Source organism: Bremerella alba (assembly GCF_013618625.1).
Lineage (GTDB): Bacteria > Planctomycetota > Planctomycetia > Pirellulales > Pirellulaceae > Bremerella > Bremerella alba.
On record NZ_JABRWO010000002.1, the window covers coordinates 346,028 to 576,713 of the forward strand.

Annotated in this window: 175 protein-coding genes and 6 pseudogenes (2 of these 181 cut by a window edge); 98 read left to right on the forward strand and 83 right to left on the reverse strand. The window is 54.9% G+C overall.

Annotated features, from left to right (window positions below; all coding sequences use genetic code 11):
• The 6 genes and pseudogenes from HOV93_RS04555 to HOV93_RS04580 all read right to left on the reverse strand — a co-directional run.
• Window positions 1-574, reverse strand: a pseudogene (locus HOV93_RS04555) (IS630 family transposase); it reaches 345 nt to the left of the window's first position.
• Between the two features lie 71 nt (window positions 575-645).
• Window positions 646-2,820, reverse strand: a complete 2,175-nt coding sequence (locus tag HOV93_RS04560) for a glucuronyl esterase domain-containing protein (protein ID WP_207395279.1) — start codon at window positions 2,818-2,820, stop codon at window positions 646-648.
• A 141-nt stretch (window positions 2,821-2,961) separates the two neighbouring features.
• On the reverse strand, window positions 2,962-3,384 hold the full coding sequence (locus HOV93_RS04565; protein ID WP_207395280.1) for a hypothetical protein: 423 nt from the start codon (window positions 3,382-3,384) through the stop codon (window positions 2,962-2,964).
• A gap of 74 nt (window positions 3,385-3,458) precedes the next feature.
• Window positions 3,459-4,478 (reverse strand): DUF1559 domain-containing protein, encoded by a 1,020-nt coding sequence (locus HOV93_RS04570; protein ID WP_207395281.1) that lies wholly within the window; start codon window positions 4,476-4,478, stop codon window positions 3,459-3,461.
• Between the two features lie 328 nt (window positions 4,479-4,806).
• Window positions 4,807-5,826: a DUF1559 domain-containing protein gene (locus HOV93_RS04575; protein ID WP_207395282.1), complete on the reverse strand. Its 1,020-nt coding sequence runs from the start codon at window positions 5,824-5,826 to the stop codon at window positions 4,807-4,809.
• Between the two features lie 265 nt (window positions 5,827-6,091).
• Window positions 6,092-7,264: an AraC family transcriptional regulator gene (locus tag HOV93_RS04580; RefSeq protein ID WP_207395283.1), complete on the reverse strand. Its 1,173-nt coding sequence runs from the start codon at window positions 7,262-7,264 to the stop codon at window positions 6,092-6,094.
• Between the two features lie 158 nt (window positions 7,265-7,422).
• Between HOV93_RS04580 and HOV93_RS04585 the strand changes: the two genes are divergently transcribed.
• The 4 genes from HOV93_RS04585 (at window position 7,423) to HOV93_RS04600 (ending at window position 14,289) form a co-directional block, all read left to right on the forward strand.
• Window positions 7,423-8,520: a DUF1611 domain-containing protein gene (locus HOV93_RS04585; protein ID WP_207395284.1), complete on the forward strand. Its 1,098-nt coding sequence runs from the start codon at window positions 7,423-7,425 to the stop codon at window positions 8,518-8,520.
• A 2-nt stretch (window positions 8,521-8,522) separates the two neighbouring features.
• A complete protein-coding gene (locus HOV93_RS04590) occupies window positions 8,523-9,566 on the forward strand; it encodes a dipeptide epimerase (RefSeq protein ID WP_261358565.1) in 1,044 nt (347 codons plus the stop codon).
• A gap of 261 nt (window positions 9,567-9,827) precedes the next feature.
• A complete protein-coding gene (locus HOV93_RS04595) occupies window positions 9,828-12,830 on the forward strand; it encodes a DUF1553 domain-containing protein (RefSeq protein WP_207395286.1) in 3,003 nt (1,000 codons plus the stop codon).
• A 4-nt stretch (window positions 12,831-12,834) separates the two neighbouring features.
• The gene (locus tag HOV93_RS04600) at window positions 12,835-14,289 is read left to right on the forward strand and encodes a DUF1501 domain-containing protein (RefSeq protein ID WP_207395287.1); all 1,455 of its coding nucleotides are present in this window, start codon (window positions 12,835-12,837) and stop codon (window positions 14,287-14,289) included.
• Window positions 14,290-14,731: 442 nt separating this feature from the next.
• Here the strand turns inward: HOV93_RS04600 and csb2 (HOV93_RS04605) are convergent, their stop codons facing one another.
• The 3 genes from csb2 (HOV93_RS04605) to HOV93_RS26110 form a co-directional block, all read right to left on the reverse strand.
• Entirely contained in the window at window positions 14,732-15,400 is a 669-nt protein-coding gene (gene csb2, locus HOV93_RS04605; RefSeq protein ID WP_207395288.1) for a type I-G CRISPR-associated protein Csb2, read from the reverse strand.
• A gap of 299 nt (window positions 15,401-15,699) precedes the next feature.
• Window positions 15,700-16,230, reverse strand: a complete 531-nt coding sequence (gene csb2 / locus HOV93_RS04610; protein WP_207395289.1) for a type I-G CRISPR-associated protein Csb2 — start codon at window positions 16,228-16,230, stop codon at window positions 15,700-15,702.
• Between the two features lie 18 nt (window positions 16,231-16,248).
• Complete coding sequence (locus HOV93_RS26110; RefSeq protein ID WP_261358563.1) at window positions 16,249-16,377, reverse strand: hypothetical protein; 129 nt, start codon at window positions 16,375-16,377, stop codon at window positions 16,249-16,251.
• A 200-nt stretch (window positions 16,378-16,577) separates the two neighbouring features.
• On the opposite strand from HOV93_RS26110, the gene HOV93_RS04615 reads away from it, so the two are divergent.
• Complete coding sequence (locus HOV93_RS04615) at window positions 16,578-19,841, forward strand: DEAD/DEAH box helicase (protein ID WP_207395290.1); 3,264 nt, start codon at window positions 16,578-16,580, stop codon at window positions 19,839-19,841.
• A 1,116-nt stretch (window positions 19,842-20,957) separates the two neighbouring features.
• Here the strand turns inward: HOV93_RS04615 and HOV93_RS04620 are convergent.
• The 3 genes from HOV93_RS04620 to HOV93_RS04630 form a co-directional block, all read right to left on the reverse strand.
• Window positions 20,958-21,878 carry an IS3 family transposase gene (locus HOV93_RS04620; RefSeq protein ID WP_315853344.1) on the reverse strand — a complete coding sequence of 307 codons (921 nt, stop codon included), beginning with the start codon at window positions 21,876-21,878 and terminating at the stop codon, window positions 20,958-20,960.
• Window positions 21,879-21,919: 41 nt separating this feature from the next.
• A complete protein-coding gene (gene ltrA / locus HOV93_RS04625; RefSeq protein WP_207395292.1) occupies window positions 21,920-23,140 on the reverse strand; it encodes a group II intron reverse transcriptase/maturase in 1,221 nt (406 codons plus the stop codon).
• A gap of 684 nt (window positions 23,141-23,824) precedes the next feature.
• Complete coding sequence (locus HOV93_RS04630; RefSeq protein ID WP_207395293.1) at window positions 23,825-24,133, reverse strand: transposase; 309 nt, start codon at window positions 24,131-24,133, stop codon at window positions 23,825-23,827.
• A gap of 200 nt (window positions 24,134-24,333) precedes the next feature.
• Between HOV93_RS04630 and HOV93_RS04635 the strand changes: the two genes are divergently transcribed.
• The 10 genes and pseudogenes from HOV93_RS04635 to HOV93_RS04700 all read left to right on the forward strand — a co-directional run bounded on the left by HOV93_RS04635 (window position 24,334) and on the right by HOV93_RS04700 (window position 31,717).
• A complete protein-coding gene (locus tag HOV93_RS04635) occupies window positions 24,334-24,738 on the forward strand; it encodes a DUF1559 domain-containing protein (RefSeq protein WP_261358564.1) in 405 nt (134 codons plus the stop codon).
• 173 nt (window positions 24,739-24,911) lie between these two features.
• Window positions 24,912-25,250 carry a hypothetical protein gene (locus HOV93_RS04640; protein ID WP_207395295.1) on the forward strand — a complete coding sequence of 113 codons (339 nt, stop codon included), beginning with the start codon at window positions 24,912-24,914 and terminating at the stop codon, window positions 25,248-25,250.
• Window positions 25,251-25,448: 198 nt separating this feature from the next.
• A complete protein-coding gene (locus HOV93_RS04645) occupies window positions 25,449-26,360 on the forward strand; it encodes a dihydrodipicolinate synthase family protein (protein WP_207395296.1) in 912 nt (303 codons plus the stop codon).
• A gap of 170 nt (window positions 26,361-26,530) precedes the next feature.
• Window positions 26,531-27,679, forward strand: a pseudogene (locus HOV93_RS25610) (sodium:solute symporter).
• Window positions 27,640-28,005, forward strand: coding sequence for a hypothetical protein (locus HOV93_RS04660; protein WP_207395299.1), 366 nt, complete (start codon window positions 27,640-27,642; stop codon window positions 28,003-28,005). Before HOV93_RS25610 ends, HOV93_RS04660 begins: the two are co-directional and overlap by 40 nt.
• Window positions 28,002-28,720, forward strand: a pseudogene (locus HOV93_RS04670) (succinylglutamate desuccinylase/aspartoacylase family protein). Before HOV93_RS04660 ends, HOV93_RS04670 begins: the two are co-directional and overlap by 4 nt.
• Before the next feature lie 192 nt (window positions 28,721-28,912).
• Window positions 28,913-29,770 (forward strand): SDR family NAD(P)-dependent oxidoreductase, encoded by an 858-nt coding sequence (locus HOV93_RS04680; RefSeq protein ID WP_207395303.1) that lies wholly within the window; start codon window positions 28,913-28,915, stop codon window positions 29,768-29,770.
• Between the two features lie 47 nt (window positions 29,771-29,817).
• Window positions 29,818-30,339: pseudogene (locus tag HOV93_RS26555) on the forward strand (PLP-dependent lyase/thiolase).
• Between the two features lie 235 nt (window positions 30,340-30,574).
• The gene (locus tag HOV93_RS04695) at window positions 30,575-30,796 is read left to right on the forward strand and encodes a hypothetical protein (protein WP_207395306.1); all 222 of its coding nucleotides are present in this window, start codon (window positions 30,575-30,577) and stop codon (window positions 30,794-30,796) included.
• 333 nt (window positions 30,797-31,129) lie between these two features.
• Entirely contained in the window at window positions 31,130-31,717 is a 588-nt protein-coding gene (locus tag HOV93_RS04700) for a HEAT repeat domain-containing protein (protein ID WP_207395307.1), read from the forward strand.
• Between the two features lie 216 nt (window positions 31,718-31,933).
• Here the strand turns inward: HOV93_RS04700 and HOV93_RS26560 are convergent, their stop codons facing one another.
• The 7 genes from HOV93_RS26560 to HOV93_RS04730 all read right to left on the reverse strand — a co-directional run bounded on the left by HOV93_RS26560 (window position 31,934) and on the right by HOV93_RS04730 (window position 35,762).
• Entirely contained in the window at window positions 31,934-32,032 is a 99-nt protein-coding gene (locus HOV93_RS26560) for a hypothetical protein (RefSeq protein WP_390813830.1), read from the reverse strand.
• Between the two features lie 202 nt (window positions 32,033-32,234).
• Window positions 32,235-32,381 (reverse strand): hypothetical protein, encoded by a 147-nt coding sequence (locus HOV93_RS04705; protein ID WP_207395308.1) that lies wholly within the window; start codon window positions 32,379-32,381, stop codon window positions 32,235-32,237.
• Between the two features lie 21 nt (window positions 32,382-32,402).
• On the reverse strand, window positions 32,403-32,786 hold the full coding sequence (locus tag HOV93_RS04710; RefSeq protein ID WP_207395309.1) for a hypothetical protein: 384 nt from the start codon (window positions 32,784-32,786) through the stop codon (window positions 32,403-32,405).
• On the reverse strand, window positions 32,783-32,965 hold the full coding sequence (locus tag HOV93_RS04715) for a hypothetical protein (RefSeq protein ID WP_207395310.1): 183 nt from the start codon (window positions 32,963-32,965) through the stop codon (window positions 32,783-32,785). The genes HOV93_RS04710 and HOV93_RS04715 overlap by 4 nt, the downstream gene beginning before the upstream one ends.
• 29 nt (window positions 32,966-32,994) lie before the next feature.
• A complete protein-coding gene (locus HOV93_RS04720; RefSeq protein ID WP_207395311.1) occupies window positions 32,995-34,086 on the reverse strand; it encodes a dipeptidase in 1,092 nt (363 codons plus the stop codon).
• 105 nt (window positions 34,087-34,191) lie between these two features.
• Window positions 34,192-34,962: an SDR family NAD(P)-dependent oxidoreductase gene (locus HOV93_RS04725; RefSeq protein ID WP_235989814.1), complete on the reverse strand. Its 771-nt coding sequence runs from the start codon at window positions 34,960-34,962 to the stop codon at window positions 34,192-34,194.
• A complete protein-coding gene (locus tag HOV93_RS04730) occupies window positions 34,959-35,762 on the reverse strand; it encodes an HpcH/HpaI aldolase family protein (RefSeq protein WP_207395313.1) in 804 nt (267 codons plus the stop codon). Before HOV93_RS04730 ends, HOV93_RS04725 begins: the two co-directional genes overlap by 4 nt.
• A 181-nt stretch (window positions 35,763-35,943) precedes the next feature.
• Between HOV93_RS04730 and HOV93_RS04735 the strand changes: the two genes are divergently transcribed.
• Window positions 35,944-37,545 carry a sodium:solute symporter family transporter gene (locus HOV93_RS04735; RefSeq protein WP_207395314.1) on the forward strand — a complete coding sequence of 534 codons (1,602 nt, stop codon included), beginning with the start codon at window positions 35,944-35,946 and terminating at the stop codon, window positions 37,543-37,545.
• A gap of 89 nt (window positions 37,546-37,634) precedes the next feature.
• Here the strand turns inward: HOV93_RS04735 and HOV93_RS04740 are convergent, their stop codons facing one another.
• The 3 genes from HOV93_RS04740 to HOV93_RS04750 all read right to left on the reverse strand — a co-directional run bounded on the left by HOV93_RS04740 (window position 37,635) and on the right by HOV93_RS04750 (window position 40,442).
• Window positions 37,635-38,882 (reverse strand): sialidase family protein, encoded by a 1,248-nt coding sequence (locus HOV93_RS04740; RefSeq protein WP_207395315.1) that lies wholly within the window; start codon window positions 38,880-38,882, stop codon window positions 37,635-37,637.
• 50 nt (window positions 38,883-38,932) lie between these two features.
• Entirely contained in the window at window positions 38,933-39,898 is a 966-nt protein-coding gene (locus HOV93_RS04745; protein WP_207395316.1) for a mannonate dehydratase, read from the reverse strand.
• 61 nt (window positions 39,899-39,959) lie between these two features.
• On the reverse strand, window positions 39,960-40,442 hold the full coding sequence (locus HOV93_RS04750; protein WP_207395317.1) for a hypothetical protein: 483 nt from the start codon (window positions 40,440-40,442) through the stop codon (window positions 39,960-39,962).
• 276 nt (window positions 40,443-40,718) lie between these two features.
• On the opposite strand from HOV93_RS04750, the gene HOV93_RS04755 reads away from it, so the two are divergent.
• The 5 genes from HOV93_RS04755 to HOV93_RS04775 all read left to right on the forward strand — a co-directional run bounded on the left by HOV93_RS04755 (window position 40,719) and on the right by HOV93_RS04775 (window position 46,275).
• Window positions 40,719-41,438 carry a GntR family transcriptional regulator gene (locus HOV93_RS04755; protein ID WP_207395318.1) on the forward strand — a complete coding sequence of 240 codons (720 nt, stop codon included), beginning with the start codon at window positions 40,719-40,721 and terminating at the stop codon, window positions 41,436-41,438.
• Between the two features lie 82 nt (window positions 41,439-41,520).
• Window positions 41,521-42,456, forward strand: a complete 936-nt coding sequence (locus HOV93_RS04760; protein WP_207395319.1) for a DUF1559 domain-containing protein — start codon at window positions 41,521-41,523, stop codon at window positions 42,454-42,456.
• 63 nt (window positions 42,457-42,519) lie between these two features.
• A complete protein-coding gene (locus HOV93_RS04765; protein ID WP_207395320.1) occupies window positions 42,520-44,121 on the forward strand; it encodes a hypothetical protein in 1,602 nt (533 codons plus the stop codon).
• Window positions 44,122-44,195: 74 nt separating this feature from the next.
• Complete coding sequence (locus tag HOV93_RS04770; protein ID WP_207395321.1) at window positions 44,196-45,305, forward strand: sialidase family protein; 1,110 nt, start codon at window positions 44,196-44,198, stop codon at window positions 45,303-45,305.
• Window positions 45,306-45,372: 67 nt separating this feature from the next.
• On the forward strand, window positions 45,373-46,275 hold the full coding sequence (locus HOV93_RS04775; RefSeq protein ID WP_207395322.1) for a dihydrodipicolinate synthase family protein: 903 nt from the start codon (window positions 45,373-45,375) through the stop codon (window positions 46,273-46,275).
• Here the strand turns inward: HOV93_RS04775 and HOV93_RS04780 are convergent.
• The 3 genes and pseudogenes from HOV93_RS04780 to HOV93_RS04790 all read right to left on the reverse strand — a co-directional run bounded on the left by HOV93_RS04780 (window position 46,269) and on the right by HOV93_RS04790 (window position 48,154).
• Complete coding sequence (locus HOV93_RS04780) at window positions 46,269-46,949, reverse strand: MlrC C-terminal domain-containing protein (protein ID WP_235989816.1); 681 nt, start codon at window positions 46,947-46,949, stop codon at window positions 46,269-46,271. The two genes, HOV93_RS04775 and HOV93_RS04780, sit on opposite strands and share 7 nt — an antisense overlap.
• Window positions 46,950-46,987: 38 nt before the next feature.
• Window positions 46,988-47,754: pseudogene (locus HOV93_RS26325) on the reverse strand (M81 family metallopeptidase); the annotation flags it as partial.
• Between the two features lie 10 nt (window positions 47,755-47,764).
• Window positions 47,765-48,154, reverse strand: coding sequence for a RidA family protein (locus tag HOV93_RS04790; RefSeq protein WP_207395325.1), 390 nt, complete (start codon window positions 48,152-48,154; stop codon window positions 47,765-47,767).
• A gap of 47 nt (window positions 48,155-48,201) precedes the next feature.
• Between HOV93_RS04790 and HOV93_RS04795 the strand changes: the two genes are divergently transcribed.
• From HOV93_RS04795 to HOV93_RS04805, 3 genes are read left to right on the forward strand one after another with little or no spacing between them, the layout of a single operon-like run.
• On the forward strand, window positions 48,202-48,945 hold the full coding sequence (locus HOV93_RS04795; RefSeq protein WP_207395326.1) for an IclR family transcriptional regulator: 744 nt from the start codon (window positions 48,202-48,204) through the stop codon (window positions 48,943-48,945).
• Between the two features lie 17 nt (window positions 48,946-48,962).
• A complete protein-coding gene (locus tag HOV93_RS04800; protein ID WP_207395327.1) occupies window positions 48,963-50,258 on the forward strand; it encodes an aspartate aminotransferase family protein in 1,296 nt (431 codons plus the stop codon).
• The gene (locus tag HOV93_RS04805) at window positions 50,255-51,106 is read left to right on the forward strand and encodes a fumarylacetoacetate hydrolase family protein (RefSeq protein WP_207395328.1); all 852 of its coding nucleotides are present in this window, start codon (window positions 50,255-50,257) and stop codon (window positions 51,104-51,106) included. Before HOV93_RS04800 ends, HOV93_RS04805 begins: the two co-directional genes overlap by 4 nt.
• Before the next feature lie 973 nt (window positions 51,107-52,079).
• Here the strand turns inward: HOV93_RS04805 and HOV93_RS04810 are convergent.
• From HOV93_RS04810 to HOV93_RS04820, 3 genes are all read right to left on the reverse strand, one after another.
• On the reverse strand, window positions 52,080-52,304 hold the full coding sequence (locus HOV93_RS04810; protein ID WP_207395329.1) for a hypothetical protein: 225 nt from the start codon (window positions 52,302-52,304) through the stop codon (window positions 52,080-52,082).
• 129 nt (window positions 52,305-52,433) lie between these two features.
• The gene (locus tag HOV93_RS04815) at window positions 52,434-53,372 is read right to left on the reverse strand and encodes a tyrosine-type recombinase/integrase (protein WP_207395330.1); all 939 of its coding nucleotides are present in this window, start codon (window positions 53,370-53,372) and stop codon (window positions 52,434-52,436) included.
• Window positions 53,365-54,621, reverse strand: a complete 1,257-nt coding sequence (locus tag HOV93_RS04820; protein WP_207395331.1) for a tyrosine-type recombinase/integrase — start codon at window positions 54,619-54,621, stop codon at window positions 53,365-53,367. The genes HOV93_RS04815 and HOV93_RS04820 overlap by 8 nt, the downstream gene beginning before the upstream one ends.
• A gap of 233 nt (window positions 54,622-54,854) precedes the next feature.
• Here HOV93_RS04820 and HOV93_RS04825 point away from each other — a divergent pair, with 233 nt between their 5' ends.
• Complete coding sequence (locus HOV93_RS04825; protein ID WP_315853354.1) at window positions 54,855-56,225, forward strand: sulfatase-like hydrolase/transferase; 1,371 nt, start codon at window positions 54,855-54,857, stop codon at window positions 56,223-56,225.
• Window positions 56,226-56,238: 13 nt separating this feature from the next.
• Here HOV93_RS04825 and HOV93_RS04830 read toward each other — a convergent pair whose 3' ends face one another.
• Complete coding sequence (locus HOV93_RS04830) at window positions 56,239-57,786, reverse strand: BON domain-containing protein (protein WP_207395333.1); 1,548 nt, start codon at window positions 57,784-57,786, stop codon at window positions 56,239-56,241.
• 193 nt (window positions 57,787-57,979) lie between these two features.
• On the opposite strand from HOV93_RS04830, the gene HOV93_RS04835 reads away from it, so the two are divergent.
• Window positions 57,980-58,312, forward strand: a complete 333-nt coding sequence (locus tag HOV93_RS04835; RefSeq protein WP_207395334.1) for a rhodanese-like domain-containing protein — start codon at window positions 57,980-57,982, stop codon at window positions 58,310-58,312.
• An 88-nt stretch (window positions 58,313-58,400) separates the two neighbouring features.
• Here the strand turns inward: HOV93_RS04835 and HOV93_RS04840 are convergent, their stop codons facing one another.
• Entirely contained in the window at window positions 58,401-64,574 is a 6,174-nt protein-coding gene (locus tag HOV93_RS04840) for an alpha-2-macroglobulin family protein (RefSeq protein WP_235989820.1), read from the reverse strand.
• A 443-nt stretch (window positions 64,575-65,017) separates the two neighbouring features.
• On the opposite strand from HOV93_RS04840, the gene HOV93_RS04845 reads away from it, so the two are divergent.
• The 8 genes from HOV93_RS04845 (at window position 65,018) to HOV93_RS04880 (ending at window position 76,501) form a co-directional block, all read left to right on the forward strand.
• Window positions 65,018-67,465: a hypothetical protein gene (locus HOV93_RS04845; protein WP_207395335.1), complete on the forward strand. Its 2,448-nt coding sequence runs from the start codon at window positions 65,018-65,020 to the stop codon at window positions 67,463-67,465.
• A gap of 225 nt (window positions 67,466-67,690) precedes the next feature.
• On the forward strand, window positions 67,691-69,664 hold the full coding sequence (locus HOV93_RS04850; RefSeq protein WP_207395336.1) for a multiheme c-type cytochrome: 1,974 nt from the start codon (window positions 67,691-67,693) through the stop codon (window positions 69,662-69,664).
• Window positions 69,661-71,325 carry a hypothetical protein gene (locus HOV93_RS04855; protein WP_207395337.1) on the forward strand — a complete coding sequence of 555 codons (1,665 nt, stop codon included), beginning with the start codon at window positions 69,661-69,663 and terminating at the stop codon, window positions 71,323-71,325. The genes HOV93_RS04850 and HOV93_RS04855 overlap by 4 nt, the downstream gene beginning before the upstream one ends.
• Window positions 71,326-71,423: 98 nt before the next feature.
• Complete coding sequence (locus HOV93_RS04860) at window positions 71,424-72,566, forward strand: hypothetical protein (protein ID WP_207395338.1); 1,143 nt, start codon at window positions 71,424-71,426, stop codon at window positions 72,564-72,566.
• Window positions 72,567-72,588: 22 nt separating this feature from the next.
• Entirely contained in the window at window positions 72,589-73,803 is a 1,215-nt protein-coding gene (locus tag HOV93_RS04865; protein WP_207395339.1) for an outer membrane protein assembly factor BamB family protein, read from the forward strand.
• 45 nt (window positions 73,804-73,848) lie between these two features.
• Window positions 73,849-75,126 carry a 3-phosphoshikimate 1-carboxyvinyltransferase gene (gene aroA / locus HOV93_RS04870; RefSeq protein WP_207395340.1) on the forward strand — a complete coding sequence of 426 codons (1,278 nt, stop codon included), beginning with the start codon at window positions 73,849-73,851 and terminating at the stop codon, window positions 75,124-75,126.
• 227 nt (window positions 75,127-75,353) lie between these two features.
• Window positions 75,354-75,554: a hypothetical protein gene (locus tag HOV93_RS04875; protein ID WP_207395341.1), complete on the forward strand. Its 201-nt coding sequence runs from the start codon at window positions 75,354-75,356 to the stop codon at window positions 75,552-75,554.
• Window positions 75,555-75,847: 293 nt separating this feature from the next.
• Window positions 75,848-76,501 (forward strand): hypothetical protein, encoded by a 654-nt coding sequence (locus tag HOV93_RS04880; RefSeq protein ID WP_207395342.1) that lies wholly within the window; start codon window positions 75,848-75,850, stop codon window positions 76,499-76,501.
• On the opposite strand, the gene HOV93_RS04885 is transcribed toward HOV93_RS04880, so the two are convergent.
• From HOV93_RS04885 to HOV93_RS04900, 4 genes are all read right to left on the reverse strand, one after another.
• Window positions 76,478-77,203: a peptidylprolyl isomerase gene (locus HOV93_RS04885; RefSeq protein ID WP_207395343.1), complete on the reverse strand. Its 726-nt coding sequence runs from the start codon at window positions 77,201-77,203 to the stop codon at window positions 76,478-76,480. The two genes, HOV93_RS04880 and HOV93_RS04885, sit on opposite strands and share 24 nt — an antisense overlap.
• A 130-nt stretch (window positions 77,204-77,333) precedes the next feature.
• A complete protein-coding gene (locus HOV93_RS04890) occupies window positions 77,334-78,932 on the reverse strand; it encodes a hypothetical protein (RefSeq protein ID WP_207395344.1) in 1,599 nt (532 codons plus the stop codon).
• On the reverse strand, window positions 78,916-79,884 hold the full coding sequence (locus tag HOV93_RS04895) for a glycosyltransferase family 2 protein (protein ID WP_207395345.1): 969 nt from the start codon (window positions 79,882-79,884) through the stop codon (window positions 78,916-78,918). Before HOV93_RS04895 ends, HOV93_RS04890 begins: the two co-directional genes overlap by 17 nt.
• Window positions 79,885-79,922: 38 nt before the next feature.
• Window positions 79,923-80,924 (reverse strand): lysylphosphatidylglycerol synthase transmembrane domain-containing protein, encoded by a 1,002-nt coding sequence (locus HOV93_RS04900; RefSeq protein WP_207395346.1) that lies wholly within the window; start codon window positions 80,922-80,924, stop codon window positions 79,923-79,925.
• 305 nt (window positions 80,925-81,229) lie between these two features.
• On the opposite strand from HOV93_RS04900, the gene HOV93_RS04905 reads away from it, so the two are divergent.
• Window positions 81,230-82,948 (forward strand): hypothetical protein, encoded by a 1,719-nt coding sequence (locus tag HOV93_RS04905; protein WP_207395347.1) that lies wholly within the window; start codon window positions 81,230-81,232, stop codon window positions 82,946-82,948.
• A gap of 93 nt (window positions 82,949-83,041) precedes the next feature.
• Here the strand turns inward: HOV93_RS04905 and topA are convergent, their stop codons facing one another.
• A complete protein-coding gene (gene topA, locus HOV93_RS04910; RefSeq protein WP_207395348.1) occupies window positions 83,042-85,810 on the reverse strand; it encodes a type I DNA topoisomerase in 2,769 nt (922 codons plus the stop codon).
• 428 nt (window positions 85,811-86,238) lie between these two features.
• Between topA and HOV93_RS26690 the strand changes: the two genes are divergently transcribed.
• Window positions 86,239-88,836, forward strand: a complete 2,598-nt coding sequence (locus tag HOV93_RS26690; protein ID WP_235989821.1) for a hypothetical protein — start codon at window positions 86,239-86,241, stop codon at window positions 88,834-88,836.
• Between the two features lie 65 nt (window positions 88,837-88,901).
• Here the strand turns inward: HOV93_RS26690 and glgB are convergent, their stop codons facing one another.
• Window positions 88,902-91,115: a 1,4-alpha-glucan branching protein GlgB gene (glgB, locus tag HOV93_RS04920; RefSeq protein WP_207395349.1), complete on the reverse strand. Its 2,214-nt coding sequence runs from the start codon at window positions 91,113-91,115 to the stop codon at window positions 88,902-88,904.
• 81 nt (window positions 91,116-91,196) lie between these two features.
• On the reverse strand, window positions 91,197-91,721 hold the full coding sequence (locus tag HOV93_RS04925; RefSeq protein ID WP_207395350.1) for an RNase H family protein: 525 nt from the start codon (window positions 91,719-91,721) through the stop codon (window positions 91,197-91,199).
• A gap of 344 nt (window positions 91,722-92,065) precedes the next feature.
• On the opposite strand from HOV93_RS04925, the gene HOV93_RS04930 reads away from it, so the two are divergent.
• On the forward strand, window positions 92,066-92,314 hold the full coding sequence (locus tag HOV93_RS04930; RefSeq protein WP_207395351.1) for an acyl carrier protein: 249 nt from the start codon (window positions 92,066-92,068) through the stop codon (window positions 92,312-92,314).
• A 30-nt stretch (window positions 92,315-92,344) separates the two neighbouring features.
• The gene (locus tag HOV93_RS04935; RefSeq protein ID WP_207395352.1) at window positions 92,345-92,932 is read left to right on the forward strand and encodes a DJ-1/PfpI family protein; all 588 of its coding nucleotides are present in this window, start codon (window positions 92,345-92,347) and stop codon (window positions 92,930-92,932) included.
• 1,293 nt (window positions 92,933-94,225) lie between these two features.
• Here HOV93_RS04935 and HOV93_RS04940 read toward each other — a convergent pair.
• Complete coding sequence (locus tag HOV93_RS04940) at window positions 94,226-95,407, reverse strand: anhydro-N-acetylmuramic acid kinase (RefSeq protein ID WP_207395353.1); 1,182 nt, start codon at window positions 95,405-95,407, stop codon at window positions 94,226-94,228.
• A gap of 180 nt (window positions 95,408-95,587) precedes the next feature.
• Window positions 95,588-96,340, reverse strand: coding sequence for a gamma-glutamyl-gamma-aminobutyrate hydrolase family protein (locus HOV93_RS04945; protein ID WP_207395354.1), 753 nt, complete (start codon window positions 96,338-96,340; stop codon window positions 95,588-95,590).
• Window positions 96,341-96,871: 531 nt separating this feature from the next.
• Here HOV93_RS04945 and HOV93_RS04950 point away from each other — a divergent pair.
• Window positions 96,872-97,990 carry a 3-oxoacyl-ACP synthase III gene (locus tag HOV93_RS04950; protein ID WP_207395355.1) on the forward strand — a complete coding sequence of 373 codons (1,119 nt, stop codon included), beginning with the start codon at window positions 96,872-96,874 and terminating at the stop codon, window positions 97,988-97,990.
• A gap of 216 nt (window positions 97,991-98,206) precedes the next feature.
• On the opposite strand, the gene HOV93_RS04955 is transcribed toward HOV93_RS04950, so the two are convergent.
• Entirely contained in the window at window positions 98,207-98,929 is a 723-nt protein-coding gene (locus tag HOV93_RS04955) for a hypothetical protein (RefSeq protein ID WP_207395356.1), read from the reverse strand.
• Between the two features lie 3 nt (window positions 98,930-98,932).
• The gene (locus HOV93_RS04960; protein ID WP_207395357.1) at window positions 98,933-99,568 is read right to left on the reverse strand and encodes a YdeI/OmpD-associated family protein; all 636 of its coding nucleotides are present in this window, start codon (window positions 99,566-99,568) and stop codon (window positions 98,933-98,935) included.
• 268 nt (window positions 99,569-99,836) lie between these two features.
• Here HOV93_RS04960 and HOV93_RS04965 point away from each other — a divergent pair, with 268 nt between their 5' ends.
• From HOV93_RS04965 to HOV93_RS04980, 4 genes are all read left to right on the forward strand, one after another.
• Window positions 99,837-100,658, forward strand: coding sequence for a hypothetical protein (locus HOV93_RS04965; protein ID WP_207395358.1), 822 nt, complete (start codon window positions 99,837-99,839; stop codon window positions 100,656-100,658).
• Window positions 100,659-100,783: 125 nt separating this feature from the next.
• Entirely contained in the window at window positions 100,784-101,470 is a 687-nt protein-coding gene (locus tag HOV93_RS04970; RefSeq protein ID WP_207395359.1) for a class I SAM-dependent methyltransferase, read from the forward strand.
• A gap of 27 nt (window positions 101,471-101,497) precedes the next feature.
• Window positions 101,498-102,115, forward strand: coding sequence for a class I SAM-dependent methyltransferase (locus tag HOV93_RS04975; protein WP_207395360.1), 618 nt, complete (start codon window positions 101,498-101,500; stop codon window positions 102,113-102,115).
• Window positions 102,116-102,238: 123 nt separating this feature from the next.
• Window positions 102,239-102,679, forward strand: coding sequence for a DoxX family protein (locus HOV93_RS04980; RefSeq protein WP_207395361.1), 441 nt, complete (start codon window positions 102,239-102,241; stop codon window positions 102,677-102,679).
• Between the two features lie 9 nt (window positions 102,680-102,688).
• Here the strand turns inward: HOV93_RS04980 and HOV93_RS04985 are convergent, their stop codons facing one another.
• Window positions 102,689-105,133, reverse strand: coding sequence for a heavy metal translocating P-type ATPase (locus tag HOV93_RS04985; protein WP_315853346.1), 2,445 nt, complete (start codon window positions 105,131-105,133; stop codon window positions 102,689-102,691).
• Window positions 105,134-105,625: 492 nt separating this feature from the next.
• On the opposite strand from HOV93_RS04985, the gene HOV93_RS04990 reads away from it, so the two are divergent.
• On the forward strand, window positions 105,626-105,994 hold the full coding sequence (locus HOV93_RS04990; RefSeq protein ID WP_207395362.1) for a hypothetical protein: 369 nt from the start codon (window positions 105,626-105,628) through the stop codon (window positions 105,992-105,994).
• Between the two features lie 11 nt (window positions 105,995-106,005).
• Here HOV93_RS04990 and HOV93_RS04995 read toward each other — a convergent pair whose 3' ends face one another.
• Genes HOV93_RS04995 through HOV93_RS05010 form a run of 4 tightly spaced genes read right to left on the reverse strand, consistent with a single transcriptional unit; the run spans window position 106,006 to window position 109,668 of the window.
• Window positions 106,006-106,224 carry a DUF5989 family protein gene (locus tag HOV93_RS04995; RefSeq protein WP_207395363.1) on the reverse strand — a complete coding sequence of 73 codons (219 nt, stop codon included), beginning with the start codon at window positions 106,222-106,224 and terminating at the stop codon, window positions 106,006-106,008.
• Between the two features lie 8 nt (window positions 106,225-106,232).
• Entirely contained in the window at window positions 106,233-106,643 is a 411-nt protein-coding gene (locus tag HOV93_RS05000) for a hypothetical protein (protein ID WP_207395364.1), read from the reverse strand.
• Window positions 106,643-108,532 (reverse strand): carbamoyltransferase family protein, encoded by a 1,890-nt coding sequence (locus HOV93_RS05005; protein WP_207395365.1) that lies wholly within the window; start codon window positions 108,530-108,532, stop codon window positions 106,643-106,645. Before HOV93_RS05005 ends, HOV93_RS05000 begins: the two co-directional genes overlap by 1 nt.
• Window positions 108,529-109,668 (reverse strand): SGNH/GDSL hydrolase family protein, encoded by a 1,140-nt coding sequence (locus HOV93_RS05010; RefSeq protein WP_207395366.1) that lies wholly within the window; start codon window positions 109,666-109,668, stop codon window positions 108,529-108,531. Before HOV93_RS05010 ends, HOV93_RS05005 begins: the two co-directional genes overlap by 4 nt.
• A 640-nt stretch (window positions 109,669-110,308) precedes the next feature.
• Between HOV93_RS05010 and HOV93_RS05015 the strand changes: the two genes are divergently transcribed.
• Window positions 110,309-111,694, forward strand: coding sequence for a circularly permuted type 2 ATP-grasp protein (locus HOV93_RS05015; RefSeq protein WP_235989865.1), 1,386 nt, complete (start codon window positions 110,309-110,311; stop codon window positions 111,692-111,694).
• Between the two features lie 17 nt (window positions 111,695-111,711).
• Window positions 111,712-112,662 (forward strand): alpha-E domain-containing protein, encoded by a 951-nt coding sequence (locus tag HOV93_RS05020; protein WP_207395368.1) that lies wholly within the window; start codon window positions 111,712-111,714, stop codon window positions 112,660-112,662.
• Window positions 112,663-112,904: 242 nt separating this feature from the next.
• Here the strand turns inward: HOV93_RS05020 and HOV93_RS05025 are convergent, their stop codons facing one another.
• From HOV93_RS05025 to HOV93_RS05050, 6 genes are all read right to left on the reverse strand, one after another.
• Window positions 112,905-113,834, reverse strand: a complete 930-nt coding sequence (locus tag HOV93_RS05025) for a transglutaminase family protein (RefSeq protein ID WP_207395369.1) — start codon at window positions 113,832-113,834, stop codon at window positions 112,905-112,907.
• A gap of 21 nt (window positions 113,835-113,855) precedes the next feature.
• Window positions 113,856-116,405, reverse strand: coding sequence for a circularly permuted type 2 ATP-grasp protein (locus HOV93_RS05030; protein WP_315853347.1), 2,550 nt, complete (start codon window positions 116,403-116,405; stop codon window positions 113,856-113,858).
• 51 nt (window positions 116,406-116,456) lie between these two features.
• Window positions 116,457-119,870 (reverse strand): transglutaminase family protein, encoded by a 3,414-nt coding sequence (locus HOV93_RS05035; RefSeq protein WP_207395371.1) that lies wholly within the window; start codon window positions 119,868-119,870, stop codon window positions 116,457-116,459.
• A 269-nt stretch (window positions 119,871-120,139) separates the two neighbouring features.
• Complete coding sequence (locus HOV93_RS05040) at window positions 120,140-122,122, reverse strand: alpha-amylase family glycosyl hydrolase (protein WP_207395372.1); 1,983 nt, start codon at window positions 122,120-122,122, stop codon at window positions 120,140-120,142.
• Window positions 122,106-124,238 carry an HAD-IIB family hydrolase gene (locus HOV93_RS05045; protein ID WP_207395373.1) on the reverse strand — a complete coding sequence of 711 codons (2,133 nt, stop codon included), beginning with the start codon at window positions 124,236-124,238 and terminating at the stop codon, window positions 122,106-122,108. The genes HOV93_RS05040 and HOV93_RS05045 overlap by 17 nt, the downstream gene beginning before the upstream one ends.
• 59 nt (window positions 124,239-124,297) lie before the next feature.
• Window positions 124,298-125,194, reverse strand: a complete 897-nt coding sequence (locus HOV93_RS05050; protein WP_207395374.1) for a PfkB family carbohydrate kinase — start codon at window positions 125,192-125,194, stop codon at window positions 124,298-124,300.
• Between the two features lie 98 nt (window positions 125,195-125,292).
• Here HOV93_RS05050 and HOV93_RS05055 point away from each other — a divergent pair, with 98 nt between their 5' ends.
• The 3 genes from HOV93_RS05055 to HOV93_RS05065 all read left to right on the forward strand — a co-directional run bounded on the left by HOV93_RS05055 (window position 125,293) and on the right by HOV93_RS05065 (window position 127,629).
• On the forward strand, window positions 125,293-126,087 hold the full coding sequence (locus HOV93_RS05055) for an HAD-IIB family hydrolase (protein ID WP_207395375.1): 795 nt from the start codon (window positions 125,293-125,295) through the stop codon (window positions 126,085-126,087).
• Window positions 126,088-126,206: 119 nt separating this feature from the next.
• Window positions 126,207-127,049, forward strand: coding sequence for an Lnb N-terminal periplasmic domain-containing protein (locus HOV93_RS05060; RefSeq protein ID WP_315853348.1), 843 nt, complete (start codon window positions 126,207-126,209; stop codon window positions 127,047-127,049).
• Between the two features lie 160 nt (window positions 127,050-127,209).
• Window positions 127,210-127,629 carry a hypothetical protein gene (locus HOV93_RS05065; protein WP_207395376.1) on the forward strand — a complete coding sequence of 140 codons (420 nt, stop codon included), beginning with the start codon at window positions 127,210-127,212 and terminating at the stop codon, window positions 127,627-127,629.
• 7 nt (window positions 127,630-127,636) lie between these two features.
• Here the strand turns inward: HOV93_RS05065 and HOV93_RS05070 are convergent, their stop codons facing one another.
• Entirely contained in the window at window positions 127,637-128,113 is a 477-nt protein-coding gene (locus HOV93_RS05070) for a DUF309 domain-containing protein (protein ID WP_207395377.1), read from the reverse strand.
• Window positions 128,114-128,190: 77 nt separating this feature from the next.
• Between HOV93_RS05070 and HOV93_RS05075 the strand changes: the two genes are divergently transcribed.
• The 3 genes from HOV93_RS05075 to HOV93_RS05085 all read left to right on the forward strand — a co-directional run bounded on the left by HOV93_RS05075 (window position 128,191) and on the right by HOV93_RS05085 (window position 132,304).
• Window positions 128,191-128,877 (forward strand): SDR family oxidoreductase, encoded by a 687-nt coding sequence (locus HOV93_RS05075; RefSeq protein ID WP_207395378.1) that lies wholly within the window; start codon window positions 128,191-128,193, stop codon window positions 128,875-128,877.
• A 6-nt stretch (window positions 128,878-128,883) separates the two neighbouring features.
• Window positions 128,884-129,399: a peptide chain release factor family protein gene (locus HOV93_RS05080; protein ID WP_207395379.1), complete on the forward strand. Its 516-nt coding sequence runs from the start codon at window positions 128,884-128,886 to the stop codon at window positions 129,397-129,399.
• A gap of 82 nt (window positions 129,400-129,481) precedes the next feature.
• Window positions 129,482-132,304 carry a hypothetical protein gene (locus HOV93_RS05085; protein WP_207395380.1) on the forward strand — a complete coding sequence of 941 codons (2,823 nt, stop codon included), beginning with the start codon at window positions 129,482-129,484 and terminating at the stop codon, window positions 132,302-132,304.
• Between the two features lie 6 nt (window positions 132,305-132,310).
• On the opposite strand, the gene nadE is transcribed toward HOV93_RS05085, so the two are convergent.
• Both nadE and HOV93_RS05095 read right to left on the reverse strand, forming a co-directional pair.
• Window positions 132,311-134,335 (reverse strand): NAD(+) synthase, encoded by a 2,025-nt coding sequence (gene nadE / locus HOV93_RS26330; RefSeq protein WP_207395381.1) that lies wholly within the window; start codon window positions 134,333-134,335, stop codon window positions 132,311-132,313.
• A gap of 112 nt (window positions 134,336-134,447) precedes the next feature.
• Window positions 134,448-134,843 (reverse strand): metallopeptidase family protein, encoded by a 396-nt coding sequence (locus tag HOV93_RS05095; protein WP_207395382.1) that lies wholly within the window; start codon window positions 134,841-134,843, stop codon window positions 134,448-134,450.
• A gap of 179 nt (window positions 134,844-135,022) precedes the next feature.
• Here HOV93_RS05095 and HOV93_RS05100 point away from each other — a divergent pair, with 179 nt between their 5' ends.
• Genes HOV93_RS05100 through HOV93_RS05115 form a run of 4 tightly spaced genes read left to right on the forward strand, consistent with a single transcriptional unit; the run spans window position 135,023 to window position 140,210 of the window.
• The gene (locus HOV93_RS05100; RefSeq protein ID WP_207395383.1) at window positions 135,023-135,310 is read left to right on the forward strand and encodes a hypothetical protein; all 288 of its coding nucleotides are present in this window, start codon (window positions 135,023-135,025) and stop codon (window positions 135,308-135,310) included.
• A 38-nt stretch (window positions 135,311-135,348) separates the two neighbouring features.
• Window positions 135,349-137,643: a hypothetical protein gene (locus HOV93_RS05105; RefSeq protein WP_207395384.1), complete on the forward strand. Its 2,295-nt coding sequence runs from the start codon at window positions 135,349-135,351 to the stop codon at window positions 137,641-137,643.
• Complete coding sequence (locus HOV93_RS05110) at window positions 137,644-138,591, forward strand: ABC transporter ATP-binding protein (protein WP_207395385.1); 948 nt, start codon at window positions 137,644-137,646, stop codon at window positions 138,589-138,591. It abuts the gene before it with no gap.
• Window positions 138,588-140,210: an ABC transporter permease gene (locus tag HOV93_RS05115; RefSeq protein ID WP_207395386.1), complete on the forward strand. Its 1,623-nt coding sequence runs from the start codon at window positions 138,588-138,590 to the stop codon at window positions 140,208-140,210. The genes HOV93_RS05110 and HOV93_RS05115 overlap by 4 nt, the downstream gene beginning before the upstream one ends.
• Before the next feature lie 118 nt (window positions 140,211-140,328).
• Here the strand turns inward: HOV93_RS05115 and HOV93_RS05120 are convergent, their stop codons facing one another.
• Both HOV93_RS05120 and HOV93_RS05125 read right to left on the reverse strand, forming a co-directional pair.
• Window positions 140,329-140,655, reverse strand: a complete 327-nt coding sequence (locus tag HOV93_RS05120; protein WP_207395387.1) for a type II secretion system protein — start codon at window positions 140,653-140,655, stop codon at window positions 140,329-140,331.
• A gap of 391 nt (window positions 140,656-141,046) precedes the next feature.
• Window positions 141,047-142,804 (reverse strand): ArnT family glycosyltransferase, encoded by a 1,758-nt coding sequence (locus HOV93_RS05125; RefSeq protein WP_207395388.1) that lies wholly within the window; start codon window positions 142,802-142,804, stop codon window positions 141,047-141,049.
• 168 nt (window positions 142,805-142,972) lie between these two features.
• Between HOV93_RS05125 and HOV93_RS26130 the strand changes: the two genes are divergently transcribed.
• Together HOV93_RS26130 and HOV93_RS05135 are read left to right on the forward strand one after the other, a co-directional pair.
• Window positions 142,973-143,773, forward strand: a complete 801-nt coding sequence (locus tag HOV93_RS26130; protein ID WP_207395389.1) for a phosphatase PAP2 family protein — start codon at window positions 142,973-142,975, stop codon at window positions 143,771-143,773.
• Between the two features lie 92 nt (window positions 143,774-143,865).
• A complete protein-coding gene (locus HOV93_RS05135; protein WP_207395390.1) occupies window positions 143,866-144,441 on the forward strand; it encodes a hypothetical protein in 576 nt (191 codons plus the stop codon).
• A 57-nt stretch (window positions 144,442-144,498) separates the two neighbouring features.
• Here HOV93_RS05135 and HOV93_RS05140 read toward each other — a convergent pair whose 3' ends face one another.
• Both HOV93_RS05140 and HOV93_RS05145 read right to left on the reverse strand, forming a co-directional pair.
• A complete protein-coding gene (locus tag HOV93_RS05140; protein ID WP_235989822.1) occupies window positions 144,499-145,173 on the reverse strand; it encodes an FKBP-type peptidyl-prolyl cis-trans isomerase in 675 nt (224 codons plus the stop codon).
• A gap of 123 nt (window positions 145,174-145,296) precedes the next feature.
• Complete coding sequence (locus tag HOV93_RS05145) at window positions 145,297-146,706, reverse strand: DUF1570 domain-containing protein (protein ID WP_207395391.1); 1,410 nt, start codon at window positions 146,704-146,706, stop codon at window positions 145,297-145,299.
• Window positions 146,707-147,015: 309 nt separating this feature from the next.
• Between HOV93_RS05145 and HOV93_RS05150 the strand changes: the two genes are divergently transcribed.
• A complete protein-coding gene (locus HOV93_RS05150) occupies window positions 147,016-150,456 on the forward strand; it encodes a secretin N-terminal domain-containing protein (protein WP_207395392.1) in 3,441 nt (1,146 codons plus the stop codon).
• A gap of 3 nt (window positions 150,457-150,459) precedes the next feature.
• On the opposite strand, the gene HOV93_RS05155 is transcribed toward HOV93_RS05150, so the two are convergent.
• The 8 genes and pseudogenes from HOV93_RS05155 to HOV93_RS05185 all read right to left on the reverse strand — a co-directional run bounded on the left by HOV93_RS05155 (window position 150,460) and on the right by HOV93_RS05185 (window position 156,118).
• Window positions 150,460-152,262, reverse strand: coding sequence for a hybrid sensor histidine kinase/response regulator (locus tag HOV93_RS05155; RefSeq protein WP_315853355.1), 1,803 nt, complete (start codon window positions 152,260-152,262; stop codon window positions 150,460-150,462).
• A gap of 18 nt (window positions 152,263-152,280) precedes the next feature.
• A pseudogene (locus tag HOV93_RS26135) lies at window positions 152,281-152,454 on the reverse strand (histidine kinase dimerization/phospho-acceptor domain-containing protein); the annotation flags it as partial.
• A 33-nt stretch (window positions 152,455-152,487) separates the two neighbouring features.
• Window positions 152,488-153,027, reverse strand: a complete 540-nt coding sequence (locus tag HOV93_RS05160) for a hypothetical protein (protein WP_207395394.1) — start codon at window positions 153,025-153,027, stop codon at window positions 152,488-152,490.
• Entirely contained in the window at window positions 153,017-153,268 is a 252-nt protein-coding gene (locus HOV93_RS05165; protein ID WP_207395395.1) for an ATP-binding protein, read from the reverse strand. The genes HOV93_RS05160 and HOV93_RS05165 overlap by 11 nt, the downstream gene beginning before the upstream one ends.
• Window positions 153,265-153,927, reverse strand: a complete 663-nt coding sequence (locus tag HOV93_RS05170) for a response regulator (RefSeq protein ID WP_207395396.1) — start codon at window positions 153,925-153,927, stop codon at window positions 153,265-153,267. Before HOV93_RS05170 ends, HOV93_RS05165 begins: the two co-directional genes overlap by 4 nt.
• Before the next feature lie 385 nt (window positions 153,928-154,312).
• Window positions 154,313-154,702: a pentapeptide repeat-containing protein gene (locus HOV93_RS05175; RefSeq protein ID WP_207395397.1), complete on the reverse strand. Its 390-nt coding sequence runs from the start codon at window positions 154,700-154,702 to the stop codon at window positions 154,313-154,315.
• Window positions 154,703-154,898: 196 nt separating this feature from the next.
• The gene (locus tag HOV93_RS05180; RefSeq protein WP_207395398.1) at window positions 154,899-155,864 is read right to left on the reverse strand and encodes a hypothetical protein; all 966 of its coding nucleotides are present in this window, start codon (window positions 155,862-155,864) and stop codon (window positions 154,899-154,901) included.
• Complete coding sequence (locus tag HOV93_RS05185; protein ID WP_207395399.1) at window positions 155,810-156,118, reverse strand: hypothetical protein; 309 nt, start codon at window positions 156,116-156,118, stop codon at window positions 155,810-155,812. Before HOV93_RS05185 ends, HOV93_RS05180 begins: the two co-directional genes overlap by 55 nt.
• A gap of 382 nt (window positions 156,119-156,500) precedes the next feature.
• Here HOV93_RS05185 and HOV93_RS05190 point away from each other — a divergent pair, with 382 nt between their 5' ends.
• From HOV93_RS05190 to HOV93_RS05240, 11 genes are all read left to right on the forward strand, one after another.
• On the forward strand, window positions 156,501-157,220 hold the full coding sequence (locus HOV93_RS05190; protein WP_207395400.1) for a hypothetical protein: 720 nt from the start codon (window positions 156,501-156,503) through the stop codon (window positions 157,218-157,220).
• A gap of 280 nt (window positions 157,221-157,500) precedes the next feature.
• Window positions 157,501-159,222, forward strand: coding sequence for a GspE/PulE family protein (locus tag HOV93_RS05195; protein WP_207395401.1), 1,722 nt, complete (start codon window positions 157,501-157,503; stop codon window positions 159,220-159,222).
• 41 nt (window positions 159,223-159,263) lie between these two features.
• On the forward strand, window positions 159,264-160,469 hold the full coding sequence (locus HOV93_RS05200) for a type II secretion system F family protein (protein WP_207395402.1): 1,206 nt from the start codon (window positions 159,264-159,266) through the stop codon (window positions 160,467-160,469).
• A 61-nt stretch (window positions 160,470-160,530) separates the two neighbouring features.
• The gene (gene gspG, locus HOV93_RS05205) at window positions 160,531-160,941 is read left to right on the forward strand and encodes a type II secretion system major pseudopilin GspG (protein ID WP_207395403.1); all 411 of its coding nucleotides are present in this window, start codon (window positions 160,531-160,533) and stop codon (window positions 160,939-160,941) included.
• Between the two features lie 121 nt (window positions 160,942-161,062).
• Window positions 161,063-161,722, forward strand: a complete 660-nt coding sequence (locus HOV93_RS05210) for a prepilin-type N-terminal cleavage/methylation domain-containing protein (protein WP_207395404.1) — start codon at window positions 161,063-161,065, stop codon at window positions 161,720-161,722.
• Window position 161,723: 1 nt separating this feature from the next.
• Complete coding sequence (locus HOV93_RS05215) at window positions 161,724-162,206, forward strand: type IV pilus modification PilV family protein (protein ID WP_207395405.1); 483 nt, start codon at window positions 161,724-161,726, stop codon at window positions 162,204-162,206.
• Window positions 162,206-163,195: a hypothetical protein gene (locus HOV93_RS05220; protein ID WP_207395406.1), complete on the forward strand. Its 990-nt coding sequence runs from the start codon at window positions 162,206-162,208 to the stop codon at window positions 163,193-163,195. Before HOV93_RS05215 ends, HOV93_RS05220 begins: the two co-directional genes overlap by 1 nt.
• Complete coding sequence (locus tag HOV93_RS05225; RefSeq protein ID WP_207395407.1) at window positions 163,192-164,766, forward strand: type II secretion system protein GspK; 1,575 nt, start codon at window positions 163,192-163,194, stop codon at window positions 164,764-164,766. The genes HOV93_RS05220 and HOV93_RS05225 overlap by 4 nt, the downstream gene beginning before the upstream one ends.
• Window positions 164,767-164,829: 63 nt before the next feature.
• Window positions 164,830-166,440, forward strand: a complete 1,611-nt coding sequence (gene pilM / locus HOV93_RS05230; protein WP_207395408.1) for a type IV pilus biogenesis protein PilM — start codon at window positions 164,830-164,832, stop codon at window positions 166,438-166,440.
• Window positions 166,437-167,633, forward strand: a complete 1,197-nt coding sequence (locus tag HOV93_RS05235; protein ID WP_207395409.1) for a cadherin repeat domain-containing protein — start codon at window positions 166,437-166,439, stop codon at window positions 167,631-167,633. Before pilM ends, HOV93_RS05235 begins: the two co-directional genes overlap by 4 nt.
• Before the next feature lie 268 nt (window positions 167,634-167,901).
• The gene (locus tag HOV93_RS05240) at window positions 167,902-171,627 is read left to right on the forward strand and encodes a secretin N-terminal domain-containing protein (RefSeq protein WP_207395410.1); all 3,726 of its coding nucleotides are present in this window, start codon (window positions 167,902-167,904) and stop codon (window positions 171,625-171,627) included.
• A 1,029-nt stretch (window positions 171,628-172,656) separates the two neighbouring features.
• Here HOV93_RS05240 and HOV93_RS26570 read toward each other — a convergent pair.
• Window positions 172,657-173,367, reverse strand: a complete 711-nt coding sequence (locus HOV93_RS26570; RefSeq protein ID WP_207395411.1) for a BON domain-containing protein — start codon at window positions 173,365-173,367, stop codon at window positions 172,657-172,659.
• Window positions 173,368-173,700: 333 nt separating this feature from the next.
• Here HOV93_RS26570 and HOV93_RS05250 point away from each other — a divergent pair, with 333 nt between their 5' ends.
• The 3 genes from HOV93_RS05250 to HOV93_RS05260 all read left to right on the forward strand — a co-directional run bounded on the left by HOV93_RS05250 (window position 173,701) and on the right by HOV93_RS05260 (window position 177,547).
• Window positions 173,701-175,497, forward strand: a complete 1,797-nt coding sequence (locus HOV93_RS05250) for a hypothetical protein (RefSeq protein WP_207395412.1) — start codon at window positions 173,701-173,703, stop codon at window positions 175,495-175,497.
• Window positions 175,498-175,718: 221 nt separating this feature from the next.
• The gene (locus tag HOV93_RS05255; RefSeq protein WP_207395413.1) at window positions 175,719-176,714 is read left to right on the forward strand and encodes an alpha/beta fold hydrolase; all 996 of its coding nucleotides are present in this window, start codon (window positions 175,719-175,721) and stop codon (window positions 176,712-176,714) included.
• 152 nt (window positions 176,715-176,866) lie between these two features.
• Window positions 176,867-177,547, forward strand: coding sequence for a DUF2461 domain-containing protein (locus tag HOV93_RS05260; protein ID WP_207395414.1), 681 nt, complete (start codon window positions 176,867-176,869; stop codon window positions 177,545-177,547).
• 103 nt (window positions 177,548-177,650) lie between these two features.
• On the opposite strand, the gene HOV93_RS05265 is transcribed toward HOV93_RS05260, so the two are convergent.
• Window positions 177,651-178,988, reverse strand: coding sequence for an alpha/beta hydrolase family protein (locus HOV93_RS05265; protein ID WP_207395415.1), 1,338 nt, complete (start codon window positions 178,986-178,988; stop codon window positions 177,651-177,653).
• A gap of 160 nt (window positions 178,989-179,148) precedes the next feature.
• On the opposite strand from HOV93_RS05265, the gene HOV93_RS05270 reads away from it, so the two are divergent.
• The 9 genes from HOV93_RS05270 to HOV93_RS05310 all read left to right on the forward strand — a co-directional run bounded on the left by HOV93_RS05270 (window position 179,149) and on the right by HOV93_RS05310 (window position 188,577).
• Complete coding sequence (locus HOV93_RS05270; RefSeq protein WP_207395416.1) at window positions 179,149-179,913, forward strand: 3-keto-disaccharide hydrolase; 765 nt, start codon at window positions 179,149-179,151, stop codon at window positions 179,911-179,913.
• A 268-nt stretch (window positions 179,914-180,181) separates the two neighbouring features.
• Window positions 180,182-180,571 carry a response regulator transcription factor gene (locus tag HOV93_RS05275; protein WP_207395417.1) on the forward strand — a complete coding sequence of 130 codons (390 nt, stop codon included), beginning with the start codon at window positions 180,182-180,184 and terminating at the stop codon, window positions 180,569-180,571.
• A gap of 793 nt (window positions 180,572-181,364) precedes the next feature.
• Entirely contained in the window at window positions 181,365-183,419 is a 2,055-nt protein-coding gene (locus HOV93_RS05280) for a PrkA family serine protein kinase (protein WP_207395418.1), read from the forward strand.
• 172 nt (window positions 183,420-183,591) lie between these two features.
• Window positions 183,592-184,695, forward strand: a complete 1,104-nt coding sequence (locus tag HOV93_RS05285) for a DUF444 family protein (protein ID WP_207395419.1) — start codon at window positions 183,592-183,594, stop codon at window positions 184,693-184,695.
• A 10-nt stretch (window positions 184,696-184,705) separates the two neighbouring features.
• Complete coding sequence (locus HOV93_RS05290) at window positions 184,706-184,906, forward strand: hypothetical protein (protein ID WP_207395420.1); 201 nt, start codon at window positions 184,706-184,708, stop codon at window positions 184,904-184,906.
• 25 nt (window positions 184,907-184,931) lie between these two features.
• Entirely contained in the window at window positions 184,932-186,458 is a 1,527-nt protein-coding gene (locus HOV93_RS05295) for a SpoVR family protein (RefSeq protein WP_207395421.1), read from the forward strand.
• Window positions 186,459-186,546: 88 nt separating this feature from the next.
• Window positions 186,547-187,011 carry a hypothetical protein gene (locus tag HOV93_RS05300; protein ID WP_207395422.1) on the forward strand — a complete coding sequence of 155 codons (465 nt, stop codon included), beginning with the start codon at window positions 186,547-186,549 and terminating at the stop codon, window positions 187,009-187,011.
• Between the two features lie 115 nt (window positions 187,012-187,126).
• The gene (gene hemQ / locus HOV93_RS05305; protein ID WP_207395423.1) at window positions 187,127-187,981 is read left to right on the forward strand and encodes a hydrogen peroxide-dependent heme synthase; all 855 of its coding nucleotides are present in this window, start codon (window positions 187,127-187,129) and stop codon (window positions 187,979-187,981) included.
• 143 nt (window positions 187,982-188,124) lie between these two features.
• The gene (locus HOV93_RS05310) at window positions 188,125-188,577 is read left to right on the forward strand and encodes a hypothetical protein (protein ID WP_207395424.1); all 453 of its coding nucleotides are present in this window, start codon (window positions 188,125-188,127) and stop codon (window positions 188,575-188,577) included.
• Here HOV93_RS05310 and HOV93_RS05315 read toward each other — a convergent pair.
• Window positions 188,557-189,501 carry a YdjY domain-containing protein gene (locus tag HOV93_RS05315; RefSeq protein WP_207395425.1) on the reverse strand — a complete coding sequence of 315 codons (945 nt, stop codon included), beginning with the start codon at window positions 189,499-189,501 and terminating at the stop codon, window positions 188,557-188,559. The two genes, HOV93_RS05310 and HOV93_RS05315, sit on opposite strands and share 21 nt — an antisense overlap.
• 141 nt (window positions 189,502-189,642) lie before the next feature.
• Here HOV93_RS05315 and HOV93_RS05320 point away from each other — a divergent pair, with 141 nt between their 5' ends.
• The 5 genes from HOV93_RS05320 (at window position 189,643) to HOV93_RS05340 (ending at window position 197,196) form a co-directional block, all read left to right on the forward strand.
• Window positions 189,643-191,445 carry a hypothetical protein gene (locus HOV93_RS05320; RefSeq protein ID WP_207395426.1) on the forward strand — a complete coding sequence of 601 codons (1,803 nt, stop codon included), beginning with the start codon at window positions 189,643-189,645 and terminating at the stop codon, window positions 191,443-191,445.
• Between the two features lie 19 nt (window positions 191,446-191,464).
• The gene (locus HOV93_RS05325; RefSeq protein ID WP_207395427.1) at window positions 191,465-192,166 is read left to right on the forward strand and encodes a YggS family pyridoxal phosphate-dependent enzyme; all 702 of its coding nucleotides are present in this window, start codon (window positions 191,465-191,467) and stop codon (window positions 192,164-192,166) included.
• Window positions 192,153-192,464 (forward strand): DUF167 domain-containing protein, encoded by a 312-nt coding sequence (locus HOV93_RS05330; protein WP_207395428.1) that lies wholly within the window; start codon window positions 192,153-192,155, stop codon window positions 192,462-192,464. Before HOV93_RS05325 ends, HOV93_RS05330 begins: the two co-directional genes overlap by 14 nt.
• A gap of 151 nt (window positions 192,465-192,615) precedes the next feature.
• On the forward strand, window positions 192,616-193,956 hold the full coding sequence (locus HOV93_RS05335) for an efflux RND transporter periplasmic adaptor subunit (RefSeq protein ID WP_207395429.1): 1,341 nt from the start codon (window positions 192,616-192,618) through the stop codon (window positions 193,954-193,956).
• An 18-nt stretch (window positions 193,957-193,974) separates the two neighbouring features.
• Window positions 193,975-197,196, forward strand: a complete 3,222-nt coding sequence (locus HOV93_RS05340; RefSeq protein WP_207395430.1) for an efflux RND transporter permease subunit — start codon at window positions 193,975-193,977, stop codon at window positions 197,194-197,196.
• A gap of 12 nt (window positions 197,197-197,208) precedes the next feature.
• Here HOV93_RS05340 and HOV93_RS05345 read toward each other — a convergent pair whose 3' ends face one another.
• From HOV93_RS05345 to dnaG, 5 genes are all read right to left on the reverse strand, one after another.
• Window positions 197,209-197,973, reverse strand: a complete 765-nt coding sequence (locus HOV93_RS05345; protein WP_207395431.1) for a hypothetical protein — start codon at window positions 197,971-197,973, stop codon at window positions 197,209-197,211.
• Window positions 197,974-198,275: 302 nt separating this feature from the next.
• A complete protein-coding gene (gene greA, locus HOV93_RS05350) occupies window positions 198,276-198,764 on the reverse strand; it encodes a transcription elongation factor GreA (protein ID WP_207395521.1) in 489 nt (162 codons plus the stop codon).
• Between the two features lie 178 nt (window positions 198,765-198,942).
• Window positions 198,943-199,650 carry a zinc ribbon domain-containing protein gene (locus HOV93_RS05355; RefSeq protein ID WP_207395432.1) on the reverse strand — a complete coding sequence of 236 codons (708 nt, stop codon included), beginning with the start codon at window positions 199,648-199,650 and terminating at the stop codon, window positions 198,943-198,945.
• Window positions 199,651-199,821: 171 nt separating this feature from the next.
• A complete protein-coding gene (locus HOV93_RS05360; protein ID WP_207395433.1) occupies window positions 199,822-201,495 on the reverse strand; it encodes a sigma-70 family RNA polymerase sigma factor in 1,674 nt (557 codons plus the stop codon).
• A gap of 101 nt (window positions 201,496-201,596) precedes the next feature.
• The gene (gene dnaG, locus HOV93_RS05365) at window positions 201,597-203,453 is read right to left on the reverse strand and encodes a DNA primase (protein ID WP_207395434.1); all 1,857 of its coding nucleotides are present in this window, start codon (window positions 203,451-203,453) and stop codon (window positions 201,597-201,599) included.
• A gap of 482 nt (window positions 203,454-203,935) precedes the next feature.
• On the opposite strand from dnaG, the gene aat reads away from it, so the two are divergent.
• The gene (gene aat / locus HOV93_RS05370; RefSeq protein WP_207395435.1) at window positions 203,936-204,634 is read left to right on the forward strand and encodes a leucyl/phenylalanyl-tRNA--protein transferase; all 699 of its coding nucleotides are present in this window, start codon (window positions 203,936-203,938) and stop codon (window positions 204,632-204,634) included.
• Here aat and HOV93_RS05375 read toward each other — a convergent pair.
• On the reverse strand, window positions 204,623-205,804 hold the full coding sequence (locus HOV93_RS05375; protein ID WP_207395436.1) for a CinA family nicotinamide mononucleotide deamidase-related protein: 1,182 nt from the start codon (window positions 205,802-205,804) through the stop codon (window positions 204,623-204,625). The genes aat and HOV93_RS05375 overlap by 12 nt on opposite strands.
• A 279-nt stretch (window positions 205,805-206,083) precedes the next feature.
• On the opposite strand from HOV93_RS05375, the gene HOV93_RS05380 reads away from it, so the two are divergent.
• From HOV93_RS05380 to HOV93_RS05390, 3 genes are all read left to right on the forward strand, one after another.
• Window positions 206,084-206,866, forward strand: coding sequence for a YkgJ family cysteine cluster protein (locus HOV93_RS05380; RefSeq protein ID WP_207395437.1), 783 nt, complete (start codon window positions 206,084-206,086; stop codon window positions 206,864-206,866).
• A gap of 159 nt (window positions 206,867-207,025) precedes the next feature.
• A complete protein-coding gene (gene murB, locus HOV93_RS05385) occupies window positions 207,026-207,904 on the forward strand; it encodes a UDP-N-acetylmuramate dehydrogenase (RefSeq protein ID WP_207395438.1) in 879 nt (292 codons plus the stop codon).
• A gap of 325 nt (window positions 207,905-208,229) precedes the next feature.
• Entirely contained in the window at window positions 208,230-209,054 is an 825-nt protein-coding gene (locus HOV93_RS05390; protein ID WP_207395439.1) for a cell division protein FtsQ/DivIB, read from the forward strand.
• 9 nt (window positions 209,055-209,063) lie between these two features.
• Here the strand turns inward: HOV93_RS05390 and HOV93_RS26695 are convergent, their stop codons facing one another.
• The 6 genes from HOV93_RS26695 to HOV93_RS05420 all read right to left on the reverse strand — a co-directional run bounded on the left by HOV93_RS26695 (window position 209,064) and on the right by HOV93_RS05420 (window position 219,672).
• Entirely contained in the window at window positions 209,064-209,312 is a 249-nt protein-coding gene (locus HOV93_RS26695) for a carbon storage regulator (RefSeq protein ID WP_207395440.1), read from the reverse strand.
• 259 nt (window positions 209,313-209,571) lie between these two features.
• On the reverse strand, window positions 209,572-211,020 hold the full coding sequence (locus HOV93_RS05400) for a PQQ-dependent sugar dehydrogenase (RefSeq protein WP_235989828.1): 1,449 nt from the start codon (window positions 211,018-211,020) through the stop codon (window positions 209,572-209,574).
• A gap of 75 nt (window positions 211,021-211,095) precedes the next feature.
• The gene (locus HOV93_RS05405) at window positions 211,096-213,825 is read right to left on the reverse strand and encodes a PA14 domain-containing protein (protein ID WP_207395442.1); all 2,730 of its coding nucleotides are present in this window, start codon (window positions 213,823-213,825) and stop codon (window positions 211,096-211,098) included.
• 227 nt (window positions 213,826-214,052) lie between these two features.
• Window positions 214,053-216,314, reverse strand: coding sequence for an ATP-binding protein (locus tag HOV93_RS05410; RefSeq protein WP_207395443.1), 2,262 nt, complete (start codon window positions 216,312-216,314; stop codon window positions 214,053-214,055).
• A 4-nt stretch (window positions 216,315-216,318) separates the two neighbouring features.
• Window positions 216,319-217,806, reverse strand: coding sequence for a sigma-54-dependent transcriptional regulator (locus tag HOV93_RS05415; protein ID WP_207395444.1), 1,488 nt, complete (start codon window positions 217,804-217,806; stop codon window positions 216,319-216,321).
• A gap of 285 nt (window positions 217,807-218,091) precedes the next feature.
• Window positions 218,092-219,672 (reverse strand): alginate export family protein, encoded by a 1,581-nt coding sequence (locus HOV93_RS05420; protein WP_207395445.1) that lies wholly within the window; start codon window positions 219,670-219,672, stop codon window positions 218,092-218,094.
• Window positions 219,673-220,133: 461 nt separating this feature from the next.
• Between HOV93_RS05420 and HOV93_RS05425 the strand changes: the two genes are divergently transcribed.
• The 7 genes from HOV93_RS05425 to HOV93_RS05455 all read left to right on the forward strand — a co-directional run bounded on the left by HOV93_RS05425 (window position 220,134) and on the right by HOV93_RS05455 (window position 229,996).
• On the forward strand, window positions 220,134-221,627 hold the full coding sequence (locus HOV93_RS05425; protein ID WP_390813879.1) for a CmpA/NrtA family ABC transporter substrate-binding protein: 1,494 nt from the start codon (window positions 220,134-220,136) through the stop codon (window positions 221,625-221,627).
• A 106-nt stretch (window positions 221,628-221,733) separates the two neighbouring features.
• Complete coding sequence (locus tag HOV93_RS25645; RefSeq protein WP_235989830.1) at window positions 221,734-223,437, forward strand: ABC transporter permease; 1,704 nt, start codon at window positions 221,734-221,736, stop codon at window positions 223,435-223,437.
• A gap of 39 nt (window positions 223,438-223,476) precedes the next feature.
• Window positions 223,477-224,322: an ABC transporter ATP-binding protein gene (locus HOV93_RS05435; protein ID WP_235989832.1), complete on the forward strand. Its 846-nt coding sequence runs from the start codon at window positions 223,477-223,479 to the stop codon at window positions 224,320-224,322.
• Between the two features lie 20 nt (window positions 224,323-224,342).
• Window positions 224,343-225,245 (forward strand): ABC transporter ATP-binding protein, encoded by a 903-nt coding sequence (locus HOV93_RS05440; protein WP_207395447.1) that lies wholly within the window; start codon window positions 224,343-224,345, stop codon window positions 225,243-225,245.
• Between the two features lie 24 nt (window positions 225,246-225,269).
• Window positions 225,270-226,133, forward strand: coding sequence for a GAF domain-containing protein (locus tag HOV93_RS05445; RefSeq protein WP_207395448.1), 864 nt, complete (start codon window positions 225,270-225,272; stop codon window positions 226,131-226,133).
• A gap of 14 nt (window positions 226,134-226,147) precedes the next feature.
• Window positions 226,148-227,758 carry a DmsC/YnfH family molybdoenzyme membrane anchor subunit gene (locus HOV93_RS05450; RefSeq protein WP_207395449.1) on the forward strand — a complete coding sequence of 537 codons (1,611 nt, stop codon included), beginning with the start codon at window positions 226,148-226,150 and terminating at the stop codon, window positions 227,756-227,758.
• A 12-nt stretch (window positions 227,759-227,770) separates the two neighbouring features.
• Complete coding sequence (locus tag HOV93_RS05455) at window positions 227,771-229,996, forward strand: molybdopterin oxidoreductase family protein (RefSeq protein WP_207395450.1); 2,226 nt, start codon at window positions 227,771-227,773, stop codon at window positions 229,994-229,996.
• A 115-nt stretch (window positions 229,997-230,111) separates the two neighbouring features.
• Here the strand turns inward: HOV93_RS05455 and HOV93_RS05460 are convergent, their stop codons facing one another.
• Window positions 230,112-230,686, reverse strand: partial view of a hypothetical protein gene (locus HOV93_RS05460; protein WP_207395451.1) — the 3' portion only. The gene runs 898 nt beyond the window's last position; the window shows 575 of its 1,473 coding nt (coding positions 899-1,473); the start codon falls outside the window, past its right edge — the gene reads right to left on this strand; its stop codon occupies window positions 230,112-230,114.

Genomic DNA, 230,686 nt, shown 5'->3' on the forward strand with positions numbered 1-230,686 from the left:
ATCGATGACCGTTGGAGCGGTTAGGCCTTCGTCCCGTAAGGCAGCGAGGAAGGTGGTCGTTTTCCAATGGCCGTGTGGCACCTTGGCGACAACCCGCGAGCCTCGCCGACTGCGACCATAGGTCCGCGTCATCTTCGTGTTGACGCCTGTTTCATCGATAAATACGAGCCGCCGAGGATCGATTCCCAGCATCACCACTTGCCACCAGGCTCGGCGATCTTGCTCGGCCGCATGGATTACTTTTTTTGAGGGTCAACCGAAGCGTTCGCAGGGCTCGCGATAAAGTCTGAACGCTGATGTCTATTCCCAACGATTCCCGCAGTTCACGAAGCGTGATGTCCGACTTTTCAGCAACCAGCTTTTCAATTTCCTCCGCCAGCGGCAACCACTTTGGTTGCACGCGATTGCGGCTGGATCCTGGCGAGACCTCTCCCAGTTCTCGCCGTCGCAGCTTCAGCCTTCGCACCCATGACTCGCTGACGTCGTACTTCAACGCAACTAACCGGGTAGTCACTCCCGCATCGACATCCATGAGAATCCGCTCGCGTAAATCAATCGAATAGGCTTTCATGATAATCACCTCCTAGGTGATTGCCTGTTCTACCTAAACTCTGTCGATGGCGTTAGAGGGTTTTGGGAAATGCTCTAGTCGACGGCTGCCTCAAGCCAGCGCAGTAAAGCATCCTGCTGAGTGCTCTGAAACCTGCAGATGTCGTCTGGGGTCAGAAAGGTCATTTCACGGCTGTCCTGCCATGATGCTCTGGCCTTCTTGGTGCACGATTTCAAATCGTCATGGTCGGCAAAGCGATCGCGTTTCGGAGCGTAAATGAGACACTTGCGCGGCGCGATCAGTCCGAGAACGTCTTCGTAGTCGTAGGGAATCCCTTCCTCATTGCCATGGTACAAACCCAGCTTGGGCATGAGGGCATGCCATTGCCAGAACCGACGGATTCCACCGGTTGGCTTGGAATCGCCATCGGATCGCATCGGCGTGAAACCGCTGAAACAGGCGATTCCAGCGATTCGCTCGTCGAGCGCTGTGGCATAGAGCCCGACCATTCCGCCGTAAGCGAAGCCGCAAATGTAGATTTTCTTCGGATCAGTCGGCGGAACCGGTTCCGCAGTGATACCTTTTCCATCGACTAGAAAATCGATCACCTTGCTTACATCGTACACTGCCCGACCCAGCCGAGACCAAGCAGGGTGCTCGTCATAGAAGCCAACGGCATCGGTCAGGTGGTCCCCAAAACCAAACTGGTCGTACATGACGACCTTGTACCCTTGCTGGGCGAGTCGATAATAGACGGTTGTTCCCTGAACGCCGTACCCCTCGTTGCTACCGTGTGAATAATTCCAAGGATGCAACCATACCACCGTCGCTTTGAACTGCGTGCGATTGGGATTAAAGAAGATATTGCCGTGCATCTTGCCGCTGAAACTGAAGGGAACGCGTTGGATTCCTCCCGGGTTCCATCGGTCTCGAGAGGAATCGGCAACCCCCAACTCGCTTCCGCTCTTGATGTGATACTCCCCAGCGGACTTGATCGAAGAGGAGGGCTCGCCCAGCATCCACTCGATCTTTTGTCGAACCGACGCCTGCGGTGCGATGGTCAGGTCCGATCTTCGTTGGCTTGCCTTCCAGGTATTCCAATCAAAAGCATGCAGCAGCACTTCTGGGAAATCGGACTGCTTGGCTTCGCTCCGGCCAAAGGCCATGTCAAAGTAATCGAGGTTGTGCTGAACCTGCTCGTTTGTGATCGGGCCGTGATTTCCTTTGCGATAACTCAAGCAAATGTTTTCCGACTTGCCGTATAGGTCCCATGCTTTCTTGGCATTCAGGTAACTGCGTTCGACACCAAAAGTTGGATCGCCGCCGTCGTTGTAGGCGGTATCAATCATCAGGTGGCGCGGGGCGATGCAGGCAATCAACGCATTGCTTGCAATGGGAAGCTCATTCTCACGCCCCTGAAAATCCTTGAGGCTTTTAAGCGCCCACGCCGAGGGAAAGTCCTCCGGAGTCTCCATAAAAGTCTCGCGTCCGGTGAATCGGTAGGGGCTCGCTGCCGGTGACCCGGAACTTCTGGCAACGACGCAGGTGATGCGCTGGTCGAATGCCGCCGCATAGATTGACTGTTTGCCGTATCGGGAAAATCCCGTCATACCGACCGCCTTGTCATCGATGGGGTACCCCGATGTTGGGCTAAGAAGGTAGTCCAGCGTCCGACTAGCCAACCAGGCCTGAATGCCCAGTGACGAAGACCAGGTCGCATCCGGATATTCCTTCTGGAAGGTTCGCCAGACATTCTCGTATTCGGGATAGTCTGGCTCTCGATGATGCGTATCCAGGCCCGGAAAAAGGCAAACGATGTAGCCTCGCTTCAGCGCTTCTTTACCCCAATTGTCTTTTTGATAAAAGCGGGGCGAGGTTATCAGTAGTGGCTTCGCCGTGACGTCCGCAGGGTCTGGCTCCCACACTTCAATTTCGAACGACCTCTGATTGGGTGTATCGAATGTAAGGACGATTCGTTTACGTGTTGAACCATCCGCGGAAGCCTGGGTACTGATCACTTCCGCAGAAAGTAACGACGGTACTTCTTGGGGGAAATGGCCGATGTAGTAGTCACACCAGAGCTTCTTGATTTCCACCTTGCGTGCCTTCCAATCGTCTGTCGTCTTCACGACCTCGCCATTGAGGCAGGTCATGGCGTCAGGCAGATCAGCGTCAGAATAGCCCGTCCGAGAATTCTCATCCGCATCACAAAGAGCCGTCGAAAAGAAAACAAATGCGATGCACGGTATGACGTACCTACGTCTTTTCATCTCAAAACCTATAACCTGGTTCCCTGGCATCACCCTTGAGCAGACAAACGAGGATGCGAGCACTTCAATTGCTCTAAGAGCACTTCACCGTGAAATGTGCCCCCGGCGGGGACACAACGTTCGTAGAATCAGCAATCGCTTTCAAGGAGCCATTTGAATGTCAAAGACCTGCGGGCCAGCCCCAACGGCAAACTCTAATTGGCTGGTTGCAAAGTCTTGATACTTGGTCGGAATATCAGACCGTTTAGGGGCCTTGTATGAGCGTGCCTCACTTTCGGCGACATCCTCAGTCACCGGCATTACCGTCACCTTGTAAGTCCCATTGGGAATCCCTTGGCCGTGCTGGCTTCCCAATTGATAGGAACCATCTTCTCCAAGTACGGCACTTGCCCCAAAACCCGAATCCGACATAAAGCAAACGACGCCGTCGGAAACAGGTTGTCCATCAAAAGTAACGGTGCCGGAGACTTTGGATATTTCCAAATCAGACGTATTGCAACCGCAAAATGCCAAACCCGAAACAACCAAGCACAAGCCAGCAACCGTACGTACACTTGTCACCATCAAAGAGTTCTCCCCGTCAATCAACACCGATCGACCAACGAAATGAATAAAGACGAATTCTATATCGCGTCCAACTAGAGCGGACTGTTCTCCAAGACCTGACCGTCATCGCGAATACAGATGTTACGCAGTGTCGTCCAATCAACCGTTTCGGCGAGGAAGTTCGTTCCCGCATCGACGCGTAGCACCATGGCCCCTCCGGGATGGGCAGAGTGAATCGGCGTGTTACAGCCAGTTTGATGGTTCCCGCCACTTCCGGAGACCAACGTGCGGAATCCAACACCATAACGCATCGTCGAGACGTTATAGTAGGCGCCTCGGGTAGATGTCCAGTCGCTGTCGTCAGGGCCGCCAGGGTAACTTCTGTTAAACGTTCCTATCCACGCACCACGCCGACTGCTGTTGCGCTGATCGATGTTGCTTCCGCTCGAGTTCACTGTCCAATTTGACTGTTCCGCAACGATGATTGTGTTGGTTGTCCCGTCCGATATTTGAGCCATCCGTAATGACTCGTTGGGAATCAACGAACCATTACTGCACGCATATCCTGAATTGGTGGCAACACAGCGATCCTGACCAGTCGGATCGATACTGCTGGTACTCGAAGTGCACGCACCTGCGATTCCGATATAGTCGGTCGTGCTGCATTCAACCGGCCCACTAGGATTCTCCGCGAATTCCGGCAGCGGGCTGGAGGGGCATTGATAGGCGGTGGCAGGAAATCCTTGCATGACCTCGTAGTTGTGCTGTCGAACTCCCGTCATCGAATTTGAGTCGAAAAGCATGGCCGATGAGTGGCTAAAATCCAATTGATCGTAGGCGTTATTCTGCTCGAGAAATGGAAGCAGGTGGACCAGGAAATTCGAATGCCAGTAGTATTGAACCCCCATCGGAAACTTGAGGTGCGTGTCATGGTAATTGTGAATGGCGATTCCGACCTGACGCAACTTGTTGCTGCAAGACATTCGTCTGGCAGCTTCCCGAGCCTGCTGAACCGCCGGTAACAACAATGCAATCAAGACTCCGATAATGGCAATTACCACGAGTAGCTCAACTAAAGTAAACCCGGCTAACGATCGAAGTGTTCTAGGCATGACAATTCTCGAAAAAGAGGAATGAAAAGTTCCAATGCGAATTTCTTTGCGATTGGAATACTGTCTAGCTTATCTCAGCGACATCCATAGTAAACGCGCATAGGCGCAAACATCTTTTCTGTTTGCGCACGGCGGTCGAGATTCAATATAAGCCCCCCAACTATTACCCCGAATAATGCCAAGTAAATCGGGCAGCTTCTCTTGGAGTTTGAGCAAGAAAGAAAATGCTTCCAGTCTTTGGCTACACTGCCCTATGTCGCCAGGCTGGAAACCATTGTAGTTCGCCAGCCTGAGGGTGCCGTTCCTAATTGACAGGACGAACGATCCACTAGAGCGGATTGTTCTCCAAGACCTGACCGTCATCGCGAATACAGATGTTACGCAGTGTCGTCCAATCAACCGTTTCGGCGAGGAAGTTCGTTCCCGCATCGACGCGTAGCACCATGGCCCCTCCGGGATGGGCAGAGTGAATCGGCGTGTTACAGCCAGTTTGATGGTTCCCGCCACTTCCGGAGACCAACGTGCGGAATCCAACACCATAACGCATCGTCGAGACGTTATAGTAGGCGCCTCGGGTAGATGTCCAGTCGCTGTCGTTAGGGCCACCAGGATAACCTCTGTTAGAAGACCCAATCCACGCACCACGCCGACTGCTGTTGCGCTGATCAATGTTGCTTCCGCTCGAGTTCACTGTCCAATTTGACTGTTCCGCAACGATGATCGTGTTGGTTGTTCCGTCCGAAATTTGAGCCATCCGCAATGACTCGTTGGGAATCAACGAACCATTACTGCACGCATATCCTGAATTGGTGGCAACACAGCGATCCTGACCAGTCGGATCGGTACTGCTGGTACTCGAAGTGCACGCACCTGCGATTCCGATATAGTCGGTCGTGCTGACCTCAGATGGGCCACCTGGATTCTCCGCGAATTCCGGCAGCGGGCTGGAGGGGCATTGATAGGCGGTCGCAGGAAATCCTTGCATGACCTCGTAGTTGTGCTGTCGAACTCCCGTCATCGAATTTGAGTCGAAAAGCATGGCCGATGAGTGGCTAAAATTCAATTGATCGTAGGCGTTATTCTGCTCAAGAAATGGAAGCAGGTGGACCAGGAACGTTGAATGCCATTCATATTGGGCCCCCATCGGAAACTTGAGGTGCGTGTCATGGTAATTGTGAATGGCGATTCCGACCTGACGCAACTTGTTGCTGCAAGACATTCGTCTGGCAGCTTCCCGAGCCTGCTGAACCGCCGGTAACAACAACGCAATCAGGACTCCGATAATGGCAATCACCACGAGTAGCTCAACTAAAGTAAACCCGGCTAACGATCGAATTCTTCTCGGCATGACAACTCTCAAAAAAAAGAGGAATGAAAAGTTCCATCGCAAAAGTCACTACAATCGCGATGTCGTCTAGCTTATCTCAAAGACAACTGCCGTAAATTCGCATAGGCGCAAATATACTTTCTGTTTGCGCACAACGGTCGACATTCGAGATGAGCCCTGACTATTATCACTAAGAATTGTCATGTGAGTCAGGCAGCTTCTCTTGGAGTTAGAGCAGGAAAGAAAAGTCCTCCAGTCTATGGCAATGGCCTCTGGCTGCACTGCACTATGGCGACAAGCGAGAACCAAATGTAGTTCGCCAGTCTGAGGGTGCCATTCCAAATTGCTTCTGAAACGATGTCGAGAAATGCGCACAGGAGACGAAACCACACGCTTCAGAGACTTCCGAAATTGCCAGAGTCGTTTCGAGCAACAATACCTTTGCTCGATCTAATCTTACGCGACGAATTTCTTGCGCCGGAGACCGCCCTAAGTGTTGACGAAAGCGTTGCTCCAGCGATCGCCGTGATACGGGAAATTTCCGGAGCAATTCCTTCACCTGTAACCCTCGCGACGCTTCGCGGTGGATATATTCCAGGATCGGGAGCAGTTCTTGATCCGATATGGCCAAAATATCGGTGGAATGGCGGGAATGTATTCGAAGAGGCGAGATAAAGGTCGTTTCTTTGGGTATGGGGGCACCATCCATCAATCGGTCAAGTAACTTAGAGGCCTCCTCACCCAAGGCGTGGCATCCCAATTGAACCGCGGAAAGACGAGGCCAAGCCAAATTGCAGAGCAGGTCGTCATCATCTCCCGCCAAGATCGCGACTTCGTCGGGGACGCGTAAACCTCCTTGATCACAAATCTCAGCAAGCTGTCGTGCCGGGTAGGGATCGGACGCAAACACGCCTAGTGGACGAGGGAGTTCTGCCAGCCATTTCAGGACGTGGTGATTTTCCAGCCTCCATCCTTGCTGTCCTTCCTTCGCACCGAACAACGAGCAATGAAAGCCCACCTGGCGAACTTTCTGAGCAAAAATTTCGGCCCGCGAATCCGAATAGCGTCCCAGAGAAGGAGCAAAGCAGGCGAAGTTTTGTAATCCCCTTTCTCGGAAGTGAGCGAATGCCATCTCGGCTCGTTCGTCGTCGTTAGTGGCAACTCGGCCGACCCAGCGTTCGCCCGGCATCATCGTCGCTACATCGACTGTCGGAAGATTGAATTTCTTAACATGATTGGCCAGCCACTTGGTTCGCAAGTGAACAATCACACCTTCACCTGGCCATCCCTTGGGCAAGCAAAGCCGGTTTTGGGAATCTCGAGGGCCGATCAAAATTCGCCAGTGAAACTGTCGGGCATGTTGACCAATCGCACTTACGACGGCGCGCCCCCAACTGTCGTCGGTCTCAATCAGGACGGCCACGCGTCGATAGTCTGTTCGGCTTGGTGACTGGTTCATGGAGAGATTCGTTGGAGCGTAACCGGACATGCACGCAAATCACTACTGCGCATATATAAAAATATCCTGCGCTTCTGCGCATTCTCATTATGGCTTGGACCGTCTACGATTCAACACACAAGTTTTGTTCGTTACTTCCAGGCTTGAAAACACATCCGATGAAACTAACTGTCAAACCGAATTCAAAAGCGGATCAGTCGCTCCTTCGCATCCAGTCGCATCGACGGATCATTATTCTGACCGATGGTTTTTCCAGCCCATTTCTCGCTAAGACGGCAATCAGTTTGATACGGTATCGGGGTGATCATGTCGCTGCGGTCCTGGAAACGGTTGCCGATGGCGAGAATGCTGAGGATGTTTTTGACATAGGTGAATCGATTCCCCTTATTTCCAGCTTGCAGGAAGCACCGGATGCCGACGCGATCTATATCGGGATTGCACCACCCGGTGGCAAACTGCCCGGTGATTGGCGTGATCTGTTGAAACAAGCAATTCGGAAACGTCTCGACATCGTTTCCGGTTTGCACGATTTTCTCACCGATGATGATGAATTGATCGTGCTGGCCCAAGAGCATCGTTCGCAATTGATCGACGTTCGCCGCAACCAATATCGTGACATTGCCGATGCCCAGCCCTTTCGCGAAGGGTGTGTTCGTATTCATACCGTCGGCCAGGATTGTTCCCTTGGTAAGATGGTTACGACTTTGGAAGTCGAGCGAGGGCTCGCGGAACGAGGTGAAAGTGCCGCGTTTGTGGCGACTGGCCAGACAGGCATTATGATCTCCGGTCATGGCGTGCCGATCGATTGTGTCGTCTCCGATTTCGTCAATGGTACGATCGAACATCACATCCGACAGGTGGAAACTCACGATTTCCTGCTGATCGAAGGGCAAGGAAGCATTGGGCATCCCGCCTATTCCTCGGTAACCGCCGGACTGCTCCATGGTTCAGCACCTCACGGCTTGATTTATTGCTACGAAGCAGGCCGGAGCCATATAGGCGGGATCGAACACTTTCCGTTGCGTTCACACCAAGAACTGATTCACGCCTATGAAATGTTGGCGAATTTGCGTCATCCGTGCCGGATCATCGGTGTCGCCGTGAACACACGCAACTTGACCGAAGAGCAAGCTTACACTGAGTTAGCCAATGCCCACGAGACGCTAGGACTTCCCGTTTGCGATGTCTATCGCACCGGGGCTAGTCCCTTGGTGGACGCCGCCATAAAACTACGCCAGGAGGTGCTGAGCCGATGAAAATGATATTACATGAGTGCCAGCTGCCACTTTGCCATCCCTTTGCGATCTCTCGAGGAACAACCACTATGCAAAGAAGCCTAGTGGTCGAGTTAGAACATGAAGGTATCTCCGGCTTTGGCGAAGTTACTGAAAACAGCTATTACGGGTATACGCTGGAGTCGATTCGATCGTCATTGGCCAATATCGAGTCATTCTTGTCACAATACATCGCTCATTCGCCGGCCGATTTGTGGTCAGAAATGAAAGATCGACTGCAAAACATGTTCGCGCTGAGTGCACTCGACATGGCGGGCCACGACCTTCACGCACGTCGACAAGGCCTTCAACTGTACGAATCTTGGAGGCTCGCGTGGAAGCAGATTCCTGCGTCGAGCTACACGATCGGAATCGCGCCGATCCCGAAAATGATCCGGAAACTCCAGGAACAACCGGGTTGGGACACCTACAAGATAAAGCTCGGAACCCCTGAAGACATTGCTATCGTCGAAGCGCTACGTCAACATACTACTGCCGCCTTTCGCGTCGACGCCAATTGTGCTTGGACCGTCAAGCAGACTATGGAAAATGCCGACGCGTTGGTCGAATTGGGCGTTGAGTTTATCGAACAACCGCTGCCTGCCAACGCGCCCGAAGCAGATCATCGCGAATTATTCGCCAAGGCCTCGCTCCCGATCATCGCCGATGAGAATTGCCTGGAAGATAGTGACGTCGAAAAGTGTGAAGGAAAGTTTCACGGTGTGAACATCAAGCTATGTAAGTGCGGCGGATTGACTCCCGCTTTGAAGATGCTCCAAGAAGCTCGTAGCCGCTCCATGAAAACGATGGTTGGTTGCATGATAGAATCTTCGATTGGCATCAGCGCGGCCGCCCACCTTTGTCCACTGCTCGACTATGTTGATCTCGACGGTGCAGTACTCCTCAAGCAGGATCCAGCCGTAGGTGTCGTTCTCAAACAAGGTGAGATTCAATTGTCAGGTCGGCCAGGAAGTGGTGCTCGCCTGAAAACACGGCCATCGACCAGCTCTGCCGCGGCTTGCTTCTAACATCCTCAAAGACTTCCGTATGAGCATCGAAAATTAATCCTTGAGAGTTCGTTGCAGGAAATATCGAATCGTAACTTTATTTCCTGCCTGGTCACGAAACAACGTTGGAACGTGAAATTGAAGCGAAGAAAAACGTTTTTGATTTCGACTTGGGATCGGAGTAACGTCTGAGAACCATATCAGGGATTGCCATCAACAAAGCGAGCTGATGTTAGGAGTATCCGCACTAGCTCGCGCTGGTATTCATGAGGGAAATTGCTTGTGTTCGTATTGCATGCCAAGAATCAACGTCTGCGGATCTGCATTTGGGGCTTTGCTTTGATGGCGTTTGCGCTGCCTGTCTATGGTGAATCATCCAAAGTCGATTTTGAAAAGCAGATTCGTCCGCTTCTGACCGCACACTGCGTGAAATGTCATGGTGCGGAAACCAGCAGTGGTGGATTGCGACTGGATGCCAAATCTCTTGCGTTTCAAGGGGGAGACAGTGGCAAGGTCATTGAACCAGACAAGAGCGGAGAAAGCGAACTCATTCGTCGTGTGGCCAGCCACGACGAGTTTGAAATGATGCCTCCGGAAGGAAAGCGTCTTTCGCCGGATGATGTTGGCCTGTTAAAGCGATGGGTCGATGAAGGAGCCTCTTGGCAGGAAACCGAGGCCGATCGTGCAGCGCTGTATGATAATCGTTTGGATCATTGGGCCTGGCAACCGGTGGCCCGACCGGAAGTGCCTCAGAATGCTGATTCCCCGTGGGAACGCAATCCTGTCGACGCGTTTATCTTGTCTAAGCTTCAGGAGAAAGGTCTGACCCCTTCTCCCGAGGCAGATCGCCGGACACTGATTCGCCGGCTTTCCTACGACCTGCGTGGCCTGCTTCCCTCTTTTGAAGAGATCGAACGATTCATCAACGATCCCGATCCCCAAGCCTACGAAAAGCTGGTCGATCGGTATCTCGATTCACCCAGATTTGGCGAACGCTGGTCACGCCACTGGCTGGACATTGCGCACTACGCCGATACGCATGGATTCGAGCGTGATATGCTGCGTCCCGATGCCTGGCCCTATCGCGATTATGTGATTCGCTCCTTGAACAAGGACAAGCCGTACGACCAGTTCCTGGAGGAGCAGATCGCGGGCGATGTCCTTTGGCCAGAGCAGCCGGAAGCGATTGCCGCAACCGGATTCCTCGCAGCAGGACCTTGGGATTACGTCGGCCAGGTCGAAACCAAAAGTGATGTCTTGCGACGTGCTGCCAAAGCCGACGCGTTAGACGACCTGACCACGCAAGTCATGACCGCATCGTGTGGAGTGACTGTGAACTGCGCGCGTTGCCACGACCACAAGATCGATCCCATTTCCCAAGAGGAATACTATTCGCTTTGGGCCGTCTTTGCCGGAGTTCGCCAATCACTCCGCCCATTGGACGCCGTCGAGGTACAGAACTACCAACAGACGCAAGAACAATTGAAGTCTCGTATGCAAGAGATTCGCGGCCAACTGCGCGACCTGCTTCCCCAGGCAATCGATCTGGCCGATGTGGTCGGGGGAGGCCTGGGGGACGGCACGGGTGCTTTGGGGCGAGGGATTGATGCACTCACCGGAAAAGCGGTCGAGCGGAAAATGGGCTTTCGCGAAGCAGTCGCCTTAAACAAGTATCAAGTCGTTTCTTCGCCACTTGTCGACGGTGTTGTCGTGCCTGACTTCAACCAAGAGGGCACTCCCATCGCTTCAACCGGTCTCCGTGTGTACGACGTCCCCAAGAATTCGGGACTTACATGGGATGCGATTCGCAATGGGGCCGTCAAGTCGCAGTTTACCTTGAAGCTGGGAGGAACCGATTTCAGCAATCCCGAGCATTCCTTGTTGATGATTCATGCCAACGGCGCGATCACCTTCGATCTGGAAAAACTACGCGAGGCCATCGGGGCTGAAACGCTTAAGTTCTCTACCCAGGTTGGCTATTTCGGCCAAACGGCAATCAACGGGGCGACCGCATCGGTCTATGTCGATGGACAACTCAAGACACAGCATGTCGGAATCGGTGCCCAAGATGGGCTGATTCCTGTCGAGATCGAGATTCCCAGGGAAAGCCAGTTTCTCACCATCATGGCGACCGATGGCGGCAATGGCATCTCTCATGACCAGGTTGGTTTTGGCAATCCTCGGATTACCAACGCCCATGAACATGCCCCCTCTTCCGAAGCGGAAAAACGAATCCAGGCTTTACGCAGCGAGTGGGAAGCACTCGATGGGCAACTGAAATCGCTGAAGGAACCTCAAGAGATCTATGCAATTGCCTCTGAGAAGCCTGCGACCATTCATGTCCTTCGTCGAGGAAACCCGGAAGATCCCACGCAAACCGTCACTCCGGGAACGCTGAGTTGCCTGGGGCTCCCGGATTCGCTGGGGACCATGGATACGCCGGAAGGAGAACGACGAGTTGCGCTCGCCAAATGGATTACCAATCCCGGCAATCCATTGACGCGTCGTGTGATCGTCAATCGTCTCTGGCACTATCACTTTGGAACAGGCATCGTCGATACGCCTGGCGACTTCGGCCTTGCCGGGGGAATTCCCACGCATCCTGAACTGTTGGATTGGATGGCCGCGGAACTTCTCGAAAACCAATGGAAGCTGAAAGCACTCCACCGTTTGATCGTCACCAGTGCGACCTATCGCCAGAGTTCGGTTCATCGGCCCGAGTCGGACAAGGTAGATTCCGAGAATCGATACTTGTCGCGGATGAACGCTCGGAAACTCGATGCCGAATCGGTCCGTGATTCGGTGTTGGCCGCGTGCGGAACCCTCGATCTCACCATGTACGGCCCTGGTTTTCGTGACTTCGATTATCAGGAAGCCTACGCTCCCATTTATGAGTACACCGGTACCGATCGCCCCGAGTCATGGCGTCGCAGCATCTATCGGTTTATCGTCCGAACCACGCCGCATCCCTACATGATGACGCTCGACTGCCCTGATCCGGCGAACTTAACCCCGAATCGAAACGTGACGACGACGGTCCTGCAATCGTTAACGCTTCTCAACAACGACTTCATGTTGCAGCAGTCCGAACATCTTGCCCAGCGTATCGAGCAAACCTCCCAGGAAGCCCCGGCCGAGCAAAGCGTGGCAGCGTTTCGGTCCGTCCTTGGGCGTTTGCCGACCGAGCAAGAACACACGGCCAGCATCAACCTGATTGAAGAGCATGGCTTATCCGCTTTGTGCCGCGTACTGCTGAATACCAACGAGTTTATTTACATCGACTAGTCTCATGAGTGAATACCAACCATCTGAGAATGTTCCCGCGATGTCTCGCCGTCGGTTTCTGCTGGAAAGTGGAGGCGGATTGGGTGCTGTGGCTTTTGCGTCCATGTTGGCAGGAGATCCGCTTCATGCGGCAGACAGCACCAAGACCGGACATCACCCGGCGACCGCCAAGAATGTGATTCAGATTTTCTGCCCAGGCGGGCTTAGTCACGTCGACACCTGGGACTATCGTCCGGTCTTGGAAAAAAGAGCCGGTAAACCGTTCGACCCGGATGGCAAGCTGACCTTCTTCGCATCCAAACCAGGCAACTGCCAACCCAGCTTCTGGAAATTTCGGCAACACGGTGAATGCGGAAAGTGGATGAGCGACCTGTTCCCGCATCTTTCGCGGTGTGTTGACGACATGGCATTCATTCATTCGATGCAAAGTAAATCGGCTTTGCATGGTCCCGCCATGTTTATGATGAACTCCGGTTTCATACGACCCGGCTTTCCGGCGATGGGATCGTGGGTGACCTACGGCCTGGGAAGCGAAAATGAGAACATGCCGGCGTTTGTCGTCCTGCCGGATCCACGGGGACTTCCCCCAGGCGGTGTCATCAACTGGGGAGCAGGCTTCTTGCCTGCGGTCCATCAGGGAACGGTGATTGAGTCGGCCAAGGATAAGCCCCCCATTGCCGACCTGTTTCCGTCGCAAGGATTTCCGCTTAGTGAAGCCTCCGAAGACGATAGCCGTGCGTTTCTGCAAGCCATGAATCGCCACCATGCGGAACAGCGTCCGGGCGATTCGATGCTGGAAGCGCGGATTGCTTCGTATGAACTGGCCGCCAAACTTCAACTGAGCGCACCGCAAGTGATGGACCTCAGTCAGGAAACCCAAGCAACCCACCAGATGTATGCCACCGAACACGAAGAGATCGGTTCGTTCGGACGACAATGCCTGTTGGCTCGTCGGATGGTCGAACGTGGCGTACGGTTCGTGCAAGTCTTCTGCGGCGCCGAAAACACGACCGCGGAGAAAATACGTCCCAACTGGGACAGTCACGAAGACTTGCCGCGGGATCATGGCTATTGGGGAGCCATTCTCGATCGAGGCGCGAGTGCCTTAATCACGGATCTCAAGCAGCGAGGCATGCTCGATTCGACACTAATTATTTGCACCAGTGAGTTCGGTCGCCAGCCGGCTGCTCAGGGTGGCAAAGGACGCGATCATAACCCGGGCGCCTTTACGTCGTGGATGGCCGGCGGTGGCATCCAAGGAGGAGTAAGCTACGGTCAAAGCGATGAGTTAGGATTTCAGGCCCTGGATCATCCGACTTATTGTTACGACCTTCACGCGACGGCGCTCCATGCGTTGGGATTGGATCACGAGCGCCTGACGTACTATCAGAATGGAATCATGCGACGTCTGACCGATGTCCATGGCCACGTTCTCGCTTCTCTGTTGAAGAACTCCTAGAACCCGTCTGTTTACCAAAGTGATTCGTTGTCCCTGGGGCCTCAGCGGAAAGTTTGCAGAACACGCCGGCGACGTAATACAATCAGAGCACCTCGCGTCCTTCATGCCCCCTCTTCGCATCCCTCGGGATCCAGGTCCCAAGTGCTATGTTGCGTCTCCTTCTGCTGGTCGCTGTGTTCTGTGGTTTCTCTACGGTTGCTCGTGCCGAGAATCCCCCCAACTTTACTCTGATTCTCATCGACGATAAGTAGAATTCCGAGAGCGGATTCGATCAAGAAGTACAGGGAAAACAGAGCTATTCAGGCCGCCACTCAGGGTTTGAAAATTGTGGTATATAGCGACAAATCCAGGTCAAATTTGGGCGATTAACTATATTTTGCTACACCCTCATGAGCCTGGATTCAAATACTCTGGGATGCATGCGTTTCCCAATGCATTTTCCCTAGGTGTCCGAGAACACATTAGCCATCAAGCCGAATCCATAGTATCTGCCTCCTCCGATGATTAATGGTCCGAATGGCTCGGAGTCCTGAAATCGGAGCGTCAAATGCACGGCCGTTTGCGACAGAAGGTGATCGAGCCGAAGGTAGCCGGCCGGGCGTTTATTGCGATCGGTCTTATGGGCCGAGAAGGACTTGGGAAAACGTGAGACCGTGTTCCATTTGTACTGGTATGGCTGCACGATGCCGAAATCTGCCAAAGCCTTTTCGATTAGTCTCTGTGTCTTGGATGTTATGTGGTCATCGTGGCCAGGAAGGATGGCCGGCGTGACGCTATGCCAGACATTGCTGGCCCGTGTAAAGCAACGGGTCACCGAGTCGCCAGGGATTTTTAGTAGACGCGGAATCTGTCCCTCTTCAAATTCGCACGCCTTTTCTGGTTTCAATAATTCACCCTGAAGTCGTTCTGCCAAATGGCGAAGCCACTGTTCATCCCCGGCAGGCGCAGTAATCAAAGCGCGGCGAATGAACCGATCTCCGTGCTTGTGTCCAATCGATGGCATGGGAATATACGAAAACTGCCGATGCTGTGACTTTGATTTCCCTGCATGCCCGGCGACATAGCGCTCGCCCCACTGTTCGTCGCATCCATACGGAGAAGACTGCTTCATGACTTGGATGGCCAGGTGTCAAACCATGCCGACCATCTTCATCATTTTTTGCTGAGGGTAGGCAGACCAGGCTCCTTTTTCCGTAAGAAGTTCGAACGCCGCACAGGGGAGCTGCGGTGGATCACTCGCTCGACGATATGCTACTTTATCGAACTGAGTGAACGCGTCGGGGGGGCAGCAAGCCTTGGTTGTCGATCCTCCACAGAAAGGCTTGATGGCGAGATTTCAACGCTGCCAATGTCCCACTGATTGGAACACGCAAAGCATTATTGGCAACAAGCTTCGTCGATCGCCACGTCTCAGTCACTTGGGGCATCGGGGGATTCCTGGCTTATCACCAGGGCATTGCCTACCACCAGATCAATTCCCCACCCCAAGGCGGGCAGCGGCCGCAAGCGCAGCAAGCGGTCTTCAGGACGATATTGTGAATCTAAAGGCCAAAGGTAACGTACCGTTTCATCTTCAAGCAAACATTGCAGTGAAACCGTTTTCATTGTCTTGTGCGTGACCGGTCTGGCATCGCCATTGCCAAAGCAATTTCCGCGCGACCAGCTTCGAGCCACTACGTCCATGGCGTTGTTGGGAACCGACAAACGATACGAGGCCCCTTTCCGTACGCGTGGATCGACAATTGCCGGTGGTGGTTGCTGCTCTAACCTGGTCAATGCCTCGGTCAAATCAGAAGTCTCGGCAATTTCGTCAGCACTGCCGGCAATCAAGTCCTGAAATAGCCGCAGTGGCAAAGGAGGCCATTCGGCATCACCACCAGCGGCCCGTCCATGAAATTGGGGATTGAGAAAGGTCGCCGAAATATAAAGCGCGTCAGCCATCGTTGACAATTCTCCTGACTAATCATTCTTCTTGACGTCATTGGCAGCCTTCTTTTTGTCGAAGTCGACGGTGCGTTTTTTTCTCACACCAAACGCTTCGTCGGCTGCGGTGGCAAACGCGAGCGCCTCGTCATGGGTCGTATTCAAGGGATCGCGTTGGTCGCTGCAATAAACCACGTCGCATTTCGGCGTTCGATTGAACGCGGCTCCATTGAAGTTGGATTTGAGGCCGCAGATCTTTCATTTCGGGAAGGTTTGGGGGCGATCGTTTCCTGAAGTGTGGGCAAACAGTATATTGAGCCCTGATGGTTGGATTTTCTCAGAATCTTTCGTTGCAGGGAAGTCACATGAGCCTTGTGGTGCAAGTCATCATGCTCTTCGGTAAGTCGGTTCGCCAGCGCGGTTCAGAGTACGCAGCAGCAGGGCGAGTTCATGTGGTAAATTCCGAAGATTCCTGGGCTTCTTTTGAAGTAGAGGGTTCTGATTTCGAGCCGTATACGGTGCTGCTTGATTGGGAAAATGGCCTTCGCAACGGCATGGAATGCAATTGCCCTCATTATGATCGGGGCAACTTTTGTAAGCATCTGTGGGCTGCCATCCTTTTCGCTGACCGACTTGGGTTGGCGAATAATTCACGAGGTTCGAAAAAGCGAGGCAGTCATGCCGTAAAAACTCCATCGTGGAAGAGTCAACTCGGTCGTGCCGTGCGTCCTTCACACTCAAACCATCTCTCCAGGTCGGCAACGCTCGCGAATTTGCGGCCTCGGCAATTACTGTTCTGCCTCGAACCTCAAATCGCCTCACACGCTCTTATCGTCTTGCTTTACCAGCAAGAGAAACGGGATGATGGATCGTGGGGAGAGGCCACTCCATTTCAAATGGACGACCCCAATTTCGCCAGCGTTGCCGGCCCAGACGACCTCCGTCTGCTTGGGTTGTTGAAAGCCAACCTAGACCTAACCGAAATGGAGGACCTGGATGAGGATTGGCATGAATTCGACTCTCCCGCGGAGATTGAGCTAAAACCGGAACTATATGAGTTTGTTTTGCCGATGCTGGCCAATACACATCGGTTTTTCTATTTGCCACGATACGGTTCATGGGAAGAAGCACGCCCAATTGGTTGGGACGCTAATACCGCGTGGTCTTTTCAACTGAGCGCCCAATGTGTCGATTCTAAAAAAGCTTGGGAAATTACCGGGAAACTAACAACCGGTCGTCAGGTTCGCCCGCTTTCGGATTGCGTTCGTTACTACCCGACCGGTCTGATCTTGATCGACGACCAGCTTGCCCGCTTCGACTTGCCGGCCGATCGTCGCTGGTTGGAACTGCTTAGTCGTCAGGGTTCATTGCTCGTTCCTTACCAAGACCAGGCTGCGTTGATCGAGGAACTGTGGCACCATGGATCGCCAGGCAAGATCCTGGGTGACGAGCGGCTAAACTTGACTTCGGTGGAAGGTCACCCGCGCGGAAAATTAGTGGTTCAAGCCAGACCGGGCGATACAAAGCGTCGATACCGAAAGGGTTCCGACCCGGTGTTGTTTGCCGACGTCTCCTTTCTCTACCAACAGCACGAAGCCGCGCTCGACAGCACTCAACGTATTTGGCCTGATGCCGAGTCGCTGCAAGTGATCCGCGCCAATGAAACCGAGGAAGCTCGTTTGCTCGATCGGTTGCATCAGTTGGGCATGAATTCCTTGAGGACAACGTATCTTGGCTCAACCTCTCCTGGACGTCACGTTTTTCCGGCAGGTAGCTTCGATCAAATTACCGCCCAACTGATCGAAGAGGACTGGGAAGTGCATGCCGAAGGCGTGCCGGTCCGTAAGAGCAGCGGGCTCTCGCTGAACGTGCGTTCGAAGGTCGATTGGTTCGAGTTGGAAGGCGAAGCAAATTTCGACGGCCAGGTTGTTTCGCTGCCAGACCTGCTGAAGTCGCTGAAGAATGGGGAACGCTATATTCGTCTGGGTGACGGCACGCAAGGTATGCTGCCCGAACAATGGTTAGAAACACTCGGCGTGGTTACCGGGTTCGCCCAACGATCCGAGGAGGACAGTCTTCGCTTTCAATCGAGCCAGGCATTGTTGCTCGATTCGATGCTGTCGGCGGCTGGCCAAGCGGCGTCTTTGAAAGTCGACCGAAAGTTTTACGCCATTCGCAAGAAGCTGCAGTCATTCGACGGCATAAAGCCTGCCAAGCCGCCGCAATCATTCCAGGGGAACCTGCGTAAGTATCAGCAGGAAGGTTTAGGGTGGCTCAATTTTCTGGAGAAATTCAGCTTTGGCGGATGCCTGGCCGACGATATGGGCCTCGGCAAAACAGTCCAGGTATTGGCACTGCTGGCAGCACGCAAGCGACGGTCGCCCAAGAGCGAGGAGAAACGCCCATCGTTGGTCGTCGCCCCCAACAGTGTCGTTCATAACTGGAAACTGGAGGCCGAGCGATTCTCTCCGCGCCTGAACGTAGCGATCTACGCAGGGACCGATCGCAAAAAGAAACATCCCGAACTTGATCCGTTCGACCTGGTACTAACAACCTACGGAACCATGCGAAAAGATATCGAACGCTTGAGTCAGATCGGTTGGGATTATGCGATTTTGGACGAAGCTCAGGCAATCAAAAACAACGCTTCGCAAACCGCCAAAGCAAGCCGACTGCTCAATGCCCGGCATCGATTGGCCCTCTCTGGCACTCCGATCGAGAATCATATGGGCGAACTGTGGTCACTGATGGAGTTCCTCAACCCGGGACTGCTGGGAACGAGTTCAAATTTCAAGAACCTGACCGGCAAAGGATCGGAAATCGACCAGCAGCAGGTCGATGTTCTTCGCCAAGGCCTGGCTCCCTTTTTGTTGCGACGCACCAAGGCTCAAGTGCTTCCGCAACTTCCCCAGAAGACCGAGCAGCGGCTCTACTGCGATCTGCCTCCCTCGCAGCAAAAACAATACGACCAGCTACGCGATCACTACCGGGCCAGTTTGAATCAGAAGATTGCCCGGTCAGGTATGGCGAAAACAAAAATTCATGTCTTGGAGGCACTGCTGCGTTTGCGGCAAGCGGCCTGTCACCCTGGATTGATCGATCCTGCCCATAGCGGTAAGCCATCGGCCAAGCTGAAGCTACTTCTGGAACAACTTGATGAAGTCGTTTCGGAAGGTCATAAAGCGCTCGTCTTTTCCCAGTTCACCAAAATGCTGGCGATCGTGAAACAGCGCCTCGAGGATGTCAAGATTTCGTATGAGTACCTGGACGGAAAAACGAAGGATCGTCAATCTCGAGTCGACCGGTTCCAGAACGACGCGGACTGCCGGGTATTCCTAATCAGCCTGAAAGCAGGCGGTACCGGTTTGAACTTGACGGCAGCGGACTATGTTTATCTGCTCGACCCATGGTGGAATCCCGCAGTCGAATCCCAGGCCATCGACCGAGCCCACCGCATCGGCCAAACCAACCCGGTCTTTGCATACCGTTTAATTGCCAAGAACACGGTAGAAGAAAAGATCCTTGAGCTTCAATCGCAGAAAAGCAAGTTGGCCGAAGCAATCATCTCGGCCGATAGCTCACTGCTGAAGAATCTATCAGCCGAAGACCTGCAGGCGATTCTGTCCTAGGCATGGTTTCGGGAAAGTTGAAACAACGGTAGTCGTGGACACAACTATGTTGGATACCACTTTCACAGTGAATTCCGCAACTCATTTCCATTTTTGGGTTTACGCGTATCAATTCCTGTACGGAAATATAGGAATCATTCCATAACAATTCATTGAGCCATGTTTGGCGACGATTTTTGCTCCGAAAACGAAAAACTCGATCTCCTGTTTATCTCATGGGGCAAAGCCTCAGCAGGGCGGTCGGTCCTAAGCTCAATTGGTAATTAAAACCCCTCGCGAAGTTCGGAAATGGACCGTACCGATGGGGATGCATCGCTTAGCTCTCGCATTGAAGAGCCACTGGACTTGAACAGGCACGGGGCTAATCAAATACGGATAGCAGGGGCAAGTTGAGCAAAGGAATTAATTAGGAGTCGCGTGCGGAAAAGCAGGGGTACGACGCAAGGAAGATATGGGCTTAGTATAGTCGCATCGCACAAACTGCTTCTATCTCATTCCGACCACAGATCATCGCGGTACTACTGTGCTCGTGGGCGAATATTCTCAATGAAGGATTCAAAGTCGTCAGAAAATGGGGCGACGATTCCTTCGCACGATTCGCATTCAGATCGGCAGCAATCCGAAACCACTGTAACATGAGTCAAGAGATCACTTCCGGAAGACCCTGAGCTGTCACCACACATCCCTCAAATATCCGTTGCGCCACTCGTATTTCAATCCGCACAGGTCAAAGATGAAAGCCGTGAAATTCCGCAAGCATAGTGCACACAGCGTGACTGCTCGCGTGTATTCAGCATCCGAGTTCCCTACCTACAATGTAGAGGTAAATCCGATACCGAAAAAGGCTCTGATTTGAGAATCTGGGCAATTGACCGATCCGTTTGACGACCTGGTTACATCACTTCTTGGGCTTCCCAGGTGAGGATGCAAAGCGACTATCCGACAAACCAATCTCTAATGATCTGAGGAACGACAGGTTGAACCATATATGCGATAGGTACTCGACAACGGTCGGCGTTAAGAGTGAGACGAGAATAGGTTTTTCAGGCATACACATGAGCCGAAAGGGAAGTAGTGCGATAGCCCACGACTTTCGGACAGTGGCGGGCCGTCGTTTTACGCCGCTAATACCGGGGCGTGTTCGGCTTCGTATTGATCGGGCGACTTGTAGCCCAGCGTCTGGTGGAGTCGCGTTCGATTGTAAAACGTTTCGATGTATGTGAACACGCTCAGCCGAGCATCTTCCAGCGTGTCGTACTTGTGATGCTTCGTCCATTCGTGTTTGAGCGACCAGAAGAACCGTTCGGCCACCGCATTGTCGTAGCAGTTGCCGCGGCGACTCATCGAGCAGGTGATGCCCATCGTCCGCAGTGTTCGCTGGTAGGCGTCGCTCGTATACTGACAGCCGCGATCGCTGTGATGCAGAAGTTCTCCCCGCTTAGGCGATCGCTTTTCGATCGCGTCTCGCAACGCATTGCTCACCAGGCAAGTCTCCAGCGAATCACTCAACGACCAGCCGACCACCTTGCGACTAAACAAGTCGATTACGACCGCCAGGTAAACCCAGCCATGCGCTGTCGGCAGGTAGGTGATATCGGTCACCCACTTTTGGTTTGGTGCCTCGGCGGTGAAGTCGCGATCCAGCACGTTCGCCGCGGGCCGCTTCGACGGATCGCTTTGCGTCGTAGTCGGCTTAAACTTGCGCGTCACGCAGCTTTTCAGGCCTAAATCACGCATGGCACGAGCCACCGTGTTGCGACAGGCCGACTCCAGATCGTCCCGCTGAGCAAGCTCTTGAGCGATCTTATACGAACCGTAATTAGCGTGACTTTCATCGAATGCCTGACGAACCGAAGCATGAATCTTCTGGCGACGAACTGCACGCGGACTCAATGGCCGCTCAACCGACGCATAGAAGCCAGAGCGGCTTACCTTTAGCAGTCGACACATGGCAGCCACCGGAAAGGAGTCTCGGTGCCGAGCAATCCAGGCGTACCTCATGTCGACTCCTTCGCGAAGTACGCCGTTGGCTCCCACAGATCCGTACGTGCCCGCATTAGGGCATACGGCTCTTCACATCAAACGTTTGCCTCGCGATCTTTGAGGACTGAGTGAACAACTCGCAGTTGAGGAAGCGGAAACGAGACGAGTAGCCGGTTGAACTTGTCCCAATCGAGTTTCCGCTTGCGGTGTCGACGGCTGAGCCAGCGACGCCATGTGCGATGAACCAGAAAGCGAAACGTTTGCAGCGACTCACCGTTGCCCGTGATTCCGTAATACGCGTCGTGTCCTCGGACTTTCCGAGATAGTGCAGCATGCTGGTCGACCAGCCGATCATGGCGATGGGCTTTGCACCAACTGCCAATGGCCTGAACGGAACGAGTCAGACGGGAGGACATCGTCTTGCGTTTGACAACTCGCTTGCCGCTGCGAGAGCGGCTCCAGTAATGCGTGAACCCCAGTAAATCGAACGTTTCGGATTTATTAGGGGCATTTCCGGACTTGCCCGGAGACAACAGCGGCCGTCGAAAGTCAACGAGCCGCGTTTTCTCCGGATGAATTGTCAGACCGTATTTTGAGCAACGCTTGTCCAATACGGTCAACACACGACGAGCGTCCGATTCCACTTCAAAGATCATCACCGCATCATCCGCGTACCGAACCAGATGGGCCCGGGCACGCATCCGCGGCAGAACATCGTTGTGAAACCACTCGTCCAGAACGTAGTGTAGATAGACGTTCGCCAACAGTGGCGAAATCACTCCACCCTGCGGGCTGACAAAGTCTGGGTAACTCACGTTACCCGACTCCAAGACGCCCGCGTTCAGCCATTTGCCGACTAGGCGTAATAGTACGCCGTCGCGAACTCGTCGCTGAAGAAACGCTCGGAGATGGCCGTGGTCCAGCGTATCGAAGAACTTACGTAGATCGACCTTCAGAACAAAACCGCCTCGCAGATCCATCGTATGTCGCCACGTCGCATCAATCGCCTGATGTGTCGAACGGCCGGGACGAAAACCGTATGAGCAGTCACGAAAGTCCTGTTCGTAGATCGGCTCCAGCAGCATGAGCACGGCTCGCTGCAACAGCTTGTCTTCAAATGTCGGAACACCAATCGGTCGCGTTTCGCTGCTGCCCGCTTTCGGTATCTGAACCCGGCGCACTGGAGGTGCGCGGTAGGTTCCCGAGTGAATCCGGTTCAGCAACGATTGCAGGTTGGCCGTGAGATCCGCTTCGTAGTCGACGGCCGTTTGGCCATCGACCCCCAGCGGGTGCGGCGATACGCTTCGAGTAGCCATTCCAAATCAATCAAGTGATGGAGGCTAGTGAAAACCATTTCAGGCGAACGTTTCGCCAACTCGGCTATCCGGTGCTGTTTCGAGGATACGTTATTCAAGTTTCTGAGCACCTGACGTAGGTCCCAACACCGGTTGTTTAATGTGACGTCCCGCTTCCCTCCACCGGGTCCCCGCTGAGCGGCAGGTTCCCCGACTTCGGCGGTACTATCAGGACGCTCCGACTCCCTCTCGTTCATCCCGCCTCGCTTCGGGTCGCGTCACTCGGCGGTACCACGTTTCGCTGCGGTTCGCTTCGTATCTTCCATCGACACCACAGCCGGACGATGGACCGAGAGTTGGTCATCCGGTCTCTCATCCGGAAAGTTACGTGGAAACAAGAGGGCCTCCCAGGTTTCCGGGGAACCCCAAGATCCATTTGCACATGTTCTTCGACCCCGGTCGGACAACAGGCCGCTCACCAAAACGCGGTTGTTGCACGGCTCCCGCTAAAAAGAAAACGAAAGCTCCAACGTGAAATCCTCTTTCGAGGCTCAATAGCATGGCTTCTGGACTCGCTGTCTACGCTTCGCAGCGTCGGTTGCCCGAACACCACGCAAGACTCGCTTCCGGCTGCTGGTCAAGCTCTGCCGGGTGAGATTCAACTCACTGGGTTCCGATGAAAGGTTTCATGCGATCATGTCATGATCACTCCCCCTTTCCCGAACTTTGCCTGGCGCAACTTTTTTTTAGAATTTCGCGTTCCATCTCGGTCTGCTTGAGCTGTCTGCGAAGTCGCTTCAATTCGGCCTGCATCTCCTCCATGGTCGCGTTCTCACCGCATGGCTCTGGCGGCGGATCTAGTTTGACATGCCAACTCCGCAGCGTCGCCTCGCACACGGCAACTGCCTGGCAGGCTTTTTTAAACGAGTATCCCTCTTCAACCACCAACCGCACGGCGTCTTGCTTGAACTCATCGCTGTAGGTGGGGCGTTTTCTTTTCGCTTGTTCGTCCACTATTCGGACCTCCTTCAGGAACCATTATCCCGGCCCCCGCCACTGTCCGAAAGTCGTGGGCTATCGCAACCAACTACAATTTGCTTAAGGCCGCGTTGCTCGACCGAATCCCCACGAACTGGCCATCGAATGGCGTTTACCGTTAACTCAGCTGACATCGTGTTAGCGTTACCATCTACATCGGTTGATTTTATACTCCGTTGTGGGGAGTATCTGGGGCTCGCTTTCTGAGGGTCATTCTGATCGGGATCCTCATCCGCGTATGGCCGATTGCCCATAGCGGTCGCGATGGAACCCAGGCTCGCGATGAAGTGAGCTCGGTCGGGTACGACAAGGACGGCATGTTCTTTCTGAACTCGAAGACAGGGTTTCGCGACATTGTCAATGGAACGAGCAACACCTTGGCATTCGCCGAGAGTGTCGGCAACGGACCCGGATCGCATGACATCTGGGGATGGGGAGCTTACGGCGGAGTCATGGCAACCAGTAGCGGCATCAATGCGAACTTTCCACTGCTTAGCGGTTGGGCGTTTTCCAACGACGCATTCAACGGACCCGGCAGATATCACCCCAGTGGATGCCAAGCACTGCTGGGAGATGGTTAGGTTCGATTCCTTTCCGAGAACATTCAGCTGGATGCGCTCTTGGACCTGACGACGATCAACGGCGGCGAAGTCGTTGAAGAGTATTAAGTCGTTTGTAATGAGCCTGGGGCCGGCGTTGGCTCCAGGCATTCCGTCTCATTCTTTCAAATCGTACGCAGGTCTCGATGAGTGCCATGAAATACACATTGTCATTACTCTGTCTGTTGATGTTGACGCTCGGGTGTTATTCCTCCAGTGGTCCCGACCTGATTTCCGTTCAAGGAAACGTCGTCTACCAAGGTGCTCCGGTTAAAGAAGGCGTGGTGAAGTTCATTCCAGCCCAAGGGGTGAAAGCCCCGGCCCGAACGGTTCCGGTTGTCGATGGCAACTACGAACTGGACGGGCGTTTCGGGCTGATGCTGGGAACCTACAACGTGAAGATCGAAGGGTATGAAGGGGAAGACGTGCCGTTGAGCGATCCCACGCAAAAGGTAACGACACGTCGTAAGATCTTGCCGGCTAAGTACAGATAGAAGTCGGAGATTCAGCCGGTGACGGTGATCCTTGAAGAGAAGCGGTTGAAGCAAGACTTCCAATTGGATTAACACGACAAGCGGTGACGGTGACAATCCGATGATGCGCTCGCACGTATGTGTGCCCGCGTGCGGTTTCGTCACTGCGATTTGCCAACTGCCAACCCGACGCATCCCCCTGGGAGTCTCCTTCGATTTATGGCTACACGATTAATCTCCGCAATTTGTACTCCGCTCGACTCGCACGGCAATCTGCACGCCGACGGCTTGTCGGCTCATCTCGAAGCGCAGCTGGACGCCGGCATCGATGGGATTCTGGCGGCCGGTACCATGGGGCTGATGCAGCTTCAGACCGACCAGGCGCACCAGCAATTGGTGGAGGTCAGCGCGGCTTGCGTCGCCAGTCGTTGTGAATTGTGGGTGGGTGTCGGTGACACCAGTTATCAGCGAACGCTGGCCCGCATTCGTATAGCCGAACGATACGCCGTCGATGGGCTGGTGGTGCTGACGCCGTACCTGATGAAGTTCTCGCAAGCGGAACTCCGCAGCTATTACTGGCAGCTGGCCGACGTCGCCCAGCGGCCCCTTTTTCTATACGACTTGCCGGGGCTGACCGGGACAGAACTCTCTTTGGAGTTAATCGAACAGGTTATCCAGCATCCCAACATTCACGGCCTGAAATGTACGCGAACCTGGCAGTGGACCGTTGATTTGTGGAATCGCATTGGTGATCGTACGCGGATCGTTCCGGCTCAACCGGAACGTGTGGCGGACTTGATTCGCCTGGGTGTGCCGGACAACCTCGATGGCCTGTTCCCGCTGTTCCCTCATCAGGCCAGGGCCTTGGCCGAAGCGGCCGATCGCGGAGATTTTGCGGAAGCCAAACGCCTGCAAGAGGAACTCTCGGCATTCCTGCCAGTTGCTCGGGAAGCGGGACTGTTTGGATCGGTGACGGCCGTGCTCAATGCGATGGGTATCCCAGTCGAAATGGCCCCGGAACCATCACAGCGACTCGATGAAAAGCAACGTGCCCGCTTGTTGGCTCAGGCACCTATTCAACGTTTGATCGAGAACGAAACGAAGCGACCTGTTTTTCATTCCAGCTCGTAACGGCACCGGGGATTGATAGTATGCAGTGGAAACGAATGGGCCTGATTCTTGCGATGGTTCTCAGCACAACCTGCGGCGTGACCGCGCAGGAAGTCGGTGCCGCCGAGCAGCCTGGGCCGGTTTCCTTCAGTTGGATCAATTGGGTTGTCCTGGCCGTCTATCTCGCGGGAATGATCGGCGTAGGGATCTTCTTCTCACGTCGCGAATCGGACAGCCGTGACTTCTTCTTAGCTGGTGACCGTATCCCTTGGTGGGCAGCTGGTCTGTCGATCTATGGTACCCAGTTGTCGGCGATTACGTTCATAGCGGTGCCTGCGTTGGCGTTCACCCCCGGCGGCAACTGGACTCGGCTGGTCAGCAGTTGGACGATTCAGCTGCTGGCCCCGCTGATTATCTATTTCATTTTGCCGCTGTTTCGCCGACTCAACGTTCAAACCGCCTACGAGTACCTGGAATATCGATTCAACGTCGTCATTCGCTGGCTGGCCAGCTTGACGTTTATTGCGTTCCAGGTAGACCGCATGGGAATCGTCTTGCTACTGCCTGCGGTCGCCATTTCGGCCGCGACCGGCTTGAACGTGTTATTGGCAATCGTGGTCATGGGAGCCTTGGCCACCACGTACACGGTGCTGGGTGGTATTGAAGCGGCAATCTGGACCGACGTGGTGCAGGTCGTTGTCTTGATCGGTGGAGCGATTATCTGTCTGGGGGCGGCGGTCGGGGCAGTCGGAGGCCCGACGACTGCCTGGGACCTGGCTCATGCCGCCGAGAAAACAACGATCTTCGACTGATCGACTTCACTCGATGCGACCACGAGCTGGGTGCTGATCATCGGGTTCTTCTTCATCAACCTGGTCTCGTACACGACCGATCAAACGGTCATCCAACGCTACCTGACCACCAAAGACGAGAAGGCCGCCGCGCGAAGTATTTGGCTGAATGGCTTGATGAGCATTCCTACGGCTATTCTTTTCATGACGCTGGGGACATCGTTGTGGGTTTTCTACGAAGTGCATCCTGAACTGCCGACACCTGAAAGCGCCGATCAGATTGTTCCCTGGTTCATCGTACGCGAGCTGCGGGTGGGCGTCGCCGGCCTGGTGATTGCCGGGATCTTTGCGGCGGCGATGAGCTCGTTGGACTCCAGCATGAACGCGATCGCCTCGGCATCTGTCAATGACTTCTGGCTGCGTCTGCGAAAAGAGACGACGCCGCACCAGGAACTGCAAGTCGCTCGAATGTTAACGCTGGGGATAGGCGTGCTGGGAACTGGATGGGGTTGTCTAGCATTACCTCGCTGTTCGATTACTTCAATTTAATGATCGGCATGCTGGGCGGAGGTCTTGCCGGCGTTTTCGTCTTGGCGGTCTTCACGACCCGAGCCCATTGGCTGGGAGCGTTGATCGGCTTGTTATCGGGAGCGGTCGCCACCGGGTTGGTGCAGCTGAGCAGCTCGATCCATGTTTACCTGGCCGGCGCGGCTGGCACCGTGACGTGCGTTGCCGTGGGTTACCTGGCCAGTTGGTTGATTCCCGCCCTGCAAAAAGATCTGACCGGGCTGACCATTCACACACTGCGTTCTGCGCCCTCGCCGACGGACGATGAGTTGGCGTGTTCTGAATCGTTGGAAGTTTCCACGCGATGACCGTACCGACTATCGCCATCGAAGGAGAGTGCACCGGACCGAGCCTGTTGATTCTGGCCGGCATCCACGGGGACGAGTACGAACCGATCGAGGCCGTCTATCGCCTAGCCGAGGCGTTAGATACTGCTGAGCTGACGGGAAAGTTTGTCTTGGTGCCGATCGCCAATCGCCCGGCATTTTGCGGCAGAGCCGAGTCGGTAACGATGACCTGGACCTGGCGGGGACCTTTCCGGGGCATGCCGAGGGAACCGCGACGCAGCAGATTGCTTTCGAGCTAACCCAGTTGATCGAGAAGGCCGACTTTCTAATCGACCTGCACACCGGTGGCCTGGCAATGGAGATTGCTCCGTTGGTGGGCTACATGCTGGTGGCCGACGCGAGTGTGCTCGAATGCCAGCGACGCACGGCTCAGGCATTCGGCTTGCCGATTGTGTGGGGCACGTCGTCCCAGCTGGAAGGGCGTTCGCTTTCCGCGGCACGCGACGCGAAGGTCCCGGCTATTTATGCCGAGTGGGGAGGGGGCGGAGGTAGCCAGGCCGCTGGCGTCGAGGCGTACGTGAAGGGCTGTCTGCGGGTGCTTATGGCGTTGGACATGCTGGCGGGCGACGTCGATGAAGCGGAGACACGCGTTGCGTGGTCGAAGACGATCAAGCGCAGAGTGGGCATCTGCAACGCAACTATCCCGCACCGCACGCAGGCTACTATCGTCCGCTGATCGAGCTGCAAGCTTCGGTCGTTCCTGGTTATTCGCTGGGGTATTTGCTTGATCTCGAAACGCGACAGGAAACCGCCATTCGTTCGTCGCAGCAGGGAATGCTGATCACGCGGAGGGCATTGCCGGTCGTGCAAAAAGGCGACTGCCTGGCGGTGATTCTTGAGGAGACCGAACGGTGAAAGGAGCCGCGCGATGAACGATCGTCCTGTTGCATTTATTACCGGCGCTTCGCAAGGTTTGGGAGCGGCCACCGCTGCAGGGTTTATCGGCAATGGCTACGATTGTTTTCTCGTCGCGCGGAATCGCCAGAACCTGAAAGCCGTTGCCTCGCGGGTCGCTATCGACGGTGCTCAGGCCGCCGTTTGTGCCGGAGACCTGGGCGACCTGAGCTTTGCCCAAGAGGCCGTCGAAAGCTGTTTCGAGCAATTCGGCCGGATTGATGTGTTGGTCAATAACGCCGCCTGGAGAAACATCGGCACGATGCGTCAGATGGAACTCGAAGAATGGGAGAAGACGCTTCGTATTTGCTTAACGGCGCCGGCCTTCCTGGCGAAGTGGTGTGGCGAGAAGATGCAAGCCATCGGGCGCGGCGTCATCCTGAACGTTTTCAGTATTCAATCCAAGATGGCCCCCGTCATTTGCCCTGCATATGTGGCCGCGAAAGGTGGTCTCGACGCGCTGACGTACGAACTTGCGGCGCTGTTTGGCCCGAGCGGCATTCGAGTTCTCGGGCTCAACTTGGGTGCCATCGCGACAGAAATGAGCGCGCACTACGTTGCCGAGAATGGTGACAACTTAAGTCAACACTTGCGGCAATTTGCGGAGGACATGATCCCGCTGCGGCGTTTTGCCGAGCCGGAAGAAATGGCCCGCACGATGGTGATGCTGGCCGACGAAAGGGCGAACTACATGCCCGGAGCTTGCCTAGAGATTGACGGGGTATGGAGTCATCAGGCCACGCCCTGTTCGCTCAAGCACCGACAGTTTCCCCAGGAGTTTTCACGTAGATGCATCGGGAACGATTCACAACCAGCCTGCCGTTGTCGTTAGGCGAAGGAAATACGCCGCTGCTCCGCTCTCGCCGTATTGGTCCGGCGATGGGTTTGGCGAACCTCTTCTTCAAGCTCGAGTCGCTCAAGCCGACCGGCTCGTACAAGGACCGGTTCGCGTAGCTGGCCATCTCGGACATGATGGCTCGCGGAAAGGATCATGTTCTGGCGACCTCCAGCGGAAACACAGGTGCTGCCTTGGCCGCCTACAGCGCGGCCGCTGGCATGAAGTGAACCATTTCCGTTGTCGATGGAGCTCCGATCGGGAAGCTGCATCAAATGATGGCTTACCGAGCGGATATCCAAAAGGTCCGCGGCTTTGATCTCGATGCCGAAGTAACGCAGCAGACGTTCGACTTCCTGATGCAGGCCGGCAGCCAGTCGGAAACGCAGCTGCAGATTAGCGCGTATCAATACGGCCCCATCGGGATGTCCGGCGTTGAAAGCATCAGTCGCGAAATCACCCAGCAGTTGCACGCGGTCGATCTTTATGCCGATCATGTTTTCAGCTGCGCTGGAGGGGGAGGGCTGACCTTGGCGGTCGGCCGAGGTTTTCAAACGCTGGCATAGCAGGGGAGTAGACTGCCCCGCGTGCATTGCGTGCAGCCAGGGGGAACAACACGATCGCCGGTCCGCTCAAAGAGGGCCAGCTTCGCGCGCAAGCGGTAAGATGTACGTCGAAGATCAGCGGACTTCAGGTCGCGTCGGTCATTGACGGGCACGAAGTGGTTGCGGCCTGTCGAGCCACCCAGGGGACCAGCGTGCTGGTTGAGGATGACGCGATCTATCGAACCCAACAGCATCTTTGCCAGGACGAAGGCATCTTCGCCGAGCCGGCAGAGGCCGTCCCTTTGGCTGGATGGTCGCCGAAGGCTGGGTTTCAGCCGAGGAGACGGTGGTGTGCCTGGTTACTGGAACCGGCTTCAAGGGTCCCGCCTCGGTCGAGTCGATGTTGGCACCTGTCGCTTGTGAAACGGTTTCTCTCAAGCAGATCCAGGAACGCGTTCATGCGACGACTTCACCCTAAATCGAAAGTGGAAAGTGCGATGCAGCGAATAGAAATCGTTTGGGTTGCCATCGTGGGGCTGCTATTCGTTGGGCAGCCCAGTGTGGCAACTGCCGAAGATGCGGACGCAACGCGAGCTGCCTGCCTGCAGGTACTGCGCGATGGCCTGGCGAGCAATCACTTCTGGCCGTCGATGCATGCGGCGGAAGCATTGACCATGGACGGGCATGGTGCCAAGGTGATCAAGGCGATGTCCAAGCAGCTCGATATGGGTAGGATGATCAGCACCGCTGCGGACTTGCTCGCGAACTGTTTCGTGCCGGCAACAACGATGTGCTGGTGGTATTCAATCAGGTGCTTCGATCCACGAATCCGCACGACCACTGGCATGCCTGTGAATCGTTGTTCAAGATCGGCCAGACGGGCGACAAGCGGCTGCTGTTGCCGTACTTTGCGGATGACTCGCAGCCGATCAAGCAGCTTCTCGCGGCAGCCGTTTTGACCAACGGCGACCATCCGACGGCCAAGCAAAAGATCCGAGCCCTAGTGGATGCGGAAGCGGAAAACGTGGCAGGCATCGCGGCCTGGATTCTGACCGTGCATGGCGATGCAAGTGATGTGGACCGCTTGCGTGCAAGAAGGAAGCAGATCGAATCCGCAAAGTACCGGTTCTTCTTCACGGCAGCGGTGGCCATGCAGGGAGACCTGGACTCGATCGGTTTGCTGCAAAAGGGACTCCAGTCGGAAGACACAGCAATCCGGGTGTACGCCGCCGAATTTTGCGGGCGAGCTGGTATTGAGGCTTCGCGTGATGACTTGCTCCTCCTGCTCCAAGACGAAGACCTCGACGTGCGTATTCGTGCCGCACAGGCACTGCTGCTGATCGACCGCCCTAGCCGACGATGCCGGGTTCTTAGAAGAAGATGCGCACGGCGCTGGTGACGTCGTAGGCTTCACTGACCAGCGGAATGAGCTTCCACTTGTTGAACGTCGTGCAGGGATGCGAGATGCGAGATGCTCAACGCCACCATGTCGCCGGGAGCTAAAGGCGAACTCTCTGGCAGATCGACCAGCGCATGTTGATCGTTCAAAGATTGCAGATAGGACGAAGCGTCGATCGGTTGGGGCCGCTCATGTTCGCGCGGACGAAACCTTTTCTCAAGCCTGAGCAGTCCGGGATCCGAAGGAACAGTCGCGCTTGCCCAAGTTGAGCACGGCTCGTGTGGGTTCGGGGCGCGACTGCACGTAGGCCCACAATTCGAGGGCCTATTGAAGCCCCGATTGCGGTTCGCTGGAAGGGGGACAGCGGTTTAGCATCTGCTGGTGAAACTTCTGATAGACGCCCGAGTCGTGCGTCAGGTTGCTGCTCAACCGGGAAGTGGTCGCGTGCCTGGACCACTAAATCGAGAAAGGCCGAACCGCCGGCGCTGAGGATGGGATACTCGGAATCGATGAGCCCTTATAGACGACACGTGTCGGCCACTTCACACAGTTTTTTCAGGTACTGGCGAACAAGTCGTTCGGTCTCTTGGTCGCTACTTCCCGAGAGGATGCCCTCGAAGCCTTCCATGCCGCGAAGTCGTAGCCAGCCGGCATGCTCCTTCACTTCGGACGCGACTTGTACCCCTTAGGCGAGCTCGCGCACGCCGGTGCGGCCTCCGGTGATTCTGACTTCCAAAAGTAGTTCGATTGGCCGCGGTAGCTGAAGACGCTTGGCCGTGTCGGCGAGCAAGCGAACCGTTTCGATCGGATCGACCAGGCACAAGATCTCCAACGAATCAACCTGCAACAACTGCCGCACGAGGAACTCGGCGGCGGGCCGGTCGATGATTTGATTGGCCAGCAAGATCTTCGATACGCCATAGTGCCGGGCAACGGCAACTTGCTGAACCGTAGCCGGCGTAATCCCCTGGGCTCCATCTTCCAGTTGTTGGGTGAACAACTGCGGGGCCATCGTCGTTTTGCCGTGAGGATAGAACCGGGCCCCTGTTTGTTTCAGGAATTGCTTCATCCACGCGCGATTGTGGTATAGCTCTGGCGATTTGATAACCAGATCGGCAGCGACAGAACTTCTTGCAGAATGTTCCAGCCCTGCTGGCCGATGTCGCGAAGGCGAAAAGGAGAGCCCCCTCCGGGGATCCCTTTGTAGCGATCATCGATCCAAGAGTTTTCGATGCGATCGAGATTCATAGTAAGTCGGTCTCTGGGCGGTTTAGCGTCTATTGAGGAAGGGAATTGGAAAGGAGTCGCAGCCAGTTTCCGTGACAGATGGCGTCGATGTCTGAGTCGGCATAGCCATGCTCGCTGAGCAGTTCCGCAAACCGCTGAAGGTCGGCGATGGAATCCATATCGTGCGGGGTCTGCTCGGTGCCGAATCCTCCGTCCAGGTCGCTGCCAATTCCCAGGCAGCCCGTGCTTCCGGTCAGTTGGCAAATATGTTCGACCTGGTGTACCGCATTCTGCAATCCCACCCGACTGCGATCGCCCCCGGACTGTTTCCAGTCAGGCGATAACATCCAGGCATCGAAGGGTACGCCAATCACAGCATCTCGTTGGGCGAGTGTGATGATCTGAGAATCGGTCAATTGGCGATCGCCGGGCACCAATTCGCGGCACGCATGATGACTTGCCCAGACGGGACCGTCGAATAGATCGAACGCTTCCCGCATCGAGTCGTCGCTCAAGTGCGTGACATCCAGGGCCATCCCCAATTGTTGCATCGCATGCAGCAGGTTGCGACCTTCTGCGGTTAGGGGGCCTGCGGTGCTTGTGCCGCAGGCGAAATGACTTCGCCCGTAGTGAGCGGGCCCGATCGCTCGCAGGCCGAGATCCCACCACGGCGACAGCGTGTCTGACGACAAGATCGGGTCCGCCCCTTCCATCGACAGGATCATGCCAATGGGAAGGTCTTCCAGGGGCTGGCCCGATGTCCATTGTTCCCAATGCGCCCATAGATCATTGCGGGTACGAATACATTTGATGTCACCTTGCCGCTCCCACTCTCGGTAGCAGGCCAGTTGTCCGTGGGCTGCAGCGTGACAGGCCAAGCGTGTCGCATGATCCAGATCAGTCCGGCGGTATCGGGGCGAGCGGCGATGGTCGGGACCGCTGCGCGATAGAAGTGTGGCGATGCAGAGACCGATTCCAGCGCGTCGCATTTCCGGAAAGGTGACGGTGCCTCGTCCACGAAGAGGAGCGTCCTGCATGGAAGACTCCGCCGCACGCATCTCGCGTAGCGGAAGGGTCAGGTCGCGGTCGAAAGCGGTCGTATTCCAGGCCAGGTCAAGATGAGCATCAACGATCAGACGCACGTGCAAACTCCCATGCATCAAGGGAAGGCAACAAGGTTCTCCGCCACCGATAGCGACAGGCTGGCAAATGGCGAGGTGCAAATGATTCAAGCGGGATGGATGGCATTAGTCGAGCATGCGTCCATCGCGAAAACGAAACGCGCCATCCACGGGAAGGATCGTGCCGGTGATGTAGTCGGCGTCGGGTGACATCAAAAACAAGGCCGCTCGTCCGATATCTTGCGGTGTGCCCAGCTTTCCCCAGGGGAGTTTGGGGGCTTCCTCCTCGAAGAACTTCGGCGTGAATGCTTCGCGTTCGCCGGGCGTGTCGATCCAGCCTGGTTCGATCACGTTGACATTGATGCGATGGCGGGCCAGTTCGATGGCGATCGTTTGGGCAAATTGATTCAGGCCTGCCTTGGCGGCGCAGTACGCGCTTTTGTGTGCCATCGGTCGCTGGGCGAGGACACTCGAAATGAAGACCAATTTCCCTTCGATTTGTTGGTCGACCATTTGCCGGGCAACAAGCTGGCTCATGTGGAACCCACTGAAAAGGGTTCCCTGGATGACGCGCTGAAAGTCTTCGGGGTTCAAGTCAAGGAAGGCAGAGACTCGCTGAAACGCGGGGCAGCTCACCAGGCCGTGGATGGGGCCGGCCTGCTGCAGCGCTTCTTTCAACAGGGTTTCGCACCCGGTGCGGGTGAAGACATCGGCTTCAATGCCCTTCACGTCGGCACCCAAGTCACACAGCTCTTGCACGGTCGCTGCAAGGTCTTCGCTGCCGGAGCGATCATTGATCACGAGGGTTGCCCCCGCGCGTGCCAACTGGACGGCACACCCTTTCCCGATCCCCCGGCCCGCGGCCGTAACTATAATCGTTTTGCCTTGGAGTTTCATGCTCTGTGTGCCGGTTTCACCATGCCGTTACTCGCAGGAGCCAAGGCGTCCGTGAATTCGCCGGACCACTGCTCCAGCATTTGCAACATCGCCAGGAAGTCGTTTCCATATGCCAACAGCTGAGCGCCTTGGTCTCGCCGGGTGCGGATACTTTCGGCCGCGACGGGCAGTCCCCAGGCCTTGTTGCTCTTGGTTGCGATTTCGGCAACATGCGAGATCGCGGCTTCGACACTCATGGCCGTGGGATCGTGGGCCACGCGAATGCCCAGGTCGCCGGGCCCGACAAACAGGCCGTCGACCCCTGGCGTGCTGGCGATCTTCTCCGCGTTCTCGATGGCCGTTGGAGTCTCGAGTTGAACGACCAGGAACGTCTCTCGATTGGCATGCTCGATGTAGTCATTCAAGTTGTGTCCGAGGTAGTCGCTGTCGAGGTTCGCGCCACAGATTCCCCGGTCTCCCAACGGTGGAAACTTCACGACTTCCACCAGCTCCTGTGCCAGTTCCGGCGTCGACACATGGGGAATTAAGAGACCGGTCGCTCCATCTTCGAGATAGCGATACAAAGACGTTCGGTCGCGTGTCTTGGGGCGAACCATGCAGTCGATGTCGTGCATGTGGAAGTGCGGCATCAGACTGCGAAATTCCTCGGTGGAAATCGGGTTATGCTCGAGGTCGAGCCAGATGCAGTCGTAACCGTGACGAGCGGCATGGGCGACATACGACGGGATGAAGTGCCCGAGCGAGCAAATGCGAACCGGTTCTCCGTTTCGCAACCGGGCGAGTGTGCGGCTGTTTCTCATGGACGTTCCTTTTGGGCACAAGTCAAACACAAGGAATGAATTGTTGACGGACAAAGGTCATTTCTATATTATAAACACATCGTGTCAATATATGGAATGTGCGTCGCAGGGCAATGCCTGCGAATCGCAGTTTTGTGAAGCGTTGACCTGGTGAAATATGGGGCGAAGGTTAAACGGTCGATTGCTGTCGCGGTGCTTCTGGGTGGTGGTCTTTCACCTGGGCGCGGAGGCGTCTGCTGGCGTGGCGTTGGCCGAGGACGGGACGGCATCGTCGGTTTCAAAGCAGGCAGCCGCCGAACTGGCATCGCGCTCGATCGGTAGTTTGGATTGGGCCGTCATTGTGCTTTACATGCTGGGGATGCTAGGCGTGGGGGCCTACTATTCCTGGAAGGTGGAAACGTCGGACGACTACCTGCTGGGCGGTCGGAACATGAAGCCCTGGGCGGTTGGCCTGTCGTTGTTCGCGACGCTGCTCAGTACGATCACCTATCTCTCTTTGCCGGGCGAAGTCATCAAGCATGGCCCGATGATGCTGTGCTCGCTGTTGGCCTATCCTTTCATTGCGGTTGCCGTCGGTTGGCTTTTGATTCCTCATTTCATGAAACTAAAAGTGACCAGTGCTTACGAAGTGTTGGAGGTGCGTCTCGGCTTGCAGGTGCGGCTGGTTGGGGCCGGGCTGTTCTTGCTGCTGCGGCTGCTGTGGATGGCGGTCATCATTTACGCGACGGTGAGCAGCGTCCTGATTCCGTTGATGGGGCTCTCCGAGGCGATGACGCCCTGGCTGTGCGGTATCTTGTGCCTGATCACCATCATCTACACGTCGATGGGCGGACTGCGGGCAGTGGTCTTCACCGATGCCGTGCAGACGGCCATCTTGTTCGGGGGCGTGCTCCTGACGTTGGGTATGATTTCGGTGGACATGGGGGGCGTCAGCCAGTGGTGGCCCGATCAATGGGACCCCAACTGGCAAGAGCCTGCGATCGGTTACGACCCCAACCAGCGCGTGACGCTGCTGGGGGCGATGATTGCCACGTTCACGATGTTCGTGTGCATGGCCGGATCGGACCAGATGGCGATCCAGCGCTACCTGGCCACGCGTGATGTTTCCTCGGCACGGCGGATGTATGTTGTTTCGCTGGTGGCTGGCGGCGTGGTTCAAATTCTGCTCGCGTTTTTGGGCGTGGCCCTTCTCAGCTACTACAAAGTCCATCCCGAATATCTATTGGATGGGCAAACGATTACGTCCGACGCCGACCTCTTGTTTCCGCAGTTCATCAGCATCGGCTTGCCCAGCGGAATCAGTGGCCTGGTGGTCGCCGGTTTGCTGGCTGCGGCCATGTCGAGTCTTTCGTCGGGCTTGAATTCTTCCTGCTCGGTCGTCGCGATCGACTTTATCAATCGGTTTCGCAACGATGTGAATCCCCAGGATCACGTCCAGCAGTTTCGCGTCATCTCGATCGTTCTCGGAGTGATCGTGGTACTGATCAGCTCGGTGGTGGGCTCCATCGAGGGAAACATGTTGGAGATCGCATTCAAGGTTGTAAACTTGCTGGTGGCTCCTTTGTTCGGGCTGTTTGTGATGGCGTTGTTCGTCCCGTGGGCGAATTCCAGCGGGACGATCGTCGGGGCCGTGGCCGGGGTGGCGACAGCTTGCTTGGTCAATTACTGGCCTGAAATCACCGGAACGCAGGGCATCAGCTTTTTGTGGGCGATGCCCCTTTCGCTCTTGGTTCAGACCATCGTCGGTATGGTCATTAGTGCCATCGGGCCGCAACGAAAGTAGGGTCTGCTGTGCGGACCGGAAACCACTGCAATGGTCCGCACAGCAGACCCTACTTTGACCGTTCAAACACTTGCTGGCAGGGCCTAGCTTTACGAGGCAACCAGGCGGTTCGGTTGGCTCCATTTCAGCCGAGCCATGAGCGTGTCTCCACGTTTCATGCTGCCCATGTAACCGGCTTCGCCCACGGTCACCCACGACTCGCCCAACGAGGCATTGACTACGTGAAAGTTGCCCATCCGCGGAACACGCTTCGGGTCGTTGATTCCATCTCCGACCAGCGGCAGTGCGATCTGTTCGGTTTCGCGGATGAGTTGCAGGCTTTCCGGATCGACCTGGCAGACATACAGCGGTGCGCGCCAACGGAATACGCTTTGGTTGGGTTTGTCTTTGCGTGTGTAAACCAGGAACAGCCCGTCGGAGTGCGTCAGCCAATGCTGCTGCGTGGTCGACATGGTCAGTGGCTCGCCGTTGTCCCAGCTCCATGCCTTCTTGGCCGACCACTTCAGCCCGTCGTCGCTGACGGCGACATAGCCGCGATTGTCTTCGGCGCGAATGGTGATGAAGTAGCGCCCCTGATGCTGAGCGACCGAAGGCTCGAGGAGGCCTCGTCCGACGTTGTTGACCAGGGGATCGCCAACTTGCTTGATGACGAGGTTTTCGCCATCGAAGCCACAACGCACGCCAGCGACCAGCCGATGTTTGCCTTGGTCCCCAAAGGTGAATGACATCAGGACATCGCCATCCGGCAGCACGACTCGCTGGCCACAGTTATTGGAATAGATAAAGCTACCGCGGGGGTCATCCCAGACCAGCTTTTTGCGATCGCTCCAGTTGCCGTCGCTGTCTCGGACGCTGTACATCGGGTAGCGGGCCAGTTGATCGCCCCCTGAGAAGTGATTGCCGCGATAGTAGACGCAATGACCTACGGCCAGGGTTGTGTTGGTGGGGGGATGGTATTCCGGGACGACATCGCAGACTCCGATCTTCAATCCGTCGTGACCTGGCACGGGTCGTAAGTCGAACGCGGGAATCAACTCGGGAGTCGACCAGGTTTCTCCCAGGTCTTCGGTCGCCGACCAATGAACCGGTCCAAAGAAATCGGAGCCGGTGATCTCTTGCGTCGTCATCAAGATCAAGGGAGAGGCTGACTGGCGGTCGACGACACATGCCCGTGGATGGAACCAGTTGATCGACTTGCCATCGCGGTTTTCCCAGATCGTCTCATGTTCGATCGACTGAATCAGCGGCTGCGCATCTCGCTGGGCCCAAGCGGTGCCGGCGAAGGTGGCCGCACAAGTTCCGGCCAGGAAATGTCGACGAGAGATGGATGGCAGCATGGTTCTATTTCCCTGGAAGGTGGATTCAGGCAGAGGGTCGTTCAGGAAGGTCAGCCGACCGGTGTCGGCTCGGTCGCTTGCATGAGGGCACGGATGTAGCCAAACGCGAAGTAGCGGGCCAGCATGGTATATCCAGGCTGACCTTGCTCTTCGCCGGCGAGTTGCGGAACGTGATCGGGGCGGATCGGTCCGGTAAAACCGATCTCGCGGTAGGCTTTCATCGCGGCCAGCATGTCGGTGGGACCGTTGTCATGAAACGTCTCGACAAAGTCGTCCGCCGTTCCGCTTACGTCGCGAAAATGAACGTAGGCGATGCGCTGGCCCCATTTCCGGATGGTGGCAGGGATGTCGGCTCCGATCGCCGCAAAGTTGCCTTGGCAAAAGCAGATGGCGTTGCTGCGAGACGTCGAGAGGTCAAGCAGGCGATCGAAGTCCTCGACGCGGTTCATGATGCGGGCATGTTTCCCGAAGGAGGCCAGCGGAGGGTCGTCGGGGTGCATGGCCAGGGCAACGCCGGCCGCTTCGGCGGTCGGCAGGAGTTCTTCCAGCATGCGAGTGAGATTGTTCCACATCTGCGACGCCGTAAGCGGTGGTGTCGAATCGGCATGCGTTACCGAATGTAGTGATGCGGCACGCTCGGCATCGGCGATGCGAAAGGCCGTCGTGAGTGCTCCGCCGCGCTGTCGCACGTGAACATCGGTTCGGGCCCAGTCGGTTGCCGGCATGAAGTTGTAGCAGCAGATCGGCACTTGCGCTTCTGCCATGTGAACCAGCAACTGCTTCATACTGGCGAAATCTTGGGTCTGCTGCGGTGTGCCGAGGATGGCGTTCTGGATGGGAAGTTCGCCTTCGATGGCTGCGATCTTCAAGCCGAAGCGGCCCAGGCGTTCTCGAATCGCGACCAGGCTGGCAAGCTCTGGCCCAGGGTAGCGGACGGCAACGGCCTGGACCCCCAGCTGAGCGACGCGGGCCAGGTTCTCGTCGGATAGGGGAGTGACTACCGATGCTAGTTGCATGTCAGCCGATTCGGGGAAGCGAGGTGGAAGCGACGTTTTATGACGAAGGGAATCCGACGACTTAGCTGGGAAGCACGTGCGGTTCCCATGGCTTGGCCGTGCGAGGTCTGAACGATGCCGAACTGTTGGTCAAGTCGAAGTCGATCGTCTGTTTGCCGGATCCGGACTGAATGTCCGCACGCAGGCTGGTGTTGCTATTGTACTTCTTGGGGATCGCGATGGTCTTCTTCTGAATCCCCTTGTCGAGTTCATCTTGCGAAAGGCCGTCGGCGACCGGGACGGATACGATCGTGACTTTGGCGGGACCAATCACCGCGCCCCCGCGATGCGCGATTTCAAAGACGCCATCGGTAATCAGTGCCGCCGAGGCAGGTCCTTCGCCCAGCGGAATGAAGCGGATCTCTCCGGAGGGCACCGCCTGACCTTGGTACGTCACGCGACCGGTAATCACGCGTCTTTCGGGGCCGTTCTCGCTTGTACAGCCGGCGGAAACGAGAAGCCCTAGACCTAACAAACTCACCGTGCAGAAAACGATTGGTCTCATGAATACTGACCTGAATGCGAACCATGAAAGGAAGAGAGTCAGGGAAAACCCGGGGTTTTCCTTTGACGAGTGTCTGCAACTATAACAAGAACGTATGCGAAAACAAACAGTTAATGTGCACAATTTTGTACTGGTCTAGAGTCACTTGTCATTGAGTGTGGAGCCTCATGGGTAAAGTGATTCGCTAGGTTTCTCGGGCATTACTATATATTATCGTCGGTTTTGGAGGCGATATGGATTCAACGGATTGCAATAAATGTGTCCAAATAAATGTTGATGCTGTGTACAGTCCGTGCTATCCTGGAGGACATGATCACCGAAAAGAAATCCGAACGGCCCGTTTTGCTCAACGCCAGTGAGAAGTGTTATTCCGTGCTGCGGAAGATGCTTGTGTGCGGCCAGCTGCCGGTGGGTAGCCGTTTGGCGGAAGTGGAATGGTCGCAGCGGTTGGGCGTCCAGCGGGCTGCACTGCGTGAGGCCATGGTGCTGCTTACGCACGACGGCCTGTTGATTCGTCGCGCGACTGGCGGGTTCTTCGTGCCGAAGCCTGAGGAGGTTCGTTACGACTCGCTATGGGACGCTCGGATCGTGCTGGAGCTGGGTGCCCTGGAGCTGACCTTTGCCCCAGGCACTCCCCCTCGCGACTTGACCCCGCTGAAGAAAATCTGCGGCACGATGGAGGACCTTCATCTGTCGGGATTGACGATGGGGTTCTACGAATCGGACTTCCTCTTTCATCAGACACTTCTCGAACTCTCGGGCAACGAGATCCTCTCGAAGATGTTTTCGCACTCCGCTCAGCACTTCTATCCTTTGGCTCCGGTGACCGAGGACATTCGCAAAGAGAAAGAAGCGAAGGTCATTCGCGAGCATCGAGAGATTATCGCTTTCTTAGAAGCAGGAGATGTCCCGGCTGCCTCCGGGCTTCTCCGAGAACATATCGCACGCAACAAGGCAGTGATCCCCAATTTGCCGGTTGCTGCCGGTCGTAAATAGCTTTTTCAAAATCGTTTCCTCACCACCCCTCATCTGCATCCACTATTTGATACCTTTTTACCTTATCCGAAGGACATATAGGATGATTCCCAAGAACATGCGTAAATCCCTACGCCGAGGTTTTACTCTCGTCGAACTGTTGGTCGTGATTGCCATCATCGGAGTTCTCATTGCGCTGTTGCTGCCGGCCGTACAGCAAGCACGCGAAGCTGCACGGCGGATGACTTGCTCTGCTAATTACAAGCAAGTGGCGTTGGCCATCCATAACTATCACGATACCCATCTCACGTTTCCCTTAGGGGGCGGAATCTCGGGCGGTTGTAGTGGATTTAGTGGAGCGCATCTCTTCTCTTGGGGCGTCTATACGCTTCCCTTTCTAGAGCAAGGGGCTCGCTACGATGCAGTTCGCTTTGACGTAAGCAACTACGCCAATGGATACGCGCCCAATCACGACCCTGAAACGGCGCTGGGCCCCGTTTCCGTCTATCTTTGCCCATCCAATCCACAAAGCGATACGATGGTGAACCCAACTTTGTCGGGCAACATTGACGCCTATGCAAGAACCGACATGGCCGGTGTCGCCGACTCGCGTGATTGGCGTTGTGATAGTTCTGGTTCGCCAGGTCTTCGTCCTCGCTCGGATGGCAATGGTGTTTTCTATGCCATGTCTTCGACCAAATTTCGTGACATTATCGATGGCACTTCCAATACCTTGTTGGTTGGTGAAGTTACCGGTGACCCCCAGCAAGCGACCAGCGACAGTGCGACCACCTACAACGGCAATGTGTACGCGTTGTATGACATGCTGGATACGTCGTCCGGAATCAATGGTCCGTTCACGGTACCCGGCGGCGGAACGTTTGCCTGGCGTCCGCAAGGTTTCTCCAGCTACCATCCCGGTGGAGCTCACTTCGCACTCGCTGATGGTAGCGTGCGTTACTTCCCGGAAACGATCGACCAAACCCTCTTGTCCGGATTGACGACGCGCGCCGGTGGGGAAGTTCTGAGCGAGTTCTAAAGTTCGCTCAGAACACCGATGTCCGTTGGCCAGATTCCCTCCGATCTTAAAGAGGTTCGCTCGATGATTCGATTGCCACTTATGATTGCTACGTTGTTTGCTTTGTTGGTTATCGAGATCGGCCCCACGCGGGCTGACGAGCTTCTCTCGCTCGATCAATTGCGGGCAGCGCGAAAGGAAGCCGCTCGGCGTGAGCGGCGGATTATTTTCAACAACGATGGGAACGAGCCGATCTATCTCTGTCGCGACACGACGCCGGAGGGATTGCTGAGCCATCGGACGACTCCCCTGGCCGATACGCACGTCGACACGATCTTCTACTGCACGTGGAGCAGTGGTTTCGGGATGTTTACCCACGACACCAAGGTCGGTCATGTTTTCAAGACCAAGGAAGACCTGTTCTCGAAGAACATGATCGACAAGATGTTGGCCGCCGGTACCGATCCGCTGAAGGTCATGGCCGATTTCGGGAAGCAGAACGACATCGAGATCTTCTGGTCGTTTCGGATGAACGACACCCATGATGCGGGACTATCCGGATACGGCCCCGTCATGCTGCGGGCCAACCCTTTGAAGCTGGAGCACCCGGACTGGCTCATCGGAACTCCCAAGCAGCGTCCGAAATTCGGCGGCTGGAGTGCGGTCGATTATGGCCGCCCTGAGATCCGTGAACTGGCGATCCAGTACGTGGAAGAAGTTTGTCAAAACTATGACGTCAACGGTATCGAACTCGACTTCTTTCGGCATCCGGTTTTCTTCAAGCGAGCCGCTCAATCAGGCACGCCGTGTACCGAAGAAGAACGCACGTTGATGACCGAGATGGTTCGTCGGATCCGAAAGGTGACCGAAGAGGAAGGGCAGAAGCGAGGAAGCCCCATTCTGCTGACGGTGCGAGTGCCTGATTCGGTGCCCTACGGTCGTGACAGCGGCCTTGATATCGAAACGTGGCTGTCCGAAGGCCTGATTGACATGATGACTGTATCGGGCTATTACCGGCTCAGCCCTTGGGAAGATTCGGTGGCCCTGGGCAACAAGTACGATGTGCCTGTCTATCCATCGCTGGATGAATCACGTGTTCGAGATCCGGCTGCGAAGAAGGCCCGGATGACCGTCGAAGCTTACCGCGGTCGAGCATTGGCGGCTCGCAGTGCCGGCATGGCAGGGCTGAATCTATTCAATTCCTTCAACCCACATGCGGCGATCTGGCGAGAACTGGGGGACTCGGAGTTGATCGCCAAGAAGGATCACGACTACTTCGCAAGTATCCGCGGCGTGGGATCCGCCGCAGGTGGTGCCTTGCCGCACCGCGGGTATCAAAAGGTGGCCACGCTCAATCCGAAGGCCCCGCTTAAACTATCCGGCAAAGATCCCGCGACGGTCAGTTTTTACACCGGGGTGGATTATCAAAAGTTGGATACGACGGAATCGCCAGAGATCAAACTGCTCCTGCAGTTCGACCAGGAAGTCCCCAAGGGAGTTCGCGCGGAGCTTAACGGCACGAAGCTCGAGCCGTCGACGGCGGAAGAAGGTTGGCTGGCGTGTGCGGTCGACCCGGCTCAGCTCAAGCGGAATAAAAACGAGGTCACCGTTGCGCTGCTCGACAAAGACGCTTCCGTGAAATGGACCGACCTCCGCTGTACGGTTCGCTGGAATGACGCCCCGTGATGACTGGGCAGATGTTAGTTACCCCGGTTCCAAGAACAGACACCAAGTACACCCAACCAAAGGTTATGCATCTGATGATTTCGCGAACTTGTCTCGGGCTGGCGTTGCTGATACTTCTCGCATTCGATGCCGCCTCCGCTCTGGCCGAGGGGCCTGTCGAGACGATGCATCTGGTCGCCAAGCCGAAGACGCTTCGCGGGTATCGCAATATCAATGGGGACTTGATCCAGCTCAACGATGGATCGCTGCTGTTCTCTTATACGGAATACGGAGACGATGGCGGTATCGTAGCGATGCGGTCGAACGATCTGGGGAAAACCTGGAGCGAACCGACAGTTCTCATCCCGCAGCCGCAGTTGCCTCGGCCAGGTAAATACAAACACCCAAGTCTGCTGCAGCTGGCCAATGGTGATCTTCTGTTGGCATACAACTACACGACGCACCCTGCCAAGCCGTACTACGCGATGACACTGTATCGTCGCAGCCATGACAACGGAAAGACGTGGAGCGAGCAGCTTCCGATGACGCCGTACACCGGCTACACGCTGGTCCACAACGACAAGCTGCTTGCGCTGAAAGATGGACGCATCGTTGCGGCGGCAGCGACGAAAAAGTACCTGCCGAGCACGCAAGATCATAACGGCTATGTCGGACTCACGTTTTACTCGGACGATCAAGGATACAGTTGGCACGCCAGCAAGAATGTGGTCGATTTGTTTGCCTCGTCCAAGATCGAAGTTCAAGAGCCTGACGTGGAAGAGTTGAAAGATGGTCGGCTGTTGATGTTTGCTCGCACCTATAGTGGGTTTCCTGTTAAAGCCTATTCGGAAGATCGCGGCGAGACATGGTCGAAAGGGGAGGTGATCTCGGATCTGAAGATGCCGTATGCAGGGCTGCCGACCGTTCGCCGGATTCCCTCGACCGGCGATCTGCTTTTCATTTGGATCAGCGGAAGCTCGAAGACCGAGAGTGGGCTCCCCCTGCGAACCGTACTATCGACGGCCATCTCGAAAGACGAAGGCAAAACTTTCGAGCATCAGCGAAACCTGGCCAAAGACCTGTCGAACGACTTTGGTTATCAATGCGTTGAGTTCCTGGAAGATGGAACGGCATTGGTTGTGTACCACGCCAACGATGGCCTGCACCTGGCACGTGTTAACGTCGATTGGTTCTACGGTAAATAGGCAAGAAGTTACCAACACTGTTTTAGGCGGCGGCACGAATCCTTACTCACTTTGTTTAGAAATCCGCATGCAAGACACCAACTTTATTACTGCATTGTGTACCCCGCTCGACGATACCGAGTCGATTGATGTTGCCGGCCTCGAAGCTCACATCGACGATCAGCTCGATCATGGAATCAACAGCTTGTTAGCTGGCGGGACGATGGGCTTTATGCAGTTGTTATCCATGGATAGCTACCGACAGCTGGCCGAAGAAAGTGTGCGTCTGGTACGCGGCCGAGCCGAATTGCTGGTAGGGGTCGGGGATACCAGCACGGCCGCGACCATGGCACGCATTCGGGCCGTCGAAAACCTGCCGGTCGATGGCCTGGTCGTTCTGACCCCTTACTTGATTCCATACACGCAAAGCGAGTTGATCGACTACTTCACCGACCTGGCCGATCAAAGCAAGAAGCCGATTTATCTGTACGATCTACCTCGGATGACCGGCACCAAGCTCGAAAACAGCACGGTCAGAATCTTGAGCCTGCACCCGAATATTCACGGCATTAAATGCTCGGATCACTTCGCGGTGAGCCGCCCGTTGTTGTCGCCTCGGGACGAGCAGTTTCGCGTGATCATCGCTCAGCCGACACTACTCGACGTGTTGCTGAAAGCGGGCGTGCAAGAGCACCTGGACGGTGTCTTTGGGTTTGCACCGAACTGGATCGGCGAGCTTCAGTCGGCGCTCGAACGCGAGGACTGGTTCTCGGTGACCAAGATTCAGAACCAGTTCAATGAACTATTGTCCGCGATGCAATCGTTCGATGCGTCGATCTTCGCGACAACGACCGAGCTGTTAAACCTGCGCGGCATTTCCGGCAGAATGGCCCCCAAGCCGATTCGCATGTTGACGGCTGCGGAGCAAGAGCGTTTTCGCAGCTTGCCGATTATCCAGCAAGCGATCTCCCAAGGGGCGATGGATCACTGAGTTGGCGGCCAGGTCGCGTCCCGTTCAAATGGATACATCGGGCTGCGGCGGTGAGTGTATGCCAGTCGTTCCATGTTCGCGGACGTAATGCCAGGTGTGTCGACGCGAATGAAGTTTGGACAGACATCTTTGTACGCCGCCAAAGGCGCGTTGCCCCCTTTGGCGACGATGATCTGAAACGCGGGCGGATCGAGGCCACAGTGCGTTAGTTGACCGAGCGACCAAGGAGACGTTCGGTGGGTGGTGACCTGAAGCGTCAGTCCATTCGTGGCGAGGAGGATCACCGTCGGTCCCATGTCGAACTCGGTCTTGCCGCCATGCTGCGGTGCGTCTTCCGCAAAGCGGCCTGCGTGAAGCGAGACGATTTCAAACATGCCTTTCAGTGGTATGCCGTCGATTTCATCTGGCTGACCGCCAATGGAGAGTTGTAAGCTCGCTCCGATCCCTGCTTGTTGGGCCCCGGCCACAACTGCCGGATCGCAGAGGGCGACATACGCACGGCAATCGCCTTCTTGCATTAGTGCCTGAGCGATCCAGGTGGCTTTGGCGGCCGAACCGGCGCCGATGTTGTCTCCCATTTCAAGCAGGCAAACTGGACCTTCCAGTTCCTGGGATTTTTGTACGGCCGTCGAAATATCCCAATAAGCCCCAACGTTTCCGTTCGGCGCTGCCATAAGGTTTCGGCGAGCTCATCGGCCACTGACTGGGCGAGTGAGGCGTTGTTGTCGGCAACGCAGAGCACGGCCGACCCCATTTCCTGTAAGTCGGCATAAGGAAAGCCGTAAAAGAAGCTGGTACCCAATAGCGAGTGGCTTTCACGCGTGCGTTCCATTTCGGCCAGGAACTCGCTGGCTGGCGATTCTTGCGAACACTGGCGTTCGATACTGATCGCGATCGGAGGGATGCGGCGGTTTGAACCGGGGTGATCTCGCCGCGAAGGGTTCGCACCATCAACTGGGCTGCCTGGCAGCCTCGCTGTTGTTGATCAACATGCGGATTGGTTTGATAGGCGAGCAGGGCATTGGTAGCGGCCACCATCGCCGGAGATAGATTGGCATGCGGGTCGAGGGTGCCCATGATAGGCATCTCAGGGCCGACCCGTTTACGCAGTTCGGTAAGCCAGGCTCCGTCGGCCTCGGGGTCGTTTTCGGCGACGGTCGCTCCATGAGGGGCAACCAGAATGCCGTCCAGAGGACCTGCTTGCTCGAACTGCAAAAGGATTTGTTGCGTGAGGTAATCGAACGTTTCTGCCGTAATTGCCCCGCTGGGAAGCGCACGGGCAGCGAATACTCCGACCGGTTCTGCACCGCTCTCGCGGAGTCCCTGAATGAACCCTCCCATCTCGTGATGGGCGCTGGCCAACCGAGCGAGCACCTCCGGACCGGAAACAAGAATGTCCGGTTGAAAGTTTTCCAACGTGGTTCGGTCCGCTGCGAACGTATTGGATTCGTGCAGTAAGGCAACCAGGCCGATACCCATGGAACTTCCTCTATCGTTGGTCCGGAATGACCGCAATCACGTCCACTTCAAACTTCAGCAGCGTCCCCAGGCAGCCCATCAAGGTTGTCCGGGCAGGGTAGGGCTCGTCGAAATACTCGCTGTAGATTCGATTGAACTCAGCCAGGTCTTCCTGTCGCCCGACATAGTTGCGGGTCTGAACGACATCGGAAAGCGTCAAGTTAGTCGCCGCCAGGATTCGTTGAACATTCTCCAGACTGCGACGTATTTCACCCTCGAACGAATCCGTTACGATATTTCCAGAGGAGTCGACCGAGGCCTGCCCCGAGACAAAAACGAGCGAGCCCAGCTGAACTGCGGGGCTGAATGGTAAGTAACTCGTGGGGATATTGGGGTCTGCTATGGTTTGAAATGGCTTCATGAAATCACTTCTTGACATCCGAATAGTGGAATAATAGGATCAGAATAATGGAATCAACAACGGTTGTCAAAGCGTTCGCCCTGCTCGAATCGATCGCGGCAGGTTCCCCTGACGGTCTCCGCTTGTCGGAGCTTGCCGATGCGGTTGACATGGCCAAGCCCACGGCCCATCGTCTGATTAAGACGTTGGTCGGCTTGGGGTACGTCGATGCGCCCGGCGGTGGAGTTTACCGGCTAGGTTCCCGGGCAAGCTTATTGGCCGGAGGTACCGGTGATGCGGAATTGATTCGCCTGGCCCAACCACTTCTGGTGCAGCTGAATGAAAAGCTGGATGAAACGATCAACTTGGGCGTCATGCGGAACAGCCGGGTGGTTTATCTGCGTTCGATTGAAAGCAAGCAGGCCCTGCGGCATGTCGTCAACGGCGAGGAAGACCCGTTCTACTGCACCGCTTTAGGACGGGCGATCGCTTCTCATTTGCCGGAAGTGGAACGCAACCGACTGGTTCAAGTGACCAAGCTATCGGCCAGGACCGACAAGACGATCACGTCCTCCGACCAACTTCAAAAAGTAATGGAGCAGGCAGCCGAGCTTGGATATGCCATCGAGTCGGATGAAACCGATATTGGCGTGACATGTATTGGTGTGCCGGTGTTTGCCAAAAAGCAGGTGGTCGGAGCGATCAGTCTGACGGCCCCATCCTTGCGGCTTCCGGAAGCTCGCCAGGGCGATGTCGTTCGTCAGCTGAAAACGGCGACGCGCAAGCTTAGTAAGCTTTTATCTTCCCCTTAACTTCGAGAGTCTACCCTGTGACTTCTGCCGAGATCTCTGTACGTTCGTCCGAGTTATACGACCGCGCTTGTCGCTGCCTGGCCACAGGCGTTTCCAGCTCGCTGCGGCGACATGTGACCTCTCCGCCGCTCTATATCGAGCACGCCGATGGACCGTACTTTTTCGATGAAGACGGTGTCTGCCGGGCCGACTACACGCTGGGCTGGGGACCGCTGATCGTGGGATCGAATCACGCCGGCATCAACGCCGCCGTGGCTCGTCAGTTGAAAAAGGGTTACACGTACGGCTGCCAGCATACGGCCGAGATCGAGCTTGCCGAACTGATTGTCGACTCGGTGCCAGGTATCGAGCAGGTCATCTTTTCAAACACCGGTACCGAGGCCATTCAGGCCGCCATCCGAATTGCCCGGGCACATACCGGTCGAGACAAGATCTTAAAGTTTGAAGGGCATTACCATGGTTGGCTGAACAACGTGCTCGTTTCGTACCGACCGAAACAAGACGACAGCACCTTGCCGCAAGCAACATGCGGCGGTCAGCCGGCCAGTGAATTCGCCGATACGCTGGTGCTTCCTTGGAATGACATCGAAGCGGTTCGGCAGTTGTTCGCCGAACGTGGCCCTGAAATCGCCGGCGTGCTGACTGAACCGATTCTGGCGAATTCCGGTAGCTGCATGCCGAAGCCAGGCTACCTGGAAGAGTTAATCGCACTTTGCCGCGAGCACAACATTGTGTCGATCTTTGACGAAGTGATTACCGGATTTCGAGTCGCTTTGGGTGGTGCTCGGGAGCTGTTTGATCTTCAGCCAGACTTGTCGGTGTATGGTAAGGCCCTGGCCGGTGGCTTTACGATGTCTGCGGTCGGGGGTGCGGCGGAAATGTTTGAGGTGCTGAGGGATGGTCGCACGATTCACTCAGGAACCTATAATGGCACCTCGTTAAATATCGTCGCGGCAATTGAAACGATCCGTGAACTTCGCAAGCCAGGCACCTATCAGCGCATGGAGGAACACGGCCAGGCCGTAAGTGACGCCATCTTGGTGGCGGCCAGTAAGCGTGATGTCCCTGCAACGATTAGTGGTGTCGGAAGTGTATTCTCGGTCCATCTTGGTGTAAAGACACCACCGCGCAACTATCGCGAAATGCTCAACTCGAATATGTCACTATATGGAAAGTTTCGCCAGGCGATGCTGCAACGTGGCGTTCAGCTTTTGCCGGATGCCCGGTGGTACGTTGGTACCCAGCATGACGACGAAGTCCTGGCCCGAGTCATCCCCGTAATTGAACCCTCGATGAAGGACGCTACCCAATGAAATTGATTCAGTTCGGACCTTACGGCAAGGAAAAGCCGGGGCTGCTAACCGAAGCTGGCGTGCGTAAAGATCTCAGCAGCAAGCTCGCCAGGTATGATCGTGAGTTCTTCAACCAAGGCGGACTCGCCCAGCTGGCCGAACTAAAAGACTCGCTCGATTCGCTACCCACGGTCGCCGATGATGTTCGCTGGGGAGCACCGATCGCTCGGCCGGGCAAGGTCATTTGCATTGGCTTGAACTACGCCGACCATGCCGAAGAGTCGGGCATGGAAGTTCCCACAGAACCGATTATCTTCTTCAAGGGATCCAACACGGTCGTCGGTCCCTACGATGAGATTCAGATTCCCCGCAAGAGCGAAAAGACCGACTGGGAAGTCGAGCTGGGGATTGTGATTGGGAAGGATGCCCGCTACCTGGAAAGTGAATCGGACGCCGCCCAGTACATCGCCGGGTACTGCATTTCGCACGATGTGTCGGAACGACATTTTCAGTTGGAGCGGGGAGGCCAGTGGGTCAAAGGAAAGAGCTGCGATACGTTCAATCCGGTCGGGCCATTTGTGACAACGTGCGATGAGATCACCGATGTCGACAACCTGGCCATGGAGTTGGATGTTAACGGTGAGCGTATGCAAACCGGCAATACGAAGACGATGGTCTTCAAACCCAACTACCTCGTCTATTACCTGTCGCAGTTTATGACCTTGGAAGCCGGCGACTTGATTTCCACGGGAACGCCCCCAGGTGTCGGGCTTGGAATGAATCCCCCCAAGTTCTTGAAGACCACCGACAAGATTCGCTTGTCGATCGAAGGACTGGGCGAGCAGCGACAGACGTGCGTTGACGCGTAGTCCCAAACTTCGAACGATCCACGCCTGAGTTCCGGCAGAATTGATAATCCGATGCGTCCCGCGTTGCGGAGTTTTCTCTGCTTGGAGATTGCCGCCTATGAAATAATTGGATCCCTGGAAGCCTAACTCATTCTTTATCCTCTAGCGGCCGACTGCATATTGCGCCTTTTTGTACGTGCTACTGTCCCCGGAGCCTTTCCTTTGCAAATATCATAGGCTTGGGGACAAAGCCCCCAAGTCACCTTTTTCAGTGAGTCACTCATAATTACCTCTGAACGTGTCAACGATTCTGGACCAGTTTCTTGCTGATTTGTTTGAATGAAATCGTCTGGTGAAGCAGAGTTTGGTCTGCGGGGACGAAACCGACCAAGGAATAGCCGGATCGACGGTGTGCCGATGCACACTTTGGCCCCTGGCGGCCGACCGCTGGGGGCGTTTTTTTGTAGATGCTTCGGACGCCAGAGCTATGCCTCCGAAAATCTCGGGGGTTCGGAGCAGATTCCCCAAGACACCTGCTTAAGTGAGAGGCTGATATTTAAAAAAATGGTTAGAGTTGCCGCCCTTTAGGGCCGCTCTTTTTGGCGCCGTTTGCTTTCGTGCGGGCACCGCAGCCGGTGTGAAGAGTTCTTCGACATAGGTTGTCAGCTTCCGCTCCTTCATCATGCGTCGTTCACCAGATGGCGCTTGCTCGGGCAGGTAACGGGTGGCAAGTCGGCGTATTGTTACACCTCGGATAGATTGGAACGATTCACTGCCGTCCGTTGTGAGTTGTTCTTTTTCCCTGAATCGTCCCGTTGGACTCGATCCAATGCCACAAATTTCTGCGACATCAGCGTCGGCTTGGCCTAGCGGTAGGGCTCATTATTCTTGAGCATTAAAGTAGGTGATTATGACCAGCTTCCGTGCCAATGCAATGACAATTAACTGCCGGTTCCAGCAAGGGCTTGAGAAGGTTTGTGGTAAACAAGGTGCGTTAGTCGTTGCTTGAAGAGAGCCAATGCTCTTCCAGCCAACGGATCTCAGCGGTCAACGCGTTACTTCGACTACCGAAAGGTCCGAGTTGTGGTCCACCGACGGGCGAAAGATCCGCGAACCACTGACCTTCTTCGTTCGGTTCGACATGAGAACCTCGCGAGATCGACAGTTTGCCGAGCGCATGGACAGACGATTCTGCGAACGGCGCGATAATAGCTCCCAAGGCCTGTCGTGGAGGCCGTTCTCATAGATCTGCTTGGCGACGAGGTTTGCCACCGGATCAAAATCGCCGAACGTAAGCTCGATTGGCGCAACTTCACGGATCTCTGCAGGATGAAGATAGTTTTCCAGACTACGCTTGCGTGTAAGCACCGCACGACATTGCGGCCGCAGGTTGATCACTTCGGCAAGTTCCTGACGCTGTTCCGTTTCGGGCGGCACTTCGTGGTCGAGCAAGAAGAACTCCGGCTTGCCCAGACGTGGTCCTGAAAAGGATGCTCCGAGTTAAATCGGCAACCTCCTTTCGGATCGGAATCACGCGTGTCTTTTTGGTTTTAGAAGCATAGACCCTCCACATCATGCCGCGATCGCTCTCGATGACATCGTTACCCGTTATCTGAGCCAATTCCGAGAATGGCCGCAGGCCAGTATGAATTGCCGCGAACAGAAAATCGCGATAGGGCTCATCCGTAGCGTCGTAAAGTGCCCGTTCATCCTCGGTACTGAAGGAATGTAGCCGAGGACAATGTGCAGGCTTGGTTAAGCCGCGAAGCGGATTGGAAACTGAATAAGAATTTTGAGCGTGGTTGAACGCTGCCATAACTGCTTCAATGGCGAAACGACGGGTTGCCGAAGACTTCCACGTGGAATGCGTTTCCACCCAATGCAGCACATGTGTCTTGCGTAAGTCACAGAGTGGCAATGCGCCGCAATACTTACAGAGGTCCTGCAAGAAACGTCGCACTTCCTTCTCATACTCGATGCTGATCTCTCCGGCTCTCGATCGCTTCTCACAGTTCTCAATGTAGATGGAGCACACTTTTGCCACGATCCAGTCGCTTTCCTCAGCCGGTTTCACTTCGGGACGCCAGTCTCCCGCGGCCTTAACACGTGCCAAGGCCAGTTCCGCCTGATCAATGCAATTCTGGCCGCGAACCGGATCGCCCCTCTCATCCAAGAGCCGGACCCGTCGCTTCGTTCCCGGCGGCGTAAAGTACCACGAGTCAGTCTGACGCCAGTACCAGGCACGCCCGCGAGAACGACGCTTGCGTCCTGTGTTTGCCTTAGCCATGACGCTTATTCCTGCTGGTGGATGCCTTGGTACGTTTAGGTCTTGTCTTTGTGGCGGACGACGCGGCACTCTTCTTTCGCTTCGCAGGGGGAGACTTTGCCTGTGTACTGGCGGGTAGCGTCGATTCTCCGATGGCCTTCCAAAGAGGATCCTGATAATGCTTTCCCCACTCCTTGCCGTAATGATCGTAAGCCACCTTGGGCGTGTCTCCCATCAACTCCGCTAAGGTTTCAATGGTGCATCCGGCACCGTTATTCCAAAAGCCGGATAGCATTCGATGGGCAAAGGTATGACGCGATGTATAACAGGAATACTTCTTTCTGAGCGGATCGTCATTCCAGCCGATCTTTTCTCTCAAGTCGATAAAACGAACGACTCCGGTCGTTCGTTTCCAAGGCTTTCCCAATGTATTCCGAAAGACTGGCAAGCCTGACCCTCGCGGAGCGGACTTCATGAGTTGGCGAGTCAGCTCTGCCACTTCGGGTCGTACGGGAATCTTGCGAGTTTTTTTGGTTTTGCTCGCATAGACTCGCCACATCATTCCTCGTGGCGTCTCTTCGACATCTTCCGCTTTTATTTGTGCGAGCTCGCTAAAGGGACGAAGCCCTGTATGAATCGCGGCAAAGAGGAAATTGCCAAAGCAAGGTTCCGTGACCTTGTAAATTGCCTTCTCATCTTCCGGAGAGAATGACGTAAGCCGAGGTTCTGCCTTGGGAAGCTTGATTCCCTTGATCGGGTTACTGATACCGTGCATCTCCTCAACGCGATTGAAGGCTGCCATGACGACAGCAATAATGCAGCGACGCGTCGCGGGACTCTTCCATGATTCGTGCTGATCAACCCATTCCAGAATATGACCCCGTTTGAGTTGGCTAACTGGCAGTGCACCGCAGTAGCTGCAAAGATCGTTGAGCCACTGAGTCGCATTCCGATGATATCCCTCGCTGACGGAACCATCGTTCTGGCTTCGTTCCGTATACACCAAGTAGTCCGAGCAAACACGAGCGACCAACCAGGGCTGTCCCAGGGCAGGGCCTTCATTCGATTCGCTATCCCAAGACAATTTCTCCCGTGCCAACGAGATCTCGGCGGCCTCTTTGTTATCCTTTCCCCGAATCCTCTCTCCTTGGTCATCGAATAGGGCGATACGCTTCTTCGTCCCGGGAAGTGTGTAATACCAGCAATCCGTTTGCTTCCAGTGCCAGGCCGATCCGTGAGACTGACGTCGCTGCTTCGTTTTTCTCGCCATAACTCATATCCTTCCACACGACGGCATGTACGCACAATCGTTGACCTTGTCCTCGCCGCCGACGATACTAGTGCTGCCTTTCACCCATCCCACCGAACACGAAATCTCATGGAGCCGCTTAGACTATGCATGGCTTGATTAAACCGACTCAAGAAATCCCCAGCCCAAATTTACTACACAGATTTACTACACTTATCTTTATCCTGACTCTTTCGTCAGCTGCATTATACCCGATCAATCAGGCACATTCAGCCGAAAAATACCGTGTACCAAATATCATACTCATCTTCATCGACGACATGGGCTGGGGAGATTTCTCGAGCTTCGGAAACGAGGCCGCCACAACTCAGCACTGCGATCGCCTGGCCAAAGAAGGCATTCGCTTCACGCAGTTTTATGTCAACTCACCGATCTGCTCGCCATCGCGGGCTGCCATCTCGACGGGTCAATATCCGCAGCGGTGGAAGATTACCTCGTACCTGGCCCATCGGAGACTTAACCAACGGCGAGGCATGGCCCAATGGCTCGATCCTGCCGCACCGATGCTGGCCGGCTTCCTGCACGACGCTGGGTACGCAACTGGTCACTTCGGCAAGTGGCACCTGGGAGGCCAACGCGACGTGGGTGAGGCACCGCTGATCACTGAGTATGGCTTCGATGCTTCGCTCACCAACTTCGAAGGCCTGGGAGATCGCGTTCTGGCAGAACTCGATGCCTACGATGGAGAAAAGGCTAAGCTTCACACACTGGGCAGCGACAAGCTTGGTCGCGGCAAAATCACCTGGGAGAAACGCGATCAGGTTACGAAAACGTTCGTCAACGCAACCATCGATTTCATCAAGCATGCGAAAGCCAACGATCAACCGTTTTATGTGAACGTTTGGCCCGATGACGTGCACAGTCCTTTCTTTCCGCCCAAGGAGCGTCGGGGCGACCAAAGCAAGCGACAACTTTACTTAGGCGTTTTGGAAACCATGGACGAGCAATTGGGCGAGCTCTTCGACTTTATACGCAGCGACGCCCAACTGCGCGACAACACGTTGATCGTGATGTGCTCAGACAACGGCCCAGAGGTGGGCGCTGGCAGCGCCGGGCCATACCGCAGCCACAAGACGGCCCTTTATGAAGGGGGCATTCGGTCTCCGCTAATCGTGTGGGGACCTGGTTTAATCGACTCCGGCAAAAGCGGAACGACGAACGACACCTCCGTTTTCGCGGCGTTCGACCTGGTACCGAGCCTGCTTTCCATTTGCGGTACCAATGCCAAGCAAGGCGTCACGTTCGATGGCGAAGCATTGCCAGGCGTGCTGCTCGGCCAGTCCGAAGCTTCCCACTCCACACCACTCTGTTTTCGTCGTCCGCCGGATCGACCAGAACTGCAAGGCCAACAACTTCCCGACCTGGCCGTCCGCGATGGAAATTGGAAACTACTTTGCAGCTACGATGGCAGCGACGAGCAGTTGTACGATCTCCAACAAGACCCCGGAGAGACGACTAACGTTGCACAGCAGCATACTGAAGTGGTTCGCTCATTAAAAAAGACTGTCCTCCAGTGGCATCACAGCATGCCACCAGATAACGGCCCAGCCTGGGAACCCAAGTAATTGTCTCGGAACTCTATTGTTCGTCAGTCTCGAGCAAGCCCAATCCAGGTGTCAGTTCCAGTTCGTTTTTAACGAGCGTGGCCCCTGCTTCATAGGCATTATCGGTCGCCGCATTTCGAGCAGCGTACCCGGCTACGGTACCGCTGAGTGTGGCAATTCCATTTTCAACCGTGACATTCACCTTTTGAGAGTCGACGAACGGGCTCCACCACAGCTCACTCTCAATGCTATCTTGTAATTGTTGATCACTCTTAAGTGGTGCACGTTTCTCGTAATTGGTAATCGACGATTTATCAATCAGCCGATCCGTCACATAAGGATCGTTGATATAATTTTTCTGCTTGGTGACTAAAAGATCGTTTTCAATCTTCTCCACCCCCTGAACCTCAGCAGTAATATGTTCAGCCCAGTCTCGTTCAAAGCTTGAATCGACCGTACCAATCAGCTTCACAACTCCGTCGTTGACTTCTGTTTTGAACTCATAGCTCTCGACGTATGGATCATCGGCCAAAGCAATGATCACGTCCTTGTCTATCTGGCTATCTGATTTTTGGTCGGAAGAGATCACTTTTACGTTGTTGGTCACCGAATGGATGCCGACAACATTCTCAACATCTTCCCCAGCTGCAATTTTCGCTTGGACAGTGGCGACTTCTCCGGAGAGAACCGCCGACGAACCAGACATTTCTACATCGATGTCAAACCCGAACACTCGGGGATCAAGCCGCAGAGCGTGCTTGGCATCTTTCATCAATTGATCTGAGCTCTTATTGACGAAGCGTTTCGCGCGAACGTCCTCGTCGTTGGCCCATTGCTTCACTTCTAACGCGGTCGCTTTGACCGCTGTGACGCCAGGTAACCACGCCGCACTTCGTGCTCGAACCTTTTCCGCCAGCGTACCGACGGTACCCGAGAGCGTTACGGTACCATCATCTACTGATACATGAACGTACATTTCGTCGACATATGGATCCCAACGAAGCACGGCCTCGATCTCTGTCAATAGTTCCGTATCTGATCGATCATCAACAAGGTCGACCGTCAACTCTTCTTCCACCTCTTGAACACCGATCACGCGTTTGACAACCCGCAAAACAATTTCTTTTTCGCGGTACGATTGAACCTTGCCGCGTAGTACGACAGCACCCTTGGCAACCGAAACCTCAACTTCGTACGCTTCGGTAACAGGATTGTTCTCGAGCGCCCGGACAACGTTCTTCCGTATCTTTTCGTCATCGATATTAGGTATATCTTTGACCTTAATCTTATTCACGACCGCCTGGACACCCTTTACGGTCTGAACGACGCGTACTGCGCGATCGCGAGCCAAAATGGTAGTTACTCGACCATCAAGGGTGACGACTCCGTCTTCGCTTTTTACATCCACGCCAACAATGTGGGTGCCTGGGTCGGTAAGTAGCTGAGACACTACACGTTCTCGAATCGTGGCATCGGATAAGATCTGGCGTGTTTCGGCTTGAGCCAGCAACTGAGGTACGCTAATGCCAAGGACAACGACGATCGAAATTACTGTCAGCCATGAACTTAGAGAGTTGTGCATGGTTTTCTCCCTTCTCGTAATTGAATGAGAATGCCCAGAGATTTCCCGATGGTTAGATCGGAAATTCGCGTATCACATCATCCAGCAATGTCGATGCCATGCCGCTCCTGTTTCCATGTTTGCGTTGAGTTGGAACGCCGCTTGCAGGCTTCTATCCGTGACTTTTCACACTGAATTTAACAAGGAGGACGTCATGAAAACGTTAACCGCTGACCAGCTGAAAACGCGTCAGAATCAGGGAGAACGATTGACTCTTATCAACACGCTTAACGAAGAGAACTTCGAAAAGACTAAAATTCCCGGCTCGCTCAACATTCCGCTAGAAGCCGCTGACTTCGAGAAGCGAGTCGAGCAGGCGATTGGTGGGAAGAATCAGCCGGTGGTCGTCTATTGTGCCAGTTCACAATGCCCTTCGTCGGATAAGGCTGCCAAGAAGTTGGACGAAGCGGGCTTTACCGCGGTGTATGACTTTGAAGGCGGTGCCGAACAGTGGCAAGAGGAAGGTGGCCACTTGGCCACGGCATAAAAATCACTAAGCCATCGACATAAGAAAAGCTTCGACCGGATTAGCCGGTCGAAGCTTTTTTGTTATCGATACCAAGAGCATACTTCTCTTAGTCGAGGTCCTTAATCCGGATCTTCATTTCATCCGAATTGCCAACCAGTTCCGGGGCGTACATGGCCTGGGCGACGGTCGGCAAGGCGCTGAACTTGCCGGGAATCTCGGCCCGCAAGCGGTAAGTCAACGTGTGTTTGCCACGGGGAAGCTGACGCACGAAGAAGGTGACCTTCTCGTCTCGCAGTTCCATATAGGCACCCAACGTGTTGCCGTTGTAGCCACTTTGCAGGTCAACCGGTTCGAAGCCTGCGGCTTTCTTATCTTCGAACATCAAGTACTCGTAGTCGTTCTTGCTCTCAATCACTAAATCGATTTCGATCAGATCGCCACTGGTGACTTGCGATTCGTTTTCCAAAAGCGTTCGCTTATACTTCACGACCTTCTCTTTGAGTGCCTGGCCGCGTGCTCCGACGGCTTTGGCGGTCGCGTCTTCGTCCCGGTCTAAGCGGTAGAAACGTCGCTCGACTTTAACTTCCAGGCCTGCCTTGGTGATGAAGTCTTCTAACGTGAAGTTCGTCAGGTAGGCACTGTAGTAAACCGGGCCGCTGCCTTTTCGGCGAACTTCCACCTTGTGCTCACCATCGGTGAGTTGCATGCCGGTGAGCTCGACCGTGTTGTCCACCGTGAACAGATTCTGCTTGGTGAACTCAGTTTCGGCCTTCTTCTGGCCATCGATGAAAATCTCGACGGTCATCTCAGGGTTCAGCTCATCGGTGGCCCGCAGGTAATCGGCCATCGCTTCGACGCACAGCGCCGTGTCGCGGGTCGACTTCCAGTAGGTGGCATGCTTGCGATTGTTTAGCAAGTACTTCACCAAACGACGGGCAGTCACGTTCTCGGCATCGGTTGCCGCCAATAGCTTCAAGTAATAGGCATTCGCTTCGACCGCATCGCCGTACCAATACCACCAACTGCTATCAGCCGGCATTTTCAGGTAGGCCGTTTCGTTCTCCTGATCGGTAACCAGGTATTGGTCCAGGTTACGCCGCAGCATGGCCAGCTTCTCGGCATCTCCGACTTGATGCAGGGCCAATGCGAACAGTGCTTTGCCATAGACCGAAAGATTGTTCCGATCACGATAGAGGAACCCTCGCATCGCGTTATTGTTGTGGTCGAGTTCCGCGAGAACACCGAACACGACCGCGTCGAGGTTGTCCGCTTTCAGCTTCCACGGCTTCTTTTTGTCGTCCGCATTTTGCAGCTTTTGAACTTCCCCTTTCTGGTATTTGATCAGCCACTGCTTGCCACGTTCGATCACGTCAGGCACCACGGCGGCCCCATTCCGCTCAGCAATCACAAGCCCACGCACGACCACGGCGGTCGTGTGCGGATAGCTATGCTCGTGATAGCCAGAGAACCAGCCCCAACCTCCGTCCGAGTTTTGCATCTCAGTCAGACGCTGAACGCCGCTTTTGACCATCTTGGTAAGCTCGGCGTCGTCGAAGACCGGATTCTTCAGTTTTCCATCCCAGCCTGCATTCCAGCGATCGTTGCGTTGCGCAGGATCGCCGATCTCTTGAGCGTTGAGATTGTTCTGATGCTCGGCGATCGACTTCAGATCGATCCCCATCTCACCCAACACTTTCCGCGTGATGACCGTCGGCACAAAGCGGTTCAGGGTTTGCTCGGTGCATCCGTAGGGATAGTCGATCATGTACGGAAGCGCTTCGACCATCGCACCCGCCAAGCTAGGCGAGTAGCGGATGATCAGGCGTGAATCTTCCGGTCGACGATCTTCCGGAACGCTGATCGTGATGCTTTGCGAATTGTGCTCTGGCTGGACGGTGCCGGCCCACGACTCGGTCTTGAGCATTCCGTGCACGTACACCGGGAAGCTTTGCTGCATCGCATCTGATTCTTCGTCGGTCAGGGCCTTCATCGTGATGGCGGCTTCCCCTTCCTGGGTCACCTTTACCGTCCAGTCGACGCGGACTTCACCACCAGCGGGGATGGTTACCTTCTGCGTCAATGGCGAGTCGCTCGACATCAACTCGGCAGGGATGTCCAACGAAACAACCGCCGACTTCTCGGTCTTCAGATAGTTATGCACGTTGGCCGACAGCACCACTTCGTCCGTCTGCACGAAGAAGCGTGGGGCCTGCAAGCGAACGATCAAGTTCTTACGCGTAACCACTTCGCTTTCGGCCGAGGCGACTTTGGTGCCTTGCCCCATCGCCCAGGTACGAATCTTCCAAGCGGTCAGGTTTTCTGGCAGATCCAGCTTGAATTCTGCCTCACCTTTCTCGTTGGTGACAACACCTCCACTCCACAAAGCCGTGTCTGCGAAGTTAGATCGTACCGTTGGTTCGACCAAATCGGTGGGTCCCTGGCCGGCTTGTTGGTCCGCCTTGTCTTCTCCGGCCATGGCCAGAGATTGGGCGGCCAGCGGAGCCGCAGCTGGCATAGCATCGGCCATGGCGCCCTTGGCCATCGCAGCCCCCCTCATTCGCGATTGAACCCCACCGCCACGTCCGAATCCTTCAGCTTCCGCTATTTCATCTCGATCACTCAATCCTTCAAATTCGTCGGCCACACTTCGGCCAAACGCACCCAAGTATTGCAGTGCCAGCTGCCCCTTGGGGGTCAGGTTATGGCTATACAAATTCAGGCTGTGTTCCGTTTGCGGATGATGGTGGCGACGCCACTTCCAGAAGAACTCTTTGATGTCCGTCACATTCGACCCGCCGCTGATGTATTCGACCGACTTGTCATAGACGGTGATAACCGTTGACCCGACAAACGGTTCGCCGGTGTGATCGGTCAGTTTCAGCTTGATCTTTCCTTCCCTGCCGGGCAGGTACTCTTTCGCGTCGGTTTCAACTTGAAGGTCAAGCACGCGGGTCTCAGGCGGTACGACAATTTCCTTTGCTTCGTCATGAACCTGGGCATCGGCGATTGTCACAGCCTCGACAAAGAAGTTGGGCATATCTTTCTTAAGCACCGCAATTTCGTGCACCGTGCTTTTGCCGGTCAGACGAACCACCTTGGGTGGCAAGTAAACGCTGTTGGCAGGACGAATGAATAGCAACACCGTGCTGCCCACTCGGTTGGTGTTGATCTGAAGTTTGACCGTGTCTCCGGCCTGGTACTCCTTCTTATCTGGAATCAATTCCAGGTCGTTGAAACGATACTCAGACCCATCGAAGCCTTGTCCACGAATCGTGAAAATGTAGCCACCTTCCTGGGTATGGCCCGCCTCGTCGGTAAGCTTCAGGCTTAACCGGTACTGTCCGGCGGCGGTGGCTTTCATGGTTTGGCTGACACTGCCCTCCCCTTTCATTTCCACATCCCAAGACTGAACTTCTGTCTCGACCGGTTGCTTCTGATCGTCGTAGGTGATCTTGAGAAGCTTCAACTCACCCTGGCCGGCAACGTCACGGGCATCGAGCGTTTGGGCCAGGAAATGGGCATGGATGGTATCGCCGACATCGTAGTATCCGCGATCGACCCAGGTGTAAACCTTAAACGGCTGTCGGGCCACCAACACCTTGCCGGTCCCCACGATCGTTCGTCGCGATTGATCGCGAACTTCGGCGGTGATCGTGTACTGATGGTCTTCGTTGCCATGCAGTGCCTTGGCCAGTGCCGTATCAATTTCGACGTCGATGGTTCCGTCTTCACCGATCTCGACTTCCTGCTCGGCGACTAGCTCGGGCGGATTATGCGATCGCCCGATCCAAAATGGTGCCGGTCGAATGCAGCCAACCCACTTCTGGTATCCGGGGTACCAGGGATAGTCGTACGCGAACCACCAGTAACCATTGCCGAAGCACCAGTCCCAGCGTGCGGATGGAAACCAGTTGCGGTTGTACGGCGAGCGTTCGATTTTGTACTTCACCGTGGCATTGGTCACCGGCGAACCGAAGTAGTACTTCGCGTTGATCTTGGCCGTGATCTTTTCGCCCAGCTCAACCGGCTTTTCCGGCGCATCGATGGTGACCTCGAATTCAGGCTTCTTGTACTCCTCGATCCGAAACTGAATGTTGCCGTAGCTCGTATGGAGATTGTACTGGCCGAGTTTCGCATCAGAAGGAATCTCCCAGGTACCCTCCATGCCGCCGTACTCGTCGGCAGTGAACTGTTTGTTGAAGATCTCGTTGCCTTGCGGATCACGCAATTGAATATTGAACGACTTTCCGGCGAACTGACTGGTATCGGCCTGATCGTATTGCGATCGTCGCGTCCAGAACTTGTACTTCACCGATTGAGCGGGCCGATAGACAGGCCGATCGGTTATGCCGTAGCTGCGTACCTGGTTGTAAGTGGCATCGTGGCGACGACCGTACCAAATGTGCTGAAAGCCCAGAAACGCGAAACGTCCCTGGTCGGTCCGAGCCATGACCAACCATTGATACTGGTGCGTCAACGGGTCGTCGGACAGAATCACTTGACCGTCCGTATCGGTAAACTCAGCGAAGTTCTTCGTCAAGATGTTGTAGCGATTCTGATTACGAACTTGCTCGACCTTGTAGCCGAAGTACTCCAGGTTGGCCTTTTCGATCGGCTTGCCACTGGCCGCATCGGCGACGTAGTAGTACTTCTTCTGATCAAGCTGTTTGCTGACAATCACCGTATCGGCGACCCAGACAACCACCTTGCAGACGTTGCCGTCCTTCATTTTAGCGGTCACCATGTATGCGCCGGCGTTGTTCAATGGAGCATGCACGTCGATGCGGCGATCTAGATGATTAGGACGGGGATCGAGCTTCTCCGACCACTTGGCTACCTGGTCGCCCAGGTATGCCTTGCCACCATCTTGAAAGAGAATCTTCTCGCCGACCTGTTGAAACTGAATCTTCTGATAGTCGATGCGGCCGGGGTTGGATTTCAGATACTGCTTCACATCGGAAAGCAGCTTCTCCATCTTGATCGCGTGGGCCGTGAACTCAACATCGGTTCCATTGCGGAACAAGTACTGCAGCGTTGCTCCCTGGCCGGCCGCATTGACCTGGCCTCCTTGGAACTGTCCCAGGTTGTTCACAATCTGCTCAAGTCGCGTGCGGCGATAGTGGTTCGAACCGGGGCCGACATCGGCAATCGCCTCTCGCCATACCTGGGCCGCTTTGGGATATTGTCGACGATTCTCGAAGATGGAAGCGACTTGATCATAAGCCGAACTACGCTGCGGACTCTCTTCCTGGATCAGCTGCTGCCAGATTTTGATGTGATTGAATTCGTCTGGTAGCTCGAAGCGTTTGATTCCAGTGGCCAGGCGGGCAATCGTTTCGTTCTCTTTCAAGGTTCCCAACGACAAAAGGTGAGGCGTTTCGTTGTCGTCCGCTTCATTTTGTGGGGCGAAGAAATATTGATACTGTTGAAGCGTCTGCACGCCGAACTGTGAGTTAAGAAAGCTGGCCCAACGCAGTTTCACCTGGCCGGTACGACCGGGATCGTACTCTCCCACTTGCTGCATGGTCCAGCGCATCCGCTCGCCATCATTCTTGGCATCTTCCCACGACTTGGGAGCGAGGTAATAGATTGGGTTGCCCTCTTCATCGACTGGGGCACCCTGATTCGATCCGCCGTAGTTGTAGCTCTCGTCGTAATCGGGCAGCGTCGTGATATCAGTCAGGTACTGTAACTGCCAGGCCCCGCGACCATAGTTATTGCGGAGAAAGAACTCCGATACTTGCTGAAAAAGATTCGCCATGTCCGGCTCAGCGTCTTGGGCCTGAGCGACTTTCATCGCTTCGACATAAAGCTGCAGGGCACGCGTGCGATCGCGGTCGATGCTGTTCACTCGTTTCCCACCTCCGCGAACAGGCCCCCGCTGAAACTCGTTGTCGTTGATGACTCCCCAGTGATTCAAGCTTTGGTATTGCGTGGCGATTGCCTGCAGAACCCGCCATTGGTCTTTTTGAGCCTCGGCGGCTTTCTCCAAAAACGCGTCGATCTCAGGATATCGGTTCAACCGCTGCAGCGATTGGACCGGAACGTAGATCAAACGAGCAAGCTCTTTCGGATCTTGCTGGGGATCGAAGAAAAGTTTCTCTGCGGCCTCGTACGCTTCCTTGTAGTTTCCGTCTTGGTAAAGCTTTTCCATTTGTTTCACATCAAGCGCCGGCGATTGAACCGTAGAAGCCTGCGATCCGATCCAGACGGTCATCAATGCAGCACAACTGCAAATAATGGCCAAAGGAACGGTGCGTAGAAGCGAATAGTTCGTCATGGGGTGTCCTCTCCGAGGTATCTTCGATGTTGAGTGGGGTGTCTAAAAGCAGATTGTCTTGCCCAGGTGTAGACGATTTCAAGCCAAGATTCGATTTCAGTAAAACCGGATTACGGAGTACTTTTCCGTGACTGCCATTTTATGAAGTTTTTCACATTTCGCCCTTACCAATTTTGTTGACGCAGATGTCTAAAAACTTAATCAATGACGCTAACATAGAGGAGAGAACGTCTCTTTCCACAAGAGCCGATCTCGCTACAATTGGTTGATCTACCCCCCCTGACAATGAATTTACCCCCATCGTTGTCGATATAACCGATTTATGAAACAAAATCGGTCGCTTCCTCGTCGTACTAGCAGAGGCGAATCCGGTTCCACTAAGGCAATTTGGTGAAACGGCAACTAGCCTTGAATTAAAGAATACCTATTGCGAGTTTCGAGGAATGACACAAGCAACCAATCCTTACCAAATGTGGTTGGGTCTCAACGTCGCCGGTCGGCCTGACTGCTACACGCTGTTGGGACTGCCCACGTACGAGGCAGACACCGGCAAAATCATGGTTGCTGCGCAGAATGCCCTGTCGCGCGCCTCGATTCCCATGGCTCCTGCCGACGAGCCACTTCGTCAGACGCTCGTTTCGGAAATCCAATTGGCCCAGAACTGTTTGTTGGATCCGGCTCAAAAGCAAGCCTACGATCAACAACTTCAGGCCTATTTCAGTGGACAAGCCGCACCCGTCGCAGTCGCTCAACCGGTTGCTGCGGCACCCGTTCAGCATGCGACGCCTATACAGCAGGCAATGCCGGCGAGCCCGGCTTCCGATTCAAGCAGCGATATTCCGCTGAAAGCCAAGAAGGCATCTGCGGCGACATCCGCCAAAAGCAGAGCGAAAAACTCGGCATTCGGCTTATATATGGGTGGCGTTGCGATTCTCTTGCTCGCGGCAATCTCCGGCGGGGCCCTTTACCTTTTCACCGAGAAGGTAGAAGAACCGATCGCCAAAGCCGACCCACAGCCGGCAGACACTTCCCCGAAACCACTTATCAAGGAAGAATCCGAGCAAACAAAGAAGAATGCAAATTCGCTTCCAGGCCCTAAAAACGGCAATCGTCCGACATCTAACGATCTGGCCAGTTCGATCCCAGGACTAGGGGATCCGGAAGAAACCATGGCCGGAATGCCGGCGATGCCTACCAAGCCGCCCGAACCCCAAGCCACCGCCAAGGACCAAGCCGAACTGAAATCGGCGCTGGAAACGGCCTGGCGTGGGATCAGCGAGCAAGATTTTGCCAAGTCATCGATTGCCCTGGACAAAGTTCGCAAAGCCCCTAAAACCCCCACTGGCAAGACCGACTTCGATCGCGTCGACCAGTTCGTCCAAGACTTGATGGCCTATAACAGGGCTCTCAACGAAGGGTCCGCCTCGTTGCGTGAAAATGAAGAACTGACCGTCGGCAGCACAACATTCACCATAACGACGCTGGATGATCGGCGCGTTGTCGTTCGCTTTGCCGGCCAAAACAAAGGGTACGAGCGTGGTGAACTACCGGAAGGTTTCCAGCGAGCGATTGCCCTGAGCCGCTTGAAAGGGGAAGACTCCGTGAAACAGCGTGTGGAAGCTTCCCACCTGTTGCTCTCGCCGAAGGCCGATATCGAGTACGTCCGCAATTTGTGGACTCAATCAGGTGCCGACGGAGGTGCTCTGGCCGCCTTGGAAGCCGGCAAAAGAAAGTATCTAGCCGATAGTATGGTCGCCGACAATTCGCCCGCCATGCCGACCGAGATGATTTCGACCCCGACCGACACCAATTCCATGTCTCCCATGGAGAATCGCGAAACCACGCCTGCCGATTCGACGGCGGACGTCGCTCAGCTGGCCAACCTTATGAAACAGGCTCGTCAGCAGATTATTGACCGCAATGCCACTGCGGCCCAGCAGTTAATCTCTCAGGCCGCGCCGCTTGTTTCAGCTCCTGCACATCAAGAAAAGCTCGGCTACTTAAAAGAAGTCGCCGATTTGAATCAGCAGTTCTGGCAAGCTGTTTCAGGAAGTCTCACCAAGCTTCCGGCCGACTCGGAACTCGACGTCAACGGCAAGCTGATTCGCATTGTCGAATCAGACTCGAATCGTCTGGTCATTCGGATGGACGGTGAGAACCACCGGTACACGCTTGCCGATATTCCCGCCGGGCTGGCCAAGTTCCTCGCCGAGCAGGAATTGCCCACGCAAGCCGACTCGAAGAAAATCATCGGTGCATTCCTTCTGGTGACCCCAGAAGGCGGCCCCGACAAGGCTCGCGAAGAGTGGGCTACCGGCTTTCTTGACGAAGAAGAAGTCAACAACCTTGCCGGTGTGGTAACAGATCCTTACAAGCTTGCCGACGACCTGATTAAGCAAGCCAATATTCCTGCCGAGACCGAAATCTCGCAGCCGGCAGCCGCTTTTCAGGAACAATGGAATTCGCGTATTCAATCGGCACAGCGCCTCGACGATCATGCCAAGATCGGACAAGACATGGCCACGGCCGCAATGGCCATGCCCAACGGATCGCCCCAACAGTTCGCAGGATTCCGCTATGCCTTAGCCGAAGCGGCCCGCGGGGGAGACTTCGCGACTTGCTCGCATATTATCCAAGACTGGCACACTCGGTTCGCCATCGATCAAGGGGAATGGCACCTCAAAGCCATGCAGCTAGCAGCCGGGTCAAGCATGTCTTCTAAAATGCATGCTGCGATTGCCCAACATGCCATCAAGCATGTGCCGCTACTGAAAGCAAGCGGCCAGACCAAGGCCGCCAGCGCCATGCAAGCACTCGCGGAAGACTCAGCAAGGAAGGCACGCGACAAAGACCTGGTAGAAGCCGTAAAACAGCTAAGCTCTACTCCTTAATAAGGCCAACCCCCCAAGAGACTTTCTTGGGGGAATCTGCTGCGGAACATGAAGCTTCGCAATAAGCCTTTCCGATTATTCTCATAGCTACACGCACACTTAGTTAGCTAAGACTTCCCCTTCGTATTGCCGATAATTGATACCAGGGGATGCAGTGCACGCATGCCCTTTAGTTCTTGCCATTGGAGGGCAAGAACGCGATTGATCGACGGGAAGGATGCCCGAATGCCCCCTGCTAGAAAACTCACCTCCCATTTGGCCGCCTTGGCCCTCGGTCTAGGCTTGGTCAGCGCGTTGTGGTTCTGGGGAGCGGCCCCCTCACCGGTGGAAGCAATTCCCCATCTTATTTCCCAGCCGCATCCCTATGATTTCGATTGGCCCGAAGTCTATATGACCCTGGCCAACAAGTGCGGCGGATGTCATCGCCCCAACTCAAAACGCGTCGACCTGAGTACGTACGAATCACTGTTGGCCGGTAAGGTAGACAACGATCGTTTGGTAGTCCCGGGAAATCCCCAAGACTCGGCACTAATGATGTACATCGAATGGGATGAACATGCCCAGCCAGGCTCTGGTATGCCCCGCACGCCGGAAATGCCACCAGACAAGATGGAATGGCTTACCCAAGGTCAGCAGGAAGCCATCTATCGTTGGATTGAAAACGGTGCGCTCGAATACGCGCTGCCCGAGAACTGCAACATTACGCCCCTGACCGAGATGGAGTTTCCCTCGGCCAAGCAGTGTCAGGCCTGCCATCCCAAGCAGTACGACGAATGGTCTCGCTCGATGCACGCCTATGCACAGCATAGCCCCGTGTTCGAGGCCTTCAATCTGACTCTCATGGAACGCACCAGCGGAACACAGGGAACCTTCTGTACACGCTGCCACACACCAGTCGGTACCGCGCTAGGCGAAAACGGCAACCGCCGTAACGTCCATCGCTCTAGAATTTCGATGGAAGGGGTCACGTGTGTCTCTTGCCACCGTCGCAGTACCAAGCACTATAAGGCCAGCGGTCGCGTTCCTGTCGAACCCGGCAAGTTGCTCGATGCGTGCATGTACGGTCCCTTCGACGATGCCGATGGCGGCCAGGCAATGGGAACGCATGAATCGAAAGGGCTGCCTTACATCAAGACTTCGCAATTCTGCGGCGAGTGCCACGACGTCACCAACCCGCAAGGGGTTCGTCTGGAAGAAGCCTTCAGCGAATGGCAAAACAGCCCCGCAGCCAAACAGGGAATTACCTGCCAACAGTGTCACATGGGCCCCGTCCAAGGCGTCCCCTTCCAAGATTGCGAACGTCCCCTTGGACGAGCCGCAGTGGTGCCTAACGTGCCGGAAGACCAACTACCGCTGCGTCGGCTTACCGATCACACGTTCGCCGGTCCTGACTATTCGCTGCTTCCCGATACCGAGTTTCCAGAGAAGCTCGACTGGATGTACGAGAAAGACTATCGCGATTTGGCATCGCTATCAGACTACGAGAAGGAAACCCTTACCGAACTTCGCAAGAAAAACCGCCATAGCCTCCGTATCGCCAGTGAAAAGCGTTACGAAGTCCTTTCTCAAGCGGCGGACCTCTTTGTGAAGGCGCCTCAGACCGCTCGTTGCGGCGGCAAGGTCGATGTCGATGTCGAAGTCAAAAGCAAACTAGCCGGGCACAGCTTTCCCACCGGATTCACCGCCGAGCGGCAAGTGTGGGTATCGACCCTGGTTCAAGATGAACAAGGGCGGACCGTCTTCAGCTCCGGCGATCTCGACGACAACGGCGACCTCCGCGACGAACACAGTCATGCGGTCCTGGCCGGCAAGGTTCCTTACGATCGATTCCTGCTCAACTTCCAGAACAAGTTCACGGCCCTAACCGCCGAAGGCACCGACCGTTCGGTGATCCTTTCAGTGAATCGCCACCTCACGCCAATCAACATCGTGCGACCCGCCGAAGGCATCTCAGCTTCGTTTGGTCGTCCGCCCACATTCCGTATCGCCAAAGGCAGCCTGGCCCCTCTTTCCAAGCAAGGGCAAAGCTATCCGGTCCGTCTACCCAACGAGCCTGGCACCTACCATGTGACGGTACGTCTGAACTTCCGACATCTTCCACCCACGCTTCTGGATCGCATCGGAACGCCTCACTTGAAGCATCTGCTTGAAGTCGTCGTCCTTCAAGAATGGTGTGGCACGATCGAGGTCACCCCATGACCGCGAACGCCACTTCCAAAGTTCGGCAGCTCTTCGCTTCGGCGTGGTGCACAGCGATCCTATGCTACGGCTGCGTCGCTCTGGCCGACGAGACCATGTTTGATGAGCCGCCACTGCCTGGCCGATCTGGTAACCCAATTCGCCTAACGACACCTTCAATTAATCGAGCGAGCTTCGAGCCGCTAGACAACTCGCTGCTTCCTCCTCGGGTCGAACCGATCGAGACGCCACCAAATACTCCGTCGGAAACGCCGCAGTTACTTCCGCTTGCCACCCCCGAGAATCCGAAGAGCAATTCCTGGAAGGACGAGCCATTACCTCCTCTGGAAGAAGAGCTTTGGCACCACGGTGGCTCGTATCTGTACGCACCTGAAGGTGACCGTCTGGGTTGGCCCTGCGAGGACGAGAACACGCACTCGACCCTCCTACGAATTCCCGAAGACTTTGTCGATCCAGAACCCTTCACGCTGTTTACCCAGTTCGAAGGAGAAGAACCGATCAAGCAGTATTCGCTCGATTGGTTCGGCCCCGAGGCTTACAACTGGGAACCACGTTTTGTTGCCTACGGCGGATACCAGGCCAGTGCGATCGCGTACAAACAGGGTGACACACGTAGCGACGGCCTGGGCCATCAACTGCTGGTGGACTTGGACCTGCGTCTGACCGGCACCGAGCGCTTTCATGTGCAATTTCGCCCCCTCGGCAAAGACAACACCGGCGGCTCGTACTATCGCTTCAGCGATCCTGCCGGGTACATCGACAACAGCACCGGCGTGCCTCAGCGATTCTGGTTCGAGGGCGAACTCCACAGCATGTTCTCTGGCTTCATGGATCCGTTCGCAGTCCGCGATGTGCACATGGTTGGCGGGAAGTTTCCCTTCGAGTTGCACAACCAGCTTCTGATGAACGACGAAATCTTAGGCGCCGTGATCAACAAGAACACGCTCTTTGTCGGCAATACCAGCAACATCAACATCCAAGCCATCTATGCGGCAAGCGATGTCGACAATGTGGCCGACGACAATAGCCGCATGTATGGAACCAACTTCAGCGTCGACTACAAGAAGGTCTTTTACGAAGGATCGTATCTATTTGTCGAAACGCCTGATGCCCCCGACCGCGACCAACATTTTGCCGCGCTCAGCCGCACCAAATTCCATGGCCGGCTGAACTACGCGACCCGGGCCCTCTTTAAGTTCGGCGACGAAGCAGGCACCGGATCGGGCGAGTTGTTTGTCCTGGAAACGAACTACACCTACCTGATGCCTGCCCATCCGCTGGGTATCGAGTTTGGTGTCGCTTATTGCAACGTGTACTATGCGACCGACGGCTGGAACTCTGCCGGTGGTGGCAATTTCAATCGCCTGCGAGCCGCGTTCGATGTGAACCCACTTGTGGCGATCTCTACAGGCAGCAACTTAGGAGACAATTACGGTGCCTCGCTAGGTGTCCAGCTGTTCCGTCATAACGAAGATGAATCGATCGCCCCGGAAATCGCCTTCCAGACACCCAATGGCGACCTGGTCTACGGCTTTGGTCTGCGTTATCAGCGAAAGACGGGCAAACGCTCGTTCTTCGAGGTCTTAGGGCTGGTTAACCTCTCAGACAACGAGTCGCAACGCCGCGATGGCGTGTTCGTCTCCGAAACCATTCTCTTTTAAGCGGTTGCGTTAAACTTCCGCAGCCAAGCTTCCTCGCTCTCTGCAATCGACTACAATCGGGCAAGCCCCTGCCCTTTTACCTTCGATTGATTCGAGCCATGATACGCCATTTCCTTTCCGTTACTGCGGGCATCTCTCTCTTGCTGATCAGCGTTCCCCTTATTGCTGGGGAAGCCGACGAGCTGACCAGAAAGATCAACGCGATTAGCGCCGAAGAAACCGGCTATCCCGAAGCAGTTCAAGCCGTCGCGGCCCTCAGCAAGATGAATGCCGAGGCCATTCCAGAGGTGTTGGCTGCCATGAAACAGGAACGCCCCGTAGCGGCCAACTGGCTACGCGGCGCCGTCGAAGCAATCGCCGATAAAGCGAGGCAAGAGGGTTCTCCGATCTCCAATGATACGCTCATTGAATTCATTCAAACGCAATCGCACTCTGCCAAATCGCGATCGGTCGCGTATCACCTTCTCAAGCAACAAGATGAAACGGCTGCCCTGCAGTTGATCCCCAGCTTTGAAAACGACGCCTCACTAGAACTACGATTGCTGGCCGTCGAGAAGCTGATGGACGACGCCCGAGCGAACCTTGCGGCAGAGAAAACCCAGGAAGCCATCGCGACCTATCAGCAAGCGCTGACCGCCACACGCAACGCCCACCAGGCCAGTGTGATCGCCGATGCTTTGAAGGAACTGGAAGTCGAAGTCGATACGACCGAGCATTTTGGTTTCCTCAAAAACTGGCACGTCATTGCTGCCTTCGAGTTCGCCAAGGGAGATGGTTTCGACGCCGTGTATCCACCGGAAAAAGAGATCGACCTGGCGGCCACCTACCCCGGCAAACTGATCGACGAAATTCCAGCCCCGGCCAAGTGGCAGCCTCTGAAGCTGGGACCGGGAGAGAAAAGCGTCGATTTCAACAAGGCCTTTGCCCCAGTCAAAGAGGTCGTCGGCTATGCCGTCACGACCTTCGATAGCGACCAAGCGCAGGAAGTTGAACTGCGTTGGGGTTCGGCCAATGCGACCAAAGTCTGGGTCAACGGCGACTTGGTCGCGTCCGACAAGGTCTTTCATGCCGGAGACAATTTCGACCAATACTCGGCCAAGGCCAAGCTGAACCCAGGCGAGAACACCATTCTCGTCAAGCTCGTCCAGAACGAACAAACGCAGTCGTGGACCAATGTCTGGAAGTTTGAACTGCGGGTATGCGACCATCTTGGCACGGCCATCGCTGATGCAAAACCTTAACCTCCAACCCGGAAAACAACCGATGCGGATCCTCCTTAGTGTGCTGTGCCTGACCGCGATGGCATCGAGCGTAACCGCCGATTGGCGACAATTTCGTGGCAACGATACCACCGGGTCCTCGGCGTCGTGCGAGCTTCCCGACAAATGGTCGGCCGACGGCGAGAACGTCGCCTGGAAAGTCGAGTTGCCCGGCCGTGGCCCTTCGAGCCCAATCTTGGTAGACGGCAAGGTCATTGTCACCACCGCTGACGGAGCCGATCTCGAACAGTTGCATGTGCTGTGCTTTTCCGCTGCCGATGGCAAGAGGCTCTGGCAACGCAATTTCTGGGCGACCGGTCGCACCTTTTGCCACCCCCAAACCACGCCTGCCGCGCCCAGTCCGGTAAGTGACGGCAAGTACGTCTACGCATTTTTCGGATCGAGCGACTTGGTATGTCTCGACCTGGATGGAAATTTGAAGTGGTATCGCGGACTCGGACACGAACACCCCAAGGCCGGCAACGATGTGGGCATGGCCAGTTCGCCGATCGTCCTCGACGATACGGTCGTTGTTCAGATTGAAAACCAGGGAGATTCCTTCGCCGCCGGCATCAACGCCGAAAACGGACAAACGCGGTGGTTCTTACCTCGATCGGAACGAGCCAACTGGGCATCTCCCATTGCGTTGAAGTCTGTCAATTCCGGCGACCAAAGCGTGGCCCTATTGCAGTCTGGCAGCGGAGTCACGGCCGTTTCGTCTCAGAGTGGCGATATCCTATGGGAGCTTGGCGGCGGCGCCTCGACGATTTCGACTTCGCTTACCAACGGCGAGCAAGCGTTCATTGTCTCGAAAGGCCTGACGGTCCTCGATCTGAAAGATCCTCGCGTTAAGCCAGAGATTGCCTGGGAAGCCAACAAGCTGAATCCCTCGTCGATGAGCCCCATCCTGCATGACGGTAAGATTTACACCATCAACGGAACCGGCGTGCTGAATTGTGGCGACGCCGAAACAGGCGATCTCGACTGGGGCCTACGTCTCAAGGGGAAGTTCTGGGCAACTCCGGTCATCGCCGGCGAGAAACTGATTGCGATCAACTACGACGGATTGGCCATGATCGTCGATATATCTGGCGAGAAAGGCCAAATCCTGGAAGAGATCGAGATGGGTGAGAAGATTCAAGCCAGCCCTGCCCTGGGCAACGATGCCATGTACGTCAAAGGGGAACGCCACCTGTGGAAGATCGCAAATACGCAGTAAACTAAAAGGGAAAACTCGCACCCCTCAATCGCTTGAAGATACACCGTGGCTTCTGAAATCTCCATTACTCCGTGCGGTCCCATTACGGGATCGATTCGTCCTCCCGGCTCGAAAAGTCTTACTAATCGAGCTTTAATCATCGCTGCGTTGGCCCAGGGTCAATCGACGCTGACCGGTGCGCTGGAAAGCGAAGACACGGAAGTGATGATCGATAGCCTGCGCCGCATTGGCGTTTCGATCAGCCACGATCCGGATCGTCATACGCTGACGGTCGAGGGAAACGGCGGCAAGTTTATCGGCGACAACACGGAAATGTTTATCGCCAACAGCGGAACCTCAATGAGGTTTCTAACCGCACTGGCAACCCTTGGCGAAGGAAGCTTTCGCCTGGACGGAATTGCCCGCATGCGAGAGCGCCCGATCGGCGATCTGATCGAAGCCCTCCAACAACTCGGGGCCAACATTCGGACCGAACAAGACAACGCCTGCCCTCCGGTGCTGGTTGACGGCCAGGGGCTTCCCGGCGGACAAGCCACGATCGCTGGTAATATCAGCAGCCAGTACTTGAGCGGCCTTTTGATGGCATCGCCCTACGCTTCCAGCGAAGTTCAATTGCAGGTCGACGGCGAATTGGTTTCGCAGCCTTATGTCCGGATGACGACCCAAATCATGCGAGACTTTGGCGCTACGCTCGAAGAGAACGATGGTTGCCGGTTTGTCATCCCTGGCAGTCAGACCTATCGTGGACGCGAGTATGCGATCGAGCCCGATGCTTCCGCTGCGAGCTACTTCTGGGGAGCCGCCGCCGTAAGTGGCGGCAAAGTCACCGTGCAAGGGCTTTCCCGCGATGCGCTGCAAGGAGACGTCGGTTTCTGTGAAGCCCTCGCTCAGATGGGCTGCCAGGTTGACTATCAGGCAGACCACGTTACCGTCACCGGGGGTCCCCTTCGCGGGATCAACATCGATATGGGCCAAATCAGCGACACGGTCCAAACCCTGGCCGCGGTAGCCCTGTTTGCTGACGGGCCGACCACCATTACCGGTGTTGCTCATAACCGCCACAAAGAGACCGACCGAATTGGCGACCTGGCCTGCGAGCTTCGCAAACTGGGCGCGACCGTCGAAGAATTTGAAGACGGGATGACCATCACCCCCGGAAAGCTTCAACCGGCTCAGATCGAAACCTATAACGATCACCGCATGGCGATGAGTCTGGCCTTGGTCGGACTCCGTCAGGCAGGCATCGTCATTCTCAACCCCGGCTGCACCAGCAAAACCTACCCTCGCTACTTCGAGGACCTGGCCCAGCTTTGCGGTAGTTAAGTGAAGCCCAGCCGCTGGCAAGAAAAAGAAAAAGCCGCACTAAGCGGCTTAACTTTCAGAATCGACGCTTAAGTCGATTCTTTCTCACATCGGACCCAAATCCATTAATTGGGTCCGAAGGTTGCCGGGAAGTGCGTACTGGTGAGTCCTCTTCCGAGGAACGCATCGGCCTTGTGTAGAGCATCGTCCACGGGGTTAGCCAGTGGAGTACCGATCATATCAGGGTCATGCGAAATAAAACCAGCGCCGCAATGCTGACAGGAAACTTCCAGGCCGAGATATTCGACCTTAACCTGCAACTTTCGGCCACACGTAGGGCAGGGTTGGACGAAGTACGTGACTTTACACACGACGGCATCTCCTACTACCTCAACTTCGGATGGTGGCTATCGAGAGACGACGAGCTCGATAACGTTCCCGCAGTATAGGAAAAGCTCCTCAGAAATCAATCGAAAAAAAGCAGTTACGGTATCTCAACCCCACTTAACAGCCATTACTAGGGAATTTAAACCAATATTACTGCTATCTAACTCCTTCTTCTCAATCGCTCTAAATTAACCATATTCGGCTGATATCTCGGGGTTACGAGTTTTTTACCCGATTTAGTGGGGTGCGCTAACTATCTTCAATGTGTAATCTATCCTTCTAAAGAGTGGGGCAGACGTACTTCAAAGTTACAGAAATAATTTCGGGAATCGTGCAAGAGAGTCGGGGGATAATCATGCACTGGCCTAAGATCAGCTCAACCATTCGCGTCCTGCTAAGCACCTTTTGCATTGGGTTAGCCTGGGGCAATGTCGCGTCCGCCGAACCGGTTCGACCAGATTTCTCAACCCTAGAGCATCTTGTTGAGCAGTACTTTTATCACGCGCGTGATCGCAGAAAGCCAATCTTGCTGACCCAAAGTCAGGTTCTCGACCTGATGGAGTCTTTGCGAGGGATGCATATCTACATTCCCGGCCGCAACCAGATTGCCCGGAGCTTTCCCCACGATCGCGAGTTCTTCACGCGGTTCGTACTCGAGGAACTGAGCCGGGAACCGACACCCGAATTTCCCGACGACCCAACCTTCTTGCTGCAAAGAATCGATGCGATGTGTACGTCGCACCAGTCGATCCGCCAACTGATGCGGATTTCCGGACAAGGCGAAAGCTTTTCCTCGACGTGGATCCCGGCAGATGCCCTTTTTCCTTCGCTGGATAAGAAGCAGTTAGAAGATCTACTCGAAGAGCACAACGTAAAAAACGCCGCCCAGGCAAGCCCCAGACGGCGTAATTATACGATCGAACATTTGCTGGAAGCACTTAAAAGTGCCTACCCACCTGCGGCTGAAACGGCCACTTCGACGACCTCATTTGACGCGGCGGGCCGATAGAATCTTCACCGGCTCGCGCGGCAAATTGACGAATCCGTCGCTCGACTTAACTTCCACTTTGGAAATGGCGTCGACGACCTCCATGCCCTCAATCACTTCGCCGAAGACGCAGTACCCGAAGCTGCTTGAATCGTCGGTTCCGATGTGATCGAACGCCTTGTTGTCGGCACCGTTAATGAAGAACTGACACGTCGAACTGTGGATGAAGCTGGGATCGCGCGACATGGCGATGGTGCCCCGCTTATTCTTGAGGCCATTGGTGGCCTCGTTTTGAATCTCGCTCTTGGTTTCGCGAGGATTCATACTGGGATCGAATAAGCCTCCCAGGATCATGCCGTCGGGCTGCACGTAGTGAAAGACCGTCCCGTCATAGTGCCCGGTCGAGATATAGTTCGTTAGAAAATTGTCGACCGTCGCCGGAGCCTTCTTGGCATCCAACTTGAGATGAATGTCCCCTTGGGTCGTTTTCAGGATGACCTCCGGAAACTCTTCTCCGCGAAAGTCAGAGCGTGCCGCGGACTTGCCGTCGATGTCGGTTGATACGGTGTGCGAAGTCCTATCCGACGTGCCAGAGCCAGGATCGTTGATACTGACTGCCGGTGGATCGGCCGAATCAGATGATCCACAGCCAGCGGAAAACAAGCCAAGACAAACGGCCAAGCCAAAAACGGCTGCCGACGATGATAAGTGCGGGAACTTCATCAAGCACGCCTCCCTGCGTTACGCCTGAGGGTGAAATGAACGGATCAGGTTCATGTTCGGGTCGGAATTTGTGAGATATTTTCAGGATTTCTGAGAATCGTGCAACATGAGTTTCGCAAGTCGCTCAATCTTAATCTAACCACCCCAAATACCCCATGTACGAATACATCCAGGGATGGACCCATGGATTCAACGCGGAATAGCTCGCAGAGATCGCAGAGAATAACAACAAAACGGCAAACAGAAGTTGGCCCCAGCGAGCATTCTTCCATCGATCGAGTACCGGAATCATCGCGGTCAACCACATCGGAATCAGCCAGAAAGCCCATCGAAAGCCAGACGTCATCCCGCCGTAATTGCGATCTTTCAGCGGACGGAACACATAAAACAAGACGCAGATTAATGTCAATGCAACGATGAACCCGGCAACCTGGCGGTGGGTCCCCTTCTCGCCGAGCCACAAACCGAGCCCCAGCAGCGAAAGCAACCAGACCGGCGTGAGCGATAAAATTCCATGGTGGCCTAAGGTCACATGAAACGCATAGCGGCCGATCGACTTCTCGCCCAAATCGACCCCCTTCTTCACCCCTGGCTTCCAATAACTGGTGTCGTAGTCGTACCAGTTGTCCCAGTCACGAACTTCGATGTTGTTCTCCGTCCGCTGCACGGCATAGCGCCGGTCGATACCCATGTCGAGCACTACCCAGCGGTTGCCGGTCTCGCGGGTGATGATCTCGGCCTGCTGGCTAAGTTCGATGCCGTGGTTCTCGAGAACGTCTTTGAGCACCAGCGGTACTTCCTTTTTATCTAACGCCCCGTGCAGCTTCGTTTCGAGCGTGCCCAGCACTTCGCCATCGGCGCGATGCGCATAAGGAGGTCGCCACGACTGATGCGCAATGTAATTGGTGAGTAGCGACGCACCTAATATCAACGCCGCAGCCGGCACGCCATAGACAAGCGTCCCCACCGGTCGCTTGATCAGCATCGCCAGGCCGAGCAGTCCAAAGAAGCTGAAAGCCGGCAGGTCGTTCACCGCCGCACAGGCCGCAAAGAACCCAGCCCCCAGCAAATATCGAGCGTCCCCCCGACCGTCGCACCACACGCGCAAACCGCAATACAACGCAATGGCTACGCTTGTCGCCGCCAAAGAGTGATTGTTGATAGTAACCGCGTATGTGGTCAGAAACGTCCCGAAGGCGACCGTTGCGACAATTCCAATCCGAGCGAAATCGGACTTCGCGTAGCGCTCGACAATCCAGATGGTTGCCCAGAGCAGCCCGAATAGAAGCAGCCCATTGGTGGCGATCAGGACCGCCCGACCTACATAGAAGGGATGCTCCGAGATCTCCATGCCGACGGTGTTCTTGATCAGCCAGTACTCGCCAGCCAACACACAGGCCATCAGCGGCGGCTTGCTACTGTAGTAGTGATACTTCCCATCAGGCCCCAGATGATAAACCTTGTCGATCGAATCCCAGTAGCGGTCTTGAATGACTTCGTCGATGGCAAACGTCTGGTGATCGACCAATGCTCGGACCGTCGCCCAGCGGCTACGATCGTTCGCACTGAGAAACGGGTGCCGACCATGCTCGGCGGTTACCGCCCATATTCGTCCGACCGCATTGCCCAGACACACCGCAATCAATAGCCAATAGATGGCCCAGCGCAGCCGGTCGGCGTCGGTCCACGAACGATCAGGCTTCCGAGAAACTCTAGTTGGCTTCGTCACGCACGCCTACCTTTTGCGAGATGAAGTACGACTTGGTCTGCGGAGCGATCGCCGAACGAATGATTTCAGCCAAAAGACCCACGGTGACGAACTGTGTCCCTAACAAAAGCGACACAATCGAGTAGTAGAAGATCGCTCGCTTGTGCAGCTCTATCGGCTCTTCGGCTCCGATCAGTCGGTCGATTATCCACCAGCCAGAGAGCCCGAACAGTCCTATAAAACCGAGGGAAAAGAACAGCAAACCAATGCCACCCAAGAGGTGCTGAGGCCGCTGCCCGTAACCGGTAATGAACGCGACCGTCGTAAGATCGAGGAACCCTTTGAGAAACCGCCGCACTCCGTACTTCGAGTGGCCGAACTGCCGGGCCCGGTGATTGATCACAATTTCTCCCACCTTCCAACCGTGGGCCGCGGCCAGCACCGGGACAAAACGATGCAGCTCGCCATAAAGGCGGACCTCGTCGAAGATCTCGCCGCGGTAGCATTTCATACCGCAGTTGTGGTCGTGCAGCGTTACACCGGTAAGCGTGCTGACCATCCAGTTGAAGACCCGCGACGGTCCGACCTTATGCCATGGGTCGTGCCGAACTTGCTTCCAGCCGCTGACCACGTCGTAGCCGGCGTCTAGTTGTTCCAGGAAACGCGGGATCTCTTGCGGATCGTCCTGCAAATCGGCATCCATGGTGATGATCACATCCCCTTGGGCTTCCTGAAAACCAGCATCCAAGCCGGCCGCTTTGCCGAAGTTACGGCGAAACTTGAGCCCTCGAATGCGGTCGTCTTTCTCGACCAGCTTCGAGATTGCCTGCCACGATCCATCCTTCGAGCCGTCGTCGATGAAGATGATCTCGACATCGTAGTTGTTGGCCGTGACGACTTCGCAGATTTCTTCGTGCAGTTTGTCGAGACTCTCGTCTTCGTTATAGACGGGGATCACCAGAGACAGCTTCATTGACTTCACTTTCCAAGCATACTCGTTATGCAGGGTTTTTAGGCGGGACCGGTGGCCGAGCTTTCTTCGGCAGTCGCAGACTCCGAAGTCGCGTCGTCCGTGGTAGGTTCGGCGGCGGGAATTCCATATAGGATAATCGCCAACGCGACCTCTGCCAAAAGCCACGCTACCCGCAGTAGCACGGCCGAGACCACCGCGACCACCGGACCAAAGGCCGGGGCCATCATTTCCATAATCACATATTCACGAACGCCCATACCACCAGGAATGGGCGTCACAAAGCCGACCACCATCGCCAGGCAAACGGTGGCGGCCAACAGCGGGAACATCGTTAAACCACCGGCCATCTGCGGATCGGCATCCGGAATACTCGCCATCGTGGCGAATAGACTGCCCCCCAACAAGGTCCAACCAATGATGTTGGCTCCCCAGCCCCAGGCCATCGTCGGGTAATTCAATCCGGCCAGCTTCTCTTCAATCTCGGGGTTGATTCGCGAGACCTTCAAAAACAAGACCACCGCGCGAAACACCGGAGGCAACGTCACAAAGCTGGCGGCTAAACCAATGCCAACCGCCGTCCATAACAGCAGTTGCTGCTCGGAAAACCAGATCGCTATTAATAGGGCGCCGTAGACAGCACCGACAGCAACCATGGTCAACGTTTCGGCAAAGACGGCCGTGGCGACCACGGATCGTTGGAGGTTCTCGCCTTGAACTAAGGAAGTTCGCAGCACGACCACCAACGCCTTGCCCGGAACGTACTTCCCCAGGTGGCCAATAAAATAAGCTCGCACCGCACTAAAGAGACGCGGCTGCTGCTTCATCGCTTTCATCAAGCGGTACCAGAACAACCCCATCGGCAGGGTGCCCAGCAGGTACAGCATGCCAGCAATCACAATCCAAGGCCAACGAAGTTCTTCAAAAGAAAAATTTTGTTGCTGAACTTGGTCGATGGCTTTTTCTATATTTCGCCATATCCCCCAAGCAACCAGAAGCATCACCACGAGCTGAATTGCATTCATCGCGCGGGACTTCCACACCCTACTTCCCTTCGCAGGTGCATCGTCCGGGTAATCTGGGCTTTCGGGGGAAACCAAAATGCGGTCTCTGACGGCATTGATAGCGGATGTGGATAACTTGGCGATGATAGTCTATCGCAAACGGCCTGCGAACCCCAAGGACGTTTCGTCCGTAGTGCCATACCGACCAAGAGATAGGGAATTCTCCTCGCGGCTATGCTTGCGGCAAGAATGCTGTCAAATGTCGCTTTCCCGTTTCCGCAATAACAGTTACGATTAGCGGCACAAGTTGCATGATGCACGTGCTGTGCGAGGAGTATGAAACTGTGTACGCCGCCTGCTTAATTATTACATCCGCCGTTCTTGGCGTGGATTTCGGCTATCAACCCACCGATGGGGGCCAGCTGGAATACATTATTCAGATTGAACCTGAAGCGATCGAAAAGCTCAGATCGGGCGAAGCGATCCAGGTCGGTCTTCCTCCGAACGTGCAGCGCGTTCAGGTCTTTCGTGTCCAAGTCGGAGACGCAGAGCTTCCGAAGATTCTGCCCACGGCCTACGAAGAGCCCGTCAACGAGAAGACCAACCCGATCGGATTGATGCCGACCGAGTCTCCTAAGTTGACCGCTCCGCCAGAAACGACTTCTGCGGCCGACAGCAAGCCCACGCTCGGGGAGGAACTCGCGCAATACGTACCGCGTTCGACGCGCACGCTTCCCTCTGGTGCGACTACGCCCAACCCAACCAATACCCCAGCAGCCAACAATACGGCTGCGAGCGGGAGTGGACAGCCACCTATCCCCGGTGCGGCAGAACGCTACGGCGGAGCCGGATCTTCCGCGTCGCGTTTCTCGGTCCCCAGCACGCCTGGTAGTCCTTATAACGCCGTACAAACAAGCGGCACGACACCACTCGGCTCGGTACCCACTCCTGGCACCAATACCACCGGCAGCAGCACAGCTGGAAACACGGCCGGAAACCCAACCGGCAGTCAGTTCGGTCCCGGATCGACCAACACCACCGGCAATACGACGCCCAATAACGGTTCCACGGCCACCGGCGCAACTAACTGGAGTGCCGCTGCTCAAAACAATGGCGCCACCAACAACACCGCCACAAACCAACCAAACTCCGGCACCAATACAACCAATGGTGCTTCTAACCAGTACCGGTTCAATCAGACCACCAGCGGCAACAACCAAAGTGCCCCTGACCTGATCACGCCTACCGATACCAGCGGCTGGGCCTCGAACAATGGCCAGAACAATAACGGCCAAAACAACACGGGATCTACCTACGGAAACAATCAGGGCAATACGGGAACCGGCCAGAACAATCCGACCGGCGGCAATGCATCGCCACCCAATAGCAACTACCCCAACAACAACGGAAGCCAACAGCCACCGAACTATGGCAACCTGGCTGGCAATAATAATTCAGGCACGGATAACTCCTGGACGTCCGGTACCTGGAATTCCAACCAGAACAACGGTACCTCGGCTCCTTTCAGCCCGATGCCCAATATCCCCAACACGGGGCAGCCGCCGCAAAACAATCAACAGCCTATCTACAACAACCAACAACCGCCGGCCAATTACAACAATCAGCAGCAGCCTCCGTATAACGGCAACTTCGTAAACAACGGTTACCCTCAGCCGCAGTACAACAACGGCCAGAACCCAAACTATGGGTACAACGTCCAGGCACCTTACTACCCGCAGGGGTACCCTGCCCCACAGCGACCGGTCGCGCAAGTTGCCTATAATGATCCGGCCGGCACCGCGCCTCCAGTTCAGCAGCAATCACCTACGACACCTAAAACCACCGATGCTTCTGTTTCGGAACCTGCCGAACCGAAAGAAGCGAAGGAACCCGCAAGACAAGAAGGCGAGTCCCTTCCTTCCTGGTGGCCGTTTTTGGCCTTCGGCTTCCTACTTTCGTTCTGTGCCAACGGCTACATGTTCATCATCTCGCAAGACTTCCAACGTAAGTATCAAGACTTGCTGGAAGACGTCCGCGACCTGCGGACGATGTCGAACGACTAACCCGACATTCAAGCAACACGCTGAAACAAAAAGGCCCTCGAAGCGATCACTTCGAGGGCCTTTTTTTGTTTCGACGATCCGAGTTGCCGCTTCTTAGAACGGCGCTTCGTCGCTGGTCGACTCTTCTTTTTTCTCGGCGGTCTTCTTGGTAGCCGCTTTCTTGGTTGTCGACTTCTTTGCCGCCGTCTTGGTGGCCGCCTTTTTCTTAGTCGTTTTCTTTTTGGCGGTCTTCTTCTTGGTGGCCTTCTTAGTCGTCGTTTTCTTGGCGGCTTTCTTTTTCTTCTTCTTCGTGCCCCCCTTGGCAGCCCGTTCGGCGAGAAGCTGCAAGGCCACCGGCATCGTCAATTCTTCCGGTGAAGTTCCCTTAGGAAGCGAAGCGTTCGACTCGCCGTCGGTCACGTAAGGGCCATACCGACCGTCCATCACCTTAATGATTTCTTCGGTCACCGGCGACTTGTCGAGCGTCTTGAGCGGCTCTTTCGGAGCACCTCGACCACCGCGTGTTTTTGGCTGCGCGAGAAGTTCGAGGGCTTTATCCAGCTCGATATCGATCGGCGAAATCTCGGCCGGTAACGAGCGGGTTTCGTCATTCCACTTCACGTAAGGACCGAAGCGGCCATTGTAGGCCACAACCGGTTTCTGATCGTCCGGGTGTAGGCCCACTTCACGTGGCAGCGAAAGCAGCCGGATCGCTGTTTCCAGGTTCACGTCGCCGGCGTTCATCCCTTTGAGCAGCGAGGCGTTCTTCGGCTTCTCGTCGTCGTCGGTCGATCCCATCTGAACGTAAGGGCCGAAGCGTCCCGCCTTGAGAAAGATCGGCTTGCCCGTGTCGGGGTGCTCGCCCATCGGCTCGTCCCCTTTTTCGGACTGTTCGAGAATTTCCATGGCCTTGGCCAGGTCGATCTCGTCCGGCGGCAATTCATCGGGGATCGATCCGCGACGCTCGCCTTGTTCGACGTATGGTCCGTAGCGGCCCACGCGAACGAAGACCTCGTCGCGATGCTCGCCTTCCTCCGGAGTTCCCAAAGGAATCGAGTTCACCGTCCGGGCGTCCACGTCTTTGATGCGTTCCTCGATTACTTGCTTCAGGCCGTGATTTTCCTCGCCGAAGTAGAACGCTTTCAAATAGGCGTTCGCGTCGGCTTCTCCACGGCTGATGCTGTCGAGGTCGTCTTCCATCTTCGCGGTAAAGTCGTAGTCGACCAGTTTCTCGAGATGGGCTTCCATCAGTCCGACCACGGCAAACGACGTCCACGTGGGAACCAGTGCGTTCCCCTTTTTGAAGACGTATTCGCGACGCAAAATCGTATCGATAATCGAAGCGTAGGTACTCGGACGACCAATCCCCATTTCTTCCAGGCTTCGCGTTAACGAGGCTTCGCTGAATCGGGCGGGCGGCTGGGTGGTGTGGCTCTTCGGGTCGAACTCTTTGGCATCGACGCTCTGCCCGACTTCGACGGCTGGAAGCAGCGACTCGCGATCGGCCAGTTCGGCTTGAGGATCGTCCGATCCTTCGACATAGGCCCGCAGAAAACCGGGGAAATCGATCGTCTTACCACTCACATAGAAGACCGCTTCGCCACCGCCGATGTTGATCGAAATACGGTGCCCGCGAGCATCGGCCATTTGGCTCGCCACGGTCCGCTTCCAAATCATCTCGAACAGCTTGAACTGCTCGGCGCTCAGTTCACCCTTGAGCGCGTCAAGTTTTTGGAATTCGTTTCCGGCAGGTCGAATAGCCTCGTGAGCCTCTTGGGCATTTTTCACCTTCGAGGCATACACGCGGGGCTTCTCTGGCAAATAGTCTTTGCCATACTCGCTTTCAACCAACTTGCGCGAGGCGTCGATCGCAACCTGAGCCAGGTTGGTCGAGTCAGTACGCATGTAAGTGATGTAACCATTTTCGTACAAGCTTTGGGCAACCTGCATCGTTCGCCGAGCCGTGAAACTCAGCTTACGGTTGGCTTCCTGCTGCAAGGTACTGGTCGTAAACGGCGCGGCCGGTTTGGTGGTATAGGGCTTGTTATCGAGAGTGGCGACCGAGAAGTCAGCACTTCGGATGCGTTCCAGAAGCGACTTGGCCCCCTCTTCATCGAGCAGCAGCAAACCTTCTTTGTTGGCCTTACCGGTCGTCGTGTCAAAGTCGCGTCCCGAAGGAACCCGCTTGCCGTCGGCTTCTACCAGGGTCGCTTCAAAGGACTGCCCCCCGGCTTCAAAGGTGGCGACCAGGTCCCAGTAGGTCGCTGAATGAAACGCCATCCGGTCGCGTTCGCGCTGCACAATCAGACGCACGGCCACACTTTGCACGCGGCCAGCAGACAGTTTTGGCTTGATCTTCCGCCAGAGCAGCGGCGAAACCTCGTAACCGTACAAGCGGTCGAGGATGCGGCGTGTTTCCTGGGCCCGAACCATTCCATCGTCGATGGCCCGCGGGTTCTCGAGCGCTTCGGTGATGGCCGTTTCGGTAATTTCGTGAAAAACGAGCCGATGCACGGGCACTTTCGGCTTCAAGATTTCTCGCAGATGCCAACTGATCGCTTCCCCTTCGCGGTCTTCGTCCGTCGCGAGGTAAAGTTCGTCCGACTCCTTGAGAAGCTTCTTAAGCTTGGTGACCTGTTGTTTCTTATCGGTCGGAACGATGTAGACCGGGTCGAAATTGTCGTTGACGTTCACCCCCAGGTAGGCCCACTCTTGTTCCTTGTATTCCTGAGGGATTTCCTTCGCACCTTTGGGCAGATCACGCACGTGGCCGATCGAGGCCTCGACGAGGTAATCCTTACCCAGGAACTTAGAAATCGTCCGGGCCTTGGCTGGGGATTCGACAATTACCAAGGCCTTCTTGCTGTTACCCGATTCCGCCATGAATGATCCAATACAATGCGACGAGTGTCGTTCCGCCGAGGGTGCTTTTGCTTGACGTGAAAACTGAGGTGCTTCGGTGTAATGTTCTTATCTGCCAAACAGGCACGTCAAATTTAGCGTTGAGCCATACGCTTTCCGCCAGACGAAAAATCGTTACAGACGGCGCGATTTTTTTGGAAACTCAGCGCAAATCCTGAAATTTTGGTGAAGCTTTCCCGTGCTCCGCAATATTTGCGACAATTAGCCCTAAAGGAAAGCCTCGGCTACGTTTGCGGGCTCTGATTGGGATTGTACAAACCACAATTGCCCCTACAATCGTTCGAATTGTTCATTCCCGCAAAGCATCAGTAGTGCGACTTGGCTCTTAATGTCAAGGGGGCGGGACATTTTAACACCCCACCGGCGGCTCTAGTTTTCGATAGGCGACAATGGCCACTCCGTTTAAAGTTTTCCGCGACAACCAAAAAATCTTCATGGTCGTTTTTGGTGCCCTGTTGATGGTCGCCTTCGTCGTTCTGCCGTCCGTTTTGCAGCCCGGCTTTTTCGGGCAGTCGAACGACCTAACCCGCGGCGAAGTCTTAGTCGTCGTCGACGACGAAGAACTGTATCGCCCAGACATCGACAATCTCGTTAATAAATACGATACCGTCGGACGCGTCATGGCCGAAGCCATCGGTCAATCGCTTATCCTACAGGGTTCGCCCAAAGCGCCTATGCCACCTATCCCAGGTGTTCGCATTGTGCCGGCCACCCAACAGAACCCGGGTGGGCCTCAGTATCAGCCCGTCGGTGCGGAAGAAGCCGTGCTGTATTATGCCTGGGTGAAGAGAGCAGACGAGCTAGGCATGGTGGTCGACGACGAGTCGGTTCGCGAGTTCATGCGTGAAACGTCCGGCGGTCGCTTGAGCGATTACGACTACAACGCCATTCTCACTTCGGTAACCGGTGGCGAAGGCCGCGGACTGAACTACGACTACTTCTTCGAGATGCTCCGCGAAGTCTTGACGGCTCAAAAGCTTCAGGCTTTGGTCTTCCGAGACGGTCGGGTTGTCACGCCAGGTTCGGCCTGGGTTGCCTACCGCAATTTGAATCGCACCATTTCGACCGAAATGTTCCCGGTCTCTTCCCAAGATTTCATGGAACAAGTCGGCAGCCCCGACAGTGCTCAAATCGAAGAGCTCTTCAATAAGTACAAGCACCAGCCAGCCAATCCGGCAATGAACCAGATCGGTTTCTTGCAAATGGATAAGCTCTCGCTGGCATACGTAAAGGGTGACATCAACAACTTCGTCGAAGCCGCCAAGGCAGAGATCACCGACGCAGAGATCGCCAAGTATTACGAAGAAAACAAAGATTCGTTCCGTAAACCGGAATTACCTTCGGCCGAGCCGGAAGCCCCTGCCAGCACGCCTGACGCGGCTGCCACGGATGAACCTGCCCCAATGACCGAAGAGCCTGCGACCGAAACTGCTACCCCCATGGAAGAAGCGAAAGAACCAGCTTCCGAGCAGCAACCGGCCGAAGAAATGAAAAAGGAAGAAGCACCTTCCGAAGAACCCAAAGAAGAGTCTCCAGCCGAAGACAAGCCTGCTGAAGACAAGCCTGCTGAAGACAAGCCTGCTGAAGACAAGCCTGCTGAAGACAAGCCTGCTGAAGACAAGCCTGCCGAAGACAAGCCTGCCGAAGACAAGCCTGCCGAAGACAAGCCTGCCGAAGACAAGCCTGCCGAAGACAAGCCTGCCGAAGACAAGCCTGCCGAAGACAAGCCTGCCGAAGACAAGCCCGCCGAGGAACCGGCCGCGGAAGACTCTTCGCTGAACACCCCTTCAGGCAACATTCAATTGGTCAGCTTCCTTCAGGAAGAAGAAGACGAGAAGCCTGCCGCAGAAGAAAAACCAGCGGAAGAGGCTCCGATGGAAGAAGCTAAACCGGAAGAAAAGCCGGCCGCAGAAGCTCCGATGGCCGATCCGGCTTCGGAAGCACCTGCCACCGAAACGCCGATGGCAGAAGCTCCGGTCGCGTACAAACCACTCTCCGAGGTGCAGGATCAAATCCGTACCCGGCTCGCGCAGCCGATCGCTCAATCGCAAATGAGCGAAGCGTTGTCCGAGATGCGTGGTGTGCTGCAAGCCAAGTACGAAGAGTTCCGCTACCTCGAAACGAAGTCGACCAAGTCTCCTTACGACACGGACGAAATCGAACGCTTGGCGACGAGCCTGGGTCTGTCCTTCGGGGCGATGCCACTTTCCGACTACTATGCCGCTTCGCAGTCGGCCCTGGCCGCAGAAGCCGTCCACGTCGACTACACGTTCGACCAGGCTTCCGGTCTACGGACGATCAACCGCTCGATGGTGGCTGAAGCGTTCCAAACCAATAGCCCTCTCTTCCAACCGCGTCTCTTTCCTGGAGCTTCGCAAAGCTCGATGATGTTCCGCCAGAACGTCCAGGCAGAGGTGCAGTACGTCTACTGGAAGACCGAAATGACCAAAGGCTACGCTCCTAAACTGGAAGACGTGAAAGACCAGGTCATCGAGGCTTGGAAGCAACAAGAGGCCTCGAAGCTGGCCAAAGAGGCCGCCGACAAGCTGGCCGAGCAGATCAAGTCGACCGAAGACCTGAACAAGGCCGCCACCGAGCAAAAGGCCGAAGTGATCGTGGCTGAGAACATCACCTACTTCAATCAGCTCTCGGGGGGCCAAGGCCTCTCGTTGGGCACAATCCCAGGTGTGGACGATGCCAGCCAGATGACCATGGAAGCCCTCTTTAGCACTCCGCTAGAGAGCAGCACCGTGGCGCCCAACGCAGGCGAAGATAAATACTACGTGGCATTTATCAATTCCGAAGCTGAAACCAACGAGCAGCTTCGCGGAAACATGCTGGCCTCCATCCAAGGCACCCTTCCCGCCAGCGTTTCGCAGTATGCGTCGCAGGAAGAAAACATGGTAACGCGAGCCATTCTGCTCGACTTCTTCGACCCCAAGCGTGTCGACTGGAAGATCGATCCAATGGACCTCAGCTCGAACTAGTAAACGCTACCGCTAAAAAATAAGGGCCGGCAAATTTGCCGGCCCTTTTTTTATGGCGTCTGCGATTAACGCACCCGCTTGAGCACAACCGTTGCCAGGGGTGGCAGACGGAACTGGATCGAGTGCTCGCGGCCATTCCAATTCACGTTGTCGGAATGGAATTCGTCGGTATTGATGACGTCGCTACCGGCGTATCGCGAGTTGTCCGAGTTGAAGACTTCCTTGTAGGTGCCTGGCAGCGGAACACCCATTCGGTAATCGTCGCGTGCGTTGGGCGTGAAGTTGCACACCACCACGACAAAGTCTTCCGGATTCTTGCCTTTGCGGACATAGCTGATCGTGCTGTTCTGCCAGTCGTTGCAGTCAATCCACTCGAAGCCCCCTTCTTCAAAGTCGACCTCATGCAGGGACGGCTCGTGAACGACCATCGCATTCAGGTCAGAAATTAGCTTCTGCATCCCTTGGTGCGATTCCCATTCCAGCAGATCCCACTGCAAACCGGCTTCCAGGTTCCATTCGTTCCACTGACCGAATTCGTCCCCCATGAAGATCAGCTTCTTGCCGGGATGCGTCCACATGTACGAGTACAACAATCGCAGGTTCGCGAAGCGTTGCCACATGTCGCCAGGCATCTGATCGAGCAGCGAGCCTTTGCCGTGCACCACTTCATCGTGCGAAAGAGGCAGCACGAAGTTCTCGGTGAACGCATAGATCAAGCTGAACGTCAATTCGCCGTGATGATGCTGGCGGTGAACCGGATCCTTCCGCATGTAGCGAAGGGTATCGTTCATCCAACCCATGTTCCACTTCATGCTGAAGCCCAAGCCACCGTCGAAGGTCGGCCGCGAAACGCCGCCCCAGGCCGTCGACTCTTCGGCAATCGTCACCACGCCAGGATGCTGCAGGTGCGACTGTTCGTTGAATTCCTTGAGGAACGAGATCGCCTCGAGGTTTTCGCGTCCGCCATATTCGTTCGGCAACCAATCGTCCCCTTCGCGACTGTAATCGAGATACAGCATCGAAGCGACCGCATCCACGCGAAGACCGTCGATGTGGTACTTGTCGTACAGGAACAATGCGTTCGAGACCAGGAAGTTGCGAACTTCGTTACGGCCATAGTTGAAGATCAACGTGCCCCAGTCAGGATGCTCGCCCCGGCGAGGATCGGCGTGCTCGTACAAAGCCGAGCCATCAAACTGACGCAGACCGTGATCGTCTTTCGGGAAGTGGGCCGGCACCCAGTCCAAAATCACCGCCAGGCCATGCTGGTGGCAATAGTCGACAAAGTACATGAAGTCTTCCGGGCTACCGTAGCGGCTTGTGATCGCATAATAGCCAACGGTTTGATAGCCCCAGCTTCCGGTGAACGGATGCTCGGAAACCGGCATCAGCTCGATGTGCGTGTGGTTCTGCTCTTGGCAGTACTTCACCAGTTCATGAGCCAGGTATCGGTAGTTGAACCAGCCGTGATCCTTTTCCAGGTCTCGCTGCCAGCTGCCCAAATGGACTTCGTACACCGACATCGGCTTCGACAGCTGATCTTCGTTGGCACGACGCTCCATCCACTCTTGGTCTTTCCACTGGTGGATGCTCAGGTCGGCCACAACCGAAGCCGTACGAGGCGGAACTTCCGCGGCGAAACCATAAGGATCGCACTTGTCCACAGCGCGACCATCCTGACGAACGCGATACTTGTACTTCTCGCCGGCAGCCATCCCAGGGATGAAGATCTCCCAAATGCCGCTGCTTCCGATGCGGTTCATCTGATGGCTACGGGCATCCCAGTCGTTGAAATCGCCCACTACCGAAACGGCTTTGCCATTGGGGGCCCAAACGGCGAAGTTCACGCCGGTCACGCCGTTGACGGTGCGCAGATGGGCACCCATCTTGTCGTAGGAATTCCAGTGCTTGCCTTCACCCAATAGGTGAATGTCAAAACCGGTGAAGTACGAAGGAAATGCGTAGGGGTCGTGCAATGTTTTCATCTGGCCGCTTCCGCCGTCGACTCGAAGTTGATACTGGCCTTTTTCCGTAACCCCATCCATGGGACACATGACTTCAAACAGTCCGGCCGGATGAATCATATTCATCGGCGTGCTCAGACCATGCCCTGGATGGAACAACCAAGCTTGTTCTTTTCCGGGCAGGTAGGCACGAACCGCCGCGGATTTATCACTGCCCGAGTTTTCAACCAGGTGAGGACCCAGGAAACGACTCGGATTGTCGGAACACCCGTCAATAATATCTGTTATTTTACCCAAACTACCAGTAGTATGCACGTCCTACTCCTTGCCGATGCCGCGGTCTGTGGATGATTTTTGTGGGGGGATGCTTATCAATAATTGCTGGTTGAAATTGGCTTAAGCACACGTAGCCAATGCATTTAACGTCGTTCTACTCTCGATTTCCTGTTGGGCATTTCGCAGTGCCATCTGAATATCGTCGACCAGCGAAGTTTTCGCAGGCCACTCGTCGGCGGAAGGATTCTCCGTCAGCAACGAGCGGCAATATTTGGCCGAAATACGATGAAACTGGCGAGCGTGCGCGACACGCGACCATAAGTCTTGATTGCGAACAGCCACACGACGCCCGAGACGCTCGATCTTGAAACCCTGATCTTCCCAGGTACACAGACCATGGCGGATCCCATTCAAGATGTAGCGTGAAGGGGTCAAAAGCATCACGCGGCCTGGCTCTGGGATCGCTTCCAAGCCACGCACGACTGCCAACAGCGCCACACGGTCACCGAAATGATTCACTTCAAAGTCAGACTCGGCAATTTCAAATTTGCGGTCGGAACTCCGCAAAACAAACTGCCAACGTCCACCTTCGATGTCACTTCGCGAGCCGGTTGCGAGGAGATATTGGGGAGTACTCTCTCTCATCGGTTCTCTTCCGGGGGGATGGAATAATCGTCATAAGTGGTCGCCGACGCATCAGCTGCTAGCAAAACTGGCTCCCACGACTTGCTTATCGGCAGGGGCAACCTACGCACACCACCTTATCCAATCGTTTTTCTTTACCTTTTCTTCCCAGCTTCAATGACTAGTTCAGGCAAATCGGGTTCCGCTGCGATCACGTTGCCTCGAAAGTATGAGAGAAGATCTGCTAAAATCATGCCGACCACTTCTAAGAGCGAATCCGTGAAAGCGGAATCGCTGGCGGCGCAAACGAGAGGCTCGTCTCTCGCGCGAACCCTAAACTGCCATTGGAAGAAAGGACCTACGCCGTGGAAGATCGTGAAGTGTTCGAATGGTTGCGTGAGAAGATTTCCCAGACTCGGGGCATCCGTCCTGAAAACGTTCGACTAGAAAGTTCGCTCGCAGAAGACCTCGTGCCAGACTCGTTCGAGTTGATCGAGCTGGTTTGTGCGATCGAAACCAAGTTTGGCTTTTCGATCAATTACGATGACTTTGCCGACATCCAGTCGGTAGGCGACGTCGTGAATTACATCCAACATCACGGCGCCGTTCATTAATAACTTCCTCCCCAGAAGAGACACCTTGATATGGCTGCCAAGAAGATCCTGATGCTCGTCGGAGATTTCGTAGAAGATTACGAAGTCATGGTCCCCTTCCAGATGCTGTTGATGGTCGGCCACGAAGTTTCCGCCGTCTGCCCCGATAAGAAAGCGGGCGATACCGTCGCCACCGCCATTCACGATTTCGAGGGGCACCAAACCTACACCGAAAAGCCGGGCCACAACTTTGCCCTCAACGCAACCTTCGCCGAGATCGACGCCGCTTCGTTCGACGCGTTGGTCATCCCCGGCGGCCGCGCTCCGGAATACCTGCGATTGAACGACAAGGTCCTCGACCTCGTCCGCCACTTCGCCGAAAACGACAAACCGATCGCCGCGATCTGCCACGGCCCCCAAATCCTAGCCGCCGCCGGCGTGCTGCAAGGAAAGAGCGTCTGTCCTTACCCAGCCGTCGGCCCCGAAGTCACCCTCGGCGGCGGCAAAAGCATCCCGCCAAGCGATACGTTCGACAATGCCCACGTCGACGGCAAGCTAGTCACCGGCCCCGCCTGGCCAGCCCACCCAGCCTGGATCCGTTCGTTCCTGGAAGTGCTCGGCACCAAGATCGAACCGTAGGCAAGCTAGGCCCGCAGATACCCTCCGATCTTTGGCACCAAGTCTAGTAGGGCCCCTCGCGGGCGCGGGTCGCGAAGCGGGCACCCGGCATCCAACCCCCGCCCGCGCGAATCTTAAAAAATTTTCATTTGAGCACTATACATATGCTACACCAGGCTGGTATATCTAAATCATGTCCAGGGGACGCTTCCCCGGCACCATGCCTATTTTCTTTTTAGGCATACGAAAAACAGTACCCAGTTCGCTGCTGTATAAGCAGCAAAACGTAGGGCCCCGCGCGAACGCGGGTCGGACGCCTGGTACCCGCATCGCGACCCGCGTTCGCGCGGTGCCCAACTAACCCAACACCACACAAGAGCACCGTTATGTCCCATCACCAGGAAACACCTGAAAAACACGAACCGAGCACCTCTGCCGCTGTTAAACCGAACCAGTATCAAGCCAAAGAACGCGGTCCACCCTAACAACCCGCCCCCTTACCTAGGGTAGGGTGCGAGCAGAGACGCGAAGCGGAACGTATCGCACCAAATGCGGTCTCCATCCAATAACAACGCGACAACGTTGTGCCTGGTGCGATTCGCTGCACTGCTCAGCACCCTACATCAAAACAGGCCTCTCATCTCTTGTCCCCTCTCCCTCGAAGGAAGAGGGCTAGGGCGAGGGATTCCTGAACAACATTTAACAAAGACCACAAGAACACGTCTCGCATCGCACAAGAAATCCGTGCGCGCATGCGTTGCCAACAAGCGAAATGCCCCCGTCACCCTAACCCTCTCTGTGCGAGTACGGAGGCGAGGGGACCAAAGACTGGGATGGCAACGCGACAACGTTGTGCCTGGTGCGATTCGCTGCGCTGCTCCGCACCCTACATCAAAACAGGACTCTCTTCTCTAGTCCGCTCTCCCTCGAAGGGAGAGGGGACAAGAGTGCGGATGCGCAATCCCCCAACACAACGCCCATAACAACGTGGGCACCCCAATCCATTTTTTTGAAAGCAAGACCACCATGTCCGACACTACCCAACAACCAAACCCAATCACCACCACCATCCCGAATCGGTCTATCGAAACGCCGATTGCGGATCGCATGCGGCAGCTCTTCAATCGGCTGCAGGAAGAGCTACGTTTAAAGCAACAAGAGATTGACCGACTGCAGCAGGAACTTGATCACCGTCCCGAGAAAGCCCCGGCCAGCGAGCAGCGGTTGCGGCGAACCAAGCGAAGCTCGATCCAAAAGGTGCCTTTGCCGCGGCGAGAGAATTCGGCCCATGCGAGCCAGCAGAAATCAGGCGGGTCAGATGGCTTCGCGCAGCGGCATCGTTTGCCGGGCAGCCAGTTCCATCTGGGCGAGAACGCCGCGCCAGTTGCCCGGGTTGCCAGGGGTGATGCGTCCCAAGACGCGGGCCGCGCTGGCTCCGGTCAAATCAGGCAAGTTGCCACTGACCTGGTCGACATGCAGCGAGGCAAAGATGGCGGCGATCGAAGCCCCGACCGCGCCCGAGATCCAGCCACGCTGAACTTCGGTCGTCACCGGGACGCCAGGAAACTGGTCGGCAATTTGTTGAACCAATTTTTCGCGGCGGGCACCACGCCCCAGCACGATGATTTCGGCGAATTCCGGCGAACGCGGAAAATGCTCAGCGATTGCCTGATGAATTGATTCGGTCCAATACGACTCCATCGCATGATTCAACGTGACGCTCGATCCCAGCAGCTGCGGCATCTCTTCCAAGATGCCGTCGACGATCGCTTGCACTTGATGCGGAGAATCGGCCGAGACCTTTTCAATCGCGAGCCGCGAGAGCAGATCGATCAGCTCCGCAGTATGGACCTGGCTGGCACTTGGCTGCGGCTCGCAAAGGCTTTGCAGCAGATGCAAAAGGGCGAAGCCTGGGCCGAGTTGACGGTAGACAATCGACGGAATGGGGCGATTTTTTCGCCGGGCCGGCAAGTAGAACAGCTCGATCGAGTGATCGAGCCGCACGACAACTTTGGGCCGGGCACTGACCGAATCGACCGCTTGAGTTAGCAGTAGCCACATCGGCAGAACGTCCAGACCATGGGCGCTGCCTCCCTTAGCAATGTCACGTTGCTCGAAGTGATCCATCACGGTGATGCCGGTCGCTTCGGCCAGAATCGCCGGATCGCCGATCGAGATTGCCGAGCCGGTCTGCTTCCAGAATTCGCGGCCACAAACGGGACCGCGCTGACCAATCGCCGTTACCTTTTCAGCCGAGACACCGCATGAATTCAATAGGCGTTCGACATTGACCACTTGTAGTTCCGAGACAAGCCGCGAGACCATGCCAGGCAGCTGCGTACCCGTGGTGAGCCCTGCCCCGCCCTGTTCGAGCATCGCGCGAACATCCGGAGGCGTGCGAACATTTAGCTGGTGGATGACATCGAAACAGGCATTGAGCCCTCGGCCGTCCACTTTCAGAATTGCCGCACTCACGAAGCGCGAACAGGGAGTCATCGCGGTGCCCACAAAATAGCGCCGCGCATGTTCCACGAAACTCGATAATCCGAGCGTTTTCGAGGGCATCCCTATCCCAGCGAAGGAGTTTGAATGAGCTTTGAAGAACAAAAAGGGAAAGCAGGAACCAAAGGCCTGCGGTTCCTGCTTCCCTGTGCTGAACGTGCGTTTCTGATCGGACTAGGCAGTAGCCACACGGAAATTGCCAGTCTTGACAGCGACGACGCCTTCGACGAATTCTTCAAAAATACGCTGATCCAACGCCGAAGCCGACTCGGCTTCCGGGTGGAACTGCGTTCCGATGGCGAACCAATCTTCGTGCATCGACTCGATCGCTTCGATCACACCGTCAGGGCTACGTGCCGCAGCGATGAAACCAGGAGCCAACTCGTCGATAGCCATGTGATGGCTGCTGTTCACGCGAACTTCGCCATCACCAAAGATTTTTTCCATCAGGGTGCCAGGAGTAACGTCCAGTCCATGGCGGTGATGCTTGTCGATCGTGTCATGATGCGGCAAGGCCCCCGGCAGGTCTTCGGGAATGTGCATGAACAAGTTGCCACCCATGGCAACGTTGAGCAATTGCATACCGACCCCAATACCGAACACCGGCAGTCGCATCTGGGCGATCATTTTCATCATCGATCGGTCGGCTTCTTCGCGACGCGGCTCCATCATGCGGATGGAAGCGTGACGCATGAACCCGTCCCGATTAGGATCCAAATCCGGACCACCAATCATCACCACACCGTCCAGCCGCTGCAAAACAGCTTGCTGGTCTTCCGCGGTGGCAACCGGTGGAAGGACCACAGGAATCCCGCCTGCCGAAATCACTGCATCAAAGTATCCGGCAGAGATAAAGGAGAATGCTGGCCGATCATGGGTAGCATTCCGAAAGTTGGCATTCAAACCGATTACAGGTTTGTTAAACATCTGGGGACTCCTCGGGCGCGTCATGCGCTCAGTAAACGAAGATCCTCCCAAGGCTTGTTTGATCAACCAACTTCGGCTTGATCCAGGTTAAAGAATTTGCGACAAGTGCCTGGCTAAAACGAAGTTCGTCCAAAACTTTCGTCCGTAAGCTGCCGATAACAAAAACGTGTAGTCCGACACGCAATCATTTAGCATGCTTACCAAGCGTTCGCAGATACCCTTCCTGGGTTTGGCTAAAGCGATGACCTCCCTATCATGAGCCTTGATCAGATCGCACCGTTCCGCTGCGTTCCCAGATCAATCACAAGATGCGGAGAGTCTACCGATTCGTTAAAGCTTGCCAAGCTTTTTCCATATCTTGTGCCTAAAAAGGTGCTAGCCGCCTACATGTTGCAGCTAGCGACGCCTTCATCGAAGCTTCAAGCGATGACAATGGGGACTTCATAACAGGGCTGGTCGGTTCACTTCGCGCCCCAAACCCGGTATGATCTAGGCTTTACGGAAAGTTATTCTCCGCTGTCTAGAGTCGGCATGAAATACCAGAACGTCTGCATCGAAGGGCTCGGCTATTGCCTGCCTGATGAAATTGTCACTTCGGCTGATATCGAGCAGCGACTGGCCCCCTTATACGAGCGTTTACGGCTTCCAGAAGGGCGTCTGGAGCTGATGACCGGGATTTCGCAGCGGCGATTTTTTCCAGACGTGGTGCAGCCGGGGGACGTAAGTATCCACTCGGCTCGCAACGCCATGGCAGCTACTGGTATTCAGCCTGGCGATGTGGGTGCGTTGATTCACGGTTCGGTCTGTCGCGACTTTCTCGAACCAGCCACCGCTTGCCGCGTGCACCACGCGTTGGGCTTGCCGCAAGAGTGTGTGGTTTACGATGTCAGCAATGCCTGCCTGGGCATTTTGAGCGGGGCGATTCAAATCGCCAACATGATCGAACTGGGCCAGATCAAAGCAGGCATCGTTGTCGGTACCGAGACCGGCCGGCACCTGGTCGACAACACGATCGAAACGCTGAACCAAAGCGAGAACCTCAGCCGCAGCGATATCAAGCTGGCCGTTGCCTCGCTGACAATCGGCTCGGCCAGCTGCGCGATGCTGCTGTGCCATAAGGATCTGAGCCGCACCGGCAATCAGATGATCGCCGCCAGCGCCCGGGCCCACACCCAGCATCACGACCTGTGCCACAGCGTGGCCGGGAAAAACGAAACCGGCGGCGGCAATCCCTTGATGCAGACCGACTCTGAAAAACTAATGGCCGAAGGGATCGCCACCGGCGGAGCAACCTTCGCCGACTTCCAAGCAGAATCAGGCTGGTCGCCCGATCAAATCGATCGCACGATCTGCCACCAGGTCGGCCTGACGCACCGCAAGCTAGTGCTGGAAAAGCTAGGTCTGCCAATCGAGAACGACTTTGCCACCGTCCAGTGGCTCGGTAACACCGGAGCAGCCGCCTTGCCCACAACCCTGGCCCTGGCAACGCAAACGCAGTTTATCGAAGCCGGCCAAAACGTCGCCCTGCTGGGAATCGGCTCAGGCATCAACTGCGTGATGATCGGTGCCCAGTGGCAAACAACGCTAGTCAGCGGAACCGGGGACATGCCGACGAATATGGAACGAAGTGGCTCGCTGGCCGCAGGTTAGTTTCATTCCTGTAGGGCCTGAGGGTGGCCCAGAGAGTTTTCTCTGGGTCGGCATTGCCGACAAGCGGCTCATGCAAGAACGAGATCTAATCGCAGCGTCCCCATTTTATTCACGCAGGGCCCATGAGCCGCTTGTGCCTACGGCACCCAGAGATAAATCTCTGGGCCACCCATTTCGTTCTGACAGACCAAGAGAGACTAGGCCCGACTCGCGCGATTACGGCTTTTCCACCAGAGTCATCCAGGCGGTGATTTCCGTTGACTCGTCCGGCTGCTTACCAGTCGATGATCCGGATTCAGGATCACGCTTCTTATTTGGGCGAGCCGTCATGGTAAGCAGTTTGATATCCTCGTCAGGCTGGAATGTTTTCGTCCCATCGGTGCGAGTTAGTCCGCTCGTGGAAGTGGTAGCGTTGTTGAACCAACTCATGTACTCCTCCGGCAGTGTGCCCGAAGAGGAAGATTTACTGGGGCCGTTAACGATCGTGATTTTTTGCTTCCAATGCCCTTTGGGCCCGCGATAGATGGCCAGTTCGATTTGGTTCTCGCCAGACTCGAGTCGGGAACCAGATGTGATCGAACCGCCGGTCAAATATTTGGCGCGCATCATCGACCTCATGGTCACGCCGTCCGGGATGAACACCTTCCACCGCCAGATCAGGTCTTCGTGCGTGGGGGCCGTGACAACGTGGACCAGCGATTCATCTTGGATGTCGATGTATCCGGTCTCTTTGCGAAGCTTGTTGAGTTCGGCTTCCATCGTGGCCATCGCCTTGTTGTTCTCGTCCAAGTCCCACGACATGCGGACATGCGAGATCCCCAAGGCGACAATGGTAAGTAGCAACAAAATCGTGAGCAGTGAGAAGCTGGTCCAGCGATTTTGCGCCGAAGAGGCTGTTTTTTCAGAGGCCTCTGAAAAATGCGGTTCGTTTGTGTCCATCGTTTAAGAGCCCTTACTATGCGATCCATCGCACCCCGGTGGTTTCTTTGTCAGTCCGCATACACAGTCGTTCATGCCCTTGCCGTCGAGGATCCGCGGCGTGAACTTTTCGATTCTTGCGGTGCGGGTTTTCGATTGTTTGGCGGCTGCGAAATGCATGACGTAGGCTCGCTGGCGGCCAGGCGTTAGTGCTTGGAAGGCTTGCTTTAGACTAGGGTCTTCCTTCAGCTTGGCTTGCAGTTCGGCGGGTAGATCGTCGGGACCTTTTTTCACTTCGACTTGCTTGCCGGATCGTTCGACTTCGATGGCCTGTTCGATGAGGAACGTCAGCGATGACTTCAGCCGAGCAATCTGCTTGACGTCGGTAAATCGCACCACACGAAACGTGCGGCTGTTTTCGCTGGGGGCGATCAACACGTTGTCAGGGTCCTTCAAAAGGGGCCCTTTGAAGAAGCTCAACACGCAGTCGTTTTTGAAGGCCGCGATCATGGCGACGTTTTTGTTGTCGAGCGTGTAGCAGGGAGCCTTCCACTTCCAGGCTTCGGTCAATTCCGACGCCAGGACGATCTTTCGTAACTGGGTCAGTTCCTTCTGCCATTTCGGCTGGCTTTGGATGTAGTCGTCGACGTTGGGATTCATGACTTAAGACTCTCGAATCGTTCCTGATTGCGACCAATGCCGCCCATGGAAAGCCCACACTAACACGCCGCAAGTGGACGTACCAGAGACGATCGCCAACACGGCTTATGCAGTTTCTGAAGAAAACCGACAACCCACTCCGGTTTGTCTCGATAACCTTAACAGGGCAGCGAAAACTCGATCATGCAAAGGACAGAGAACTATGGCACCGAAATTAAGAGAGCCGCTCGTTCGGCCAGTTTGGCCCCCGAAGGGTTTCGCGACAAGAGTGGAAGTTACTGATGAACACGACTGGTGGATTCTAGCCGCGAACCATAGACGTACCGATCCATGGGATTTGATTGTTTTCAACTTCGGCACGCGTAATGTCGACGAAGTGAACTGGTGCTTGCATCACGTGCTAGGTTGCCGCAGAAGGTCAGAAAACGGCAAGAACTATAGCTTTGGTAAACCATGCACAGGCAAGCAATATATCTACATTCCGCCGACCGGCTGGACGCCGCCCACGACCGAAGATGATGTTGCCTGGGAGCGTGTCCGAAGCACCATAAACTCGAGCATGGTCAAGAGCCTGCACCTTTCGCTGTACGCTTACCGACTCTCGATCAGTGGGCACGATTTTTCCAAAGTCGGCTACCTGCTCAATACCAAACGCATTACAGCGAGGCTCGATCGAACGCACCCGCATGCCGCCGAGTACGTTTCCGGCAGCGACGAAATCATCCTCCAGTCGCTCGGCAACGATCCCCTCGACCGGAGCACCATCGTGCACGAAGCCGTCCATGCCAGCTTCGATTACCAACACAGCTTCGGCGTCCGCACGTATAAGCTTGACGAAGAATGCTTCGCCTACGTCGTGCAGATGCTGTACTTGCAGAAGTTCTATGGCCAGGTATGGCCCAGCGCGTGGAGCCATGAATTTGAAGCGAAGGCGACCTGGGAAGCAGCCTGGAAAGTCGCCAATGCGTTCCGCGGGCCTGGGGCCGTTCGCCCGGAATTGACCGATGCGTTGACGAAAGCCTATCGTGAATCCGCCGCAGGCAGGGGCGTCGGCACACTCGATCGATCTGGTCACAACGGCGTTCGCTAGAGGGTCGACCCAGACGCAACTAGCACGACGGCTACCGCGCCTGGGCGACTATTTTTGCTGTAACCCAAGCCTGAAATCGGCATCTTACCGGGGACCAACTTGGTGTACGTCCCCGGGGAAGATGCATGACGAAGCAAGATCCATCGAAATTCTTTGATCGAGGTCACGCAGCCGCCTACGACCAGCGGTGGGCCGGCATGGCGGCGATTAACGACGCACAGCATTTGCTTCTCAAGGCGATCCTTTCCGGCCTGGGCAGTCAGGCTCGCGTACTATGCGTGGGTGCTGGCACCGGAGCAGAGCTTCTGGCACTCGCAGCGGCTTTCGACGACTGGCATTTCACGGTCGTCGAACCATCAGCCGGCATGATCGAGCAGTGTCGCCGCCGCGCGGAAGCCGCAGGGATCACCGATCGCTGCACGTTTCACGAAGGGTTCCTCGACAGCCTGCCAGAGATGGCCCCCTTCGACGCCGCGACGAGTATCCTTGTTTCCCATTTCCTGGTCGACCGAGATCAACGAAAAGATTACTTTTCGGAAATCGCACGACGGCTTCGCCCCGGCGGCTTGATGATCAACTCGGACCTGGCCTCGGACATGACAAGTCCGCAGTACGAACCGCTGGTGCAACATTGGGTCTCCCTACATCGCTGGGTCGGCCTCGAGACGAAGACCGATCACCTCGGACGCGAGGTCGCGCTGCTGTCTGCGGAAGCAATGCAGACGCTTCTCATCGAAAGTGGCTTCGTCTGCCCTACCCTTTACTACCAAGCTTTGCTGATCCGCACTTGGGTCTCGCAAGTTCCTGAATAAACAACGCCCAACAAGCAGTAGTACACAATGAGTGAAGAAGTTCAAGCGTTTTGGAATCAACGTTTTGGTCGCGACGAATACGTTTACGGAACGTCACCCAACACGTTTTTGAAAGAGTCGATCCATCATTTCCCCAGCGGCGGAAACGTCCTTTGCCTGGCCGAAGGGGAAGGTCGCAATGCCTTGCTGCTTGGTCAACAAGGCTATCAAGTGCACGCGGTCGATCTTTCAACGGAAGGAAAGTCCAAGGCCGAGCGTCTCGCTGCCGAGCACAACACGTCGCTGCAGTACACCATCTGCGACTTGAACGACTTCGACTACGGCGAGAACCGCTGGGACGCGATCGTGTCGATCTTCGCCCATGTTGATTCGGTTTCGCGAAAGAACATTTACCAGAAAGCGATGGCATCGCTTACCGAAGGTGGCATCTTTCTACTTGAGTCGTATCACCCCCAACAGCTTCAATACGGCACCGGTGGGCCCAAAGATGTCGACATGCTCGTCACGCTCGAAGACCTTCGTCCGCACTTTGAAGGTAGCAAGGTCTTGCACGAGGCCGAGCTGGAACGCGACGTCAGCGAAGGTATCTTCCATACGGGTAACGCCTATGTTACGCAGTGGATTGTGCAGAAGTCGTCGACTTAATCTTCACACAAGCCATCCGTTATAATCCCCCTATGCGGATGACAAGAAGCGGGCGATCCCATGTGCTAGGATAACGTCGCTTGGCTCCCTCCTACCCCATTGTCTCGCCTGAAAGTGAACGTCATGTTCAAGAAACTATTCGCCAGTTCGGTTGGCAAAAGCGTTTTGCTCATTCGATTGATGGTCGGACTCGTTTTTCTTTCCGAAGGCATTCAGAAGTTTCTTTTCCCGGCAACGCGCGGTGCGGGTCGCTTCGAGAAAATCGGCCTGCCCGAACCGGAGTTCCTCGGTAACTTCGTGGGCTCGTTCGAGATCGTTTGCGGACTGTTTATTGTCCTTGGCCTGCTAACCCGCCTGGCCGTGCTTCCCACCATAACGATCATGTTGGTCGCCATCGTGTCGACCAAGTTGCCGATGCTCAGTGAAGATGGTTTCTGGTCGATGGCTCATGCGGCGCGGACCGACTTTGCGATGTTGTTGGGCTCGATCTATCTTCTGATCGTGGGGCCTGGGTCGCTTTCAATCGACCACATGCTGGCCGATCGCAAGTCGGACTCTACCTGACAGGCCACGTTAATCGGCCTCGGTCAGGTTCGTCGCTCGCAAGCGAAGGGCATTGCCGATCACGCTGACCGAGCTGAAGCTCATCGCAGCGGCGGCGAACATCGGATTCAACAACGCGTGCATACCAAACAGCGGCACCAATATGCCTGCGGCGATCGGCACACCCAGGCTGTTATAAGCGAGGGCGAAGAACAAGTTTTGCCGGATGTTTCGCATGACGCGTCGGCTCAAGCGAAACGCTTTCACAACGCCATCCAGGTCGCCACCCATCAACGTGATGGCCGCGCTTTCGATGGCCACGTCGGTGCCGGTGCCCATGGCAATGCCCACGTCCGCGGCGGCTAGTGCAGGTGCGTCGTTGATACCGTCGCCAGCCATCGCGACCTTGGCGCCCTGCTCACGCAGCTTTTCAATCCGGTCGTGTTTGTCTTGCGGCGAGAGGTCGGCCTGGTAGTCGTCGATGTGCAGCTTCTTCGCGATCGCTTCGGCAACTTGGGCGTTGTCGCCGGTCATCATGATCACGCGAATCCCCATTTCGTGCAGCGATTGAATCGCACGTTCGGTGGTCGCTTTCAGGGGGTCGCTCACGATCAACGCACCGGCGTACTTCCCCTCGACCCCCAAGTAGACTTTCGTTCCCTCCGGCGTTCCGGTTGCGTCGAACTCGATCGCATGATCCTTAAGCAGCGATGGCTTGCCGCAAACCACCTGTTTGCCTTCGACGACGGCCTGCACGCCCTGCCCTGTTGTGGAATCGAAGTCGGTCGCATCGGGCAGCGCTAACTTTCGCTCAACGGCTGCCTGAACAATCGAGCGGCCAATGGGGTGTTCGCTGTTCTGCTCGACGGCGGCGGCGTACTTCAAGAGGTCGTCTTCGCTGAAGCCTTCGGCCGGCTCCAGCTGGGTTAGCTTGGGCTTTCCTTCGGTGAGCGTGCCGGTCTTGTCGACCACCACCGTATCGACCTGCTGAAGGGTTTCCAGCCCGGCGGCTTCCTTTACCAGGACGCCGGCTTGGGCTCCTCGCCCGACGCCGACCATAATCGACATGGGCGTGGCCAACCCTAACGCACACGGGCACGCCACAATCAAGACGGCCACCGCGTTGAGCAGTGCGTACGCCAGCTTCGGTTCTTCCGGCGACCAGATCGCCCACACCACAAACGTGACCACTGCAATACCGACAATCGCCGGGACAAAATAGCCGGAGACCGTATCGGCCAGACGTTGAATGGGGGCACGGCTGCGTTGGGCCTGGCCGACCATCTGCACGATCTGCGAAAGGACCGAGTCCTCGCCCACGTTCGTCGCTTGAATGCGTAGCGTGCCCCCTTGGTTGACGGTGCCGCCGATGACGTTGTCGCCTTGCTGCTTCCGCACCGGATCGGCTTCCCCGGTTAGCATCGATTCGTCGACGGTCGAACTGCCGGAGAGCACCTCGCCATCGACAGGGATTTTGTCGCCAGGAACGACTTTCAATTCTTGCCCCTGACGAACTTCGCTCAGCGGCACTTCACGCTCTTGGCCATCTTCCATCACACGCGCGGTGGGTGGGGCCAGGTTGATCAAAGCCCGAATCGCGCTGCCAGTCTTCTTACGTGCTCGAAGTTCAATCACTTGCCCCAGCAGGACCAGCGTGACGATCATGGCGGCTGCCTCGAAGTAGACCGGCACCTCGCCCCCGTGCTGAAACGCTTCGGGTATGAGGGCCGGAAATAACGTCGCGACGAGGCTATACAGATACGCGGCCCCGACGCCCAACGAGATGAGCGTGAACATGTTCAGGTTCATCGTCATCAACGACTTGGCACCTCGCACGAAGAAAGGCCACCCGCACCATAAAACCACCGGGGTCGCCAGAATCAATTGAATCCAGCGCGAGACGTCGGCTGGCACGCCTAGTTCGATCCCCAGCATCGGCAGCATGGCCAAGGCAAAGATCGGCACGGTTAACGCGGTGCCTACCCAGAAACGGATCGTCATCCAGGTTAGTTCAGGATCGGCTTCGTCCTGGTCGGCGGTGATTGTCTCTGGCTCGAGGTCCATCCCACACTTCGGACAACTGCCAGGCTCGTCTTGCTGCACCTCCGGATGCATTGGGCAGGTATAGATGGTCTTGGTCTGCTGTGCGGCAGATTCGTTTCGCTCTAAGGCCATCCCGCACTTGGGGCAGTCGCCAGGCGTTTCGCTTTCGACCCCTTCGCACATCGGACAAATATACTTGGCCGACGATTTAGCTTTGGGCTTATTAGACGCAGAGTCGCCATGGCAGCAATCGTGTTTGGGCGGGGCCTCGCCCAGGCTGACAAGCTGTGGTGGGCCGCTTTCGGAAGGCCCGTCTGCTTCGAACTTCTTCAGGCAATGTTCGCAGCAGAAGTAGATTGTTTGCTCGCCCCGGGTCGTCTGCCAGGGTGTCGACTCTGGGACTGTCATTCCGCAAATTGGATCGATCGCCACTTTCTTGCCTTTTCCCTTAAGTATGCCCCAGTCGAAGGACGTCTGCCATTACTGATGCGTATTATTGTCAGGTCTTTCGCGTGCAAATGGTATTCCTGTTTATACTTAGTTTCGATGTCGCAAACGCATCCAAGGATTCGCATGGTTGGCAATTCTTCCCAGGCTGCATGCCATACACATCATCGATTTGTTTTATGGTGTTTTTGTGGCCGTCCTAAGATGCCACGAGCGCGACGATGATTTATTTTTCGCTTAAGATTTCCTTTGCCTTTTTGATTCGACCTTTGCTAAACTTCCCCAAAGAGGCCCACGGAAGATATCCTCCGTAGAATTGAAGTGATTTGCGGGACAGGTTCGGAGGCATTCGTGATTCCACAGGGTTGGCAGTCTCAGACGGTGGCTGTCTTCCGGTGACTTCCTTTTCTCATCTAATCGTCACCCGGCTGAAGCTCGGATTCGGCTTGCCATGGGTGGTGTGGAGGAACGTGACCCATGTTAAAGCGATTTGGATTTTTCGAGGAAAGCAGCCCCCGCGAGGCTCTACGAGACCTGCGGGAACTGCAAATGATGGGGCCTCTCGATGAAGAGGACCTGGTGCTGCAATACCTCAGCCAAGGCACCATGCTGTTCGAGGCCAATAGCGATGCTTACGACCGCCTGATGGACGATAGCGTCATGATCGGTCCGCCCGACGTCTTTAGCGACGGCGAGTGGTGCTGGTCAGCCGATGTGCTCTATTACATCCGTAACTATCACATCGCAGTCGAGTCTCAGTTTTTCGATTGGATGCAGAAAAACCATTGGAAATGCCCCCGAATTGTCAGCGCCGAAGCGTTGGTCCAATCGAACTGGCAGACCTGAACACGCCCCGTTTAAAACAAGGTGTAGACAAACGGCGCCAGCCCACTGCCTGCCAATAGGCCCACCACGCCGATGGCCAGCAGCGTTAGTATCATCGGGATGAGCCACCACTTTTTGTTCTCTTGCAGATAGAGCACAAACTCGCGCACGATACCCGGGTCGTTTCCCTCGGCCTGCGAGGCGAAATCTTTGTTGGAATCGTGATCGGTCGATTGCGGATCGTCGGTCATAGGGAGCTTTAAAACTGCTTGAAGTAACGATCGGTACCAGACGATTTGGTCGGTCGTTCGATCCAGAACGAAGCACGGTCGTCGTCCTTCAATTGTAGCGGATCATGCCCGAGAAGTCGCATGACGATCCCCACCGGCAGAAACACGCCGAAATAGGTCGACAGCAACAAAACATGACTAACCACGAAGGCAATCGGAAAGGTCACATACTGCCATCCGCGAATAATCGGCACCCGCGCCGCCGGGACGACGTAGTAGACCACGCAGCCGACAACGGCCAACGCCGCCACCGCAATCGCCAAGGCCGGGCTGATTGCCCGGCATGCGGCTGCGACAATCAACAGTAAGATTGACAGAGAGAGGCCAAACCAACGCTGCATCGACGCCGATGGCTTCGCTTTGATGTCGACAAGTACCATTAGTCTGGCTCCAGGTTGGTGAGATACGTCTTGCTGTCGATGCGGGCCGCGTTAGGTTGCTGGTCGTGGTAGAAGATCCAGTTCCCCACCACCAACACGTCCATATGCGTTGCCAGAAAGCAGCGATAGGCGTCGGCTGCCGTGCCGACGATCGGTTCGCCACGGACGTTGAAGCTGGTATTAATCAACGCTGGACAGCCTGTCAGTTGGTGAAATGCGGAAAGCAGTTGATGGAAACGAGGGTGCCGCTGGGCGGAAACGGTTTGCACCCGGGCCGAGTAATCGACGTGCGTGATGGCCGGCAGATCGCTGCGGACTTCACGTACACGCTCTCGCAGTTGGGGGTTTAACTGGTCGTCGGTAGGCTCGTCGGTGACGGTGATTCTGCGGCCCGGCTGCACGTCGTAGGTGAACAGCATGTAAGGACTGGCGAGTTCCTCAGGCGAGCGGAACCGATCGGGAAACACAAAGCACTCGGACGCATGCTCCTCCATGACACTCGGTGCGAAAGGACGAAACGACTCGCGAAACTTGATCTTCAAGTTCATCGTCGTTTGCATCTCTCGATTGCGAGGATCACCCAGAATACTGCGTGAACCGAGTGCTCGGGGACCGAACTCCATACGGCCTTGGACCCAGCCGATGACGTTCCCGTCGTTGATCAGCTCGGCCACTTTGCGCATCAGTTGGACGTCGTCGGCAATCTTGGTCGCGACGGCGCCCGTGGCGATCAAGCGTTCTACTTCTGCGTCATCGTCTACCGCCGGACCAAGCAGCGAGCCTTGCTGCTGATCGATCACGCCGGTCGTGCTGCTGACTTGTTGGACTTCACGTTTACCGCCGAGCAGTTGATGCCAAATCAACAAGGCGACTCCTAGCGAACCACCGGCATCGCCTGCAGCCGGTTGAATCCAGATGCGTTTGAAGGGGCCTTCTCGCATCAGCCGACCATTGGCAACGCAGTTCAGCGCCACACCACCGGCCAGGCACAGGTTCTCTTCGCCGGTCTGCTGATGAACGTGCCGTGCCATTCGCAAAACGACTTCCTCAGTAACGTGCTGTACGCTGGCCGCCAGGTCTAAGTCAATCTGTCGAATGGGCTCTTCGGCACCGCGAGGCGACGCCCCAAAGAGCGTGGCGAACCGCTGATTGGTCATTCGTAACGTATCGAGGAAGCCAAAGTACTTCATGTTCAGGCGGTAGCTTCCGTCGTCGCGCAATTGGATGAGATGCTCGAGGATGGTGTCGGCATACTTCGGCGTTCCGTACGGAGCCAAGCCCATCAACTTGTATTCGCCTGAATTGACTCTGAAGCCGCAGAAGTACGTCAGTGCCGAGTAAAGCAGCCCCAACGAATGAGGAAACTTTAACTCGGCGCGAAGGTCGATCTTGTTTCCGTGGCCGACTCCCCAACTGGTGGTCGTCCATTCGCCTACGCCGTCGATGGTGAGAATGGCGGCACTCTCGAAGGGACTGGGAAAAAACGCGCTCGCGGCGTGCGATTCGTGGTGCTCGCTGAAGACGATTCGTTTTTGATACGCGCCACCCAACTGACGGCGAATCTCTCGTGGCAGATACAGCTTGGTCCGCAGCCACACCGGCATGGCGTTACAGAAACTGGCATACCCGCGCGGTGTACAGGCCAGGTAGGTCTCGAGCAACCGCTCGAACTTGAGGAGCGGCTTCTCGTAGTAGCCCACGTAATCGATCTCGTCGAGACCGATCCCGGCGTGCTCGAGACAGGCCTTCAAAGCAAGCTCAGGAAAGCCTGCATCGTGCTTACGACGACTGAAGCGTTCTTCGCTGGCGGCGGCGCGAATCTCGCCGTCTTTTACCAAGGCGACGGCCGAATCGTGATAGTAGGCCGAAATCCCGAGAATCCAGGTCATGGCGCCTCAACTTGTACTGGTTCCGATGGATCGACCGCTTGTGGATCGTTCGAGGCTGCCTGACTTGCGTCGCACAGAAGTGGACTGAGCCCTTGAGCCCAGGTCTCGGCCACCAACTGATGGCCATGGGCCGTCAAGTGAATGGCATCGCCGAGGACCTCTTCGCTGCACGGTACCGCAGCAGCCGTGTCCATCAAGGTTACCTCATTCTGCTCGGCCAGTTGTTGAATTTCGCGGTTTAGCCATCTACCCAGCTCTGTATTGTGGGCAACCTGCTCAGGCGTCTCTCCGAGGTACTTATCGAGCGAGTCGCACTGGCTGCCGGCTGCCATGACCTGGGTGGAAATCACCGGCACGGCTCCGCTATCGCGAATTGCCTGAATCATGGCCACCAGCTTCTCGCGAAACCGCGCTGCCGATTCGGGGACGACCTCGGTCGAAACGGACGGGGGTGGGGCGAACTGAGGGTTAGGTGCTGGAAACAATCGATATCGAAACACCCCATATAAGGTGCTGTGAGCAAGCGTGCGTTCCAGCCAACTAGGGGCCTGGGGAAGCGGTTGGTCCTGGGTCTCGGAGATCAAAAGGGGAATGTCATTCCATCCCAGGTACAGCACCACGATGTCTGGTTTGAGAGGCGCCACTTGCGTTTCAAACCGTCCAAGACACTGAGCCAATGTAAAACTGGGCACGCCAGCATTAATGACTTCCAGCGACACGTCGCAACCATCGTGCTTGAGCTGTCGTTCTAAGATCGCGACGAGTTGCCCACTGGCACTATCCTTGCCGGGTACCAGGTAACCGAACACGCTGGAACCGCCCATGACCGCAATCCGCCGGATGCCAGGGCGTTTGTCGACCGAGATCTCAGGACCTCGAAAGCCAAGCGAATTGACATCGATATCGTAGGTCGAAGATTTCAGCTTCAGCCCCGGCCGCAAAGTACGACCGGTCGTTGAGTCAGGCACAAAAAACACGGCACCGGTCGCATAGCAATTAGGTGTCCAGCCGCGCATGCCGACATAAACACGTAAAGCCACCTCGCCGACGACCACACCCAACAGCGTGCCGAGCAAACAAGCAATCAGGCCGAACCAACGCCGACGTCGTTTACGCTTGATATTCGATTCTGACATACTAAGAGCTACTGAAGAGAGCCAATGCCGCCTTACTTGGGGCGAATCTGGTTATTTTAGCGCTAATGGTCAGGACGCTCAACTACAACGTCCGGGTCGCGCTGCTATGTGACGAATTGATTAAATGCGTCCGAAAGAACACCGGAACCGGCCGGTTCCTCAACTTTCATCTCCCCAATTGATCAAAGATTCACCATAATGGTGATCAGCGTCTGGTCGCTTTTTTTGTGAACGAATAAAGCGTCACGAAATTTCTGGAAGAAAGCGTTTTCCGTTAATGTTAATTCATTCTCCCTTATCTTTGCTCATTTTCTAGGCATGTTAAGCGATTGCGGAACGGTTTTCCGACCATGCCAATTCGATATAACAACCACGAAGACAAAGACTTACGACCCTATCGAACGAACACCTGAGACCATTTTGGCACAGCAAATGCATTCTCGCTGCCTGTCCCTTTGGGAGGATCCAGGCAACACTTCAATTCGTCGAGACACGACGACCTCTCCTCCCTGGCGGTTTAATCTGGCCCCACTAGATTTCTCATTAGGAGAACAATAACGTGCAAGGGCAATCACAGACGCAAACGTTATCCGAGCCCAATCTCGTCGCCGACTACGATGTTGGTGAATTCTACGACGAAATGTTTTCTCCTGGCGGTTCTCCTCGCACCAACTGCCAGCTCCTCTATAAGCACATTCAAGAGCTAACTTCCAACGACCTTCGCAAGCGCAAGACAGCCGCCGAGCGATCGATGATTCGCTTGGGCATTACGTTTAACGTCTACGGCGAGCAGGAAGGGACCGAACGCATCATTCCGTTCGATATTCTTCCTCGCATCATCCAAGGCGAGCAATGGACGTGGATGTCGAAAGGACTGAAGCAGCGCATCATCGCGTTGAATATGTTCATCGACGACATCTACAACGATCAGAAGATCCTCAAAGACGGCATCATTCCGGAACACGTAGTCAAATCGGCCGACAGTTTCCGGCCGCAATGCGTGGGCCTGAAGCCGCCCAATGGTATCTGGTGTCACATCACCGGTACCGACTTGGTCCGCGACGCGGATGGCGAGTTCTACGTGCTTGAAGACAACCTCCGTTGTCCTTCTGGCGTCTCGTATGTGCTGCAGAATCGGCAGCTGATGAAGCAGACATTCCCTGGCCTGTTCGAGGCTCAGTTTGTCCGCCCGGTCGACGATTACTGCAGCCAACTGCTAGACGCGCTCAACTCGCTAGCGCCAGACACCGTAGAAAATCCGGTCGTCGCTGTGCTTTCTCCAGGCATCTACAATTCGGCTTACTTCGAGCACTCGTTCCTCGCCCAGCAGATGGGGGTTGACTTGGTGGAGGGCCGAGACCTGGTCGTTCGCGATCAACGCGTCTATGCACGCACGACCAAAGGCTTGAAAACGGTCGACGTTATTTATCGCCGCATCGACGATGACTTCATCGACCCACACGTCTTCCGCAAGGATTCGATGCTGGGCGTTCCGGGGATTATGGACGCGTTCCGGGCCGGCAACGTCGCGCTTGCCAACGCCCCCGGCACAGGCATCGCCGACGACAAGGTGATTTACGCCTACGTTCCGGACATGATCAAGTATTACCTGGGCGAAGACGCGATTCTGCCGAACGTGCCCACGTACGTTTGTTGGGACGAAGCTCAGCGTGACCATGTCATCAAGAACATTGCCGACATGGTGGTCAAACCGGCCAACGAATCAGGCGGCTACGGCATGCTGATCGGTCCGCGAGCGACCAAAGAAGAACATCAAAAGTTCGTCTCGCTGATCAAAGCCAATCCGCGAAATTACATCGCACAGCCGACCCTCTCTCTATCTCGGGCACCTGTCATTATTGACGACCATTTAGAGGGGAGGCACGTCGATCTGCGACCGTTTATCATTTATGGACGAGACATCTATGTGTTGCCCGGCGGACTGACTCGTGTGGCCCTGCGTAAGGGTTCGCTTGTGGTCAACTCGTCGCAAGGCGGTGGCAGTAAAGACACCTGGGTTGTGTAGGGATTGAAAGGTTCTTCATGTTAAGTCGCGTAGCCGACTCCATCTATTGGACCAGCCGTTATATCGAACGTGCTGAGGCGGTGGCCCGTTTCATCGCGGTGAACTTAAACATCAGCATGGATCTGTCGACGGCAGGCAACCAGCAGTGGAAGCCCCTGGTCACAACCACCGGCGATGATGAAGCGTTCACCGAGATTTATGGTGCTGCCACCAAGAGAAACGTTATCGAGTTCCTGACGTTCGATCGGAGCAACCCGAACTCGATTCTTTCCTGCTTGATCAACGCCCGCGAAAATGCCCGCAGCATCCGCGAGCGGATCTCGGCCGAAATGTGGGAGCACATCAACCGCTTCTACTTGATGGTGAAAGACGTCGGGGACGCCGAAGGCATTTTAGATGACCTGCCCGACTTTTACGAAGCCGTGCGAAACTCGGGGCAGCAGTTTGTCGGCGTGACCGATGCCACCATGACCCACGGCGAAGGATGGCATTTCTGCCAGTTGGGTCGCTTCCTCGAGCGGGCCGACAAGATGTCACGCATTTTGGACGTGAAGTATTACATTCTGCTGCCCAGTCCGCAGCATGTGGGAAGTGCGTTCGACGACTTGCAGTGGGGTGCTCTACTCCGCTCGGCGAGTGCCTACGAAATGTATCGCCAACGTTTCGGCCGGATTGTGCCGCAGAACGTGGTCGACTTTATTATGCTCGATAAAGAATTTCCGCGGGCCGTCCTGCACTGTCTCACCCGAGCCAACGAATCGCTCCACGCGATCACCGGCAGCGACATCGAAGGATTCACCAACCTGCCGGAACAACGTCTCGGCCAATTGCGTGCAGAGTTTGCTTTCACCAGTGCAACCGACATCATCTCCCGCGGCTTGCACGAGTTCATCGACGACTTCCAACAACGAATGAATCTCGTCGGCGAATCGATCGGAACGACCTTCTTCAGCCTACAAACGGCCTAAGCGGGTGGCCCAGAGTTTCATCTCTGGGGCGGCAAAGCCGACAAGCGGCTAGTGCAAGAACGCAACTCACTGGCTAAGTGGCCACAGGGTTCAATCCGGCTCCACGAGTCGCTTGTAGCCTGCGACTTGCACGACTTCCAACAACGAATGAATCTCGCCAGCGAATCGATCGGAACGACCTTCTTCAGCCTACAAACGGCCTAAACGGCTGACCCAGAGTTTAATCTCTGGGCCACCCTTTGTTATTTGTTGGGGCTTCGTTGCTGCGGGGTGTTGGGAGAGGCAGATGGTTGGCCGTTTGTTTTGGCATCTAATGGCATCACGTCGACGCCGACCTGCATGGTTCGTGTGCCGCCTCCCATGACGACTCCTTGGATGGGCGAGACATCTTCAAAGTCTCTTCCGTGTGCCAGGGTGATATGGTCGGTACCGACGATCACATTGTTGGTCGGATCGAAGTCGACCCAGCCGAGTTCCGTTCCGCAGAACACCGAGAACCAGGCATGCGAAGCATCGGCTCCGACCAGTCGTGGTTTGCCTGGGGGCGGTTCGGTTCGCAGGTATCCGCTGACATAACGGGCCGGCAGGCCAAGGGCTCTTAGGGCCCCGGTTCCTACGTGGGCGAAGTCTTGGCAAACACCGTGACGTTGACGAACGACTTCCTCGAGCGGCGTAGTGATACTCGTCGCGCGAGAGTCGTATTTGTAGTCCGCATAGATTCGGGCCGTTAGTTCTTTGGCCGCTTCGACAATGGGACGATTGCGTGTGAAAGCCGCTTTTCCGTATTCCAGCAAAATTGGTAGCAGGCGAATGTGCCGCGAAGGAAAAAGGAACTGGCGAACCTCCAGGGGAAATTCTCGACTCTTGGCGAGCGCGGCCAGTTCTTCCCAATCGGGAGAAACGGTGATTGTCGCAGGGGTCTTTACGGTAACACGGCTCGTCGCGGTGATGGTCATTCGGCCGTGCGGTTCGCTCAACGCAAAGTAGTGCACCTGGTTGCCGAAGTAATCGGTACGCGACACCACCGATCTCGGCTTGGGTTCGACCGTCAGAGCGAAGTCTTCTACGCTTTGGCGAAGCGTTGTCGGAACGCGCAAGTGCAATAAATTATGCGCTACCGATGCTGGGTCGGAGTACGTGTAGGCCGTCTTGTGTTCCACTTGATAACGCACGGGTGGTCAACGCTTTTTCGACTAGGGGCGGATCTCGACCAGGTGGGACTGGGGCATCGAGTGAACAAGGTAACGCTGGGAAACGACATCCGACAGCTTCGGCAACAGGACTTCGATTTCCTGCAAAAGCATATGCAGCGATTCGCCCGCCGACAAGGCATCGGGGGCACGCACGCGCGTCACGTCGAACATCCGCACTTCGTGCAGCAGCGACATCGCCAGACGCTGCTCGACCGTGTAGCCAGCGTGACTCCCCACGTTCGGCAGGTCGTTGACGTGCTCTAGAAGTTGCGCCAACTGCCGGGCAATCGATCGCGGGTTGGTCTCGTCGGTCACTAGAAGATCGAGCACGGCACCCAGGTGCATTTCTTCCAAGTAACGCGAACGGTATGTGATCAGGCTATCGGAAATCTCTAGCAGCGCTTCCAATATGGCGGTCAGGTCACCGGAAGGAAGCACCAGGCAGTTCCGCATCAGTCGCGAGCTTTGCGTTGCCCGCTCCATCCGGCGGCCCATATCTAAAAAGTGATAGACCTGCGTCCGGGTAATGCTTTCGGAAATGATCCCCGAGAAAGCCGCCAGATCGAGGATCAGGTCGTCTAGCAGTGCCAAACAATCTGACAAATCCCAGTAGCCGGTACTGGGTGGCTGGAAGCCTTGGTCGACGCGGTGAAGGACTCGCCAGCTATCGGCCGAGACACGATCGCGGGTGCGTGAAGTGAGCCGGAAGATCTGCGTTACGATCGAGCGAAGGCTCATCGAGTTTTGTTCGTCGAAGATATTTGCTGCCAAGATTCGCTCGATTGGCGGCAGTTGTTTTCGCATCTCTTCGACACCGTAGCCGGTCTCGATAATCCCCATCTCGGCCATCGTGCGAAGCAAGATGATTACCTCAGGCATCTCGCTGAGCTGCTCTTCGCTGGTCAAGCGAGAGATGGTTGTGCGGAGAATACGTGCCGTCACGCCGGCGCGTTCCAAGTTGCGGCCCAACCAAAATAAGTTTTCTGCGATACGGCTGGGAAGTTCACCCCCGGTACGCTTCAGTTCGACACCGTGCTCTGGACGCTTTAGCAAGCTCACGCGAGGAATCGGAGTCGCCGACAACACCCACGCATCCTTGCTTCGTTCTCCCACTTGCAGCGATGCCTCGAGGGGCTGCAATTCTCCGCTGAGCCGCACCAATCCGCCTGGCATTGTCTCGAATTCGTTTTGCCCAAGCACCGCGAAACTTCGCAGGGCAATGTGAGCCGGAGTGAGCGACTTCTTGGAATAGACCGGGCTAGTCGATCGCATCACTTGCTCTTGGGCGACGAACATATCAGGATCGGCCTGAATCATGTGAATCAGCTTTTCCTGTTCCCCATTTTTCTGTAAGCGATAAAGGGTGGTTTGATTTCCACGCTGCCGGTAGGCCGGCTTGATGACGAGCTTCTCGATATTCTTAATCACGTAGTCCAGCGATTCCGGCTCACCACAGCGCCACGTGGCCACGCCGGGCAGAATCAGCGGCTCGCCCAACAAGTGCTGACAAAGTTGCGGCAGGAAGGTCATGAAGATTGGTGACTCGACGATGCCTGACCCAAGCGGGTTGAGCACGACCACGTTCTTCATGCGGCAGACTTGCAGCAGTTCGGGGATTCCTCCGGTCGAGTGGCTGATCTCGAGGGGGTCGCATTGATCGCTGTTAGGACGCCGAATGATGACATCGACGGGAAGCAGCCCTCCTAAGGTCTTCATCATGACGCGATTGCCGCGGACGGCCAGGTCGGCCGGTTCGACCAGCGTGTAGCCGAGGTAGCGAGCCAGATAGGCGTCCTCGAAGTAATTCGGGCTGTCAGCTCCTTTGCTGAGAATCACCACGCGCGGATTGGTGACCCGCGAACAAGCACGCAGCACGGCTTCCTTCACTTTCATGAAGTAGCCAGCCAGGCGTTGGACGTTCTCTCGGTGAAAGAGACTGGGGGTCATCCGCGACTGGATGATCCGGTTCTCGAGCGCAAAGCCGCTGCCCGAGGGGGATTCGCTACGATCCCCTTGGACCCACCAGCTTCCGTCGGGCGAACGAGAAAGGTCGGCCGCGTAGAAGTAAAGGTAGTTGTTGCCAGGAGGATTCTGCCCATGGAAACAGCGATAGTAACCGGGATGCCGGAACAAGACTTGTTCCGGAAGCACCCCACTTCGCAGCAGATCTTGCGGACCATATAGATCCTGCAAAATCATCTGCATCAGCTTGCCGCGCTGCTTCAAGCCTTGGGAAATCTGATCCCATTCGCTGCTAGGCAATAACACCGGCAGCGGATCGAGCTCCCAGGGACGGGCTCGGCGATCTTGAGCAGGATTCCCGATGCCGGCCCCGACATAGGCCATCCCGGTGCGTTCGAGCAGTTTTTGCATCTGCTGCCAGCGACGCTGGAATTCACCGGCACCAATATCTCGTACGCCTTGGACGAAACTTTGCCAATGGGGACGGATCTGCGCACCATCGTTCAGTTCGTCGTATACGTCGGGAATCGGCTTATACGGGGCAAATAAATCGGCAGGCGCATCATTTGGTGCGGGAATTCTGGTCACCGAGACCTCGGGCTTCCGAATTGAGGTGTTACGCAATCCCTGCGTTGGGGTTTACAGATGCTTGGTTTTACCCCGTCTCAAATCGAGCGTGAAGGGGAATTCACTTGAGGTTTCATCCGGTGGAAGCTCAACATGACCCGGAGTATGCCCCATTTTCTCGAATCGACCGCCACGACGAGATTCTGCCTCAAAAGCATTTACAGGGAAAGATTCTGGATTATTCCCCCCAGGATGCCCTACGTGGTAGCGGCACCCCCCCAAGCTTCTTTCAGCCCACGCATCGTACAGGTCGATCGTTAACGGCTCGTCAACAGGGATCGTCGGGTGCAGGCAGCTAGGTGGCTGCCAAGCCCGATAACGCACGCCGGCGACGAACTGCTGTTCGGTTCCGGTGGGATGGAGTGGAATTCTGCGGCCGTTGCACATCAGGTAATGACGTCCAGCGATCGCACCGTTCACTTTGACCTGCATCCGCTCTAGGGAAGAATCGACGTAACGGGCCGTAAACCCTTGCCCTGATTCTTCTCCGAGCACATACCAAGGCTCGATCGCTTTACGAAGTTCTACCTTAACACCCCGATGGGCAAAGTCCCCGATCTTCGGGAATTTGAACTCGAAGTGAGGGAGGAACCATTTCGATTCCAACTGGAATCCGGCCTCCTTGGTTTCGTCGATCACGTCTTCGAAGTCTTGGTAATTGAAGTGAGGCAGCATGAAACGATCGTGCAAGCTCGTATCCCAATCGACCAAATCCGCTTTGTAAGGATGCTCGGCAAATCTTGCCATTAGCGACCGCAGCAGCAATTGCTGCGTGAGGCTCATCTGAGCATGCGGCGGCATCTCGAAGGCGCGGAATTCAAGCAAGCCGCGGCGTCCCGAACTGCTGTCAGGTGAAAACAGCTTATCGATACAGAATTCTGCACGGTGCGTGTTTCCGGTGATATCCACCAGCAAGTTGCGGAAAACTCGGTCGACCAACCAGGGCGAAAAATGCCCCTTATCGGGGATTTGCTCGAAGGCGATCTTCAGTTCATAAATGGCGTCACCGCGACCCTCGTCAATTCGCGGAGCCTGACTGGTCGGGCCGATGAAGTTGCCGCTGAACAGATACGACAGCGAAGGGTGATTGTGCCAATAGCCAATCAGGCTTCGCAAAATATCGGGTCGCTGAAGAAACGGGCTCTGTGCTGGGGTCGGGCCACCTAGCACAACGTGGTTACCCCCACCGGTGCCGGTGTGCGTACCATCTTTGTTGAACTTCTCTGTCCCGAGCCGGGTATGGTGTGCGTCTTCGTACACGCCGGTTGTGATGTCAACGAGTTCCTGCCAGTTGTTGGCAGGCTGAACGTTCACTTCGATCACGCCAGGATCGGGCGTCACGCTCAGGTTATTAACCCGATCATCTTCAGGAGGCAGGTAGCCTTCGATGATGACTGGCGAACTCAATTCGGTGGCAACCGATTCGACAATCGACAATAGTTCCAGGTAGCCTTCCAGGCGATCCAACGGCGGCATGAAGACATGCAGGCATCCACCACGAGGCTCGACACAAATGGCCGTCCGGACAAACTGATTCATCGGATTGGGGCCGCCATTGTCGCTCCAATCGCCGGGGCCGAAGAAACCGTCCGACTCTAGGCTTTGTCCGGCCATTCCTTGCGGACGCGAGGCACTACGGAAGTCATCGCCACCACTGGTTTTGATCGACCAAGGCTTGCCTGAATCTCCGCCAACCATGGCCGGAGTACGCCGGGACATGAACTCGGCATAGGAGGGAAGCGGAGCCGATACGGCCATCGGATCGAGCGGGAAGAGCGCGGCGGCCTGTCCTTCAGCTTCGTAAAACAACGATTTCAGCGGCAAACGCAAACCCATCGCCGAGTCGCCGGGAATGAGGAATAGCTCGTCACTGCGCACTACCCATTCACCACTTTCCCAGCCAGGCTGGGCAGTCCACCACAGGTAGCGAAGGGGCAGGACAACGCCGACCGGCGAAGTAATTCCCTGCTCGAAGACCTTTGCGATCCGCGAACGTTCTTCTTCGTCTTCCAGCTTGGAATCGTGGATATCGACATTCACGGGAAGCCGACGTTCCATCCAGGTGTAATAGAACGCGTCTTCGTAGGCATAGCTGGAATGGTTCGGCTCAACACCAAGATGCTCGGCCAAGCGACGCGTGAACTGCATGGCCAAGTCGGTATCGTGACCGTAATTGACGCCGTCTTCCGCAAGTAGCGACGCGTCTTTCCAGATCGGTTCACCATCGTATCGCCAGTAGCAGCGGAAAGCCCAACGCGGAAGGGATTCGCCAGGGTACCACTTGCCTTGTCCGTAATGCAGAAAGCCGCCGTCGCCGAAGCGTTTGAACAGCTTACGCATTAGTTTATCGGCTAGGCCTCGCTTGGTTGGCCCTACGGCAGCCGTGTTCCACTCGTCGCCTTCCATGTCGTCGATGGAAACGAACGTCGGTTCGCCCCCCATGGTCATCGTGATGCCAACGCGATCGAGATGCTTGTCGACTTCATGGCCGAGCGATTGGATCTCTTGCCATTCATCGTCGGTGTACGGTTTGGTCACACGCGGGTCTTCGTGGAAACGTGTGATCGTCATATCGAAGTCAAACTCGACTTCGGCCTTCTCGTGACTTCCAGATACAGGAGCCGCAGTGATTGGCGACGGGGTACATGCCAGCGGAATGTGTCCTTCACCCGCGAAGAGCCCCGACGTTGGGTCGAGACCGACCCAACCGGCACCCGGCAGGAAGACCTCGGTCCAGGCGTGCAGATCGGTGAAGTCTACTTCCGTACCGGAAGGACCATCGAGCGATTTGATGTCTGGCTTCAACTGGCAGATATAGCCCGAGGCGAACCGGGCCGCGAGCCCGAAGTGACGCAGCATCTGAACCAGCAGCCAAGCCGAATCGCGGCATGACCCGAGACGCTTCTCTAAGGTTTGCTCGGCGCTTTGGACGCCATGCTCCATCCGAACCGTGTACTTGATGTCGTCCTGCAACCGCTGGTTGATATCGACCAAAAAATCGACCGTGCGACGCGGCGTAATATCGACCCCCTTGAGGTACTCGGTCAGGAGAGGCCCCGGAGGTTCCAGTTCTAAAAACGGAGCCAGGTCGGTCTTGAGCGGCTCCTGGTAGACGATCGGATATTCCTCCGAATCGGGCTCCAAGAAGAAGTCGAACGGATTGATCACCGTCATTTCGGCAGTCAGATCGACATCGACCTGGAAAAAATCGACGGGTTCCGGAAAGACAACGCGAGCGGCGAAGTTTCCGTGGGGGTCCTGTTGCCAGTTCAAAAAGTGTGGCTGGGGACTGATCTTCAAAGAATAACTATGAATGGGCGTTCGGCAGTGGGGAGCAGGACGCAGCCGAATCGTTTGAGCCCCTACACTGATCTTGCGATCGTATTTGTATTTGGTCGAATGATGGATCGCCGTCAGAATCGCCATAAAAGCCTCAAAGATATCGAATCGCGGGAGAGAAATGTCACACCGTTGTAGGCCAAAGTCGGGCCCGCATACGGTTTATATGGGAACAACGCACGAAAATCAGCCACCGGCGTTTTAGTCGGCACGATTCGCTGATTATGAAACGCAAATGATGCGCCAATCAACGATCATTGCCAGAAACCTACCACTTAGCAAAGGTTTCGGTTCAAGGTGCTAAAAAAATGTGCACATAGGGCCCAATTCTGAGCCATATCGAGAGTACATCGGCGTTAAATTCTATCCAGCCATAGCAGCCCGTACGGCTGCATTACCAGATCTTCATGAGTTGCGATTTCCTGCTCGCTGATCAGATCTTGGAAAAAACGCCCCAGCCCCCCTGTGCGGACATTATTAGCCGGAACACGCTGCTCTTCCTCGGTGAAATTCGCCAGGACGAGCGTCCGATTGCCCTCAAAATGCCTCACGAAACCGAGAACATGGGGATTATCGACCGGAACCAACTCCATTTGCTGTCCGGCCAAGGAGGGCAAATTCTTCCTCAGCGAGATCAATTTCTGGATCGAGCGGAAGATTTTCCCACGAATCGATCCATTTTGGTCATCGACTTCCTGTTTGAAGTTTTGCAGATATTCCCACTTCATTTTGGGGCGATGGATCCAACGTGTGTCGCCTGCTTTGGCAGGGTCTTTCACGAAGTCATAGTCATTGAGCATGCCCCACTCTTCGCCGAGATACAAAAGGGGTATGCCGCCCACACTCAGCGTGATGCCATACAGCAGGCACATACGGCGGACCGACATCTCGATCAACTTAGGGTCGTGGAACTCGATGGCTTGCTCTAGGCCGGCCAGCGACGCCAGCGTGCCTGAGATCCGCATGTCCCCGGTGGCAGGGTTATGCTGAAAAGGGACTCCGCGGGCAAATGAGCCGGGGAATTGCCCTGTGTAAAAGTTGTTCAAGAATTGTCGATGATTGTAGCCATTGATGCCGAGTTGGGCCGCGTCTTTGTCGTCGAATGTCCAACCGATATCGTCGTGGCAGCGAAGGTAATTTACCCACGAAGTTCCGTGTGGCAAACGATGGCGATGACTCAGAGACTTTTTCAGTAGCTGCGTACTGCGTGTCGCCAGGGATTCCCACAACAGGGCCATCAGGGTCGGGTTGTACGAGATCTGACACTCTTCCTCACCGATGTACTTGACGACTTCGTCGGGATGCACGATCGCTTCCGACTTGAAGACCAGCCCGGGCGCGGCAATCTCGGCCATGCAATTGAATGCCTGGATCAACTGGTGCGCTTCGGGGCGGTTTTCACAGTTGGTGCCCATTTGCTTCCAAATGAACGCCACCGCATCCAACCGCAAAATGTCGACGCCGGTGTTAGCGATGAAGAGCATTTCTTCGAGCATTGCCCGGAAGACCGCCGGATTACCGTAGTTCAGGTCCCACTGAAAGCTATTGAAGGTCGTCCAAACCCAGCGTTGCATCCCGTCATGCCAGGTGAAGTTGCCGCGACGAACGGTGGGGAAAATCTCACGCAGGGTGCGTTCGTACTGATCGGGAACGGTGCGATCGGGGAAGCAGTAATAGTACTGCTGATATTCGATATCGCCAGCTTGAGCATGCTGCGCCCAATAATGATCATCCGACGTGTGGTTGAAGACAAAGTCGAGACACAGACAAATATCGGCTTCGCGAAATTCGTCGGCCAGTTGGCGAAGATCGTCGATCGTGCCCAGACGGGGATCAACGCTACGATAATTGCTGATCGCGTAACCGCCGTCGTTGTCGCCTGGGCGCACGGCGAACAACGGCATCAAGTGAACGTAGGTCAGTCCGAGATCTTTAAAGTAGGGAATGCACTCGCGTAGCTTGCTGAGATTCTCGGAGAAGAGATCGACGTAAAGCGCACCGCCCACCATGTGTTCCGACTGAAACCAGGTCGGATCGTTTAAGCGGTGGTCGTCTTGTTCGCGCAGCTCGGGACTACGTTGCTTCCAACCGCGTGCCGCTGTGAACATGATCTCTTCCAAGTGATAGAAGAAGTCATATCGATCGTGATACAGCGTAAAGAGCAGTCGAAACAACCGTGGCCACTGGGCTACCAGGCGCTGCGTGAATTCGCGCGCCAGCCCACAGGCGATATCGTCCTCAGACCAAAATGCATCCAGCCGCGGCAGAAGTCGCTTGAGCGAGATCTCCGCTTCGGTTTGCAGTGGGTCGGGCTGTCCGTTCCTACTCGTTCCGATCATTGGGTATCGTGATGTTATCTAAAAACTGATAGTAATTAATTCCCTCCAGGATACCTCGTGCATGATGTCCCTCTGAGAAATAGATCCGCGGCCAGTCCCTTAGCTTCTCGAGCTCAGGACTGTAATTCCCTACAACCACTCCAAGCGTGCGCCCTTTGAGCATCCCCTCGTCGTTGCCGCTGTCGCCGGCCACGAGCACTTTTTCTGGCGAAAATCCCCATTTGTAGAGGACGTGCCGCACAGCCACACCAGGCCCCCCGCGATTGGGCAAGATGTCTAGGTACATATCTCGTGAGAATACCACGCGTGCGCGAATGCCGGCTTCTCGTAGCATTCGCTTGATTTCCGAGATACTCGGAGCAACGCTCTTGTCGAGGTCGAAGCTGATCTTGAACTCAGACTGCTGAAAATCCTTTTGCACGTAGACTCCATCCACGCCCTCAAACAGAGCACGTATTTTATCGGGTGTCCAGTGCAGACCGATCTGCTTTCGCCAAGTTCGGTCGTTGGTGAGATATTCGCCGTAGTACAGTTCTGTTCCGACTGCGGCACAAATCAGGTCAGGTCTCGGCAGATTCATCTCCTCGATCTGTTCCATCGCACTGTCCAGGCGACGCCCAGTCGAGATGCCAAAGCCGATGTAGTCGTGTTCGCGAATCGTGTCCATTAATTCGCGAAGCGCGTCATCGTCGCCGGTCAGTGTGTTATCCAGGTCGGTGATTATGAGCCGATCGAAGTTTGGCATGCGCCGAACTTTCGAGTTTCGCGCGAGGTCGGGCTTGGCCGAATGGTCGAGAATATCGTTGATGTCTCGCCAATATCGTTTGGCATGATTCGCCCAGGAGTAGTGCTTTTTGGCACCATCTTTCCCTTGGTTGGCCCAATCGTCCCATTGCTCAGGCTCCGTAAGCATCCGAAGCAAGGCCTTCTCGATCGCTTCGGGATCGAGCGGGTCGACCAAAAGACCGTTGTGGCAGTTCGCTACGATATCTCTCGGACCACCGTCGTTGGTGGCGACAATCGGCAGGCCTGCTGCGGCAGCTTCCAGAAGCGTTAAACCAAACGGTTCCGTGAGCGCTGGATTAACAAAGACTCCGCGACGTTGGGCACACCAACGATAAATGTCAGGTACATCACTCGGGGCATGCATCTTGGGGTACGCGACCGAACCGTACAGATCGAAGTCGTCGATCTTACCGAGGATTTGCTCGACAATCCGGCGTTGGGCCGGAGCGAGATCCTTCAGGTTTTCGCGCGTTCCCATGATGAGCACGAGATTAGAAAGCTCTTGCAAACGCTCGCTCTCACCATAAACACGGACGAGCATTTCCAGGTTTTTTCGCTCGTCGGGACGAGCCATGGCGATCAACGGCGGCTTGCTGGGGTCTCGCAGAAAACGCTCGATCTGCGGGCCAATCGCGTAATCGTCATCCGTTGATTTCGGTGGCGCGAACGACTGCAGGTTCACACCAGGAGGAATGACTTCCATCCGATCGGGTACGTAGTTCTCGTATTTTTCGTACTGTAGTTCGACTTCCTGATTGGTGCTGGCCACCACCATCGAAGCCGTTTCCAGAGCAACTTCCTCCGCTTCGATTCGCTGCGCCAAGCGGTAGCGGCGTTCGAGGTCTTCGACCGACTTACCCTTGGCAATCAAGCGTTCTTGTTTGACACGACCGAGCGAATGGCCGGTGAAAACAAACGGAATGTGAAGCAGCCGAGCAAGCTGCGCCCCGGCAAGACCCGCGTCGGCATAATGCCCATGAATGAGGTCCGGCAGACCGGCGCGGCGGAAGTGAGCGAGGGTCTGATCGACGAAGAATTCGATGTAAGGCCAAAGCGATTCTTTGCGAATATACCGTTTGGGTCCGAACGGAATTCGGACGATTTTGGCGTTCTCGCAAATAGGTTCTTCGACTTGGGCATAGTCATCGGAAACGCGGTCGTCGATGATTTGCCGGGTGAGAAGTTCTACTTCGGTAACTTCGGGCTCTTTGGCCAGTTCCGCGGCCAACTCCAGGACATACTTAACCTGGCCGCCCGTGTCCGCGTCGCGACCAAGTTCGGCATCTTTGGCGCGGATTAAGCCATGTAAGCTTATCAGAGCGATCTTCATGGAGAGTTATTCTTTGAGGTTGTTGGTAGTGGGAAAGGTGGAAGTCGTGGCAACGCTCCTTAAGTGAAAACGTTTTCATAGAACGACTTGTCTTGGCATGTCGCTCCATGATTCTCGCATACTTTCCCGGCAAATCGGGACGCCGCATCGCCAACCTGTCGCAGTGGGCGGCCCGATATCAGTCCGGCGAGAAGGACTGACGCGAATCCATCCCCCGCGCCGACCGTGTCGACGAGAGGATTGGGTTGAGTGACTGCAATTTCGATGCCATCACCGTCGCTTGTGGCAAGAAAAGCACCTTTCGAGCCCGATGTGATACAGAAATTGGCGACTTGATGCGCCGTACGCAATTTATCGACAGCTTTGCGAACGTTTTCACGCGTATCGCAAGGCATCTGAGTGAGTCGCTGGAGTTCGTCGTGGTTCAACTTGAGCCAATCGGCACCATCAACCAAACCACTTACCCACGACTCTTTAAACCACGGAGGGCGGATGTTTAAATCGACGAACCGGGGCAATTGGCTCTGATCGATAATCTGCCGAATGGTCTTCGCCGTCCGCTCGCTTCGATACGCCAGGCTTCCGTAGTAGAGATACGAATAGCCGGAATAGTCTTCAACTGCCGGCGGCTCGATATAGTCCCAAGCCCGATCTTGCAAAATGTCGTAGACCGGCTCCCCATCTTTCAATTCGACCTGTACCGCCCCAGATGGCTTGGTATCGATCGTCTGCATTTGTTCCGCCGACATCCCCCAATCAGCCATAGAGCGAAGCACCTCTTGCCCGGCCTCGTCGTTGCCAATCGCCGAAACCATACAAGGATGATAACCCATCCCATGAAGATTCCAGGCAACGTTAAAAGGAGCACCACCGAGAACCTGGCGGCCATCCGGAAAGCGGTCGAAAAGCACTTCCCCAAGAATCAACGGCGGACGATTTGCTTTCGAGTCAGTCACGAATTTCTATCGATCAGTTAGACGGATCATTTAGTAATTGAGTAACATTGTTTTAGCATTCTCCGAACACAAACTCAAATAGCACAAGGATTCATAACGTGAGCAAGGTTCTGGCTACCGACTTAGACGGCACGCTGATTCCTTTGAATGACCTGGCGGAAAACACGTCCGATTTGGCCCTGTTAGCAAAAGCCCTTCGCGAAAAGCACGTCACCCTGACCTTCGTGACTGGTCGCCATTTAGAGTCGGTCCAGGACGCGATCAAGCGTTACGCATTGCCGGCTCCCGACTGGGTGATTTGCGATGTGGGGACTTCCATCTATAAGCGTGCTGAGGACGATTCGTTTCAAATCGCTCAGCCGTATGTCGATCATTTGCAAAGCATCGTGGGAGAGTTTTCAACTGGGCAATTGCGAGAAGAGTTCGCCTCGCTAGAGACGCTACGACTGCAAGAGGAAGAGAAGCAGGGGCAATTCAAACTCAGTTTCTATTGCGACGCGAAAAAGCTTCACGCCATCCACGACGCGGTCTTAGATCATTTGTCCCATCGTGGTCTGCCGTACAGCTTGATCAGCAGTATCGATCCATTCACCGGCGACGGCCTGATCGACCTTTTACCAACCGACGTCTCGAAGGCCTACGCGCTACAGTGGTGGACCGAGCATGCCGGGCTAGACAATCAAGAGCTCGTCTTCTCTGGCGACTCTGGCAACGACTTGGCAGCCATGACCGCCGGCTATCGGACGATTGTCGTCGGCAACGCTTCTGCAGAACTCATGGAAACGGTCCACGGACATTACGAAAGCCGCATGCAAGTCGACCGGGTCTACATTGCCGAGAAGTTCGCCACCAGCGGAGTCCTCGCTGGCTGCCGACACTTTGGACTGCTTTAGTGTCGGAGTCGAACGTTTTCGCTAGCAAGGGCAGCGATTGGCGTTGCGTTGCCAGCACGGGGTTTCTATAAGTGGCGGCGCAATAGTCGTTCCCTTATTTCCCCCCAATGACTCTCCCGGTGAATTCGCATTCTCAGCAGCGTCGAACTGCGCCTGGCCATCAATGGATGGTTCTGGGATTGCTATGCTTGGGGTTCTTCTCGACCGGTTGTAAAGCGATCGTCGCGACCAACAACCGCAACTGGGCGCCCGATCAAGCGAAGCTCCCCATAGGTGTCGTGCAGGGAGACGAGATCACCATCCATAACGTGCGTAACTGCCGCTATGTCACGTCCGATGACTACGTGGTTCAGTACTACGACAAAGATATTCGCCTGAGCGATATCGAGACCGTCGACTACGTGGTCGTTCCCTTTAAAGACTCGCCCAGCGTCGCGCATACGATGCTCAGCTTCGGTCTGTCCGACGGGCAGTACTTGGTTTCTTCGGTCGAAATTCGCAAAGAAGCGAACGAAGAGTACTCGGCCTGGAAGGGCTTCTTCAACCAGTACGAACTGATGTACGTCATCGGCGACGAACGCGACGTGATCAATCTCAGCTCGAATTACTATAAGAGCGACGTTTATCTTTATCGTACGGTCGCTCAGCCTGAACAGGCCCAGGCTCTGTTTTTGGACGTCATCAAGCGAGCCAACAAATTGGCCGCTGACCCTGAGTTCTACCACACCGTGACCAACAACTGCACGACCAACATCGTGTCGCATGTCAACAAGATCGCCCCCAAGAGTGTCCCGTACGACATGCGAATTCTTCTGCCGGGCTACAGCGACGAGTACGCCTACTCGCTCGGCTTGTTGGACACGAGCGTCCCCTTCGAGCAGCTGCGCTCCCAGTCGCAGATCAATCATCTTGCCGAGCGGTACCGAGACGACGAGAACTTCTCGGAGTACATCCGCCGATAGGGGCAGTTGCTAGCGATAACTCTCCCGTTTTTCCTGCGGTTTTCAGCAAGACTTCATAATTTCTGATCAATCGACATTGCTCTATCCGAAAATCGAATATAGATACACCCTACTCTGCCACGAAAACGCCCTTAGACGATGGACCGTTAGGGAGGCCAATATGAGTGGTGTTACATTTTCGGTTGCTGCTTTGTGGATGATTCTGGGGGCCTCGCCCTCAACGCCAGTGGTGCAGGATCAGGTCGACCTGATCGAGGTGAACCACTACTACGATTCCCAAGGCCGCTTGATCTTCGACCAGGTCATTTTCTATGAGTGGTCGCAAAGCGATGCCCGGTTCCATGTCACCGCATGGCGTCTGCTGAAGAGTTCCTGGCAAGTTCCCCGTAAGCGTTGGAGCGACGGGGCCTATACCACCACCTGGCGAGACGGCGACGTCCTGCGCAGCGTGGTAGGTAAGAACATGCGAGAGACTTGGACGCAGCACGATCCAGAGCTTATCGAGCGGGATTATCTCCCGCGCGAGTATCGCCGCGGACTGACCCCGAAGATCGAAGCAGTAGCGAACGCCGAGAATTAACCCGCGCTTAGCCGCGCGATAATTCGATTTGAAAGTCGAACACGATAACCACGTTATCCTGTGAATCGCACAGGAAACGACTGGGAGTCTCCCGGACTTTCTTTACCTGCTCGGTAAGTGTCTCGAGCGAAGCTATGCCCAGGTCTTGGACAGCGTTCTCGAAAAGGGCGACGGCTTTGCGGGCATGCACTTCGACTCCGTGAAGCGACTGTTGCCGAGCTTTCACACCGCACGCTGTCAGGTGAATGAGCCCCTTTAGCAAAGCGGCCTGATCCCCTACTCTTCCCTGGGCGTGCCAGGCCGATTCCCAGGCTTCGTGGGCTTCCCAGTAAAATCCGTGATTAAATAGGTCGACGCCGTACCGAAACGATTGCCGGTCGGTCCGCCCCTCGAAATCCGTTTCAGGCCGAGGAAACAGGCCTGGAACGTACGCGTACGACGGAAACGGCAGCGTTGGTTCATAGCGCGAGGTTTCGTCTGCCATGGTTGCGTCCTTTCCTTCTGGCCATTGTAATGACGCTTCTATGCGACGTTTGAAGAATCCGCTTTGAGGAATCTACCATGTCCGTTCGGAAAATTGTCCTTACCGGCGCCACCAAGGGGCTCGGTCGAGCGATGGCCGATGGATTTATCGCTACGGGTCATCAGGTCGCTGGTTGTGGACGATCGGCCGACAAGATTGATCAGCTAAACGAACAGTATGGCGATCCTCACCGTTTTGACGTGGTCGATGTCACCAACTGGCATGACGTCAAACAGTGGGGCAAGTCGGTCAACGAAAACTTCGGTGTGCCCGACCTGTTGATCAACAATGCAGCAATTATCAACGAGAACAAGCCACTCTGGCGAGTCCCGGTGGGCGAGTTTTCACAGATGATCGACATCAACATCCAAGGCGTCTTTCACGTCATCAAAGCGTTTGTCCCGGCGATGGTCGAGCGCGGCCAAGGTACCATCATCAACTTCAGTTCCGGTTGGGGTCGATCGACTTCGCCCGAAGTCGGCCCCTACTGCGCGACGAAGTACGCCATTGAAGGCATGACCAAGTCACTCGCTCAAGAGTTGCCAGCCGGGATGGCCGCAATTCCCCTGGGCCCCGGCATGATCCACACCGAGATGTTGGAGAAATGCTTCGCCGACGGGGCCTCGAGCGCACCGAAGCCATCGGACTGGGCGTCGTACGCGGTACCGTTTATCCTTTCGCTCGGGGCTGAGGAAAACGGCGAGTCGATTAGCATTGTCAAGTAACTGAAAATGCCAAGCGGAATCGATCATCCGGCAGCCTGGCCGGTACCAGAGCTTTTGAAACGCTGCGACGTCAAACGGCTTCGTCGCGGCGGTCCAGGCGGACAGCATCGCAACAAGGTCGAAACGGCCGTGATCGTTCACGATCCTGTATCGGGCCAGTCGGGAGAAGGGAACGAGCGTCGTAGCCAGGAAGCCAACCGCCAGGTTGCCATCTTCCGTCTGCGAGTCAATCTGGCAATTCATGTGATTGACGAAATCGACCTCTCGGCCACGCCCAGCGAACTTTGGCGGTCGCGGCTGCGTAGTGGAAAAGTCTCGGTCAATCCTACCCACGACGACTTCCCAGCACTGTTGGCAGAAGCCATAACTGTACTACAAGCCGAGAGTTGGGATGTTTCGGCAGCGGCAACGCGGCTAGGCTGCTCGACCAGTCAGCTGGTCAAATTCCTGAAAAATGAATCGGCGGCCTTTGCGCTGCTGAATCGTCATCGAGACCAACTCGGCCTAAAACGGCTGAAATAGCAACAAGACTTTCTCTTGACAGGTTTGTGCGATGGGCAAACCATGGACAGACTGAGAAATTCAAGTTTTGGAGAATCACTTAATGGCTTGCCTGACCCGACGGATCGTGATTTGCGGTACCTTTGTACTGTTGGCCGTTCTCACGCAAAATGGATTCGCACAACAAGTATCTGCCATCGCCGGCGAGCCCTGGGGGGTCGGACGTGTGGTCCTTCCGCTTCAACGAGCGGATTTCGGCGATCCGGTCGACAGCGAAGCGTTCGCGATTTCTGACCCCGAGGGACGGATCTTCTACCCCGTCTTCAAGCCGCGTCGATTTCTTCCGCTGCTTCAATCGCTGCTGGGTGCCGACACCGTCACGCCACCGCAAGAGCTAGAGGTCTATTTCCTCTTCCGGGGAAGTGCCCCGATGGAGGTCACCGTTGAAACGCCAACACCGCAGACATTTCAGGTAGCTCCCCGCCAGCGACGTGACGGACCTTATAACAATCTCGTGCGTCAGTGGTGGCGAACCTATAACGAAGTCGGCCGCCAGCGGACCGATGCAAGCGATCATCCACCGGTGCTAGAGACCTATCTTTCGATGATGCTGTCGGACCGGCTTGGCCTTGCCCCGCCACCGCTTAGCCAGCGTGCGTTGGAAGATCGCTCGGCACTGGAACCCAGCCAATCCCTGATGATGTTGATGGGCACCGAGAAGGTTCACGACGCGATGCTCAAAGCGATCATGAACAACGAGCTGGCTCCGCAAGGAGAGTTGGGCCCGATTGTCCCGCCGATTCAATGGGCCCCCCTAGCGGTACCACAGCCCAGTGCGGATGTCGAGATCGAGCCTATGGCTAAGTACGTTCCCGAGGAATGCTTCTACATTCGATTCGGCTCGCTGAAGAATTACCTGTGGCTCAATAAGCTGCTCCAGCGCAACGGTGGCGACCTCTCGCGGATGATTTCCAATCGGCGTGTTGCGTTTCATTTGAATGAAGTGGTCCAGCGGCAGCTGGCGCTCAAGCAGTCGGAATTGTCGGAGATCTTTGGCGATCAGGTGGTGCAGGATGTCGCGTTAATTGGTCGCGATACGTATACCCGCGAAGGTGCTGCCCTGGGCATGTTGTTTTACGCAAAGCAAAGCCCTTTGCTGGCCAACGATATCAATAAGAATCGCAAGGACGCCCAGAAGCAGTACCAGCGCGACGGTGCGAAGCTGGAAACCGTAGAGATTGCCGGGCGAGAGGTGTCGTTTCTTTCGACTCCTGACAATACCCTCCGATCGTTCTATGTCACCCGTGGGGACTTCCACTTGGTGACCACCTCTCGGGCCATCGTCGAGCGTTTTCTTACATTGGAAGAAACGTCGACCAGCCTGGCGAACTCGCGCGAGTTTCAGTATGCCCGAGGCCTGATGCCGCTTAGCCGAGACGACACCGTCTTCGTCTATCTCTCTTCGCAGTTCTTCCGGGGTTTGTACTCTCCTCAGTACCGCGTCGAAATCCGCCGTCGGTTGCAAAGTGTCATCGAGATGGAACTGCAGCAGATGGCAACCGCCGCAGCCAATAATGAAGGCTACCAAGATACGTCGGTCGAAGGCCTGATCGCCGCCGGTTTCCTGCCTGCCAACTTCGATCAACGAGCCGACGGAAGCCACACGATTATTTCCAACGATACGCTAGGAGACTCGATTCGGGGTGGTCGTGGGCATTTCGTGCCGATTCCGGATATGGATATCGTTGGCATGACCCCTCAAGAAACGGCCGACTTTAATCGCCTGCGACAATACCATATGACCGAGTGGCGGCAAATGAACCCGATCCTCGTCGGAATCAACCGCTTCAAACTCAATGACGAAGGCCTAGAACGCATTGCGATCGATGCGCGCGTCTCTCCGTTTCAACGCTCGAATGTCGGACAGTTCCTCTCCTTTCTGGGCCCTCCGCTGCCGACTCATATTGCGACGGCCCCTGAGGATGTCGTCGCGTTTCAAGCGGTGCTGGATGGACGCTATAGCGGCGGTTTAACCCACTATGCGGTGGCTGTCCGAGACATGCCGTTTCCGCTGGAACAATTCACTAACCAAGGTTTTTTCAATACGCTGCGAATGATTCAAGCCACGCCAGGCTATTTGACGGCCTTTCCCAAGCCGGGACTGATCGATCAAATCCCCTTCATCGGTGTCGCGGCTGCCCCCGATATCTATGGCTATTCCCAGTTACCCTTTGGGCTGTTGCGCCGAGAACTCAATGGGTTCTCTTCCCTCTCCTTCCATCCAGAGATCTTAGCCGACGTTACACCCAACCTGGCCATTGTCGAAGACTCCCATCCGGCCCAGGTACGCATTCATATCGGGGATATTTCCAACGCTCAGATTACCCCCCTGGCAAATGGCTTAGCCCAATCGATTTCCAGACAGGGAAGTCTTGCCAACGCGGCCTTCTTCCAGGAAGTCCACAACCAACTCGGCATCCCTGAGGGGCAAGCGAAAGCCTTCGCCGATCAACTGCTGAATCTCGAATTCATCGATCCGCTGGGGGGCCAGTTCGTTTACCAACCGAATGACAACGGAACCGGCAGATGGGTGTCGACCGCTTGGAGCGACCAAGGAAAAGACTTTCAGGCCAACGTCATGGACTGGTTCCGCGGGCTCGAAGCCAGGCTGAACGTCGACGAAAACCTGATCGAGTTGCATGCTCAGATCGACATGCAAAACGAAAAGCCCCAGCAGGGATTGAAACTGCCAGGGTTCAATTTGTTTGACTTGGGAGGCGCTTTTGGTGGCTCGAAGAAGAAGGCCGAGACCGAAGCGAAGCCTAAGACTCCACCTCCGATCACACCCAAAGCGGAAGAGCTTCCTGAACCGATCCCGCCGCCGGCTCCGCTTCCTAAGCCAGCGTCGGGCGGAAAGCAGTTTTAAGCGTCCTTAGCTTTCGCTTTCCGATTCGGACTGTTCCGGCTCGAGCTCGTTGATTTGGTCCCACATGATTTGCAGTTCCATGCGGAACCCGCCTGAAAGAATCGGGAACCGGCACCACGTTTTCGGATCGAGGTTTTCGTCATCGAGATGAAAACCAGGAGCGTACCGTTCCCGCTTCCATTGATTGCGGCTCCAAAGTTGGAAGAAGCGTTGTATGAAGCCTCCGAGCTCTCGCAACGTATAAACGGGGTAACGCTGCCGAAGCTGTGTGAAGACTTCGATCGCTGTCTGCTTGTCGCGAATCGCCAGGCGTTCGATTGTATCGAGGACCGTGTACGGCATCAGATCCCCTTCGTCGGTTTGCTTCTGATCGGCCGGACGAAGCTCGGCGGTGGGCTGTTGTTGGTTGATCAATTCCAGCGCCGGGAAGCAGCCAACGCCCGCGGGGCCCTCTTGTTCCATCCAGATCAGCCACTCGCGCAGAAACGCTTTGTCGATCCCTGAGATAGGACATAGTCCGCCGCTAGTATCACCATCCATGGTTGCGTAACCCACGGCGGCCTCCGAGCGATTGCTGGTCGAAAGCAGCAAGGCGTTCTTTACGTTGGCCACTAACCAAATACTAGGCGAACGCGTGCGTGCTTGGATATTCTGCAAGGCGATGTCATCCTGCTCCCAGGTAAGGGGCCGCCCGATCACTTCCTCGCCGAGTTCCCGATATCGCTCTACAAGATCATCGATATCGATGCGATGGAAATTCGCACCGAACGTTTCCGCGACTTCCTTCGCGGCATTGAAGGTCACCTCACCACTGTTGCGTGTGGCCTGATAGACGCACGTTAGCAGTCTCTGATTGATCTCGCTGGCGTCGACCAGGCCTTCCAATCCACCGATATAGGCTAGTTTTTTGACAAACCGCTCTAAGCCGAGATCTTTCAAGGCGAACTGCACCATATAGGCACACAAGGTCGCCACGGCCGCCGAGTCCGCTCCTCCGGACAGTGAAACCACGAACCCTTGCGAACGGCTCTTGCGAAGGTAGTCGAACAGTGCGAGCGTCACGGCCCGGATAAACTCTTCTTCCTTCAAGTACTCGGAATCCTCCCACCCTTCCGACGAGACGGCACGCACTTCCGGCTCGCAGTGCGCCAAGGCGAAGTCGGCCTCGACGACCTGCTCGTAGGCTGCGTCAAAGTTCAAGACAAACGCGTCGCTCTTGGCGCGGTTCATCCGGTTCACATCGATATCGACCACCGCAGTAGTCACAATGGTATCTTGAAAACTAAAGCGGGGCGCTTCGGCGAGCAGCCGTCCCCCCGAGGCGACCATTGCGCCTCCGTCGTAGATCGCTCGTCCCGATTCATTTCCCACGAGGTTGGCATAAACGTATGCCGAATGAAACGCACGCGATCCTTCCAAAACGAAGCGTCGACGTACGTCTTGTTTCTCAAACGCGAAATGGCTGGCACTCGGATTCAAAATCAAGTCGACGCCCAACTCGGCTAAGCGGCCTCCGGGCCGGCTAGCGACCCAGGCATCTTCGCAGATTTCCAGACCCATCATCACGCCGTCGAAGTTGAAAACGAGGTCTCCTAGCGGAATCTTCTGATCTCCTTCTTCGTAGAAAGCCCGCTTTCCGGTAGGCCATGGTTTGAACCAGCGGGGTTCGTAATGGATGCCATCTCCGGCCAGATTTCTTTTGGGCACCAACCCCTGCAATTGCCCATCGGCGGCAATCGCGGCGACGTTGAAGACAAGACCACGGTAAGATATCGGCAGTCCGAAACACGCGACCAGGCCTTCGGTAGCTGGGAGAAGCTCTTGCAGTTTGTCCCAGGCCATGCGCCGCATGCCTGCCGAGAGAAACGCGTCTTCGCAGCCATAGCCGGTAATACAGAGTTCCGGCAAGCAAACCACCGAAGCGCCTTCGGCTTTAGCCGTTTCGAGGGCCTGAAGAATGTTCTTGGTGTTTCCCTCCCAATCCAAGGGAGTTTGATTAAGAACTGCGGCCGCGACTTTGATGTTGAGCACGATGATGTTCCCCCGATGTTTGGTCTTTCCTCCCACAAACTACCCGATGCAATGAACCGGGTCTATCGGTCACCCTTGGGGACACAAACGCGGCAGAAAAGGATCGCACGAATCAGCCGTAGCCAAGTTCGTCGAGATCTTCCTCAGTCATTCCAAAATGATGCCCTAACTCGTGCAGGATGGTAATGCGAATCTGTTCGCGCAGTCCCGGGGCGGTGATCTGTCCGTTGAGAAAGCGAGTTTGTGACAAAATCCCTTCGCGAAAGATCTGAATCGCATCGGAAGGAACCGCCGGCCCCTCGATCGACCGACTGGTCAACGGAATTCCCGTATAGAGACCGCAAAGCTGACGTCGGTTATGCAAACCGAGCTCTCGCACCAACGCATCGGACGGATAGTCCTCGACAATCATGGGAACCCGGTCGAGCAGCGTCGCGATCGACTCTGGCAAGATCGCCAGCACGGCCTCGAGATGAAGATCGAAGTGCTCTCGGGATTGTTGATCCATGGGTTGCCTACCGATAGGATAATCGTCCTTTCAATTATCGGCTTGGCGGTGGGTATTTCTACCCCGCAAAAAAGTTCTGAGAAACTTTGACTGCAAGCCGCGCAAGATTCGCGTACGATGCACGAAGGTAGTAATGGCAATTCGCTTGCAAACAGCTATCCCACGGAGACAATAAGGGCATGATCCAACGCTTCTCGATCGCCAAGCTGTTTCTCTTGATCACCCTTGCGGCGGTGGGCTCCTTAACCGTTCGCCAGGCATTTCAGGGTGCCGACTGGGCGAAGGCCGTTTCCCTCGTCGTCTTCGCTGCGATGCTCTGGGCCCTGATTCATATGCTTTTTGGGCTACTCGGATATGTCTTCATGGAGCTTGCCCAATCGCTTACGCCCAAAAAGGGGCAGTCCCCCTTCGCGACCGATGTACCGGCTCCTCAAATCATTCCCCCCAAGAACATTGAGAGTGAATAGTCGAACTCTTCCAAATACAGCTTGGGAAACACAACCCTATGCCTTTTTACCATTCGCTACGACATCTCATTCGCCAGGTCGGACTGGGGATACTTCTTCTGGTCGCATGTTGTGGGACCCTGCGTCCCGTTCAAGCAGAAACAGGGGAAACAATTCATCTCCCGGCCGGCCGGGACAAGCCTGTTAGTGGGCTTTACCTCGAAATTGATACCCGGTGGATCGATGGAAGTGGGTACCGACCGATTGGCGTCACGATTGCTACGGCTAATGGGTTGCCAGCCCCGGCCGATCGCCGTTTGGAAATTACGCTCAGACCGCAATACTACAACTTTCACAGCCGCAATCCTTTCCCAGCTGTCACTCAAGAGATGAAGCTTTCGCAGGGGAAAGTGGCTGAAAAGCATACGCTGCTTGTTCCTCAGCAGTTTCTGTGGAATTCGCTAGAGGTGATCACCCGAGAAGATGGCCAACGCCTGAAAGAGCTTTCCAGCGAGTCGACTTCGGTCATCATGATGTTCGTCAACGGACAGTTTACCGAAGCGTATCCAGCCACCATCGTCTTCCATCGCGATGCTCCGAAACGTGACGATCGCGCGACCTGGGTGCTCGATCAAGCCAATCGCCGTGATGCAGGAGAAGAGGTCGACGAGATCCCTGATCTTCGCATATTTTTTAATGAGCAGTCACTGCCGACTAATCAAAATCTTAAGTCTCACCTAACCGGCTCTCCGAATCAGGCGATTTCGGCGTTGCCATTTCTCCCGCGGACAGATCTGCTTCCTCTCACAGACATTCCAGATACTTGGCAGGGACTTTCCTCAGCCGACCTGATTGTGCTGGAACGCAAAGATTTGGAGACCGTAGCGCGCAAAACGCCTGAGCGGTTTGCAGTCCTGCACCAATGGATTCTGGCCGGGGGCAACCTGCTCGTTTGGAATGCCGGAGAAAACGGTTCCGATGCCGTCGACCAACTATTGGCACCCAATGCAACCAACGCCATTTCCGCATGGAAATCCTTTCCGACCAACTCGGTCAACGAGCGTGATCTAGGGATCTTTGACAAAATACGACATCCACGCAATCGTTACGCCGCCACGAATGCAGCCAACTATGTCCCCCTGGCCGTTCGCAAAGGGAAGTTAATCGAGTCGGACGACAGTCTCAATGGCTCAACACCCATCGCAGGCACTCCTTTAAAACTGGCGGCTCGCAACGAAGGCTTCGGAAAGATCGTCGTCGTTCAGGGCAATCCGTTCCCCGGAACCGCCGGCTCTTGGCAGCGGATCTTCGCCGTGTTCCACGGAGATCGACTGGCTTGGTTTCAGCGATACGGTATGTCACGCCTGCGCGAGAACCTCGGCTTTTGGGAGTTTCTGATTCCCGGCGTGGGGGTCGCCCCGGTTACGACGTTTGAGCTACTGATCACGCTGTTTGTCATCTTAATTGGTCCGGTCAACTACTTTCTCTTGCGGTCGATCGGACGGCTGAACTTTCTGATTGTGACGGTCCCCGTAGGGGCTTTTTTGGTCACTGCCGTGCTGATGTCGTACGCGGTACTTTCCGATGGACTAAGTACGAAGTCACGGATTCGCACGGTGACCTTGCTAGATCAAACCACCGGACGCGGAGCGAGTTGGAGTCGTCAGGCCTATTACGCCGGGCTGGCAAGTACATCGGGGCTCACGTTTCCTGTCGATGCCGCCGTGTATGAGTACGAACAATATCCGTTGACCGAGCACACCGGCGAGAAACGCATGGACTGGGGTGAAGACCAAGTTCTGCGAGGTGGCTATTTTCGATCGCGGGTCACACAGCAGTTCCTGGCAATTCGTCCTTTCCAAACAGCACGTCGCCTGGAAGTCTCGACACAAGAGGGCAAGTTATCGGTGAAGAATGAACTGGGCACCCAGGTAACTCAGTTAATTCTGATCGACCAAAATGCCGTTCAATACTTTGCTAAAGACATCCGCCCCGACGCAGAGAGCGACTTGTCTGTTGCCAGTTCGGATCAGATCAGCGAATTTCGCCGCACACTCAATGAGAAGAACCTGAGCATTCCCGATGGCTTTGATCATCGCACCTATGTCCAGCGATCATCGACCCGGACGAACTACTACGTTCAGTCGTCGAGCATGCCGGAGATCTTTCAAAGGGAACCTTCGTTCAATCAATCGCTGATGGAGCGGGAACTCCAGAATCAAATGGCACACTCATTCGCTGCCTTAGGACCACGAAGCTATATCGCAATCGTCGAGCATTTCCCGGAGACTCCGCTCGGGCTGAAAACTCAGGCAGGTGAAAAGAGTATCGAAGTTGTGATGGGAAAATGGTAAATGATTGCGACACGTACGCCGGTGATTGAGCTTCGTCGATTGCATCGTTTTTTTGGACGCACCAAGGCCGTTCACGATGTTTCGTTCGAAGTGTACCCGGGCCAGGTTTTCGGCTACATCGGCCCCAACGGCGCTGGCAAAACGACCAGCATGCGGATTCTCGCCACGCTCGATCTGCCGACCGCTGGGGATGCGTTGATCGATGGCTACTCCGTGATCAACGATCCCGATCGTGTTCGTCGGCGATTGGGCTTCATGCCCGATGCGTTTGGCGTTTATGCCAACGTGAACTGCCGGGAATACCTCGACTTCTTTGCTCGATCCTACGGACTGCGTGGTCGAGATCGCCGGATGGCGATGGACAAGACGATGGAGTTCACCGGGCTGGACGCCCTGGCCGAGAAGCCTATCAGTGGTTTATCGAAGGGTATGAAGCAGCGTTTGTGTTTGGGTCGATCGATGATCCATGACCCGGCGGTGATGATCCTGGACGAGCCGGCGGCAGGCCTAGACCCTCGGGCACGGATTGAACTGCGGGAAATGATTGCTCGTCTCGCCCAGCATGATAAGACGATCCTCGTCAGCTCGCACATCCTGACCGAATTGGCGGAAATGTGCGATGTGGTCGGAATCATCGAGCAGGGACAGCTTTTAGCGACCGGGAGCGTTGCCGACATTCAACGAGGCCAACTCACCCAGAGCCGCGTACGTGTTCGCGTTCTCGAGAATACCGACTCTCTCGCCAAGTGGCTCTCCGAGAAGGATGGCTTCAACGAGATTGTCACCGATGGTCAGCTGCTCCATTTTTCGCACGTCGGGGAACGAGCAGAAGAGGCCGTTTTACTCAAAGAAATGATTGAGGCCGGATTTTGCATTGCAGAGTTCGGGGCACGGCATTCTACGCTCGAGGATGTCTTCCTCAATGTGACGAAAGGTCGGGTTCAATGACCACTGTGGAAGTCTCGCCTGATTCACCGATTGAACGCGACCAGCCAACTCCCTCTTGGTGGCAGGCGGCCGATCAGAAACTGGAAACGCTCGGGGAATACCTCAATCCAATTTTGGTCAAGGAAACTCGGCAAGCGTTGAAGAGTCGGCAATTTGCCGTGACCTTTGCCTTGGTCTTGCTCACCAGTTGGATCTGGTCTTTGCTGGCCATCTACTTTCGTTATCCCGGGATTCTTTACTCGCCGGATGGCCCCTATCTGATGGTTGGCTATCTCGACATACTTCTATTTCCGCTGGTCGTGATCATTCCGTTTTCGGCCTTTCGTTCGTTAGCGGCGGAACGAGAAGACGGGACGTTCGAGTTGCTTTCCATTTCGACCCTCAGCCCACGTCAGATCATCTTTGGCAAACTGGTCAGTTCGATTGTGCAGATGCTGGTGTACCTCTCGGCGCTGGCGCCCTGCCTGGCGTTCACCTATTTGCTGCGAGGGATCGATATTGTCACGATCGCCTATGTGCTTCTGTGTGCGTTTCTTGCTTCGGTGCTTTTATCCGGGGTTGGGCTGGTGCTTGCTTGCATTACCCAACAGCGTCATTGGCAGTCGGCCTTGTCGGTGATTGTGATCTTGCTGTTCATTTTTCTTTACGGTATCGGGCTGATCATCAGCTACGCCAGTGTGTACGAAGATGCGAGCTGGCGCGAGTACGACAATCCCGACTTCTGGGTCACGACGGCGGCATTCTTTTCGGTCTATGCCAGCTATCTGTATCTGATCGTCGAGGTGGCCTCGGCTCAGATTACTTTTGAAAGTGAAAACCGTTCGGCCGGAATTCGTCGCGGCCTTCTCTTACAGCATTTCCTGGCCATCGGCTGGTTCGGTTATTTGGCCATTCGATTTCCACATGATGAAGAATTGCTTTTCGTCCTGATGACGATTCTGTGCCTGCACTGGTTTATTATGGGGTCGTTTATCAATGGAGAATCGCCAGTACTTTCGCCTCGCGTTAAGCGGACCATTCCAAATTTCCTGGCCGATCGCATCTGGCGGAACTGGCTACTGCCTGGGCCTGACCGGGGCTATTTTTTCGTAGTCACTTCGCTTGTTAGCGGTCTGTTGGTCATTTCCGGATTGGCTTGGATGCATACCTTCAACTCGCTATCGACGGCCGATGCGTCGCACGCGATTGTTTTCTCCGCCGGATTGGTGGGCTACACCATCTGCTACCTGAGTTTTGGCAGGCTGATCATTCGCTTTCTGAACATGATTTTCCGGGCCGATGTTTTTGTCTCGGTCATCCTGCACCTGATTCTTTTGATGGGTGGAGTCATGCTGCCTCTCGGCTTCCAGGTGCTCACCAATCGCACGATGGACACAAACTACAACCATTGGACCAACCCGTTCTGGTTTTTTGTCGAAGGGATCGACGATCGAACGTTTATGGCCATGCCATTGATTGGCATCTTTGTGCTCTTTTTGGGCATCCTGGGAACGTTTCTGTTCCTGGCCAATCTTGTCTTGGGCACGCGCCAGTTCTTACCCAAACGAGAAACGGATCCGCGATTTCAGCCAGAACTGCTTCCGGCTACGATCGAGAACCCTGATGATCCACTAGCCTAGGTCCGATGTTTTCAATTGAGACAGACAGTGCCAAGCGTCGACGATGGCCGCATTCAGTCCGAGAATGGGAACGCGACCAACAATTGCACCAGATTGGATCCTTGATGCGTCAGCATACCTAGTTGGCACTAACGCGATGTGTTTTGCCGTCGATTGTATAGCTTAACTTGCTATCGGTCGGAACAGCGGGCACGCCGTTGGGCAGGTAATCGGTTCCGATGTCGGCCAGGGCGGTCGGCCAGCTTCCTTCGTTGACGAAGTAGCGTTCGACGGCGGCATTCAGTGTGGCAATGTTGTGCTCGTTGACACGTTGCTTAGACAACGCACTAGAGGTACTCAACCGCGGGACGACAATCGCTGCGATGATTCCTAAAATGACGATTACAGCCAACAGCTCCAACAAGGAGAACCCATGAGGCTTACGATTCCACTTGGTACGGTGCATTTATTCCTGCTATCTAACGGGTTAAAAATTGCCTGCCCAAGCTGACCGCTCCAATTTTGCACCTAAGGCCAACCGTGATTCGGCATGTCACTTAGGCCCTCTAAGTGTAGGTTACAGGCGAGGTGATTACTTTTGTACGAGGTTTAACATTCCGAACATTGGCAATTAAATGGCCCGTAGAATCCATCCTGTCAGCAAAGCCATCACGATCGTTGTGATGGCCTCGACGACAATTAGGAAGTGCTTGTTCTAACGCATGGCAGAGGCCTTCGGAATGAAGCCTTGAATGTCCCTATGGTACGCACAGCCTCTTCGCTTTCCCTAGAAGGCGAGATTGAAAAGAGAGACCGGCTCGCACAACCGCCATAAGCGGCCGAACTGGAACGACCCGTTATCGCTTGTCGGAAGACCGTTGTTTCGCCGCCACCTCAAGCAGTTCAGGCGTCGGGCGCAAGGCGATCAGAGGATACTGTTTCAAGAAGTATGGGGCCTGGGCGACTTCCGTCAGTTGCGTTCGAAGTTCTGGCGGAAGCTCTTCCAATTTCTCTGGGGTCGTCAGAACGACCGTATTGGGTGCCGCGGCAAATTCAGCCTGAAGGTCGGCAGGGTCGTTGGGAATGAACTTCACCGGCTGCCGAGCATAGAACACCCAACTGGCCTCGCTTACTCCAAAGGAACAAAGACGAGCATCGGGCTCGGTTTCCTGAATATCGGCCAGAAGCTGACTGATCTCTTGCTGGTCGGACACCCGCTGCGCCACCACAGAAAACAGCCCGACAACAAACAGCATCGATGTGACCGCGAACACACGAAACGCCTGCTGATAATTTTCTTGCGACTTCCGCCACCACGCCAGACTTCCCCCAACGACCAGCAGCAGACCAACCAGTGCGACCAGTTCTTCGCCCGGCAGAAACTGCCCTGCCAAAACCGCTAAGGCGGCCACCAGGACAACGCCAACGACCGTCGTCAGACCAAATGACAAATCCAACCAGCGGGCCGATAATTCCGTGCGTTTCTCAATCACTCGCGAAACAAACACCCCGGTGATCAACGCCAAGCCAGGATAAAGAGGGGTGATGTAGCTGGGAAGCTTGGTTTGTGCGATCGAAAAAGCTCCCATCCACACAGCCACCCAACAGCAGCAGAAAATCAACGCGGCATTTTGCTTCGCGTTGGTTCGCAGTTGCTGGCTCAAGTCCCAAAGCATCGGCGTGAAAAAGACCGACCAAGGAAAGAAGCCTATACAGATTGCAATTAAGTAGTAAATCGGCGGCCCCGAGTGCCCCTCGAACGAGGTCACCGCGCGGCTCAGATTATGATCGAAGAAGAAACCCTCAATCCAACGGAAATCACGGGCGGCAACCCAAATGTACCAGGGCAGCGCGACGCCCAAACAAGCCACGATCGCCAAGATCGGACGCATGAACCAGACGGTCTTCAAAAAGTGAATGGGAAAGAATGGCCGCAAGAGAGAGACGCCCCACTGCCACCAGCTTGTCGCCGGATGCGATGGCGGTAATCGCATGATCAAGAGAAACATGCCAATGATAGCCGTGGGTAAGATCAGCCCGACAGGCCCTTTCGACAGGACCGCCAAGCCCAATGCTCCATAAAGCAATGCGACTTGCCACCACTGGGTCGGATAGTAAGCCGGCTCAGAGTTCTCACTTTCTTCGCCTACGGGGAAACTGAAGAAGACGTAAGTCCAAAGTCCCAGCGTGACGAAGAATATCAGCGGAGCATCCGGTGTCGCCGCCCGGGATGCCACGGTAAACATGAGCGTGGTTGCCAGACAAACACCGGCCCATAGACCGGCCGTAGCGTAGAACAATCGACGGCCCATGTCATAGGTCAGAAGAACCGTCATCATTCCGAGAAACGCGGAAAAGAAGCGGGCACTGAACTCGCTGATCCCGAATACGGAATAGGCCGCGATCATCAGCCAATAAAGCAGCACCGGCTTGTGCGTGCGAAGTTCGTCATTGAATCGAGGAACGACCCAGTCCGCGGCTTCAATCATCTCGATAGCGCAGCCCGCATTGCGTGGCTCATCGCGGTCCCATAATTTGGGACCACCAAGATTGGTGAAGAAAACGATCAGACAAAGGGCAACAAGCACCCCCAGGTTTTTGTTCGCGGAGAACACGGCAGCATTCCTTTGCTTGCACACGGGTCAAGCCGGCAGTTTACCCGATTCTCAGCCCCGCAGCCAATGGCACTTCGCCACCGTGCGTCTGCCATTGGTGAACTGGACAAAAAGCGTTAATTTGGCGATAGCACGCCATTTACCTTCGCTCGGAACATGTAACAAACCGTGACCACCCACCACCCCAACGCAGAACAGGCGTCATCGCAGTCGACAGAAAGTCATTACCCGTCTCCCTCGCCCTCCCCTACTTTGATGGACGAGAAGGAAACGCGGTTTCCGGCTCGATTCTTCCTCTTGCTATCGGCTGTCCTGGCGATATGTGGCGTGCTGTCCTTTTTCCTAGATCATTCCGTCAGTGGTCATTTGGCGACACCCCCGCATGAGTTTCTTTTTATCGGAGGTGATCTGAAGAAGTTAGTCGCTCTTTCGGAAGTCTTCGGCCACGGAACCGGCGTCATTCTGGTGATCTTAGCCGTATTTGCGCTCGATCTGGCGAATCGGTGGAAAGTTGGCATACTACTGGGAACGGCCTTCGGTGCCGGCATGATGGCGAATGTTGCCAAGTTCTTGGGGATTGCCAGATATCGCCCCCACGCGTTCGACTTTTCATTGCCAATCCAAGACAGCTTTTATCAGTGGTTTCCGTTTCTAAGTTGGCTTTCTCAGGACGAACTCCGCCAGTCGGCTCTGCAAAGCTTTCCCTCAGGGCACTCAGCAACGGCTGCCGGTCTTTGCGTCGGGCTGTGTTTTATGTACCCCCATGCGCGATGGTATTTTCTGCTGCTCACAGCGCTGGCCTGTTTTCAGCGCGTTGTCTTTCGCATGCATTTTCCGAGTGATGTCTTTCTAGGAGCGGCCCTGGGGATGGCCACTGCGACAATATTGCTGTCTTACGGCCGCCTGCCGGAGATGGTTTCTTGGGTTGAGTCGAAGATTAGGAAGACTGGGGCAACCAAGCAGCCCTAGGCATTTCCATTTCTTGGCTTCTGATTCGCCAAGGTTGCCGGAATTTGCCAAACTCGAAGTCATGTCTTTTTCGTTATTTGAAGGAACCACCCATGACCTCCCTATTCTGCGTATTGGCGATTATCACGGCTCCTCCATCGCAAGCCCCCAATTCATCGGATGCAGAGCTTAAACCGACCCAGTTGGAACAGCAGTCGCCGCTTGTTCCTCACGAGATCAGAAAAGCCATACGATCCGCCCTACGAGATGAGGCCACGAGCGATTCATACGAAGATCGCAGTCAGGCCGTCATTCGTCTCTGTGCGTTGTATGCCGAGATGATGCTCAACAAAGACTTCGCCGAGTTTGAAAAAGAGAAATGGCAGGCCAAGCTAATCTCGCGGCTTCGGAGCGTGCGCAGTGACCTAGAGAAAATAAGCTCTCGGCAGCCTGCTCGCAGTTTGTCGGAAGCAAACACACCAAGAGGTGGAGGAGCAATTGACCAGCGTGGAGCCGACGAGCTCATAGAACTGATTTCCACGACCATCGATCCCGAGACGTGGGAAGTTCACGGCGGCAAGGGAAGCATCTTCTACTTCAGTAATTTTCGCGTCTTGGTCGTTCGACAATCACAACAGGTGCATGCCAAGCTGGGTGGTGTTCTTGGCGGACTGAAAGCCGGTCCATGAAAAAAGCCTGCCATAAAATGGCAGGCTTCAGCGATTTGATTCAATCGTCAATCGAAACTACTGCTTTGCGATGTCGAGCAATTCGATATCGAACAGCAGAATGGCGTTTGGCGGAATGCCAGGACGGCCTTGGGGACCGTAAGCCAGGTCAGAAGGAATGTACAACTTCCACTTGCCGCCGACCTTCATCTTCTGCAGGGCTTCTGTCCAGCCTTCGATGACACCGTTGACAGGGAACTGAGCAGGTTCGCCACGCTTGTAAGAGCTATCGAACTCGGTTCCGTCGACCAGCGTACCTTTGTAGTGGCAGACAACCGTGTCGGTCAGCTTCGGCGTTGCGCCGGTTCCAGGCTTAACCACTTCGTACTGCAGACCGCTCTTGGTGGTCTCGATGCCTTCCTTCTTGCCATTTTCGGTCAGAAATTCCTGACCTGCTTTGGCGGCCGTTTCGGCCTTCTTTTGCATCTGACCCTGGACCAAGGTCTGGAAGGCCTGTAGGGCTGCGGCAACCTGTTCTTCGCTGAGCTTCGACTCGGCACCGGTTAGGCCGTCGCGGAAGCCGGCAACAAGGGCATCGACGTCAAAGGGAACATCAGGATTAGCAACTTCGTTCGCAATGTTGCGGCCAATAGCGTAGGAAGCTTTTTGTTCGGTCGACTCCAATTTGATCTCCTGGGCAAAAGCCGCGTGAGCGACCAGCACCATCGCAATGGCGCAAAGTGAACGGATCATGAAATTCCTTTCGGGCATTAAGGTGGGATCCCTGGATGGGTCAGTACCAAGACCGATTCCAGGTACTGAGGCTAATTATCGGGGTTTTTGGTAGTTGGGAAAAGAGAGGGGACGCTAAAAACGTCAGTTGTTCGCACGCAGCCATTGCGATGCAAAGCGTTCGGCAGCCGAGCGATTCGGAAAAATTTGCATGCCAACCTGGGCACTTTGTTGCTGGGTGGCGTCAAGTTTCCGGACTTGCTCCTGCTGCCACTTTGCCGCCAATTGTTGACTATGGAAGACATTTGCTCGGCCATAGGTGCGATTATTAACATTAAGCCGAACCGACGCCACCACATGGGGAAACTCTTTTAGTGGGTGATCGTAGGGCTGAGATTTAAGATGAGAGACAACTTCGCGTTCGATTTCTGCAAAGTCCTCTCCGAAGTGCTCTTTGAAGACTTCTTGATTACTGGAAATCTTTCCGTCGTCACCTCGGTCGATCGCCCCTTCCAAGGGACGAAGTTCGCTGACCTTCTTCATAAATTTGTCGAATTCAACCTTTTTGCGCGACGCCAGGTAATGCGTCAGGGCCCATGCCGAGGCGTAGCCGGTCGAGGTTAAACTGCCGGCCCCGACGGTATCGTCCACCATGGTCCCATCGGCCTGGGTCGCATCGCGGGCTTTCAGGTACGACTCCAACTCAAACATTCGCATGTCGTTGATGTCCCCTGCCCCTTTCCACCGCATGCGTTTTCCGAAATCGGTCGGTGCGTAGTACTCGGCGATTCCCTCGGAAATCCACATGGGCCAGCGGGACAAACGCTGCTGTACCCCAATGTTATGCAGAATTTGATGAGCCCCTTCGTGCGAAATCGTGGAGATTGCCTGGCGTATGTAAAGGTCCCATTTGAAGGGCGTTTGCGTCGGTTTCTCGTACATGACCACATGATTTTCGAGCGTGTCGTAGTAGGCCACGACCCCGTCAGGCAACTGGGCGAACTCTTTGTACTCGCGCTCGGTCGCAAACATGATCACCACCAACGGAACTTCGGGATCGTGAACGTCGATCTTCTGCCGTTTTGCATGAGCCATCACCCCTGGGAGCATTGATTCCATGATTCGCATGGTGCCTTGGGCGAACTCGTTGGACGTGTTGTAGACGAAAATGAAGTGCCGCGAAGCCAACGTCCGAAAGCCAGGGTGCTCTTCCTGGAGTCGCTTTTCAAGGTGTTTCCGGTCCATTCCCTCGAACGGCTTATCGGTCTTCTTGACCTCGCTTATCGGACGCGTCACCAGACTTCCATCTGGTTGTTGGATGACCAAGCTTGAACCGATCGCGATTTGAATCTTCCCGACCGTTTGTTCGCCATCTTCGGTACGGAACTCGACGTTACCGGTCACGTTATATAGAACGAGCCCCGGTTGGATATCGAGTCCAAATGCCCTCGGGTCAGGTACCGTCACTCGCTTCTGAGCGGTCGCGTTCGAACTAGCAAGTGCCCAGGCGACGATCACCAGGGCTAAACAGATGCGGGAGCGACGATGTGGCATTCGTGCTTCTCTCTACGGCGAATCAGAATTCAGGATGAGTTGGTGGCAAGAGGAGTGGGCAACCAGACCGAGTAATGCCTCACTGCAACTTCATTGTCGTGACCACACACGATTCAGCAAGCAAATTTCGTCGCGAATATCCGTTCCTACGACCGGAAAATCAAAAAGTTTCCCGATTTCTGACACTTAGGGCGATTAGTGGGGTTTAGATTAGATTGAGAGCATTACTTAAGTAAATGGCATGCCGTCCGATCTTGGCAGCCAACTACTCAGAATAAAATTCGCTAACCCCTTAAACTGCAATATCTTATGCACAAGATGCTTTGTTGGTTCAATCATCCATACCGGGCATTCGCTTTTGCCTTCGCATTCGTTGTTCTGACGGCCAGCTTCCATTTTGCTAGTCTCAGCGCAGCAGACCCCACCTTCGTGGGATCCCTGGCAATCGCGTTGGAAGATAGCGCAGCAACCGAGCTCCAGCTTAGTGACGAAGTACGCCTGAAGCTGAAGACGCTGGCGTATGAGCGCGAGAAACAAGCACTCGACATGGCCTTAGAGCTCAAAGGGGCTTCGCCTGAAGAAAAGCAAGCCAAGCTGGACGCGTATGTCGCCGAGTCCGAAAAGCAGGCGATGGCCCTGCTAACTCCAGAACAGCAAGAGAAGCTGGAAAAGCTGAAGGTCAAACAGGGCGGGCTTACGACAATTCTGGAACCTGCGATCGCTGGCCAGTTGAAATTGGCCGATTGGCAGAAAGAGGAACTATCGCGTCGACTTGAGGCGGCCCAAAAGCCAGACGCCGGTCCGCGTGAGTTGGCTGAATTCGAGCGGTTTGCCAATCGCCTGTTGAGCCCCTCGCAACGTGCCAAGTGGGAAGAACTGGCAGGCATCACGAACAACCCAGAAACCATCCCTGCAGATCAGGTCGTGCCGCCCAACCGCGAAGAGTCGGCTCCTACCCCTTCCCCGGTTGCCGCCAATATCCCGAATGCTTCCGCCCCTTCGGCCATGTCGCCATCAGATGCCAATACGGCCCCTGGCGATAACACCATGAAGTTCAGTTTTCGGTATCAGCCGTGGGGGGATGTGCTCGACTGGTTTGCTGAGCAATCGGATCTATCGCTCGTCATGGACTCCCCTCCCCCAGGCACTTTCAACTACACCGATGGCAAACCCTACACGCCGTCTCAGGCCATCGACCTGCTCAATAGCATCTTGCTGACCAAGGGCTACACGCTTGTACGCCGCGAGAAAATGCTGATTGTGGTGAATCTGGAAGACGGCATCCCGCCGAATCTGGTGACAACGGTCTCGATGGACGATCTCGACGATCGTGGTGAATACGAGTTGGTCAGCGTACTTTTCGACCTGAAGAAAATGACGGCAGAAGAAGCGGAAGCCGAGATCACCAAGTTGATCGGCCCCCAAGGAGCCGTGGTTGCTCTGACGCATTCCCAGCAGGTGTTTGTTACTGAAACGGCAGGTCGCCTGCGTACCATTCGCGACATGATCCAAGCGGTCGAAAACCCGTTTGGCAGCGATGTTACCGTTGTTGAAACCAATAATCTGATGGCCGAAGAAATCTTGGTGGTGGTTCGTCAATTGCTTGGTATGGACGAAGGTTCGAACACAGCCACCGATGGCTCCATTCGGCTCGCCACCGATACCCTTGGAACCAGGATCTTTCTTACCGGTAAAAAAGATTCGGTCGAGAAAGTGCAAAAACTAATCACTCAGGTTGATGTGCCTGGCGGTGGCCTCGGCAGTTCTCCGGCCGATCAGTTGCAACTAGAAGTCTACCCCTTGGGCACGCTTGATCCTGCGACCACCTTGCAGGTCATGCAGACGCTTCTGGCCGGCAACCCCGATATTCGTCTGGCAATCGATGAGAACACCGGCAACCTAATTGCCTTAGCTCGTGGCGGCGAACACTCTACCGTCAAAGCAACGCTTTCTCAGATGCAACGCGACTCAAAGCAGGTCGAAGTCATTCCGCTGATGGTTGTCGACCCGCAAATGGCTGTCTTGTCGATCAACAAGCTCTTCGGTGGCACCGGCGAGAAGCCCAACCCCAATGCCCCTCTCATCGATGCCGACCCGCTGACTTCGCAGCTTTTGGTGCGTGGTACTGCCGAGCAAGTTCGTCAGATCAAAGACCTGCTTATGAAGATGGGCGAGGATCCGGAAGCCGCCCTTGCCATGCAAGGCGACCGCGGCAACATTCGTTCGATACCACTTACTGGTACGGCGGCTGAGCGTGTGTTGAATGAATTAGAAATGCTGTGGCCGACTGTCAGCACCAGCCGCATTCGCGTCGTACGCCCTTCGTCGATACCGGCAGTAAGGGGATTTAATCCTAACACTCCCTCAGATGAATCTCCTGCAACCACTGGCAGTTCCGCGAACGACGAAGCCCGCACTGCTCAGCCAAGCTCCGATTCAGAAGCAAGCCTAACCCCAAGCAGCAAGTTTCACTTGGTCGCATTCGAGGACGACAAACCCTCGGAAGATCAATCCAAACAAGCCCCTGTCATCACCACAGCCCAGGCCCCCACTCAACCCGCCGGGCCAATCGTTTCCGGCATGACACCGGCCCCAGAGAACAGCGGCTCTAAGAAGCCAGGCGAGATTGTCGTGATGATGGGCCCGAGTGGGCTTGTGATTGCGTCGGATGACCAGGATGCGCTGGACAAGCTCGAGGCGCTCATCGAAACCTTGAGCATGCGTTACTCGTCCTCGGCAGAGTATTCTGTCTATTACCTTAGATACGTGAAAGCTGATGTCGCGGCTCAGATGCTGCAAAGCATTTTGACCGGTGTTACGCCCAGCGACGACGGTGGTGGCTCTTTAATGGGTGACATTGCTTCGGAAATGCTCGGCGGCGGAGGCGGCTTGATGGGGTCGCTCATGGGTCTCGGATCTGGCAGCTCCAGCACGTCTCTCTCAGGCGGTTCGCTAAGCATCATTCCCGATATGCGACTCAACGCGTTGGTGATTCAAGCGAGCGTGGAAGACCTGGACAAGATCGACCAGCTCTTAAAAATCATGGACCAACCGCACAGCCCTGAGCAGGTCGAAATCAAACGGACTCCTCGGATGATCCCCGTCCTGTTTACCACTGCCCAAGACATCGCCACCATTGTTCAAACCGTTTATGCCGACCGAATGGCCAGCACAGGCAACGGACAGCAACAGCGTCAGCCTTCCCCAGAAGACTTCATCCGCGCCTTGCGAGGTGGCCGTGGTGGTCGTGAAGGAGGCGGTGGTGGCGGTGGCGTCCAAAGCGAACCTGAGAAAATGACTATTGGCGTCGATACCCGTAGCAATTCGCTTGTGGTATCTGCTCCGGATCCCCTGTTTGAAGAAGTCAAAGCTCTGGTTGAAGAACTTGACAAAGCCGGAGACGACACCAATCAGACGATGCAAGTGGTTAAAGTTCGCAGCTCAAACCCAGAGACGATTCAAAAAGCGCTTTCCTCACTGACCGGTCAAGCGGTCACCGTGAATTCGACCGGAACAAGCACTTCCGGTAGTAGCTCGAGCAACACTGCTTCATCGGGACCTAATCCCGATGAAATGCGTCAGCGGATGGAAATGTTCCAGCGTGTCCGCGAACAGATGCAGCGCCAAGGCGGAGAAGGAGATCGGGGTGGTCAACGCGGTGGTGCCGAGCGTGGTGGCCGCGGTGGTGGAGGAGCCCCGACCGGTGGTGGTCGTGGAGGCGGAGGTGGTGGCGGCCGAGGTGGTCGCTAATCGCTAGGTCGCAACCATGCCCCGAGTGATCAAGTCCAGCTCGGGGCTGATCGAGTCGAACTGTTCGAGTAGTATCTTCAGATCATCCTGGGCCGCTTCAAAGTGTCCGTCACGCCCGTGATCTTCCATGCGTTTGGCGGCTTCAATCCCCTTCTCGGCAGCAAAGTATCCGAACGAACCTTTCATGCTGTGCGCACTTCGTTGTAGTGTCGGCCCATCTTCGCTGAAGATCGCATCTTGCATGTTCTTCAGTAGACGTTGACTGTCTTCTTTGAAGACGCCAATCAACGACACTAGCAGATCGTGGTCGCCACCAACATTCGCCAGGGTGCCGGTGTAGTTCACAAATTTCAGCTCGACGGGCTTGTCGCTAGGCTCGAGCAATGCTTCGACTTCCACGGCTTCTTCCACTGTTACGGAATCAGCGGCGACCGAGCTGGCATGACTCTCGTTTGGCGAATTCAACTCCGCCATCACTCGCTCGATGACTTCGTACAGGATGTTCGCGTTGATCGGCTTAGTGACATAGTCGTCCATGCCGGCTTCCAAGCATCGTTCCCGGTCCCCTTTCATCGCACGGGCAGTCATGGCAACGATGGGCGTACTTCGTCCCGTTTCCGTTTGTATCCTGCGAATCTCTGCGGTGGCTTCAAACCCATCCATGATGGGCATTTGCACAACCATCAGAATCAAATCATCAACACCGGAACTCCAGGCATCGACGGCCTGCTTGCCGTCTGCCACAACATGAACCTGGTGACCACACTTCTCCAACAGCAGCGAAGCCAATTTCTGGTTTACCAGGTTATCTTCAGCTAGAAGGATATTTGCGTGGTACGTGACCGGCATACCGTCGGTTGTTGAATGACGTTCTTGACGGCAAGCAAGTTCCTCGTAGCCTAACACCGTAACCAAGGCGTCGAATAAATCAGATTGCTTAACAGGCTTGGTGACCACGGCATCAATCCGGCACGGCAGCTCCTGAATTGCCTTTTCGCTCATGACACCCTGGGTCAATAAAATTGCTTTCGCATCCTGACCTCCCATGTCCGACTGAAGCCGACGTAGGAATTCAATCCCCTCGATGTTGGGCATTGCGTCATCAACGATCACAACACGCTGCGATGATTTGCCGTCCCCCGTCGAATTCCACTGAGCGAGAGCCACCCCTCCATCGTGAAACGGGTTAAGAGAAAGACCCCAGTTCCCAAGCATTTCCGCGACTACGCCTAACGCCGCGTCGTTATCATCAATCAAAGTCACATGGTTTCTGAGGGCCTCTTGGGGGAACGGAGCAAGCCGCGCGTCGGTGGCATCCCCCTTCTTCATGATGGTTGTAAAGTGAAACGTCGTTCCTTTGCCGACTTCACTTTCAACCCCAATCTGACCTCCCATGAGTTCGACCAAACGCGAACAAATGGAAAGCCCCAGCCCGGTACCACCGAACTTTCTAGTGGTAGAACCATCGGCTTGTTCAAATGCCGCAAATATCTTCTGCAGCGCCGACTCCGGAATTCCCACGCCGGTATCAATGACACTGAACTCAAGTTTGACGGCCCCATCTTCTTCCGTTTCGTGGCTCTCGACACGCAGAACCACTTCGCCCGACTCGGTGAACTTGATGGCATTGCCCACCAGGTTGACGATAATCTGACGCAATCGCACCGGATCGCCCAACACTTCGGCGGGCACGTCCGAGCGAATATGACAGACCAATTCCAAGCCTTTGCCGTGGGCCCGGAAAGCCATTGTCTTCATCAAGTCGCCGAGTGCATCGCGTAGCAGGAAGGGAATTTCCTCGAGCATGAGCTTGCCAGCTTCGATCTTCGAGAAATCGAGAATATCGTTGATGACCCCGACCAGCGCATCTGCCGATGTCTTCATCATCTGGAGATATTCCCGCTGCGAATCGGACAACGGTGTTTCCAACAGAATATCCGCCATACCAATGATACCGTTCATGGGAGTGCGAATCTCGTGACTCATGTTCGCGAGGAACTGACCTTTGGCTTGGTTCGCAGCATCGGCAACTTACTTTTGCTGCTGAATCATATCGTTGGCTAAGGCCAACAAATGCGACTGGGCCTGAATCAACATATGAACGGACATCAAGCGATAGGCTTTGGCTTCGCCACGAACGGCAATCGGTTCGTAGGCAATTTCACGAGGGCGACTTAATGCAGCCCTGGCCGCCTCGTGAATGCCGATTTCGCTGGCCAATTCCAGCGGCTTGATATTAATCGCTTCGTACAGAAGACGTACAGGACGCTGTGAATACAGATCACGCGAGAAAAGACGACTCATGTATTCGAGAAACTTTTCGCGCGATACAACCCCCAACAATTGATCTTCGACCAGAATAAGGATTCCGGGGAGATCATGGTTGGCATTGAAGATCTCTTCGACTTCTTTCGTGTGCGTCGAAGCATCGACAGCGATGTCGTAAGCCGGAAGCTCGGCGACCGTTGAATTACTCAGCAATTTGGATAGATCGGAATATATCATCAGGTCGTGACGGCGACGGTTCTCGGATCGGGAAACGAACTTTTTATCCCAGGCTTTAGGAGGCATCCGTTCGAACTTTTGCGAATTTGATGGTTTTCGATGCTTCATCAAATTCGAATTCGTCCATGAAGGCCTGCAACAACACCAGGCCGCGATTGCCGATACGATCTAGTGCGTAGGCCGCATTAGGATCAGGTATTGAAGCCGGATCGATGCCGGGACCGTCAAAGTTGATCGCGAACTGTGCTCGAGTCGAAGACATTTTAGCCGCCACGCGAACCGTGCGAGCTTGATATGGCTGTGTCATCCGGCGAGATTCGACCAAGACAAGGCCTCGGGATCTCCTAGTTGAAGTTGATCAATCTCATCGAGAGACAATTCCAGGTTCCCGCGATAGCACGCGTTAAATAGAACACCTTCGAGAGCCATCCCCAGTCGAACCTGGCCACTGTCTTCACACAGGCCAAGACTTCCGCAGATTTGCTGCAGCATTTCAACGAGACGTTCAAACAATGCTGGATCGTTTTGAAGCTCGAAAGTGAACTCCGCAGTTCGCATGCTGTCGGTGAGACGCTCGTAATTCTTTTCGGCAACACCCAGTGCTCGAACCTGCTGAACCGTGGCTATCAATCGTTCGGCGATATGCGATTTAGGAACATAGCAGGTGGCTCCTTGTTCCAGGGCCTGGATGGCGAGCTGCTCGCTGCCGTGGGCCGTTGTCAGAATCACCGGGATTTCTGGATAAATGGTCTGCATCCGCATCACCAACTCCAGGCCGTTCATTTCTGGCATGTTCAAGTCAGTAACGACGAGATCGACCTCGTCATGGATGGCGTGCAGCTTTTCCAGCGCTTCCATGCCATGACCCGCTTTGGCAATCGAATCGTTGGCAGCATCCTTCTTCAGAATTGCCTCAATCAAATGCAAATCGACCGGCGTATCATCGACGATCAGGATGGTGGGCATACAAATCTTTCCTACGATCCCGAAAATGAGAAAATTAAAACTCGTAACATGCCAACTCTATTTCACCTGGAGAAAAATAAGACGAGTAAGGACATACCACGAACAACTACTGCCTCGGGTATCCGATCAAACGCATCTCAGGCAAGTCAGACGATTCTGCCGATTGTCTTATCCGATTACGATACCGTCGAATTGTTAGCATAGCGTTAGCCAAGCATTTGACTTACAGGTATATCTGCGCCGGCGGACCTCTCAACATGACATCGTTTCAAATTCACGAAACATTCACGATGTGAGCCGTCTGATTGGTTCGTTCTATCGGGAGATGCCCAAGAAGCAAATTTGGCCCAACGGAGCAGTTCTAACGTTAGCTCCAAACATTCCACTACGACTTGGATGGTGACTTGTTCTTTTTGCCTAGCCCACCATTTCCCACACGGATATCCATTTCGGAATCTTCTAGGAGAGTCCCCCGCAAGATGGCATTGAAGAACTTAGCCCCGGTCAGCTTGGCCCCTTCCAGGTTTGCATCGGTAAGATCGGCCCCAATGAAGATGGCTCCTTCCAGGCAATCTTTCTTCAACGATGCCCGACGAAGGTTGGCCCCTTTGAGATCAGAGGCCCGTAAATCTGAGCGATTCAAATTCGCCCTCGAGAAGTTTCCACGGAGCTTGGCCATGCTCAGGTCGCAATCGGAAAGCTTCGCCCCCGCCAAAGTTTTGAGTTTAAGCTGGCGAAGCACGTCTCCGGATGATTTATGGCGTATTTCGATCATGCCCACGACGATGTTGCGAGAACAACTATCGCCGGTAACACGCCTGTATCAAGCGTCAACGGTCTCGACGATAGAACCGATTTTGCTGTGATCGAAACTGAAAGTACCGGCCCCGCCAAAAAGTGTAAATCGAATTATTCTCATTGGTCCGCAGAATTGCCGAACCTTAACAAAGCACGAATAACACGGCAATTAACTAGCCTTTGCCCGATTCGAGCGCTTCCTTGGGGGTTATCACCCCATCGCCGTTCAAATCGTAGGAATTGAATTCACTGACTTTGGAGGAACTCCAGGAGGTCGTGTATTCATGCATCATGATCTGGCCGTCTGCATCCAAATCGTTACGCTGGAACCAATCGGGCAGGCCTTTGGGCAGGCGTTCAGTCGCGGTAAGGAATCGATAGGTGTCCTGCGCCGGCTTATCGCTAGAGTCACTTCGCGAGTAACGATCTCGTCCGGCACTGGAACGCTGCATTAATTCTTCCACAGTAATCTTGCCATCACTATTCTTGTCGTAGTCGGCGGGATTGCCTCGCAACTTAGACCATTCATCTTTCTCAAGAACACCGTTTTTATTGCGATCATTTTGATACAACAAACTCTCGGCATACTTACGGAAACGGTCGTCTCCTCCGCGATCACTGCCCTTGCTGTCATCCGAACGACGATCATCTCGATCGCTACTTCTACTACCGCTGGACCGGACAACTCGCTGGCAAAGTTCCTCGATCGAAAGACGTCCATCCTTATCCTTGTCATCTTGGGTCGGATCATCCCTCCAACGAACCTCCGACCACTCGGGACCATCCAGATAATGGTTCTTGTTCTTGTCGTATCGCGACATAATCCCCATCACCTGATCGACGACCGTCTTTCCGAAACGCTCTTCTAGTGATTTACCGTTAACCGGAGGAGGAGCATCGAAACCTGCCGCTGGCTTCGCATCGGACTCGGCTCCAAAACTCATACTTCCCGATTCCACGCCTGCCTCGCGCTGCTCGCGAACTTTCTGCACCGCTTTCGAAGCATCGTCGACGCTGATGCTGCTGCTGTTTTCCATGCCGGTACCATTGAGGATCCGCCGCACGAAATCCCCCCCACGTCCTTCTAACTCGTTGCCTTCGATCTTTCCGTTGCGGTCTTGGTCCAAGCGACGAAGCATCTCGGTTGGGTCGAATCCTCCACGGCCTCGATCGCCGCCCCGATCACGGTCACCACCTCGGCCTCGATCACCGCCCCGATCACGGTCGCCACCTCTGTCTCGATCACCGCCCCGATCGCGGTCGCCACCTCTATCCCGGTCACCACCCCGATCACGGTTGCCGTCGTCTCCACCACGATCCCGTCGGAAATCGCCACCTGGACCACCGCGACCTCCAAAATCGCCGCGCGGCGGACCTTGCGCGAAGAGGGCATCTACGGCCAGAACGACCAATGCAAGCGAGGCGACAGAGAAGCCAAGACGGAAAGCAGACGCAGTGATCATGAGCATGATCCAGTTTTTTCGGCACCAAGGTGAAATCAAAAATGGGCAGACCTACCAGTGTAATCAAGGTCACGCCATTCTGTTAAACCCCGCTCAGCCTTGAATAGTTGTGCTCAAGAAAGACATTCCGGGCAAAAACCAGGAATTTGAGAGAGAATTTCGAAATAGACCGGAACCTTCGATGGCAGCCATGGTTGACCTCTTTTAAGCAGATTCGCCTGTCGGCACGACGTGATTGCGAAACGCCGAAGACTTCGTACAACCACCCCCATGTCGGGGGCGAGATCCATTACTATTCTGAAAGGTACATCGATGAAATTCTTAGTGGCTTTGGTTTGTGCTGCCGCTGTCGTTTTCGCAAGCAATTCGGCCATGGCTCAAGGTCCCGGCGGACGTGGTCCAGGCGGCGGTGGACCTGGCGGCCAAGGGGGTGGCGACCTGTTTAGCCTGCTGAACGACGAATCGGTTCAAAAGGAACTCGAGGTCGTACCTTCCCAATTAGACGACATTCGCGATCTTGGCCAGGAAATGCGGGAAAACATGCGTGACATGTTCCAAGGCATGCGAAACGCCAGTGAAGAGGAACGTCGCGAAATGTTCGGCAAGCTGCAAACGGCTCGCGAGGACATGGAAAAAGACCTCGAAAAGGTCCTGATGCCTGCCCAACTGCAGCGTTTGAAGCAAATTCAGGTTCAGCAGCAATCGCGCGGCCGTGGTGGTGTTTCCTTTTCCAACCCTCGTATTGCTGAAGCGTTAGGACTTTCCGAAGCTCAACAAACCGAGATGCGTGAAAAGGCCGAAGAGCTGCAAACCGAAATGCGAGCCAAGATCGAAGAACTTCGCAAGCAATCCGAAGACGAACTTTTGCAGATGCTAACCCCAGAGCAGCAGAAGAAGTGGAAAGAACTGGTCGGCGATCCGTTCGAGATGCAACAGCGAGAACGTGGCGGCCCCCAAGATCGCGGGCAACGAGGACAGCGTGGTCAACGTGGCCAAGGCGGTCGCGGTGGCAACGACGACGGCGAGATCTAACTCGTTACATCACAATTATTTACGTCACACATACGGCTAAATACAACAAACCCCTCGCCAGTACTGCTGGCGAGGGGTTAAGCGTTAAGATCGGAATCCCGGAGCATTCATTCGGAATTCGCGAAACAATTGGTGGTTGCAAAACGTTTAATACTTAGCAAGCTAAAGCCTTATCCCCCATTCTCCTCGAATGGTACGCCCCTACCTTGGTGGCTGGTAATCGGTCAGGCGCGGTGTCCTGATTTCCATCCTCTCCCATCTTTCTTTGCGACAAGTCTTCATGGTCGATGCTGGTGAAATTCTGTTGAGTTGCGGGTTATTGACGCCGGAACAGGCCGAGATTGTTCGTAACGAACAAGAATCGAGTGCGGATTTCATCCCGAAAGCCGTACAGCTTTCCTTCGTCGAAGAAGACGAAGCTCTCAAGGCATTAGCCACAGCGGTAGGCCTCGAATTTATCGATCTCACCCACACCGAGATCGACATGGCCCTTATCAAAACCATTCCTCAGCGGCTGATCTATCGCCAATCGCTGCTGCCGGTCCGTCGAGAAAACGGGAGCATCGTGGTTGCCACCAGCGACCCTTTCGATCTGTACCCGTTGGATGAGGTTGCTTCCGCGACCGGACTGAGTGTTGTTCCGGTTCTTGCTGGTCGCGCCGAGATTGCCAAGTTAATCAAAGCCAACCTGGGCGTCGGTGGCGAGACCGTCGAAGGGATGTTGGCGCGTAAAGAAGAAGAGGAAACGGGCGTCGAGCTATTGCAAGATATCGACGACGAAGGAGGCGAACTGGCGGAGGTCGAACAAGAAGCTTCGGTCATTCGCCTGGTGAACGAAATTTTGCTCGAAGCGATCGAATCACGGGCCAGTGACGTTCACATTGAAACACAATCCAACAACTCGGTGGTCATCCGCTATCGGATCGATGGGATGCTCCACTCGCAATCGGTACCGCCAGAGATCAACTACTTTCAGGCCGCGATTATCAGCCGCTTGAAGATTATGTCGCGGCTAAACATCGCCGAGAAGCGACTGCCGCAAGACGGTCGCATGAAATTGAAAGTCCGCGGCCGCGAGATCGACGTGCGTGTATCGGTCATCCCCATGATCCATGGCGAGAGCATCGTCATGCGTATTTTGGACAAAGGATCCCTCTCCTTCGACCTGCAGAAGTTGGGGATGGACAAAGACGTCTACGCTCAGTTCCAGAAGATCATCCGCCAGCCGCACGGCATTATCTTGGTCACCGGTCCAACTGGTTCCGGAAAGACGACCACGCTCTACAGTGCCCTGCTGGAAATTCGCGACGAAGCGACCAAGATCATCACCACGGAAGACCCTGTCGAATATCAGCTAGACGGGATCAACCAGATTCAAGTCCACTCCAAAATTGGGCTGACCTTCAGTGCTTCGCTGCGAAGTATTCTCCGTCACGACCCGGACGTTGTCCTTGTGGGTGAAATTCGTGACTTGGAAACGGCCGAAAACGCCATTCAAGCGTCCCTCACCGGTCACTTGGTGTTTAGCACGCTGCATACCAACGATGCCGCCGGTGCTTTTGCCCGTATGGTGGACATGGGCGTCGAACCGTTCCTGATTGCTTCAACAGTCGAAGGGGTGATGGCCCAACGTCTGGTGCGTCGTTTGTGCCCCGACTGCAAAGCACCGCACGAAGTCCATCGGGCCGACCTGCCGGACGACTTTCCGTGGGACGATTTGCAAGAACAGGACGAGAAGAGACTCTTTCACCCGGTGGGCTGCCGCAAGTGTCGTGGTGTCGGTTACACGGGACGAATGGGTATCTACGAACTGCTAACGTCAACGGAAGATCTTCGTCAGATGGTTCACGACAACGTCAGTAGCTGGGAAATTAAACAGGCCGCTATGAAACAGGGTATGTTCACCCTGCGACAATACGGCTGGCGGAAGGCCCTTGGCGGACAGACATCCGTCGAAGAAATTCTTCGCGTTACTAAGAGTGATAATCTTCGCGGACATTAGTACAATACAAGTCCTTCCTCACCTCGAGCCTACCTAAGATCATGCCAGACTTCGCTTACGTCGCACGAAACCTGCAGGGCCAAAAGGTCTCTGGCAAGCTTGCTGCGCAGACGGAAGGGGAAGTAATCAATTCGCTCAATGCGAAAAGCCTCTTTCCCATCGAAGTCAAGCTGGAAAAACAAGGGACTCGTTTTCGCATTGGTGGCAAGCGAGTTAGTGCCCAACAAGCGGCCAACTTCTATGCTCAATTAGCCTCGCTCGTCCGCAGTGGTGTGCCGTTGATGCGATCGCTCAACGTGCTCAACGATCAGGCCTCGAATCCAGCCCTCAAAGCGGTCCTGGATGACATTCGCGGTCGAGTTGAGGAAGGGGAGCCGCTGGACTCAGCGATGGCTCGCCATCCGCGAGCTTTCAGCGACATGGCGATCAACATGGTCCGCGCCGGCGCCGAGGGTGGCTTCCTGGAAGACGCCTTGGAACGTGTGGCCGCATTTACCGAAGAACAGGAAGACCTTAAAGGTCGTACACTGAGCGCGCTGGCCTACCCTATCTTCCTGGCCGTCGTGGGCTCGCTTATTTTGACATTTCTTATCGTGTTCTTCGTGCCGAGCTTTGAAGAAATGTTTTCTCGCTTGCGAGAACGTGGTCAATTGCCGGCAATTACTGACTGGCTGCTCTGGTTCAGCGGAACCTTGAACAGCTATGGACTGTTTATCTTAATAGGGTTCATTGGGCTGGGCGTTTATTTCCGAGCGGCCTTAAACTCAGAAAATGGCAAGCGCCGACTCGACTATTTCAAAATCAAAGTTCCTCTGCTTGGCTCGATTATCCTGGATTTGTCCGTCGCAAGGTTCTGCCGAGTGCTGGGAACCATGCTGAAAAACGGAGTTCCCATCCTGAGGGCTCTGGAGATCAGCCGCCAAGCGGCAGGCAATCGCATCCTGGCGACGGCGATTGAAGAGGCATCCGAAAACATTTCATCCGGTGAATCGCTCGCCGCGCCGCTGAGCAGTTCCGGCTATTTCCCCAAGACCGTTGTCGAAATGATCAGTGTCGCGGAAGAATCGAACTCGCTCGATCGCGTTTTGGTCGAAATAGCCGACGGCCTGGAACGAAGAACTACACGTCGGCTCGACCTGGCCGTTCGTTTGTTAGAACCAATCATGTTGTTGGTCATGGCGGCCATTGTGCTGGTCGTCGTGATCGCTTTGCTGCTGCCCGTCTTCCGGATGAGCAGTGCTTTGTAGTCAAAACAATTCATCGCGCTTTCGTAAGCAAACACACCCGATTTGTAAGGAGTAAACATTCATGACCCATTCGCGACGTCGCCGCCGTGCGGTAGCCGGTTTTACGCTCATTGAAGTTCTATTGGTGCTAGTGATCCTGGTGATTCTCGGCTCGATCGTGGGTGTTTCGGTGTTTGGTGTCCAAAAGCAAGCCCTCGAAAAGGCCGCCAAGACTCAGGTCGAAAGCATCGAGAGCGCCATCAAGTTCTATAAATTGAACATGAACAAAGCCCCCGAATCGCTTGACGGTCTGATTACCCAGCCTTCGGACGACAAAAGTAACAAATGGAAAGGTCCGTACTGGGAAGAAGACACCATCCCGATGGATCCGTGGGAAAACGAATATCAGTACGAAGTCAACGGTGCAGACTACAAGGTCTGGTCGATGGGTCCTGACGGAGCCAGCGGTACCGAAGACGACATCAACGGCTAACTTCCCAATTTGAAAGCCAAGGTGGGTGCCATGCCCGCGTCGGCGTGAACACGCATCGACCCGATCGTGCCACGCCGATGTGGCCATGGCACCTGCCGTATAAAACATCAGGTTATTTCCTTTGATCCACTTACCAGCAACGCGAGACATTCGTCGAGCACCGCAGCCTGCCGCTGCCGGTGAACGAGGAGCGTTTACGTTGCTGGAATTGCTCTTGGTGTTGGCCATCTTGGTCGTCTTGGTGGGGATGGGCACGCCAGCGGTTTACAACTCGCTGCAAGGACATCGCCTGACCATCTCGGCCGAGCAGGTCCAGACGGAATTCATGCGGGCCCGCGTCGAAGCGATGGAATCTGGCCGCATCCGCATGTTTCGCTTTCAGCAAGAGACCAGCAATTTCGCCGTCGCCCCCTTCGTTCGTAGTAGCGACGAACTGGAAAACAACCTGGCCGGAACAAGCCAGGGGATCGGCGTGTCGAGCGTGGTCCTCGATTCTGCCGAAGCTGAAACGATTAATGGAATGTTGGAAGAAGGGGTCGTTTTTGCCGGCGACAATATCGAAGCCGACATTCGCAGCTACACCTTAGAACAAGAGCAAGGAAGCGGCATGGATGTCAGTGGCTGGTCCCGCCCCATCTTGTTTTATCCAGACGGCACCGCTTCGGATGCCACGGTATTTCTTCGCGGCAACGGAGGGACGGTCACGTCCGTTAAGCTGCGAGGCCTGACGGGCATTGCTCGCATTCAAGATCCTGATCTTGAAACAGGGGGTGTTGATTGAAATGATTGCAACCAAACATCCCAAGCAGTCAGGTTTCACCCTTATCGAAGTCATCCTGGCACTTACCATTTTAGCCGTTTCCATGGCACTTCTGGGCCAGTTGGTTGGTCTCGGCTTTCAGAATGCCCGGCAAGCCCAAGGTTTGACCGAGGCCCAAATGATTGCTGAAACCATCATGGAAGAGATCGCGTTAGGGCTGATTCCTCCTGATCCGGTGACCGACATGAATGTCACCATGACAAGCGACCTTTCCACGCTCTCGATCGAACAAGACACGCCGTGGGTGTACAGCATCAACTGGGACCCTGCCCCGGTCGATGGCCTGATCATGGTTGCCGTCCAGGTCCGTCGCGCCGGCGCTCAGTCGGCCGCCGAAAACGATTCGTTCCAAATTGTCCGGTGGATGCGAGATCCGGAATTGGCACTCGAAGAGCTTCCTGAATCCAGCGATGGTGCTCCGCTCGAAGTCGGGGGGGCCATCTAATGAAACGCCGATCCAAGTTTGGTTTCACCCTTTTGGAAGTGATCCTCGCTTCATCCCTTTCGGTGCTGATCCTCATGGCCCTTGGGGGCGCCATTCAGTTTTATCTTTTCCAGGTTACCAACAGTCAAACGAGTATCGAGCAGGCGCAGCTCGCCCGGGCAGTCATGCGTCGCATGGAAACCGACTTGCGAAGTGCTATCTGGAAGAATGAAATCGATTTCTCGGCGGTCGAGACCCTCGCTGCGGATTCCCTTACCAGCGGTGCTGGTGACTTGTCGGGCATGGCTGCGAGCGCTGGCATCGACCCTACCATGGCCGTGGACGCTTTGGCAGGTTCCAACACGCAAGAACTCGCGACATCGAGTGTTCTCCCGACAACCATCGGACTGTATGGAAACGCCATCGAGCTTCAGGTCGATATCAGCCGCATTCCTCGCATCGACGAGTACGACCCGCAGTACACGAGCTTCCGCGACCGTGAAATTGGCGATATCCCTAGCGACGTCAAGACCGTCACCTATTTCCTCATGCAACCTGGTGTGTCCTCGTTAGGGCACGGAACCGTTGGTGACGCTGGCATCACAGAAACGCAGTTTGGCTTGGTACGTCGTGAGCTCGATCGTGCGGTTACCCAATACGCGCTGAACAACGGTGATTCAGCGGGCCTCGATGCTTCCGCCGAGATTCTCGCGCCGGAAGTCTCCCTGTTGCAGTTCCGATACTTCGACGGCTACGAGTGGGTCGAAGAATGGGACTCGGAAACGATGGGCGGACTCCCGATGGCGGTAGATGTAATCATCGCAATTCGCGATCACGACACTACCCAGGCGTTGCTCACCGACGGTGCCGTCGAGGTGCCGGTGGAAGATGCAGCCAATCCTGTGGGCCAAGTTTACCGGCGGCTCATTCGCCTTCCCACCGCCAAAGCATACGAACCGGAAGAAGAGACCGAATCGACCGATACGCTTAGTGAGGATGCCGCACTATGAGCACCTCGAAGACACACCTTCGATCGAAACGTGGCGCGGTGCTGTTTGTCGTGCTGGTGGTCGTGATGATGATCACGCTTTCGGCCTATGCCTACACCGAGTTGATGTTCATCGAAAACAAAGCCACCCACCTGACCGGTCGTCAGATTCAGGCCCGGAATGTGGCCGAGAGCGGCATTGCCATGCTGAATGTCTTCCTCGAACAAGAGCAAGACCTGATCGACGAACAAGGGGGCATCTACGACAACCCCGACTTTATGCGTGGGATTCTAGTCTATCCAGATGATACTTCCGAATCTCGGGGACGGTTTTCAGTCCTTGCCCCGGCCCTCAACATGGACGGTTCCATCGAAGGTATTCGCTTCGGACTGGAAGATGAATCAAGCCGCGTCAACTTGAATGCATTGCTGATGCTCGAAGGACAAACCGAAGGATCGGGACGTCAACTGCTTCTAGCCCTGCCTGGTATGAATGAAGAGATTGCTGACTGCATTCTCGACTATATCGACGAAGATGACGAGACACGAGAACTCGGGGCAGAATTCGATTACTACAACACGCTCGACCCACCGTACAACCCGAAGAACGGTCCGCTGGAAACGGTTGAAGAACTTCTTCTGGTGCGTGGAGTGACGCCAGAGCTTTTGTTCGGTCGCGATACCAACCGTAGCGGTATGGTCGACGACCACGAGTGGGCACCCCCTGCTGACGGCGACCAGCAGGCAATGGAAATGCTCGAGTTGGTTCCTGACCTTGGTTGGTCGTCTTACCTTACGCTGGTGAGCATGGAAAAGAACTACTCCGCTTCAGGACAGCCTAAGATCTACTTGAACGAAGAAGATCTGCAGGCCCTGCACGAAAATATCTCTGCTATTTTCCCCGTCGAATATGCCGATTTCATCTGCGCGTATCGCCTGTACGGCGGAAGCCAGAGCAGTAGCAGCAGCGGAGGAGGAAGCGGAGGTGGTTCGGTCAGTCTCGACCTTTCGCAGGAAGGCTCAACTAAAATCAACAATGTGCTGGAATTGATTGGGGCTTCGGTCGATGTGCAGCAAGGCAGCAACACGGTGAACATGCAGTCTCCTTTCGAGGACAGCATCATAGCGATGAATGTTTATCTGCCGAGCATGATGGACAGCATGACGATCAACCCTTCTCCCGTGATCCCAGGGCGAATCAATATCAATCAGGCACCCTACGAGGTACTTTTGGGAATCCCTGGCATGGATGAAGAAATCGCCGGGCAGATCCTCGAGCAGCGTCTGCCGGTTCCCGACCCGGAAGATCCCATCACGCGTCACGAGACTTGGATTTTATTGCGCGGCATCGTCACTACCGAGCAGATGCTTTCGCTGTCGCCGTTTGTTTGTGCCGGCGGAGATGTCTATCGAGCACAAGTGGTCGGCTACTTCGAGGATGGTAGCGCATTTAGCCGTCAGGAAGTCGTAATCGACGCGACCCAGCCCCAACCCAAGGTCATGCTATGGCGTGATATTTCCGAACTCGGTCGAGGGCACCCCTTGGAAGTGCTGGGCGTCGAACTGGGGATCGACGACGGACAAATCAACTGATTTCTATGGTCTGCCGAACATTTTTCGGCACCCACAGATAACCCTGCGAAATACAATAGAATTATGGCTAAGAAACTCGCAATTGAATGGGACTCGCGTTCTCTCCGCATGGTGGTTGCCCGCCAGCGCGGGTCGAGCATCGTGGTTGATCAAGCCCTGCACTTTCCGCTTTCCATCCCCGCTGAAGGCACCGACCCCGCTTCGGTCGAAAGTCGCGTTACGCGTCTGCTGACAGATCAGGTCGCAGCGCTCGGGCTAAGCAAGCTGCCTACGCTGGTGGGGATCAACCGATCATCGATCGAGCTTCAGGTCGTTGCGGTTCCGCCGGTTCCGGATGACGAACTTCCGGACATCGTCCGCTATCAAGCAATCCGCGAGTGCACCAACCTGGGCGAAGATGGCGTCGTCGATTTCGTGAAGATGCCAGCGGCCGACGACGGGAAGTCGCGTGTCCATGCCGCTGCGATTTCCGCCAAGACCCTAAAAACTTGCCTGAAGATCTGCGATCACGCTCAGATCCAACCGCAGAGTTTTTATGTTCGCTCGTTCGGTGCGGCCCATCTGGTTGCCAGTCAATCGAAGCTTACCGGGCAGACGTTCCTAATTGTCGAGCCCCTCGAAGATCGCGTCGAGCTGACGGTGGTCAGTCAGGCCGACGTTATTCTGACTCGTTCGACCCGACTGCCAGGTGAATCCAACAGCGATCACTACGTTCAAGCTCTGCAGGGCGAAATTCGCCGGACGATGCTCGCCGCTCAATCGAAGAGCATTTCCGAACCGATCACGCATATTGTTATTCTCGGACAACCCACTGCTCCTGAGAAATGGCGTTCGCTCGGGGTCGATCTCAAGACAACCGTTGAGTTTCTCGATCCCCTGGCCGCGGAACACGTATCGAGCAGCGTCGAGGTTGCTCCGGAAGTCGCCAGCCAATTCGGCGGGCTGATCGGGATGCTGCTTGCCGATGGTTCGACGCACCATGCGAAGATCGACTTCCTAAACCCACGACGCAAACCTGACCCGCCCGATCGCAAACGAATCTTTGCGTTGGCCGGCCTAGCGGCGGCGGCAGTCGTGGTGATGATTACCTATCTGATGTACAGCGGCATCTCCTCGCGTGACGCTGAGATCGTCCGCTTGAAAGAAGACATCGCCAAGTTGCAGAAATCGAACAAGCCGCTAGTGGAGTTGGAAGAAGAAGTTATCGAAATTGATCGATGGGTGACTGCCGATGTGCAGTGGTTGAACGAACTTTATCGCATGTCCAAGCAACTTCCGTCTGCCGACGAAATGATCACAACACGCGTTCACATGCAGCCCAACAATAATGAAGGTGGCACCACCGCTTTGGAAGGCTACGTGGCCGATCAATCCGTGATTCGTAAAATCGAAACAAGCTTGATGGACGAGCATCACGCTGTTCTCGGCAAAGGGTCGCAGGAACGTGTTTACGGCGACAATTACACGATCAGCTTTCAGGAATACGTAACCATCACCCCCGACGGCACCGACCGCTTCGCCCCGCGTGAAGATCCGATTGAGACCGAAGAGGCGGAATCGGCACAAGAAGAATCAAGCCAATCGGACGAAGTATCGACGGATGCCCCCAAGGAAGCCGCCGAACCGACCGATCCAACGACCGACACGGTTAACACCACAGGAGACCAGTCATGACCCAGCGCGAACGTGTCTTGGCCGTCCTGGTAGGCGTTAGCTTTCTTGTTGTCGGTGGCTATTACTTTATGAACCAGTATTCCGATGCGTTGAGCAGTCGCGATCGACAGATCGAGACCCTCTCGAAACGCCTGGATGACGAAAAGTTTGTCGAGGCAAAAGCAGATATGGCGATGGATCGACTGATCACATACCGCCAACACGCTTTGCCAGAGAGCATCCGTGCAAGCCAGTCCTTCTATCAAGAACGACTTCGGGAAACGCTGGAATCGACTGGCTTCGACGATGTTGTGATCAAACCGCTCAATGGCCGCCGTGGTGGCAATCACTACCAACACATGTTTACCATCAACGGGCAAGCCTCGATGGAACAGTTGGTCCAGTTCACTTACGAATTCTATTCGTTCAACATTCTGCATAAATTTAGCAAGCTGACGATCATTCCTGTTAAAGAATCTGAGCTACTCGATATCTCGATGAATGTCACCGTGCTTAGCCTGGATGGAACCGATGAAGTGCCTCAACCGGAAGACATTCGCCTTCCACAGTTGGCCCATGGCAATCTGAAAGACTATACCGACGTCATCCTACAGCGAAATATTTTTGCCCCGGCGAACAAGCCCCCTCTGTTCACCTCGAAAACAGAGGTCGAAGCCGAGCTGGAACGGCCTTTACGATTTCGCCTGAGTGCCAGCGATCCCGATCGCAAAGACCGTGTGACCTTCTTCCTGGGTAAGGATCCACCGCCAGGGGTCGAGCTTTCCGAGACAGGGTCGCTTCAATGGACTCCGGATGCACTGGGCGAATACAAGATCACGGTCGAGGCCCGCGATAGTCGCCTTCCCCCCAAAAGCTCGACGCAAGAGCTTTTGGTCAAGGTCGTCGAGCCTCAGCCAGAACCGATGCCTGATACAACGCCGAAGCGTCCCGAATTTGATGAGGCGAAGTTCACCTACCTGACCGGCACGGTCGCGGTCGGTGGTCAACCTAAGGCCTGGCTCAATAACCGTCCTAAGAACCAAAAGCTGAGATTAGGCCCCGGCGACACGTTCTCGGTTGGAACCCTGCAGGGAAAAATCATCGACGTGAAGGACCGTGAAGTGGTTATCGAAATCGAAGGGGACCTACGCGTTCTTTCGATTGGCCAACCACTCGCCGATGCCACTACCATGGGTCCAGCTGGCGAGCTTTAAACAATCTCTCCTCAAGCTCCTGAAAACCATCAGAAATCGACTATGCCGCCAGCTAGCTGGCGGCATTTTTCTTTTACCGAGGGTTCGCCAGTCGTCAAAGTCCAACAGGGCGCGAAATTTTATCGCTTGTAACGGTTGTTTTCAGTGTAGGGGTAATTCGTGTACTACCGAAAATTCCATGTAGTGCGAGGTGCGCGGTATTCCAGCTTTTTAGCTGCGCAAATGCAAGTGAGGACAACGAATGGTCAGCCCCTTCGATCGATTAAAAATGACACGTTTACTAATCGGCACGCTCGTCGTCGCTGTTAGTGGTGTAATGTCTTATCCTGTCAGCGCACAGGTGCAGACGCCCGCTGCCAGCGTGGAGTCGTATCAAATCACTCCCGACAAGCTGGAAAACCTAACCGGTGTTCTCCAGCAGCTTTTCTCGGGAGAGCCTAACGTGGTAATCCACGGGGACAAATCCTCTGGAAAACTCATCGTCAACGCCCCAGACGCTGTTCAATCGCAGATTGCCGAATTCGTGAAGCAATCTGGCTATCAGGCCTATGCAGTATCTGTTGAGCTGAACGCCTCGGAGCTACGCGTTCGTTCTGAGGCTAAGCAGCCGAAACCGGCTCCCCCCAAACCATTGTTTCAACGCAGCAAAGACCTGGGCGATGGCTTGGTTGAACTTGAAATCAAGCTCAACAACCTCCAAGGGGAATCCCTTGAATCTGGCCTCGTGCGGCTTGTTGGCCAGCGAATTCCTGTCAGCATTTCGGCCGAAGGGGCCCTAGTGATGATGACGTTGCCAACCAATACCGAAAAGAAGGTGAGCCTTCAGGTTTATCGCAACGAAGGAACGGCCATTCTTCGTGGCCAGTCAGATTCGGCTCGCAGCTGGGGCGAAGTCATCCGTGCAATGGACACCCCTTCCCACAGCGACGCCTACCGAACGACGCTCGTTTCGCTACGAAACGCATCTCGCGACAACGTCGAAAAGGCACTCGATCCGCTACGTGATGCCGAAAACAGCTTGGCGAAAAAACAAGTATTTGAAGCCTTGAAAGGCGTCGCTGGCAAGAAGAAGCTTCGCTGGAGTGGCGACTTGGCTGCGATGATCTTCCAACCGGATGCTGAACAGCCTGCCGCCGACAACGCCAACGAAGACGATAACGCCGCCCAGATCATCGGCCAGCCGCAAGGTGGGCAACCGATCGATATTCCGGATCAGCCAGACCCCAACAATCCTCAGTTCACGATCAGCCCAGAAGAAGATGGCGGGCTAATCGGACCCGTGCAGATCGAATTTCTCGAAGGCCTGGATGTGATTGTCGTGCGTGGCCATCGTCGCGACGTAGAACGCATCACCAACATCATCAACGATATCGAACGATTGAGCGTCGAGACTCAACCGGTTATCGAAGTCCGCGAATTGCTGCACGCCAATAGTGAAGCTGTCGCGACGATGATCAACGAGCTTTACGAAAGTCTCCTGAATGCTCGCTATGGGCAGGTCACCATTACGGCCCTCAACCGGCCCAATGCGATCTTAGTTATTGGCCGGGAACAAAGCGTGGAAGGCATCTTGGAGTTGATCGATAAACTCGATCAACCCGTCGGCCCCGCCAACGCTTTGAAAGTCTTCCCTCTGAAGAATCTGGCGGCCGCCGAAGCACAGACCAAACTATCAGAGTTCTATACCGAACCAACCGCTCTGGGCACACGCGTTCGTGTCTCGTCTGATGTTCGTAGCAACTCGCTGATTGTCGCAGCAAGTCCGCGCGACATGATAGAAATTGAATATCTGCTCAAGCAAATCGATGTTCCCACGAGCGAATCGACGCTGAAGTTGGAAATCGTGCAGCTACGCAACTCGGTCGCAGAAGACCTTGCTCCTATCCTGCAGGAAGCGATTACCGGATCGACGACCACCGGCGGCAACCAGCAGCAAGCTCAGTCGACGGCAGAAGTTCGTGCGGCCATGCTTTCGTTCATGACCCTTGATACTGAAGGAAAGAGAATCCTGCGGTCCGGCATCTTGAACGAAGTCCAGGTAACCGCTGACACGCGTTCAAACGCACTCATCATCAAGGCTCCCGAACACAGCATGGAACTGGTGTTGGCCCTGGTGAAGCATCTGGATTCCCAGCCTTCGGCGGAGTCGCAGATCAAAGTGTTCACTATCGTCAATGGCGACGCGACGCAGCTCTCGACCATGTTGAACGAGTTGTTCCAAACTGTTCAGTCGGCCAACAATCAGGCCCGAACAACGAATGCGTTCTTTACGCCTCAGGCTGCCAGCACCGGCGAATCGAGCCTGATTCCGCTGAACTTCACGGTCGATACCCGAACCAATAGCATCATCGCGTCTGGTTCTGCCACCGACCTGACTGTCGTCGAAGCGATTTTGCTTCGTTTGGACCAAGACGAGGTCACCGAGCGTAAGAGCACGGTTGTGCGTCTGCGTAACGCTCGGGCCGACTTGGTCGCGGAATCGCTAACGGCTCTACTTTCCGAGGAAAGCAGCCTACAAACGCTCGATCCTTCGGTTGTCAGCCCTTTCCAGCAGTTGGTTCGTGAAGTGATCGTGGTGCCTGAATTGTTCAGCAACAGCCTGATTATCAGCGCGACACCTCGCTACTTCGACCAGGTCCTAGAAATTGTACGTGAGCTGGACGAGCGACCTCCGATGGTTATGCTGCAAGTCTTGATCGCAGACGTTCGCTTGAACGACCTGGAAGAGCTGGGCTTCGAGCTGGGCTTGCAAGACTCGGTGTTGTTTGACCGCAGTGTCGTTTCCTCAGGAACGCTTGACCCTGGCTATAACTTCAACAACCAGACGCTGGGCAACAGTTCGAGTGCCGCGAGTCTGGCCACCGCCGGTGCCGTCGCAAGCCAAGGCCTGACCAACTTTGCCCTGGGCCGCGTCAATAACGACTTAGGTTATGGTGGTTTCGTCTTCTCGGCCGCCAGCGAATCGGTCAACATCCTGGTGCGTGCTTTAGAACGAGAGAGCCGACTTGAAGTGCTCGCTCGTCCGCAAATCATGACCATGGACAACCAACCCGGCTTTATCCAGGTGGGTGAACGCGTACCGTACATTACCTCGACGCAACAAACCGTCAACGGCACGATCAACACGACCGAACTGATCAACACGGGGATCATCCTCAGCGTGACACCCCGTATCAGCCCAGATGGGGTCGTCGTAATGGCCTTGCAGGCAGAACGCTCTGCCGTTGGTTCAGAAGCGAATGGTATTCCGATCTCGATCAACGAAAACGGCGACGTGATTCGTTCTCCGCGTATCGATACGCAAACGGCAACGGCCGTGGTGAGTGCTCGTTCGGGCCAAACGATCGTCTTCGGTGGTTTGATCTCGAATTCCACCGAAGTTGTTAATCGCCAGGTTCCGCTCCTGGGCGACGTACCACTGCTGGGCCGGTTGTTCCGCTACGACAGTTACAACGCTCAACGCAGCGAACTGCTGATTATCATCACGCCAATCGTTGTACGCTCTGATCAGGAAGCGGCTTACATGAAAGAGCAGGAAATGTGCCGCATGAGCTGGTGCCTGGCGGACGTGGCCAAAGTCTACGGGCCGGAAGCGTTGTACGGTATCGATCCTTCGATGCCGATGGACGATGGCATCATCGCGATTCATCCTGACGAAAACCCGGCCGGACTGCCGGAAGTGATTCCGCCTGGGTATCACGCCCCGATCCTGGATCCTCCGCGTGGTCCCCTTCCTCCACCCAACCAGCAACTGCCGCAAATGGGGTCGCCAGGCTTCATGCCGCCCGGTGCAACACCACAGCCTGCAGTGATGCAGCCGGTCGAAGTTCGCCCGGTGAATTTCCAGCAGAACTACCAGACAATGCCACCCCAGCAGCAGCAACCTGGGCAAGGCTACCCTCAACAACCTCCGGCTCAGCAACCGCAGCAAGGCCATCCGTCGCAGTATTCACAATACTCGCAACCAACTATGCCACAACAACCGGTTCGCTAACCTCCGCAAAAGAACAACAAGGAATCACAACCATGCAACGTACTGCATTCGCGCTGAGTTTGGTTTGCCTGACGGTTCTGGCGGCGAGCGGCTGCTCTTCGCTAGGCAAGATGCCAAGCATGCCCTGGGAAGATGAAGAACCGGAATACAAAGTTCCGCTGAAGATGGTCGTCACGTGGAAGGACGCCGTTCGCTACAATCCCCACGATCCACCCACGCGGGGCTTCGGCGGTCGTATTCACTTCTATGACGAGACGCAAAAGCCCGTTCGTGTACAGGGTGGATTGACGATCTACGGTTACGACGACGTACGTCACGGTGATATCGATAACGAACGCCCTGACCGTAAGTTCGTCTTTGAAGCCGAGAAACTGCAGTCGCACTACAGTGCGTCCAAATTGGGACACTCGTATAGCTTCTGGGTACCGTGGGACCGTGCTGGGGGTGAACAGAAGGAAATCACACTCGCACCGTTCTTCCGTACAGCAACCGGCCAACTCATCATGAGTGAACAAAGCAAGCACCTGCTAATGGGTGTTGCCAAGAAGGAAGAGAATCCTAGTCCTTCACCTCAATACCAACCAAGTCCGAGCGATCAGTTCATGCCGGAAGTGGCCCAGGCAAACTTCCAGCGGAACGCTGCTCCGGGACTACCACCGATGCAGCCTCAAGGGCACCAGAGACAAGCATCGCAGCTAAATACGACAACGATTTCGCTACCATCAACGATGAAAGAGCGATTGCGTAACGCCGTGCCAACTAACCAGCAAGCGATGCCGCAACAGATGATGCCTGCGAACTATCCGCAGCAACCAATGATGCCGTCTCAGTATCCACAGCAGCCAGCGATGCCACAGCAGCCGAGCCAGCCGCTAATGGACCAAGCATCCGCCCAGTATCGCGGGGGTCCGTATCAGAGCCGGGCCCCTCAGTCGATGCAGTTAAAGCCAGGAGTCAATCTGCAAACATTCCGGCCAGACTTTGCGAACTCGAAATCGTTCAGCAACTACCTGGCAAACGGCCCTCAGGCTACTGATCTGCCGGTGATGGCTCCTGCAATTCAATCTGGTTCACTACCGATGACACACCAACTTCCAGTGACACAAACCGTTCGACCAACCGCAAATCATCTTCCGACTCCACAATCCCCGACACTGTGGCCACCCGGTCTTCCACACTCACAATAACGTTTGGAAAACGACCGATCTTGCGAATCCGACGAGTAATGTCGGTATTCACCAGGGCGGACGGGACTTGCGGATAGTTGAATTTCACGGTCAATTTGGTCGGCAAACGGGGCGTGTCATCTTGCCCGGTGCCGTTTTGGAACGCCTGATTGTTGAACAGGTTTCCGAAAGCACCGAAGCTGCTATTTCGCCGCGAGTTAGCACCTAAGCCGAGCTGCCCCGTCCCGGTGGTACCACCTCCAAAAGGATTGAGCTGGTTTTGCTGAGTCAATCCAGAAGCCGCGCTGGAATCGGTGGTACCTCCCAGACCGCTTGTACCGCTCGACGAGTCACTCCCGAATGAAGGCTGAGGCAGCGGCGTCGAAAACATATTCGTCCCCGGACTGCTGATCGTTCCGCCAGAATTGGAGTTAAAGCTCGAACCGAAACCAGTAGTCGGTTGTTGCACGGTGTCGGAATTGACAGACTGCCCCTGAGCATTGGCAAACGTCAGTCCACAAGTGAGTACACCGCAGATTGCCACGCAAACAGGTTCAATTCGGTTAAATCGCATAATCTCTCTCGTTTATGGCGAACATTTGGTCAACTGAAACCGCGCCAGATAATACCGATCCCCATTATCGCGAAAAAGCCTGGTAATACCAAGTGAATTTCGTATTCCGCGCGGGGATGGTTACTTCTAGTATCGACGCTATCTACTGCTTATACCTCGTTGGACAGCACCTGCCGGCACAATGCATGCGGCTGCCAGGGGCTTACCATCAGGAATGAACCACCCAGCAGAAGTTTCCCGAACAATCTTGAAACTTTGCCTGACCGGCACGGGTATTTCAGATGAGTCCCCCAGGACACAAACGGTTAACACTTCACCACTTAAGGTGCCTCAATGAAACTTCGCCTCACCCCACTTCTTAGCCTTCTGCTATCAGCGATTGTCGCTACGAGCGTTTGGGCCGAGCGTCCCAACGCGGCGCGAATTGTATCGGATCAGACGTTTGCCTTCCTGCGGGTTGCCAACACGCCCGAATTTATCGAGAAAATGGAGCAAACAGCCATTGGCAAAGCTGCCAATGACCCCCAGATGGAACCTTTTGTCAGCGGGATCTGGCAAACGCTTAAGCAGTCTGCAGCCAATGCAGAAGAACGCAGCGGGATCAAGCTCGAGGAGCTTCTCAGCATTCCCCAGGGCGAACTGGCGGTAGGCGTGGTTGCCATGCAGGAGGGGAATCCAGGCGTCGTCATTTTTTGCGACCTCGGCGAGGACACCCGTGTCGTAGAACAAGTCGTCAGTCTATTGGAAACGGTCGCTGGCAACGATGGAGCTTTGATCGAGCGTAGTCAGTTTAAAGAAGCCGAGATCACCTTGATTCGCGGCAACAACGGCCCCTTGGCAATCTGCATCCACGAAAACGTGCTCGTACTATCCAACCGAATTGAAGTCCTCGAAGATACTATAGAACATTGGTCCGGCGACCGCGAAGACAGCTTGGCATCGGACGATCGCTTCAGCACGATTGTTTCCTCTTCGCGTGGCACCAAAGACGAGCCAGCTCAGTTAATCTGGTACGTCAATCCCATCGATGGCATGCGAAGCATCACGAAGAACCAATCTGGCGGCGGTTACATCATGGGCTTTCTGCCCGTGCTGGGCCTGGATGGTATTAAGGCCGTCGGCGGAAGTTACATTGCTGCAACGGAAGACTTCGATACGATCGGGCACCTGCATATCATGCTGGAACGTCCCCGTACCGGCGTGATTGAAATGATCGCCCTGAAGAACGCCTCGACCGAGCCTGAAGGTTGGGTCCCCGAAGACGTCACTAACTATATGACCAGCAATTGGGACGTGAAGAAAAGCTACGGGGCACTCGAGAATCTCTACGACAGCATCTTCGGTGACGGCAAACTGGGCGAAGACATTGATCGCCGTATCAACCAACGGACTGGCATCGATTTCAAGACCGAAGTCATCGACAACCTCGAAGGCAAATTTACGCTGGTCCAGTGGTACGAACCGCCGGCACGCATCAACAGTCAGGCCACTTTCATCGCCGCAAAGGTCAACGACCGGGCGATGATGCAAAAGACGCTTGACCGTGTTGTGGAGTCACTGCCTCGCCTGAATGATGTCGTCGAGAAGCGGAACTTTGGAGAAGCGACCTTCTATCAGGCCAACGTTGCAGACGCTCCGATTCCGGAAGACGCAACCGAAGAACGCCGTCGTCGCCTGGAGAATCGCCGGGCTTTGCGGCCGGAACCATGCTTTGGTTTGATCGGCGATTACCTCTTCTTCGCCGACCGTCCAGGCATCGTCGAACATGTGGCGATGACCTTCGGCGGCGACGCTCCGCGACTTGCGGAAGACCTGAGCTTCAAGCTCGTCTTGAACAAACTACAAGACCATGCCGGCGAACGCAAAGTCGCGATGGTCAGCTTTGCCCGGCCGGAAGAAAGCCTGCGAATGGTTTACGAATTAGTTCAAGCCGAGACTACTCGAGACTTCATCGGCCAACGTGCCGAGCGGAACGACTTCTTCAAGAATCTGCAAGGCAATCTGGATGCCAACCCGCTACCTGACTTTAACGTCATCAGCCAGTACCTCGCTCCCAGCGGAGCGATCATGGTCGACGACGAAACAGGCCTCCACTGGATCGGCTTTTCGCTCAAACGCGATACCGAGTAGTTGCATCAGACTACCTTGAACACGCTTGACGCCCCTGTTTTTGACAGGGGTGTTTTTTTATATCGGTAAAGTGTTACCTTCCCTTCTTCGTTTCTTTTTTCACCTCAACCGTCGGACAGTTGTCAGGAGGGCCCTCCCCGAATTTAAGGGCTTGCCATTCAGAGTGTCCTCCTACAATGAAGTTAACTGTTTCAACAACTATCCGGTTAACGGGGGATGTAATGACGAGATTGCTCTTAGTTCTGATGGGAATTCTGATCGTGCCGAGTATGGGCGTGTCTCAAGACACGAAGCTATCGTTCGACAAACGTTTAACGGATTATGAATACCCTTTTGAAGCAAGCATCCATCAGTTTTCGTCACAACGCCACGATCTAGAGATGGCCTACATGTATCTTCCGGCTAGTGACAAGTCGAAGCCGGTCGTAACCTTATTGCACGGCAAAAATTTCACCGGTGCGTACTGGGAAGACACGGCCAAGTGGTTACGCGGCCAGGGCTATGGCGTGTTGATTCCAGACCAGATCGGCTTTGGCAAGTCGAGTAAGCCCAAGGACTATCAGTACAGCTTTGCGGCGTTAGCCTCGAACACTAAAGGGTTGCTTTCATCACTAAAAATTGACGAGACAATTGTCGTCGGTCATTCGATGGGTGGCATGCTCGCATCGCGATTTGCGTTGCTTTACCCCCATGCGACCGAGCGGCTTGTTCTGGTAAATCCAATCGGTCTGGAAAACTACCTCCAATATGTCCAGTACAAAGACGCTGATTTCTTTTATCACAATGAGCTAAATCAATCGCCGGAAAAGATTGTTTCCTATCAAAAAAAGAATTACTACGACGGGGAATGGAACGATGATTTTGCCCTGCTGACGCAACCATTGGTGGGCTGGGTTCAAGGTCCGGATTGGAAGGACATTGCTTACGTTAATGCGTTAACCTACGACATGATCTTCACTCAGCCGGTTGTTGAAGAGTTCAAGGACTTCCAAGTTCCTGTATGCTTAATCCTGGGAACTCGCGATCGCACAGGCCCTGGACGCAATTGGAAACGCGACGGGGTCGAATACGAGCTTGGGCGGTACGACCAACTCGGCACCAAAGTAAAGGCACGAAATCCGGATATCGAGGTGGTTGAACTGCCTGGCCTGGGGCATTTGCCCCACATCGAGAACTCTGCTCTATTCCAGGAAGCATTCGAACTCGGATTGAAGTAACACCGTATTCTCGGGCATTGCTCTAGAATACCGACCCCAAGTGGGGCATGGATGCTCCTTCTTTGAAATCCCCCCGCCTGGGTTGAGAAAGACCCCGTCGCGGGATTATTTTGGAAGATGCCTTCCACAGAACCACTGTCAAAGGACCTTCCATGACCACGTTTGGTATCACGAAGAAGTCGTTTCAACTCCTCGATAAACTCGCGGCCAATAACAACCGCGAGTGGTATCACGAACACAAAGAGGAACTTCGCGAGCAGTTAATCGATCCCTTTGCCGATATTCTGGAAGCCGTATCAGGTAAGTTGAAAAACGCTAAACGCCCCTTCTCCGGCAGCAAGCAGACGATGTTTAGGCTGTACCGTGACGTCCGCTTTGCCAAAGACAAACGACCTTACAAGGAACACATCGGCGGACTGCTCACCCCATCGGGTAGCAAAAAAGATGATGCAGCGATCTTGTATGCCCATCTGGCAAACAACGGTGGGTTCATCGCTGCGGGGTTTTACCGCTGGGAAACGAAAGCTTTAAACCAGCTACGTGAACGCATGATCGAAGATGCGAAAACCTTTCGCACGATCACCCGTAAGATCAGCAAAGCGGGCTACGAGTTCTCGGAAATAGAACCTCTCAAATCGATGCCCCGCGGATACGCTCCATACGCCGACCACGAGCACGCAAGATTCTTGCGGATGAGGTCACTAGTCGTTTCGCAAAATCTATCTAAAGAAGCTTGGATAGACGGAACCGTTGTGAAAGAGCTAGTTAAGCTGCATAGGTCGACGATTGACTTGATGCTGTTTGGGCTCGAGGCCATTGGCCAACGGTCATGATCATTGCACGATTTCATGCAATGACAATTCCGAAGATTCACTAAGTAGAGACGTAGACGACTCAATATTGGCAGTCTACGTAAACGGGTTAAGCGAGCAAGACTTACTTCGATTTCAGCCCAACCGAGTTCTCAGCAATCACATCGTACTTGTATGACTTGCCTGCTTCGGCCGTCTCATCGATATACTTCATTTCGACAAGTGGTTGCACCGGCGTATCGCTGTATTGAAGTCCCTGAAACAGCGAACGGCCAAATGGATTGCGAGATTTTTCCGGAAGTGTGGCGATCGGCTTACCGTCGCGCAGGATGGTGAAGCTTGCTAGCCCGCTTTGCAGGTCGGCCTCGGCATCCCAGGTAATGACCTTGCCGTCAGCTTTCACGTCAGTCGGGGCTGGTGGTGGGGTCTTGTCGCCGACTTTTGTATCCTGCATATACTGCCCCCAAGCCTGGGCAATTTCCGGCGTGGGAAACCAAATCGCTTTCTCCTTCTCGCCAGCAAACTGCTTAGCTGGAACAGGCGAATCTATTTCGTCACCAGGCATCGGCAACGAGACGAGCAGCCCGGCTGATTCATCCAATGGGTTGAGCGGCTGGCCACTTTCTTTCGGCAAGCGAAGTGTCAGGCAGGCATCCAACCAGGGAATTGCTAGATAACGTTGATTCCCACATTGGTGACTGGTAAGTGGGTCTACCGAGACCGAGACGAGCGATCCCTGTTCGCGCATCTTACTGAAGAAACTTTGCACCCCAGGCCACACGCCGGAGAAGCGACCATCGGTCACGGTGTACCCCTCTTGAGTGCCAAGGTTGCACATCACGGGAACACCGATCGCCGCAGCGGGAATGGTTTCATAAGCAACAATATTGCGTCTCTCTTTTACGTCGAATAGCGGCACACCACTCCGCAGCCAAGCTGCTGCCACACGCTCGGGATGTAAGAGCACCATGCCCCCACACCAATGACCACCGCCGCTATGCCCCCAAATAGCCCAAGGCACGCTCGTCAGTTCGTCATGTCCGGTCTGCTGTGCGAAATCAGCAAGACCTTTCTGAAACGCAGCGGACGAACCGTTGCGTGGGTCGCACCATAGCTGGCAATTGGCCACCTCCGGCTGTTCATACACCGGCGACAGCAAAGCACAATCGTGTTTCTTGGCCAATGCCTGCCAATGCAGATCAAATCCCCCGGTCTGCCCTGATCGGCACGAGCCGACTCCGCAACCATGTTGATGCACCACCACGCCCCGCAGCGTTTCGACACCTTCCGGTAGCCATAGCGTGTAGGTGACCGGAAACCGAAGTTCCCCTTCCTTCGTCGAAGCCTCGTATCGAACACGATAATACGGCGATTCAACCGGAACCGGATCGTTGTAAGGATTTTCCTTTTCCTGGGCGATCGCCGTCGTAGAAAGCACGAGGAGCAGCAACAAGCAGCGCATGAGAGAGTTCCTGAGTGGGGGAGGACATCTTACGGTAGGAAGGTCCAGTTTGACTCATCCGCAAGACGATTTCCAGCCACCGGAGACGCTTAATTGCAATCGTTCTGAAATTGATTACGATGAACTAGCTTTCCCCTGCCTTTCGCGATGAGACCCAATCATGCAACTACGAAACGCCCTGCTCTCCCTTTTTGCATTGGTGACACTCCACGGAGCACTTTTTGCCGACGATTTTCAGCCAAATCAGAAGGAATTACCGGTCCAACCGCCGGAAGACGCGATCGTTTTACTTGGCAAGGATACGAATGAGTTTCTCAGTAAAAGCGGTAATGAAATCGACTGGCCGCTCAAAGATGGCGTTCTAACATCCACACGCGGAGAAGGACGCTCGAATCACCTTGTATCGAAGCTTCACTTCCGCGACGCAGACATCCACGTCGAATTCAAATTGCCCCAAAAAGGGACCGGCAATAGCGGCATTTACATTCACGGCAATTACGAACTGCAGATCATCAATTCGGTTGGGAAGGAAAAGCTTGACCAAGGGGAAATCGGCGCCGTGTATGGTTTTGCTCCGGCGTTAGTCAACGCTGGCAAAGGCCCCGAAGATTGGCAAGTGTACGACATCCGCTACCAAGCCCCACGCCGCGACGATTCCGGCAAGATTATCAAACAAGGCAGCATCACTGCCTGGCTCAATGGCCAGAAAGTGCAAGACGCAACCAAGCTGGGTGAGCCTCGTTCCCAATATCATCCCTATCGCTACAAAACGACGGACTACCTGAAAGCGATCTGGGAAAGACAAAAAGAAACCAGCATTGGCCCGGTATTTCTGCAAGACCACGACAACGCCGTGCAGTTTCGCAACGTGTGGGTGAAACCGCTGGATCAGAAAGCATTTGTCTACGAAGTAACTAACGAATAAGAACTACGTCCACTTAGGAAATGGTATGCTACGTTGCAGTTCGCTTTCCGCATTTGCCGAGAAAGGCTGAAATTTGCTGGACGCGAGCCAATTCCCCTTCTATCTGGGTAAACCGTAAGCCTTAGGTAAGTCCTGTCGCATTAAGAGGAGCAGGCGTAATTCCCCTGCCTACCGTTGCGATTTAGTGCTAAATCGAGTAGATGTATTAAATTACAGATGAACGATTTACCCCCTTCGATAACTCTCCATTCACAAAGCAGCCGCCCGCATGAGCGAACAGGAAGCCAAGAAGGCCGAGGAAAAGACCATCCTGCTGGTGGACGACGATAACGAAATCGTGGAAACGATGCGTTTCGCCCTCGAGTCGAAAGGGTATCGCGTGCTCGTCGCTCGAGACGGCAACCAAGGATTGGCATTGGCCGAGCGGGACGATCCCGATTTGATCGTGCTGGACATGATGATGCCCAAACGCAGCGGTTTCCTGGTGCTGGAAAAACTGCGCCAAACGCACAAGATCCCGACTAAGGTGATTATGGTCACCGGCAACGAAGGGAACCGCCACAAGGCCTACGCCGAGATGCTGGGCGTTGACGATTACATTCGCAAGCCATTCCCCATGGATCGGCTTCTGGGTGCAGTTCAAAAACTGATCGGGTAGATTCCCTCAGGACGCCCCGGCTTAAACTCAAACTACGCTCGCGTGGGTTTGCCTCAGGGTGAAGAAACGGAGCGTTTGGGGAAGCGACTGGGGGCACTTCAAAAGCGGTCCTCTCATCCAAAGTCGTATCGCTTGTCGATAACGACGATTATTCTTTTCAGAGAATGCCATGGGCCTCGGCCGTAAAGCAAATCTCCCCACGAGACACGGCATTCACATTGCGTGAAACACGTAGCTTGGAAGATAACTCCTGGCTATTTCCTGCTCAGCGGCACCCTTTCTGGTGCATAACGACCTGTCGATCTTATCCATTTTAAAAAAATTACTTGCCTCTACTTGGCAGGAATCGGCAGTACCGAACTTCAATTAATTTGGGACTTTACAACTCGTACTATTTTTCACAAGTGTTAACCTCTCACAAAACGCTGTAATCTTTCTATTGCTTATATTCAGAGTTCGGTCGATACTTCATTGAAGGGAAGGCAAAGTGATCTTGTAGCCGATCCGACTCGCATTCTTCCCATTTGTTCTTTCTTCGCGACGTTCTTTCTCAATCGCGCTCGGCGTTTGGCAGACTTTTTTTCGAGAAGCTGTATGCGCGTGCGCGGTACGACAGAATAAGCAGGAAAGATACGACTTGGCAAGAATCGTAGAATTCGTCATACAAGACTCCATCGCTCCATCCCCTAACGTTTCGTAGCCGTAGATTGGCTCACGATCTGGGCTGCGGACTGTGTCCAACCACAGGTTCACCGAGTAGGACTCGGTTCCTAATCGCAGGAGGGATCAGCATATGGCCGGCGGTCGTCAAATCGTTTCTTTTCTGGCCGAGCGTCAGAACTTGGATCAGTTCCGAAAGAAGAACTGGCAAGGAACCTTCGAGCAGTACCTCGATCTGATCGCGCAGAATCCTTCAATTACGCGGAACGCCTTTCAGCGTTGCTACGACATGATTCTTTCGTATGGTGTCGATACCTACGAGGTTTCCCGCGAGAAAAGAATCCATTATCGCTTCTTCGACGATCCTCTCGACCAGGGTAAAGACGCGATCTTCGGCTTGGAAGATTCCCAGGTTCAATTGGTCAACGCGTTGAAAAGTGCCGCCCATGGTTACGGCATCGAGAAACGCGTTCTCTTGCTGCATGGTCCGGTTGGAAGCAGCAAGAGCACCATGGCACGGCTGCTCAAGAAAGGGATCGAACGATACTCGGCCAAGGATGAAGGTGCGCTGTACTCACTAGGTTGGAACGACCCTGACGATCCAAGCGACCCAGCGGCGATACACTGGTGCCCGATGAACGAAGAGCCGTTACATCTTATCCCGGAAGATTTCCGCCGAGATGTCGCGGCCCAGTTTCAAGAGGCCAGTGCGTTGGCCGACTATCCCATAAGCATTAGTGGCGAGCTGTGCCCCTTCTGCCGCTTCCATTACATGGAAAGTTTGAATCGATACGGGGGCGATTGGACAAAAGTTATCGCCGATATTCATGTCCGCCGAGTCATCCTTAGCGAGAAAGACCGAATCGGGATCGGGACGTTCCAACCGAAGGATGAAAAGAATCAGGATTCGACAGAACTGACCGGCGACATCAATTATCGCAAGATCGCTGAGTACGGTACCGACAGTGATCCGCGTGCATTTAACTTCGATGGCGAATTCAACGTGGCCAACCGTGGCATTATCGAGTTTGTCGAAGTATTGAAGCTCGATGTGGCGTTTTTGTACGACTTGCTCGGTGCCAGCCAGGAACACAAGGTCAAGCCGAAGAAGTTCGCCCAGACCGATATTGACGAAGTGATTCTCGGCCATACAAACGAGCCGGAATACCGTCGATTGCAAAACAACGAATTCATGGAAGCGTTACGAGATCGTACCGTCAAGATTGATGTCCCCTACGTCACGCGACTTTCCAATGAAGTGAAGATTTACGAGAAAGATTACAACAACCAGAAGGTCATCGGCAAACACATCGCCCCGCATACCATTGAAATGGCAGCCATGTGGGCGGTTCTGACTCGGCTGGAAGAACCGAAGAACGCCAGCTTGACGCTTTTGCAGAAGTTGAAACTATACGACGGCAAATCACTGCCTGGGTTCACCGAGGAAAACATCAAAGAACTCAAGTCCCAAGCTAAGCGAGAAGGGATGTTAGGCATCTCGCCGCGTTATGTGCAGGACAAGATATCCAACGCCCTGGTAGCACATCCCGACGCGACTTCGATCAACCCCTTTATGGTGATGAACGAGCTCGAGTCGGGTCTCGGCAACCATTCCTTGATCACCAGCGAAGAGCAGCGCGATCACTATCGCCAGCTTCTCGAAGTGGTCAAGGAAGAGTACGAGAACATCGTCAAAAACGAAGTTCAGCGTGCCATTGCCGCCGACGAGGATGCGATGGCTCGCCTGTGTGCCAATTACATCGACAACGTCAAAGCGTACACCCAGCGGGAACGTGTCAAGAACAAGTTCACCGGCCAGTACGAGGAGCCGGACGATCGGTTAATGCGATCGATCGAAGAAAAGATCGATATCCCCGACAGCCGCAAAGACGATTTCCGCCGCGAGATCATGAACTACATCGGTGCGTTGTCGATCGACGGTAAAAAATTCGATTACAAGACGAATGAACGTCTCTACAAAGCACTCCAACTGAAGTTGTTTGAAGACCAGAAGGACTCGATCAAATTGACGAGCCTTGTTTCCAGCGTCATCGATCAAGAGACGCAGGAAAAGATTGATGTCGTCAAACAACGCCTCATCCGCGACCACGGTTACGACGACGAAAGCGCTACGGACGTGCTCAGTTTTGTCGCCAGCATCTTCGCCCGCGGAGATGTGACCAGCTAATCAAACATTTGAGCGAGACAACGTGGTGTGGATTACCCAGTCTGGTCCCCTCTCCCTAACCGGGGCGAAGGGACCAGACTGGGAATCCCGCCCGTTATCGGCCACGGGAATGAGCCCAAGTGGCATTTTGTTTTCCCACCTTCGCCCACCGTCATCACTAAGGAGAAATACCATGGGGCTGAAGATTGATCGCGACGTACACCGCTTCCGCGAGATTGTCCGCGGCCGGATTCGTGATAATCTTCGGAAGTACATTACCCACGGCGAGATGATCGGCCGTAAGGGGAAAGATCTCGTTAGCATTCCAGTCCCCAGCCTGGATGTCCCCCATTTCAAGTATGGCAAAAACGAAGGGGGCGTCGGCCAAGGCGATGGCCAGGTTGGCGATCCTGTCGGCAAAGGGGATGACGGCGATGGAGCCGGTCAGGCCGGAAACGAACCTGGCAAGCATATCCTGGAAGTCGACGTCCCGCTGGAAGAACTTGCGGCAATGCTCGGCGATGAACTCGAGCTTCCCAAGATCGAACCCAAGGGAGACGCCAATATCTCCCAGTATAAGAATCGGTACGACAGCATTCGCTCGACCGGTCCGGAGTCGCTCCGCCATTTCCGCCGCACGTATGTTAAAGCTTTGCGGCGACAAATTGCTTCCGGAATTTACAACCCCAAAAACCCGATCATCATTCCGGTTCGCGAAGACACCCGGTACCGCAGCTGGACGAGCATTCCACAGCCGGAAGCGAACGCGGCAATCATTTACATCATGGATGTCTCCGGCTCGATGACCGACGAGCAGAAGGAAATCGTCCGCACGGAAGCGTTTTGGATCGATACGTGGCTACGCAGCCAATACAAAGGAGTCCAGCGCCGCTACGTGATCCACGATGCAGGTGCCAAAGAGGTCGACGAGGACACGTTTTATCACACTCGGGAAAGTGGCGGCACGCGAATCAGTTCGGCCTACAAAGTCGCCCAGCAGATACTGGAAAAGGAATTTCCGATTTCGGAATGGAACATTTACTGCTTCCAGTTTTCCGACGGCGACAATTGGGGCGAAGACAACCGTACTTGCATGAAGATTCTGCAAAACACTCTGATTCCGGCATGCAACTTGTTTTGCTATGGCCAGGTCGAAAGCCCCTATGGCAGTGGCGAATACATGAAGTCGCTTGTCACGCAATTTGGCAAGAACCACGAAACCCTGATCTTGTCTCACATCGAAGACAAAGATGCGATTTACGATTCCATCAAGCAGTTTCTTGGTAAAGGTAAGTGAGGTAGTTCTTATGTCGATAGCCGATTTGAATCACGAAACGCCACATACGTACCTGGTACGCGTAGGGCACAACCAGATCACCGTCGTTTGCCAAACCGCCGCCGAGGCGATCGTGCGTGCCAAGCAGCAACTGCGACGCGACTTTCCCCGTATGTGGGACGTGATTAGCTCTCTTTCGGAAAGCAAGTTCGAGGTTCAGGAACTCGATTAATCGTCGAGCCCAAGGAGGAATTCCAATGCCAATCACGCATCGCAGCTTCGCCAATTTGCCGGAAGAACTGGCCGAAGTGCAGGTCGAAATCGAGCAACACGCGCTCGATTACGGCTTGGACTTCTTCCCCACAATCTTCGAATTGGTCGACGTCGAGCAACTCAATGCCATTGCCGCGATGGGTGGTTTTCCGACGCGTTATCCGCACTGGCGTTTTGGCATGGAGTTCGATCGGCTCTCGAAGGGCTATCACTACGGTCTGCAGAAGATCTACGAACTGGTCATTAACAATAATCCATGCTACGCGTACTTGCTTTCCAGTAACCAATATGCCGATCACAAGCTAGTCATGGCTCATGTTTACGGGCACTGCGATTTTTTCAAATGCAATCAATGGTTTAGCAAAACCGATCGCAAGATGATCGACCAGATGGCCAATCATGGCAATCGCATTCGCCGTTACATGAACCGTTTCGGCGTCACCGAAGTCGAAAACTTTATTGATGCCTGCCTGAGCATTGAAGACATGATCGATATCCACTCGCCGTTCATTCAGCGTTCGCGTAGTACAGATCGATACAAGTTCCATTCCAACACCGACGCCGAGGGCTCCGACGAGCCTGGCCAGGACTACAAACTGCCGGCCAAGGGCTACATGGACAACTTCATCAATCCGCGAAAAAAGCCTTCGGACGATGAAGAAACGCCTCGGCCTGCCGTCGCCCTGCCGGTTCCGGACGAGCCCACCAAGGATGCCATGCTATTCCTGCTGCAATACGCCCCACTGCGTCCTTGGCAGCTAGACGTTCTGTCGATGATTCGGGACGAAGCGTACTACTTCGCACCGCAAGGTCAGACCAAAATCATGAACGAAGGGTGGGCTACCTATTGGCATTCAACCATCATGACGCGTCACGGACTGCAAGCCTCGGAGGTGATCAACTACGCCGACCATACCTCCGGCACGCTGGCCAGCAGCCCGAACCGGTTAAATCCTTACAAGCTGGGCCTAGAGTTACTACGAGACATCGAAGATCGCTGGAACCGCGGCTGCTTTGGTCAAGATTACGACGATTGCGACGACTTCGTCGAGCGTCAAAATTGGAATACCGAAGTGGGCTTGGGTCGCGACAAGATCTTCGAGGTTCGTCGCATTCACAACGACCTGACTTTCATCGACGAGTTCTTCACGCTCGACTTTTGCCGACGCTATAAGATGTTCCAATTCGGTTACAACGAGTCAACCGAATACTACGAGATCGAGAGCCGCGAATTCCCCAAGGTCAAACAGCAGTTGCTATTCAGTCTGACCAACATGGGTCGCCCTGAGATCTTCGTGACCGATGGAAACTACAAAAACCGCGGTGAAATGTTGTTAACGCACCGGCATCACGGGATTGAACTCAAGATGGACTATGCCCGTGATACACTCACAAACCTATACACGCTTTGGAAACGCCCTGTGCATATTCAAACGATTTTGGACGAGCAAGAAGTTCTTCTCAGCTGGGACGGAACGCATCATGAATGCGTCAAATTAGAATCGAACTAGCAAAGACGAATCCCCTGTTTTGCCCGGTTGCTTGCAACCATGGGCGACACTACTGAAGGGAAAAGCCAAGCGAAGAGGAGGGACAATCATGACCCAAGACATAAGACAACGCCTGGATAATCATTTGGCGCCGAACAAGAAGTTCGAAACGGCGCTAAACCAGGGAAAGGTCACGGCTACCGACCTGACGGTCGAGAAAGTGGGCGTATCGACGCGCCAAATCGCTTACCGATTCAACGAGGCCAAAAGCCATGAAGCGGCAAGTGACGTTGCGGAAGACTTGGTTCGCCGTGTCGACTATCTGCTGGAACCGCTGGCGATTATCGAACGCGATCCAACCGAAAGCAAGATTCAAATTCGCTCGCAGAAACCTTCCACCGATGGGCCTGCCCGGCGCTACTACGAGGTAAACGTCGACGGCCAAGGCGTGTCAATCGAACGCTATCAATCCTCTGGCAAATCGCGGCAAAACGACGACATCAACCTTACGCGAGAATCCTTCGAACGTCTCTGCCGCGACCTGGATGACGCCGCAGGGCTAGATAATAGGTAATAAGAGTTTAACCGCCGCTACGCGGACATCAGGCCACTACTTCGATGGGACGATTGGATTTGATAGACTGATCGCTTGGTTAGACACAACTGGTCCCTTGCAAGAAGTCTGTCTCATGAGCCACGGCCGCCCCGGTTCCACACCGCTTCCCGAACCCTCGATCACCCTTACCGAAGGTTGGCACTGCAGCCACTTTTATTACTCCTTCGACCGAGCCCTGTTGACCGGTTATTCGCCTGAAGACCTCGCAGTCGGTTCTCAAGAGCTGATTGAGATTCTGAATCCTGAATCAGAAGCCAGCCCCAAGCGGCTTCAGGTTTCCATTGTGAGTGGTCACAAGGCAGATTTCTCCCTGATGCTGATGGATCCTAATCCTCTGGTCATCGACTCGGTTCATCAGCGGCTGATGGCCAGTTCTCTGGGTGCCGCCCTGCAGCCGACTTACTCCTTTGTATCAGTGACCGAGATCTCGGAATACGTTCCTTCGGTCGAACAATATGCTGAGCGTCTCCTGCGTGAAGGAGAGGAGAAGGACTCGCCATCGTTCGAAGCCAAGCTCGGCGCTTACACCAAGCGCCTGCCCATGATGAATAACCAGCGGCTTACGCCTGACTTCCCACCCTATCCTGCCACATGCTTCTACCCGATGAACAAGAAGCGAGAAGTAGGCGAAAACTGGTTCTTGCTGCCCTCGTCGGCCCGGAACTCGTTGATGGCCGAGCACGCCCAAAGCGGGATGCAGTTCGCCGGCAAGGTTTCGCAGTTGATCACCGTAAGCGTTGGTTTCGACGACTGGGAATGGGGCGTCACGTTGTGGGCCCGCAATCCTGAATATTTGAAAGACATCGTCTACAAGATGCGTTTTGACGAAGCAAGTGCCCGATACGCTGAGTTCGGTCCCTTCTACACCAGCTATATCAGTACGGCCGCAGAGATGCTCAAGCATTGTCGGATTGGTAATGCAGATTAAGGCAACGATTTGTCACAGAGAGCACTGAGGGAAGTGTTATTAACCATGGATTACACCGAGTTTTCCGTCCGTGAAATCCGTGGTTCTTCCTACACTTTCTTCTAGGGCGAAACTATCCTCCCTTCATTGGCTCAGGCAGGAACATGAACTCTAAACGCCCTCTTAAAATCGACGACATCAAGAAGCCTGAGCTAACCGAAGGGGCGCATCCTTTTGCCGAAGAAAAGCCCCAAGGCAAAGAGTCCAATGCCCAGGCACCGGTGGACTATCGCGGAGCCTACGAGACCGCCGGCAGGTCGGCCGGCGTGTTACTGCTGATCATGGCCATCACAGCATTCGTGGCCAGTGCGTTTCCACTTTCTCGGTATTACTGGCCGGATACTGGGTGGCTGCTAGGCGTCTTCGGCTGGCTGGTCTCGTGGATCATTGCCTTGCCGACGCTCGTTTTTGCATCGAACGACTTGAAATCCATTCAGCTGGGGCGATTTACGGACCAGGGAAAGTGGATGGTCACATTGGCCTTTTGGCTAAGCCTTTTAACCGTTGTGAATTCAATTGCAACCGTCGTCATGGTGTCAGTCTTCAGCGCTGGGTGAGAAGTCGGGTATTTCCAACATCGGGTCGGATAGATCGACAGAACTGTCTGTTTTTGCGTCGTCGGTCTTCGCTTCCTCTTCGCTTGGTTTCTTTTCCTTCTCCTTTTGTGGAATCAAAAAAAGACGCACCTTGGTTCCTTCCGCAGGGATGTTCTCTGTGAACGCTTCAAACCAGAGGTCGTTGTTGGCATCGGTACTCGGAACGGGCAGATCCATCATCGAAGACTTAAAGTTGCTGACACAAATCAGCTCGCCACCTTCGGCTGCGTAGACCATTTTGCCAGGCAGCGTGTCGGGGTCGACGCCTTCTTCTTTGGCTTTCTGAACCGCTTCGATCGTGACGTCTTTCCAGAAGTAGCTACCAGGAAAGACCCAATCGTAGGTCATGACCTTCTTGTTTCGTGCATCACGTACCCAATCTTGGGCTTTTCGTGTTTGTAGCTTGCCATCGGCATCTTTCCATTGCACCAAGACATCGATCTGCTGCCCTGATGGCGGCCGATACTCTGGGTCGAACTCTACCGGACGTCCCTGCTCTGCCCCAATCGCTAACAACCCAGCATGAACGACATAGGCATCGGTGGCGACCGACACGACCGACTCGTGTTCCTTGGTGCCCCGCAAACAAGCAAACATTTCCAACGAGCCCTTCCTCAGACATATCTCACCATCCATGATGACCATCTTCCGCTTTGTATCGATCCACACCGGCATGTTAGGCATTAGCTTGCGGATTGCTGCCGGGGCTGACTTTTCTTGGGTTGCTGGCTTCGCCGATTGCTTGTCAGTTTCGACCGACGGCGGCGTTTCTTCTGTGGCCGTATCGTCTTGCGCCCACATCTTGGCACACGGCAGTAGTCCTGGGATCAACAGTGTCAGAATAATCCAGGTTACGTTGGGTCGGTTGCGGTATGTCGTACCCATAGCAAAACTCGGCGGAAAAGGGATTCAGGGGGGCGTCAAACTCTGCCCACATTGCTAAGATGATCTATCCCACGAGGAAGTCAAAGCCGCGTGAAATTATCGGTATAGCTCATTCTAACAAACTCTCGCCTGATGGAAGCCATGGCCACGGACACTAGCCCCAGCAGCAAGGACGAACTATCCACCACGCCAACACCCATTCCTGCCTGGGCCAAACTCACCAAGGGAATGGCCGTAGGTGTCGATCTTAAGGACTGGCAATCGTGGAAAGAGTATCTGCAAAAGCGTGACACGGTCCCTCCGCTACAATCGCTGGTCTCAGGTAAAAAGAACTCTCCACTGGCTTGGGCTTTGTTCGCCGACGAGTCACTCGATTCTCGGACGCTAGACCTGCTGGAAACCTTAGGTGAAATTGCCTCAGGCCGTACCAAGCCAAGTACCGGCACCGTCAGGCAATTAGAAAGCTGGCTGAACGATCTGGAACGTCGCATTTCCGAACGCAATTTGGTCTTGGAACTGCTGGCCGTTACCCATGCCCTGCCCAACTTGGCAGTGGCCACTAGTGCCGAACTGTGGTGGAACCTGCTGGATAAGATTGTCAGCCACGCCAATGATGCGGTAGCCACCAATTTTGAAAATAAGGTCTTCGAGCAAGGACTGGCCGGAGAAGTTCCGTTGACCCTGGCCTATATCTTTCCCGAACTGAAAGCGTGTCGCCAACTGGGCAAGCCGGCAGCACGTGTACTCGACGACGGCATGCAGGCCCTGACCGACGGCGAGGGACTGCCTAAGGTCGACCAGCTCCTCCACCTCCGGTCGCTTCTCGCCTGCTGGACGCGATCGGTCATCCTGATCAAGAATACCGATGGGCTGCTTCTCTCGGAAGATTCTTTCACTCAATATCAATGGCTCGTTCGCCATGCTTTTCGACTGACGCGTGCCGATGGCACCCAGACGTTTTCCCACGGAATCTCCAGTGCCTACAACCGGCACCTGATGCAGACAGCCCTTGACCAGGCACAGGACGAAGACGACACCGAAATCGCCAAGCTCACCCTTCCCAAAATGAAGGGCAAAGGGAACGATCTCAATCTGCCTTATCCTAGCTATGAATCGGCCTATAGCCAGTTTGCTTACCTACGCTGCGATTGGCACCGCTCGAGCCCACGCCTGGCCGTCCGTCACGACCTGGAACCGCTGATCGTCGAACTGGAATCACGCGAAGAGATTGTCTTGAGTGGCACGTGGGATACGACCATTCTGATCGAAAGCGTCCCAATTGCTCCGACCGGAAACTGGGAGCAAGTCGGCTGGCAATCAGATGACGACGGCGACTACCTCGAACTAGAACAAGAGTGGACCGACGGTGTTAAACTGCAGCGTTTAATCTTCCTGGCTCGCGAGGACAAGTTCATGTGGGTCATGGATACGGTTCTGCTCGATAGTCCTGCGGAACAGATCCAGTACCAATCGCAACCGCCGATCGTCTCGCATGCCAAGCTAGGTACCGCCGCAGAAACCAACGAAGTCTTCGTGGAGCTTCCCGGCTCGAAGGTCACGCTGCTGCCGGTAGGCATCAACGAGTGGCAAAGCGAATCGTCGCTCGGAAAAATTGGCGTCGTCAACGAGAAGCTTTCCCTTCAACAGACCAGCAGCGGACGCGGGATCGTTGTTCCAATGTTCTTCGATTTGTCCCGAAAAGGTCAGGGCAAGCCCCTTACCTGGCGGCAATTAACCGTGGCAGAAAAGCTGGTCATCCAGCCACGGGACCAAGCCGTCGCCTATCGCGTTCAAACAGGAACCGGTCATTGGGCCTTCTATCGCTCCTTAACCGGTAAAGCGAGCCGAACGTTCCTGGGCGTCAATTTGATCGCGGAAGCGCTCGTCGCACGATTTGACAAAAAAGGCGATATCGAGAAACTTCTGGAAGTGGAAGCTTCCTAACTCTTTCTTACGCAACCTCATGCACACCCAACTCCGCGAAAACCTGGATCGCGTTCGTGAAATGATCGCCGACGCGGCCAAGGCATCCGGCCGAGTTGCCGACGCTGTCTGCTTGATCGGTGTTACCAAGTATGTCGACATCGAAACCACTCAGGCCCTGTACGAGCTAGGCTGCCGCGACCTGGGTGAGAGCCGCCCGCAACTGCTATGGAGTAAGTCGGAAGCCATGGCCGACTTGTCACCTCGCTGGCACATGATCGGACATCTGCAGCGGAACAAGACCAAACGTACCATCCCGCTTCTCTCGGTGCTTCACTCTGGCGACAGTTTACGACTGCTAAAAGCCGCCAACGAAGACTGGCCCCACGACCAGCCTCTGCCGGCACTGCTCGAAGTGAATATCTCAGGCGACACTGCCAAACACGGTTTTCTCCCAACCGAGATAGCCCCAGCCCTGCGACAAATTGCCGCGTTGAGCCGTTTGAAGATTGTTGGTCTCATGGGTATGGCTTCGCTCGAAGGAGGCCGTGATCAAGCTCAAAAGGATTTCGCAGCCCTGCGTGAATTACGCGACAAGCTACGAAAAGATTGTCCCGACGAGATCTCGCTGGACGAACTTTCAATGGGCATGAGCCACGACTTCGACTTAGCAATTCGAGAAGGGGCCACGATGGTTCGGGTGGGTTCGACCTTGTTCGAAGGAATCGATGGTGGACGTTAACATTACGCCCCACCCCGAAGGATGCCTGCTCGACTTGAAGGCCCAGCCAGGTGCTCGCAAGGCCGAATTTCGCGGCTTTCAAAACGGAGCCTTGAAAGTATGCGTGACGCAGGTGGCCGAGAAAGGAAAAGCCAACAAGGCGATCCTATCGCTGCTCCGCAAAGCGTGGGGCTTGAAAGGCTCGCAGTTGGAAATCGTTTCAGGGCAAACGGCTTCGCACAAACGGCTTTTGATTCGTGATCTTTCTCCGCAAAAGATGTTGCAACTTTTGAAAGATTGCGGCTTAAAGGACGAATAATGGACATTCCGTCCATTTTAGCTTGAAGGTGAAATGGCGTTCGAATAGCATCTACTTAGCATGCTAAAGTTCATGGAACTCTTGACATAATCAGGCAGTAAGCCTGCGAGTTGAATCCTTTTCCTAATCATAGTCTTTTCGCGGAAGTCTTATGAAACGGCGGGTCGGCAAACTTATCGGACTGTTCGTCGTGACCCTCTTTGCACTTGCGGTCATGTACGTGAGTGGAGGGCGGAACGATTTCGGGGCCCAGCAAAAAGAAGCTAATCCCAGCGACTCCGTCGTAGAAACACTCGCTCCTGTCACGGTGATGCCCCTCGAAAAGCGGCACATTGAGATCCTCGACAGCTATGCCGGAACCATCGAACCGCTGGAAAGCTTCTCGCTGGCCTTTCAACTAGCCGGCCAGGTCGAGTCGCTCGGGACAAACGAGGAAGGACGTCCGTTCGACATTGGCGATCCAGTTAAAAAAGGGCACGTCTTAGCGACACTCGATACCCGAATCTTGATCGCACGCCGCGAAGAAGCAAACGCCAACCTGGAGAACGCGCAAACCGAATTCCAGCGTTTGGTGAGCCTGCGTGAAAGAAGCCCGGGCGCGGTCACCCAAACGGCCTATCAACAAGCAACGCAGATGCAGGCCGTTGCCAAAGCCATGAAAGACATCGCCGAGAAGAATCTGGAAAATGCTCAACTGATTGCCCCGGCCGACGGCGTGATCTCGGCCCGCATGATCAACCCTGGCGAGACGATCAACCTCCATCAACCGGTCTTTGAACTGGTTCAAGTTGATAAGGTTCTGCTGACGGTGGGCGTCCCAGAATCTCGAATCGTCGCCATGCAACAACAGTTTAACGCGACGCGACGCGCTGCGAAGGCCAACATTCAATCAGGCACGCCTGACGCAACATCGAATTTCAAGGTCCATGTTCGCAGATTTGACACTTCGTCCAATTTAGAGAAAGACAACGTTCTGGCCGGGACCGTCTATCGAATTGCCGAAACGGTTAATGACCGCAACGGCCTGTTTGAAGTCGAAGTACTACTCAACAACACGAGTCGTCTTCTCAAGCCGGGCATCGTGGGCAAAGCGGACTTTGTCATTCGTGAAATAGAGGGTTTTCAAGTCCCGGTTGAAAGCGTTGTTTTCAACGACCGCGTGGCGAGTCTATTCTTCGCCCAACCCGCGATCGACCACCCCACGTCAACCGTTGACTTCGTGGGAATGGATGTGGCTGAGGTCCCGAATTTCGTGGCTCATCGTATCGAAATCCCAAGCTATATCGAGCAAGGCAGGAATTTCATCCTGTCTGAACTTCCAGGCCAACACAACCTGTTGATCGTCCAAGGTCAGCATCGGTTGGTAGAAGGTCGCCCTCTAGAAATCATGAGCGGAACGGCGAAATCAGGCCCATCGGGCACTTCACCGAGTTCCGAAATTCCTCCGATGGCCGAAGTCTCGCGTCTTAGTGTTCAGCCGACTGGGAAATAGCCTGAGGGAACGCACACGATGAAACTAAGCGCTGCCGCGATCGATCAACCCCGATTTGTGATTGTCTGCACGATGATCCTGATGGTGGCTGTTGTGATGGTGGGCCTCAACATTCCGGTCCAGCGTACGCCTGCGATTTCTAAAGCCGTAGTCTTGGTGGCTGTCCCTTACCCTGGTGCTCAGCCGGTGGAAGTGGAAGAACAAATCACCAGCAAGATCGAAGATGCCCTGCAAAAGCTGAAGAACGTCGACTTCATCGCCTCGACCAGCATGCGTGGTTCGAGCGTCACCCAAATCATTTTTCTGGATGGTGTCGACCCCGATCAGGCTCGCGGTGAAGTCAAAGACCTAGTCGACGAGATCCGTCGTGAATTGCCGGTGGCTCGCGAAGTTCAGCCGTCAGTAACTGACATCGATTTTGAGAACACGCCGTTGATGCTGGTCAACATGACCGCACCGCCAGGCTTTGACGAAGCAGCTCTGAAGAACCTGGCCGAAGAAGTTCAAGAAGAACTCGAAACGATCCCCGGGATCTCAAACACGCAGCTATTCGGCGGTCGCGAGCGTGAATTGCACGTGAACGTGAACGTTGATCTTTCGGCCGAATATGGTCTGACCCTGGGAGACTTTCGCCGCGCCCTAGCCGACTTTCATGCCGAGATGCCCGCAGGCGAACTGGATACCGGCACGTTTGACTTTCGTGTCCGTAACGAAACACAGTTCCGTGGCGTAGACGATATTCGCAATGCCATCATCCGACAGGTCGGCGGTAAGGTGATCAAGATTGGCGATGTGGCTACGGTCGAAGACAGTTACCGACGCCTAAAAAATGTTGCCCTGCTCAACGGTGAATCGTGCGCGACGATCATCGTCAACAAAGAGGCCGACATCAATACCTTGGCGGCAGCCATTTCCGTGAAGGAGAAGGTCGAGGAGCTTCGCCCGCAATATCCCAACATCAAGTTCCGCATTACCCGGGACACGTCCGCTGAAATCTCGATCATGTTTCGCGTGCTTGGCTCGAGCTTCATCTTTGGTGCGATGCTCGTGCTGGTGATCTTGGCCTGGACGATGGGCCTGCGTATTTCCTTTCTCGTGCTGACCGCTATCCCACTCAGTTCGGCAGTCGGATTGATTGCCCTGTATGCGCTGGGGATCCCCATTTCCAACATGGTGATCTTCGCGTTCATCTTAGTGCTGGGCATGGTAGTGGACGGGGCAATTATTGTGGCCGAGAACATCCACCGCCATATTGAACGGGGTGAAGATCCGGTCGACGCAGCCAAGATCGGTATTGAGGAAGTTGGCACGCCGGTGATTATGGCCGACCTGACTACCGTGGCGGCGTTTATGCCGATGCTGCTTGTCCCCGGCATCATGGGCGATTTCATGCGAGTCATGCCAGAAGTGGTCAGCGTATCCCTTCTCGGCAGTGTGCTGGTCGACCACTTCTTCATTCCCGTGGTAGCTGCTCGTTGGTATGGCCGCCGCAAGGCCAGCGAAGTGGTGGCCGACAAGACCGTCCACGAAGCGATCGCCAGAGACGAAGACGAAGCGGAAATTCGAATTCGCCCGAACCTGGGACTGTTCACCAAGGGTTACATCTACATCCTTCGCTGGGCACTGGAAAATCGCTGGGCGGTTAGCATCTGCACGATTCTGGCGTTGGTCTGGGCCGGATTCATGATGGCGCAAGTGGAGAAAGAATTCTTTCCACCCAGCGATCGCGGCCAGTTCGAGGTAAAGTACGAACTTCCCCTCGGCAGCAGCATTCACCAGACGATTGCCGCAGCAGAAGCCATTCAACAACCGCTCCGCGAACTCGGGGCACGCCCCAATAGCGAACTCGTAAACTTTGTCTCTGCCCTGGGATCCTCGGAAGGGCTCGCCAGCCGACTTGAGAACGACCCGGCCGTTGGCCCTGAGTTTGGCACGGTGATGGTCGAACTTCTTTCCCCTTTGGATCGCGAGCGGCACGAGCGTTTGATCTTAGCCGAACTTCGCGAGCAGTTCGATCAAACCGTCAAACAGTTTCCCGGCATGACCTATACCATTCAGGAAGTAGAAGAAGGCCCGCCGGGCGGTGCCAAAGTCGCCGTGCGTTTCACCGGAGACAGCCTCGAGCAACTGGGCTTTGTGGCCGATGCAACCACCGATGGTATGCGGCAAATAAAGGGTGCCGTCGACGTGAAGTCCGACTATCGAAATTTGAATCCGGAAATCGTCGTTGAACCTTTCCCGGAAGTTGTCGGTATGTACGGCATGTCTGAGATGCAAGTGGCCCAGGCAATTCAGACAGCGATCAATGGCGACACCACGATCGAGCTGAACCTCGGGGACGAAGACGTCACGCTCCGTCTACAAGCGATGAGTGACTATCGAGCTTCCAAAGAGCAACTCGAACGAATCATGCTCACCAGCCCTACCGGCAAGAAGGCTACGATCGGACAGCTGGCCAAGCTCGATCGTGCGACGAGCCTCTTCGCCGTGAATCGCTACGACCGAAAACGGGCCGTCACGGCTAAATGCGACGTGATCGACAACCCCGATACCGACAAAATATTTACCCAGTTGCGGGAAGACATTCTCCCGTCATTGGGTTTTCGCCCGGCGAACGAGTCGGCCGTTAGCTTTATGGACATGGCATTCATCGGAACGGTCGGAACGCCATCGGAAGGGCTGCGAGCTGAATTCACCGGTGAGAGTGAAGAGACCGCCAAGAACATGAATTACTTGACCGCATCGATGATGATCGCCGTGATTCTCATTTTTGCGATCCTCGTGTATCAGTTCGGCAGCTTCCGTCAGGCTTGTATCGTGATGCTGACGGTTCCGCTCAGTTTTGTGGGCGTGGTCGCGGGAATGTTCATCAGTGATTTCCCTTTCAGCCTAGCAACCTTCATTGGGCTGGTCAGTCTGACTGGTATCGTGGTGAACGATGCGATTGTAGTGGTAGACTTCATCAACCAAGGCCGCAAACGAGGACTGAAGGTTCGCGACGCAATCACCGAAGCGGGGATCAACCGACTTCGCCCCGTGATGTTGACCACCGCTACCACGATTGGCGGTTTGCTGCCGCTGTTTTTGAATCTCAGTGGCGGGGCCGAGTTCTGGCAACCGCTAACGGGCGCGGTGATCTTTGGCCTGGCCTTCGCGACGATCCTGACCTTGCTGGTCATTCCCGTCGCGTATAGCCTGGCCTATTTCAATGCCGATAAGAAAGCCGCTTCAGCGATGTAACGAAGCAGCCGCTTATTTGCTAACGTCTTGTAATTCCGGTTCGGTTGGAACCTCGACCGGAGTTTCAGGAATCTCGATATTGAGTTCCTCTTCTTTACCGCCGGGTCCCTGCAATGCCGTGTCGACCGCTTTCTTTAGTTCGGCCGCCAAGTCGATGTTGAAGTTCTGATCCGCGACGCCTTTCTCATCGGCCAGCTTCTTAGCAGCGGTGACAAGCTCGCGGAGATCTTCATCGGAAACGTCGTTGCGGAATTGAAGATTGCCATCCGGCTGCTCGTCGGCAATGCGTCCATTGAGTAAAGCCTTTAGTTCATCTTCGCTGATCTTCTTTTCGAAGGCCCCTTGGGCGATTCGCTGAAGTTCTTTCGTGGCTTCCGCTTTCTCTTCATCACTTAAGTCGGATGGCTCGATGTATTTCGAGCGGGCAATCTCGACCGGTACTGCCGTGAACGCAGGCGATTCCAGGATGTTCTCGGCCACACTACCAAGCTGCTCCATCGAAATATCACCGTCACGATACCCCTGAGCAACGCGTGAAACCTGGTCTTTCATGCCATTCTTCTGATCTTCCGGAAGATCGAATTCGTCGATTGCAGCATTCAGCTGAGTTTCAGCCAGGTTGGCAGCCATCACACCGATATTGATGTAGACATAGTAACCGACCCCGCAGGCGATACCGGCTAGCACCAAACATACCACCAAGCAGCCGATGATTGCGGTGGTACAACCGCCGCCAGACTTTTTCGGTTCTTCCACGGAAAACTGATCATTAGACATCGGTGTGAAATCCTTTTGTAGGTAGCTTCAACGGTGCAATACTTCAGTGCAAACCGCTAAATAATCCCCTGTTTGAGGTTGATTATCGCTGATTCTCATTGGCGGGCAATAACAGCATTTCGCGGAACACGGCAAAAGCTTGCTCAATTTTTCCGCACTGGGGACACCTGAAGGCACAGAGAACCCATATTTCATCACGATTGACGCTCCCCGCTTTTAATGACAAGCGAAGTTGCTCAAATAAAAACGGCCTCTCAGATTAGAGAGGCCGCTTGGAAATCGCGTAAGTATGCGATGAGCGATTATTCTTTCTCGAAGTTATATTCGATTTTCAGCACTTCAAGTTCGTACGTCCCCTTGGGCGCGGGGATTGCGACCACGTCACCAACCTTCTTGCCGATCAGTTGCTGTGCCATGGGGCTATCGACGAGGATTTTATTGTTCATAAAATCCTCTTCGCCGGAACCGACTAGCGAGTAAACTTCTTCCTCGTCCATGTCGACGTCGCGAACAGTGACCGTGGCAAAGAAACCCACCTTCGAAGTGTCGATCGAGGATGGATCGACGATGTAGGCTTTGCCTAGCTTCGACTTCAACAGGTTGATCTTGGCTTGAATCATCCCCTGAGTCTCGCGCGAGCCGTGGTACTCGGCGTTTTCCTTAAGGTCCCCTTCAGCCCGGGCGTTGGCAACCTTTTCGGTGATGGCAGGCATTTCTACCTCTTCCAAATGGTGCAATTCGCCTCGTAGCTTTTCGTAACCCTTCCGGGACATGGGCATTCGATCGGCCATGCTCGACATGTCAGGAACTCCCTCAATGGAAAAAAAAACGCGACCTGGGTCAGGCCGCATGACGTTCTGAATTGGTTTGCTACGTTTATTGTTATTGAAAGATGATGGGTTTGTAAAGCCAGCTTCTATAGAGAGCTAGATGTTTCGCGAAATCCACGAAAAAACCCGTGCGGTTTCTTTACTGGGGGAAATAGAGAAAAGCCCCACACGACGAGCAAAATACGGGCTTACCCATCTTCAAATCGCTGACCGTTTGGATCCGTAGCTGGACATTACATTGCGTGCAGTAATTATTAACGATCGAGGCTAATGCTTCTTCTCCGCGGACTTTAACCACACGTGTATAGTCGGCCCGGACTTCCGGTGGGATGTCTTTCTCCACGCCTTCCAGGAGTACCAAGACCCGGGCAATTTCTGATTCTAGGCTAGTGCGTTCTCTTTCGACTTCCGCTTCAATCTTTGCCTGATCCGCTTTGGTCAATTCGACTCTCTTAATCGCGTCAGCCAGATTGACTTCTAATTGATCGATCTTTTCCAATGCTTCCAGAATTTCGTCCGACATGACACTATTGGCCATCTGGGCGGCAGCAATTTGCTCTTTGAATATCTGGAACTCTTCGTTCGTATTGGCCGCGTTGAGCTTTCCCTCGATCGTCTCGATTTTGCTTTCGCTGTCCCGCAATTGCAGCTGCTTGCGGTCTGCCGTCATTTTCGTGCTTTGAATCGACTCTTTAACATCAACAACGGCCTGTTCGGCACTCACCACACGGCTACCAGCAGCACTAACGCGAATTGGACATCGCGCCAGACGACTCCTCAGATCGCTCAACTGGCGATGGATTCGGTGAAGTTCCTGCAGAACTTCGCTGTAGGGTCGCTCGGACATAAGTTATCCACTCGGGGATCGGAAGTTAACAATAATGCAAGTAATGTAGCAGTCGCGTCGGTCTTAGCACACGCCACCAATTCATTTTACTCCCTCAGGCAAACAAAAAAGCCCGGGCCTAATGACAGGCTCCGGGCTTTCCAGGTTTTACACTTTCCACAATGAATTGATTTAAGCTGCGTCAGCCGTGTGCAGGAATCCGGCCAACTGCTGGCTACGAACTGGGTGTTGTAGCTTGCGAACCGCCTTGGCTTCAATCTGGCGGACACGTTCGCGGGTCACTTTGAAAATCCGCCCCACTTCTTCCAGGGTGTAGGTATACCCGTCCTGCAAGCCGTAACGCAGTTTGATGATTTCGCGTTCGCGATAGGTCAATGTTTTCAGGAGACCGCCAATTTTGTCTCGCAAGATTTCGTTAGAGGCCTTACGAATGGGCGTTTCTTCGTGACCGTCTTCGATGAATTCTCCAAACGAGCTGTCTTCGCTTTCGCCGATCGGACGATCCAAGCTGACAGGATGACGGCCGATGTCCATCACGCGGCGAACTTCCTCGACTGGGATTTCGCTGAAGCGCGAAATTTCTTCCATGGTTGGTTCGCGGCGAAGTTCCTGCAGCAGACGCTTCTGCACGTTACGAAGTTTCGATAACACATCGATCATGTGCACGGGAATACGAATCGTGCGAGCCTGATCGGCAATCGCTCGTGTGATGGCCTGACGAATCCACCAAGTAGCGTACGTCGAGAACTTGAAACCACGGCGATATTCGTACTTGTCAACGGCACGCATCAGCCCGGTATTGCCTTCTTGAATCAAGTCGAGAAAGCTCAGGCCGCGGTTGCGATACTTCTTGGCAATCGAAACCACCAAACGAAGATTGCCGCTGGACAGTTGTCGCTTGACTCCTTCGTACTGATCGAACTGCTTGCGGAACTTATCGCAACGTGTTCGCAGGCTGCGTGGACTTTCGAGCGTCAGCAGCATCAAGTCGCGAAGTTCTTTACGCAGGTTGGCTCGTTCGTCCTTGGCCGCCGGCATATTGCGAATCAGATCCAGACGGGCTCGAATTTCTTCCATGCGATCGGCAAAGTCTTCCAGCTGGCTCATCACCGGAATAACGCGGCGTGTCCGGAGCGAAAGCTCTTCTACCAGTTGCAAACATTTTTGACGGCGACGAATGAATCGTTTGCGTGCGGCCAGACGTTCCTCGCTGGGTGTGCTCTTGCGAAGCAACCTTTGGAAGTCACGACGATTTTCTTCGAGCATTACCCGGAGCGTCTTCAGGTTGTGCGGCATGCGTCCCTGGATTTGCTCCTTAGTCAGGTTTTCTGTCAGCGAAACCTTGATGGTCCGATCGAACGGCAACTCGCCGCGGTGAACCTTTTCCAAGATCTCGACCGTATGACGCAGAGCAAAATCACAGCCCAGCACGAGCCGACGAAACTGCTTGCGGGTGATTTCAATCTTCTTGGCCAGGGCGATTTCTTCGACGCGGGAAAGCAGCGGAATCGTAGCCATTTGCGACAAATACATCCGAATCGGATCGTCGCTGCTCTTGGTGATTTCCTCGGAAGCGAACGTCTCGCTACCGCCATCTTCGTCCAAAGCCTCGGCGAATTCGCGAGCGGAAGGGGACTTGGCGACTGGGGCATCGTCGAAATCATCTTCCGGTGGATCCGTTACCAATTCGATGCCGCGGTTTTCAAGCTCTGTCAGAAGCGAGTCGAGTTTCTCGCTTCCGCTGGCTTCATCTGGGAGATAGTTATTGACTTCATCGTAAGTCAACCAACCTTGCGACTTGCCTTTTTCCAGTAGTACGGCCAATTCTTGATCAGCAAATTCCATAGTGAAAGCCTCCTTGCCTTCCCATAAAATTCTCTTCGGTCATTTTCGCCTGCGATCGGAATGCGGGTCATACCAATCAGGGCGACGTCAAGCGGTATCCTCTACCCATCCGTGGGAAAGGAAATACCCTGGCGATTTCTTTTCTGCTCGACAATTTCTTTGAGGACGTCGAGCTCGTCCTCTTCAGGTATTTCTCTTTGAAGCATTGATGATTGCTGTCTACCGCTGACGCGATCTTCATGATCGCTTCGGTAGGCATCAATGATCATTTTTAGTTCTTCGCTTGGATCGCCAAACTTTTGTTCGGACGCCAATTCATCGAGTTCAATCAATAGGAAACGAATCGATTCACTCTCAACTGAATCTAGAATTCCAGGGAAGCCACAGTCCTGATGAGCCTCACTCCGGATCTTGAATATTTTATAGATGGCTCGGCCGCCTTCACTGTGCAGTTCATCCGGGCCAATTTCGTCGAGGCACCACTCAATGGTCTCTGGCAATGCCAACATCATTTTAAGTAACGTTTTATCCCAATTCGCGAGATCACCAAGACGATATGTTTCTTGGGTAATCACCGGCGCCTCGTCGTGCGACGGAGGCCGCTGCTTGCTATTGGCTACCTTGCGTAGGGAAGACAACCGTGTGCGTAGTTCTGACTCGGCTACATGAAACTGGCGAGCGATACGGGCCAGAAACTGATGCTCGCGTAGTCGCACTTCAGACGACGTTTCCGCCGCCAGGTTAGGTGCCTTGGCAAGCGTATTGAGCACCTCTTCCAAGGCATCGTTGGCTCCGTGCAGGTCGTTGGCCAGATCGATTCCGACCGTCGCGATGCGAATTTTATGTTCCAAAGCATCTAACGATTTGGCCAGGTGAGCTCGGAACGCCTCGGCACCTTGCTGCTGCACGAAATCGCACGGGTCCATCTTTTCTGGCAACGTACAAATTCGCAAGTCGACCTGTTGAGCAATAAACATTTCTAGAACTTCGCTAGTTCGCTTCTGCCCAGCTTCGTCGCCGTCGAGCACCAAATAAACGGTATCGGCGTAACGACGCAGTAGTTGAATGTGTCGTGGGCCAAGGGCAGTCCCCAACACGGCCACGGCGTTTTTCACGCCAGCTTCGTGCAAGGCGATAACATCGGTGTAGCCTTCGACGACAATCACCTTCTTGCTATTGGTGATGTGGTCGCGGGCCAGATCCAACGCGTAGACGTTGTCGCTCTTGGAAAAGAGCCTGGTCTCAGGCGAGTTGACGTATTTGGCTGATTTTTCATCCGCATAAGCCGGCAAAATTCGGCCACCGAACGCGATCGGGCGGCTTTGGACGTCTCGGATGGGAAAAATCACGCGGCCTTTAAAGCGATCGTACATACGACCACTTTGAGACTGGCCAATCAGGCCCACCTTTTCCAGCACCGGGTGGGTGTATTCACTTTGATTCGACTTGTTGCACAGCCACTGCCAATCGTTTGGGGAAAAGCCGACATGGAAGTGATGAATGACTTCCTTCGTGATGCCACGGTCATGCAGATAACGGCGGGCCTCGTCAGCGACCGGGTCGCTTAACAGCAGTTCATGGAAGACTCGTTCCGCCCAGGCCAACGCGTTGTACTGATACTTTTTGTCGTCTGGACTGCCAGTGGGGGCAACCGGCCCCTGCGAAGGCAAGTTGATATTCGCTCGATCCGCTAGAAGCTCCAAGGCTTCTCGAAACTCGATCGACTCACGACGCATAACGAAGCTGAAGACGTCGCCACCAATGCCGCATACCCAGCATCGCCATGATTGGCGCTGCGGATTGACCTGAAAGCTAGGGCGGCTGTCGTCATGCCAAGGGCACAAAGCGACGTAGCCACGTCCTTGCCGTCTCAGGTTCAGGTAACCACCAAGGACATCGACGATGTCCGAAGCGACTCGTACCTGTTCTTTCACGTCATTGTCTGGAGAAAACGTCAACCTTTGGACTTCCTTCCAGGGTTTTGCGGGAACCCTATGCCCGAGAAATGTCGGCCTGACTTGCGTCTTAACTCATGCCCCCTCGCCGCTCAAGGGAAAGGGTTGGACTGAGGTGCTATCGTTGCTCCTCAAAGCCCGAGTTCGACATTCTGGGCCGTGCCTTCCGTAGCACGTGGGAGCAATTTAGCCCATTTCCCATTTTTAGGTCAAGTTCGTATTGACGTTTGCCGACAACCTTTTTGTTTCACGCTAGCATATATCTCTTACAATATCGATTTCAGGACTTTTTGCGAAGGCGTTGCGCCGAAATTCAAAGGTCACAATCTGCGGTTTTCTACCCGATAAACGGGGAAAGCCTCGGTATTGTTACGTGGGAAGCAGGAAATTTTCAGTGAGGACATTTCCTCGCTTTGAATAAAACGGAACACTTCATACTGAAAACTTATTCCTCCAAAAATCGAAAACTGAAATAGAGCAACAACTTGGTTTCCCGTTTTTTTCCGCCTGCCGAACATGCCGATGAACACGACCTGGTGATGGTGGGTGGGCATCTTTCCTCTGAATGGCTCTTAGACGCCTATCGTCACGGCATATTTCCCTGGCCGATGTGGGGAAATTGGATGCCAATGACGTGGTTCTCGCTCGATCCCCGGGCTATCATGCCGCTAGATGGCCTCTACGTGAGTAAGCGACTCAAGCGAACCATCCGCAGCGGCAAGTTTCAGGTAACGTGCGATACGGCATTTCGCGAGGTCATGAAAGGATGCTCGCGACCTCGACATAAGAAAGACGGCACCTGGATCACGCCGGCCATGCTGAAAGCCTACTGCAAGCTACACCAGGAAGGACACGCGCACAGCGTCGAGGTATGGCACGAAGGACAACTGGCCGGCGGCATCTACGGCATTTCGATTGGCGGACTATTTGCCGGAGAGTCGATGTTTCATAACGTCCGAGACGCTTCTAAGGTAGCCTTGGCGGCGCTCGTTTCTCACTTAAATCAACGTGGCTACCACTTATTTGACATTCAGCAGTGGACCGAGCACACCGGCAGCATGGGTGCCATAGAAATCGCACGGAGCGATTATCTGACGCTGATCGAAAACGTTGTCGATCTTCCGGTTTCGTTCGGACAAGACCTTTGTGAAATCGAGTATTTCGGATCGTCCTTAGCGGATTAACTGCTTCCTCAGCAAATCCAAGCCTTGTTTGGCCATCCGTGGGCCCCAAATTTCGGGATGACCGGCCAAGCCGCTGCTAACCGATTGAACGCCGTCTTTCGAAGCCAGGGCTACGTAGTACTCGTCGGCCGAGTCCGCTTTGGTGAGCGTTCCCAAAGCCAGCCCGTAGGTGGCGTTGCCCACACTACGTGCTTGGACCGCAGCGTTTTCGACGCTCTGCTTGGTGACCAGTTCCACCGGCATCTCGACGGTACCCCCGAGAAAAGCCTGGCGATCGTCGTCCACAGCCCCGAGCCAAAACGCCAACAGACCGGATGTCGACGACTCGACAGTCGCCAATGTTTCTCCGCGAGCCAATAAATCGCGAACCACGACATCTTGCAGCTCTTGATCTCCTTCGCCGAACACCAGGTCACCGGCAGCGGCGTCAATTTGCTTGACGGTCTCTGCAATCGTTTCTTCGCACTGCTGGGCCGATTGTCCTGATGCTGTAATCCGCAGCGAAATGGTTGCCTGATGAACCGTGATGCCAACGCGAGGCTCCCTGCCCCGCTTGATCAGGTCCGGTAACAGGGCTTCCATGTGGCTTTCGCCAACACCGAAGCATTTCACGACGTGGTGTCGGATAATCTTCTTCGCGGTTCCTTTGCCGGCCAGCGAAGGGACAATCGACGCGGCCCACATTTCTTTCATCTCGGCAGGCACGCCAGGCAAAGCGATAAATCGCGAATGATGAAGCCCCACCGAGTAATCAAAATCAATCCCTGGAGCAGTTCCGTTGGGATTGGGGATGACGCGACTCCCAGCCGGAAACATGGCCTGAATCTGGTTCTTAGGCGGCATCTCACGGCCACGCATGCTGAACCGTCGCTGAATATGTTCCAGGCTTTCGGCGTGAAGCTCCAGCTTAGCACTGGTCGCATTGGCCAGGGCTTGGCGAGTTAGGTCGTCATCGGTTGGGCCCAAGCCACCGGTCGAGATGACCAAGTTCGCCCGACCCAGGGCATTTTTGATGACCTGAATGTTTGCCTCTAGATCGTCGCCAACGGTTGTGTGAAATAAGACTTCAATTCCCAGCGTTTCCAATTGTTGGCTCAGCCACTGGGTATTGGTGTCTAACCTCTGTCCGCTGGTCAATTCATCTCCGATTGCCACTATCTCTGCGATCATTCCGCGTCTCGTCCTTCCTTAGGTGCATCACACGATGAAGAGGTTTCTCTGATCCTTACGATAACGAAACCTTGCCACTTCCACACGACCCCGAAACTTTACCAAGGCACTACGAGACGCTCAGGCCCTACGACTCGATGCCAACAACGGTGAATTTCGTCAATGGTGTAACCCATATTGCGAAAACGGGGCAGCACGCTGCCGATCTCATCTTATGGGCAGATTACCTGGACGTGCTCGCCTATGCCCTGCCTGACGTCGTGTTGAATTGGATTATGAATGCCGCTGAACTCCCCATCACCTTCAATAACCGCCATGTTTCGCGAGGCTTCTCAAGAAGCTCGTTCCGTAGTCAATCGACTCGTGGCTCAGAAGGGGGAGAGCCTTGATTGGATCGACGATTTGCGTCAAATGCAGGTTGGCTATCTCGATAAGAGTTCCCAGAAAGCGGATCGAGAATGCCGTGCCGGCTGCTCTGGCTGTTGCATGTCGGCTCAAGTCGATGTCACGGGGATCGAGGCGATCGCCGTCGCCGACTACTTGAAAATGTGTGTTGATCCGGCCACGCTGAGCAAGATCAAATTACGCTTGGAACGCGTCACTCAGCGTCGATACGATCAAATGAGTGGGACGGCCCGCCAATTGCCATTGGCGTGTTCGATGTTGGGAGAAGATGGCCGCTGCATGGTGTACCCTGTCCGTCCGGTTATCTGTTCTGGCGTCTTTTCCATTAGCCGCGATTCTTGTCTCGATGCCGAGAAAACCGCGAAAGTCGGCGACTTTTCCAGCACGATCCCCTTAGACAACGACGCCATTCAAGCCACCGGTGGAATCTCTGGCACCTTGCAGCGGATCTTGATCGAACATGACCTGGATGGCAATTTGTACGAATTCAACTCGGCGGTGCTTGCGGTTGTCACCGTTGAAAACCCTCTGAATCGATTTCTGGCCGGAGAAGACCTGTTTCGTAACGCGATCTGCACCGATGCACACTCCCCCCCCAGAAAACTGGCCGCTGGCCGACACAAAATTCTTAGACCACGCACTGCCAAACGGGCCTGATCGGCTCGGCTTAACCCCTTATCCCAGGTTGCCAAAGGGAAATCGTTGCTGGTACCGTAGGGGAATCGTCGCGAAGTTGTTTGCGCGCAAGGAGCGATCCACTGCTGCTGGGCGACAACGGAGCATTTTCGGGGCAACCTACTTGGGAACGATCTATCTATGGAATTCACCGCTGGCTTTGAGCACTTCGTTCGCACGGACGAAGCGTTGGCTCCTTACACATGGCTAAAACTGGGTGGAAGCGCTGAATATTTCGCGGAACCCACCACCATCGACGAACTGGCAGCCGTTGTGAAGCGTTGCCGCGAGACTGAGATTCCCGCTCGGGTACTCGGTGGCGGATCGAACCTATTGGTCCACGATGAAGGGGTGCCTGGCCTGGTAATTCTGCTCAACCATCCGACATTCAGCGGAATTACTATCGATGGCAATCGCATGACCGCAGGGGGCGGTACGAAGCTATCCCACGCTTTGAGTACGTCCGTCGGCGGCGGACTGGCAGGCCTGGAAGCACTCGCCGGAATACCAGGCACCATTGGTGGTGCGTTGCATGGCAACGCCGGAGCAAATGGCGTGGATGTCGGTCAACGTGTCGTCGAAGCCACCGTCATGACGCGATCGGGAGAAGTTCAAACGCGGACTGCCCAAGACCTACAGTTCACCTATCGGCAAAGTAGCTTGGATGAATTGGTCATCCTCAACGCGGTATTCGAGTTGGAACCAGCAGGCTCGCAAGAACTGACGCGACGCATGCAAAAGTTCTGGATCGTGCAGAAGGCAACCCAACCGGGTGGCTCGGAAAACGTAGCGTATCTATTCTTCGACCCGCCAGGACTTTCCGCAAGTACGTTGATTGAGCAGTCAGGTCTTAAAGGAACCAAGGTGGGCGGGGCCGAAATTTGCGCGGAACACGCTAACTTCGTCATCGCTAGCGACGACGCGACCGCCAACGATGTCATTCGACTGGCTGAACTGGTGCAAAGCCGAGTCAAAGAGGTGACTGGTATGGATCTTAAGTGCCAGCTGACGGTTTGGTAGCAGCGACCTACCAGCAAGCGGCAGTGCCCTCGCAGTGGCCACTTTGGATGCGTTTCTTCCTTAGATTAAGTTTCACCAATCGCTGGTCAAGTTGCCTGGCTTGACCAGCCGATCTGATTTAATGGGCAAGTCTTGAATTCCATAAAAGCGTGTGGAGACGCGTTTATTGGAATCGAAAGATTCATTATGCTCTGCAATGTCGTAGCGGTGGGTTTCGCCGTCAGCCAAGGATTGGCCAACTTTAACAAGGATGCTTCCATTGAGTCGCAGCACTCAAACCCGGTCGGGTTTGCTGGGCTTGGGTTCACCACCCGGGCGCCAGCTCATGCTGTGCGTTGTCATCGTTGTAGCCTTCTTGCTGATGATGACCGCCGGATGGAATCATTATGCAGAGCAGTTCGCATCTCGCGAAGAGTTCCTGCTTTCGCCGCGCGAAATCTTGATCAGCACGCCGCCTGAGTGGATTCAATCAGACGTCTTAATCGATGCTGTTGAAAAGGCCGATCTGCCAGACCAACTCGATCTGAGGGATCGCGAACTCACCAATAAGGTGGCTAATGCGATTTCGGCGCATGCCTGGGTTCGCAGTGTTCACAAAGTGGTGAAACAATACCCTGCGAGTGTCCTTGTCGAAGTTGAATATCGTAAACCGGTTGCCATGGTCGAAGTAGAGTTCGTCGACGAAGGCGCCGTCCGACGCGGCTTGATTCCGGTAGACGTTGAAGGAACCGTACTTCCGCCTGGCGACTTCTCACGAATTCAAGCCAACGATCGCTACCCACGGATTTTGATTGACCTGAAACGCCCCATGGTCGAAGCCGGCATGAAATGGGATAACCCCCGCGTGCCAGAGGCGGCCCTGATTGCCGCCGAACTGCTCCCGCATTGGAGCGATCTCAAGCTCAACCGAATCATCTTGAAAGAAGAATCAGGGCAGCACTACGAACTGGAGCTTACCGATCAAACGCGGATCATCTGGGGAAGTCCACCGGGACAAGAATTGCCCCAAGAGACCATCGCCAAGCACAAAGTTCAGGTCATGCTTCAGAAGTCGGCCGAGTCTGCACTTTCGAGTCATGAACCCCAGCCATCGCTCGACCTGCGGACCGCTGGCCGAGCGGTAACCGGGCTGACTCAAGTGCATCGGTAAAATCAGCGGTTAAATGCCTTGCGATGTATCCGACGAATTAAATATCTCGGAGTCGGAAGGCGTGAGTGAATCGGACGATGCAATCGCTGCCGGAGTTGGCCAACGCTGATCCTGGTTAAGTTCGGTGCGACGTATTGAAACACACTCTGGTGCTTCAATTCCAATTCGTACGGTCTTGCCGGTGACCCGTAGTACGGTCACGGTGATTCCATTGCCGATTTCGATCTTTTCACCGACTCGGCGGCTTAGAACTAACATAGCGTCCTTGCCTCATACTGAGTGTTGCTGCGAGCTACGCGCCTGCTCGAGGTACCATGGCCTCAGTTCGCCGGTTCCGTGCAGCGAAGTAGTCTTGTAGCGGAGGATAAAAGAAGAGGTGGAAACCGTAAGGCTTCAACTCTGAGTATAGAAATCTCGCCGAATCTCGCACGCAAGAAAATGAAGCAAAACCGCAATTTCGTTCCAAAAAAGACAACTATTTTGTGGTTGGGCTATTGACATTAGCGGCCATCAATAATTATTCGCCAGGTATCTGATTCAAAGTGTAGTAGAGCACATCATGCCAAAGCGGCTCGCCGCTGGCCTCAAGGATGCCCGGGAAATGTATCTCGTGGATGTGCCCTTCTTTAACCTGATCGAGGGTAATCTTTACGGACAAGTTGTCCCCAGCCACCTCCACATTCTTGATCGCCGGTTGGGCATGATCTACCTCGGGGCTGCCATAACTTGACTGATAAATATAGGTATACGTTTCGATATGAATGGCATCGGCCTTCTTCGCAGACTCAGGATCGATCGGTTTCGTGAAATGGACCGTAAAGCCGTCCGGATTGGCTTGTACGTCGAGCAGGTCAAACGGAGTGACGCCGGTCCAGTTGATTCGCTCTAACGAGAAGGGCTTATTGCCCCTTGAGCCCCATCCCCGATTCGTACCGCCGACAAAAAGATTTCCATCCTCGGTCATCCAAAACGGCAACGTCCCTGATCCGATGTCTTCTAAAAACGGAATGCATGCGCCCTGGTAACGTCCGTTCACTTCTTCCAGGACGACACGCATGATGGTGCTGTGCGACTGATCACCCACGAGCATTTGCCCAGCAAAGGGACCGAACTTTCCTGCCGAGCGGTCGTAGTCGATGCCGCTGGCCGACTTGCCCATCTTGTTGTAGGGAAACAGCACTGCGGCCGGCATGTACTCAGGGATCTTCTTGGCTTCGATATGAAAGCGGCTGTTGCTTTCGGGTTCTTGGGGACGCTCGCCCATGTTGGGCGCCAATTTATACCAATCGTTGCCGCCTGGGTGCCCCATAAAGTGACCTGGAACCAAATGCTTCAATCCAGACGTACCGTTCCAGGGGCCTTGGTTATCGGTATAGAAGATGTCACCGGCGGCGTTCATGCCCATTCCACCAGGACTGCGAACACCGCTGGTCGTGGGCGTGGTCGTACCATCTTCGTTCACACGCAAGCACCATCCACGGTATGGAACCTTGCTGGAAAACGAACCGGTCAGGCAAAGCGTGACCCAAATGTTTCCTTCCTCGTCGAAACGGGAGCCGAACGCGTACTCGTGGTAATCACCGGAGACTCCCCATCCATCGGACACGATTTCAAACTCATCCGCTTCCCCGTCTCCGTCGGTGTCTCGAATGCGTGAAACATCGGTGCGTTGGGTAACGTAAAGCCAACCGTCGCGGTAGGCGAGCCCCAGCACTTCGTGTAGCCCGTGCGCGTACCGCTTGAAGGTCGTGTCGGTCTCCGGAGAACTTGCCTTGGGGTTCGAGACCATATAGATTTCGCCCCGACGTGAAGCAACGGCCAGCTTGCCGTCAGGCATCATTTCCATCGCACCGACTTCCAAAACCACGCCTTCGGGAATCGGGAGCGGCGTGATCTGATAGTACTTCTCTTGCTCTTTATCCTGGGCGTTTGCCACAACCGCAGAGAAGAGAAAAATCAAAAGCATGGAACTATATCGGAACATCGGCCAAAGCCTTTAATGCGTAGCTATGGAGTAGTTAGGAACGAAAAACTTACCGGTTTACCAAACGTACTTTAGTTGGAAACTGGTCGGTCGAGAATCATTGGGCACCTCGATCAGCAGGTCGTTCTGTCCAGGCCGAATGGTTGCTTTCGCTCCTCTGACTTGAAGCTTGAGCCCCTGGCCGATCTGGAACCAGCCATCCTCCAACGCGTGAATTGACTCTCCCGAAAGAGCACGGAACATCAACGGCTGCGCGGATGGTCCTTCGACAGTGATCTCCCGATTTAGAGACGAGAACTCGTTCACCTTTTCGGCCTTGATCGCATCGGAAATCGTTCGATCGCCGAAGCGATAGCGGAACGTCGGGTTGTTGGCCTCATCAAGCCGGTAGCCCAGGAACTGATAGCCTGCGTCTTTTCCGCTGACATCAGGCCACCTAGCTGTCGGGCTATCGAGTACGGCGAACGGGGCCCCGCCAGGAAGTTCTACTACGTTGTCGCCCAGCGGTGGCTGGAACCCTTGACCGCGGCCGGTCCAGTGCCGCGACGCGTCGATGAACGCACCTTGCCAAATGAGGGCCAGGTTCAGGTCGTTGGCGTCAAAGGCGATATTGGCCTTTTCAGGAAAGCCTACACCAATAGCGCGGCTGCCGGCTCCTTGGATGAAATTGCGGTAGATAACGGCCTTACGCCAGGCAACCAATTCAATTGGCTGTTCGCCGACGCCATACGGTTTGGCCGCATTTTCCTGATCGCTCAGGTAGATCCAGATCGCATCAATTTGCTGATCGGCGTCGCCACTGAGGATACTTCGCATGACCGACTTGCCGTTGGGCCAGGCTGTTGGCATACGCGTTCCCTTGCGAAATCGAGGAGGATCTTTCACATACGCCAGGAACCAATCGTGATTTAAACGTCGGGTCATCAGTGTCATGTCGATCCCCTGAACGCCGGACGCCTTTTCGCCGCCGAACGTATGACACTTGATGCAACCGAAGACCTTGTCCCCCACCATGTGCCGACCGGTTGCCTTGATACGACCTTCCGTCTCGGGGATTTCAATCGGGGGATGCTCGGGGAGCGTGTCGAGACTTGCGAAGAGATCTTTCAATTGCCCCACGTTTTCTCCACCGAAATTCGGCATGACGGTCTGCATGTAGGGACGATCCTTAGCCCCCTCGTTCAATATCTTGGCCATCCAGTTCTGGGTGAGTTTCGCCCCGACACCATCGAGCGTGGGGGGGATGCGTCCTTCGTCTCCCATCTCCGCTTGGGAGGTATGGAAGTAAGAGTTCAGATCAGCGGTGACGCCGCCAATTTCGTCTCGCTCGTGACACGCATAGCAGTTGAAGGTCGCTAGATAACGTCGAACGCGCTGCTCTGGCTCCCAGGCAGCCACGTTCGGCTCTTTGCGTCGCTGGATTGCCGAGGTCAGACTTTGGCGTTGGCCTTCGGTTAACTTGAAATCAGGTGCTTTCCCTGGCGAAGCCGCCAGGCAGCCTTGGCTCGTGTCGAGATCGGCCAGGCTCGGACCGTGCAGGGCCGAAACACCTGGCTTGATATCACCTAGCTGGTGACAGTTGGCGCATCCCAACGAGACGAACTGAATACGCCCCTGCTCCACTTTCTGCGCATCGATTTGAAATTGATCCGATTGATCTTCAGTCGTCGATCTCTTGGGATCGAGAAAGACGAAATCCGACACGTAGGCATTACGCAGCCCACTGGGCCCATCCATCAAGACGTCGAGTGCCTTGACTCCACCTCCATCGAAGTACTCGACACGCAGTTCGTGCATGCCAGATTCGAGACGAATCTTGCCGGAGCGGCGATTTTTGGGGTGAATGCCGTCATTGTTGACGACCTGCTTTCCATTGATTTCCAGTCGACTGCCGTCGTCGGAATCGAGATGAAAGGTGTAGTCGCCTTGCTGGGCGATATTCAGATACCCTTCAAACACGAACGCGAAATTGTTCGCTCGCTTTGCCAGACCGATATCGAACGACATGGCCTCGCCAGATTCTTTAGAATCGAGCTTGGTAAAGTCAGGCAACTCCCTGAAGTTTCCTTCGTAGTATGTGTACTGCAGATTGGCAGGCACTTCGACGTCTAAATCCTGCAGCAGATACTGGGCGAGTTTCGTTGCTTGATCGGTGTCGAGTCGCAGCGCAGGCATGCGGCCCGAAGCACGAACCTTCAGTGGGTCTTGCAGAAAAGCGGCCAACGAGGGAATCGAGTACTTCGCTTCTAACGTGCCCAACGGCTTCAGTTGAGCCGCCTCGGCGGGGATTCCTTCGCGAGGACCGTGACAGGCCACACAGCCTATCTCGTGATACAGATTCTTGCCTGCGTTGATCTCGCGCGAACGCTTGCGCGACTCTTGCAGTCGCCCTGTAGATGCAAGAAAGTGAGTCAAGTTTTCAATCGCGTCTGCTCGTTCCTTTGAGGGAATATTCCCGAGCACGTCCGGCATCGTCGCGCCAGGCTTAAGCTGGTGCGGGTCTTTCAGGTACTCACGTAAATACTCTGGCCGCACGCGGCTACCGACGAGTGATAAATCGGGCGCGGCCTTGGCAGAGAGATTGCCAAGCTCAGCATCAGATTGCTGATGGCAAGCGACGCAATTGAGTTCGCTCCACAAGATCTCGCCCCCAGCTGCATCTCGCGACTGACCGTGAAACTGTTGATAACCAGGTATGACGGGCCCCGACTGTGCCCAAAGAGGACCAACACTGACGGTTGCGCAAACCCATGCGGCCGTGCAAGTCCAGCGAAACAAGCTCATCATGCGTGCTGCCAATTGCGGAAAAAATAAATAGGAAAGGCGAGCTTCTAGGATGCAAAAGGTAGGAGAGTATGGCACCCTAGAAAGAAAGGTTATGGGCCTATTTCATCGCGACCCTACCCAGGTGTCAACTAAGCCGATGCAATTTCTTTTCCGGTTTGCATAGAATCACAACGCAGTTGAACCATTTTGCGGCACAATAAAACCAAGCGACCGCCCAGCGATAAAAGCTAATGCGTTATCCTGTTGTGAGCTTGATCTGCCAAGTCGTCTAAGTCGGCTTGAAGCGTCACTAACGTTTCCGGCAGAGACGGATCCGTCAGGTCGACTTGCTCGTCATCCAACAGCTGTAGTTTATCGACCGCTGGGCTTGCTCCAAAATTAGCGGCCATGCCTAACAGCTTATGAGCCATGAACGAAAACTGCTTTGGATCACCTGCTTCTTTGGCAGATATTAGTTCAGCGAATTGCTGCTGATATTTCTCGCAGTAAACCAGCAGTAGCTTCGTCCGAAGTTCTTCCGGATAGGAAGCGAGTGGATCGCTGACCGTTTCCTCGTCGAAACGCTCTTTCGCCGTCGCGTTGAAATCGAAGTCTCCTTCCGGCAGTGATTCGCCAGGTCCTGTTAAATGGAGAACCGAGCGTAACCCCGAAAGGGTCACTGGTTTAGTCAGGAAGCCATCCATTCCGGCGGCTTCCGTTTTCTGACGGAACTCGTCGGTTGCATGGGCGGTCAGGGCAATCACTGTGGGACGAAGACGATCGGAATCCAAACAACGGTCGAGCAATTTCTGAAAGAAGTCGAAACCACTGCCATCAGGAAGTTCAAGATCAAGCAGAATAATTTCAGGCCACTTCTGGTCAACCTTATCAAAGGCATCGCCAATTGAAGTAGCGAATCGATGAGGCACCGCCATTTCTTCAAGCATCGAACCGATCACAAGACGATTTGCCTCGACGTCTTCGACTACCAACAAGTTGGCTTTCGACAAAGACAACATGACTTCCGCAGGGGCCGACTTATCTTGCCGCCACTGGTCGGTTTCTTGGATTCCGTCAAAAGACTTTTGAAAGGGAATTTCAAGGATGAATGTCGTCCCGGCACCAAGCTGACTGACAACTCGTAGGCGTCCCTGCATTGCTTCCACCAATCGGTAGGCAATGCTCAAGCCCAACCCCGCACCACCGTGCTTGTCACGATCGCCTTCGGCTTGCTTGAACGGTTCGAAAATCGACTTCTGATCCTCGGCGGAAATGCCTGGCCCCGTGTCAGTCACCGTCATATTGATGAGAACTTCGTGCGCATGGTGCCGCTGCACTTCCGCTTCGACCAGCACTTTCCCTTCACTCGTAAATTTCAGGGCATTCTGGATCAAATTGACAAGAACTTGCCGGAGACGGTTTTCATCTCCCAGCACCCACAAATCGAGGTCTTCGGAGACCGTCAATTCCAGCTTCAAGCCACGCTGCTGGGCCTGATACGTGAACATCTCCACGACTCTGGCGAGGATATGCTTGGGATTCAGCGGCTCGTGCCGAAGCTTCAGATCCGCGTCAATCTCTAACTTCGACATATCCAAAAGGTCGGTAAGCAGGCCCATCAGCGACTGGGCGGAATCGTGAATGGTATTGAGCAGCTTTTTCTGATTGTCGACCAGACGACCGCGGAGAAGCACTTCAGATAGCCCCAGAATGGCATTCATTGGGGTACGCAGTTCGTGACTCATCTTCGCCAGGAAGCCCGTCTTTTCCTGGTTAGCGGCCTCGGCCGAATTCTTAGCCATCTCGAACACTTCGGCATTTTCTCGCAGGCGAGTAACCATCCGTTGAATCTGAGTGACCGCTGGCCGAAAGATAAACAAACCCTCGAACAGGAGCACCACCAACGTAATCAGCAACAGCCCCCGCTCTACTTGCTTCAAATTAGCGACGCGGCTCTCGGCCTCTTGATCGCAGGCGTAAACAATCTGGTCCATGCCGTCCAGAAAGTCTCCCTCGTTCGCCAAAATAGTCTCTAGTGCCGGCCCAATTTCCTGATTGTCTTGCTCCACGACCTGGGCAGAAAGAATCGTTGCTGCTGCCTTACGTATCGCTTGAAAACTGGGCTCTAGCTCGGCAAATAACTGGGTAACCGTTTCGCTGTTGTTGCCTGGTAACCCCAGATCTAAGTTACCCTCTTGAAGCCCCTGGTGAGAGGTCTCCCACAGCTGGAGAGACTCGCGAAGTTCATTTCGGGCTGCCGTTCTTTGATAAGGATTGTCGCTCGTTTGAATTTGCAGGCCGAGCTTCGTGATCTTTTGACTCAACATCCGCTGACGTCCGGCGATGTTGATCAGGGTGGAATCACTCAGTTGGCGTTCTAAACTTTGCTGAACTAGAAATTGCCCCAGAATGGTAAGCAGGGCAACAGCACTCAGCGCAAGCACATACAGAATGGTTAATCGATTCGCGGAAGACCTTGCAGTGGGAATGCCTTTTCCCGGATCGGTCATGGGATTAAACCGTGCTCACGAACTCTTCGATCGCCAGCCCAAGGTAGTGGATCTTCTTACGGAGACTAGTACGTGTTATACCCAGCATACGGGCAGCCTTGGCCTGATTACCAGATGTCTTCCGAAGAATAATGGTCAGGACGTGACGTTCCATCTCCATGACCGAATCGGCATAGAGGTCGTTTGACCCGGCCTCCATCTTCTCCATGATGAAATCCTCCCAGTCACATACATGAGAAGAAAGCATCTTTGTTTCTAAACTGTCGTCTTTTCGGTGCATATCTCGCAAGGCATTCCGCAGATAATCGCCCGCAATTACGGTTCCCCGCGATTCGATCAGTGCTCGGCGAAGTACGCTGCGAAGTTCTGCAACATTGCCTGGCCAAGGGTAATCAGACAACAATCTCAAGGCTTCCGGAGATGTGCGGACCGCCCCAGACTGGGCAATTCGTTCTACACGACAAAACTGCCCTACGAAATGATCTACTAACTTAGGCAAGTCGGCACCACGTTCGCGAAGTGGTGGAATGCGAATCAAGAAGGCGCTGAGCAGGTAGAACAAGTCATGTCGGATCACCCCTTCGGCCGTAAGTCGTTCGGCATTTCTGCTGGAAGTGAAGAGGAGCGTTGTATTCACCTGAACCGGATCGTGGCCGCCAACCCGCTCGAAGGTCTTGTCTTGGATAAACCGTACCAGCTTGCTTTGTAGCGCCTGCGGAATCGCAGAGACCTCTTCCAGCAAGACGGTCCCGCCATGGCATTGTTCAATCTTGCCGATACGGCGTTCGGTGGATCCGGCCAACACACTGGCCTCGTGCCCGAACAGCTCGCTTTCCAGCCACTCGGCGTTGAAGTCGCTGCAAACGACTTTCACAAAGGGACGATCTTTGCGTCGCCCATGCTGGTAAATCGCTCGTGCCACCAGTTCTTTCCCGGTTCCAATCTCCCCTTCAATTAGTACGGGGACATCGTGCGCCGCAGCTCGCCCGATGGCTTTGTAAACTTCCTGCATTTCCGGGCACTGACCAATCAGATGATCTGCGCCGTCGATCATCGGATCGACCTGCGATGGCAGTTGCACCGGCATCAACATTAATCGGCGGCTCTCGAGTGCCTGCTGGGTCTTTTCAAACACCTTTTCGAGTTGCAGCGGTTTAGCAAGGAAGTCGAATGCGCCTTGCCTCATGGCCTCGATGGCCAAATCGCTCGAATTGCGTGCCGTGACAAAAAGAACCGGCAGTCTGGCATCGATTCGATTGATCCGTCCAAGGATCTGCAGACCTTCTCCGTCGGGAAGCAAATGGTCGAGAATGAGCACGTCAGGCCGAAACTGCACAAGCTGTTGCAGCCCGGTAGTCCCTGTTTCCGCATGCTGGACACGAATATCTTCCTGGCTCAACGCCGTGCTAACTACTGTCGCTACGTTGGGATCGTCATCAATCACCAAGACGCGGCGTTCACGTTTCGTCCCGAGATAATTTTGCGTTGTCAATTTGGTGCAGTATCAAAGAAAACAGAGAGGTTCCGCCCGTCCAACCCAGCAGATGGAATCAATGCATGCAACTGATGTACCAGCGGCCTTGGTGATCACCGCACCTACGCCACATCTACATACTGAGACACAACTTACGAAACCAACATTTAAAATGCACGCGTATAATTTTCCGCAGTGCCTAATTTGTTACGTGATACGTGCGCTCTTTTTAGGCACGAAAAAAGGGATGGCGATCGTGTCGCCATCCCTTGTAGGTATCGTCTTCGATTTCACAGTGATTCTTTAAAACCGCAGGCTGTACTGGGTCCAGAAGAAGTCAGCGTCTCCATCATACACGGCCGGGTTCAGGGCGTTCTGATCCTGGAAGTAGGTGCCGGTGAAGAAGTGCGAGTAACCAAAGATAATGTCCGAACGTGGCGTCAGTTGGCACTTGGCTAGGAAGTCAATTTCCTGACCCAAGTAACGCGATCCATCAGGAGTCGTGTTCGGATACGGATTGTTGGTCACCGTGTAAGGGACGTCATCCGAATCTTGTCGATTGAAGAGATGGTACCAGGCAATCAATGTCCACGCATCACAAGGCTTGGCCGTCAACTGAACATTGAAATCTTCGATATTGTTCCGGGCAAACAAGTCCATCCAGCCCAAGTAAGCGTGCCCCAGTGGGAACAATTGATTGAAGCCGTTGCTTGGGATCGCGTCGCCGGATGCCCAGTCGTAATAGACCATGACTTTAGGCTTCCAGCCCATTTCCTGAAACTGATGACCAAACCCGATGGTGAAGAACCCAGCATTGTGGTTGGCACCCTGGTATTCGCCCGTTTGGTAGCCACCTTCCAGGTCGTAAATGATTGAGTGCTTCTCGCCATTGACCCGGCTACCAAAGGTTTGATAACGAAACGGAGCAGCGTTGTTTTCGTATCCCAACCAGTACAGATCGACCGTACCAAGTTCACTCTTTTTGTAGGTCGTCCATAGGCCGTAGAACGATTGGTCCTGGTTTTCCGAGTCCCAGTCGTGCAAGTCTTTCTTCAGCGGACGAGTCAGGAAACCGTCGATATCTAAAGCATCGCTACGGTAGTAGGCCTTGAAACCGTCGAAACGGCGACGAATGTTCGACCAGTCCAAAGGCGAAACGAGTCGCTGGCTGCCGTACAGCAATTCCTGTCGACCAACGCGGCCATACCAGGCTCCGTCACAGGTGTCCCACAACTTCCCATCAATAAAGAAGTTGTTCATTTCCCAATAGTTTTCATCAATCGGACGCGGTGGAGCCGACTCGAATTCACTGACGCCATGCAGCATTTCCGCATAAACGCGTAGGTTTTCCGTGACTTCGTAATTCGCATACAAACGCAAACGATGCAGCAAAAAGTCGTCATCAACGCCGTTGAGATACGGCTTCATGTTTTGTTCGTGATGGTATCGCGCACGATATTCACCGCCAATATCGAGAACGCCGCAATCGCCCACGCACATCCGCTTTAGGTCTTCGCCCAGCAGGCAACCGTCGTAGCAAGGATCGCACAGATAGGTGAAGTCGTTGTCAAAATAAAGCGGTTTGTAGGCACTTGCCGCCTTCTTGTTTAACTCGGCAACCTTCTTGGGGTCGCAACAGGCTTCGCCTGAGGTTTCCATCGTTGCCGATTCGGCATACTCGACGTTAGAAGTGCTCGTGGTAGTCGGTACCGCCAGAATCATGTCCGAAGGCGAAACTGGCTCGTCAGCGAGACGCGTCACCGGAGCATTCTCAAGAAGCGCCGATTGCGGCGGTACAAACTCTTGCGCTTGAAGCGCTAATGGTGTAGCCCCACCAAGACAAACTGCCAGGGCAGCCAGCCATGAGGTCATGGAATGGGTCATGGGTCGTTGTTCCTTCAACGAATGGTCTTTCCGCAGGTCAGTCCGTTTAGTGGGGTATTGCACATTTCGTCCTTGGTGCTTGCGGTTCTACAGGGGATTTAGGAAGGATGCCGCAAATACGTCCTTTGATGGTTCGATTGGACAAGCATTGTCCGCAAGTGGTGCCAGAATGCTCGCGCGCAGCGTGAGCGAGCGCAATTAATGCGCTACACGGTTGCTGCATTTGCTGCCTGGGGTTGCAGGCAGGCGCGATCAAATCCTTTCCTCCTACTGAACACACTCAGAACGTAACCCTTTACACATAAGTGTGTTACGGAGTGATCACGTTCGTTTGGCACACCCATTGCGATTACATCGAGTGCCGCGTCAGTTTGGGTGAAATGCGCATCAATGCCGCTCATTGCACCGTTGTTGAAATCATCGCCCCCTCCGTTACACCGAATCACTTGCAGGAATCGAGCATGAACAGGACCGGACTTTGGAATCGCCACGCACTGGCAGCAGGAATGCTAGCAGCCATCTTGTTAGCAGGCTGCTCGCAGTCAAAACCAACCGGCCCAAGCCTGGACGAACTTGATCTAAGCTCTTTAGCCGCCACCGTTGACGCCGAGGGAAGTAAGGCCGCCCAGCAGCCCAACGCAGCCACGACCGAAGTCGTCACCACGCTTGCCGCACCCGAAAAGAACAACTTGAAGCTGGGCTTTATCAAGTTGACCGATTGTGCCCCGCTGGTCATCGCCAAGGAGAAAGGCTTCTTCGCCGACGAAGGACTGCAGGTCGATGTTGAAGCTCAGCCAAACTGGAAAACCCTGCTCGATCGCGTGATAAATGGTGAGCTGGACGGAGCCCACATGCTGTCGGGACAACCGATTGCCGCGACGATCGGTATCGGGACCGAGGCCCACATCATTACCGCGTTCACCATGGACTTGAACGGGAATGGGATCACCGTCTCGAACAACATCTGGCAGAAGATGCAGGAGAACGATCCGAAACTGAAGAGCCCTACCCCGCCCCATCCGATTACGGCCGATTCGCTTCGTCCGGTGGTCGACGAGTACAAAGCAGGCGGAACGCCTCTAAAGATGGGCATGGTCTTCCCCGTTTCCACGCACAACTACGAACTACGTTACTGGCTCGCCGCGTCCGGCATTCACCCCGGCATGTACACCGAGAACGACACCGTCGGTGAAACCAACGCCGACGTACTGCTTTCAGTTACGCCGCCGCCGATGATGCCCACCGTAATGGAAGCCGGCAATATCCAAGGCTACTGCGTCGGTGAACCCTGGAACCAGCAAGCCGTCGCCAAGGGGATCGGTGTTCCGGTTACTACCAACTACGACGTCTGGAAAAACAACCCCGAAAAAGTGTTCGGCGTTACCAAACGCTGGAACGATGAAAACCCCAACACGCACGTTGCGGTCGTCAAAGCATTGATTCGCGCTGGCAAGTGGCTCGACGAAACGGACGACAGCGGCAAGCTGGTCAATCGGGAAGAGGCCTGTCGTATTCTGGCCAAACCGAACTACGTGGGGGCCGACTACGAAGTCATCAAAAACTCGATGACCGGTTTCTTCTACTTCCAGAAGTCGGACAAGCGACCGATGCCTGACTTCAATGTCTTTTTCAAATACCACTGCACCTACCCCTGGTATAGCGACGGCGTGTGGTTCCTGACTCAGATGCGACGCTGGGGACAGATCAGCGAACCCAAATCAGACCAGTGGTACGACGAAACAGCGAAGAAAATCTATCGTCCTGACATCTACCGCAAAGCGGCGGAAACGTTGATTGCCGCCGGCGAGTTAACCGAAGAGCAAGTCCCGGCCAAAGATACCGACGGATACAAGCCACCGACAGAAAAGGGAGATTTCATCGACGGGGTGGTCTACGACGGACACGACCCGACAGGCTATCTCAACGCTCATTCCATTGGCAACAAAGATAACTAACCGCGTAGTGGGGTGGCCGGAGGAGGCGTAGGCGGAAGCCACCTCCGGCCCGTTACACCACGCCAGCGATACCCACGACACCGATCAAACCGTACGAAAGAGTCGCATGAAGTACAAAATCATTCGCATACTGGACGTCGCCGGCCTTCGCGTCTTCGAGCCGGTCGTGCTGCTTTGCTACGGCGAAGACCCCAAGCGTCAGCTCAAAGAAATTGGCCTCTATATTGCCATTCCTGTTCTCGTGATGGTTGCCTGTGTGGTTGCCTGGGACCAAATCGGCCCCCGCATTAAGACCCGCGCCGGCGAAGTCCCCACGCCTGGCCAGGTCGTTAAAGCCTACGATGGCATCGCCGATTTCCACAATCGCGAATACACCAAGGTCAGTGACTACAACGAAGCAGGCGAAGCTCGAGAAAAAGTACTTGCAGCGACTCAGGCAGAAATCGAATCGCTGGACGCAAAATGGGAAGCAATCAGCCAGGAAAACGACGACCTCCTCAATCAGCTGCTGGCCAAAGTTCCCGCAGATGCGTCCGCCGAAAAGACAAAGATCGAAAACGACTGGAAGAAACTTAACGACGACCTGGCCACATCCGAGGCCACCGCAACCGATGTCGCTCGTCAGCAGTTCGCATTCGTCGAAGGTATTTCAGCACGGTTTGTCTCGGCCAGCTTGTCGAAACTATCTAATGCGGTAAGCCAACAAGAGCAAGCCTACAAGCAAGAGCAACAAACGCGAGCCCAAGCCCTGGTAGCCGAGGCCGACAAGATTGCCACCGACGATACCAAGCAAAAAGTCAACTACGTTCAATTGGTCAATCAGCATCTGCAAAAGACAAACGAAGAGAACGAACACCTCAAGTCGCTCAGGGTCGAACTTTCCGAGCGTCGTGGTAAATCGCTTCCGGAAGTGGAAGCGTTAAGACAGCAAATCAGTTCTACAGGTCAAAAGGCCGGGTTCCTCGATACACGCGTTAATTTACTGACCGAAGGCAACCGCGAGCAAAAGGTCGCCAAGGCCGAGTCCGAAATGGAAGACCTCAAGCGGCAGTACGCCACTGCCAGCGGTCCCGAGATGTTCACCTTGGCTCAGCAATTGATTCAGCGCGAAGAACGAATCAACACGATTGCCGGATCAGAGTTCGCTAAACCGCCCACCTTTTTCGACCAAATCTGGACGAGCCTCGCTTGTGTGTTCGCTGGCTTCTTCATCGCCACAGCCATCGCCATACCGATTGGCGTGTTCTGTGGCATGAGCCGAGTCTTCATGGCCTCGATGACTCCGCTGATTTCGCTGTTCAAACCGGTCTCCCCCATTGTCTGGCTCCCGATTGTGTTCTTCATCGTGGGGGCGTTCATCACACGGCCCGACGAGTCGTGGATTCAACCGTCATTCCTCAGTTCTGCCATCACCGTCGCGTTATGTTCGCTCTGGCCGACGCTGGTCAATACTGCCTTAGGGGTCTCGGCAATTGACCAGGACCACCTGAATGTGGCGCGAGTTTTGCGATTGGGCCTGTGGGATCGCCTGACCAAGATCATCATCCCTTCCGCCCTGCCGCTGATTTTCACTGGTCTGAGAATCTCGCTAGGGGTTGGCTGGATGGTACTGATTGCTGCAGAACTTCTCTCCAGTAGTCCTGGCCTCGGGAAGTTCGTGTGGGACATGTTCAACAACGGGTCGTCGGCCACGTTCGCACAAATGTTTGTTGCCTGCGGTTTTGTGGGCGTCATTGGGCTATTGCTCGATCGAGTCATGATCGTCCTGCAACGCATGGTCAGCTTCGACGGCGCTCCGACGGCTCTGTAAAGCATGATTGCCAACGTCATACCTAAAGGAACACGCCACATGGCAATCCTCGAATTAGACAACGCAACGGTCGGATTTGGTGAATCGCACCGTCGATACACGGTGCTCGAAGGAGCCAATCTGAAGGTGCACGAAAACGAATTCGTCGCGATTATCGGATTCTCTGGCAGCGGGAAGTCGACGTTGATTTCCCTGCTGGCCGGCCTGCTGATGCCCGATGAAGGGGCAGTCCGCTTCAAAGGTAAGCAAATGAAGGGCCCTGGCCCCGATCGTGGAATTGTTTTCCAAAATTATTCTTTGCTTCCCTGGCTGACCGTTCATGGCAACATTGAACTCGCCGTAAAGCAGGTCTTCCCCCGGATGGCCCGCGGCGAGCGTCGCGATTACGTCCAGCACTATATCGACATGGTCAGCTTGACCGGCAGTGAAGCCAAGCGTCCTTCCGAGCTATCCGGCGGGATGCGGCAGCGATTGTCCTTAGCACGCACGCTATCGATGCAGCCGGAAGTGTTGCTGTTGGATGAACCGCTGAGCGCCCTAGACGCGCTCACGCGAAGCGTTCTACAGGACGAGATCATCCGGCTTTGGGAAGAAGACCGTCGCACGGTGGTGATGGTCACCAACGACGTGGACGAAGCCGTGCTCATGGCAGACCGCATCGTGCCGCTCACGCCGGGACCTGCAGCCAAGCTGGGGCGTGAGTTCCCCGTCACGCTCGATCGTCCTCGGGAACGAGCCACGCTGAACTTCAATCCCGAGTTTAAAAAACTCCGCAACGAAATCACACGCTACATGATGGGGATCAACGAAGACGCCAAGCAGCTGCGGGTCGCTTCGGATGTGGTCCTTCCCGATGTCGAGCCCATTCGTATCGGCATCGCCTAACGTTCACCTAAGGAAACGTCATGTCACAAGAGAATCGCTTCGTCGAAATGTATCGCCTCGTCAAGGCATACCCCAACCCTTTCGGCGACGACGTGAAAGTGGTCGATGGCTTCAACCTGATCCTCAAGAAGGGCGAAGTCGTCAGTCTGATCGGTCACTCGGGTTGCGGCAAATCAACTGTCTTGACCATGGTATCAGGGCTCAATCCAATCTCCTCCGGCAGCGTCGTAGTGGCTGGTCGGGAAATCGCAGGTCCTGGTCCTGACCGGAGCGTGGTGTTTCAATCGCCGTGCCTGCTGCCCTGGATGACGGCAATGCAAAACGTGCGGATGGGGGTCGATCGTGTCTATCCACACGCATCCCGCACCGAGCGACGCCAGATCTGCGAGTACTACCTGAGCATCGTCGGGCTGGCCGATTCGATGGACAAGTACCCCCGCGAGATGTCTGGTGGGATGCAGCAGCGTGTCGGCATCGCTCGGGCAATTGCTCTCAAGCCGAACATGCTTTTACTTGACGAACCTTTCGGAAGGCTCGACTCGCTCACACGGATGGAACTGCAAGACGTCATCTTGCGGATCCTCGACAAAGAAAAGATCACCACAATGCTCGTCACGCATGACGTCGACGAAGCGATCTACATGGCCGACCGCATCTGCATGATGACCAACGGCCCCAACGCCAAGGTTGGACAGGTACTGGAACTCCCGTTGCCGCGTCCTCGAAATCGTGCCGATACGCTCGAGCACCCACTGTATTACGAGCTTCGCGGATCGCTGGTTTCCTTCCTCGAAGAGCAGGAACGTCACAAACACCACAAGCCCAAGGCGACCGAGCCTGACGAACCGGCCCCTCCAATGACCGTGACACTGTCGGAAGAAGAAGACACGACCGCATCCGAAAACGTCACCGCCAACGCTTAACATTTCACGAGGTACGAACAGGACATGACGACTACGATCGCACCTTCGGTGTTGACCAATATTTCGGTCTGGGTTCACAACGAAAACGCCGGACAACTTATAGCTGCATGCGGCTACCCTGCGGCCCCCGAAGGTCCGCCAAACCACGACCTGATTCAACAGGCGATCAGCGAGCGACGTTCGGCGATCCGTAGCGTGGGGGAAGACACGCTTGAAATCGCTTTACCAATTCTGATCACTAACGAAGTCGTTGCCGCCATCTTGTTTACCGTGCATGCAACGGACGATTGCAAGATTGCCTTGGAACGCTGGTCGCGTACCGATCGCGACGAACTGGGACTTACCGAATCGGCCTACCGAGGTCTCCAGCACTTCGAGACAATCAGCCCTTACGTCAAGTTTCCGCGCGGCTCTGGCCTGCCGGGCGAGACCTGGGATGATCGCAAGTCGCGCATCATTGCTCGCATCGATCAATCGAAGGCGTTCATGCGTGCCGCAGGTGCTCGCAAGGAGGGGCTACGTTACGGCCTGGGTATTCCGATAATGGCCACCGAGCACGAACTGGAATGCGTTCTGGTCATCCTCAGCACGGTCGACTTCCCCTTTCAACAGGCCATGGAAACGTGGCTCCCTAGCGAAGACCAAACAGAACTGTCGCTTGTCCAGTCGAGCTATGCCGTCGGTATTACCCCGCCCCCAAGGTCGGCCGTCAGCTATGGCGAAGGAATCGTCGGCCAGTGCTACGCATCGCGCATCCCAGTGATGATGCATAACGCAGACGACGACGCAACGCTTGTTCCGTTATTCGACCAGGGCGCACGCTTTGCGTTGGCCTTGCCGATTTTCAACGGCGATCGATTGGTTCAAGTTCTTACTCTCTGGGGCTAACCAACGGAACCCGCATGGCCATTGGCGAACATAATCAGGAACCGCAAATCGCATCAGAATTCAATCTGGTGGAAATGCTTTTATCCGAACAACGCGACTTGTCGGCCGTTGAGAGATTCTCGCAGCGGCACGACCAACATGCCGATCCACTATTGGCTCCGACCTATCGCGAGTTGATCCCCCTTAGCGAGCCCGCCCCCGGCGAACAGTACGCGTTTGAGGTCAATCTCGACACGTGCTCTGGCTGCAAAGCCTGTGTGGTGGCCTGCCATAACATGAACGGGCTTGAAGAATCCGAGACCTGGCGCAACGTCGGCATGCTGCAAAGCTCGATCCCCTCGAAGCCGGTCGTGCAGCACGTGACGACCGCGTGCCACCACTGTGTCGATCCTGGCTGTCTGTCGGGTTGCCCGGTTCAAGCCTACGAAAAAGACCCCAAGCTGGGCATCGTCGTGCATCTCGACGATCAGTGCATCGGCTGCAAGTACTGCACGCTGATGTGCCCTTACGATGTCCCCAAGTTCAGCGAGGCCAAGGGCATCGTCCGTAAGTGCGACATGTGCCGGCATCGCTTGGCCGAAGGGGAAGCACCCGCGTGTGTTCAATCGTGCCCTAACAGCGCCATCAAGATCACCATCGTCGACCAGGCCGTCATCCGCAGCGAAGCGAAAGAAGGGCAATTCCTGCGCGGGGCTGCCAATCCTAGAATCACTAACCCCACCACTCGTTACGTGGGCAAGTACCGCCTGGATGCCGAGATGGTTTCGGCCGGAGCCCAGGAAGTGGTGCCCAACCATGCCCACCTGCCTCTGGTCGGTCTGCTGACGCTCACTCAAGCCGCACTCGGCATGTTGATCGCCAGTGCAGTTTGCCAGTTGCTGGACGTAGGGGGTATGGTCAGCGCGGTCCTGGCGACACTCGCCGCGATGGTAGGCCTCGCCGCATCGGGGGCACACCTTGGTCGACCCATGTATGGTTTCCGAGTGTTCCTCGGTTTACGAACTTCGTGGCTCAGCCGCGAAGCCGTCCTTATGCCTGCATTCGCCGGGCCGCTGGTGGGTTACGCGGCGTCTTATTTCATTCCATTTCTGGAACCGTTTCGTTCCATGATGGCGTTAGCGGCCATAGGTGGCGGGGGCATTACCATCTTTTGTTCTGCGATGATTTACATCGTCACCAAACGTCCGTTCTGGCAGTCGTCGATCACGTTCAGCAAGTTCGGCACGACGATTGTCTTATCTGGCCTGGCGGCGTTGAACCTGGAAAGTGCATTGGCCGGCCAACCGCCATCGATGCTCGGCTTAACGCTTATCATCGCCACGACCATGGCCCGCCTGGCGCTCGAATACCAACTACTTTCGCAAGTAACACTACCGACAACCGACCCCATCGCACGCTCGGCGCGGTTGCTACTGGGCCCGCTCAAGTCGTTTCACCTGGCACGCGTGGGCCTGTGGGTTTTCGGCGGAATCGTTTTACCGGCGATTCTTTTGACCCTTACAAGTCCTGCTTCGGTCGTCTGTGCCGGGCTGGCATTGATCTTTGTGGTGACCGCCGAATTGATCGACCGCGGGCTCTACTTTGCTGCCGAATCCACTCCGGCCATGCCGAATTTACCCAAGTAAAAGGAGGCTCTCATGTCGACCGCAACGCCACCCAATCGGCTGCAACAGTTGATCTACGCCAAGGATGGTAGCCTCACACGGGACCTGCTGCTGCATCCTGGGGAATATGGCCTGGGAAAAGTTCCCGTCGGAGCAAAGCCTGATGCCACGACCACCTCGGTCTGCGGATTCTGCTCGACAGGTTGCGGGCTAGAACTTCACATGAAAGATGGTCAGGCCGTCAACCTCAGTCCCTCGGTCGACTGGCCGGTCAATCTAGGCATGGCATGTCCCAAAGGCTGGGAGTCCCTAACTGTCCTCAAAGCTAACGACCGTGCCACGCGGCCGATGCTTAAAGGACCAGATGGCAAGCTGGCACCGGTCTCGTGGGACGAAGCGATGCAGACCTTCTGCACGCGTTTCAAGGATATCCAAGCCCAGCACGGCAACGACTCGGTCGCGTTTCTCAGTACGGGGCAAATCGCGACGGAAGAAATGTTCTTCCTCGGTTCGCTCGCCAAGTTCGGTATGGGGATGCTGCACGGCGACGGCAACACGCGGCAATGCATGGCCACTGCCGTCGTATCGTACAAGGAATCGTTCGGATTCGATGCACCTCCGTTCACCTACGCCGACTTCGAAGAATCTGACGTACTGGTCTTTGTTGGTTCCAATCTTTGCATCGCTCATCCGATCATGTGGGAAAGGGTTCTCCGAAATCCTCACGATCCGAAGATCATCGTCATCGATCCTCGCCGGACCGAAACGGCTGTCGCGGCGACCCACCATTTGCCGCTACGGCCCAAGACCGATATGGCGCTGCTGTATACGATCGCGAACGTGCTAATCAAAAAGGGTTGGATCGATCAGTCGTACATCGACAATCACACCAACAGCTTCGATCAGTTCCAAGCCCATGTGGCCGAGTACCAACTGGAAGACAGCCTGGTCAACTGCGGGCTCGACCCTGCCGCCGTCATGGAAGTGGTCCAGGCCATTCACGATGGAAAACGGGTTTCTTTCTGGTGGACTATGGGGGTCAATCAAAGCCACCAAGGGGTCCGCACCGCCCAGGCCATCATCAATCTAGCCCTGATGACTGGCAACATCGGTCGCCCTGGCACCGGAGCCAACAGCATCACCGGGCAGTGCAACGCGATGGGTTCGCGTCTGTTCAGCAACACGACCAACCTATTGGGCGGTCATGATTTCACCAAAGAGCAAGACCGCCAGAAGATCGCGGGCATCCTCGACATACCGGAGACCCATATCCCGACCGAAAATAGCTGGTCGTACGACGCCATCATGGAAGGCATCCGACGCGGCGATATTCGCGGCCTATGGGTGATTGCTACCAATCCGGCCCATTCGTGGATTCATCAGCAGGAAGCCAAGGAAACGCTCGACAAGCTCGACTTCCTGGTCGTTCAAGACATGTACGATTCGACCGAAACGGCCGTTCGAGCCGATCTTCTTTTGCCAGCCGCTGGCTGGGGAGAGAAAGAAGGGACGTTTATCAACTCGGAGCGTCGCTTTGGCTTGCACAAGAAAGTGGTGTCGGCCCCTGGTGAAGCGTTGGCCGATTTCCAGATCTTTCGCCTGGTGTCTCACTACTGGGGATGCGAGTCGATGTGTGCCGATTGGAAAACACCCGAAGACGTTTTTCAGGTGATGAAAAAATGCTCTGAGGGACAACCCTGCGATATCACGGGAATTCGTGACTACCGGATGCTGGACGATGCCCGCGGCATTCAGTGGCCGACCAAACAAGACCAAAGCAGCGGCGACGATTGGCTGCCGTTGCCACAACGACGGCTGTTTGAAGATGGACAATACTTCCACGCCGACGGCAAGGCACGCTTCATTTTTGAACCACCGGAAGCACCCGGCGAAGAGCCTTGCGACGCCTTCCCGCTACGTCTGCTGACCGGCCGAGGCACGGCGGCCCAGTGGCATACGCAAACCAAAACATCCAAGTCAGCCGTGTTGCGGACGCTTTACTCGACAACCCTTCTTGTCGATATCCACCCGCAAGATGCTGACGCGTTGCTGATAGAGCCTCACGACTGGGTCCAGGTACAATCGGCGCGAGGAGAAATCCGAGCCCGGGCCAATGTCACCTCGAGCGTCCAGCCAGGGCAAGTCTTCCTGCCGATGCATAACGAGGTGACCAATCAACTGACGTACCCTCAGTTCGATTCGTACTCGCGTCAACCTTCTTACAAAAACGCGGCCGTCCGGATCGTGAAATCAAGCTAGACAGCCATCTTGTTCTGCGGCTGGAAGCGATAGAAAGGGCATTGAGAACGATACCCCAGACAACCTCTTCCTGCGATCAGGAAGAGGCCGTTTTAAGTATAAGAAGGTTGGCTGCTTAACGTCGATCGCGTCCGCCACCACTGCTGCTACCACCGCCACCACGGCGACGACGACCACCACCACCACTGTTGCGACCGCCACGTTCGTGAGGCCGGGATGGTGGGGCGTTCTCGTGACGCTCGATGTTCTTATCCACCATTGCGGTCAACGCATCGGTCCACGAAGGGATCTTGCTGTGACGGTCCTTTGGCTTTTCCGCATCGTCGGAATCGCTTCGACCACGGCGTGGGGGCCGACGCCGACTTCGAGGAGCATCTTCATTATCGTCGTCGTCATCGTGGTCGAGATCGACGTCGAGATCGAGATTCATGTCGTCGTCATCGTCATCCTCGTAGTCGTCTTCTTCCGAGCGGCTAGGACGACGGCTGCGAGGTGCTTCTTCTTGCGATGTTGAATCCGATTCGGATGCCTTACGCGAACGACGGCGACGTCGGCGACGACGCGTGGGTCGCTGCTCGTCATCGGAATCAGAATCGTCTCGGCTGGAACGCGAGTCACGGCTTTCGACTTCGTCGTCCAGATCTTCATCCAGGTCATCGTCGTTGTTAGCCGGCTGACGAACCTTGACTT

Bases quoted from the DNA above. Each gene is read 5' to 3' on its own strand.
- HOV93_RS04560 (WP_207395279.1), bottom strand. From the start codon at position 2,820: ATGAAAAGACGTAGGTACGTCATACCGTGCATCGCATTTGTTTTCTTT.
- HOV93_RS04565 (WP_207395280.1), bottom strand. From the start codon at position 3,384: ATGGTGACAAGTGTACGTACGGTTGCTGGCTTGTGCTTGGTTGTTTCG.
- HOV93_RS04570 (WP_207395281.1), bottom strand. From the start codon at position 4,478: ATGCCTAGAACACTTCGATCGTTAGCCGGGTTTACTTTAGTTGAGCTA.
- HOV93_RS04575 (WP_207395282.1), bottom strand. From the start codon at position 5,826: ATGCCGAGAAGAATTCGATCGTTAGCCGGGTTTACTTTAGTTGAGCTA.
- HOV93_RS04580 (WP_207395283.1), bottom strand. From the start codon at position 7,264: ATGAACCAGTCACCAAGCCGAACAGACTATCGACGCGTGGCCGTCCTG.
- HOV93_RS04585 (WP_207395284.1), top strand. From the start codon at position 7,423: ATGAAACTAACTGTCAAACCGAATTCAAAAGCGGATCAGTCGCTCCTT.
- HOV93_RS04590 (WP_261358565.1), top strand. From the start codon at position 8,523: ATGATATTACATGAGTGCCAGCTGCCACTTTGCCATCCCTTTGCGATC.
- HOV93_RS04600 (WP_207395287.1), top strand. From the start codon at position 12,835: ATGAGTGAATACCAACCATCTGAGAATGTTCCCGCGATGTCTCGCCGT.
- csb2 (WP_207395288.1), bottom strand. From the start codon at position 15,400: ATGAAGCAGTCTTCTCCGTATGGATGCGACGAACAGTGGGGCGAGCGC.
- csb2 (WP_207395289.1), bottom strand. From the start codon at position 16,230: ATGGCTGACGCGCTTTATATTTCGGCGACCTTTCTCAATCCCCAATTT.
- HOV93_RS04615 (WP_207395290.1), top strand. From the start codon at position 16,578: ATGAGCCTTGTGGTGCAAGTCATCATGCTCTTCGGTAAGTCGGTTCGC.
- ltrA (WP_207395292.1), bottom strand. From the start codon at position 23,140: ATGGCTACTCGAAGCGTATCGCCGCACCCGCTGGGGGTCGATGGCCAA.
- HOV93_RS04640 (WP_207395295.1), top strand. From the start codon at position 24,912: ATGAAATACACATTGTCATTACTCTGTCTGTTGATGTTGACGCTCGGG.
- HOV93_RS04645 (WP_207395296.1), top strand. From the start codon at position 25,449: ATGGCTACACGATTAATCTCCGCAATTTGTACTCCGCTCGACTCGCAC.
- HOV93_RS04680 (WP_207395303.1), top strand. From the start codon at position 28,913: ATGAACGATCGTCCTGTTGCATTTATTACCGGCGCTTCGCAAGGTTTG.
- HOV93_RS04710 (WP_207395309.1), bottom strand. From the start codon at position 32,786: ATGAAGCAATTCCTGAAACAAACAGGGGCCCGGTTCTATCCTCACGGC.
- HOV93_RS04715 (WP_207395310.1), bottom strand. From the start codon at position 32,965: ATGAATCTCGATCGCATCGAAAACTCTTGGATCGATGATCGCTACAAA.
- HOV93_RS04725 (WP_235989814.1), bottom strand. From the start codon at position 34,962: ATGAAACTCCAAGGCAAAACGATTATAGTTACGGCCGCGGGCCGGGGG.
- HOV93_RS04730 (WP_207395313.1), bottom strand. From the start codon at position 35,762: ATGAGAAACAGCCGCACACTCGCCCGGTTGCGAAACGGAGAACCGGTT.
- HOV93_RS04740 (WP_207395315.1), bottom strand. From the start codon at position 38,882: ATGCTGCCATCCATCTCTCGTCGACATTTCCTGGCCGGAACTTGTGCG.
- HOV93_RS04745 (WP_207395316.1), bottom strand. From the start codon at position 39,898: ATGCAACTAGCATCGGTAGTCACTCCCCTATCCGACGAGAACCTGGCC.
- HOV93_RS04750 (WP_207395317.1), bottom strand. From the start codon at position 40,442: ATGAGACCAATCGTTTTCTGCACGGTGAGTTTGTTAGGTCTAGGGCTT.
- HOV93_RS04755 (WP_207395318.1), top strand. From the start codon at position 40,719: ATGCTGTGTACAGTCCGTGCTATCCTGGAGGACATGATCACCGAAAAG.
- HOV93_RS04760 (WP_207395319.1), top strand. From the start codon at position 41,521: ATGATTCCCAAGAACATGCGTAAATCCCTACGCCGAGGTTTTACTCTC.
- HOV93_RS04765 (WP_207395320.1), top strand. From the start codon at position 42,520: ATGATTCGATTGCCACTTATGATTGCTACGTTGTTTGCTTTGTTGGTT.
- HOV93_RS04770 (WP_207395321.1), top strand. From the start codon at position 44,196: ATGATTTCGCGAACTTGTCTCGGGCTGGCGTTGCTGATACTTCTCGCA.
- HOV93_RS04775 (WP_207395322.1), top strand. From the start codon at position 45,373: ATGCAAGACACCAACTTTATTACTGCATTGTGTACCCCGCTCGACGAT.
- HOV93_RS04780 (WP_235989816.1), bottom strand. From the start codon at position 46,949: ATGGCAGCGCCGAACGGAAACGTTGGGGCTTATTGGGATATTTCGACG.
- HOV93_RS04790 (WP_207395325.1), bottom strand. From the start codon at position 48,154: ATGAAGCCATTTCAAACCATAGCAGACCCCAATATCCCCACGAGTTAC.
- HOV93_RS04795 (WP_207395326.1), top strand. From the start codon at position 48,202: ATGGAATCAACAACGGTTGTCAAAGCGTTCGCCCTGCTCGAATCGATC.
- HOV93_RS04805 (WP_207395328.1), top strand. From the start codon at position 50,255: ATGAAATTGATTCAGTTCGGACCTTACGGCAAGGAAAAGCCGGGGCTG.
- HOV93_RS04815 (WP_207395330.1), bottom strand. From the start codon at position 53,372: ATGGCTAAGGCAAACACAGGACGCAAGCGTCGTTCTCGCGGGCGTGCC.
- HOV93_RS04820 (WP_207395331.1), bottom strand. From the start codon at position 54,621: ATGGCGAGAAAAACGAAGCAGCGACGTCAGTCTCACGGATCGGCCTGG.
- HOV93_RS04830 (WP_207395333.1), bottom strand. From the start codon at position 57,786: ATGCACAACTCTCTAAGTTCATGGCTGACAGTAATTTCGATCGTCGTT.
- HOV93_RS04835 (WP_207395334.1), top strand. From the start codon at position 57,980: ATGAAAACGTTAACCGCTGACCAGCTGAAAACGCGTCAGAATCAGGGA.
- HOV93_RS04840 (WP_235989820.1), bottom strand. From the start codon at position 64,574: ATGACGAACTATTCGCTTCTACGCACCGTTCCTTTGGCCATTATTTGC.
- HOV93_RS04845 (WP_207395335.1), top strand. From the start codon at position 65,018: ATGACACAAGCAACCAATCCTTACCAAATGTGGTTGGGTCTCAACGTC.
- HOV93_RS04850 (WP_207395336.1), top strand. From the start codon at position 67,691: ATGCCCCCTGCTAGAAAACTCACCTCCCATTTGGCCGCCTTGGCCCTC.
- HOV93_RS04855 (WP_207395337.1), top strand. From the start codon at position 69,661: ATGACCGCGAACGCCACTTCCAAAGTTCGGCAGCTCTTCGCTTCGGCG.
- HOV93_RS04860 (WP_207395338.1), top strand. From the start codon at position 71,424: ATGATACGCCATTTCCTTTCCGTTACTGCGGGCATCTCTCTCTTGCTG.
- HOV93_RS04865 (WP_207395339.1), top strand. From the start codon at position 72,589: ATGCGGATCCTCCTTAGTGTGCTGTGCCTGACCGCGATGGCATCGAGC.
- HOV93_RS04875 (WP_207395341.1), top strand. From the start codon at position 75,354: ATGCGAAATAAAACCAGCGCCGCAATGCTGACAGGAAACTTCCAGGCC.
- HOV93_RS04880 (WP_207395342.1), top strand. From the start codon at position 75,848: ATGCACTGGCCTAAGATCAGCTCAACCATTCGCGTCCTGCTAAGCACC.
- HOV93_RS04885 (WP_207395343.1), bottom strand. From the start codon at position 77,203: ATGAAGTTCCCGCACTTATCATCGTCGGCAGCCGTTTTTGGCTTGGCC.
- HOV93_RS04895 (WP_207395345.1), bottom strand. From the start codon at position 79,884: ATGAAGCTGTCTCTGGTGATCCCCGTCTATAACGAAGACGAGAGTCTC.
- topA (WP_207395348.1), bottom strand. From the start codon at position 85,810: ATGGCGGAATCGGGTAACAGCAAGAAGGCCTTGGTAATTGTCGAATCC.
- HOV93_RS26690 (WP_235989821.1), top strand. From the start codon at position 86,239: ATGGCCACTCCGTTTAAAGTTTTCCGCGACAACCAAAAAATCTTCATG.
- HOV93_RS04925 (WP_207395350.1), bottom strand. From the start codon at position 91,721: ATGAGAGAGAGTACTCCCCAATATCTCCTCGCAACCGGCTCGCGAAGT.
- HOV93_RS04935 (WP_207395352.1), top strand. From the start codon at position 92,345: ATGGCTGCCAAGAAGATCCTGATGCTCGTCGGAGATTTCGTAGAAGAT.
- HOV93_RS04940 (WP_207395353.1), bottom strand. From the start codon at position 95,407: ATGACTCCCTGTTCGCGCTTCGTGAGTGCGGCAATTCTGAAAGTGGAC.
- HOV93_RS04945 (WP_207395354.1), bottom strand. From the start codon at position 96,340: ATGTTTAACAAACCTGTAATCGGTTTGAATGCCAACTTTCGGAATGCT.
- HOV93_RS04950 (WP_207395355.1), top strand. From the start codon at position 96,872: ATGAAATACCAGAACGTCTGCATCGAAGGGCTCGGCTATTGCCTGCCT.
- HOV93_RS04955 (WP_207395356.1), bottom strand. From the start codon at position 98,929: ATGGACACAAACGAACCGCATTTTTCAGAGGCCTCTGAAAAAACAGCC.
- HOV93_RS04960 (WP_207395357.1), bottom strand. From the start codon at position 99,568: ATGAATCCCAACGTCGACGACTACATCCAAAGCCAGCCGAAATGGCAG.
- HOV93_RS04970 (WP_207395359.1), top strand. From the start codon at position 100,784: ATGACGAAGCAAGATCCATCGAAATTCTTTGATCGAGGTCACGCAGCC.
- HOV93_RS04975 (WP_207395360.1), top strand. From the start codon at position 101,498: ATGAGTGAAGAAGTTCAAGCGTTTTGGAATCAACGTTTTGGTCGCGAC.
- HOV93_RS04980 (WP_207395361.1), top strand. From the start codon at position 102,239: ATGTTCAAGAAACTATTCGCCAGTTCGGTTGGCAAAAGCGTTTTGCTC.
- HOV93_RS04990 (WP_207395362.1), top strand. From the start codon at position 105,626: ATGTTAAAGCGATTTGGATTTTTCGAGGAAAGCAGCCCCCGCGAGGCT.
- HOV93_RS04995 (WP_207395363.1), bottom strand. From the start codon at position 106,224: ATGACCGACGATCCGCAATCGACCGATCACGATTCCAACAAAGATTTC.
- HOV93_RS05000 (WP_207395364.1), bottom strand. From the start codon at position 106,643: ATGGTACTTGTCGACATCAAAGCGAAGCCATCGGCGTCGATGCAGCGT.
- HOV93_RS05005 (WP_207395365.1), bottom strand. From the start codon at position 108,532: ATGACCTGGATTCTCGGGATTTCGGCCTACTATCACGATTCGGCCGTC.
- HOV93_RS05010 (WP_207395366.1), bottom strand. From the start codon at position 109,668: ATGTCAGAATCGAATATCAAGCGTAAACGACGTCGGCGTTGGTTCGGC.
- HOV93_RS05015 (WP_235989865.1), top strand. From the start codon at position 110,309: ATGTTTTCTCCTGGCGGTTCTCCTCGCACCAACTGCCAGCTCCTCTAT.
- HOV93_RS05020 (WP_207395368.1), top strand. From the start codon at position 111,712: ATGTTAAGTCGCGTAGCCGACTCCATCTATTGGACCAGCCGTTATATC.
- HOV93_RS05035 (WP_207395371.1), bottom strand. From the start codon at position 119,870: ATGGCGATTCTGACGGCGATCCATCATTCGACCAAATACAAATACGAT.
- HOV93_RS05040 (WP_207395372.1), bottom strand. From the start codon at position 122,122: ATGATCGGAACGAGTAGGAACGGACAGCCCGACCCACTGCAAACCGAA.
- HOV93_RS05045 (WP_207395373.1), bottom strand. From the start codon at position 124,238: ATGAAGATCGCTCTGATAAGCTTACATGGCTTAATCCGCGCCAAAGAT.
- HOV93_RS05065 (WP_207395376.1), top strand. From the start codon at position 127,210: ATGAGTGGTGTTACATTTTCGGTTGCTGCTTTGTGGATGATTCTGGGG.
- HOV93_RS05070 (WP_207395377.1), bottom strand. From the start codon at position 128,113: ATGGCAGACGAAACCTCGCGCTATGAACCAACGCTGCCGTTTCCGTCG.
- HOV93_RS05075 (WP_207395378.1), top strand. From the start codon at position 128,191: ATGTCCGTTCGGAAAATTGTCCTTACCGGCGCCACCAAGGGGCTCGGT.
- HOV93_RS05080 (WP_207395379.1), top strand. From the start codon at position 128,884: ATGCCAAGCGGAATCGATCATCCGGCAGCCTGGCCGGTACCAGAGCTT.
- HOV93_RS05085 (WP_207395380.1), top strand. From the start codon at position 129,482: ATGGCTTGCCTGACCCGACGGATCGTGATTTGCGGTACCTTTGTACTG.
- HOV93_RS05095 (WP_207395382.1), bottom strand. From the start codon at position 134,843: ATGGATCAACAATCCCGAGAGCACTTCGATCTTCATCTCGAGGCCGTG.
- HOV93_RS05100 (WP_207395383.1), top strand. From the start codon at position 135,023: ATGATCCAACGCTTCTCGATCGCCAAGCTGTTTCTCTTGATCACCCTT.
- HOV93_RS05105 (WP_207395384.1), top strand. From the start codon at position 135,349: ATGCCTTTTTACCATTCGCTACGACATCTCATTCGCCAGGTCGGACTG.
- HOV93_RS05110 (WP_207395385.1), top strand. From the start codon at position 137,644: ATGATTGCGACACGTACGCCGGTGATTGAGCTTCGTCGATTGCATCGT.
- HOV93_RS05115 (WP_207395386.1), top strand. From the start codon at position 138,588: ATGACCACTGTGGAAGTCTCGCCTGATTCACCGATTGAACGCGACCAG.
- HOV93_RS05120 (WP_207395387.1), bottom strand. From the start codon at position 140,655: ATGCACCGTACCAAGTGGAATCGTAAGCCTCATGGGTTCTCCTTGTTG.
- HOV93_RS05135 (WP_207395390.1), top strand. From the start codon at position 143,866: ATGACCTCCCTATTCTGCGTATTGGCGATTATCACGGCTCCTCCATCG.
- HOV93_RS05140 (WP_235989822.1), bottom strand. From the start codon at position 145,173: ATGATCCGTTCACTTTGCGCCATTGCGATGGTGCTGGTCGCTCACGCG.
- HOV93_RS05145 (WP_207395391.1), bottom strand. From the start codon at position 146,706: ATGCCACATCGTCGCTCCCGCATCTGTTTAGCCCTGGTGATCGTCGCC.
- HOV93_RS05150 (WP_207395392.1), top strand. From the start codon at position 147,016: ATGCACAAGATGCTTTGTTGGTTCAATCATCCATACCGGGCATTCGCT.
- HOV93_RS05155 (WP_315853355.1), bottom strand. From the start codon at position 152,262: ATGCTCGAGGAAATTCCCTTCCTGCTACGCGATGCACTCGGCGACTTG.
- HOV93_RS05160 (WP_207395394.1), bottom strand. From the start codon at position 153,027: ATGCCTCCTAAAGCCTGGGATAAAAAGTTCGTTTCCCGATCCGAGAAC.
- HOV93_RS05165 (WP_207395395.1), bottom strand. From the start codon at position 153,268: ATGACACAGCCATATCAAGCTCGCACGGTTCGCGTGGCGGCTAAAATG.
- HOV93_RS05170 (WP_207395396.1), bottom strand. From the start codon at position 153,927: ATGCCCACCATCCTGATCGTCGATGATACGCCGGTCGATTTGCATTTG.
- HOV93_RS05175 (WP_207395397.1), bottom strand. From the start codon at position 154,702: ATGATCGAAATACGCCATAAATCATCCGGAGACGTGCTTCGCCAGCTT.
- HOV93_RS05180 (WP_207395398.1), bottom strand. From the start codon at position 155,864: ATGCTTCGTCGCTTGGACCAAGACCGCAACGGAAAGATCGAAGGCAAC.
- HOV93_RS05185 (WP_207395399.1), bottom strand. From the start codon at position 156,118: ATGCCCTCTTCGCGCAAGGTCCGCCGCGCGGCGATTTTGGAGGTCGCG.
- HOV93_RS05190 (WP_207395400.1), top strand. From the start codon at position 156,501: ATGAAATTCTTAGTGGCTTTGGTTTGTGCTGCCGCTGTCGTTTTCGCA.
- HOV93_RS05195 (WP_207395401.1), top strand. From the start codon at position 157,501: ATGGTCGATGCTGGTGAAATTCTGTTGAGTTGCGGGTTATTGACGCCG.
- HOV93_RS05200 (WP_207395402.1), top strand. From the start codon at position 159,264: ATGCCAGACTTCGCTTACGTCGCACGAAACCTGCAGGGCCAAAAGGTC.
- gspG (WP_207395403.1), top strand. From the start codon at position 160,531: ATGACCCATTCGCGACGTCGCCGCCGTGCGGTAGCCGGTTTTACGCTC.
- HOV93_RS05215 (WP_207395405.1), top strand. From the start codon at position 161,724: ATGATTGCAACCAAACATCCCAAGCAGTCAGGTTTCACCCTTATCGAA.
- HOV93_RS05220 (WP_207395406.1), top strand. From the start codon at position 162,206: ATGAAACGCCGATCCAAGTTTGGTTTCACCCTTTTGGAAGTGATCCTC.
- HOV93_RS05225 (WP_207395407.1), top strand. From the start codon at position 163,192: ATGAGCACCTCGAAGACACACCTTCGATCGAAACGTGGCGCGGTGCTG.
- pilM (WP_207395408.1), top strand. From the start codon at position 164,830: ATGGCTAAGAAACTCGCAATTGAATGGGACTCGCGTTCTCTCCGCATG.
- HOV93_RS05235 (WP_207395409.1), top strand. From the start codon at position 166,437: ATGACCCAGCGCGAACGTGTCTTGGCCGTCCTGGTAGGCGTTAGCTTT.
- HOV93_RS05240 (WP_207395410.1), top strand. From the start codon at position 167,902: ATGACACGTTTACTAATCGGCACGCTCGTCGTCGCTGTTAGTGGTGTA.
- HOV93_RS26570 (WP_207395411.1), bottom strand. From the start codon at position 173,367: ATGCGATTTAACCGAATTGAACCTGTTTGCGTGGCAATCTGCGGTGTA.
- HOV93_RS05250 (WP_207395412.1), top strand. From the start codon at position 173,701: ATGAAACTTCGCCTCACCCCACTTCTTAGCCTTCTGCTATCAGCGATT.
- HOV93_RS05255 (WP_207395413.1), top strand. From the start codon at position 175,719: ATGACGAGATTGCTCTTAGTTCTGATGGGAATTCTGATCGTGCCGAGT.
- HOV93_RS05260 (WP_207395414.1), top strand. From the start codon at position 176,867: ATGACCACGTTTGGTATCACGAAGAAGTCGTTTCAACTCCTCGATAAA.
- HOV93_RS05265 (WP_207395415.1), bottom strand. From the start codon at position 178,988: ATGCGCTGCTTGTTGCTGCTCCTCGTGCTTTCTACGACGGCGATCGCC.
- HOV93_RS05270 (WP_207395416.1), top strand. From the start codon at position 179,149: ATGCAACTACGAAACGCCCTGCTCTCCCTTTTTGCATTGGTGACACTC.
- HOV93_RS05275 (WP_207395417.1), top strand. From the start codon at position 180,182: ATGAGCGAACAGGAAGCCAAGAAGGCCGAGGAAAAGACCATCCTGCTG.
- HOV93_RS05280 (WP_207395418.1), top strand. From the start codon at position 181,365: ATGGCCGGCGGTCGTCAAATCGTTTCTTTTCTGGCCGAGCGTCAGAAC.
- HOV93_RS05285 (WP_207395419.1), top strand. From the start codon at position 183,592: ATGGGGCTGAAGATTGATCGCGACGTACACCGCTTCCGCGAGATTGTC.
- HOV93_RS05290 (WP_207395420.1), top strand. From the start codon at position 184,706: ATGTCGATAGCCGATTTGAATCACGAAACGCCACATACGTACCTGGTA.
- HOV93_RS05295 (WP_207395421.1), top strand. From the start codon at position 184,932: ATGCCAATCACGCATCGCAGCTTCGCCAATTTGCCGGAAGAACTGGCC.
- HOV93_RS05300 (WP_207395422.1), top strand. From the start codon at position 186,547: ATGACCCAAGACATAAGACAACGCCTGGATAATCATTTGGCGCCGAAC.
- hemQ (WP_207395423.1), top strand. From the start codon at position 187,127: ATGAGCCACGGCCGCCCCGGTTCCACACCGCTTCCCGAACCCTCGATC.
- HOV93_RS05310 (WP_207395424.1), top strand. From the start codon at position 188,125: ATGAACTCTAAACGCCCTCTTAAAATCGACGACATCAAGAAGCCTGAG.
- HOV93_RS05315 (WP_207395425.1), bottom strand. From the start codon at position 189,501: ATGGGTACGACATACCGCAACCGACCCAACGTAACCTGGATTATTCTG.
- HOV93_RS05320 (WP_207395426.1), top strand. From the start codon at position 189,643: ATGGCCACGGACACTAGCCCCAGCAGCAAGGACGAACTATCCACCACG.
- HOV93_RS05325 (WP_207395427.1), top strand. From the start codon at position 191,465: ATGCACACCCAACTCCGCGAAAACCTGGATCGCGTTCGTGAAATGATC.
- HOV93_RS05330 (WP_207395428.1), top strand. From the start codon at position 192,153: ATGGTGGACGTTAACATTACGCCCCACCCCGAAGGATGCCTGCTCGAC.
- HOV93_RS05335 (WP_207395429.1), top strand. From the start codon at position 192,616: ATGAAACGGCGGGTCGGCAAACTTATCGGACTGTTCGTCGTGACCCTC.
- HOV93_RS05340 (WP_207395430.1), top strand. From the start codon at position 193,975: ATGAAACTAAGCGCTGCCGCGATCGATCAACCCCGATTTGTGATTGTC.
- HOV93_RS05345 (WP_207395431.1), bottom strand. From the start codon at position 197,973: ATGTCTAATGATCAGTTTTCCGTGGAAGAACCGAAAAAGTCTGGCGGC.
- greA (WP_207395521.1), bottom strand. From the start codon at position 198,764: ATGGCCGATCGAATGCCCATGTCCCGGAAGGGTTACGAAAAGCTACGA.
- HOV93_RS05355 (WP_207395432.1), bottom strand. From the start codon at position 199,650: ATGTCCGAGCGACCCTACAGCGAAGTTCTGCAGGAACTTCACCGAATC.
- HOV93_RS05360 (WP_207395433.1), bottom strand. From the start codon at position 201,495: ATGGAATTTGCTGATCAAGAATTGGCCGTACTACTGGAAAAAGGCAAG.
- HOV93_RS05375 (WP_207395436.1), bottom strand. From the start codon at position 205,804: ATGATCGCAGAGATAGTGGCAATCGGAGATGAATTGACCAGCGGACAG.
- HOV93_RS05380 (WP_207395437.1), top strand. From the start codon at position 206,084: ATGCCGCTGAACTCCCCATCACCTTCAATAACCGCCATGTTTCGCGAG.
- murB (WP_207395438.1), top strand. From the start codon at position 207,026: ATGGAATTCACCGCTGGCTTTGAGCACTTCGTTCGCACGGACGAAGCG.
- HOV93_RS05390 (WP_207395439.1), top strand. From the start codon at position 208,230: ATGCTGTGCGTTGTCATCGTTGTAGCCTTCTTGCTGATGATGACCGCC.
- HOV93_RS26695 (WP_207395440.1), bottom strand. From the start codon at position 209,312: ATGTTAGTTCTAAGCCGCCGAGTCGGTGAAAAGATCGAAATCGGCAAT.
- HOV93_RS05400 (WP_235989828.1), bottom strand. From the start codon at position 211,020: ATGCTTTTGATTTTTCTCTTCTCTGCGGTTGTGGCAAACGCCCAGGAT.
- HOV93_RS05405 (WP_207395442.1), bottom strand. From the start codon at position 213,825: ATGATGAGCTTGTTTCGCTGGACTTGCACGGCCGCATGGGTTTGCGCA.
- HOV93_RS05410 (WP_207395443.1), bottom strand. From the start codon at position 216,314: ATGACCGATCCGGGAAAAGGCATTCCCACTGCAAGGTCTTCCGCGAAT.
- HOV93_RS05420 (WP_207395445.1), bottom strand. From the start codon at position 219,672: ATGACCCATTCCATGACCTCATGGCTGGCTGCCCTGGCAGTTTGTCTT.
- HOV93_RS05425 (WP_390813879.1), top strand. From the start codon at position 220,134: ATGAACAGGACCGGACTTTGGAATCGCCACGCACTGGCAGCAGGAATG.
- HOV93_RS25645 (WP_235989830.1), top strand. From the start codon at position 221,734: ATGAAGTACAAAATCATTCGCATACTGGACGTCGCCGGCCTTCGCGTC.
- HOV93_RS05435 (WP_235989832.1), top strand. From the start codon at position 223,477: ATGGCAATCCTCGAATTAGACAACGCAACGGTCGGATTTGGTGAATCG.
- HOV93_RS05440 (WP_207395447.1), top strand. From the start codon at position 224,343: ATGTCACAAGAGAATCGCTTCGTCGAAATGTATCGCCTCGTCAAGGCA.
- HOV93_RS05445 (WP_207395448.1), top strand. From the start codon at position 225,270: ATGACGACTACGATCGCACCTTCGGTGTTGACCAATATTTCGGTCTGG.
- HOV93_RS05450 (WP_207395449.1), top strand. From the start codon at position 226,148: ATGGCCATTGGCGAACATAATCAGGAACCGCAAATCGCATCAGAATTC.
- HOV93_RS05455 (WP_207395450.1), top strand. From the start codon at position 227,771: ATGTCGACCGCAACGCCACCCAATCGGCTGCAACAGTTGATCTACGCC.